The organism is Rhodopseudomonas sp. NSM (assembly GCF_052445935.1).
Lineage (GTDB): Bacteria > Pseudomonadota > Alphaproteobacteria > Rhizobiales > Xanthobacteraceae > Rhodopseudomonas.
In genome coordinates this window covers 682,357-907,017 of record NZ_JBQTCH010000001.1, presented here as the reverse complement: position 1 = coordinate 907,017, position 224,661 = coordinate 682,357, and the positions used below count along the sequence as shown (strand labels likewise).

General features: G+C 66.4%; 215 protein-coding genes, 1 tRNA gene and 1 pseudogene (1 of these 217 only partly in view). 123 read left to right on the top strand and 94 right to left on the bottom strand.

Features of this window, described 5'->3' with window-relative positions:
- Positions 1-2: 2 nt before the first annotated feature.
- Positions 3-218 (bottom strand): SlyX family protein, encoded by a 216-nt coding sequence (locus tag ACTZWT_RS04140; RefSeq protein WP_444768423.1) that lies wholly within the window; start codon positions 216-218, stop codon positions 3-5.
- 236 nt (positions 219-454) lie between these two features.
- On the opposite strand from ACTZWT_RS04140, the gene ggt reads away from it, so the two are divergent.
- Together ggt and ACTZWT_RS04130 are read left to right on the top strand one after the other, a co-directional pair.
- Complete coding sequence (ggt, locus tag ACTZWT_RS04135; protein ID WP_444768422.1) at positions 455-2,041, top strand: gamma-glutamyltransferase; 1,587 nt, start codon at positions 455-457, stop codon at positions 2,039-2,041.
- A gap of 82 nt (positions 2,042-2,123) precedes the next feature.
- The gene (locus tag ACTZWT_RS04130; protein WP_444768421.1) at positions 2,124-3,107 is read left to right on the top strand and encodes a D-2-hydroxyacid dehydrogenase family protein; all 984 of its coding nucleotides are present in this window, start codon (positions 2,124-2,126) and stop codon (positions 3,105-3,107) included.
- 106 nt (positions 3,108-3,213) lie between these two features.
- Here ACTZWT_RS04130 and ACTZWT_RS04125 read toward each other — a convergent pair whose 3' ends face one another.
- The gene (locus ACTZWT_RS04125; protein WP_444768420.1) at positions 3,214-3,429 is read right to left on the bottom strand and encodes a CsbD family protein; all 216 of its coding nucleotides are present in this window, start codon (positions 3,427-3,429) and stop codon (positions 3,214-3,216) included.
- A 447-nt stretch (positions 3,430-3,876) separates the two neighbouring features.
- Between ACTZWT_RS04125 and ACTZWT_RS04120 the strand changes: the two genes are divergently transcribed.
- The 14 genes from ACTZWT_RS04120 to ACTZWT_RS04055 all read left to right on the top strand — a co-directional run bounded on the left by ACTZWT_RS04120 (position 3,877) and on the right by ACTZWT_RS04055 (position 21,541).
- Positions 3,877-6,510, top strand: a complete 2,634-nt coding sequence (locus tag ACTZWT_RS04120) for an ATP-binding protein (protein WP_444768419.1) — start codon at positions 3,877-3,879, stop codon at positions 6,508-6,510.
- 98 nt (positions 6,511-6,608) lie between these two features.
- Complete coding sequence (locus ACTZWT_RS04115; protein ID WP_444768418.1) at positions 6,609-7,091, top strand: VOC family protein; 483 nt, start codon at positions 6,609-6,611, stop codon at positions 7,089-7,091.
- A gap of 90 nt (positions 7,092-7,181) precedes the next feature.
- Positions 7,182-8,288, top strand: coding sequence for an efflux RND transporter periplasmic adaptor subunit (locus ACTZWT_RS04110; RefSeq protein ID WP_444768417.1), 1,107 nt, complete (start codon positions 7,182-7,184; stop codon positions 8,286-8,288).
- A 16-nt stretch (positions 8,289-8,304) separates the two neighbouring features.
- Positions 8,305-11,445, top strand: a complete 3,141-nt coding sequence (locus ACTZWT_RS04105; RefSeq protein WP_444768416.1) for an efflux RND transporter permease subunit — start codon at positions 8,305-8,307, stop codon at positions 11,443-11,445.
- Positions 11,446-11,463: 18 nt separating this feature from the next.
- Positions 11,464-12,081, top strand: a complete 618-nt coding sequence (locus tag ACTZWT_RS04100; RefSeq protein ID WP_444768415.1) for a TetR/AcrR family transcriptional regulator — start codon at positions 11,464-11,466, stop codon at positions 12,079-12,081.
- A 15-nt stretch (positions 12,082-12,096) separates the two neighbouring features.
- Positions 12,097-12,714 (top strand): flavin reductase family protein, encoded by a 618-nt coding sequence (locus ACTZWT_RS04095; protein WP_444768414.1) that lies wholly within the window; start codon positions 12,097-12,099, stop codon positions 12,712-12,714.
- A 92-nt stretch (positions 12,715-12,806) separates the two neighbouring features.
- Positions 12,807-13,607 carry a DeoR/GlpR family DNA-binding transcription regulator gene (locus ACTZWT_RS04090; RefSeq protein ID WP_444768413.1) on the top strand — a complete coding sequence of 267 codons (801 nt, stop codon included), beginning with the start codon at positions 12,807-12,809 and terminating at the stop codon, positions 13,605-13,607.
- Between the two features lie 169 nt (positions 13,608-13,776).
- Complete coding sequence (gene glpD / locus ACTZWT_RS04085; protein WP_444768412.1) at positions 13,777-15,318, top strand: glycerol-3-phosphate dehydrogenase; 1,542 nt, start codon at positions 13,777-13,779, stop codon at positions 15,316-15,318.
- On the top strand, positions 15,315-16,394 hold the full coding sequence (locus ACTZWT_RS04080; protein ID WP_444768411.1) for an ABC transporter ATP-binding protein: 1,080 nt from the start codon (positions 15,315-15,317) through the stop codon (positions 16,392-16,394). Before glpD ends, ACTZWT_RS04080 begins: the two co-directional genes overlap by 4 nt.
- Before the next feature lie 11 nt (positions 16,395-16,405).
- Entirely contained in the window at positions 16,406-17,509 is a 1,104-nt protein-coding gene (locus ACTZWT_RS04075) for an ABC transporter ATP-binding protein (protein ID WP_444768410.1), read from the top strand.
- Positions 17,509-18,411 carry a carbohydrate ABC transporter permease gene (locus ACTZWT_RS04070; protein ID WP_444768409.1) on the top strand — a complete coding sequence of 301 codons (903 nt, stop codon included), beginning with the start codon at positions 17,509-17,511 and terminating at the stop codon, positions 18,409-18,411. Before ACTZWT_RS04075 ends, ACTZWT_RS04070 begins: the two co-directional genes overlap by 1 nt.
- On the top strand, positions 18,411-19,217 hold the full coding sequence (locus tag ACTZWT_RS04065) for a carbohydrate ABC transporter permease (protein ID WP_322514279.1): 807 nt from the start codon (positions 18,411-18,413) through the stop codon (positions 19,215-19,217). The genes ACTZWT_RS04070 and ACTZWT_RS04065 overlap by 1 nt, the downstream gene beginning before the upstream one ends.
- Positions 19,218-19,346: 129 nt before the next feature.
- Positions 19,347-19,673: a DUF2160 domain-containing protein gene (locus tag ACTZWT_RS04060; RefSeq protein WP_444768408.1), complete on the top strand. Its 327-nt coding sequence runs from the start codon at positions 19,347-19,349 to the stop codon at positions 19,671-19,673.
- 68 nt (positions 19,674-19,741) lie between these two features.
- Positions 19,742-21,541, top strand: coding sequence for an ABC transporter substrate-binding protein (locus tag ACTZWT_RS04055; protein WP_444768407.1), 1,800 nt, complete (start codon positions 19,742-19,744; stop codon positions 21,539-21,541).
- A 473-nt stretch (positions 21,542-22,014) separates the two neighbouring features.
- Here the strand turns inward: ACTZWT_RS04055 and ACTZWT_RS04050 are convergent, their stop codons facing one another.
- The 9 genes from ACTZWT_RS04050 to ACTZWT_RS04010 form a co-directional block, all read right to left on the bottom strand.
- On the bottom strand, positions 22,015-23,115 hold the full coding sequence (locus ACTZWT_RS04050; RefSeq protein ID WP_444768406.1) for an alkene reductase: 1,101 nt from the start codon (positions 23,113-23,115) through the stop codon (positions 22,015-22,017).
- Between the two features lie 223 nt (positions 23,116-23,338).
- Positions 23,339-23,641: a sodium:proton exchanger gene (locus ACTZWT_RS04045; RefSeq protein ID WP_444768405.1), complete on the bottom strand. Its 303-nt coding sequence runs from the start codon at positions 23,639-23,641 to the stop codon at positions 23,339-23,341.
- A gap of 353 nt (positions 23,642-23,994) precedes the next feature.
- Positions 23,995-25,062 carry a branched-chain amino acid ABC transporter permease gene (locus ACTZWT_RS04040; RefSeq protein ID WP_444768404.1) on the bottom strand — a complete coding sequence of 356 codons (1,068 nt, stop codon included), beginning with the start codon at positions 25,060-25,062 and terminating at the stop codon, positions 23,995-23,997.
- Complete coding sequence (locus ACTZWT_RS04035; RefSeq protein ID WP_444768403.1) at positions 25,059-26,072, bottom strand: branched-chain amino acid ABC transporter permease; 1,014 nt, start codon at positions 26,070-26,072, stop codon at positions 25,059-25,061. The genes ACTZWT_RS04040 and ACTZWT_RS04035 overlap by 4 nt, the downstream gene beginning before the upstream one ends.
- A gap of 130 nt (positions 26,073-26,202) precedes the next feature.
- Positions 26,203-26,925 carry an ABC transporter ATP-binding protein gene (locus ACTZWT_RS04030; RefSeq protein WP_444768402.1) on the bottom strand — a complete coding sequence of 241 codons (723 nt, stop codon included), beginning with the start codon at positions 26,923-26,925 and terminating at the stop codon, positions 26,203-26,205.
- A gap of 166 nt (positions 26,926-27,091) precedes the next feature.
- On the bottom strand, positions 27,092-27,856 hold the full coding sequence (locus ACTZWT_RS04025) for an ABC transporter ATP-binding protein (protein ID WP_444768401.1): 765 nt from the start codon (positions 27,854-27,856) through the stop codon (positions 27,092-27,094).
- A gap of 138 nt (positions 27,857-27,994) precedes the next feature.
- Positions 27,995-29,197, bottom strand: coding sequence for a substrate-binding domain-containing protein (locus ACTZWT_RS04020; RefSeq protein WP_444768400.1), 1,203 nt, complete (start codon positions 29,195-29,197; stop codon positions 27,995-27,997).
- 79 nt (positions 29,198-29,276) lie between these two features.
- Positions 29,277-30,623, bottom strand: coding sequence for a lytic murein transglycosylase (locus ACTZWT_RS04015; RefSeq protein WP_444768475.1), 1,347 nt, complete (start codon positions 30,621-30,623; stop codon positions 29,277-29,279).
- A 286-nt stretch (positions 30,624-30,909) separates the two neighbouring features.
- Entirely contained in the window at positions 30,910-32,355 is a 1,446-nt protein-coding gene (locus ACTZWT_RS04010) for a helix-turn-helix domain-containing protein (protein ID WP_444768399.1), read from the bottom strand.
- A 198-nt stretch (positions 32,356-32,553) separates the two neighbouring features.
- Between ACTZWT_RS04010 and ACTZWT_RS04005 the strand changes: the two genes are divergently transcribed.
- The 3 genes from ACTZWT_RS04005 to ACTZWT_RS03995 all read left to right on the top strand — a co-directional run bounded on the left by ACTZWT_RS04005 (position 32,554) and on the right by ACTZWT_RS03995 (position 35,216).
- Positions 32,554-34,191, top strand: coding sequence for an isocitrate lyase (locus ACTZWT_RS04005; RefSeq protein ID WP_444768398.1), 1,638 nt, complete (start codon positions 32,554-32,556; stop codon positions 34,189-34,191).
- Between the two features lie 23 nt (positions 34,192-34,214).
- Positions 34,215-34,424 carry a DUF4170 domain-containing protein gene (locus tag ACTZWT_RS04000; protein ID WP_011443074.1) on the top strand — a complete coding sequence of 70 codons (210 nt, stop codon included), beginning with the start codon at positions 34,215-34,217 and terminating at the stop codon, positions 34,422-34,424.
- A gap of 222 nt (positions 34,425-34,646) precedes the next feature.
- On the top strand, positions 34,647-35,216 hold the full coding sequence (locus ACTZWT_RS03995; RefSeq protein WP_444768397.1) for a hypothetical protein: 570 nt from the start codon (positions 34,647-34,649) through the stop codon (positions 35,214-35,216).
- Positions 35,217-35,287: 71 nt separating this feature from the next.
- On the opposite strand, the gene ACTZWT_RS03990 is transcribed toward ACTZWT_RS03995, so the two are convergent.
- Positions 35,288-36,166 (bottom strand): metallophosphoesterase family protein, encoded by an 879-nt coding sequence (locus ACTZWT_RS03990; RefSeq protein ID WP_444768396.1) that lies wholly within the window; start codon positions 36,164-36,166, stop codon positions 35,288-35,290.
- Between the two features lie 130 nt (positions 36,167-36,296).
- Here ACTZWT_RS03990 and ACTZWT_RS03985 point away from each other — a divergent pair, with 130 nt between their 5' ends.
- The 3 genes from ACTZWT_RS03985 (at position 36,297) to ACTZWT_RS03975 (ending at position 39,173) form a co-directional block, all read left to right on the top strand.
- Positions 36,297-36,785: an NUDIX domain-containing protein gene (locus tag ACTZWT_RS03985; protein ID WP_444768474.1), complete on the top strand. Its 489-nt coding sequence runs from the start codon at positions 36,297-36,299 to the stop codon at positions 36,783-36,785.
- An 88-nt stretch (positions 36,786-36,873) separates the two neighbouring features.
- Positions 36,874-38,586: a mechanosensitive ion channel family protein gene (locus tag ACTZWT_RS03980; RefSeq protein WP_444768395.1), complete on the top strand. Its 1,713-nt coding sequence runs from the start codon at positions 36,874-36,876 to the stop codon at positions 38,584-38,586.
- Positions 38,587-38,651: 65 nt separating this feature from the next.
- A complete protein-coding gene (locus ACTZWT_RS03975) occupies positions 38,652-39,173 on the top strand; it encodes a GNAT family N-acetyltransferase (RefSeq protein WP_444768394.1) in 522 nt (173 codons plus the stop codon).
- Positions 39,174-39,306: 133 nt separating this feature from the next.
- Here ACTZWT_RS03975 and ACTZWT_RS03970 read toward each other — a convergent pair whose 3' ends face one another.
- From ACTZWT_RS03970 to ACTZWT_RS03955, 4 genes are all read right to left on the bottom strand, one after another.
- The gene (locus tag ACTZWT_RS03970) at positions 39,307-41,667 is read right to left on the bottom strand and encodes a TonB-dependent receptor domain-containing protein (RefSeq protein ID WP_444768393.1); all 2,361 of its coding nucleotides are present in this window, start codon (positions 41,665-41,667) and stop codon (positions 39,307-39,309) included.
- Positions 41,668-41,795: 128 nt separating this feature from the next.
- Positions 41,796-42,158: a hypothetical protein gene (locus tag ACTZWT_RS03965; protein WP_444768473.1), complete on the bottom strand. Its 363-nt coding sequence runs from the start codon at positions 42,156-42,158 to the stop codon at positions 41,796-41,798.
- Positions 42,159-42,343: 185 nt separating this feature from the next.
- The gene (locus ACTZWT_RS03960; protein ID WP_444768392.1) at positions 42,344-42,880 is read right to left on the bottom strand and encodes a DUF3617 domain-containing protein; all 537 of its coding nucleotides are present in this window, start codon (positions 42,878-42,880) and stop codon (positions 42,344-42,346) included.
- Positions 42,881-42,893: 13 nt separating this feature from the next.
- Positions 42,894-43,184, bottom strand: a complete 291-nt coding sequence (locus ACTZWT_RS03955; protein ID WP_444768391.1) for a hypothetical protein — start codon at positions 43,182-43,184, stop codon at positions 42,894-42,896.
- Between the two features lie 165 nt (positions 43,185-43,349).
- On the opposite strand from ACTZWT_RS03955, the gene ACTZWT_RS03950 reads away from it, so the two are divergent.
- The 11 genes from ACTZWT_RS03950 (at position 43,350) to mutL (ending at position 56,548) form a co-directional block, all read left to right on the top strand.
- Complete coding sequence (locus ACTZWT_RS03950) at positions 43,350-43,811, top strand: hypothetical protein (protein WP_444768390.1); 462 nt, start codon at positions 43,350-43,352, stop codon at positions 43,809-43,811.
- Between the two features lie 133 nt (positions 43,812-43,944).
- Positions 43,945-44,640 (top strand): ribonuclease T2 family protein, encoded by a 696-nt coding sequence (locus ACTZWT_RS03945; RefSeq protein ID WP_444768389.1) that lies wholly within the window; start codon positions 43,945-43,947, stop codon positions 44,638-44,640.
- A 165-nt stretch (positions 44,641-44,805) separates the two neighbouring features.
- The gene (locus tag ACTZWT_RS03940; protein ID WP_444768388.1) at positions 44,806-45,774 is read left to right on the top strand and encodes a bifunctional riboflavin kinase/FAD synthetase; all 969 of its coding nucleotides are present in this window, start codon (positions 44,806-44,808) and stop codon (positions 45,772-45,774) included.
- The gene (locus tag ACTZWT_RS03935; RefSeq protein WP_444768387.1) at positions 45,771-46,346 is read left to right on the top strand and encodes a sugar O-acetyltransferase; all 576 of its coding nucleotides are present in this window, start codon (positions 45,771-45,773) and stop codon (positions 46,344-46,346) included. Before ACTZWT_RS03940 ends, ACTZWT_RS03935 begins: the two co-directional genes overlap by 4 nt.
- A 180-nt stretch (positions 46,347-46,526) precedes the next feature.
- A complete protein-coding gene (gene ileS, locus ACTZWT_RS03930; RefSeq protein ID WP_444768386.1) occupies positions 46,527-49,571 on the top strand; it encodes an isoleucine--tRNA ligase in 3,045 nt (1,014 codons plus the stop codon).
- A 158-nt stretch (positions 49,572-49,729) separates the two neighbouring features.
- Entirely contained in the window at positions 49,730-50,227 is a 498-nt protein-coding gene (lspA, locus tag ACTZWT_RS03925) for a signal peptidase II (protein WP_444768385.1), read from the top strand.
- A 91-nt stretch (positions 50,228-50,318) separates the two neighbouring features.
- Entirely contained in the window at positions 50,319-51,044 is a 726-nt protein-coding gene (locus tag ACTZWT_RS03920; RefSeq protein WP_444768384.1) for a hypothetical protein, read from the top strand.
- 145 nt (positions 51,045-51,189) lie between these two features.
- Entirely contained in the window at positions 51,190-52,575 is a 1,386-nt protein-coding gene (locus tag ACTZWT_RS03915) for a M16 family metallopeptidase (protein WP_444768383.1), read from the top strand.
- 2 nt (positions 52,576-52,577) lie between these two features.
- On the top strand, positions 52,578-53,960 hold the full coding sequence (locus ACTZWT_RS03910) for a M16 family metallopeptidase (protein WP_444768472.1): 1,383 nt from the start codon (positions 52,578-52,580) through the stop codon (positions 53,958-53,960).
- A 206-nt stretch (positions 53,961-54,166) separates the two neighbouring features.
- The gene (gene arfB, locus ACTZWT_RS03905; RefSeq protein ID WP_444768382.1) at positions 54,167-54,586 is read left to right on the top strand and encodes an alternative ribosome rescue aminoacyl-tRNA hydrolase ArfB; all 420 of its coding nucleotides are present in this window, start codon (positions 54,167-54,169) and stop codon (positions 54,584-54,586) included.
- 177 nt (positions 54,587-54,763) lie between these two features.
- On the top strand, positions 54,764-56,548 hold the full coding sequence (gene mutL, locus ACTZWT_RS03900; RefSeq protein WP_444768381.1) for a DNA mismatch repair endonuclease MutL: 1,785 nt from the start codon (positions 54,764-54,766) through the stop codon (positions 56,546-56,548).
- 323 nt (positions 56,549-56,871) lie between these two features.
- Here mutL and ACTZWT_RS03895 read toward each other — a convergent pair whose 3' ends face one another.
- Positions 56,872-57,984 (bottom strand): branched-chain amino acid aminotransferase, encoded by a 1,113-nt coding sequence (locus tag ACTZWT_RS03895; RefSeq protein WP_444768380.1) that lies wholly within the window; start codon positions 57,982-57,984, stop codon positions 56,872-56,874.
- Positions 57,985-58,264: 280 nt separating this feature from the next.
- On the opposite strand from ACTZWT_RS03895, the gene ACTZWT_RS03890 reads away from it, so the two are divergent.
- The 3 genes from ACTZWT_RS03890 to ACTZWT_RS03880 all read left to right on the top strand — a co-directional run bounded on the left by ACTZWT_RS03890 (position 58,265) and on the right by ACTZWT_RS03880 (position 61,240).
- Positions 58,265-58,837, top strand: coding sequence for a MarR family transcriptional regulator (locus ACTZWT_RS03890; protein WP_444768471.1), 573 nt, complete (start codon positions 58,265-58,267; stop codon positions 58,835-58,837).
- On the top strand, positions 58,834-59,559 hold the full coding sequence (locus tag ACTZWT_RS03885; RefSeq protein ID WP_444768379.1) for a response regulator: 726 nt from the start codon (positions 58,834-58,836) through the stop codon (positions 59,557-59,559). Before ACTZWT_RS03890 ends, ACTZWT_RS03885 begins: the two co-directional genes overlap by 4 nt.
- A gap of 292 nt (positions 59,560-59,851) precedes the next feature.
- Positions 59,852-61,240 carry an ATP-binding protein gene (locus tag ACTZWT_RS03880; RefSeq protein ID WP_444768378.1) on the top strand — a complete coding sequence of 463 codons (1,389 nt, stop codon included), beginning with the start codon at positions 59,852-59,854 and terminating at the stop codon, positions 61,238-61,240.
- A gap of 308 nt (positions 61,241-61,548) precedes the next feature.
- Here ACTZWT_RS03880 and proC read toward each other — a convergent pair whose 3' ends face one another.
- Positions 61,549-62,385 carry a pyrroline-5-carboxylate reductase gene (proC, locus tag ACTZWT_RS03875; protein ID WP_444768377.1) on the bottom strand — a complete coding sequence of 279 codons (837 nt, stop codon included), beginning with the start codon at positions 62,383-62,385 and terminating at the stop codon, positions 61,549-61,551.
- 26 nt (positions 62,386-62,411) lie between these two features.
- A complete protein-coding gene (locus ACTZWT_RS03870; RefSeq protein WP_322514240.1) occupies positions 62,412-62,912 on the bottom strand; it encodes a type III secretion system chaperone family protein in 501 nt (166 codons plus the stop codon).
- A 354-nt stretch (positions 62,913-63,266) separates the two neighbouring features.
- Between ACTZWT_RS03870 and ACTZWT_RS03865 the strand changes: the two genes are divergently transcribed.
- Positions 63,267-63,803 (top strand): 6,7-dimethyl-8-ribityllumazine synthase, encoded by a 537-nt coding sequence (locus ACTZWT_RS03865; RefSeq protein ID WP_444768376.1) that lies wholly within the window; start codon positions 63,267-63,269, stop codon positions 63,801-63,803.
- A gap of 261 nt (positions 63,804-64,064) precedes the next feature.
- Here the strand turns inward: ACTZWT_RS03865 and ACTZWT_RS03860 are convergent, their stop codons facing one another.
- The 6 genes from ACTZWT_RS03860 to ACTZWT_RS03835 form a co-directional block, all read right to left on the bottom strand.
- Complete coding sequence (locus tag ACTZWT_RS03860; protein ID WP_444768375.1) at positions 64,065-65,018, bottom strand: ribose-phosphate pyrophosphokinase; 954 nt, start codon at positions 65,016-65,018, stop codon at positions 64,065-64,067.
- 155 nt (positions 65,019-65,173) lie between these two features.
- Positions 65,174-65,800, bottom strand: a complete 627-nt coding sequence (locus ACTZWT_RS03855; RefSeq protein WP_444768374.1) for a hypothetical protein — start codon at positions 65,798-65,800, stop codon at positions 65,174-65,176.
- A gap of 335 nt (positions 65,801-66,135) precedes the next feature.
- Complete coding sequence (gene pgeF / locus ACTZWT_RS03850; RefSeq protein WP_444768373.1) at positions 66,136-66,903, bottom strand: peptidoglycan editing factor PgeF; 768 nt, start codon at positions 66,901-66,903, stop codon at positions 66,136-66,138.
- Positions 66,900-67,970 (bottom strand): class I SAM-dependent methyltransferase, encoded by a 1,071-nt coding sequence (locus tag ACTZWT_RS03845; RefSeq protein WP_444768470.1) that lies wholly within the window; start codon positions 67,968-67,970, stop codon positions 66,900-66,902. Before ACTZWT_RS03845 ends, pgeF begins: the two co-directional genes overlap by 4 nt.
- 56 nt (positions 67,971-68,026) lie before the next feature.
- Entirely contained in the window at positions 68,027-68,890 is an 864-nt protein-coding gene (gene lgt / locus ACTZWT_RS03840) for a prolipoprotein diacylglyceryl transferase (protein WP_444768372.1), read from the bottom strand.
- A gap of 11 nt (positions 68,891-68,901) precedes the next feature.
- Complete coding sequence (locus ACTZWT_RS03835) at positions 68,902-69,642, bottom strand: dienelactone hydrolase family protein (RefSeq protein ID WP_444768371.1); 741 nt, start codon at positions 69,640-69,642, stop codon at positions 68,902-68,904.
- A gap of 200 nt (positions 69,643-69,842) precedes the next feature.
- Between ACTZWT_RS03835 and ACTZWT_RS03830 the strand changes: the two genes are divergently transcribed.
- From ACTZWT_RS03830 to ychF, 4 genes are all read left to right on the top strand, one after another.
- Positions 69,843-70,121, top strand: coding sequence for an accessory factor UbiK family protein (locus ACTZWT_RS03830; protein ID WP_322514233.1), 279 nt, complete (start codon positions 69,843-69,845; stop codon positions 70,119-70,121).
- Between the two features lie 288 nt (positions 70,122-70,409).
- Positions 70,410-71,132 carry a 50S ribosomal protein L25/general stress protein Ctc gene (locus tag ACTZWT_RS03825; RefSeq protein WP_011443037.1) on the top strand — a complete coding sequence of 241 codons (723 nt, stop codon included), beginning with the start codon at positions 70,410-70,412 and terminating at the stop codon, positions 71,130-71,132.
- An 18-nt stretch (positions 71,133-71,150) separates the two neighbouring features.
- Positions 71,151-71,771: an aminoacyl-tRNA hydrolase gene (pth, locus tag ACTZWT_RS03820; protein ID WP_444768370.1), complete on the top strand. Its 621-nt coding sequence runs from the start codon at positions 71,151-71,153 to the stop codon at positions 71,769-71,771.
- Positions 71,772-71,900: 129 nt separating this feature from the next.
- The gene (gene ychF, locus ACTZWT_RS03815) at positions 71,901-72,998 is read left to right on the top strand and encodes a redox-regulated ATPase YchF (RefSeq protein ID WP_444768369.1); all 1,098 of its coding nucleotides are present in this window, start codon (positions 71,901-71,903) and stop codon (positions 72,996-72,998) included.
- A 180-nt stretch (positions 72,999-73,178) separates the two neighbouring features.
- On the opposite strand, the gene ACTZWT_RS03810 is transcribed toward ychF, so the two are convergent.
- Positions 73,179-73,472 carry a DUF4282 domain-containing protein gene (locus tag ACTZWT_RS03810; protein WP_011443034.1) on the bottom strand — a complete coding sequence of 98 codons (294 nt, stop codon included), beginning with the start codon at positions 73,470-73,472 and terminating at the stop codon, positions 73,179-73,181.
- Between the two features lie 83 nt (positions 73,473-73,555).
- Here ACTZWT_RS03810 and ACTZWT_RS03805 point away from each other — a divergent pair, with 83 nt between their 5' ends.
- The 3 genes from ACTZWT_RS03805 to ACTZWT_RS03795 all read left to right on the top strand — a co-directional run bounded on the left by ACTZWT_RS03805 (position 73,556) and on the right by ACTZWT_RS03795 (position 74,826).
- Entirely contained in the window at positions 73,556-74,026 is a 471-nt protein-coding gene (locus tag ACTZWT_RS03805) for a MaoC family dehydratase (RefSeq protein WP_444768368.1), read from the top strand.
- 22 nt (positions 74,027-74,048) lie between these two features.
- Entirely contained in the window at positions 74,049-74,531 is a 483-nt protein-coding gene (locus tag ACTZWT_RS03800; protein WP_444768367.1) for a MaoC family dehydratase, read from the top strand.
- Positions 74,532-74,676: 145 nt separating this feature from the next.
- On the top strand, positions 74,677-74,826 hold the full coding sequence (locus ACTZWT_RS03795) for a hypothetical protein (RefSeq protein WP_322514226.1): 150 nt from the start codon (positions 74,677-74,679) through the stop codon (positions 74,824-74,826).
- Positions 74,827-74,964: 138 nt separating this feature from the next.
- Here the strand turns inward: ACTZWT_RS03795 and ACTZWT_RS03790 are convergent, their stop codons facing one another.
- The 3 genes from ACTZWT_RS03790 to ACTZWT_RS03780 all read right to left on the bottom strand — a co-directional run bounded on the left by ACTZWT_RS03790 (position 74,965) and on the right by ACTZWT_RS03780 (position 76,861).
- The gene (locus ACTZWT_RS03790) at positions 74,965-75,420 is read right to left on the bottom strand and encodes a hypothetical protein (RefSeq protein WP_444768366.1); all 456 of its coding nucleotides are present in this window, start codon (positions 75,418-75,420) and stop codon (positions 74,965-74,967) included.
- 169 nt (positions 75,421-75,589) lie between these two features.
- Entirely contained in the window at positions 75,590-76,021 is a 432-nt protein-coding gene (locus tag ACTZWT_RS03785; protein ID WP_444768365.1) for a nuclear transport factor 2 family protein, read from the bottom strand.
- A 444-nt stretch (positions 76,022-76,465) separates the two neighbouring features.
- The gene (locus tag ACTZWT_RS03780) at positions 76,466-76,861 is read right to left on the bottom strand and encodes a hypothetical protein (RefSeq protein WP_444768364.1); all 396 of its coding nucleotides are present in this window, start codon (positions 76,859-76,861) and stop codon (positions 76,466-76,468) included.
- A 171-nt stretch (positions 76,862-77,032) separates the two neighbouring features.
- Here ACTZWT_RS03780 and ACTZWT_RS03775 point away from each other — a divergent pair, with 171 nt between their 5' ends.
- The 3 genes from ACTZWT_RS03775 (at position 77,033) to ACTZWT_RS03765 (ending at position 79,596) form a co-directional block, all read left to right on the top strand.
- A complete protein-coding gene (locus ACTZWT_RS03775; RefSeq protein WP_444768363.1) occupies positions 77,033-78,286 on the top strand; it encodes an acetyl-CoA C-acetyltransferase in 1,254 nt (417 codons plus the stop codon).
- 436 nt (positions 78,287-78,722) lie between these two features.
- Complete coding sequence (locus ACTZWT_RS03770) at positions 78,723-79,037, top strand: (2Fe-2S) ferredoxin domain-containing protein (RefSeq protein ID WP_444768362.1); 315 nt, start codon at positions 78,723-78,725, stop codon at positions 79,035-79,037.
- Positions 79,038-79,191: 154 nt separating this feature from the next.
- A complete protein-coding gene (locus tag ACTZWT_RS03765; protein WP_444768361.1) occupies positions 79,192-79,596 on the top strand; it encodes a DUF1236 domain-containing protein in 405 nt (134 codons plus the stop codon).
- A 97-nt stretch (positions 79,597-79,693) separates the two neighbouring features.
- Here the strand turns inward: ACTZWT_RS03765 and ACTZWT_RS03760 are convergent, their stop codons facing one another.
- Genes ACTZWT_RS03760 through uvrB form a run of 4 tightly spaced genes read right to left on the bottom strand, consistent with a single transcriptional unit; the run spans position 79,694 to position 83,679 of the window.
- Positions 79,694-79,981 carry an addiction module antidote protein gene (locus ACTZWT_RS03760; RefSeq protein ID WP_444768469.1) on the bottom strand — a complete coding sequence of 96 codons (288 nt, stop codon included), beginning with the start codon at positions 79,979-79,981 and terminating at the stop codon, positions 79,694-79,696.
- A gap of 43 nt (positions 79,982-80,024) precedes the next feature.
- Positions 80,025-80,390, bottom strand: coding sequence for a HigA family addiction module antitoxin (locus tag ACTZWT_RS03755; RefSeq protein ID WP_444768360.1), 366 nt, complete (start codon positions 80,388-80,390; stop codon positions 80,025-80,027).
- A complete protein-coding gene (locus tag ACTZWT_RS03750; protein ID WP_444768359.1) occupies positions 80,342-80,620 on the bottom strand; it encodes a type II toxin-antitoxin system RelE/ParE family toxin in 279 nt (92 codons plus the stop codon). Before ACTZWT_RS03750 ends, ACTZWT_RS03755 begins: the two co-directional genes overlap by 49 nt.
- A 56-nt stretch (positions 80,621-80,676) precedes the next feature.
- Positions 80,677-83,679 (bottom strand): excinuclease ABC subunit UvrB, encoded by a 3,003-nt coding sequence (uvrB, locus tag ACTZWT_RS03745; RefSeq protein ID WP_444768358.1) that lies wholly within the window; start codon positions 83,677-83,679, stop codon positions 80,677-80,679.
- Positions 83,680-83,851: 172 nt separating this feature from the next.
- On the opposite strand from uvrB, the gene ACTZWT_RS03740 reads away from it, so the two are divergent.
- From ACTZWT_RS03740 to ACTZWT_RS03730, 3 genes are all read left to right on the top strand, one after another.
- Positions 83,852-84,559, top strand: coding sequence for a glutathione binding-like protein (locus ACTZWT_RS03740; protein WP_444768357.1), 708 nt, complete (start codon positions 83,852-83,854; stop codon positions 84,557-84,559).
- 269 nt (positions 84,560-84,828) lie between these two features.
- Positions 84,829-85,524, top strand: coding sequence for a glutathione S-transferase family protein (locus ACTZWT_RS03735; RefSeq protein WP_444768356.1), 696 nt, complete (start codon positions 84,829-84,831; stop codon positions 85,522-85,524).
- Positions 85,525-85,826: 302 nt separating this feature from the next.
- The gene (locus tag ACTZWT_RS03730; protein ID WP_444768468.1) at positions 85,827-86,702 is read left to right on the top strand and encodes an SDR family oxidoreductase; all 876 of its coding nucleotides are present in this window, start codon (positions 85,827-85,829) and stop codon (positions 86,700-86,702) included.
- Between the two features lie 364 nt (positions 86,703-87,066).
- Here ACTZWT_RS03730 and carA read toward each other — a convergent pair whose 3' ends face one another.
- Entirely contained in the window at positions 87,067-88,260 is a 1,194-nt protein-coding gene (gene carA / locus ACTZWT_RS03725) for a glutamine-hydrolyzing carbamoyl-phosphate synthase small subunit (protein ID WP_444768355.1), read from the bottom strand.
- Between the two features lie 149 nt (positions 88,261-88,409).
- Here carA and ACTZWT_RS03720 point away from each other — a divergent pair, with 149 nt between their 5' ends.
- Complete coding sequence (locus tag ACTZWT_RS03720; RefSeq protein ID WP_444768354.1) at positions 88,410-89,111, top strand: alpha/beta fold hydrolase; 702 nt, start codon at positions 88,410-88,412, stop codon at positions 89,109-89,111.
- Between the two features lie 170 nt (positions 89,112-89,281).
- On the top strand, positions 89,282-89,737 hold the full coding sequence (locus ACTZWT_RS03715) for a GatB/YqeY domain-containing protein (protein ID WP_444768353.1): 456 nt from the start codon (positions 89,282-89,284) through the stop codon (positions 89,735-89,737).
- A gap of 482 nt (positions 89,738-90,219) precedes the next feature.
- Here the strand turns inward: ACTZWT_RS03715 and ACTZWT_RS03710 are convergent, their stop codons facing one another.
- Positions 90,220-91,809 (bottom strand): DHA2 family efflux MFS transporter permease subunit, encoded by a 1,590-nt coding sequence (locus ACTZWT_RS03710; RefSeq protein ID WP_444768352.1) that lies wholly within the window; start codon positions 91,807-91,809, stop codon positions 90,220-90,222.
- A gap of 10 nt (positions 91,810-91,819) precedes the next feature.
- Complete coding sequence (locus tag ACTZWT_RS03705) at positions 91,820-93,040, bottom strand: efflux RND transporter periplasmic adaptor subunit (RefSeq protein ID WP_444768351.1); 1,221 nt, start codon at positions 93,038-93,040, stop codon at positions 91,820-91,822.
- Positions 93,041-93,234: 194 nt separating this feature from the next.
- On the opposite strand from ACTZWT_RS03705, the gene ACTZWT_RS03700 reads away from it, so the two are divergent.
- From ACTZWT_RS03700 to ACTZWT_RS03690, 3 genes are all read left to right on the top strand, one after another.
- The gene (locus tag ACTZWT_RS03700; RefSeq protein WP_444768350.1) at positions 93,235-94,842 is read left to right on the top strand and encodes an acyl-CoA synthetase; all 1,608 of its coding nucleotides are present in this window, start codon (positions 93,235-93,237) and stop codon (positions 94,840-94,842) included.
- Positions 94,843-95,218: 376 nt separating this feature from the next.
- The gene (locus ACTZWT_RS03695; RefSeq protein WP_444768467.1) at positions 95,219-96,067 is read left to right on the top strand and encodes a DUF2189 domain-containing protein; all 849 of its coding nucleotides are present in this window, start codon (positions 95,219-95,221) and stop codon (positions 96,065-96,067) included.
- Positions 96,068-96,150: 83 nt separating this feature from the next.
- On the top strand, positions 96,151-96,768 hold the full coding sequence (locus ACTZWT_RS03690; RefSeq protein ID WP_444768349.1) for a LysE family translocator: 618 nt from the start codon (positions 96,151-96,153) through the stop codon (positions 96,766-96,768).
- Positions 96,769-97,027: 259 nt separating this feature from the next.
- On the opposite strand, the gene ACTZWT_RS03685 is transcribed toward ACTZWT_RS03690, so the two are convergent.
- Positions 97,028-97,822, bottom strand: a complete 795-nt coding sequence (locus tag ACTZWT_RS03685; RefSeq protein ID WP_444768348.1) for an N-formylglutamate amidohydrolase — start codon at positions 97,820-97,822, stop codon at positions 97,028-97,030.
- An 88-nt stretch (positions 97,823-97,910) separates the two neighbouring features.
- On the opposite strand from ACTZWT_RS03685, the gene ACTZWT_RS03680 reads away from it, so the two are divergent.
- Entirely contained in the window at positions 97,911-98,825 is a 915-nt protein-coding gene (locus tag ACTZWT_RS03680) for a transglutaminase family protein (protein WP_444768347.1), read from the top strand.
- Between the two features lie 34 nt (positions 98,826-98,859).
- On the top strand, positions 98,860-99,264 hold the full coding sequence (locus ACTZWT_RS03675; RefSeq protein ID WP_444768466.1) for a gamma-glutamylcyclotransferase family protein: 405 nt from the start codon (positions 98,860-98,862) through the stop codon (positions 99,262-99,264).
- 230 nt (positions 99,265-99,494) lie between these two features.
- On the opposite strand, the gene ACTZWT_RS03670 is transcribed toward ACTZWT_RS03675, so the two are convergent.
- The 3 genes from ACTZWT_RS03670 to ACTZWT_RS03660 all read right to left on the bottom strand — a co-directional run bounded on the left by ACTZWT_RS03670 (position 99,495) and on the right by ACTZWT_RS03660 (position 100,610).
- The gene (locus ACTZWT_RS03670; protein WP_444768346.1) at positions 99,495-99,737 is read right to left on the bottom strand and encodes a hypothetical protein; all 243 of its coding nucleotides are present in this window, start codon (positions 99,735-99,737) and stop codon (positions 99,495-99,497) included.
- Between the two features lie 293 nt (positions 99,738-100,030).
- A complete protein-coding gene (locus ACTZWT_RS03665) occupies positions 100,031-100,348 on the bottom strand; it encodes a BrnA antitoxin family protein (protein WP_444768345.1) in 318 nt (105 codons plus the stop codon).
- A complete protein-coding gene (locus ACTZWT_RS03660) occupies positions 100,290-100,610 on the bottom strand; it encodes a BrnT family toxin (RefSeq protein WP_444768344.1) in 321 nt (106 codons plus the stop codon). The genes ACTZWT_RS03665 and ACTZWT_RS03660 overlap by 59 nt, the downstream gene beginning before the upstream one ends.
- Before the next feature lie 218 nt (positions 100,611-100,828).
- On the opposite strand from ACTZWT_RS03660, the gene dnaG reads away from it, so the two are divergent.
- The 4 genes from dnaG to ACTZWT_RS03640 all read left to right on the top strand — a co-directional run bounded on the left by dnaG (position 100,829) and on the right by ACTZWT_RS03640 (position 105,921).
- Entirely contained in the window at positions 100,829-102,880 is a 2,052-nt protein-coding gene (dnaG, locus tag ACTZWT_RS03655; protein WP_444768343.1) for a DNA primase, read from the top strand.
- A 267-nt stretch (positions 102,881-103,147) separates the two neighbouring features.
- Positions 103,148-105,280 carry an RNA polymerase sigma factor RpoD gene (rpoD, locus tag ACTZWT_RS03650; RefSeq protein WP_444768342.1) on the top strand — a complete coding sequence of 711 codons (2,133 nt, stop codon included), beginning with the start codon at positions 103,148-103,150 and terminating at the stop codon, positions 105,278-105,280.
- Between the two features lie 69 nt (positions 105,281-105,349).
- Entirely contained in the window at positions 105,350-105,631 is a 282-nt protein-coding gene (locus ACTZWT_RS03645) for a hypothetical protein (RefSeq protein WP_444768341.1), read from the top strand.
- Positions 105,589-105,921 (top strand): type II toxin-antitoxin system RelE/ParE family toxin, encoded by a 333-nt coding sequence (locus tag ACTZWT_RS03640; RefSeq protein WP_444768340.1) that lies wholly within the window; start codon positions 105,589-105,591, stop codon positions 105,919-105,921. The genes ACTZWT_RS03645 and ACTZWT_RS03640 overlap by 43 nt, the downstream gene beginning before the upstream one ends.
- Before the next feature lie 718 nt (positions 105,922-106,639).
- Here ACTZWT_RS03640 and ACTZWT_RS03635 read toward each other — a convergent pair.
- Positions 106,640-108,028, bottom strand: a complete 1,389-nt coding sequence (locus ACTZWT_RS03635) for an ApeA N-terminal domain 1-containing protein (RefSeq protein ID WP_444768339.1) — start codon at positions 108,026-108,028, stop codon at positions 106,640-106,642.
- A gap of 390 nt (positions 108,029-108,418) precedes the next feature.
- Here ACTZWT_RS03635 and ACTZWT_RS03630 point away from each other — a divergent pair, with 390 nt between their 5' ends.
- Positions 108,419-109,090: a hypothetical protein gene (locus tag ACTZWT_RS03630; protein WP_444768338.1), complete on the top strand. Its 672-nt coding sequence runs from the start codon at positions 108,419-108,421 to the stop codon at positions 109,088-109,090.
- Between the two features lie 899 nt (positions 109,091-109,989).
- Positions 109,990-110,358 (top strand): hypothetical protein, encoded by a 369-nt coding sequence (locus tag ACTZWT_RS03625; protein WP_444768337.1) that lies wholly within the window; start codon positions 109,990-109,992, stop codon positions 110,356-110,358.
- 26 nt (positions 110,359-110,384) lie between these two features.
- On the opposite strand, the gene ACTZWT_RS03620 is transcribed toward ACTZWT_RS03625, so the two are convergent.
- Together ACTZWT_RS03620 and ACTZWT_RS03615 are read right to left on the bottom strand one after the other, a co-directional pair.
- Complete coding sequence (locus ACTZWT_RS03620; RefSeq protein WP_444768336.1) at positions 110,385-111,236, bottom strand: SDR family NAD(P)-dependent oxidoreductase; 852 nt, start codon at positions 111,234-111,236, stop codon at positions 110,385-110,387.
- Positions 111,237-111,347: 111 nt separating this feature from the next.
- Positions 111,348-112,463 carry a beta-ketoacyl-ACP synthase III gene (locus ACTZWT_RS03615; RefSeq protein WP_444768335.1) on the bottom strand — a complete coding sequence of 372 codons (1,116 nt, stop codon included), beginning with the start codon at positions 112,461-112,463 and terminating at the stop codon, positions 111,348-111,350.
- Between the two features lie 237 nt (positions 112,464-112,700).
- Here ACTZWT_RS03615 and ACTZWT_RS03610 point away from each other — a divergent pair, with 237 nt between their 5' ends.
- Complete coding sequence (locus tag ACTZWT_RS03610) at positions 112,701-113,066, top strand: cupin domain-containing protein (protein ID WP_444768334.1); 366 nt, start codon at positions 112,701-112,703, stop codon at positions 113,064-113,066.
- A 307-nt stretch (positions 113,067-113,373) separates the two neighbouring features.
- Positions 113,374-113,937 carry a type 1 glutamine amidotransferase domain-containing protein gene (locus ACTZWT_RS03605; RefSeq protein WP_444768333.1) on the top strand — a complete coding sequence of 188 codons (564 nt, stop codon included), beginning with the start codon at positions 113,374-113,376 and terminating at the stop codon, positions 113,935-113,937.
- A gap of 89 nt (positions 113,938-114,026) precedes the next feature.
- On the opposite strand, the gene ACTZWT_RS03600 is transcribed toward ACTZWT_RS03605, so the two are convergent.
- A complete protein-coding gene (locus tag ACTZWT_RS03600; RefSeq protein ID WP_444768332.1) occupies positions 114,027-114,392 on the bottom strand; it encodes a hypothetical protein in 366 nt (121 codons plus the stop codon).
- Positions 114,393-114,626: 234 nt separating this feature from the next.
- Here ACTZWT_RS03600 and ACTZWT_RS03595 point away from each other — a divergent pair, with 234 nt between their 5' ends.
- The gene (locus ACTZWT_RS03595; protein ID WP_444768331.1) at positions 114,627-115,445 is read left to right on the top strand and encodes a lytic murein transglycosylase; all 819 of its coding nucleotides are present in this window, start codon (positions 114,627-114,629) and stop codon (positions 115,443-115,445) included.
- 48 nt (positions 115,446-115,493) lie between these two features.
- On the opposite strand, the gene ACTZWT_RS03590 is transcribed toward ACTZWT_RS03595, so the two are convergent.
- A complete protein-coding gene (locus ACTZWT_RS03590; protein WP_444768330.1) occupies positions 115,494-116,195 on the bottom strand; it encodes a flagellar hook assembly protein FlgD in 702 nt (233 codons plus the stop codon).
- Positions 116,196-116,207: 12 nt separating this feature from the next.
- Entirely contained in the window at positions 116,208-117,767 is a 1,560-nt protein-coding gene (locus tag ACTZWT_RS03585) for a flagellar hook-length control protein FliK (RefSeq protein ID WP_444768329.1), read from the bottom strand.
- A 328-nt stretch (positions 117,768-118,095) separates the two neighbouring features.
- On the opposite strand from ACTZWT_RS03585, the gene mnmA reads away from it, so the two are divergent.
- The 4 genes from mnmA (at position 118,096) to ACTZWT_RS03565 (ending at position 120,539) form a co-directional block, all read left to right on the top strand.
- A complete protein-coding gene (gene mnmA, locus ACTZWT_RS03580; RefSeq protein ID WP_444768465.1) occupies positions 118,096-119,292 on the top strand; it encodes a tRNA 2-thiouridine(34) synthase MnmA in 1,197 nt (398 codons plus the stop codon).
- Positions 119,293-119,309: 17 nt separating this feature from the next.
- Positions 119,310-119,948 carry a class I SAM-dependent methyltransferase gene (locus tag ACTZWT_RS03575; protein ID WP_444768328.1) on the top strand — a complete coding sequence of 213 codons (639 nt, stop codon included), beginning with the start codon at positions 119,310-119,312 and terminating at the stop codon, positions 119,946-119,948.
- Positions 119,949-120,036: 88 nt separating this feature from the next.
- Positions 120,037-120,345: a hypothetical protein gene (locus ACTZWT_RS03570; protein WP_444768327.1), complete on the top strand. Its 309-nt coding sequence runs from the start codon at positions 120,037-120,039 to the stop codon at positions 120,343-120,345.
- A 117-nt stretch (positions 120,346-120,462) separates the two neighbouring features.
- A tRNA-Met gene (locus tag ACTZWT_RS03565) sits at positions 120,463-120,539 on the top strand.
- A gap of 150 nt (positions 120,540-120,689) precedes the next feature.
- Here the strand turns inward: ACTZWT_RS03565 and ACTZWT_RS03560 are convergent.
- Entirely contained in the window at positions 120,690-121,601 is a 912-nt protein-coding gene (locus ACTZWT_RS03560) for a sulfate/molybdate ABC transporter ATP-binding protein (RefSeq protein ID WP_444768326.1), read from the bottom strand.
- 104 nt (positions 121,602-121,705) lie between these two features.
- Between ACTZWT_RS03560 and modA the strand changes: the two genes are divergently transcribed.
- From modA to ACTZWT_RS03545, 3 genes are all read left to right on the top strand, one after another.
- On the top strand, positions 121,706-122,434 hold the full coding sequence (gene modA, locus ACTZWT_RS03555) for a molybdate ABC transporter substrate-binding protein (RefSeq protein WP_444768325.1): 729 nt from the start codon (positions 121,706-121,708) through the stop codon (positions 122,432-122,434).
- Between the two features lie 6 nt (positions 122,435-122,440).
- On the top strand, positions 122,441-123,136 hold the full coding sequence (gene modB / locus ACTZWT_RS03550; protein WP_444768324.1) for a molybdate ABC transporter permease subunit: 696 nt from the start codon (positions 122,441-122,443) through the stop codon (positions 123,134-123,136).
- Positions 123,137-123,331: 195 nt separating this feature from the next.
- Positions 123,332-124,507 carry a glycosyltransferase gene (locus tag ACTZWT_RS03545; protein ID WP_444768323.1) on the top strand — a complete coding sequence of 392 codons (1,176 nt, stop codon included), beginning with the start codon at positions 123,332-123,334 and terminating at the stop codon, positions 124,505-124,507.
- Here the strand turns inward: ACTZWT_RS03545 and ACTZWT_RS03540 are convergent.
- The 12 genes from ACTZWT_RS03540 to phnG all read right to left on the bottom strand — a co-directional run bounded on the left by ACTZWT_RS03540 (position 124,440) and on the right by phnG (position 133,995).
- On the bottom strand, positions 124,440-125,018 hold the full coding sequence (locus ACTZWT_RS03540; RefSeq protein WP_444768322.1) for a class I SAM-dependent DNA methyltransferase: 579 nt from the start codon (positions 125,016-125,018) through the stop codon (positions 124,440-124,442). The genes ACTZWT_RS03545 and ACTZWT_RS03540 overlap by 68 nt on opposite strands.
- Positions 125,015-125,674 (bottom strand): PIG-L deacetylase family protein, encoded by a 660-nt coding sequence (locus ACTZWT_RS03535; protein WP_444768321.1) that lies wholly within the window; start codon positions 125,672-125,674, stop codon positions 125,015-125,017. Before ACTZWT_RS03535 ends, ACTZWT_RS03540 begins: the two co-directional genes overlap by 4 nt.
- Before the next feature lie 82 nt (positions 125,675-125,756).
- Positions 125,757-126,839: an acyl-CoA dehydrogenase family protein gene (locus ACTZWT_RS03530; RefSeq protein WP_444768464.1), complete on the bottom strand. Its 1,083-nt coding sequence runs from the start codon at positions 126,837-126,839 to the stop codon at positions 125,757-125,759.
- A gap of 214 nt (positions 126,840-127,053) precedes the next feature.
- Complete coding sequence (locus ACTZWT_RS03525) at positions 127,054-127,665, bottom strand: pyridoxamine 5'-phosphate oxidase family protein (protein ID WP_444768463.1); 612 nt, start codon at positions 127,663-127,665, stop codon at positions 127,054-127,056.
- 2 nt (positions 127,666-127,667) lie between these two features.
- Entirely contained in the window at positions 127,668-128,273 is a 606-nt protein-coding gene (phnN, locus tag ACTZWT_RS03520) for a phosphonate metabolism protein/1,5-bisphosphokinase (PRPP-forming) PhnN (RefSeq protein WP_444768320.1), read from the bottom strand.
- Complete coding sequence (locus tag ACTZWT_RS03515; protein WP_444768319.1) at positions 128,270-129,424, bottom strand: alpha-D-ribose 1-methylphosphonate 5-triphosphate diphosphatase; 1,155 nt, start codon at positions 129,422-129,424, stop codon at positions 128,270-128,272. Before ACTZWT_RS03515 ends, phnN begins: the two co-directional genes overlap by 4 nt.
- 17 nt (positions 129,425-129,441) lie before the next feature.
- Positions 129,442-130,140, bottom strand: a complete 699-nt coding sequence (phnL, locus tag ACTZWT_RS03510) for a phosphonate C-P lyase system protein PhnL (RefSeq protein WP_444768318.1) — start codon at positions 130,138-130,140, stop codon at positions 129,442-129,444.
- An 8-nt stretch (positions 130,141-130,148) separates the two neighbouring features.
- Positions 130,149-130,949: a phosphonate C-P lyase system protein PhnK gene (gene phnK / locus ACTZWT_RS03505; RefSeq protein ID WP_444768317.1), complete on the bottom strand. Its 801-nt coding sequence runs from the start codon at positions 130,947-130,949 to the stop codon at positions 130,149-130,151.
- A complete protein-coding gene (locus ACTZWT_RS03500) occupies positions 130,942-131,823 on the bottom strand; it encodes an alpha-D-ribose 1-methylphosphonate 5-phosphate C-P-lyase PhnJ (protein WP_444768316.1) in 882 nt (293 codons plus the stop codon). The genes phnK and ACTZWT_RS03500 overlap by 8 nt, the downstream gene beginning before the upstream one ends.
- On the bottom strand, positions 131,820-132,926 hold the full coding sequence (locus ACTZWT_RS03495; protein ID WP_444768315.1) for a carbon-phosphorus lyase complex subunit PhnI: 1,107 nt from the start codon (positions 132,924-132,926) through the stop codon (positions 131,820-131,822). The genes ACTZWT_RS03500 and ACTZWT_RS03495 overlap by 4 nt, the downstream gene beginning before the upstream one ends.
- A complete protein-coding gene (gene phnH, locus ACTZWT_RS03490) occupies positions 132,926-133,534 on the bottom strand; it encodes a phosphonate C-P lyase system protein PhnH (RefSeq protein WP_444768462.1) in 609 nt (202 codons plus the stop codon). The genes ACTZWT_RS03495 and phnH overlap by 1 nt, the downstream gene beginning before the upstream one ends.
- 2 nt (positions 133,535-133,536) lie before the next feature.
- Positions 133,537-133,995, bottom strand: coding sequence for a phosphonate C-P lyase system protein PhnG (phnG, locus tag ACTZWT_RS03485; protein WP_444768314.1), 459 nt, complete (start codon positions 133,993-133,995; stop codon positions 133,537-133,539).
- A 125-nt stretch (positions 133,996-134,120) separates the two neighbouring features.
- Between phnG and phnF the strand changes: the two genes are divergently transcribed.
- On the top strand, positions 134,121-134,849 hold the full coding sequence (gene phnF, locus ACTZWT_RS03480; protein ID WP_444768313.1) for a phosphonate metabolism transcriptional regulator PhnF: 729 nt from the start codon (positions 134,121-134,123) through the stop codon (positions 134,847-134,849).
- A 173-nt stretch (positions 134,850-135,022) separates the two neighbouring features.
- On the opposite strand, the gene phnE (ACTZWT_RS03475) is transcribed toward phnF, so the two are convergent.
- From phnE (ACTZWT_RS03475) to phnC, 4 genes are all read right to left on the bottom strand, one after another.
- A complete protein-coding gene (gene phnE / locus ACTZWT_RS03475; RefSeq protein WP_011442964.1) occupies positions 135,023-135,889 on the bottom strand; it encodes a phosphonate ABC transporter, permease protein PhnE in 867 nt (288 codons plus the stop codon).
- Positions 135,886-136,767, bottom strand: coding sequence for a phosphonate ABC transporter, permease protein PhnE (gene phnE / locus ACTZWT_RS03470; RefSeq protein ID WP_444768312.1), 882 nt, complete (start codon positions 136,765-136,767; stop codon positions 135,886-135,888). The genes phnE (ACTZWT_RS03475) and phnE (ACTZWT_RS03470) overlap by 4 nt, the downstream gene beginning before the upstream one ends.
- Before the next feature lie 62 nt (positions 136,768-136,829).
- Positions 136,830-137,738: a phosphonate ABC transporter substrate-binding protein gene (gene phnD / locus ACTZWT_RS03465; RefSeq protein WP_444768311.1), complete on the bottom strand. Its 909-nt coding sequence runs from the start codon at positions 137,736-137,738 to the stop codon at positions 136,830-136,832.
- Positions 137,739-137,840: 102 nt separating this feature from the next.
- The gene (phnC, locus tag ACTZWT_RS03460) at positions 137,841-138,665 is read right to left on the bottom strand and encodes a phosphonate ABC transporter ATP-binding protein (protein WP_444768310.1); all 825 of its coding nucleotides are present in this window, start codon (positions 138,663-138,665) and stop codon (positions 137,841-137,843) included.
- 173 nt (positions 138,666-138,838) lie between these two features.
- On the opposite strand from phnC, the gene ACTZWT_RS03455 reads away from it, so the two are divergent.
- Genes ACTZWT_RS03455 through ACTZWT_RS03445 form a run of 3 tightly spaced genes read left to right on the top strand, consistent with a single transcriptional unit; the run spans position 138,839 to position 141,420 of the window.
- Positions 138,839-139,504, top strand: coding sequence for a transferase hexapeptide repeat family protein (locus ACTZWT_RS03455; protein WP_444768309.1), 666 nt, complete (start codon positions 138,839-138,841; stop codon positions 139,502-139,504).
- A complete protein-coding gene (locus tag ACTZWT_RS03450) occupies positions 139,501-140,694 on the top strand; it encodes an alpha-D-ribose 1-methylphosphonate 5-triphosphate diphosphatase (protein ID WP_444768308.1) in 1,194 nt (397 codons plus the stop codon). Before ACTZWT_RS03455 ends, ACTZWT_RS03450 begins: the two co-directional genes overlap by 4 nt.
- Positions 140,695-140,715: 21 nt before the next feature.
- Positions 140,716-141,420 carry a DUF1045 domain-containing protein gene (locus ACTZWT_RS03445; protein WP_444768307.1) on the top strand — a complete coding sequence of 235 codons (705 nt, stop codon included), beginning with the start codon at positions 140,716-140,718 and terminating at the stop codon, positions 141,418-141,420.
- 19 nt (positions 141,421-141,439) lie between these two features.
- On the opposite strand, the gene ACTZWT_RS03440 is transcribed toward ACTZWT_RS03445, so the two are convergent.
- Together ACTZWT_RS03440 and ACTZWT_RS03435 are read right to left on the bottom strand one after the other, a co-directional pair.
- Positions 141,440-142,996, bottom strand: coding sequence for an acyl-CoA synthetase (locus ACTZWT_RS03440; RefSeq protein WP_444768306.1), 1,557 nt, complete (start codon positions 142,994-142,996; stop codon positions 141,440-141,442).
- 16 nt (positions 142,997-143,012) lie between these two features.
- Positions 143,013-143,726 carry a TetR/AcrR family transcriptional regulator gene (locus tag ACTZWT_RS03435; RefSeq protein ID WP_444768305.1) on the bottom strand — a complete coding sequence of 238 codons (714 nt, stop codon included), beginning with the start codon at positions 143,724-143,726 and terminating at the stop codon, positions 143,013-143,015.
- A 99-nt stretch (positions 143,727-143,825) separates the two neighbouring features.
- On the opposite strand from ACTZWT_RS03435, the gene ACTZWT_RS03430 reads away from it, so the two are divergent.
- The 6 genes from ACTZWT_RS03430 to ACTZWT_RS03405 all read left to right on the top strand — a co-directional run bounded on the left by ACTZWT_RS03430 (position 143,826) and on the right by ACTZWT_RS03405 (position 148,834).
- A complete protein-coding gene (locus tag ACTZWT_RS03430; RefSeq protein ID WP_444768304.1) occupies positions 143,826-145,010 on the top strand; it encodes a lipid-transfer protein in 1,185 nt (394 codons plus the stop codon).
- 10 nt (positions 145,011-145,020) lie between these two features.
- Positions 145,021-145,467, top strand: a complete 447-nt coding sequence (locus tag ACTZWT_RS03425; RefSeq protein ID WP_444768303.1) for a MaoC family dehydratase N-terminal domain-containing protein — start codon at positions 145,021-145,023, stop codon at positions 145,465-145,467.
- Positions 145,464-145,886 carry a MaoC family dehydratase gene (locus ACTZWT_RS03420; RefSeq protein WP_444768302.1) on the top strand — a complete coding sequence of 141 codons (423 nt, stop codon included), beginning with the start codon at positions 145,464-145,466 and terminating at the stop codon, positions 145,884-145,886. Before ACTZWT_RS03425 ends, ACTZWT_RS03420 begins: the two co-directional genes overlap by 4 nt.
- A 141-nt stretch (positions 145,887-146,027) precedes the next feature.
- Positions 146,028-146,855 (top strand): SDR family NAD(P)-dependent oxidoreductase, encoded by an 828-nt coding sequence (locus tag ACTZWT_RS03415; protein WP_444768301.1) that lies wholly within the window; start codon positions 146,028-146,030, stop codon positions 146,853-146,855.
- 9 nt (positions 146,856-146,864) lie between these two features.
- Entirely contained in the window at positions 146,865-148,010 is a 1,146-nt protein-coding gene (locus ACTZWT_RS03410; protein ID WP_444768300.1) for an acyl-CoA dehydrogenase family protein, read from the top strand.
- Positions 148,011-148,057: 47 nt separating this feature from the next.
- On the top strand, positions 148,058-148,834 hold the full coding sequence (locus tag ACTZWT_RS03405; RefSeq protein ID WP_444768299.1) for an enoyl-CoA hydratase-related protein: 777 nt from the start codon (positions 148,058-148,060) through the stop codon (positions 148,832-148,834).
- 6 nt (positions 148,835-148,840) lie between these two features.
- Here ACTZWT_RS03405 and ACTZWT_RS03400 read toward each other — a convergent pair whose 3' ends face one another.
- A complete protein-coding gene (locus ACTZWT_RS03400) occupies positions 148,841-150,367 on the bottom strand; it encodes an acyl-CoA synthetase (RefSeq protein WP_444768298.1) in 1,527 nt (508 codons plus the stop codon).
- 332 nt (positions 150,368-150,699) lie between these two features.
- On the opposite strand from ACTZWT_RS03400, the gene ACTZWT_RS03395 reads away from it, so the two are divergent.
- A complete protein-coding gene (locus ACTZWT_RS03395) occupies positions 150,700-151,143 on the top strand; it encodes a hypothetical protein (protein WP_444768297.1) in 444 nt (147 codons plus the stop codon).
- A 36-nt stretch (positions 151,144-151,179) separates the two neighbouring features.
- Here ACTZWT_RS03395 and ACTZWT_RS03390 read toward each other — a convergent pair whose 3' ends face one another.
- On the bottom strand, positions 151,180-151,614 hold the full coding sequence (locus ACTZWT_RS03390; RefSeq protein ID WP_444768296.1) for a hypothetical protein: 435 nt from the start codon (positions 151,612-151,614) through the stop codon (positions 151,180-151,182).
- Here ACTZWT_RS03390 and ACTZWT_RS03385 point away from each other — a divergent pair.
- Together ACTZWT_RS03385 and ilvD are read left to right on the top strand one after the other, a co-directional pair.
- Positions 151,600-152,343 (top strand): Crp/Fnr family transcriptional regulator, encoded by a 744-nt coding sequence (locus ACTZWT_RS03385; protein ID WP_444768295.1) that lies wholly within the window; start codon positions 151,600-151,602, stop codon positions 152,341-152,343. The two genes, ACTZWT_RS03390 and ACTZWT_RS03385, sit on opposite strands and share 15 nt — an antisense overlap.
- Before the next feature lie 397 nt (positions 152,344-152,740).
- The gene (gene ilvD, locus ACTZWT_RS03380) at positions 152,741-154,600 is read left to right on the top strand and encodes a dihydroxy-acid dehydratase (protein ID WP_444768294.1); all 1,860 of its coding nucleotides are present in this window, start codon (positions 152,741-152,743) and stop codon (positions 154,598-154,600) included.
- 115 nt (positions 154,601-154,715) lie between these two features.
- Here ilvD and ACTZWT_RS03375 read toward each other — a convergent pair whose 3' ends face one another.
- Positions 154,716-155,519 (bottom strand): gamma-glutamyl-gamma-aminobutyrate hydrolase family protein, encoded by an 804-nt coding sequence (locus ACTZWT_RS03375; RefSeq protein ID WP_444768293.1) that lies wholly within the window; start codon positions 155,517-155,519, stop codon positions 154,716-154,718.
- Positions 155,520-155,757: 238 nt separating this feature from the next.
- Between ACTZWT_RS03375 and ACTZWT_RS03370 the strand changes: the two genes are divergently transcribed.
- Positions 155,758-157,566, top strand: coding sequence for a chloride channel protein (locus ACTZWT_RS03370; RefSeq protein WP_444768292.1), 1,809 nt, complete (start codon positions 155,758-155,760; stop codon positions 157,564-157,566).
- Positions 157,567-157,576: 10 nt separating this feature from the next.
- Here the strand turns inward: ACTZWT_RS03370 and ACTZWT_RS03365 are convergent, their stop codons facing one another.
- Genes ACTZWT_RS03365 through ACTZWT_RS03355 form a run of 3 tightly spaced genes read right to left on the bottom strand, consistent with a single transcriptional unit; the run spans position 157,577 to position 161,080 of the window.
- Positions 157,577-158,299, bottom strand: a complete 723-nt coding sequence (locus ACTZWT_RS03365; RefSeq protein WP_444768291.1) for a GntR family transcriptional regulator — start codon at positions 158,297-158,299, stop codon at positions 157,577-157,579.
- A gap of 44 nt (positions 158,300-158,343) precedes the next feature.
- The gene (locus ACTZWT_RS03360; RefSeq protein ID WP_444768290.1) at positions 158,344-159,939 is read right to left on the bottom strand and encodes a GMC family oxidoreductase; all 1,596 of its coding nucleotides are present in this window, start codon (positions 159,937-159,939) and stop codon (positions 158,344-158,346) included.
- Positions 159,940-159,952: 13 nt separating this feature from the next.
- Positions 159,953-161,080, bottom strand: coding sequence for a mandelate racemase/muconate lactonizing enzyme family protein (locus ACTZWT_RS03355; RefSeq protein WP_444768289.1), 1,128 nt, complete (start codon positions 161,078-161,080; stop codon positions 159,953-159,955).
- A gap of 103 nt (positions 161,081-161,183) precedes the next feature.
- On the opposite strand from ACTZWT_RS03355, the gene ACTZWT_RS03350 reads away from it, so the two are divergent.
- From ACTZWT_RS03350 to ACTZWT_RS03340, 3 genes are read left to right on the top strand one after another with little or no spacing between them, the layout of a single operon-like run.
- On the top strand, positions 161,184-161,954 hold the full coding sequence (locus tag ACTZWT_RS03350) for an ABC transporter permease (protein WP_444768288.1): 771 nt from the start codon (positions 161,184-161,186) through the stop codon (positions 161,952-161,954).
- Positions 161,951-162,781 (top strand): ABC transporter ATP-binding protein, encoded by an 831-nt coding sequence (locus ACTZWT_RS03345; protein WP_444768287.1) that lies wholly within the window; start codon positions 161,951-161,953, stop codon positions 162,779-162,781. The genes ACTZWT_RS03350 and ACTZWT_RS03345 overlap by 4 nt, the downstream gene beginning before the upstream one ends.
- Before the next feature lie 37 nt (positions 162,782-162,818).
- The gene (locus tag ACTZWT_RS03340; RefSeq protein ID WP_444768286.1) at positions 162,819-163,808 is read left to right on the top strand and encodes an ABC transporter substrate-binding protein; all 990 of its coding nucleotides are present in this window, start codon (positions 162,819-162,821) and stop codon (positions 163,806-163,808) included.
- A 247-nt stretch (positions 163,809-164,055) separates the two neighbouring features.
- On the opposite strand, the gene atzF is transcribed toward ACTZWT_RS03340, so the two are convergent.
- From atzF to ACTZWT_RS03285, 11 genes are all read right to left on the bottom strand, one after another.
- Positions 164,056-165,855, bottom strand: a complete 1,800-nt coding sequence (gene atzF / locus ACTZWT_RS03335) for an allophanate hydrolase (protein WP_444768285.1) — start codon at positions 165,853-165,855, stop codon at positions 164,056-164,058.
- A 12-nt stretch (positions 165,856-165,867) separates the two neighbouring features.
- A complete protein-coding gene (locus ACTZWT_RS03330; protein ID WP_444768284.1) occupies positions 165,868-166,602 on the bottom strand; it encodes a GntR family transcriptional regulator in 735 nt (244 codons plus the stop codon).
- The gene (gene hpxZ / locus ACTZWT_RS03325) at positions 166,599-166,994 is read right to left on the bottom strand and encodes an oxalurate catabolism protein HpxZ (protein ID WP_444768283.1); all 396 of its coding nucleotides are present in this window, start codon (positions 166,992-166,994) and stop codon (positions 166,599-166,601) included. The genes ACTZWT_RS03330 and hpxZ overlap by 4 nt, the downstream gene beginning before the upstream one ends.
- Before the next feature lie 14 nt (positions 166,995-167,008).
- Positions 167,009-168,385 carry an AtzE family amidohydrolase gene (locus ACTZWT_RS03320; RefSeq protein WP_444768461.1) on the bottom strand — a complete coding sequence of 459 codons (1,377 nt, stop codon included), beginning with the start codon at positions 168,383-168,385 and terminating at the stop codon, positions 167,009-167,011.
- 28 nt (positions 168,386-168,413) lie between these two features.
- On the bottom strand, positions 168,414-168,623 hold the full coding sequence (locus ACTZWT_RS03315; protein WP_444768460.1) for a DUF4089 domain-containing protein: 210 nt from the start codon (positions 168,621-168,623) through the stop codon (positions 168,414-168,416).
- 129 nt (positions 168,624-168,752) lie between these two features.
- A complete protein-coding gene (locus tag ACTZWT_RS03310) occupies positions 168,753-170,594 on the bottom strand; it encodes a dipeptide ABC transporter ATP-binding protein (protein WP_444768282.1) in 1,842 nt (613 codons plus the stop codon).
- 218 nt (positions 170,595-170,812) lie between these two features.
- Positions 170,813-171,742 carry an ABC transporter permease gene (locus ACTZWT_RS03305; protein ID WP_444768281.1) on the bottom strand — a complete coding sequence of 310 codons (930 nt, stop codon included), beginning with the start codon at positions 171,740-171,742 and terminating at the stop codon, positions 170,813-170,815.
- Between the two features lie 5 nt (positions 171,743-171,747).
- A complete protein-coding gene (locus tag ACTZWT_RS03300) occupies positions 171,748-172,761 on the bottom strand; it encodes an ABC transporter permease (RefSeq protein WP_444768280.1) in 1,014 nt (337 codons plus the stop codon).
- Positions 172,762-172,943: 182 nt separating this feature from the next.
- A complete protein-coding gene (locus ACTZWT_RS03295) occupies positions 172,944-174,563 on the bottom strand; it encodes an ABC transporter substrate-binding protein (RefSeq protein ID WP_444768279.1) in 1,620 nt (539 codons plus the stop codon).
- Positions 174,564-174,935: 372 nt separating this feature from the next.
- A complete protein-coding gene (locus ACTZWT_RS03290) occupies positions 174,936-175,403 on the bottom strand; it encodes a hypothetical protein (RefSeq protein WP_444768278.1) in 468 nt (155 codons plus the stop codon).
- Between the two features lie 236 nt (positions 175,404-175,639).
- Positions 175,640-175,921 (bottom strand): hypothetical protein, encoded by a 282-nt coding sequence (locus ACTZWT_RS03285; protein WP_444768277.1) that lies wholly within the window; start codon positions 175,919-175,921, stop codon positions 175,640-175,642.
- Between the two features lie 376 nt (positions 175,922-176,297).
- Between ACTZWT_RS03285 and ACTZWT_RS03280 the strand changes: the two are divergent.
- The 11 genes and pseudogenes from ACTZWT_RS03280 (at position 176,298) to ACTZWT_RS03230 (ending at position 187,007) form a co-directional block, all read left to right on the top strand.
- Positions 176,298-177,313, top strand: a pseudogene (locus ACTZWT_RS03280) (ABC transporter substrate-binding protein).
- Positions 177,314-177,576: 263 nt separating this feature from the next.
- Positions 177,577-178,392, top strand: coding sequence for an ABC transporter permease (locus ACTZWT_RS03275; protein ID WP_444768276.1), 816 nt, complete (start codon positions 177,577-177,579; stop codon positions 178,390-178,392).
- A gap of 4 nt (positions 178,393-178,396) precedes the next feature.
- Positions 178,397-179,182: an ABC transporter permease gene (locus ACTZWT_RS03270; RefSeq protein WP_444768275.1), complete on the top strand. Its 786-nt coding sequence runs from the start codon at positions 178,397-178,399 to the stop codon at positions 179,180-179,182.
- A complete protein-coding gene (locus ACTZWT_RS03265) occupies positions 179,179-180,240 on the top strand; it encodes an ABC transporter ATP-binding protein (protein ID WP_444768274.1) in 1,062 nt (353 codons plus the stop codon). The genes ACTZWT_RS03270 and ACTZWT_RS03265 overlap by 4 nt, the downstream gene beginning before the upstream one ends.
- A gap of 24 nt (positions 180,241-180,264) precedes the next feature.
- Positions 180,265-181,101: a phosphodiesterase gene (locus tag ACTZWT_RS03260; protein ID WP_444768273.1), complete on the top strand. Its 837-nt coding sequence runs from the start codon at positions 180,265-180,267 to the stop codon at positions 181,099-181,101.
- Positions 181,102-181,232: 131 nt separating this feature from the next.
- Complete coding sequence (locus ACTZWT_RS03255; protein WP_444768272.1) at positions 181,233-181,607, top strand: response regulator; 375 nt, start codon at positions 181,233-181,235, stop codon at positions 181,605-181,607.
- Between the two features lie 175 nt (positions 181,608-181,782).
- Positions 181,783-182,616, top strand: a complete 834-nt coding sequence (locus tag ACTZWT_RS03250; protein WP_444768271.1) for an alpha/beta fold hydrolase — start codon at positions 181,783-181,785, stop codon at positions 182,614-182,616.
- 128 nt (positions 182,617-182,744) lie between these two features.
- A complete protein-coding gene (gene pgm / locus ACTZWT_RS03245) occupies positions 182,745-184,397 on the top strand; it encodes a phosphoglucomutase (alpha-D-glucose-1,6-bisphosphate-dependent) (protein ID WP_444768270.1) in 1,653 nt (550 codons plus the stop codon).
- A 269-nt stretch (positions 184,398-184,666) separates the two neighbouring features.
- Positions 184,667-185,359, top strand: a complete 693-nt coding sequence (locus ACTZWT_RS03240; protein ID WP_444768269.1) for an NnrU family protein — start codon at positions 184,667-184,669, stop codon at positions 185,357-185,359.
- A 128-nt stretch (positions 185,360-185,487) separates the two neighbouring features.
- Positions 185,488-186,714 carry an NnrS family protein gene (locus tag ACTZWT_RS03235; RefSeq protein WP_444768268.1) on the top strand — a complete coding sequence of 409 codons (1,227 nt, stop codon included), beginning with the start codon at positions 185,488-185,490 and terminating at the stop codon, positions 186,712-186,714.
- Positions 186,715-186,758: 44 nt separating this feature from the next.
- Positions 186,759-187,007: a DUF2249 domain-containing protein gene (locus ACTZWT_RS03230; protein WP_444768267.1), complete on the top strand. Its 249-nt coding sequence runs from the start codon at positions 186,759-186,761 to the stop codon at positions 187,005-187,007.
- Positions 187,008-187,149: 142 nt separating this feature from the next.
- On the opposite strand, the gene ACTZWT_RS03225 is transcribed toward ACTZWT_RS03230, so the two are convergent.
- Both ACTZWT_RS03225 and ACTZWT_RS03220 read right to left on the bottom strand, forming a co-directional pair.
- Positions 187,150-187,821, bottom strand: a complete 672-nt coding sequence (locus ACTZWT_RS03225; RefSeq protein WP_444768266.1) for a response regulator transcription factor — start codon at positions 187,819-187,821, stop codon at positions 187,150-187,152.
- 18 nt (positions 187,822-187,839) lie between these two features.
- Positions 187,840-190,167 (bottom strand): GAF domain-containing protein, encoded by a 2,328-nt coding sequence (locus ACTZWT_RS03220; RefSeq protein WP_444768265.1) that lies wholly within the window; start codon positions 190,165-190,167, stop codon positions 187,840-187,842.
- Positions 190,168-190,520: 353 nt separating this feature from the next.
- On the opposite strand from ACTZWT_RS03220, the gene pufB reads away from it, so the two are divergent.
- The 9 genes from pufB to ACTZWT_RS03175 all read left to right on the top strand — a co-directional run bounded on the left by pufB (position 190,521) and on the right by ACTZWT_RS03175 (position 200,568).
- On the top strand, positions 190,521-190,676 hold the full coding sequence (gene pufB, locus ACTZWT_RS03215) for a light-harvesting antenna LH1, beta subunit (RefSeq protein WP_011157052.1): 156 nt from the start codon (positions 190,521-190,523) through the stop codon (positions 190,674-190,676).
- Positions 190,677-190,688: 12 nt separating this feature from the next.
- Positions 190,689-190,868, top strand: coding sequence for a light-harvesting protein (locus ACTZWT_RS03210; protein ID WP_011442909.1), 180 nt, complete (start codon positions 190,689-190,691; stop codon positions 190,866-190,868).
- A 188-nt stretch (positions 190,869-191,056) separates the two neighbouring features.
- Positions 191,057-192,478, top strand: a complete 1,422-nt coding sequence (locus ACTZWT_RS03205) for a PucC family protein (protein WP_444768264.1) — start codon at positions 191,057-191,059, stop codon at positions 192,476-192,478.
- Between the two features lie 43 nt (positions 192,479-192,521).
- Positions 192,522-193,184: a hypothetical protein gene (locus tag ACTZWT_RS03200; protein ID WP_444768263.1), complete on the top strand. Its 663-nt coding sequence runs from the start codon at positions 192,522-192,524 to the stop codon at positions 193,182-193,184.
- Positions 193,185-193,196: 12 nt separating this feature from the next.
- A complete protein-coding gene (locus ACTZWT_RS03195) occupies positions 193,197-193,490 on the top strand; it encodes a hypothetical protein (protein ID WP_444768262.1) in 294 nt (97 codons plus the stop codon).
- A 247-nt stretch (positions 193,491-193,737) separates the two neighbouring features.
- A complete protein-coding gene (locus ACTZWT_RS03190; protein WP_444768261.1) occupies positions 193,738-195,294 on the top strand; it encodes a flavin-containing monooxygenase in 1,557 nt (518 codons plus the stop codon).
- A 327-nt stretch (positions 195,295-195,621) separates the two neighbouring features.
- Complete coding sequence (locus tag ACTZWT_RS03185; protein ID WP_444768260.1) at positions 195,622-196,821, top strand: efflux RND transporter periplasmic adaptor subunit; 1,200 nt, start codon at positions 195,622-195,624, stop codon at positions 196,819-196,821.
- Between the two features lie 6 nt (positions 196,822-196,827).
- Positions 196,828-199,989, top strand: coding sequence for a multidrug efflux RND transporter permease subunit (locus ACTZWT_RS03180; protein WP_444768259.1), 3,162 nt, complete (start codon positions 196,828-196,830; stop codon positions 199,987-199,989).
- Between the two features lie 111 nt (positions 199,990-200,100).
- Positions 200,101-200,568: a hypothetical protein gene (locus tag ACTZWT_RS03175; protein WP_444768258.1), complete on the top strand. Its 468-nt coding sequence runs from the start codon at positions 200,101-200,103 to the stop codon at positions 200,566-200,568.
- A 100-nt stretch (positions 200,569-200,668) separates the two neighbouring features.
- Here ACTZWT_RS03175 and ACTZWT_RS03170 read toward each other — a convergent pair whose 3' ends face one another.
- The 6 genes from ACTZWT_RS03170 to ACTZWT_RS03145 all read right to left on the bottom strand — a co-directional run bounded on the left by ACTZWT_RS03170 (position 200,669) and on the right by ACTZWT_RS03145 (position 206,432).
- Positions 200,669-201,121: a PA2169 family four-helix-bundle protein gene (locus tag ACTZWT_RS03170; RefSeq protein ID WP_444768257.1), complete on the bottom strand. Its 453-nt coding sequence runs from the start codon at positions 201,119-201,121 to the stop codon at positions 200,669-200,671.
- Positions 201,122-201,233: 112 nt separating this feature from the next.
- Positions 201,234-202,466, bottom strand: coding sequence for a Coenzyme F420 hydrogenase/dehydrogenase, beta subunit C-terminal domain (locus ACTZWT_RS03165; RefSeq protein ID WP_444768256.1), 1,233 nt, complete (start codon positions 202,464-202,466; stop codon positions 201,234-201,236).
- Entirely contained in the window at positions 202,460-202,957 is a 498-nt protein-coding gene (locus ACTZWT_RS03160) for a DUF427 domain-containing protein (RefSeq protein WP_444768255.1), read from the bottom strand. The genes ACTZWT_RS03165 and ACTZWT_RS03160 overlap by 7 nt, the downstream gene beginning before the upstream one ends.
- Before the next feature lie 69 nt (positions 202,958-203,026).
- Positions 203,027-203,515 carry a CIA30 family protein gene (locus ACTZWT_RS03155; RefSeq protein WP_444768254.1) on the bottom strand — a complete coding sequence of 163 codons (489 nt, stop codon included), beginning with the start codon at positions 203,513-203,515 and terminating at the stop codon, positions 203,027-203,029.
- Positions 203,515-205,119, bottom strand: a complete 1,605-nt coding sequence (locus ACTZWT_RS03150; RefSeq protein WP_444768459.1) for an alpha/beta hydrolase — start codon at positions 205,117-205,119, stop codon at positions 203,515-203,517. The genes ACTZWT_RS03155 and ACTZWT_RS03150 overlap by 1 nt, the downstream gene beginning before the upstream one ends.
- Positions 205,119-206,432: a DUF3422 family protein gene (locus ACTZWT_RS03145; protein WP_444768253.1), complete on the bottom strand. Its 1,314-nt coding sequence runs from the start codon at positions 206,430-206,432 to the stop codon at positions 205,119-205,121. Before ACTZWT_RS03145 ends, ACTZWT_RS03150 begins: the two co-directional genes overlap by 1 nt.
- Positions 206,433-206,693: 261 nt before the next feature.
- Here ACTZWT_RS03145 and hemC point away from each other — a divergent pair, with 261 nt between their 5' ends.
- From hemC to ACTZWT_RS03130, 3 genes are read left to right on the top strand one after another with little or no spacing between them, the layout of a single operon-like run.
- Entirely contained in the window at positions 206,694-207,674 is a 981-nt protein-coding gene (gene hemC, locus ACTZWT_RS03140; protein WP_444768252.1) for a hydroxymethylbilane synthase, read from the top strand.
- Positions 207,675-207,682: 8 nt separating this feature from the next.
- The gene (bchI, locus tag ACTZWT_RS03135; protein WP_444768251.1) at positions 207,683-208,705 is read left to right on the top strand and encodes a magnesium chelatase ATPase subunit I; all 1,023 of its coding nucleotides are present in this window, start codon (positions 207,683-207,685) and stop codon (positions 208,703-208,705) included.
- The gene (locus tag ACTZWT_RS03130) at positions 208,702-210,462 is read left to right on the top strand and encodes a magnesium chelatase subunit D (RefSeq protein WP_444768250.1); all 1,761 of its coding nucleotides are present in this window, start codon (positions 208,702-208,704) and stop codon (positions 210,460-210,462) included. The genes bchI and ACTZWT_RS03130 overlap by 4 nt, the downstream gene beginning before the upstream one ends.
- 246 nt (positions 210,463-210,708) lie before the next feature.
- Here the strand turns inward: ACTZWT_RS03130 and ACTZWT_RS03125 are convergent, their stop codons facing one another.
- Positions 210,709-211,440, bottom strand: a complete 732-nt coding sequence (locus tag ACTZWT_RS03125; protein ID WP_444768249.1) for a PilZ domain-containing protein — start codon at positions 211,438-211,440, stop codon at positions 210,709-210,711.
- A gap of 344 nt (positions 211,441-211,784) precedes the next feature.
- Complete coding sequence (gene hemE, locus ACTZWT_RS03120; protein ID WP_444768248.1) at positions 211,785-212,816, bottom strand: uroporphyrinogen decarboxylase; 1,032 nt, start codon at positions 212,814-212,816, stop codon at positions 211,785-211,787.
- A 126-nt stretch (positions 212,817-212,942) separates the two neighbouring features.
- Between hemE and ACTZWT_RS03115 the strand changes: the two genes are divergently transcribed.
- The 7 genes from ACTZWT_RS03115 (at position 212,943) to ACTZWT_RS03085 (ending at position 219,110) form a co-directional block, all read left to right on the top strand.
- Positions 212,943-213,896, top strand: coding sequence for an alpha/beta fold hydrolase (locus tag ACTZWT_RS03115; protein WP_444768247.1), 954 nt, complete (start codon positions 212,943-212,945; stop codon positions 213,894-213,896).
- Positions 213,897-213,905: 9 nt separating this feature from the next.
- Positions 213,906-214,796, top strand: a complete 891-nt coding sequence (bchO, locus tag ACTZWT_RS03110; RefSeq protein WP_444768246.1) for an alpha/beta fold hydrolase BchO — start codon at positions 213,906-213,908, stop codon at positions 214,794-214,796.
- A gap of 77 nt (positions 214,797-214,873) precedes the next feature.
- A complete protein-coding gene (locus ACTZWT_RS03105) occupies positions 214,874-216,409 on the top strand; it encodes a phytoene desaturase (protein WP_444768245.1) in 1,536 nt (511 codons plus the stop codon).
- On the top strand, positions 216,406-217,455 hold the full coding sequence (locus ACTZWT_RS03100) for a phytoene/squalene synthase family protein (protein ID WP_444768244.1): 1,050 nt from the start codon (positions 216,406-216,408) through the stop codon (positions 217,453-217,455). The genes ACTZWT_RS03105 and ACTZWT_RS03100 overlap by 4 nt, the downstream gene beginning before the upstream one ends.
- A gap of 236 nt (positions 217,456-217,691) precedes the next feature.
- Positions 217,692-218,603 (top strand): oxygen-dependent coproporphyrinogen oxidase, encoded by a 912-nt coding sequence (gene hemF / locus ACTZWT_RS03095; protein WP_444768243.1) that lies wholly within the window; start codon positions 217,692-217,694, stop codon positions 218,601-218,603.
- Positions 218,604-218,826: 223 nt separating this feature from the next.
- Positions 218,827-218,961 carry a hypothetical protein gene (locus ACTZWT_RS03090; protein WP_444768242.1) on the top strand — a complete coding sequence of 45 codons (135 nt, stop codon included), beginning with the start codon at positions 218,827-218,829 and terminating at the stop codon, positions 218,959-218,961.
- The gene (locus ACTZWT_RS03085) at positions 218,958-219,110 is read left to right on the top strand and encodes a hypothetical protein (RefSeq protein ID WP_444768241.1); all 153 of its coding nucleotides are present in this window, start codon (positions 218,958-218,960) and stop codon (positions 219,108-219,110) included. Before ACTZWT_RS03090 ends, ACTZWT_RS03085 begins: the two co-directional genes overlap by 4 nt.
- A gap of 52 nt (positions 219,111-219,162) precedes the next feature.
- Here the strand turns inward: ACTZWT_RS03085 and ACTZWT_RS03080 are convergent, their stop codons facing one another.
- Together ACTZWT_RS03080 and crtD are read right to left on the bottom strand one after the other, a co-directional pair.
- Positions 219,163-220,116 (bottom strand): carotenoid 1,2-hydratase, encoded by a 954-nt coding sequence (locus ACTZWT_RS03080; RefSeq protein WP_444768240.1) that lies wholly within the window; start codon positions 220,114-220,116, stop codon positions 219,163-219,165.
- A 45-nt stretch (positions 220,117-220,161) separates the two neighbouring features.
- Positions 220,162-221,712: a 1-hydroxycarotenoid 3,4-desaturase CrtD gene (crtD, locus tag ACTZWT_RS03075; protein WP_444768239.1), complete on the bottom strand. Its 1,551-nt coding sequence runs from the start codon at positions 221,710-221,712 to the stop codon at positions 220,162-220,164.
- A 122-nt stretch (positions 221,713-221,834) separates the two neighbouring features.
- Here crtD and ACTZWT_RS03070 point away from each other — a divergent pair, with 122 nt between their 5' ends.
- The 3 genes from ACTZWT_RS03070 to bchC all read left to right on the top strand — a co-directional run.
- Entirely contained in the window at positions 221,835-222,698 is an 864-nt protein-coding gene (locus tag ACTZWT_RS03070; RefSeq protein ID WP_011442881.1) for a polyprenyl synthetase family protein, read from the top strand.
- A 52-nt stretch (positions 222,699-222,750) separates the two neighbouring features.
- Complete coding sequence (locus ACTZWT_RS03065; protein ID WP_444768238.1) at positions 222,751-223,893, top strand: methyltransferase; 1,143 nt, start codon at positions 222,751-222,753, stop codon at positions 223,891-223,893.
- Between the two features lie 68 nt (positions 223,894-223,961).
- On the top strand, positions 223,962-224,661 hold the 5' portion of the coding sequence (gene bchC, locus ACTZWT_RS03060; RefSeq protein ID WP_444768237.1) for a chlorophyll synthesis pathway protein BchC. It continues 239 nt past the right edge of the window; the window shows 700 of its 939 coding nt (coding positions 1-700); it begins with the start codon at positions 223,962-223,964; its stop codon lies off the right edge, out of view.

Genomic DNA, 224,661 nt, shown 5'->3' with positions numbered 1-224,661 from the left:
GGTCAATAATGCGGCGGGCGTTCGTTGGCCGGCGCCGCGACGCTGGTTTCGGCCTGCGCCAGGCGATCGCCCAGCGCTGCGACCTGCCGTGTCAGCGCGTCGATCTGCTTCCATTGCGCAGTGACGGTCTGGTTCAGCGTCTCGATAGTCTCGTCCTGATAGGTCAGACGGACTTCCAGCGCCTCGATGCGCTCGCTGAGGGATTGATCGTCGGCCATCGGCCCGCTCCACTGCTTGACTGTCTCGCCGGATCGCGACCTCGGCGCGCACCGAGCCGGGCCCGCACCCGGACGACGATCTATCAGCCGAACCCGCGGCGCGAAACCCCACGCCATCGGCAGATCGTGATCGGCGGCGGATGGGCATGCCGCGGCGAGGATTGCTCAGCGCCGCCGGAATATGCCAATTAGGCTGGCGCCGAAGTGCGGCGCGGTGAACCAATGAGCTCGTTCCCATGAGGAATTTCCACTTCGCCGGCCGCTCCACGGTCCATGCCCGCAACGCCATGGTGGCGACCTCGCATCCGCAGGCGGCGCTCGCCGCGATCGAGATCCTGCAGGCCGGCGGCACCGCCGCCGACGCCGCGATCGCGGCCTCCGCGCTGCTGGCGGTGATCGAGCCGCAATCCACCGGCATCGGCGGCGATTGCTTCGCGCTTTATCAGCCCAAGGGCACCGGCAAGGTCGTCGCCTATAACGGCTCCGGCCGCGCGCCGGCGGCCGCCAAGGCGGAGTGGTTTCTGGAGCGCGGCATCGACGCCATTCCGCTCACCAGCCCGCATGCGGTGACGATCCCCGGTGCCATCGACGCCTGGGCGACGATCCTGCGCGACCACGGCCGGTTCGGCTTCGACAAATTGCTGCAGCCGGCGATCAAGGCCGCGGCCGAAGGCTACGTCGTCGCGCCGCGGATCGCGTTCGACTGGAAGAACGGGTTTGCCAAGCTGAAGAAGGGCCACAACACCGAACGCTATCTGCTGCCGAACGGCGAGGCCGCCCTGACCGGCGACGTCATCAGGCAGCCGGAGCTGGCGCAGACGCTGAAGCTGATCGCCGACAACGGCCCGGACGCGTTCTACAAGGGCGCGGTCGCCGAGGACATGGTCGAGACGCTGCGCGGGCTCGGCGGGCTGCACACGCTGGAGGATTTCGCCGGCCATTCCACCGAGACGACCTCGCCGCTCGGCACCATCTACAAGGGCTTCGACGTCTGGCAGTGCCCGCCGAACGGCCCGGGCATCACCATGCTGGTGATGCTGAACATCCTCAGCCGTTTCGATCTGACGAAGTTCGGCCCGCTCAGCGTCGAGCGCTTCCATCTCGAGGCGGAAGCCGCGCGGATCGCCTACATGATGCGCGAGCAGCACATCGGCGATCCGGCCCATGTCGAAGTCGATGTGGTTCGAATTCTGGCGCGCGACTTCGCCGAGGAGCATTTCAGCAAGATCGCGCTCGACAGGCTGCTCGATCTGCCGAAGGTGTCGCCGCCGATGAATCCGTCGACGGTGTACATCACCGTGGTCGACGAGGACCGCAACGTCTGCTCCTTCATCAACTCGATCGCGCATTCGTTCGGCTCGGCGATCGTCTCGAACAACACCGGCATCCTGCTGCAGAATCGCGGCGCCGGCTTCCGTATCCAGCCCGGCCATCCGAACTGCATCGCGCCGAACAAGCGGCCGCTGCACACCATCATCCCGGCGCTCGCCACCGAGAACGGCCGGGCGCGGATGTCGTTCGGCGTGATGGGCGGCCAGTATCAGCCGGTCGGTCAGGTTCGTGTCCTGACCAACATTCTCGACTACGGCCTCGACGTGCAGGAGGCGATCGATCTGCCACGCGGCCTGCACTACGAGAACGTGTATCAGCTCGAGGACGGCGTGCCCGCGGCGACGGTGGAGGGCCTGAAGGCGCTTGGCCACCAGGTAACGTCGGTCGGTACGCCGCACGGCGGCGGCCAGGCGATCTGGATCGACTGGGACAGGGGCACGCTCACCGGCGGCTCGGATCCGCGCAAGGACGGCTGCGCGCTCGGATACTGAGAAAGCAATAGTTGCTGAATTCGAAGCGGCGATGGCTCCCCTCCCCGCAAGGGAGGGGAGAAGAAGAGAAGGGAAACGCCGCGTGAAAGTAGCCATCCTCGACGATTACTTCGACACGCTGCGGACGCTGGACTGCTTCGGCCGGCTGCAGGGCCACGACGTCACCGTGTTCAACGATCACGTCCAGGACACCAACGCGCTGGCGGAGCGGCTGCGCGATATCGAGGCGCTGGTGCTGATCCGCGAGCGCACGCAGATCCGTGCCGCCTTGCTGGAGAAACTGCCGAAGCTGAGGCTGATCAGCCAGCGCGGCGTCTATCCGCATATCGACATCGACGCCTGCACGAAGCTCGGCATCGTGGTGTCGTCGAACATGAGCGCAGGCGCGCCGTCCTACGCGGCGGCCGAATTGACCTGGGGCCTGGTGCTCGCGGCGATGCGGCAGATTCCGCAGCAGATGGCGGCGCTCAAGGCCGGCACCTGGCAGGTCGGCGTCGGCCACACGCTGCGCGACAAGACGCTCGGCATCTACGGCTACGGTCGGATCGGCCGGGTCGTCGCGGGCTATGGCCGCGCCTTCGGCATGACGGTGCAGGTCTGGGCGCGCGAGCCCAATCTGGCGGAGGCGCGCGCCGACGGATATCTGATCGCGGGAAGCAGAGAGGAGTTCTTCGCCGACAGCGACGTACTGTCGCTGCACATGCGGCTGGTCGACGCCACCCGCGGCATCGTCACGTCTGCGGATCTGGCACGGATGAAGCCCACCGCCTTGCTGGTCAACACCAGCCGCGCGGGACTGATCGAGCCGGGCGCGCTCGTCGATGCGCTGCGTGCCGGCCGTCCCGGCATGGCGGCGGTCGACGTTTTCGACACCGAGCCGCTGCGTGATCCGCAGGATCCGTTGCTGACGATGGACAATGTCGTCGCCACGCCGCATATCGGCTACGTGTCGCGCGACGAATACGAACTGCAGTTCGGCGATGTGTTCGACCAGATCGTGGCCTATGCGGCCGGTGAGCCGATCGACATCGTCAACCCCGCGGTGATGGCTCGGGCGCGGCGTTGATCCGGCTCCCAAACGCAGAAAGACCGGCCCAAGGCCGGTCTCTCGCACTGATCTCTTTCGCAATGATCGCAGGTTGGTAAACTAACCGCGATCGATCACGCCGCGCTCAGAGATTGCGGTGGGCGGCGTCGGAGACCTTGTCGGTGGTGTCCTTCACGGCTTCCTTGGCGTCGCCCATCGCCTTCTGGCCCTTGCCCTTGATTTCCTGCACGGCGCCTTCGCTCTGCAGCTTCTCGGAGCCGGTGGCTTCGCCGATTCCCTGCTTGGCCTTGCCAGTCATTTCGTTCGCGGTGCCCTTGATCTTGTCCGTCGTGCTACCCATCGAAACTCTCCTTGATCTCACAAGCTTCACCTGACTGGTGTGCTTCGAAGAGACAACCGCGGGATCGGTCGGCAGTTCCGGGATTTATCGTTTCCGATCGCGTCAAATAGTCGGAACAAACAGCCGCCGTGAAGATCGCGGTGCGGGCGGATCGATCCGGCTCGATCCGGAAATTGAGCAGTATTGCTCAGGCCGATTCCCCGGCAACTTTCGGCAATTGTTAACTGCCGTCGCTATCGCTGCAGCGTTCTCGTCCAAATTAACGCCCCGGAAGCAATGGGGTCCCATCGTCGTTTCGCCGTCGGCCGAGGTCGCCAGACAACCGGGCGATGCCTGATACGCAGCGCCGGGAAGACAGACGTCGACGGCGCAGGTATAATCACCTTGCCAGGCCGGGTCAGGTGATTGAATTCAGATCCTGACGAGCGGCCGAGAGAGCGTTGCGAGATGTCCGGCCTGCGGCAGGTGATGATGATGGCACTGGGGACGCGAGGCGACTGGACTTCGCGGCTCGCCTTCTGGTTCGGTGGCCGCGGCGCCGGCACCCTGGCACCTGCCAATGTCGACGAGCGCGAAATGCGGCTCATCCGCGCCGCGCAGATCGACAGCGTCAGCCGGCTGGTGCCGGTGACGATGTCGATCAATATGATCAATGCGACGCTGGTTCTGGTGGCGTTCTGGGACCGCAACTCCCGTCCTTTCCTGGTGGCGTGGTTCTGCGCAATCGGCATCGCCGCGGCGCTGGCGATGCGGTCCTGGCTCAAGACGCGGCACAATCCGCCGCGCGAGGCCTCCGCGAACGCGATCCGACGGATGAGCGCCCAGGCCCTGATCCTCGGCCTGATCTGGGGCGCAATGCCGATTGCGCTGTTTCCCGATGCCGAGCCGACCGATCAGTTGATTATCGGCTGCCTCGTGACGGGCATGATGTCCGGCGGCGCGTTCGCGCTGTCCACGGTGCCGCGCGCGGGTCTTGCCTATACCTGGGCGATGGTGCTCGGCGCTGCGATCACGCTGCTGCTGTGCACCGGCACCGGCTACCAGATCACCATGATTTTTCTGATGCTCTACGCCGTGTTCATGTCGCGCAATCTGGTCTCGCACGGTGAGATGTTCTTCGACAATCTCCGCGCGCAGTTCGAGCTCGAACGCAACACCGAGATCATCTCTCTGCTGCTCAAGGATTTCCAGGCGAACGCCAGCGATTGGCTGTGGCAGACCGATGCCGAGGGCCGGCTGGTGCATGTGCCCGACCGCTTCGTCGAAGTCGCGCACCTGCCGGCCAATCTTCTGCACGGCGCACAACTCTCCGATGTGCTCGGCATGCTGTGCCCGGAAGACGGCCGCTGTGCGGCCGCGGTCGCCGCCAAGATGGCGGTGCGCGAACCGATGCACGAACTCGTCGTGCATGTGATGATCGGCGGCACCCAGCGGCTGTGGTCGCTCACGGCGCGGCCGATGCTCGATCACAACGGCGAGTTCACCGGCTATCGCGGCGTCGGCCGAGACGTCACCGAACGCTGGCGGGCCGAGCAGGCCGAGGCCGAGAACCGGGCGAAATCCGGCTTCCTGGCGATGATGAGCCACGAGATCCGCACGCCGATGAACGGCGTGCTCGGGCTCGCCAACTCGCTGCTCGAGACCAAGCTCGATCCGGAGCAACATCACGCGGTCACGACGATCCGCGACTCCGGCGACAATCTGCTGCGGATCCTCAACGACATCCTCGATCTGTCGAAGCTCGAAGCCGGCCGGATCGAATTCGAACAGGTCAATTTCTCGCCATCGGTGCTGGTCGACGCGGTGCGGTCGATCGTCGAGCCGAACGCGCGCGCCAAGGGAGTGGCGCTCAAGATCGACATCGATCCGCGGCTGCCGCCTGCCCTGACCGGGGATGCCCAGCGAATTCGTCAGGTGCTGCTCAACCTCGCATTCAACGCGGTCAAGTTCACCGATCGGGGCGGCGTCACCATCGTGCTGACCTGCGTGAAGCGCGACGACAGCTATGCGACGATCGAGTGGCAGGTCACGGATACGGGTATCGGCATTCCGTCCGATCGGGTCGGCTCGCTGTTCACCGATTTCGCGCAAGGCGACGTGTCGATCAATCGTCGCTTCGGCGGCACCGGCCTGGGGCTGGCGATCAGCCGGCGCATCGTCGAGCAGATGGGCGGCGCCATCGACGTGACCTCGAAGCTGGGCGAGGGTTCGACCTTCCGCTTCAGCCTCGACTTGCCGTGGACCAATGCGCTGATCGCGGACTATCGGCTCGACCGGGTCGGCAATGACGATCTGCGAACCCGGATCGCGATGCTCGGCCATTCGCTGCGGATGCTGATCGCCGAAGACGATGCCACCAACCAGATGGTGGTGCTGAAAATGCTGCAGGAGTTCGCCGCCGAGACCCGGGTCGTGTCCGATGGCGCCGAAGCGCTTCGCGCGGTCGCCGAGGAGGAATTCGACGTCGTCCTGATGGACGTGCGAATGCCGACGATGGACGGGCTCGCCGCCACCCGCGCGATCCGCGCCCAGGGTGGTGCGCTTGCCACGCTGCCGATCATCGCTTTGACGGCGAATGCGTTCCCTGACGACATCAGGACCTGTCGCGAAGCCGGCATGACCGACTTCCTCGCCAAGCCGCTGCGGAAACCGGCGCTGGTCGCGGCGGTGCTGCGCGCGCTTCGCGGCGGCAGCGGGGCCGCGGCGTTGGAGGCGCCGGCTGCTCTGGCTCCGCCTCCGCCGCTCGATCTGAATATCCTCACCGAATTGACCGAGGAAATCGGCCGCGAACAGGTCAACGACATGGTGGCCCTGTTCTTCAGCGAAACCGAACGTCGAATCGCTTTGTTTCGCGGCTTCGGCGACGCCATCGATCGCGACATGCTGGCGATCGAGGCCCACGCAATGAAAGGTGGCGCTGCGACGCTGGGATTCGCGACGGTCGCCGAGATTGCGCGCGCCATCGAACTGGGCGCGCCGATCGCGTCGGCGGAAGCCCTCGACGCCCAGGCCGATCAGCTCGCCACGGCGCTGTCCGACCTGCGCCGGCACTGCGAGGGCAGCTTCAGACTGGCGAGCTGAGGGCACGGCGCGATCAGGTCTCGGGCCGATCGATGACGCCGCTGTCGGAATCGGCCACGATCCTTCGTCCTCGACATGACGCTTCAAGGAGTGGTGCCATGTCGAGGATTACCCCTTGCCTGTGGTTTGCGACCGAAGCCGAAGAGGCGGCGAACTTCTATGTTTCGCTGCTGCCGGACTCGAAGATCGAAACCGTGCAGCGCAGCGTCGTGGACACGCCCTCGGGACCCGAAGGTTCGGTCCTGCTGGTGGAATTCACGCTGGCCGGCCAGCGCTACATCGCGCTCAACGGCGGGGCGCCGATGAATTTCACCCACGCCGTGTCCTTCATGATCGATTGCCGGGACCAGGCCGAGGTCGACCGCCTTTGGGATGCGCTGCTCGACGGCGGCGTCGCGGATCAATGCGGCTGGCTGCGCGATCGCTACGGCCTGTCCTGGCAGATCGTCCCGTCAATCCTGCCAAAGCTGTTCCGCGGCCCCGACCGCGATGGCGCCAGACGGGCGATGCAGGCGATGATGAAGATGGTGAAGCTCGACGGAGACGCGCTGCAGCGGGCCTATAACGGTGCGGGAGTATAGTGGTATTGCCGAAATTATGATCACTGACGATTATTGACAATCGTCAGTGATCATTCGAAAGTTCCTCGTGGCCATTTCGAGGACCTGTCGATGATTGCGCACCCGATGTTCGATGGAATTTTCCGGCTGCTGGCCGGCGTTCTGGTTGCCCTTGCGGCGCTTGCGCTGGCGGGGTGCAACGACAAGCAGGCCAGCAACGACCGTCCGGCGCGGCCCGTGCTGGTCGAGACCGTGTTCTACACAGCGGCGTCCCCAAAGCGCAGTTTCGTCGGTACCGTCCGGCCGCGGATCGAGACCGAGATCGGCTTCCGGGTCACCGGCAAGGTCGCGCAGCGTCTGGTCGAGGTTGGCCAGACGGTGGAAATCGGCCAGCCGCTGGCGCTGCTCGATCAGACCGATCTGAAGCTGCAGGCCGAGCAGGCCGATGCCGAGCACAGCGCCGCCAGGGGGGTGCTGGCGCAGGCGACCGCGTCCGAGAACCGGGCCAGGGAGCTTCGCACCAAGGGCTGGGCGACCGAAGCGCAGATGGATCAGGCGCGCGCCGCGGCGGACGAGGCGCGTGCCCGCGTCGCCCGCGCCGAGCGCTCGGTGGATCTCACGCGCAACGCACTGTCCTACGCCGGCCTGGTGGCCGACACCCGCGGCGTCGTCACCGCGACGCTGATCGATTCCGGACAGGTCGTCTCGGCAGGACAGCCGGCATTCCGCATCGCGCGGTTCGGCGAGAAGGAAGCGGTGGTCGCGATCCCGGAGACGCTGATCACGCGGGCGACCCAGGGCGTCGCCAGCGTTTCGCTGTGGTCGGAGCCGGGGCGCAGCTACGCCGCCAAGCTCCGGGAGGTCGCGCCGATGGCCGATCCCGCCACCCGCACCTTCCTCGCGAAATTCTCGCTGCCCGACGCCGACGACCGCGTCGTGCTCGGGATGACGGCGACGCTGACGCTCGCCGATCCGGACACGCTCCGGGTCGCCCGGGTGCCGCTGTCGGCGCTGTTCAATCAGGGTGGTACGTCGTCGGTCTATGTCGTCGACTCCGCCGGGCAGGTGACGCTGAGGCCGGTGACGGTGAAGGCCTACGAGACCGAGAAGGTGGTGATCGGCGGCGGTGTCGAGGAAGGCGCCAAGGTGGTCGTGCTCGGGGTGCAGAAGCTCGATCCGGCCGAAAAGGTCCGGGTCGTATCGTCGCTGTCGTTCTAGATCAGGCGGGGGCCCGATGCGCTGGTTCAATCTGTCGGCCTGGGCGGTCGCGCATCCGGCGCTGATCCTGTTCCTGATCTTCGCGCTGGGCGTCTCCGGGATCTACTCGTATCAGCGGCTCGGCCGCGCCGAGGATCCGTCCTTCACCGTGAAGGTCGCGGTGATCTCGGCGATCTGGCCGGGCGCCACCGCCAGAGAAATGCAGGAACAGGTCGCCGACCCGATCGAGAAGAAGCTTCAGGAGCTGCCGTATTTCGAGAAGGTGCAGACCTACTCGAAGGCGTCGTTCGCGGCGATGCAGGTGACCTTCCGCGACTCGACGCCGCCGGCCGAAGTGCCGCATCTACTCTATCTGCTGCGCAAGAAGCTGTGGGACGTCGCGCCGCAGCTCCCCGGCGATCTGATCGGTCCGAACATCAACGACGAATACAGCGACGTCGATTCCATCCTCTATATGATGACCGGCGATGGCGCCAACTACGCGCAGCTCAAGAAGGCGGCCGAAGGCCTGCGCCAGCGGCTGCTGAAAGTCGCCAACGTCACCAAGGTCAACACCTACGGCACCCAGGACGAGCGGATCTATGTCGAGTTCTCGCACGCGAAGCTCGCGACCCTCGGCCTGACGCCGCAGGCGCTGTTCGACTCCCTCGCCAAGCAGAACGCGGTGACGCCGGCGGGCACGGTGGAAACCTCGTCGCAGCGCGTGCCGCTGCGCGTCACCGGCGCGCTCGACGGCGTCACGGCGGTGGCCGAGACGCCGGTCGAAAGCAACAATCGCGTGTTCCGGCTCGGCGACATCGCGACGGTCACGCACGGCTATGTCGATCCGACCGACTACATGGTGCGGCAGAAGGGCCAGCCGGCCATCGGCATCGGCGTCGTCACCGCCAACGGCGCCAACATTCTCGAACTCGGCGAGCAGGTGAAAGCCGCGACCGCCGAGTTCATGGGCGAGGTTCCGCAGGGCATCGAGATCGAGCAGATCGCCGATCAGCCGCTGGTGGTGAAGCACGCCGTCGGCGAATTCATGAGCTCGTTCATCGAGGCGCTGGTGATCGTGCTGTTCGTGTCGTTCCTGGCGCTCGGCTGGCGCACCGGCATCGTGGTGGCGCTGTCGGTGCCGCTGGTGCTGGCGATCGTCTTCATCGTGATGAATGTGATGTCGCTCGATCTGCACCGCATCACCCTCGGCGCACTGATCATCGCGCTCGGCCTGCTGGTCGACGACGCCATCATTGCGGTCGAGATGATGGTGGTGAAGATGGAGCAGGGCTGGGATCGCGCCCGCGCCGCATCCTTCGCCTGGGAGTCGACCGCGTTTCCGATGCTCACCGGCACGCTGGTGACGGCGGTGGGCTTCCTGCCGATCGGCTTCGCCAATTCGTCGGTCGGCGAATATGCCGGCGGCATCTTCTGGATCGTGGCGATCGCGCTGATCGCGTCGTGGTTCGTCGCGGTGATCTTCACGCCCTATATCGGCGTCAAGCTGCTGCCGGATTTCGCCGGCAGGAAGGGCCACAATCCCGACGAGGTGTATCACACCAGGATCTATCGCGCGCTGCGGGCCGGCGTCGCCTGGTGCGTGCGCTGGCGCGGAACGGTGGTGCTCGCCACCGTCGGCATCTTCGTCGCGTCGGTGGTCGGCTTCGGCCACGTCCAGCAGCAATTCTTCCCGTTGTCCGAGCGGCCCGAGCTGTTCCTGCAACTGCGCCTGCCGGAAGGCACGGCGTTCAACGTCACGATGAACACCGTCAAACAGGCCGAGACGCTGCTCAAGGACGACGGCGACATCTCGACCTACACGGCCTATGTCGGCAAGGGCTCGCCGCGGTTCTGGATGGGGCTCAATCCGCAGCTGCCGACCGAATCCTTCGCCGAGATCGTGATCGTCGCCAAGGACGTCGCATCGCGGGAACGGATCAAGGCGCGGCTCGAACAGGCGGCGCATGACGGCCGGCTCGCCGAGGCGCGGGTCCGCGTCGATCGCTTCAACTTCGGCCCGCCGGTGGGCTTCCCGGTGCAGTTCCGGGTGATCGGCTCCGACACCGCCAAGGTGCGCGAGATCGCCTATCAGGTCCGCGACGTGGTGAAGCAGAATCCCAGCGTGATCGATCCGCATCTCGACTGGAACGAGCAGTCACCTTATCTCAAGCTGGTGGTGGATCAGGATCGCGCCCGTGCGCTCGGGCTGACGCCGCAGGACATCTCGCAGGCGCTGGCGATGCTGATCTCGGGCGCGCAGGTGACGACGGTGCGCGACGGCGTCGAGAAGATCGGCGTGGTGGCTCGCGCCGTGCCGTCGGAGCGGCTCGATCTCGGCCGGATCGGCGAACTCACCATCACCGCGCGCAACGGCGTCGCGGTGCCGCTGTCGCAGGTCGCCAAGGTCGAGTATGCGCACGAGGAGCCGATCCTGTGGCGGCGCAACCGCGACATGGCGATCACGGTGCGCGCCGATGTCGTCGACGGCGTGCAGGCGCCGGACGTCACCAACGCGATCTGGCCGCAGCTCGAGACGATCCGCGCGGGCCTGCCGTCCGCCTATCGCATCGAGATGGGCGGCGCGATCGAGGAATCCGCCAAGGGCAATGCGTCGATCTTCATCCTGTTTCCGGTGATGGTGATCGTGATGCTGACGCTGCTGATGATTCAGCTGCAGAGCTTCCCGCGGCTGCTGCTGGTGTTCCTCACCGCGCCGCTCGGCGTCATCGGCGCTTCGCTCGGCCTCAACGTCGCCAATGCGCCGTTCGGCTTCGTGGCGCTGCTGGGGCTGATCGCGCTGGCCGGCATGATCATGCGCAACACCGTCATTCTGGTCGATCAGATCGAGACCGACGTCGCGCAGGGCTCGACCCGGCGCGTGGCGATCGTCGAGGCCACGGTGCGCCGCGCCCGGCCGGTGGTGCTGACGGCGCTCGCGGCGATCCTGGCGATGATTCCGCTGTCGCGTTCCGCCTTCTGGGGGCCGATGGCGATCACCATCATGGGCGGCCTGTTCGTCGCCACTTTCCTGACGCTGTTCTATCTGCCCGGATTGTACGCGCTGTGGTTCCGCAACAGCCTCGACGAGCGCGGCGGCGACAGCGGCGCCGACCCCGCGCCGCAGCACGGCGACCCGGCGCAGCCTGCGTTTCCGCTTGCCGCCGCCGCCGAATAATTCAACATTGGCTCCCTGATGACGCTGACGTCCGACAACACCGAAGCCGACATGCGGCACCGCATCCTCGTGGTTGCGGAGCGGCTGTTCCGCCAGATCGGCTATCAGAAGACCACCGTGGCCGATATCGCCAAGGTGCTGCAGATGAGCCCGGCGAATGTGTATCGCTTCTTCGATTCGAAGAAGGCGATCCACAAGGGCGTGGCGCGGCATCTGATGGGTGAGGTCGAGCAGGCCGCGGACAGCATCGCGGCGGCGCGCGGCCCGGCGGCGGAGCGGCTGCGAGATCTGCTCACCACGGTGCACCGCATGAACACCGAGCGCTATGTCGGGGACGAAAAGCTCCACGAGATGGTCGCGATCGCGATGCAGGAAAACTGGGACGTCTGCATCAACCACATGGAGTGCATCACCGCCGCGATCGGCGAGGTGGTGGCGCAGGGCGCGGCGAGCGGCGAATTCGACGCGCCGGATGTGCCGCTGGCCGCGGGTTGCGTCTGCACCGCGATGTTGCGCTTCTTCCATCCGCAGATGATCGCGCAGGCGTTCGAGAAGGAGGAGCCGTCGCTCGATCAGCTGATCGACTTTGTGCTCGCCGGACTCGGTGCTAGGAAGCGTGTTGCTGCGATCGAATAATTGCGAGGATCCTCGGTGACCGAACTGCACTTCTATGAACCCTCCAACGGCCATGGCCTCAAGCACGATCCGTTCAACGCCATCATCGCGCCGCGCCCGATCGGCTGGATTTCGTCCTGCGACGCCGAGGGCCACGTCAACCTCGCGCCCTACAGTTTCTTCAACGCCCTGAACTACACGCCGCCGCTGATCGGCTTCTCCTCGACGGAGCGGAAGGACACCGTCGCCAACATCGAGCAGACCGGCGAGTTCGTCTGGAATCTGGTGACGATGGATCTGGCCCATGCAATGAATGCGACGGCAGCAACGGTGCCCCAAGAGGTCGACGAGTTCGAATTGGGCAAGCTCACCAAGCTGCCGAGCCGCCTGGTGAAGCCGCCGCGCGTCGCCGAGAGCCCGGTGTCGTTCGAATGCCGGATGTCCGACATCATCCAGCTCAAGGCCGCCGACGGCACCAGGACCGATGCCTGGCTGACGATCGGCGAGGTCGTCGCGGTGCATATCGACAAGCGGCTGATCCGGGACGGCATCTATCAGACCGCATTGGCCCGCCCGATCGTCCGCGCCGGCCGCCGCGGCGACTATTTCGAGATCCGGCCCGACGCGATGTTCGAGATGCCGCGCCCCGCCTGATGCGCTGCCGCGAAAATCCGTCGCCCGCGCGCCCGCGTTGACCTGCGGCGCGAACAGCCGCACCATGACCGAAAATCCCCACGGGGGCGCGCGTGACTGCTCTGAGCCATCGCCAATCGGAAATTCTCAATCTCGCCCGCGCTTCGGGGCGGGTGATGGTGGACGATCTCGCCCGCCGGTTCGAGGTCTCCGCGCAGACCATCCGCAAGGATCTCAACGATCTGTGCGACCAGCGCTCGCTGACGCGGATTCACGGCGGCGCCATCATCGCTTCCGGCGTCGAGAATCTGGCTTACGAGGCGCGCCGCTTCGTCGCCGCCGAGGAAAAGCGCGCAATCGGTGTCGCAGCGGCGGCGCAGATTCCGGATGGCTGTTCGCTGTTCATCAATATCGGCACCACGACCGAGGAAGTCGCGAGCGCGCTGACCTCGCACCAGGACCTTCTGGTGATCACCAACAACCTCAACGTCGCGATGCTGCTGTACAAATATCCGCGGATCGAGGTCATCGTCGCCGGCGGCACGGTGCGCCGCGCCGACGGTGCGGTGATCGGCTCGGCGGCGATCAGCCTGATCGGCCAGTTCAAGGTCGACTACGCGATCATCGGCGCCTCGGCGATCGACGAGGAGGGCGCGCTGCTCGACTTCGACTACCGCGAGGTGCAGGCGTCGCAGGCGATCATCGCCAATGCGCGCAGCGTCATGCTGGTCGCCGACTCGACCAAGCTGCGGCGCAGCGCGCCGGTGCGGATCGCGCATCTCAGCCAGATCCAGACCTTCGTCACCGATGAGCCGCTGCCGCCGGCGTTGCAGAGCATTTGCGACGCGCGCGGCATCGAAGTGATCGAGGCGTTGCCCAGGTGCGCTGACGATCTCGACGAGAGCGCCGCCTAGCCGGCGGCCCCGACCGCAATCTAAGGTTGTTGAAGTCCGGGCGGGGCATGATCGCCCCCCAATACCCGCTTGCTTTCGTTTTTGATTGTGCTTTATTCTTTCGCGAAACAAATTCGACCAAAGCGAAAGCTGCACTGCAGCAATTTCGCAAGAGGCCAAGGGAGCGTCCGTGGCGAAGGTTTTCGATCTCGCGATTATCGGCGGCGGGATCAACGGCTGCGGCATCGCGCGCGACGCGGCCGGCCGGGGAAATTCCGTCTTCCTCTGCGAGATGAACGACCTCGCCAGCGGCACCTCGTCCTGGTCGACCAAGCTGATCCATGGCGGGCTGCGCTATCTCGAATATTTCGAGTTCCGGCTGGTGCGCGAGGCGTTGATTGAGCGCGAGCGGCTGTGGCAGATCGCGCCGCACATCATCGGCCCGCTGCGCTTCGTGCTGCCGCATCATTCCGGTCTGCGTCCGGCCTGGCGGCTGCGGCTCGGGCTGTTCCTGTACGACTATATCGGCGGACGAAAACTGCTGCCGCCGACACGCTCGGTCGATCTCGCCCACGACGAAGTCGGCAAGCCGCTGATCCCCGGGCGGTTCACCCGCGGCTTCGAATATTCCGACTGCTTCGTCGACGATGCGCGCCTGGTCGTGCTCACCGCGCGCGCCGCCGCCGAGCGCGGCGCCGAGATCCGCACCCGCACCCGCGCGGCGCAGGTTCGGCAGAGCGACGGCATCTGGGAGGTGACGCTCGAAGACACGCAGAGCGGCGTGCGCAACACGATCCGGGCGCGCGCGCTGGTCAATGCCGCCGGCCCATGGGTCGAGGCGGTGCTGGCCTCCGGCGCCGGCGTCAACGCCGCCTCCAAGGTGCGGCTGGTGCAGGGCTCGCACATCGTGGTGCCGAAGCTGTACGATCACGACCGCGCCTACATCTTCCAGAACGCCGACGGCCGCATCGTGTTCGCGATTCCCTATCAGGGCGACTTCACCCTGATCGGCACCACCGACCGCGACTATGACGGCGATCCCTCCCAGGTGAAGGCGACGGCGGAAGAGGTCAGCTACCTCTGCGACGCCGTCAGCGCGTATTTCGCCAGCCCGGTGAAGCCGGCGGACGTCGTCTGGACGTTTTCGGGCGTGCGCCCGCTGTATGACGATGGCGCCAGCGAGGCCAAGGCCGCGACCCGCGACTACGTATTCGAGCTCGACACACCGGGTGGCGCGCCGGTGCTGTCGATCTTTGGTGGCAAGATCACCACCTATCGCCGGCTCTCGGAAGAAGCGCTGGAGAAACTCGCGCCGTATCTGACGGGCAAATCCGCGAAGGAAGGCTGGACCGCGCACCAGCCATTGCCGGGCGGTGATTTTCCGGTCGACGGCGCGCCGGCGCTGATCGCCGGACTGATGCGCGACTACCCGTTCCTTTCCGCATCGCACGCGCATCGCCTCGTCCACGCCTATGGCACGCGCGCGCGCGATCTGCTCGGCGCGGCGCGATCGATGGCCGATCTCGGCTGCGACTTCGGCGCCACATTGACGGAGGCGGAAGTCCGCTATCTGATGAGCCGCGAATGGGCATGCAGCGCGGATGACATCGTGTGGCGGCGCTCCAAGCTCGGCCTGCGGCTGCCGCCATCCGCGCTCGCCGCCATCGATCAATGGATCGCCGCGCACCGCGGTTCTGACAAGCCCCAGCAGCAGGCGGGAGGCCGGGCATGAGCGTCAGCCTGGAGAACGTCACCCGGACGATCGACGGCGTGCCGGCGATCTGCGACGTGTCGCTGACGCTGGAGCGCGGCACGCTGAGCGTGCTGCTCGGGCCGACGCTGTCGGGCAAGACCTCGATCATGCGGCTGCTCGCCGGGCTCGACAAGCCGAATTCCGGCCGTGTGCTGGTCGACGGCCGGGACGTCACCGGAATCGACGTGCGCAAGCGGTCGGTGGCGATGGTCTATCAGCAGTTCATCAACTACCCGTCGCTGACGGTGTACGAGAACATCGCCTCGCCCCTGCGGGTGCAGGGCAAGCCGCGCGCCGAGATTGAACGGCGCGTGCAGGAGGCGGCGCAGCTGCTCAAGCTCGAGCCGTATCTGAAGCGCACGCCGTTGCAGCTCTCCGGTGGTCAGCAGCAGCGCACCGCGATCGCCCGCGCGCTGGTCAAGGGCGCCGATCTGGTGCTGCTCGACGAGCCGCTGGCCAATCTCGACTACAAGCTGCGCGAGGAACTGCGCACCGAACTGCCTCGGATCTTCGAGGCGTCCGGGGCGATCTTCGTCTACGCCACCACCGAGCCCTCCGAGGCGTTGCTGCTCGGCGGCCGCACCATTTGCATGTGGGAGGGGCGGGTGCTGCAGACCGGCCCGACGCCGCTGGTCTATCGCCAGCCCGACACCATGCGGGTCGCGCAGGTGTTTTCCGATCCGCCGCTCAACATCGTCGGCGCCGAGAAGAGGGCCGGGACGGTGCACTATTCGGGCGGCGTCGAAGCGCCCGCCATTGGCGTATTCGCGGGCCTCGGCGACGGCGCCTATCGGGTCGGCTTCCGCGCTCACCAGATCGAGGTCGCGCGCGGCCATGCCGATCGCCATGGGTTTCAGACCACGGTCGCGGTGACGGAAATCACCGGCTCGGAGAGCTTCGTGCATCTTAAGCGCGGCGACGACAACTGGGTCGCGGTGCTGCACGGCGTCCACGAATTCGAGCCCGGCCAGACGTTGGACGCGGTGCTCGATCCTGCCAATCTGTTCGTGTTCGACGCGGCCGACCGCCTGGTCGCCGCGCCGAAGCCGATGTGACGGAGAGGCCGATGGCGCGCATCGATCTCGTCGACCTCGCTCATTCGTATCTCGTCGGCGACGATCTGCCACCGGCCGCCTATGCGCTGAAGCCGGTGTCGATGACGTGGCGGCAGGGCGGCGCCTATGCGCTGCTCGGCCCCTCCGGCTGCGGCAAGACCACGCTGCTCAACCTGATCTCCGGCATCGTCACGCCGTCGCGCGGCAAGATCCTGTTCGACGGCAACGACGTCACGAGGCTGTCCACCCGCGAGCGCAACATCGCGCAGGTGTTTCAGTTTCCGGTGATCTACGACACCATGACGGTGCGCGAAAATCTGGAATTCCCGCTGAAGAACCGCGGCGTGCCGAAGCCCGAGATCGACAGGCGCGTCGCCGAGATCGCCGACCTGCTCGATCTGACGCCGCATCTGAATCGGAAGGCGACGCGGCTCACCGCCGACGCCAAGCAGAAGATCTCGCTCGGCCGCGGGCTGGTGCGCTCCGACGTCGCCGCGATCCTGTTCGACGAACCGTTGACGGTGATCGATCCGCATCTGAAATGGGAGCTGCGCTCGAAGCTGAAGGCGCTGCACCGCGCGCTCGATCTGACGATGATCTACGTCACCCACGACCAGACCGAGGCGCTGACCTTCGCCGACACCGTCGTCGTCATGCACGACGGCCGCGTGGTGCAGAGCGGTACGCCGGAGGAGCTGTTCGAGAAGCCGGCGCACACCTTCGTCGGTTACTTCATCGGCTCGCCCGGCATGAACATCGTGCCGGCACAGATTCGTGGCCGCGAGGCGCTGATCGACGGCCACGCGGTCGCGCTGGCGCGCGGCTACGACGATCTTCCGGCTGGCGCCAAGATCGAGATCGGGGTGCGGCCGGAATTCGTGCACCTGACCGCGAAGGCGCCGGGACTGCCGTCCGGCCACATCGAGCGGATCGACGACCTCGGCCGAATTCGTTTCGCCTGGGTGCGGGTCGGCGGCGTGCGCTTCGCCGCGCGGGTGCCGGACGGCTTCTCCGCCGACGGCGACGAGGCCGGGCTGATGATCGAGCCCTCGCGCATCCACGTCTATGCCGACAGCGTGATCGTCGAAGGCCGTGCATTGGAGCAGGTCGCCTGATGGAGAAGATCGTCAACCAGAGAGCCTGGCTGCTGGTGCTGCCGGTGTTCGCCATCGTCGCCTTCTCGGCGATCCTGCCGCTGATGACGGTGGTGAACTATTCGGTGCAGGACACTTTCGGCAACAACCAGTTCTTCTGGAACGGCGTCGGCTGGTTCAAGGAACTGCTCGATCCCTCGACCGATCTCGGCGGCCGCTTCTTCGCGTCGCTGGGGCGCAATCTGGCGTTTTCGGCGATCATCCTGGCGATCGAGGTGCCGCTCGGCATCGTGGTCGCGCTGTCGATGCCGCGGCGCGGCTGGTCGGTCGCGTTCTGCCTGGTGATCATGGCGCTGCCGCTGCTGATCCCGTGGAACGTGGTCGGCACCATCTGGCAGATCTTCGGCCGGCCCGACATCGGCCTGCTCGGCTACACGCTGAACAGCCTGGGCATCAATTACAACTACGTCTCCAACGAATTCGACGCCTGGGCCACGGTGGTGGTGATGGACGTCTGGCACTGGACCAGCCTGGTGGCGCTGCTGTGCTATGCCGGCCTGAAATCGATTCCGGACGCGTATTACCAGGCGGCGCAGATCGACGGCGCGTCGCGCTGGGCGGTGTTCAAGGCGATCCAGCTGCCGAAGATGCACCGCGTGCTGCTGATCGCGGTGCTGCTGCGGTTCATGGACAGCTTCATGATCTACACCGAGCCGTTCGTCGTCACCGGCGGCGGGCCGGGCAATTCGACCACCTTCATCTCGATCGAGCTGGTCAAGATCGCGCTCGGCCAGTTCGACCTCGGCAAGGCCGCGGCGCTGTCGATCGTCTACAACCTGATCATCATCATCGTGTGCTGGGTGTTCTACACCGTGATGACCAACGCCGGCGCCGAGCGCCGCCCGGCCGAAGGGAGCGTGTGATGCATTCGATCCCCGGCCGCCGCATCATCCTTGCGCTGTATCTGCTGTTCCTGATGCTGCCGATCTATTGGCTCGTCAATATGAGCTTCAAGACCAATGGCGAGATCGTCTCGACGATGACGCTGTGGCCGCATCAGCCGACGCTGGAGAACTACCGGACGATCTTCACCGATCCGAGCTGGTATTCCGGCTACATCAACTCGCTGCAATACGTCGTCATCAACACCGTGTTGTCGATCTCGTTCGCGCTGCCGGCGGCCTACGCGTTCTCGCGCTACCGCTTCCTCGGCGACAAGCATCTGTTCTTCTGGCTGCTGTCGAACCGGATGGCGCCGGCCGCGGTCTATGCGCTGCCGTTCTTCAACCTGTATTCGGCGATCAACCTGTTCGATACGCCATGGGCGGTGGCGCTGGCGCATTGCCTGTTCAACGTGCCGCTGGCGGTGTGGATCCTCGAGGGCTTCGTCTCCGGCGTGCCGCGCGAGATCGACGAGACCGCGTTTCTCGACGGCTATTCGTTTCCGCGCTTCTTCGTCAAAATCCTGATGCCCCTGATCGCCAGCGGCATCGGCGTCGCGGCGTTCTTCTGCTTCATGTTTTCGTGGGTCGAATTGCTGCTGGCGCGGACGCTCACCTCGGTCAACGCCAAACCGATTTCCGCGGTGATGACCCGCACCGTATCTGCCGCCGGCATGGACTGGGGCCTGCTCGCCGCCGCCGGCGTGCTCACCATCATTCCGGGCGCGCTGGTGATCTGGTTCGTCCGCAACTACATCGCGCGCGGCTTCGCGCTCGGTCGGGTGTAGGGATTTGAGAATGACGCTTCATCACCGTCATTGCGAGGAGCGAAGCGACGAAGCAATCCAGAGGCGCCGTGCGCTGGACTCTGGATTGCTTCGCTGCGCTCGCAATGACGAAGCGAGTGGGGGTTGAACATGGATCACTTCGCCTGGATGGCATGGACCTGGCCGACCGCGATCTTCTTCATGGCGCTGGCCGGCACGCTCGGCACCATGACCTGGCTCGCGGTCGCCTATCCCGAGGTCGAGCGGGTCGGCGTGCTGCGGTTTCCGACCACCCGCGGCGACCGGCTGTTTCTGTCGCTGATTCTCGCCGCCGTGATCCACCTGGTGTGGATCGCGGTGGTCGGGACCGATCCGCTGCTGACGCTGCCGGTCGGAGAAGGAGTCGAAGTGTCGAGCCTGTGGCTCGCCACGCTGCTGTCGCTGCTCGCGGCCGTTGCGGTGTTCCGCACGGTCTGAGCGGTGAATGAGAAGCAGATCCGGGATCAACCCGGACCTGAACTTGTCGCTCAACGGAGGAACCAAGGATGCGAGATTTGATCGGACGTGACGTTCAACGCAGCCGGTTGCGGCTGATGACGATGGCGAGCGCTGCGGCACTGCTTGCGGCCTCGATGACGCTGGCGGCGCCGGCATCGGCCGCCGACGATGCCGTGCTGAAGAAGTGGATCGACGAGGAATTCCAGCCCTCGACGCTGTCGAAGGACGAGCAGCTCAAGGAGCTGCAGTGGTTCGCCAAGGCGGCCGAGCCGTTCAAGGGCATGGACATCAACGTCGTCTCGGAGACCATCACCACCCACGAATACGAAGCCAAGACGCTGGCCAAGGCGTTCAGCGAGATCACCGGCATCAAGCTGAAGCACGACCTGATCCAGGAAGGCGACGTGGTCGAGAAGCTGCAGACGCAGATGCAGTCCGGCAAGAACGTCTATGACGGCTGGATCAACGACAGCGACCTGATCGGCACGCATTTCCGCTACGGCCAGACCATCGCGCTGTCGGACTACATGACCGGCGAGGGCAAGGACGTCACCAATCCGGGGCTCGATATCGACGACTTCATCGGCCGCTCGTTCACCACCGGCCCCGACAAGAAGATGTATCAGCTGCCGGACCAGCAGTTCGCGAACCTGTACTGGTTCCGCTACGACTGGTTCACCAATCCCGACTACAAGGCGAAGTTCAAGGCGAAATACGGCTACGACCTCGGCGTTCCGGTCAACTGGTCGGCCTATGAGGACATCGCCGAGTTCTTCACCAACGACATCAAGGAGATCAACGGCGTCAAGGTCTATGGCCACATGGACTACGGCAAGAAGGATCCCTCGCTCGGCTGGCGCTTCACCGACGCCTGGCTGTCGATGGCCGGCAACGGCGACAGGGGCCTTCCGAACGGCCTGCCGGTCGACGAATGGGGCATCCGGATGGAAGGCTGCCGTCCGGTCGGCTCCTCGATCGAGCGCGGCGGCGACACCAACGGCCCCGCCGCCGTCTATTCGATCGTGAAGTATCTCGACTGGATGAAGAAGTACGCCCCGCCGCAGGCCCAGGGCATGACCTTCTCGGAGTCGGGTCCGGTGCCGGCGCAGGGCAACGTCGCCCAGCAGATCTTCTGGTACACCGCCTTCACCGCCGACATGGTGAAGCCCGGCCTGCCGGTGGTGAACGCCGACGGCACGCCGAAATGGCGGATGGCGCCATCGCCGAAGGGTGCGTACTGGAAGGAGGGCATGAAGCTCGGCTATCAGGACGTCGGCTCCGGCACGCTGTTGAAGTCGACGCCGCCGGACCGCCGCAAGGCGGCGTGGCTGTATCTGCAGTTCATCACCTCGAAGACGGTGAGCCTCAAGAAGAGCCATGTCGGTCTCACCCTGATCCGTGAGAGCGATATCTGGGACAAATCGTTCACCGAGCGGGCGCCCAAGCTCGGCGGTCTGATCGAGTTCTATCGATCGCCGGCCCGCGTGCAGTGGTCGCCGACCGGCAACAACATCCCGGACTATCCGAAGCTGGCGCAATTGTGGTGGCAGAACATCGGCGATGCGTCGTCCGGTGCGAAGACGCCGCAGGCGGCGATGGACTCCCTCGCGGCGGCGCAGGACTCGGTGCTGGAGCGGCTCGAGCGTTCCAAGGTGCAGGGCGATTGCGGTCCGAAGCTGAACAAGAAGGAGACCGCCGAGTACTGGTACGAGAAGTCCGCAAAGGACGGCAATATCGCGCCGCAACGCAAGCTCGCCAACGAGAAGCCGAAGGGTGAGACCGTCGACTACGACACCCTGATCAAGTCCTGGCCCGCCTCGCCGCCGAAGCGGGCGGAGGCGAAGTAAGCGCGCGCTTCAGTCCAGCGTTCGCTCTCACCAACGTCATGCCCGGCCTTGTGCCGGGCATCCACGAGCTGCAAAGCTCGGCGCACCAAGAACGTGGATGGCCGGGACGAGCCCGGCCATGGCGGGGAAATGAGCGAGACCAAACAAAAAGGCCGGGAGCAATCCCGGCCTTTCTTTATCAGTAAGGTCTCTCAACGAGTCATTCCGGGGCGCTCGCGTCAGCGAGCGAACCCGGAATCTCGCAACAACTTCTGGATTCCGGGTTCGCGCTTCGCGCTCCCCGGAATGACGACTGGGAATGGGTTCTTTCGCCGAGCACGGCCTGCTCCCTCGCCCCGCTCTTGCGGGGAGAGGGCTGGGGTGAGGGGCGACACGCGCACTGAGTCTCGGCCGCGTGGAAACGCCCCCTCACCCGACCGGCTTCGCTGCGCGATGCCGGTCGACCTCTCCCCGCACGCGGGGAGAGGTCACAATTACTGCGCCGCCTGCGCCGATTCCAGCGTCGGGTAGTCGGTATAGCCCTTGGCGCCGCCGCCGTAGAAGGTCGACTTGTCCGGATCGTTGAGCGGCGCGCCGGTCTTTAGGCGTTCGACGAGGTCGGGGTTGGAGATGAACGGCTTGCCGAACGCGATCAAATCGGCGGCGCCGGACTCGAGGTGCTTGTCGGCGAGCGCGAGGTCGTAGGCGTTGTTGCCGATATAGGCGCCGCTGAAGCGCTTGCGCAGGGACGCGTAGTCGAACGGCGCGATGTCACGCGGGCCGCCGGTGGCGCCCTCGATGACGTGGATGTAGACCAGCTTCAGCTTGTCGAGTTCGTCGACGATGTAGTCGAACAACGCCTGCGGATTGGAATCCGAGACGTCGTTGGCCGGCGTCACCGGCGAAATCCGGATGCCGGTGCGTTCGGGTCCGATCTCCCTGGCGACGGCAGCCGCCACTTCCAGCATCAGCCTGGCGCGGTTCTGGATCGAGCCGCCATATTCGTCGGTGCGCTTGTTGCTGCTGTCGCGGGCGAACTGGTCGAGCAGATAGCCGTTGGCGCCGTGGATCTCGACGCCGTCGAAGCCGGCGGCCTTGGCATTGGCTGCGGCCTGGCGGAAGCTGTCGATGATGCCGGGAATTTCGCTCGCCTCGAGCGCGCGGGGCTCGGAGACATCGGCGAACTTGCCGCCCACGAAGGTCTTGGTGTTGGCCTTGATCGCCGAGGGCGCCACCGGGGCGCCGTGGTTCGGCTGCAGGTCGACATGCGAGATGCGGCCGACGTGCCAGAGCTGGATGAAGATCTTGCCGCCGCGCTTGTGCACCTCGTCGGTGACCTTCTTCCAGGCCGCGACCTGCGCGTCGGAATAGATGCCGGGCGTGTCCTGATAGCCCTGGCCCTGCTGCGAAACCTGGCTGGCCTCGGTGATCAGCAGCCCGGCGCCGGCGCGCTGACCATAATATTCCGCCGCCAGCGGACTGGGCACGAGCCCCTCGGGAACGGCCCGGTTGCGGGTCAGCGGCGCCATCACGACGCGGTTGGCAAGGGCGATCGGGCCGAGCTTGTAGGGCTCGAAGAGCTTGGAATTCGACATGGGGGGCCGTCCTGAAAATTGCGGATGGCCTCGAACTGGGGGCGAAAAGCCGGAAACACAATGGCTTTGGCCAAAATAGATGCGCCGGCATGAAGTTTGGGGCGCGATTCCGAAAGACCCGGTCCCGTGTGGAAGAAAACGGCTGGGAAGGGGCTCGGCGGAGGCAATTTCAGCTCCGCCGAGCGTCAGGTCACGTCGGGATGCGCTCGGTGCGCGGGCGTGTTCAGGCGACCGCGGGACGCTGGCGGCGGAAGAACCAGAACGCCAGCGGCGCCACGAACAGCGTGCCGAAGGCCGGCACGGCGGCGACCCGCAGGATCTCGCTGGCCCCGAGGGTTTCTCCACCGATTCCGAATCTGCCGAGCACGATGGCGATCACCAGCGTGATGATCGGCGCGACGACGATGGTACCGGCACCTGCGGCCTGCGACACCAGTCTACCGGCCGGGGCGGCGGTTGCGGCCACACGCGCCAGCACGATGGCGGCGGCGAAAGCGAGTGCTGTAAGCACCAAGAGAAAGGTCATTTCCAGTTTCCTGTTTGGTCGGGCGTCCTTTCCTGTGCGGCGCGCAGGGCGCGCAGCGTGGAAAAGATGTCCGGGATCTATGCGAAGGGAGACACTTCGAACGGCAACAGGATACTTTATTGCACCGCACAGACCTTGATCTAGCGCAGATCGAAATAGGACAGATCGCCGCGATAGCGTCGCTTTGGAGGTATCAAATGGGTGCAACAGGCCTTTAGATACCGCAAAATGGTATCAGAAGCTGATCGCAGGGGCGGTCTGCACCCTTCGAATGCGCATAGCTTCGGATCGCACGGGACGAGACCAGTTCGAGCCGTTCTGCGGGCGCGGCGGCCTGCGACTTTCGTCGCGGCTCACCCCGTTGGCTTCTGCGCCCCGCGCAATCTCCCGACCACGCCGGTCGGGAAAAAATACACGCTGGCGACGAACAGAAGCCCGAGCCACAGCAGCCAGCGGTCCGGGTGCAGCAGTCCCGGCAGCAGCGGCAGACCGAGGTCGGCGGCGGCGGTCGAGGCCGCGCCCATCAGCGCCTGCAGGTAATTCTGCGCCAGGATGAAGATCGTGGCGCCGATGATCGCGCCGTAGATCGTGCCCATGCCCCCGATCACCACCATCAGCAGGATGTCGAGCATGATCGAGAAGCTGAGCGAGGTGTCCGGTCCGGCATAGCGCAGCCACATCGCGTTGAGGATGCCGGCGCAGGCGGCGACGAGCGCGGCGATCACGTTGGCGTAAGTCAGGTGGAAGACGGTGCGGTAGCCCAGCGCCTCGGCGCGGAAGCGGTTCTCGCGGACCGCCTGCAGCACGCGGCCGAACGGCGAGTTCACCACCCGCAGCAGCCCCAGGATCATCGCCGCGCAGCCGACGAGAATGATGTAGTAGGTCAGGGTGCGGCCGCTGACCCGGACGCCGAACAGGTCCTTGATGAACACCGTGCCGGGCTGCAGCAACTCCGGCAGGGTGAAGCTGCGGCCGTCCTCGCCGCCGGTCAGCCACGACAATTGCGACGCCAGCACCAGAAAGGCGGAGGCGACTGCCAGCGTGATCATCGCGAAGAAGATCGCCTCGACGCGCAGCGAGAACAGCCCGATGCCGAGCGCCAGCAGCGCCGCCAGCGGCAGGCCGATGACGATTCCGGTCGCCACCGCGCCCCAGCCCGGGCCCATCGTGTACAGCGCGATCGCCAGCGCGTAACTGCCGATGCCGTAGAACATCGTGTGCGCGAACGACACCGTGCCGGTGTAGCCGAGCAGCAGATCGTAGGACGCCACCAGGGCCGCGAAGATGCAGATCTTGGCGGCGACGTTGAGCGGCTTGGCGCCGGGAAACACGAACGGCGTGATCGCAAGCAAGACCACGATCGCGATCAGGATCAGCGCCAGCACACGGCTGCGCGGCGGATCGCCAGAGAGCAGCATCATCGGCTCGTCACCGCATAGAGCCCGCGCGGCCGCCACATCAGGATCGCGACCATCAGCAGGATGTTGGAGACCAGCGCCAGCTTCGGCACCAGGAAGCCGCCGTAATTGGCGACCATCGCGACCAGCAGCGCGCCGATGAAACAACCGCCGACCGAGCCGAGACCGCCGATGATCACCACGATGAAGATCAGCACGGTGAGCTCGTTGCCCATCGAGGCGTGGACCTGCTCGCGATACAGCGCCCACATGATGCCGCCGAACCCGGCCAGCGCCGAGCCGACCATGAACACGCCGAGGAACAGCCGCTTGATGTGATAGCCGAGCGCCTCGACCATCTCGCGGTTTTCCACGCCGGCGCGGATCAGGAGCCCAATTTTCGTGCGGTTCAGCACCAGCTGAATCGCCACGAACACCGCGATCCCGACCAGCAGCACCAGCAGGCGATATTTCGCGATCGCGATATCGCCGATGATGAACGAGCCGCGCAGCGCGGTCGGCAGCGGCAGCGGGATGATCTGCGGCCCCCACAATGCATAAAGCGCCTGCTCGGCCACGATCAGTCCGCCGGTGGTCATCAGGATCTGCTTCAGGTGCTGGCCGTAGACCGGCAGGATCAGCACGCGCTCGACGACGAGGCCGAGCGCGCCGGACACCGCCATCGCGGCCAGCGCCGCCGGCACCAGCACGGCGAGATTGGTCAGCAGCGAATCCGCACTCGACATTCCCGCGAGCGGCAGCAGCACCAGCGTCGCCACATAGGCACCCACCGCGATGAAGGCGCCGTGGCCGAAATTCAGCACGTCCATCAGCCCGAACACCAGCGTCAGGCCGGACGCCATGATGAAGATCATCATCCCCATCGCGAGCGAAGCGACCGTCAGCGTCACCCACGAGCTGAACGAGCCGACCAGCGGCAGCATCAGCAACGCCAGGATCAGCGGCAGCAACACCGGCGCGAGATCGCGCTTCGGCTTGGGCAGGGCGTCGGAGACGGAGGGGATGTCGGTCATGCTGACACCGCCGTTGTCGACGTTTCCGTCATTGCGAGGAGCGAAGCGACGAAGCAATCCAACTCCGTGCACGGAGCCGCTGGATTGCTTCGCTTCGCTCGCAATGACGGAGAGAGGTGAGTCGACGGCATCACTGATGCGCCTCCAGGCTGAGGCCGAGCAGGCGCTCCTGCAGCGGAATGTCGGCGGCGAGATCGGCCATCGCGCCGCGATGCACGATGGTGCCGTTGTCCATCACCAGCACCGTATCGCCGATCTGCTGCGCGACATGAAAATTCTGTTCCACCAGAAGGATCGTCACGCCGCTGCGCTTGATCTCGGCGAAGCACTCGATCAGCGATCCGATGATCGCCGGCGCCAGCCCCTTGGTCGGCTCGTCGATCAGCAAGAGCTTGCGTGGCTCGACGATCGCGCGGGCGATCGACAGCATCTGCTTCTGCCCGCCGGACAGGGAGCCCGCGCGCGACAGCCAGAATTTCCGCAGCGCCGGGAAGAAGCCGAAGACCCAGTCGAGCCGCTTGTCGTCGAGATCGCCGTCGCGCGCGGCGAGGATCAGGTTTTCCTTCACCGTGAGATCGGAGAACACCGCCATGCTTTCGGGCACGTAGCCGATGCCGAGCCGGGCGATATCCGGCGTCGCCATCGCCTCGATCCGCTGGCCGGCGAAAGTGATCTGTCCTTGCGACGCCGGCCACAGTGCCATGATGGTGCGCAGCGTCGTGGTCTTGCCGGCGCCGTTGCGGCCGAGCAGCATCGTGGTCCTGCCCTCGGGGACGGCGCAATCGACGCCCTGCAGGATGTGATAGCGCCCGATATTGGTGTGCACGCCGGAGAGAGTGAGCAGATCGGTCATTCTCCCCTCCCCCTTGCGGGGAGGGGTCGGGGGTGGGGGTGCCCCAAGCACTGTGCCCGCGTCGCCCTCACCCCAACCCTCTCCCGCAAGCGGGAGAGGGAGCGCGCTGGCGCGAGAGGGGAGGACGTCACCAACACTGAGCCAATCGACAAAGCCAACATCATCCTCACGCCGCGCTCTTGCCCGGCGCGATGCCGAGATAGGCTTCCTGCACGATCGGCGAGGCGATCACCTCGGCGGGCTTGCCGTCGGCGACCAGCTTGCCGTTGTGCAGCACGATGATGCGGTCGGCGAGCGAGCGCACCACGTCCATCTTGTGTTCGACCAGCAGGATGATCTTGGAGGGATCGGTCTTCAGCCGCGCGATCAGATCGAGCACCACCGGCACCTCGTCGACGCTCATGCCGGCGGTCGGCTCGTCGAACATGTAGACCTTCGGCTCCAGCGCCATCATCAGCGCGACTTCGAGCTTGCGCTGGTCGCCGTGCGACAGCGCGGTGGCGGCGACGCTGCGGCGGCTGCCGAGCGCGACGCTGTCGAGGATGGCGTCGGCGCGGTCGATCAGATCGCGCCGGGTGCGCCACGGCCGCAGCATGTCGTAATGCGTGCCGCTGCGCGCCTGCACCGCGAGGCGCACGTTCTCCTCGACGCTGAGATTGGGAAACAGGTTGGTGAGCTGGAACGCGCGGCCGAGCCCGGCGCGGGTGCGCAGCGGCGCGGTCATCCGGGTGATGTCCGCGCCGTCGAACAGGATGCGGCCTTCGCTCGGCCGCAACTGCCCGGAGATCAGGTTGAAATAGGTGGTCTTGCCGGCGCCGTTCGGCCCGACGATGGCGGTCAGCTCCCCGGGCCGGAACACGCAACTCACCGCGTCGACGGCGACATGGCCGCCGAAGCGAATGGTGAGCGACTGGGTTTCGAGGGTGGTCATGGGGGAGCGAGCCAGCACGACGTTAGAGTTCGTCATTCCGGGGCGCGAGCGCAGCTCGCGAACCCGGAATCTCGATGTGACAATCTCGGGATTCCGGGTTCGCGCTTCGCGCGCCCCGGAATGACTCCTGTGTGGCTGTCACCGCTTGTTCTTGATCGGAACCGCCATGTCCTCGATCTTCAGTTCGCGCACCGGCTCGAGCACGGCCCAGGCGAGGTCCGGATCGACCTTGACCTTGAAGTGATACATGCTCTGCAGCGCCTGGTGGTCGTCCTTGCGGAACACCATCTTGCCCTTGGGCGTGTCGAACTCCATGCCTTCCATCGCGGCGATCAGCTTCTCGGTGTCGGTCGACTTCGCCTTCTGCACCGCGGTGACCACCGCCATCGCCGCCGAGAAGCCGCCGGCGGTGAAAAAGTCCGGCGGCGCGTTGAAGCGCTTCTGATGCTCGGTCACCAGCCAGTCGTTGATCGGGTTCTTGGGGATGTCGTAGTAGTAATAGGTCGCGCCTTCCATGCCGGGCAGGCGCTTGTAGGCGGCGAGCGCGGGCAGGATGTTGCCGCCGGTCGACAGCTCGATGCCGTAGCGCTTCGGGTCCATGTCCTGCAGCTTGGTCAAGGGATCGCCGCCGCCGGCCCACACCACCCAGATAATCTTCTTGCCGGGCTTGTCCTTGAGCGTGTCGAACAGCCGCTGGCCGACCGCGGTGAAGTCCGTGGTGGTGGTGGGCACGTATTCCTCGGCGGCGAGCGTCGCGCCGGTTTTCGCCAGCGCTTCCTTGAAGGCGGCGACGCCGTCGCGGCCGAACGCGTAGTCCTGCGCCAGCGTGGCGATGGTGACGCCCGGCTTGCCGATCGCGACCGCGTTGGAGATCGCATCCTGCGACGAGTTGCGCCCGGTGCGGAAGATGTAGCGATTCCACTTCTCGCCGGTGATCTGGTCGGCGACCGCGGGTTCGACGATCAGGATCTTCTTGTTCTCTTCGGCGACCGGCAGATCGGCCAGTGCGGCGGCCGACGACGAGGTGCCGATCGCGATGTCGGCGCCGTCGTCCTGATAGGCTTCGGCCAGCGCGGCCTTGGACAGGTCCGGCTTGCTCTGATCATCCTTGGTGATCACCACGATCTTGCGGCCGTCGAGCGTCATCGTGCCCTTGGTCGCGTATTCGAGCCCCATCCGCAGGCCGGTCTCGGTCTGCTTGGCGTAGGCTTCGAGCGGGCCGGTCTTGCCGTAGATCAGCGCGATCTTGAGATCGTCGGCGCGGGCGGCGACCGACGCGGTCAGCGCCGGGACTGCGGCAGCAACGACGGCTGCGGCTGCAACAATGGAAAGATGACGCACGTTCTTCCTCCGGGTTTTGTTGCGCCGGACCCTAGAGCAAGTCGGGGAAAGTTGGAACGTCGCCGCGGATGAAATTTCGCTATGGCTGCCGCGCCGGTGGATTGCGGGGGCGCCGTTCGGCCGGCGCGATGCCGGGTTTCGCGGCCGGACGGAACGGCGGCTCGGTCGAGGCCGACGGCGCGGGCGCAACCATGCCGCCCATCTTCGTGAGCAATTCTGCAGTGGGCCATGAATCCGCCGGCAGGCCGTATTTGATCTGCATCGCCTTCACAGCGCTGCGGGTCTGCTGGCCGAGTATGCCGTCGATCTTGCCGACGTCGAAGCCGGCGCGCACCAGCAACTGCTGCAATTGCTTCATCTCGTTGAGCTGCAGTTGCGCCACCTGCGCGGTCGGCTTGCGCATCGGGCCCGCGCCGGCGATCCTTGTGGCGAGATAGCCGGCGGTGGTGGAATAGATCAGCGAATTATTCCACTCGGTATAGGCGGCGAAATTCGCATAGGCCAGAAACGCCGGGCCATGGCGGCCCATCGGCAGCAGCAGCGAGGCTGGCATGTTATCATTCTGCAGCGGTCTTCCGTCGGCTGCGGTCACGCCCCATTGCGCCCATTGCGAGCGCGGGTGCTTGACCAGCAGATCGGCCTGCTCCCACGGCAGATTGGCCGGCACCGCCACCTCCTGCAGCCACGGCTCGCCGCGCCGCCATTTCAGCCCGGTGGCGATGTAATGCGCGGTCGAGCCGATCACGTCGGCGGGGCTATGCAGCATGTCGTGGTGGCCGTCGCCGTCATAGTCGACCGCGTAGTCGTAATAGTGCCGCGGCAGAAACTGCGTCTGGCCGAGTTCGCCGGCCCAGGAGCCGATCATCTCGGCGGGCGCCAGATCGCCGCGATCGACGATCTTCAGCGCCGCGATCGTCTCCTGCTGAAACATCTCGGAGCGGCGGCAGTCATAGGCCAGCGACACCAGCGAGCGCAGCGTCGACAGATTGCCCTGCACCGCGCCGAAATCGCTCTCCAGCGCCCAGAACGCGGCGATCACCGCCGGCGGCACGCCGTATTCCTTCTCGGCGCGCGCGAACGCCTGCGCGTGCTGCCTGATCATCTGCTGGCCCTTGACGCGCCGGCCCTCCGACGCCATCCGCCCGGCGAATACCGTGAAGATCTGCCCGAACACCCGCTGCCCGCGGTCGCGATTGACGATGCCCTGGTCGTAGACGAGATACGGCGACGCCTGCGCGATCGCCCGCTGCGACACCCCGGCGGCGACCGCCTGCTGCTTCAGCCCGGCGAGAAACTGATCGAAGCTCTGCCCGCCATGGCAGGAGGCGCCGCGCTGGGCTAAAGCGGGGGAGGCGGACAGGGCAGTTGCCAGTGCTGCCAACACGGCGCCGCGCCAGTTGCTCGCCAGTCGTTGCACCAAGTTCATCCGCCGCATGGCCACCTCATCAACGTCATCGCCGGGCTCGACCCGGCGATCCATCAAATCAGACGACGAGTCTTGTTGGGATGGGTTGCCGGGTCAAGTCCGGCAATGACGGCGTCCCTCGGTGCGGCACCGGGGCGGAACGTTTCCATCCGTCATTGCGAGGAGCGAAGCGACAAAGCAATCCAGTGACGCAGCGCATCGAGCTTCTGGATTGCTTCGCTTCGCTCGAAATGACGCTGCAAGTTACTACGAGGTTCGCTGATTTGCCGCGTTCGGTGAGCTGTCCTCACAACTCCCTTGCATTGCTGAACGCAAAGCTCGACGCCCGTCGCGTGTTCTCGTCCAGGATCAGCGTCCGCGTGATCGGCGGCTCGGCGCGCTGGCTGCAGTTCTCGCGTTCGCACAGGCGGCAGTTGACGCCGATCGGGGTGCCTTCGGCTTTCTCCAGATCCATGCCGGCGGCGTAGGTCAGCTTCGACGCATGGCGGATTTCGCAGCCCAGCCCGATCGCGAAGCGCGGCTGCGGCTGCGGGTGCGGCGCCACCGGCCGTCGCACCATCTGGGCGATCGAGAAATAGCGGCTGCCGTCCGGCAGTTCGATCACCTGCTTCAGCAGCCGGTCGGGCGTGTCGAAGGTCGAGTGCACGTTCCACAGCGGGCAGGTACCGCCGAATTTCGAGAACGGGAAGGTGCCGGACGAGAACCGCTTGGAGACGTTGCCGGCATTGTCGACCCGCAGCAGGAAAAACGGCACGCCGCGCGCGGTCGGCCGCTGCAGCGTGGTGAGGCGGTGGCAGACCTGTTCGAAGCCGGCATTGAAGCGCTGCGCCAGCACGTTGACGTCGTAGCTGAGCTGTTCGGCGGCGGCGTGGAATGCGGCGTAGGGCATCATCAGCGCGGCGGCGAAGTAATTGCCGAGCGTGATCCGGTAGAGTCGCCGGGCCGGCTCGTCGAGCGCGCCGGCGCGGTTGACGATGCCGTCGATCACGCTGCCATATTCGGTGAGGCCGGTCTGGAACGCGGCCTGAAAGGCGCGGCCCTGCGAGTCGACCAGCTCGGAGATCAGCAATTGCCGGCGATGGCGGTCGAACCGGCGCAGCGTCTCGCGCATCACGTCGACCGGCATGATCCGGGTGGTGATCGAATGCCGCTCGCGTAGCCGGTCAGCGAGCGCGCCATAGACCTCCTGCGAGCCGACATTGAGTTCGTCGCGCACCGCCTCGGCGGCCTGCTCGAGCTCGGGGAAATAGTTGCGGTTGGCCTCGATCAGGTCGCGGACGCGCTCGATCGGGTTGGCCTCGAACCGGGTGCCCTCGTCGCGATCGGCCATCTGGGCCGCGACCAGTGTCTCGCCGCGGCGCGCTTCGGTGTAGGCGGCATACAATCGCTGCAGGGAATGGGTGACGCCCGGGCACAGTTCGGCGAGGTCGCGCAGTTCCTGCTTGGGCAGGTCGATCTGGCGAAACAAAGGGTCGGAGAAGATCTCGTTGAGTTCGGCGAAGAAGCGGTCCTCGTCGGCGGTCGCGAGGTCACGCAGATCGAGATCGTAGGTCTCCGCCAGCCTGAGCAGAATCTGGGCGGTCACGGGGCGCTGGTTCCGTTCGATCAGATTGACGTAGCTCGGCGAAATGCCGAGCCCTTCGGCAATCTGGGTCTGCGAAAGGCCGAGTTGCTGCCGGATTCGCCGGAACCTGGGCCCGACGAACAGCTTTTTCCCGGATTCTCCCGCCATCTCCGCTCCCTGCGATTTTGTGACAAAAATTACAAAATTACATTTGTGACATGTAGGAAAGTTACATGACATCACCATTCGGTCGCAAGAGGGCTAGCCGTTTTTCCTCGACTAGCGTTTAGCTCTCAGCACGTTTCGCAACGCACTGTCACGAATGTGGTGTGTTGCGGCATTATTCGTACCGAAGGGATCAACAGCATGAATTTCCAGCCACGTGGCATCAGCGATCTGGCCATCCAGAAGCCGGCTTCCTATCAGAGCCAAATCGAGGCGGCCGAAGCGCTCCTCAAGGACCAGCCCACCTGGAATGGCGTCAAGGCCGAAGCCGTGGCCCGGATGCGCCTGCAGAACCGCTTCAAGACCGGCCTCGACGTCGCGCGCTACACCGCCGCGCTGATGCGCGCCGACATGGCAGCCTATGACGCCGACAGCACCAAATATACCCAGTCGCTCGGCTGCTGGCATGGCTTCATCGCGCAGCAGAAGCTGATCTCGGTGAAGAAGCATTTCAACACCACCGACCGCACCTATCTGTACCTGTCCGGCTGGATGATCGCGGCGCTGCGCTCCGAGTTCGGCCCGCTGCCCGACCAGTCGATGCACGAGAAGACCTCGGTGCCGGCGCTGATCGAAGAACTCTACACCTTCCTGCGTCAGGCCGACGCCCGTGAGCTCAACACGATTTTCCGCGACCTCGACGCCGCCCGCAAGGCCGGCGACAAGGCCAAGGAAACCGCGCTGATCGAAAAGATCGACAATTTCCAGACCCACGTCGTGCCGGTGATCGCCGACATCGACGCCGGCTTCGGTAATGCCGAGGCGACCTATCTGCTCGCCAAGAAGATGATCGAGGCCGGCGCCTGCGCGCTGCAGATCGAGAACCAGGTGTCCGACGAAAAGCAGTGCGGCCATCAGGACGGCAAGGTGACGGTGCCGCACGAGGTCTTCCTGGCGAAGATCCGCGCCTGCCGCCACGCCTTCCTCGAACTCGGCGTCGAAGACGGCATCATCGTTACCCGCACCGACTCGCTCGGCGCAGGCCTGACCCAGCAGATCGCCGTCAGCCACGCGCCCGGCGACATCGGCGACCAGTACAACAGCTTCCTGGATTGCGAAGAGGTCGACGTGACTTCGGTCGGCAATGGCGACGTCATCATCAGCCGCGAAGGCAAGCTGCTGCGCCCGAAGCGTCTGCCCAGCAACCTGTACCAGTTCCGCGAAGGCACCGGCGCGGATCGCTGCGTGCTCGACTGCATCACCTCGCTGCAGAACGGCGCCGACCTGCTGTGGATCGAGACCGAGAAGCCGAATATCGAGCAGATCGCCTCGATGGTCGATCGCATCCGCGAAGTGATCCCGAACGCCAAGCTGGCCTACAACAACTCGCCCTCGTTCAACTGGACCCTCAACTTCCGTTGGCAGGTCTATGACGAGATGAAGGCGGCCGGCAAGGACGTCAGCCAGTACAACCGTGCCGAGCTGATGAAGGCGGAGTACGACAATACCCCGCTGGCGCTCGAAGCCGACGAGAAGATCCGGACCTTCCAGGCCGATTCGGCCAAGCGCGCCGGCATCTTCCATCATCTGATCACATTGCCGACCTATCACACGGCAGCGTTGTCGACCGACAATCTCGCCAAGGAATATTTTGGCGAGCAGGGCATGCTGGGCTATGTCAAGAACGTGCAGCGCCAGGAAATCCGTCAGGGGATCGCCTGCGTCAAGCATCAGGACATGGCCGGCTCGAACATCGGCGACGATCACAAGGAATACTTCGCCGGCGAGGCCGCTTTGAAGGCCGGCGGCGCCCACAACACGATGAACCAGTTCGGCTAACAACAACAACAGGAGCGACGACGATGTCGAACGGCAGCAATTTCTGGGTGATTGGCGGCGAGTTCGGTTCGATGAACTTCCACAAGCTCGTTGAAGGTTCGGCCCAGGTTCAGGGTCCGTTCAAGACGCGCAAGGAGGCCGAAGAGGCCTGGAAGGTCGTCTCCGAGGAAAACCGGCATCGCGCAGGCGTGCGGTTCTCCATCGTCGAAGAGCCCAACCGCGCGACGGCCTGATCACAATCAGAGCCTGATCAATCAGAAGACGTCCAAGGACTTTGGCGGTCTCATCGGGGCAACCCGGCGGGGCCGCCATCGTCGTTTTGGCGGCTGCGCGCCGGTCGTCGCTGCGGCACGCGCGCCACGCTTGCACCGACAAGGCAAATCCTTGAGGGATCAGGCCCTTTCCGCCGCCGAGGGTTACTGATAGGTTAATTTGGACAGTCGAGCCGGGTGCAGATGGCGGACGCGCAGAACAGAACCGCAGGGACGGAACAGGCGCGGCCGATGCGGCTGCGCGATGCGCTGCGCCAGGCGCGGATCGAGGCCGCCGATCGCACCGGCGTGGTGGTCGACCTGCGCGATGCCGAAATCGCCCGGCTGGAGATCCTCAACGACGCCCTCGACCCGCTGTTCGCGGAAATTCCCGACGGCGTCGACCTGTTCGACCGCGGCCTCAGCCAGGGCGACACGCCGCGGCTGTGGATCGACGTGGTCGCCCATGTGATGATGGGCCGCGACAAGCGGGTCTATCGCTTCGTCCAGGACACCCGCTTCGGCCGCATCGTGCTGGCCGAGTCGCACGAGGCCGCGGTCATCGTCGCCGCGATCACCGACTATGTCGCCCGCCGGCTGATCGAGCGCGAACACGCGCTCACGGCCGCGACGCCATTGCCCACCACGACGCCGACGCCTGCACCTGTCGACAAGCCGCGCCGCGGCGGCTTCGGGATCTTCGTGCTCGGCTTCATCGCCGGCGCGCTGGCGCTGTTCGCGCTCGCTTTGTTCGCGGCGCTGCGGAACGTGTGACCGCCTGTTTCCGTCATTGCGCTTCTGAATTGCTTCGCCTTCGGCTCGCCATGACGGCAAGGCGTCGACCGCTACAACAGCACCGGGTCGCGCAGCTCCTGCACCGTTTCGGTGCCGGCAAAGCCGCGGCTGCGGTGCTCGCAGCGCCAGCCGTCATTGGTCTCGCTGATCGCGAACAGATTGTAGGCGGCCGACGGGCGATGGTGATCGTTGAAGGCCGACGCCGACGGCACCCCGATGACCGGGATCGTGCCCGTCGGCGTGTCGATCCGGATCGTGGCGTGGACGTGGTCGTGGCCATGCAGCACCAGATCGACCGGATGGCGTTGCAGCAGGGCGATGAGCGCGCTGGCGTCGGTCAACCGCTTGAACCGGGAGCGCGAGCGCAGCGGGTGGTGAATCAGCAGCACGCGAAACGCCCGCTCGGAGGCCAGCCCTTGCAGCATCGCCTCGAGCCGCGAACGTTGCGCTTCGCCGAGCCGTCCGGTCGCCATGAATGGTGCGGACGGCACCGCGCTCGATACGCCGATCAGCGCGACATGGTCGCGGCGGCGCAGATAAGGATAGCCGGGCGCGCCGTCGTCGCCGCTGACGTAGTCCGTAAAGCTCTCGCCGAAATGGGTGGCGGTCGCGGTGATATAGGTGTCGTGATTACCGGGCACGAGGCTGACGCGATCCGGCGGCCCGACGCTTTCGAGCCATTCTCGCGCGGGGGCGAACTCGGCGGGGAGCGCGATGTTGACCAGATCGCCGGTGACGGCGATGTGGTCGGGCTGCTGCGCCTGCAGGTCGCCGACCAGGGCGTCGAGTATCTCGCGGCGATGGATGCTGTGCCGGTTGCGGGTCCAGTTCAAATAGCCGAGCATGCGCTTGCTCGCGAGATCGGCGAACCGCGGCTTCGGCGGCAGCGGCAGATGCGGGTCGGACAAATGCGCCAAAGTGAAAGTCATCGGCTTTTCCCGGTCCGGCCGCCTGCGAGCGCGTCGCGAATTCCCGCCTGTCAAAATCAGCACGGTTTTGGCAAGCTCGGTGGATCGGCGCAAGTCTCCGCTGCGCCTCGGATGCGAGGATGATCCGCCATTGCCGGCCTTCCAGAGTCTGAGACCGAAGCTCGAGCCGGCGCTGCGGCGGGTGTTTCATCTGTACTGGCGGTTCGCCCGCGGCATGACGCTCGGCGCGCGCGGCGTGGTGCTGGACGAGCACGGTCGCGTCTTTCTGATCCAGCACAGCTATGTCAGCGGCTGGCACCTGCCGGGCGGTGGCGTCGAGGTCGGTGAGAGCTTCCTCGATGCGCTCCGCCGCGAACTGATGGAAGAAGGCCGGATCGAGCTGACGGGCGACCCGGAGTTGCATGGCATTTTCTTCAACAGCCACGTCTCGCCGCGGGATCACGTCGCCGTCTATGTGGTGCGGCGGTTCCGCCAGGACCGCGCGCCCGAGCCCAATCGTGAGATCGTCGCCTCCGGCTTCTTCGATATCGCCGACCTGCCCGGAGACACGACATCAGGGACCCGATTGCGGATCGCCGAAGTGCTCGGGCGGGAGCCGCGGCGGACCACCTGGCGATAATGCGCTGAACCGCGCCGAAACTGCTCGCGATCACATCAATGGCTCATTTCTCTGGTCAAACCCGGCGAAAATCTCGAAAGGACTGGTCTTGACGGCATTTGCGAAGGCGATCGCTCGATCGCTGCTGATTGTATGGGCAGTGTTGGCGGCGAATGCCGCGTTCGCTCAGGTTCCAGTGCCGAACGGCAACGGGAACGGCGCTCCGGCCGCGAAAGTGGAGGAGAAGCCCGCAGATCCGCTCGGCCGCGACACGCCGGCCGGAATGGTCTCCGGGTTCATCGATGCCGCCGCCGAGCAGAATTACGACAAGGCTGCGCAATATCTCGATCTCAGCCAGGAGAAGGGCGCCTGGGGGCCGAGCGTCGCGCAGCAGCTCCAGCGCATCCTCGACCAGGGCGGCTACGTCTTCTCGCGGTTGAGGTTGAGTGCGGATGCCGCCGGCGACCAGGACGACGGGCTGGCGCCGGACCAGGACAGGTTCGGGGCCGTGCGCACCGAGAACGGCCCCGTCGATCTGATTGCGCAGCGGGTCGATGGCAAGGACGGCGTCAAGATCTGGCTGGTGTCGGCGAAGACTGTCAGCGACCTGCCAGCGCTGTCGCGCACGGTGACGTCGAGTCTGGTCGACAAGATTTTGCCCTATGCGCTCCGCGACGAATACCGGATCGCCGGCGTGCCGGTCGGGCATTGGCTTGCCGTCATCGTGCTCGCGGTGCTGACTTTCTCGGTCGTCTGGGCGATCACGGCCGCGATCCTCTGGGTGGTATTCCGCTTTCGCGGTTCAGAGTCCCGCATCAGCCGCGTGCTCGGCGCCTCGGCCCTGCCGATCCGGCTGTTCCTCACCGCGATGTTGCTGCGGATCGCGCTGGTCCTGACCGGCGTCGCGATCGTCGCGCGCCAGCACATGTCCGGCGCCACCGAGCTGCTCGGCTGGATCGCGCTGTCCTGGATCGTCTGGCGCGTGGTCGATGCGCTGGCCGAATATGCGATTGCCCGGATGACGCTGCGCGGACGGCTGTCGATGCTGTCGGCGGTGACGTTCATTCGGCGCAGCGTCAAATTCGTGCTGATCGCGTTCGCGCTGATCGCTGGGCTCAATGCGCTGGGCTACAACGTCACGGCGGGCCTCGCAGCTCTGGGCATCGGCGGTATCGCGATCGCTCTCGGCGCGCAGAAAACCATCGAGCATCTGGTCGGCAGCCTGACGCTGGTGACCGATCAGCCGATGCGGGTGGGCGATTTCTGCAAGTTCGGCGAGACGATGGGCACGATCGAGGACATCGGCATGCGATCGACCCGGATCCGCACCCTCGACCGCACCCTCGTCACCGTGCCGAACGGCGCGCTGGCTGCAGTGCAGATCGAGAATTACAGCCGCCGCGACAAGTTCTGGTATCACCCGACGCTGGACCTTCGTTACGAGACCACGCCGGACCAGATGCGCAATCTGATCACGACGATGCGCGAGATGCTGCTGGAGCATCCGAAAGTCGACAACGACCCGGCCCGGGTCCGGCTGCTCGGGTTCGGCCCGAGCTCGCTGCCGGTCGAGATCTTCGCGTATATTCACGCCGTGAGCATGGATGAATTTCTGGAGGTTCAGGAAGAACTGACGCTGCGGCTGATGGAGATCGTCGAGGCTTCCGGGACCGGCTTCGCCTTTCCGTCGCAGACGGTCTATTTCGCGCGCGACAAGGCGCCGTCGTCGGCGAACCGCTCGCCGCAACTCGCTCCTGCCGAGCATCCTGACAGTGAAAGCGATTCCCCGAATCGTCGCGCGGGCTCAGCGATCCGCGCCTGAGGCGCTTTTCGGCCATAGCCGGGCGGTGGACCCCGCCCGGCTGTGGTGCTATTGCGGCGTCCGCCATGACCGATCTGTCCCTCACCATCCTGCCCGAGACCCCGAACGACGCCCAGCCGGTCGAGCGGCTGCACGAGCGGACCTTCGGTCCCGGCCGTTTCGTGCTCAGCGCCTATCGGCTGCGCGAGCACGTCGACCACATCAACGCGCTGTCGTTCACCGCGCGGATCGGCACGCTGCTGGTCGGCTCGGTGCGGCAATTGCCGATCCTGATCGGCGACACGCCCGCGCTGCTGCTCGGCCCGCTGACGGTGGAGCCGCCGTTCCGCGCGCGCGGCGTCGGCCGTGCGCTGCTCGACCGCGCGCTGGCGGACGCCAAAGAGCAAGGCCACAAGCTGATTCTGCTGGTCGGTGACGAGCCGTATTACAGCCGCGTCGGCTTCAAGAGGATTCCGAAAGGCCGGGTGACGATGCCCGGTCCGGTCGATGCCAACCGGCTGCTGGTGATCGAACTCGCCGATGGCGCGTTCGACGGCGTCGGCGGCCCGATCCGCCCGGACTGGAGCCGGGCGCGGACGGCTCCGTAACCCCACCGCGAGTCATTCCGGGGCGTCGCGTAGCGACGAACCCGGAATCTCGATGTGATGATGGGGGTGTTGCAACAATCTCTGGATTCCGGGTTCGCGAGCTTCGCTCGCGCCCCGGAATGACTGCAGAGGATCAGAACTTCAGGTTCGCGAACGCCCGCACGCCGAGGCCGGGCATCAGCACATTGTCCTTGCTGTAGGACACCGAGTTGCGGATGTTCTCGTTGAGCAGGTTGTTGCCGACCAGGCCGATCAGCATTTCCTGCGCCCCCCAGACATTGGGATTGAGCCTGGTCCGGTAGCTGACTTCGGCCTTCAGCAGATTGTAGCCGGGCGTCGTCGTCTCGGCGATCTCGGCGACATCGTTCTGGGCGAAGGCGTGCAGCAGGTTGATGCGGGCCAACCAATTGGCGTCGCGCCAGAACAATCCGCCGCCGAGCCGCACCGGCGGGATCCGCGGCACGTTGGTGCCGTCGGCGAAGGTGGCGCGCACCACGTCGAACTGGTTCTCGATGCCCCAGGTGCCGCCATAGAACTGCGCGACGTCGAGCTGGCTCTGGAATTCGCCGCCCTTGAAGGTCGCGTCACGCTGCGAATAGATCGCCTGATTCAGCTCGAGGCCAGTGCCGGCGATACACGCGCCGTCCTCGCAGGTGTTGCCGGTCAGCCGCCGATAGATGAATCCGCTGAACTGCGTGTAGTAGGCGGTGATCTCGAACCGGAACGGCCCGTCGGCGCGGCGCAGGCCGACCTCGACCGATTTCGCGGTCTCGATCTTGAGGTTGGGGTTGCCGATGTCGAAGGTCGCGGTGGCGTCGTGGCCGCCGCGCGAGAACAATTCGGCCGGCTTCGGTGCACGTTCGACATATTGCCCGGTGATGCTGGCCGACAGGCCCCACGGCAGCGCCTGGATCAGGCCGAGGCTGAAGCTCTTCGGCGTGAACGACAGCTTGTTCGAGGTGGCCGCGCCGATCGCGCTGGGATCGGTGTTGAGATCGAAGATCTCCGGCACCGAAGAGGGCGTCGTTCCCGACAGGTTGACGTGTTCGATACGTCCGGCCACCTGCGCCTTGGTGGTGTTGGTGAATTGCAGCTCGTTGAAGATGTAGCCGGCGACCCGGCTGTTCTTGTTGGGATCGAACAGGCCGTTCAACGGGCTGGCCGGATCGTCGGGGCTGGGCGCGGTCAGTTCCTGATGGCCGGCCTGCACGCCGAGCGCCGTCGTCACCGCCGCGAAGCCGGCGTTGAACGGCGTCAGCTGAACCTCGAGGCGGCCTTCCTGCTCGCGGTTGGTGAACGTCTGGCGCACGCCGCCGCTGGTCGGGTCGGCTGCGTCGGCAAGGCCGATCTCGTTGTGCTTGTAGTCGGTGGCGCCGACCCAGAACCGGATCGCCTCGATCGCGGCCGCATCGGGCCGGTACTCGCCCTTGGCGTTGAATTTGGTCTGCTTGGCATCGATCCGCGTACCGAACTCGGCGCCCTCGACGCCGGGGATGTGATACAGCGAATTGGTCTGGGTGATCGACGCGCCGATGAAGCCGCCGTCGAACAGATAGGAGCCGCCGATCGAGGCCCCGGCCGCCTGCGCCGCCGAGTTCGGCTGGCGTCCGTTGAACGGCAGGCCCGGCGCCGCATAGGGATAGCTCGGGACGTTGTAGTCGCTGGCGTTGCGGCCGTAGACGTCGGCATGGACGGCGACGTTGTTGCCGGCCGCATCCAGCAGCACCGCGCCCTCGACGCCGTTGTCGACCGAGCTGACGGCGCTGCGGACCTCGGCATTCATGCAGCCCGGCGAGCCGCCGATCGCCGCCGGCGCCTTCACCGGCAGGCCATAGCTCTGGAACGGCGCGGCGCAGGGCGGCACCGCGTCGGGGATGCGGTTGTTGGTGGCGCTGACCACGCCGCCGATCGCGGTGGAGCCGTAGCGCAGCGTCGCTGGGCCGCGGATCACCTCGATCTGGTTGGTGGCGAGCGGGTCGATCGGCACGAAGTGGTCTTCGCCGAGATCCGACGCGCCGTTGCTGCCGATGCCGTTCTCGATGATGTTGACGCGATTGACGTCGAGGCCGCGAATGATCGGCCGGCTGGCGGCGCCCGGCGCGTAGCTCGAGCCGGTGATGCCCGGCTTGTTGTTCAGCAGGTCGCCGAGCGTGCCGCCGCCATTGCGCCGGATTTCCTCGTTCGGAACGACCGTGACGGTGGCGAACTGGTCGGTGACGATCGGCAGCGTGCCGGGCAGCGCTGCCGCGGGCTGGGCGACGACGGGCGACGCCTCGGCCGGAGCGGCTCCGCGTTGCTGCGCGGGGGCGGCCACGCGGGTCGCGGTCCGGGTCGGCGGCGCGCTGTGGCGGCGCACGATCGGGCTCGGCGCCGTGACGACGACTTCCGGCAGCGCGGTGGCGGTCTGCGCGAAGGCCTGCGATGCCGGCAGGCCGTCGAAGGCGACGAAGGCTGCGCTGCCGAGCAGGAGCGCGCGTTTGAAGGCGAATGACATGGTCTGAGTCCTGACTGACCGGGTCGGCGCTTCAGCGCCGGATTCCGGACTCTGCGCGAGGCAGATTGAATACGAATGGGCTCCGCGTACTGCCGGGGCAGTGCCGCGCGTGGCTCGATCGGATGCAGTCAGGAAGCGGGAGGCGCGCGGGGCTGGAAACCGCCGGGCTGCTGGGTCGGGTCAGCGGCCGTCACCGCGGCGATGCGATAGTGCAGCGGATCCGCCAGTCGCAGAGGCAGTGCCGGCGGCGCGGCGTCGAGCATCGTGCTTGCCATCGAGACGATGGCGCAGATCGCGCACAGGTCGGCCGCGGCATTGTGATGGTGATCGCTATCCGGCGAGTCCGGGCCAATGGCCGAGGCCGCCTGGGCGATCGCTGGCGCGGGGAAGTCGATGCCGTGGAAGTGTCCGAACGACAGGGCAAACTGGAGCGCGAGCGCGATCAGCGCCAGCCGTGCTCCCGATCGGATATATGCCCGCACCCAGCCCATGCCCACCCAAGCCCCGAACGTCGCACGGCATGCCCTGCCAATCGACGTTACAATATAACATCGCGGCAAGATCGATGGCTGTCAACGGAGGCCGCGACGATGGTCGCCGGGTGTTGTATTTGCGCCAGCGTCGCTCGGCCCCATCAGCCAGGCGGCATTTCCTCGGCCAATGGCCGAGCCGGCCGCTACTTCGGCTTCGGCATCAGCGCCTTGAGCTTCTCGATGTCGGCGATGTTCATCTTGATGCCGCCGGGCATCACGATGTCGCCGGGCCTCTGGCCGCTCTTGCAGGGGCCGAGCCATTTCGCATCGAGCGTCATGGTCGCGTCCTTGGGCACGCCCGGCAGCGGATTCTCGTGATGCGAGGTCACCCTGACCGAGTAGGCCGAGTTGAAATCGCCGGTGATCTCCGACCGCGACGTCGCCGTCATGCCGGCGGTGCTGCACACCGCGTCGATGACGTAGCCGGTGGCGGTCTTCTGCGTGTCCTGCTTGGAGCAGACCTCGTTGGACATCGGCTGGAACGACGAGGTCATCTTCTTGTCGGTGGCCTCGTCGGTGCAGTGCTGCATGGCGATCTCCTCGCCCGCAGCGCCGGCCCGCGCCATCTTCAGCTCCCATAGCCCCGCTTTGCGGGTCGGCAGGTCGATCGCCAGCGCGGCCGTCGTCGAAGCGATCAGCAGCGGCAGCGCGCAGAGCCCGAATGTACCTGCCCGATTCATGGAGCCTGTCCGCTCAGTAGGCGACGCGCAGCGGCCGCTCGTCCGCGCCATACGGCACCCAGCGGCACGAGAACGAGATGTAGCCGCCGTAATTCGCCTGCACGCCGAGCAGCTTCACGACCTTGCCGTAGCGCGCGCAATGGTCGATCGCGATCGCGCGGATGTCGGCATGGCCGACCAGATTGTAGGAGATGATCCCGCCGGTATCGTTTCCCTTGACCACCGGCACGGTGTCGGCGCGGGAGGCGGTGCCGGACAGCATCGCACAGAGAACGGCAAGGCCCGCGGCCTTCAGCATGCGCATTGGAATCTCCTTCTTGGCTCCGGTGAGTCTAGATCGTCGCGATGGCGATGGAAAGAACGCGCAGGCCGTCCGGCGCAGGGATGTGCGCAGGTGTGGCTGCGCTGCACTTGACCTCGGGATGGCTTCGCGGCACCGTCCGCGCCAGAAAAATCCGGTGAATCGTCCATGCGCCTTGTTCCGACCTCGAAATTTCAGATGGCTGCTCTCGCGGCGCTGCTCGGATTGTTCGCGCTCGCGCCGGCGGCGCAGGCGGCGAATCCGCTGGAGATGAATTTCTGGCTGTCCGGCCCGCGCTATGACGGCAATCTGCCGGCCTGCGAGTCGGGGCTGCCCTCGGTGACCTATCAGTTCGCCGAGAAGGAGGGTAACTTCTGGAATTCGGCGCTGCGGATCACCGGCTATTCGAAGCTCCGCGAGGTCGCGTTTCGTCCCTGGCAGAGCGACAATATTCCGCGTCGCTATTGTGCGGCGGACGCGTATCTGAACGACGGCCTCGTCCGCCCGGTGTATTTCTCGATCATCGAGGACGGCGGTCTCGCCGGCTTCGGCCACGGCGTCGAGTTCTGCGTCGTCGGCGTCGATCGCAACTGGGCGTTCAATCCTGCCTGCAAGGCCGCCAGGCCCTGAGCAAGCGGGGACGGCGCAAAGTGCCGTCGCTCTTGCCTGTCTTCCACTATTGCTGTCTTCCACTTTTTGCGTTCTTGAAACGTTCCTGATCGCTCGCTAGGCTTTGCCGGTTCGTGGCAGCGGGGCCTTCATCATGCGTGATTTCGTCGTTCGCCGGCGGTCGTTGATCGCCGCCTTGGCCGCCTGCGTGGCAGCGCTGGTTGCCACCGCCTCGCCGGCCCAGGACCGGCGCCAGAACGCGCCCGGCGAGTTCGATTTCTATGTGCTGGCGCTGTCGTGGTCGCCGTCCTATTGCGAGCAGGCCTCCGAGCGCGGCAATACCGGGCGCTCGCAGCAGATCCAGTGCGGGGGACGCCCGTTCTCCTTCGTGGTGCACGGGCTTTGGCCGCAATACGAGCGCGGCTTCCCGGAATATTGCCAGCGTCCGTCGCCGCGGCTCGACCGCCGCATCGTGAATGCGATGCTCGATTTGATGCCGGCGCCGGGCCTGATCTACAACCAGTGGGACAAGCACGGCACCTGCACCGGGACCTCCGCAAGCGCGTATTTCGAGGAGATCCGCAAGGCGCGCGCCGCGGTTCGCGTCCCGCCGGACTTCATCGACGCCAAGGAAGCCCGGGCGGTGACGCCGGCCGAGGTCGAGGACGCCTTCATCAAGGTCAATCCGGGTCTCAGCAACGCGGCGATCGCCGTGATCTGCGACCGCAGCCGTCTCACCGAAGTGCGGATCTGCATGAGCAAGGATCTGCAGTTCCGCGCCTGCGAGGAGATCGACCGCCGCGCCTGCCGCCGCGACCGGCTGGCAGTGCCGCCGGTCCGCGGCGGCTGACGAGCCGCGCACGCCGCGGGACGAGCGGGCAAGGCGGCTTCGGTCAGGCCGGAACCGGGCACGCCCCGCCCAGACGGCGCCGCCGGGGTCGCGCGTCTTGACTTCGCGTATCGCTCCGCGTCACCGTCGCGCTCCCACCTCCGAAGCGATGAATTGAAATCCGACATGACTGGTTTTGCCGTGATCCGCGACGACACCCCCGCGTCCGCCATCCCGAAAGGGGCGGTGGTGGCGATGGGCAATTTCGACGGCGTGCATCTGGGTCATCGCGCCGTGATCGGCGCCTGCCTCGAGATGGCGCGGGTGAAGCGCGCGCCGGCGCTGGCGGTGACGTTCGAGCCGCATCCGCGCAAATTCTTCAGCCCCGACACCCCGCAATTCCGGCTGACCGACGAGCCCGCCAAGCTCCGGCTCCTCGCCGGCACGGGCCTCGACGGCGCCGTCGTGCTGCGTTTCGACGCCGCCCGCGCGGCCACCACGGCGCATGATTTCATCCACGGCGAGCTGATCGGCCGGCTCGGCGTGCAGGGCATCGCGGTCGGCTACGACTTCCATTTCGGCAAGGGCCGCGGCGGCTCGCCGGCGATGCTGGTCGGCGAGGCGCCGGCGCTCGGCATCGAGGTCGACGTCCAGCCGCATATCGATTTCGGCGATCATCCGGTGTCGTCGAGCGCGATCCGCAGGGCGCTGGAGGAGGGCCATATCGCCGCCGCGACCGAGATGCTCGGCGCGCCGTGGTTCGTCACCGGCGAGGTGATCCACGGCGAGAAGCGCGGCCGCGAGCTCGGCTATCCCACCGCCAACATCCGGCTCGATGCGCAATGCGGCCTCAAGCACGGCATCTATGCGGTGCGGGTCGGCCGCGGCGCCAGGCACTACGACGCGGTGGCGAATTTCGGCCGCCGCCCGACCTTCGACAACGGCGCGCCGCTGCTGGAGATCTTTCTGTTCGACTTCAGCGAGCAGCTCTACGGCGAAACGCTCGACGTCGCCTTCATCGCCTTCATCCGCGACGAGGAGAAGTTCGAGAGCATCGAGTCGCTGGTGCGGCAGATGGACGACGACTCGGCCCGCGCCCGCGCCGCGCTCGCCGCCGACCGTGGCGCGTTCCCCAAGCTCGGCGACATCGCGTGACGAAAACCGAGAAAGAGAAGATGCTGGCGGGCGAGTTGTATCGCCCCGGCAGCCCCGAGCTCGCCGCCGGCGAGGCCGCCAACAAGGCCTGGATCGTGCGCTACAACGCCACCGGCGCGCTGCCGGCGTCGGAGCGGCATGTGCTGCTGTCGGAGCATTTCGGCCGTGTCGGCAAGGGCGCCGTGGTCCGGCCGCCGTTCTTCTGCGACTGCGGCTACAACATCCGGCTCGGCGACGGCGTGTTCCTGAATTTCAACTGCGTGATCCTCGACATCATGCCGGTGTCGATCGGCGACCGCACCCAGATCGGCCCGGCGGTGCAGATCTACGCCGCCGACCACCCGCGCGACGCGGCGACCCGCCGCGACGGCCTCGAATTCGGTCGGCCGGTGACGATCGGCGCCGACGTCTGGATCGGCGGCGGCTCGATCATCCTGCCGGGCCTCACGATCGGCGACGGCGCCGTGATCGGCGCCGGCAGCGTCGTCACCCGCGACGTCGCGCCGGGGGCGACAGTGGGCGGCAACCCGGCGAGGCCGCTCGGGCGAGGCTCGGGCCAGCCGCAAGGATGACCGCCGCGGGGCTTTGCGATCCTGCGACCGCCTGCTAATGAATGCCCGCATGTCTGCACGGCGCCTCATCATCAGCATTAGCGGCCCGGCTTCCGCCTGAGCTTCGAGTTCGGCGCAAGACCGGGACCCGCCTATTTCATCGCGATCGATCGCGTCAGCGCCTCTTGACCCAGAGCTTCCATGTCCGACAAGCCCGAAAAATCCGACGCCAACGACTATTCCAAGACCCTGTACCTGCCGCAGACGGAGTTTCCGATGCGCGCCGGGCTGCCGGCCCGCGAGCCGGAATTGCTCAAGCGCTGGGAGGAGATCGACCTCTACGGCAAGCTGCGCGAGAGCGCCCGGGGCCGCGCCAAATTCGTGCTGCACGACGGCCCGCCTTACGCCAACGGCAACATCCATATCGGGCATTCGCTGAACAAGATCCTCAAGGACGTCGTCACCAAGAGCCAGCAGATGCTGGGGTTCGACTCCAACTATGTGCCGGGCTGGGACTGCCACGGCCTGCCGATCGAATGGAAGATCGAGGAGGAGAACTACCGCTCCAAGGGCAAGCCGAAGCCGAACTTCAAGGATTCGGCCGCGATGGTCGCGTTCCGCAAGGAATGCCGCGCCTACGCGACGAAGTGGCTGAACGTCCAGCGCGAGGAGTTCAAGCGGCTCGGCATCATCGGCGACTGGGATCATCCCTACGCCACGATGGACTACTTCGCCGAGGCCCAGATCGCCCGCGAACTGATGAAATTCGCCGCCAACGGCACGCTGTATCGCGGCTCCAAGCCGGTGATGTGGAGCGTGGTCGAAAAGACCGCGCTGGCCGAAGCCGAGGTCGAGTACGAGGACTACACCAGCGATACGGTCTGGGTGAAGTTTCCTGCGACCCATGTGGTCGGCGATGGCGCGGCGTGGCCTTCGGAAGACATCGGCGCCGCCAATGGTCTGGCGTCGGACAATGCTTCGGTGCTGATCTGGACGACGACGCCCTGGACGCTCCCGGGCAACCGCGCGATCAGTTTCTCGTCCCGGATCGAATACGGCCTCTACAAGGTCACCGATGCTCCTGGCGACAACTGGGCCAAGGTCGGCGACCTCTATATTCTTGCCGATGCGTTGGCCGAGAGCGTGCTCAAGCAGGCGCGGGTCGTTGCGTATGAGAGAGTCTCGACGGTCGAAGCCAGCGTGCTGAAGGCGATGCAATGCGCGCATCCGCTGCGCGGATTCGCCGGCGGCTACGAGTTCACCGTGCCGCTGCTCGACGGCGACCACGTCACCGACGACACCGGCACCGGCTTCGTGCACACCGCGCCCGGCCACGGCCGCGAGGATTTCGACATCTGGACGCAAAATGCGCGTGCGCTCGAGGCGCGCGGCATCTCGTCGACGATTCCCTACACCGTCGACGAGAACGGCGCGCTGACCGAGCAGGCGCCCGGCTTCACCGGCAAGCGGGTGATCAACGACAAGGGCGAAAAGGGCGACGCCAACGAGGCGGTGATCCAGGCGCTGATCGGGGCCTGGATGCTGGTGGCGCGCGGCAAGCTCAAGCACCAATATCCGCATTCGTGGCGCTCGAAGAAGCCGGTGATCTTCCGCAACACGCCGCAATGGTTCATCGCGATGGACAAGGACATCGCCGATGGCCGAGCGGCGAAGACCGGCGACACGCTGCGCGCCCGCGCGCTGCAGGCGATCTCCGTCACCCAATGGGTGCCGCCCGCCGGGCAGAACCGCATCACCGGCATGATCGCCGGCCGGCCCGACTGGGTGATCTCGCGGCAGCGCGCCTGGGGCGTGCCGATCGCGGTGTTCGTGCGCGAGACCGGCGACGGCTCCGCCGAGATCCTCGTCGACGACGCCGTCAACATGCGGATCGCCGAAGCCTTCGAAGCCGAAGGCGCCGACGCCTGGTACATGGAGGGCGCGCGCGAGCGTTTCCTCGGTTCGCGGGCCAACGAGGCGTGGCAGAAGGTCGACGACATTCTCGACGTCTGGTTCGACTCGGGCTCGACCCACGCTTTCGTGCTGGAAGATCCGGTTCACTTCCCCGGCCTCGCCGGCATCCGCCGCAAGGTCGACGGCGGCGCCGACACCGTGATGTATCTCGAAGGCTCGGACCAGCATCGCGGCTGGTTTCATTCCTCTCTGCTGGAGAGCTGCGGCACCCGCGGCCGCGCGCCCTACGACGTGGTGCTGACCCACGGCTTCACGCTCGACGAGCAGGGCCGCAAGATGTCGAAGTCGCTCGGCAACACCACCGATCCGGCCAAGGTGATCGCGCAGTCCGGCGCCGACATCCTGCGGCTGTGGGTGTGCGCCACCGACTACGCCGACGATCAGCGCATCGGCCCCGAGATCCTCAAGAACGTGGTCGAGACCTATCGCAAGCTGCGCAATTCGGTCCGCTGGATGCTCGGCACGCTGCATCACTACAAGCGCGACGAGGCGGTGGCATTCGCCGACATGCCCGAGCTGGAGCGGCTGATGCTGCATCAGCTCGCCGAGCAGAGCGCCGTGGTGCGCGCCGCCTATGCGGAGTTCGACTACAAGACCGTGGTGGCGTCGCTCGCGGCGTTCATGAACACCGAACTGTCGGCGTTCTATTTCGATATCCGCAAGGACACGCTGTATTGCGACCCGCCGTCGTCGCCGGCCCGCAAGGCGGCGCTGACCGCCATCGACATCATCTGCGACGCGATCCTGAAATGGCTGGCGCCGGTGCTGTCCTTCACCGCCGACGAAGCCTGGGGCATGTACCGGCCCGGCGCCGAGCCGAGCGTGCATCTGACGCTGTTCCCGCTCGACCTCGGCGCCTATCGCGACGACGAACTGGCGAAGAAGTGGGAGACCATCCGCAGCGTCCGCCGCGTCGTCACCGGCGCGCTGGAACTGGAACGCGCCGCCAAGCGGATCGGCTCGTCGCTGGAAGCCTCGCCGGTGATCTACCTCGCCGACCGCCCGCTGCTGGCGACGGTGTTCGACGCCGACCTCGCCGAGATCTGCATCACCTCGAACTACGAGATCCGTGAAGGCGACGCCCCGGAGGGCGCGTTCCGGCTCGACAACGTGACCGGCGTCGCCGTGGTGGTCGAGCGCGCGCAAGGCACCAAATGCGCGCGGTCGTGGAAGATCCTGTCGAGCGTCGGCAGCGACCCGGAGTATCCCGACGTCTCCCCGCGCGACGCCAAGGCGCTGCGCGAGTGGAAGGCGCTGGGCGCTCCGGTCTAAAGCTCTCGTCGTCCCCGCGCAGGCGGGGACCCATAACCCCTGACGCCTGCCTTCGAGCCCAAGCCGATGACCGACGCCTCGTCTGAACTGGACCGATACGGCGTATCGGTCCCCGCCTGCGCGGGGACGACGCCACGTCACGGGGCGGGCGCCGCACCATGACCTCGCCCGTCCGCCTCGGCATCCTCGCCGCCGTGGTCGCGCTGGTGCTCGATCAGGCGACCAAGCTGTGGCTGCTCTACGTGTTCGATCTCGGCCGCAAGGGCCTGGTCAGCGTCACGCCGTTCTTCGACCTGGTGCTCGCCTGGAACACCGGCATCTCCTATGGGTGGTTTTCCGGCCAGGGGCCGACCGGGCAGGCGATCATGCTGGCCTTCAAGGCGGTGGCGATCGTGGCGCTGGCGATCTGGATGGCGCGCTCCACCACCCGGCTTGCGACCATCGGTCTCGGTCTGATCATCGGCGGCGCGATCGGCAATGCGATCGATCGCCTGGCCTATGGCGCGGTGGTCGATTTCGCCCTGTTTCACGCCGAGATCGCCGGAAAAACCTATAGCTGGTACGTGTTTAACCTTGCCGATACGGCGATCGTTGTCGGCGTGGCGGCGCTGCTGTATGACTCCTTCTTCGGGGCAAGCGCCGCAAAAGCGCCCTGATCCCGGCCGATACGGGCAGCGCGGCGAAGGCCGGCCGGCGTTCGTTCTGCGGCCGGCGGTCAATCCACAGGACGTGAACAGGATCAACGCCATGCGCCAGATCGCAACCACCTTCTGGATGCTGCAGAAGTCGCCCGCGGCGATGCTGCGTGTCACCCGACTGACGGCCGTCGCGCTCGGCATCGGTCTGGTGATGGCCGGCGGCGTGGCGCGCGCCGAGGACGGCGACAACGACGACCTGACCTTCGAAGAGAAGATCATCAAGGGGCTGATGGGCGGCATCGGCGCCACCAATATGGAAAATTCCGGCATCAACTATCGCGAGCGCTCGCCGCTGGTGGTGCCGCGCCAGCTCGAGCTGCCGCCGCCGGAAGTCGTCGCCAAGGACGTCAACGCGCCGCCGAACTGGCCCAAGGACCCCGATGTGCAGGCGCGCAAGGAAGCCCGCTCCGCCGCCCGCCAGAGCAAGCCGACGCCGATCGAATCGGCCCGGCAATTGACGCCGTCTGAGCTGAATTCGGTTCGCGCCGACGCCAGCAAGGGCACCAATAGCGATCCGGTTCAGCCCGGCACCCAGCAGAACAACCCGATCCTGAGCCCGTCGCAGCTCGGCTTCACCGGCAGCTTCAGCAGCCTGTTCGGCGGCAACAAGACGGAAACCGCGCCGTTCACCGGCGAGCCGACCCGCGAGACGCTGACGCAGCCGCCGGTCGGCTATCAGACCCCGTCGCCGAATTTCGCCTATGGCACCGGCCCGAAGGAAGCGCTCGGCAACAAGCGCATCGACGTGATGTCGGGCAAAGAAGTCACCTATTGAGCCGGGGCCGTTTGGCGCCCTTTCTCCTGCCGGCTGCCGTGCCGGGTTGCCTCGATCTTTCGCCGCGCCGCGCCCTCGAACGGCGGGCGGCTGCGGCTTGCCGACGGCCCGATCCGATCTCTCCTACCGGGATGATTGCTTCGACATGAATATATCCGTCTTCCGTCCGCGCGCCGCGTTCGCCGTCCTCGCGACGGCGCTGCTGCTCGCAGCCCCGGCCGCCGCTCAAACCGCCCCCGCCAATCCGCCCGCCACCTTCACGCTCGGCAACGGCCTGAACGTCGTGGTGATCCCGGATCACCGCACCCCGGTGGTGACGCAGATGATCTGGTACAAGGTCGGCTCCGCCGACGAGACGCCGGGCAAGTCCGGGCTGGCGCATTTTCTCGAGCATCTGATGTTCAAGGGCACCGCCAAGCACCCGGTCGGCGAGTTTTCGCAGACGGTGCTGAAGGTCGGCGGCAACGAGAACGCCTTCACCTCGTTCGACTACACCGGCTACTATCAGCGCGTGCCGCGCGATCAGCTCGAGCGGATGATGGAGTTCGAAGCCGACCGCATGACCGGCCTGGTGCTGAAGGACGAGAACGTGCTGCCCGAGCGCGACGTCGTGCTCGAGGAATACAACATGCGGGTCGCCAACAATCCCGATGCGCGGCTCACCGAGCAGATCATGGCGGCGCTGTATCTCAATCATCCCTATGGCCGCCCGGTGATCGGCTGGCTGCAGGAGATCCAGAAGCTCGACCGCGAGGACGCGCTGGCGTTCTACCGCCGCTTCTACGCGCCCAACAACGCCACGCTGGTGATCGCCGGCGACGTCGATGCCGATGCGATCCGGCCGGCGATCGAACGGATCTACGGCGCGGTGCCGGCGCAGCCGGCGATCCCGGCGCAGCGGGTGCGGCCGCAGGAGCCGGCGCCCGCCGGCCCGCGCACCGTGACGCTGGCCGATCCGCGGGTCGAGCAGCCCAGCGTGCGGCGCTATTATCTGGTGCCGTCGGCCCACACCGCGGCGAAGGGCGAGAGCCCGGCGCTCGAAGTGCTGGCGCAACTGATCGGCGGCGGCAGCAACTCCTATCTGTATCGCGCGCTGGTGATCGACCGCCAGCTCGCGATCAATGTCGGCGCCAACTATCAAGGCACCGCGCTCGACGACACCCACTTCATCGTCGCGGCGACGCCGAAGCCGGGCGTCGAATTCTCCGAGATCGAGAAGGCGATCGACAATGTGATCGCCGAGATCGTGCGCCATCCGGTTCGGTCCGAAGACCTCGAACGGGTCAAGACGCAACTGATCGCGCAGTCGATCTACGCGCAGGACAACCAGACGACGCTGGCGCGCTGGTACGGAACCGCGGTGACCTCGGGCCTCACCGTTCAGGACATCCAGACCTGGCCGCAGCGCATCCGCGCCGTCACCTCGGATCAGGTCCGCGCCGTCGCGCAGCAATTCCTCGACCGCAACCGATCCGTCACCGGCTATCTGGTCAAGGGCACGCTGCCGAAGCCCGAGGAGAAGCGCTCGTGATCATGGCCTTCCGCTCGATCAAACGTCTGGCGCTTACCGCCGCTATCGCGCTCGCCGCCGCGCTGCCGGCGGCGCCGAGCTTCGCCGCGGCGAAGATCCAGAATCTGGTCACGCCCGGCGGCATCCATGCCTGGTTCGTGCAGGACGCCACCGTGCCGCTGATCTCGATGGAGTATTCCTTCGGCGGCGGCGCCAGCCAGGATCCGGCCGACAAGCCCGGCGTCGGCCACATGGTGGCGAATCTGCTCGACGAAGGTTCGGGCGACATGGACTCGGCGACGTTCCACGAGCGGCTCGACCGCCGCGCCATCGAACTGTCCTACGCCGTCACCCGCGACACTTTCCGCGGCTCGCTGCGGATGCTGACGGAAAACCGCGACGAGGCGTTCGGTCTGCTGCACACCTCGCTGACCGCGCCGCGGTTCGAGGCGAAAGACGTCGAGCGCATCCGCGCGCAACTGATCTCGACGCTGCGCCGCAAGTCGCTCGACCCGAACACCATGGCGACCCTCAAGTTTCTCGAACTCGCGTTCGGCGATCATCCCTATGGCCGGCCTTCGACCGGCACGCTGGAGAGCCTGCCGAAGGTCACCGTCGACGACATGAAGACCTATGCGGGCCGCGTGCTGGCCAAGGACACGCTGAAGATCGCCGTGGTCGGCGATGTCGACGCCGCGACGCTGGCGAAACTGCTCGACGACACCTTCGGCAGCCTGCCGGCCAAGGCGCAGCTCACGCCGGTGGCCGACATCGTCGCCACCAAGCCGCCGCAGCGCAGCTTCGTGCCGCTCGACGTGCCGCAGACCGTGGTGATGTTCGGCGGCCCCGGCCTCAAGCGTCACGATCCGGATTTCATGGCCGGCTATGTGGTCAACCACATCCTTGGCGGCGGCTCGCTGTCGTCGCGGCTGTATCGCGAGGTTCGCGAGAAGCGCGGTCTGGCTTATTCGATCTACGTCTCGATGCTGTGGATGCAGCATTCGGCGCTGTTCACCGGCGCCACCGGCACCCGCGCCGACCGCGCGACGCAGTCGATCGAGGCGATCGACGCCGAGATCAAGCGGATCGCCGACGAGGGCCCGACCCAGCAGGAACTCGACGAGGCGAAGTCGTATCTCAAGGGCTCGCAGATGCTGTCGCTCGACACCTCGGCGAAGCTCGCCCAGGCGCTGCTGCAATATCAGAACGACGGCCTGCCGATCGACTACATCGCCAGGCGCAACGCCATCGTCGACGCGGTGACGCTCGACGACGCCAAACGCGCCGCCAAACGGCTGTGGTCCGACGGCCTGCTGACCGTGGTGGTCGGCCGCACCCCGCAGGCCGCCGCCGATCCGAACGCCGTGAAACCCGCCGGCACCCCGCCGCCGCCACGGGCGAATTAGCTTCGCGCGAATTAACGCTTTCAGCGGGCGCTGCCTAACCTCTCCCCGCAGGCGGGGAGAGGGAGCGCGCCGCGGCGCGAGGAGAGGCTGTGTTATTCGGCAGAGGCCCGGTTCCGCAGTCGTCCCGCTTCATCCGAATGTGCTACAGGCAGTGCTGGTTCGGCCCGGCGCCTGCGCCGGGCTCTTGACGAATTATCCGGTGCCCCATGCTGCGGATCAGCCGCAATCTTGCGATCGACGACGACGACATCGAGATCAGCTTCGTGCGCGCGTCCGGCCCCGGCGGCCAGAACGTCAACAAGCTGTCGACCGCCGCCCAGCTCCGCTTCGACACCACGAAGATCGCGCTGCCGGAGGACGCCGCGTTGCGGCTGATCAGTCTCGCCGGCCAGCGCATGACCAAGGAGGGTGTCATCGTCATCCACGCCCAGCGCTTCCGCACCCAGGAGCGCAACAAGGCGGATGCGATCGACCGCCTGCTCGAATTGCTGCGCGAAGCCATGGTGCGCCCGGTCCCGCGCCGCGCGACGCGGCCGACGCTCGGCTCCAAGAAGCGCCGCCTCGAAGGCAAGAAACGCCGCGGCGACATCAAGGCCGGCCGCAGCGGCAGAAGCTTCGACGATTGAGGGGGGCGTCATTGCGAGGAGCGAAGCGACGAAGCAATCCAGGAGCCCCGTGCACGGAGCTGGATTGCTTCGCTGCGCTCGCAATGACGAAGAAGGAGGGGACTGCGTCCGTGGCTGACGCCGGCGGCCGGCTTCTCTAAAGTCACCGCTCACACACACACGAGTCGCCCGGTTCCCATGCCCGTTCGCCAGCTCCCCGAAACCATCGTCAACCGCATCGCCGCCGGCGAGGTGGTGGAGCGGCCGGCGAGCGTGGTGAAGGAGCTGGTCGAGAACGCGATCGATGCCGGCGCGAGTCGGATCGATATCTTCAGCGACGGCGGCGGCCGACGGAAGATCGTGATCGCCGACGACGGCGCCGGCATGACGCAGGCCGATCTCGCGCTGGCGGTCGACCGCCACGCGACGTCGAAACTCGACGACGAGGATCTGCTGCAGATCCGCACCCTCGGCTTCCGTGGCGAGGCGCTGCCGTCGATCGGGGCGGTGGCGCGGCTGTCGATCACCACCCGCCATGCGCGGGAGCCGCACGCCTGGGCGCTCAGCGTCGAGGGCGGCGACAAATCGGAGCTCGTGCCGGCGGCGCTGTCGCAAGGCACCCGCGTCGAGGTCGCCGATCTGTTCTTCGCCACGCCGGCGCGGCTGAAATTTCTCAAGACCGACCGCACCGAGGCCGAGGCGGTCCGCGAAGTGGTGCGGCGCCTCGCAATGGCGCGACCCGACATCGCCTTCACGCTCGCCGGCGAAGAACGCGCGCCCGTCACCTGGGCGGCGGCGCTGCCCGGCGCGCCGGGCCGGCTGACGCGGCTCGGCGACATTCTCGGCGCGGATTTCCGCGCCAACGCCATCGAGGTCCGCTCGGAACGCGAAGGCGTCGCGGTCGAGGGCTTCGCCGCGTCGCCGGCGCTGACCCGCGCCAACGCGCTCGGGCAATATCTGTTCGTCAACGGCCGGCCGGTGCGCGACAAGCTGATCCTCGGCGCGGTGCGCGCCGCTTACGCGGACTATCTGCCGCGCGACCGCCATCCGGTGGTGGCGCTGTTCGTCACGCTGGATTCGCGCGAGGTCGACGCCAATGTGCATCCGGCCAAGACCGAGGTCCGCTTCCGCAACGCCGGCCTGGTGCGCGGGCTGATCGTCCACGCGCTGAAAGAGGGGCTCGCCCGCGAGGGCCGCCGCACCGCCGCCAACAGCGCAGGCAGCGTGATCTCGACATTCCGTCCGGCGTCGATGCCGGCGGCGAATTGGGACTGGCGCGCCTCGCCGTCCTATCCGGTCGGCGGCGGCGCACCCGTCTTCGCCGAGCGCCCGCAGGCCGCGTTCGACGTCGGCGGGCCGAGCGCGGATGTCCGCCCGCACGACGCCGCGCCGGATCTGCTCGACCGGCCGCTCGGCGCGGCGCGGACCCAGATCCACGAGACCTATATCGTGTCGCAGACCCGCGACGGGCTGATCGTGGTCGATCAACACGCCGCGCATGAACGCATCGTCTACGAGCGGCTGAAGGCCTCGCTCGACGCCAATGGCGTTCAGCGCCAGATCCTGCTGATCCCCGACATCGTCGAGATGGACGAGGCGACGGTCGAGCGCCTGGTCGCCCGCGCCGACGAACTGGCGCAATTCGGCCTCGTGGTCGAGAGCTTCGGCCCCGGCGCGGTGGCGGTGCGCGAGACGCCGTCGCTGCTCGGCAAGACCGACGCGGCGTCGCTGCTGCGCGATCTCGCCGAGCACATGGCCGAGTGGGACGAAGCGCTGCCGCTGGAGCGCCGCCTGATGCACGTCGCCGCCACGATGGCCTGCCACGGCTCGGTGCGGGCAGGGCGCGTGCTCAAACCCGAAGAGATGAACGCGTTGCTGCGCGAGATGGAATCGACGCCGAATTCCGGCCAATGCAACCACGGCCGCCCGACCTATGTCGAACTGACGCTGACCGATATCGAGAAGCTGTTCGGGCGGAGGTAGTTATAGCGTTTTCGAGCGAAGTGGATGCCGGTTCGCGTGAAGAAAACGCGTCAAATCAAGAATCTAGAGCTCCGGTTCTGATTCTATCAGAACCGGAAAAGCTCTGGTCGCTGCTCAAGCCCCAAGCACAACGCGCTCCCTCTCCCGCTTGCGGGAGAGGGCTGGGGTGAGGGCGCCCCAGGCAGTGAGTCATCGCTCGCCGAGAGGAGTGCCCTCACCCGGATCGCTGCGCGATCCGACCTCTCCCGCAAGCGGGAGAGGTGGCGCTGCGGGTTCGCTCACGTCGTGCGCGCCCCGGAATGAATCGACGTTGGTGAAGCGGCTTACGCCACGTCCCGGATCCAGCCGTGCTTGTCCTCGGCGCGGCCGTATTGGATGTCGACGAGCTGCTTGCGCAGGCCCATCGCGACCTCGCCGGCGGCGCCGCCGCTGATGGTGAAGTCGCCGCTGGCCGAGCGCACCGTGCCGATCGGCGAGATCACCGCCGCGGTGCCGCAGGCGAACGCCTCCTTGAGCTTGCCGCTGGCGGCGTCGGCACGCCACTGCTCGATCGTGTAGGCCTCCTCGCGCACGGTCCGGCCCGCCTGCCGCGCCAGCGCGATGATCGAATCGCGGGTGATGCCGGGCAGGATGGTGCCGAGCGGCGGCGTCGACAGCGAACCGTCGTCGAACACGAAGAACACGTTCATGCCGCCGAGCTCCTCGACGTAGCGGCGCTCGATCGCGTCGAGGAACACCACCTGATCGCAGCCGTGTTCGATCGCCTCGGCCTGGGCGCGCAGTGATGCCGCGTAGTTGCCGCCGCATTTGACGCCGCCGGTGCCGCCGATCGCGGCACGCGTGTAGTTCTCCGACACCCAGATCGACACCGGCGCAGGCCCGCCCTTGAAGTACGAGCCGACCGGCGAGGCGATCACCGCGAAGATGTATTCCGCCGACGGCTTGACGCCGAGGAACACTTCGCTCGCGATCATGAACGGCCGCAGATACAGGCTGCCGTCGCCGCCGGGAATCCAGTCGCGGTCGATCCGGATCAGTTGCTCGATCGCCTCGATGAACACCGGCTCGGGCAGTTGCGCCATCGCCATGCGGTCGGCGGAATCGCGGAAGCGCCGTGCATTGGCGTCGGGCCGGAACAGGTTCACGCCGCCGTCGGCGCGCTTGTAGGCCTTCAGGCCCTCGAAGATCTCCTGCGCGTAGTGCAGCACGGCGGTCGCCGGATCGAGCGGGAAGTTGGCGCGGGATTCGACGCGTGCGCCGTACCAGCCCTTGGCCTGATCGTAGCGGACGATCGCCATGTGGTCGGTGAAGACGCGGCCGAAGCCCGGGTCGGCGAGCTTCGCGGTTCGATCCGTCTCCGGCGTCGGCTGCGCCGACGGCTGGATGTCGAAATTCAGCCAGACCGAGCCGTCGACCTTGTCGAACGAGATTCCCATGGACGTGATCTCCTGGATCGGCGCGCCTGCCGGTGGCCGTGGTTGCGCGAGCCCGGCTGATGCCGGCCGCTGGGTGGTTCGGTCCCGGCCCGCGCCGGGAGACATTGTTTTGGCGGATCCTGCGAACTCCGCTATGTTTCGGCCAAGCCGTCCGACATTCGCATGCACGCCGTTTCGCCGCATCTGGTTATCGGACCGCGCGGGGAAGGGTCGCAAGCGGAATAGTCGAATATTTCGTCTTGGTCGGCCGTTTTGTAACATAAGACCCAGATATGTCAACATGGCTGACATAAATTTCAACGGCTACCTGCAAGGCGAGAGCGCCGCGTTCGCGGCGCCGAGCCGCCCGGCGGATGCGTCGGTTGCGTCGGTTGCGCCGCCGCGGTGGGACATCATCGAGCTGTTGTTCTTCGCCTATCGCGACTTCGTCGGCGATGCCGACCACGTGCTGGAGGCGTTCGGGTTCGGCCGCGCGCATCACCGGGTGGTGCATTTCGTCTGCCGCTATCCGGGGCTGACGGTCGCCGATCTGCTCGACGTGCTGCGCATCACCAAGCAGTCGCTCGGGCGGGTGCTGAAGCAACTGCTCGACGAGGGTTACATCGTGCAGAAGGCCGGCGACAGCGACCGCCGCCAGCGCCTTCTTTTCGCCACCGCAAAGGGCGAGGCGCTGGTGGTGAAACTCGCCGGCCTGCAGACCGACCGGATTGCACGCGCGCTGCGCGGTCTCGGTCCGGGCGAAGCGGAGGCCGTGCGTAAATTCCTGCGCGCCATGATCGATTGCGAAGATCCGGACAAGGTGCTCCAGACCATTCTGCAATCCGACGGCGCCATCGCGAAGGATGTCACGTGATCCAGCTAGCAGCCCTGGCGAAGAAGCCGGTCCGCCCCGCCGACGATGCGCCGCATCTTCTGCTGGTCGACGACGACCGCCGCATCCGCGATCTGCTGTCGCGCTTCCTCGCCAGCGAAGGCTATCGCGTCACCACGGCGCAGAGCGTGCCCGACGCGCGCGCCAAGCTCGCCGGGCTGAATTTCGATCTCTTGATCCTCGACGTGATGATGCCCGGCGAGACCGGCTTCGATCTGGCGCGCTCGATCCGGGTCGATTCCGACGTGCCGATCGTGATGCTGACCGCGCGGCACGAGGCCGAAGCCCGCATCGAGGGGCTGCAGCTCGGCGCCGACGACTACGTCGCCAAACCGTTCGAGCCGCGCGAATTGCTGCTGCGGATCTGCAACATCCTGAAGCGCACCTCGCCGGCGCCGGCGAGCAGGGCCGAGACCATCGCGTTCGGTCCCTACGTGTTTCACATCGAGCGCGGCGAACTGCGCCAGGGCGACGAGACGATCCATCTCACCGACCGCGAGCGCGACATGCTGCGCGTGCTGGCCGCGGCGCCCGGCGAGACCGTGCCGCGCGGCGATCTGACCGGCGGCGGCGGCAACGCCAATGAGCGGGCCGTCGACGTGCAGATCAACCGCCTGCGCCGCAAGATCGAGCGCGACCCGGCCAACCCGCTGTTCCTCCAGGCCGTCCGCGGCATCGGCTATCGTCTGGTCGCCGCGCCGTAGCGTTGGTCGGCTGATAATTTGATCGGCGATATATGAGCAATGCCTTCCCCCACGCACGACGCAACCCCTCCCCGCCCTGCGCAGGGAGAGGTCGACCGGCGAAGCGTAGCGTAGCCGGTCGGGTGAGGGGCCTGGCACGGCGCTTCCTCACAGCTTCCGCATTCGCGGGTCGGCCGCAGCCCCTCACCCCGACCCTCTCCCCGCAAGAACGGGGCGAGGGAGCTCGCCGTGCATGGGGCGGAAGCAATGCTCCTATTCGAAAACTTGCTGACACCTCCCCACGAGCGCCGTCATGAGCACGCTCGACACCGGCCTCACGCTGATCCGCTCCGCCTCGCGGCGGGTGTCGGCGGCCAATGGCTGGATGGGGCAGCGCTTCAACGACTTCATGCCGAAGGGGCTGTATGCCCGCGCGCTGCTGATCATGATCGTGCCGATGGTGCTGCTGCAATCGGTGATCGCCTTCGTGTTCATGGAGCGGCACTGGAACACGGTGACGCAGCGGCTGTCGGCGGCGGTGGTGCAGGACATCGCGGCGCTGATCGACGTCTACAAGAGCTACCCGCAGGACAAGGACAACGCCGCGCTGCGCCGGATCGCGCAGAACCGGCTCGGGCTGGTGGTGGATTTCCTCGGCCCGGGCGAGATGCCGCCGCCGGGCAGCAAGCCGTTCTTCTCGCTGCTGGATCAGTCGATCAGCAAACAGATCAGCAAGCAGATCGCGCGGCCGTTCTGGATCGACACCGTCGGCCGCTCCAACCTGGTCGAAATCCGCATCCAGCTCGACGATGCGGTGATGCGGGTGTTCGCGCTGCGCAGCGCGGCCTATGCGTCGAATTCGGAGATCTTCCTGCTGTGGATGGTCGGCACCTCGACGGTGCTGCTGGTCGTCGCGGTGCTGTTCCTGCGCAACCAGATCCGGCCGATCCTGCGGCTTGCGGACGCCGCCGAGAGCTTCGGCAAGGGCCGCGACGCGCCGAACTTCAAGCCGCGCGGCGCCCGCGAGGTGCGGCGCGCGGCGCACGCCTTCATCGAGATGAAGAGCCGCGTCGAGCGCGCGATCGAGCAGCGCACCGCGATGCTGGCCGGCGTGTCCCACGATCTGCGCACCATCCTCACCCGCTTCAAGCTCGAACTCGAACTGATCGGCGACGCCCCGGAAACCGAGGGGATGCGCAAGGACGTCGACGAGATGTGGGCGATGCTGGAAGCGTATCTCGCCTTCGCGCGCGGCGACAGCGGCGAGCGGGCGCAGCCGACCGACATGGCGGCGGCGCTGGAGGAACTGCGCAACGACGCCGAGCGCCATGGCCACATCGCCACCGTGTCGTTTTCCGGCCAGCCGGTGGTGACGGTGAAGCCGGCGGCGTTCAAGCGCTGCCTCGCCAATCTGGTGTCGAACGCCGCGCGCCACGCCGACGCCATCGCCATCGCCGGCCAGCGCGATCATCGCTACCTCACGGTGACGATCGACGACGACGGTCCCGGCATTCCGATGGCGATGCGCGAGGAAGTGTTCAAGCCGTTCCTGCGGCTCGACGACGCCCGCAATCAGGACGAAGGCGGCACCGGCCTCGGCCTCGCCATCGCCCGCGACATCGCCCGCTCGCACGGCGGCGACATCACGCTCGGCGACAGCCCGATGGGCGGACTGCGCGCGACGGTGCGGGTGCCGGTGTAGGTCTATCTGTGTAGTTCTATTTTGTGTCGTTCGTCGGCGTCGCCCCATCCACCACCGTCACCACCCGCGAAAGCGGGTGGCCCAGTATTCCAGACGCCGATTACTTGAACTGAGCGCTCCGGAATACCGGGTCGCCCGGTCGAGCCGGGCGATGACGGTGGTTGGGACACTGATACCAACACTTGTCATTGCCGGGCTTGACCCGGCAATCCATCCTCTTCGCGAAATGCCACTGCATGGAGGAACGCGCGCTTGCGCGCGCGAGGGATGCGCGGGTAAAGCCCGCGCATGACGCCTGTACGCGTCGCTTACTTCGCCAGTTCCCGCGACCGCTTCGCCGCTGCGGCGACGGCACGGGTCAGCAGCGGGCGGAAGCCGTCGTCGGCCATCAGCACGTCGAGTGCGGCAGCCGTGGTGCCGTTGGGGGAGGTGACGTTCTTGCGCAGCGTCGCGGCGTCGAGCTCGGAGCGGTGCAGCAATTCGCCGGAGCCGGCGACGGTGGCGCGCGCTAGCGTCATCGCCAGCTGCTCCGGCAGCCCGGCCGCGACGCCGGCGCGGGCGAGTTCTTCGGCGAGCAGGAACACATAGGCCGGCCCGGAGCCCGAGACGGCAGTGACGGCGTCGATCAGGCTCTCGTCGTCGACCCATTCGACCGCGCCGGTGGCGCGTAGCAGCGCATCCGCGGTGGCGCGTTGCGAAGCAGTGACGTCGCTGGCTGCGACCGCCACCGTGATGCCGCGGCCGATCGCCGCCGGCGTGTTCGGCATCGCGCGGACGACGTGGCCGCCGATCTGCGCGGCGAGCGCCGCGATCGGAATGCCAGCCATCACCGACACCACCAGCGTCGACGGACCGGCGTAGCTGCGCAATGCGGCGGCGGCGCCGGCAAAGGTCTGCGGCTTCACCGCGACCACCATCGTCGCCACCGCGCCGACGTCGGAGGCCGAGGCGTTGAGGCGGACGCCGCGGCCGGTCAGCGCGCGGATCTCGTCGGAAGGCTGCGGGTCGATCACCACGACTTCGCCGCCGTCGAGCCCCTGTGCCAGCCAGCCGGTGAGCAGCGCGCCGCCCATCTTGCCGGCGCCGGCGAGCACGAGATTGCCGCCGAGCTGAGCGAGCGGCCGCGGAGCTGGTTTGGTCGTCATGGGGCTCTCCAACGAAGCCTGGTCGGTTACGCTTCGCCCTCGGTGTCGAACATCGCGGCCGACATCGCTTCGGACGCGGTCTTGCCGGCCCATACCGTGAACTGGATCGCCGGATAGTAGCGCTCGCAAGCGCTGATCGAACTGATCAGCATGGTCTCGCACTGCGCGCTGGTCGCCGACAGCCCGCCCGGCAGCACCAGCGCCTGGCGGAACATGATCGTGCCGGTATGTGTCCATAGATCGAAGTGACCGACCCAGAGCTGCTCATTGATCGCGGCGATCAGCCGCTGGGTCTCGTTGCGGCGTGCGGACGGCACCTTCATGTCGAAGGCGCAGGCCAGATGCAGCGCCTCGATCTCGCTCATCCAGGTGAAGGACAGCGTGTAGTCGGTCCACTGCCCCTTCGCCGCGATGGTGATTTCGTCTTCGCCGGATCGTTCGAACACCAGATCGTTCGACGCGGCGATGTCTTCGACCGCCTCGAGCGGGTTGTTTCTGGAATCGAAGACGCCTTCGAGGATGGCCATGCCGTCTCGACCTTCACTTTGAATGTGCCTGATACGCATGTGGCAGGCCGATACGCGCCTGTGCCCGGTGGATCGTTGCAAACGCATGATCCGGACGAACCGAGGTTGCAGAAATGAAATGATGTGATTTGCCGAATCCGTGCAATCCCGAGGCCGGCCCATCCACAGCCAAACCGCGGCCCGTCCACAGTTCGATCGTCTGCGCGAAGAACAAAACGGAATCGGATTCGCGTCGTCCGAGTCCGGTGGTTGGATTTCACCTGTCGCGAGTCCGGCGGCGCGCCGCCGACCTTTGATTCGGTGCCGCGCGCTGGTAGCCTGAGGCTCGTTCCAGAACTCAGGCGAGTGACCCCGATGACCGACACCGTGACCGACCCCACCGACGCGCCGCCGCCGTCTGCGCCCGCGGCAGCGTATCCGCGGTTCGCGCGGCCGCAGCGCGTCGCCTTCGTGCAGTCGTCCTGGCATCACGACGTCGTGGCGGAGTGCTGGGAGGCGTTCGCGCGCGAGATCGTCGCGCGTGGCGTCGACGCGTCGCAGGTCGATCTGTTCGAGGTGCCGGGCTCGTTCGAAATTCCGCTGCACGTGCAGACGCTCGCCAAGACCCGGCGCTACACCGCGATCGTCGCGGCCGGTCTCGTGGTCGACGGCGGCCTCACCGGCTTCGTCGCCGAAACGGTGATCAAGGCGCTGATGGACGTCCAGCTCCGCACCGAGGTGCCTGTGTTCTCGGCGGTGGCGACGCCGCAAGCGTTCGAAAGCGGCGACGCGCAGGTCGCGTTCTTCAGGCAGCACTTCGCCGCCAAGGGCGCCGAAGTCGCCCACGCCTGCGCGGATACACTGCTCAGCCTCGAACGGCTCAGAGGGCAGGTGGCGGCGGGGATCGTGTAACCCGCGACTGAGCGGTCTGTCGGACGTCTCCGCAGGATCGCCGTCATCCTGAGGCGCCGTCGCGCAGCGACGGCCTCGAAGGATGGCCACGAGCCCCCGCTGCCGTTTCACAGGCGCGACAATCATCCTTCGAGGCTCGCTGCGCTCGCACCTCAGGATGACGGCTATGCTGGAGGAAGGTCCGGTCAGTCGACTCGGGCAGTTCTTGCAGCCTCATTCTGCTGCGCGCGCCCCGGAATGACGAACGAGAGTTTCGAGTTATCAGTCGAACAGGCTCGACACCGACTCTTCGGAGGCGGTGCGGCCGATCGCTTCGGCGATCAGCGAGGCGATCGACAGCGTGCGGATGTTGGCGCTGTTGCAGACCGCCTCGGTCGGCTGGATCGAGTCGGTGATCACCAGCTCTTTCAGCTTCGAGGAATTGATGCGGGCGCAGGCGCCGCCGGACAGCACGCCGTGGGTGATGTAGGCGTAGACGTCCCTGGCGCCGTTGGCGAGCAGCGCGTCGGCGGCGTTCACCAGCGTGCCGCCGGAATCGACGATGTCGTCGATCAGGATGCAGGTATAGCCCTCGACCTCGCCGATCACGTTCATCACTTCGGATTCGCCGGCGCGTTCGCGGCGCTTGTCGATGATCGCCAGCGGCGCGTTGATGCGCTTGGCGAGGCCGCGGGCGCGCACCACGCCGCCGACGTCGGGCGACACCACCGCGACTTTCGACAGGTCGAAGCGCTCCTTGATGTCGCGCACCATCACCGGCGAGGCGAACAGGTTGTCGGTCGGGATGTCGAAGAAGCCCTGGATCTGGCCGGCGTGCAGATCGAGCGTCATCACCCGATCCGTCCCCGCATGGGTGATCAGATTGGCGACCAGCTTGGCCGAAATCGGCGTGCGTCCCCCGGCCTTGCGGTCCTGGCGGGCGTAGCCGAAATACGGGATCACCGCGGTGATGCGGCGCGCCGAGGCGCGGCGCAGCGCGTCGGTGATGATCAGCAGTTCCATCAGGTGGTCGTTGGTCGGGAACGACGTCGACTGGATGATGTAGACATCCGAGCCGCGGACGTTCTCCTGGATCTCGACGAACACCTCGTTGTCGGCGAAGCGGCGAACGCTGGCCTTGGTCAGCGACATGTTCAGCCACGAGGCGATGTCGCGCGCCAGCGCCGGATTGGAATTGCCGGCGACCAGCTTGACGGAGCCGTTTTTCCACGACATCGACGCGTTTCCCCTCGCCGCGGTGGATACAACGTTCAGCATATCGGATGACTCATGAAAACGGACGCTTTGCGAGCGAGGTGATATCAGCCGCCGGCCTGCGATGGCAACCCGTCGCAGGCGGTTTTCCGATGCGGATTCGACATAGGTAGCGGTCAGCGGGCGGCGAAACTCAGGGAGCTCGCCGGCGGCGCGTCGCTCGTCGGGATGCTGGTGTCGGCGCTGGCGATCGCCGGCCCGCGCGAGGCCGGCTCGCTCGGCGCCGCCGGGGCGGGCGTCGCCGGTTCGGCCGGTAAGGTCCCGTTCACCAAACCGCTCAGCCCGGTGAAGCCGGCCTGGGCGATGCGGCGCAGCACGGTGTCGTCGGCCTGGCCCCAGGCATCGCGACCGGAGCGGCCGGTCGCCTCTTCGCCGGACAGCCGCAGCGTGCGCTGCTGGTTGCGGTCGTAGACGTCCCAGACCCAGGCGATGTTGGTGCGGTTGCCACGCACCTGTGCGGAGAGATAGCTGCGGATGCGATAGGCGGCGCCGCCTTCGCGCGACACCACGGCGATGTTGCGCAGCTTGGATTCGCTGTCGAGCACCGACACCATGCGGTCGAACACGGGCGGCGGCGGGCCGTCGATCGATTCGAATGCCACGGTCGACCCGCCGCCGGCCGACGCCATCGGCCCGGCGCCGCCGCCTTCGGTGACGCAGCCGCTCAATCCGCCCATCAGCCCCAGCAGCAGGACGGCGCGCGCGAGGCGCAAAGCGGGCTGGCGGAGCGGGCGAACTGTCATGGCGGGTTCCGTCGGAAGGCGCGGCCGAGCGGCGGCCGGACGGAGCAAGCGATATCGTTAAAATCCGTTAAGGTCTAGGGCAGCGCAATTGCGGGCGTTGCCGAGGTGAGCAGCGCGTCACCGGCGTCCGTCGGAATTGATGAAAGATGTCAGCGAAGTGGACTGTTGCCAATCACCCCGCAGCGGTCATTCCGGGGCGCGCGCAGCGCGAACCCGGAATCTGACGCTTGCGATGACGGACGCTCGGGTGCCACGCGCTTGCGCTGCGATATTCCGGGTTCGCCGCTGCGCGGCGCCCCGGAATGACGGACGGGGGCCTCGCGAGGCGGCGAGCCTCAGCCTTCCAGCACGATGGCGTGGATCTGGCGGCCGTAATCGGGCTCGGCGCGGTGCACCGAGCGGCGGTAGCTGAAGAAATTCTCGTCCGGATAGGTGTCGATGCCGGTGTCGTCGACCGCCGCCACCCCCGCCGTTTCCAGCCGCATCCGGATGAAGCCGCCGAGATCGAACATCGCGTGTCCCGGCCGCGCCGCCGGGATGAAGAAGCGGGCGTAGCCGGCGTCGGCCTCGGCGAAGCGCGCGACGAATTCGGCGCCCACTTCATAGCTCGGCTGGCGGATCAGGGGGCCGATCGCGGCGATGACGCGGCCGCGCGTGGCGCCGAGGCCTTCCATCGCGTCGAGCGTGGCTTCCAGCACGCCGGTCAGCGCGCCCTTCCATCCGGCATGGGCGGCGCCGATCACCCGCGCCGCCGGGTCGGCGAACAGTACCGGCCCGCAATCCGCGGCGGTGACGCCGAGCGCCAGCCCCGGCGTGGCCGTGACCATCGCATCGGCCTTCGGGCGCGCGGCGTTGTCCCACGGGGCCTGCGCCACCGCGACATCGGGCGAATGCACCTGATAGACGGTGAGGAAGCTCTCCGGCGGCACCCCCATCGTCCGCGCCATCCGCCGTCGGTTCTCGGCGACATGCGCGGGGTCGTCGTTGGAGCCGATGCCGCCATTGAGGCCGGCATAGATGCCCTGCGAGACGCCGCCGTCGCGGCTGAAGAAAGCGTGGCGCAGGCCCGGGACGGCGGCGAGCCGCTGCGAGGCGATCGTCATGCCTTCTGTCCCTCCGCGGCGCGCTCGAGGTCGTCGCTCAGCGCCACCAGCGAGGTGATGGCGGGATCGGACACGCCGATCACCTTGAACATCGCGCCCATGCCGCCGCGGCCCTCGCCGGTCAGCCGCTTCAGCGCGCCGGCGATGTCCTCGGACACCTGCGCGCTCGCCTTGGCCATCAGCGACAGCGCGCGGGTTTCGATCCCCAGCCGCTTGAGGAATTCGCCCTGCGTCACCGGGCCGTGCACGCGGGCGCCGAGATCCTCGGCGGCGCGTCCCAGTGCCTGGAAGTCGACATGCGCGGTGAGGTCGGCGCGTCCGGGATTCTGCAGCGGGTCGGCGAAGGAGTGGCGCGCGATCGCCTGAAACGTGTCGCCGACGTCGCTGCGGACATGGCCGTAATCGATGATCAGCGCCGCCCCGCTTTGGTCGCGCAGCCGCGCGGCGATCGCCATGATCTCATTGTCCGGCCGCCATTCGAACACCGCGCCGGCCGGCGCCATCCGCACCAGCGGCGGCAGCAGCAGGTCGAAGCGCGGGATCGGGTCCTCGGCGACGCCGAACACCAGCTCGCCGCTGGCGCTGATCTCGACCACGCGCTCGTGCCAGCCGCCGTCGCGCTTCACCGCCTGATGGATCGGCAGCACGTCGAAATATTCGTTGGCGAGCACCACCGCGGGGCCTTCCGGCACCTCGTCGAAACGCTCGTGCCAGTGCACGTTGCGGATGCCGGCCAGCATCGCCTGCTGTTTCTCGCGCAGCACCGGGTTGATCTCGACCAGATGCACGCTGAGCGACTGGTACAGCGGCGGCAGCACGCGCAGCGCGCGCAGCGCGTCGGCGATCATGGTGCCGCGGCCGGGGCCGATCTCGATCAGCCGCAACACGCCGGGTTCGCCGGCGGCCTTCCACACCGATGCGGTCCACAGCCCGATCAGTTCGCCGAACATCTGGCTGATCTCGGGCGAGGTGGTGAAATCGCCCTCGCGGCCGAGCGGATCGCGCGACACGTAGTAGCCGTAGTCGGGATGGGCGAGGCAGAGCTCCATGTAGCGCCACACCGGCATCGGGCCGGTCGATTTGATCAGCCGCTTGATCTCCGCCAGCAGCGGCGAGTCGTCGCTCACTTGACCGCCTCGCCGGGTTTTGCGCCGGCGGGTTGCGGCGGCGCGCTGGCGCGGCGCCGTGCCGCCAGCATCACGACGATTCCGGCGATCACCATCGGCACCGACAGCAGCATCCCCATGGTCGTGCCGCCCCACAGGAAGCCGAGCTGCGGATCGGGCTCGCGGAAGAACTCGCCGATGATGCGGCCGAGCCCGTAGAAGGTGAGGAACGCGCCGATGATCAGCCCCGGCCGCTTCAAGGCGCCGGCGCGGATCATCAGCGCCAGGATCAGGAACAGCGCCAGCCCCTCGAGCCCGGCCTCATAGAGCTGGCTCGGATGCCGCGGCAGCGGCCCGGCATTCGGGAACACCATCGCCCAGGGCACGGTGGAATCCGCCGGCCGGCCCCACAATTCGCCGTTGATGAAATTGGCGACCCGGCCGAGGAACAGCCCGATCGGGCCGACCGCGCAGGTGATGTCGCCGAGCGAGGCGATCGAGACGTTGCGCTTCCAGCCGAACAGCATCACCGCGACCACACAGCCCATGAAGCCGCCGTGGAACGACATGCCGCCCTTCCACAGCACGAAGATTTCGGCCGGGTTCGCGATGAAGAAGTCGAGATTGTAGAACAGCACGTAGCCGGTGCGGCCGCCGAGAATGATGCCGATCGTCACCCACAAGATGAAGTCGTCGAACTGGACGGGCGTGATCGGCGCCGGCCCGCCCCACAGCCGCTCCCGCTGCAGCAGCATCCGGGCGTACAGCCAGCCGAGCAGGATGCCGGCGATATAGGCCAGCGCATACCAGCGGATCTCGAACGGGCCGACAGCGAGGGCCACCGGATCGAATACGGGGAAGGCGATGGCGAAAAATGGCATTGTCGGTTCGCTTAATCCTGAAGCCTGCGCCGGTACAACGCCAAAAGTCGTTCCCAATGCCGTTCGGCGGCGTCGCGGTTGTAGACCGGCCGCTGCGGAAAGGCGAAGGCGTGTTGCGTGCCGGGATAGATTTCCACCTCGGCATCGACGCCGTCGGCGGCGAGCGACTCGCGCAGCGCGGCGATCATCTCCGGCGGCGCCCAGCGGTCGGTCTCGGCGCAGGCGAAATACAGCTCGCCGCTGGCCTTGTGCGCCGTGCGGTGCGGGCTGTCCGCCGCGTCGGTCATCAGATGGGTGCCGTAGATCGATGCCGCGGCCTTGACCCGGTCGGGGAAGTGGGTGGCGGCGCTGATCGCGTAACGGCCGCTCATGCAATAGCCGACCGCACCGGCCGGGCCCTTGCTGGCGGCGGGCCGCATCGCGGCGAAGTCGAGCAGCGCCTTGACGTCCCGCATCACCATCGCGATGCTGAGCGAGCCCATCAATTCGTACATCCGCTTGCGCTCGGGGGCCTCGTCGTCGGCGGGGATCGGGCCGAGTTCGAACACGCCGGAACGGTAATACAGGCTCGGCAGCATCACATAATAGCCGCAGGTGGCGAGCCGCCGCGCCATGCTGCGCAGTTCCTCGCGGATCCCCGGCGCATCCATGAAGAACAGCACCACCGGATGCGGGTCGTTGCGTTCGGGATGGGTGATGAAGGTGCTGACGCGGCCGTCGAGGGTCGGGATGTCGATCTGTTGCTCGATCATGCGGACGACCGATCCTCTCGAATGGGCCTTGCGATGCCGCCGGGAACATCGCAAGGAATGCCGACGCTGACAAGGCGGCGGAGACGCCGCGCAGGCGCCTTGAAGTGCACCGGCGCCATCGCCATTGTTTCGTCCAGGCCGGTTTCGACCGGCAACAGTTTCGACTGCAACCTCGCGCCAAGCGACCCGGAGTTCTCGACATGACGCAGACCAACAACCGGATTTTCGACGAGATCGGCCGTCTGATGAACGACGCCGCCGGCGCGGCGCAGGGCGTCAAGCGCGAGGTCGATTCGGTGGTGCGCAGCCAGGCCGAAAAGATCCTGCGCGACCTCGACATCGTCAAGCGCGAGGAGTTCGAGGCGGTCAAGGACATGGCCCGGCTCGCCCGCGAGGAGAACGAGGCCCTCAAGGCGCGGATCGCGGCGCTGGAGGCGAAGCTCGGCGGCGGCTCCGAGCCCCCGACCGCGATGGCGTGAGCATCAGCCCCTCATGGTGAGGAGGCCGCGCAGCGGCCGTCTCGAACCATGAGGCGGCACGGCCTGTCCTCGCAGCCATCCTTCGAGACGCCCGGCTGCGCCGGGCTCCTCAGGATGAGGCAGTGCAGGGGAATCGCGAGGGTATGGCCCCCGATTTCCTTGTCATTTCCCGCCTTTGCGGCTAGAAACCCGGCACGACCGCGGCCCCCGCACCCCTGGAGGCTTGCCGCGGCGTTCGCATGGGCCGCGTTGCGGCCTTTAACTTTTTACAGATCAAGGACTTAAACGATGGCGACCGTCATGGAATTCAAGGCGACCGCACGTCCGAAGAGCGGCAAGGGGGCCGCCCGGGCAGAGCGTCGCGCCGGCCGAGTGCCCGGAGTGATCTACGGAGACAATAAGCCCCCGCTGCCGATCTCGGTCGAGGACAAGGACCTGCGCCTGCGCATTCAGGCCGGCCGCTTCCTCACCACGATCTTCGACGTCGTCCTCGACGGCCAGAAGCACCGTGTGATCCCGCGCGACTATCACCTCGACCCGGTCAAGGATTTCCCGGTCCATGTCGACTTCCTGCGGCTCGGCGAAGGTGCGACCATCCGCATCAGCGTGCCGCTGCATCTGAAGGGTCTCGAAAGCGCGCCGGGCGTCAAGCGCGGCGGCACCTTCAACATCGTCACCCACACCGTCGACCTCGAGGCGCCAGCCGACGCGATCCCGCAGTTCATCGAGGCCGACGTCTCGACGCTCGACATCGGCGTGTCGCTGCATCTGTCGGACATCGCGCTGCCCAAGGGCGTCAAGTCGGTGTCGCGCGAAGACGTCACGCTGGTCACCATCGTGCCGCCGTCGGGCTTCAACGAAGAGGCGGCTGCACCTGGTGCCGCGCCTGCGGCTGCCGCCGCGGCTCCCGCCGCCAAGGCTGGTGCGGCCAAGGCTCCGGCTGCTGCGGCCCCGGCGGCCAAGGCCGGCGCGGCCAAGGCTCCGGCGGCTCCGGCAGCCAAGAAGAAGTAATCCGCGGGACGCCGCGGCATGCGCTTGTTTGTCGGGCTGGGCAATCCGGGTGCGAAGTACCAGGACAACCGGCACAACATCGGGTTCATGGTCATCGACCAGATCGCGCGGCGTCATGGCTTCTCGCCATGGCGCCGTCGCTTTCAGGGCGAGACCGCCGACGGCACGCTGGACGGTGAGCGGATCACGCTGCTGAAGCCGCTCACCTACATGAACGAGTCCGGCCGCGCCGTGCAGGAAGCCGCGAGCTTCTACAAGATCGGGCAGAGCGAGGTCGCGGTGTTTCACGACGAGATCGAACTGCCGCCGGCGAAGGTTCGCGTGAAGGTCGGCGGCGGCATCGCCGGGCACAACGGCCTGCGCTCGATCTCGGCGCATATCGGCAATGATTACTTGCGGGTGCGGCTCGGCGTCGGTCATCCGGGGGTGAAGGAACTGGTGCACAATCACGTGCTCGGCGATTTCGCCAAGAGCGAGCGTCCCTGGGTCGCGGCGCTGTGCGAGATTGCCGCCGACAATGCCGGCCTGATCGCCAAGGGAAAAGACGCCACCTTCGCCAACAAGGTGCATCTGGCAATGCAGGCCAGGGGATTTCTGGACAACGAGAAACAGGCCAAAGGCGGCGAGCGCGACAAGTAATCGAAGCCGTCATCGCCGGGCTTGACCCGGCGATCCATCTTCTTCGAAGAAGATGGATGCGCGGGTCAAGCCCGCGCACGACGGTCGAACTTTAAAGCGCCGCGACGGCCTCGAACAGCGGGACATACCATGGGATTCAAATGCGGGATCGTCGGGCTGCCGAATGTCGGCAAGTCGACGCTGTTCAATGCGCTGACCGAGACCGCGGCGGCGCAGGCGGCCAACTATCCGTTCTGCACCATCGAGCCGAATGTCGGCGAGGTCGCGGTGCCGGATCCGCGGCTCGACAAGCTCGCCGAGGTCGGCAAGTCGCAGCAGATCATTCCGACGCGGCTGACCTTCGTCGACATCGCCGGGCTGGTGAAGGGCGCCTCCAAGGGTGAGGGCCTCGGCAACCAGTTCCTCGCCACCATCCGCGAGGTCGACGCGATCGCGCACGTCGTGCGCTGCTTCGAGGACGGCGACATCACCCATGTCGAGGGCCGGGTCGCGCCGATCGCGGATATCGACACCATCGAGACCGAGCTGATGCTCGCCGATCTCGACAGCCTCGAGAAGCGCGTCGACAACCTGACCAAGAAGGCCAAGGGCGGCGACAAGGATTCCAAGGAGCAGCTCGAACTGGTCACCCGCGCGCTCGCGCTGCTGCGCGAGGGCCGGCCGGCGCGTTTCCTCGAGCGCAAGCCGGAGGAAGAGCGCGCGTTCCGGATGCTCGGCCTGCTGACGTCGAAGCCGGTGCTGTACGTCTGCAACGTCGAGGAAGGCTCCGCCGCCGAGGGCAATGGCTTTTCCGAGCAGGTGATGGCGCGCGCCAAGGAAGAAGGCGCGGTCGCGGTGGTGATTTCCGCCAAGATCGAATCCGAGATCGCGACGTTGTCGCGCGCGGAGCGCGCCGATTTCCTCGATACGCTCGGGCTGCACGAAGCCGGCCTCGACCGGCTGATCCGCGCCGGCTACGAGCTGTTGCATCTGATCACATACTTCACCGTCGGCCCGAAGGAAGCCCGCGCCTGGACCATCACCAGGGGCACCAAGGCGCCGCAGGCCGCCGCCGTGATCCACACCGATTTCGAGAAGGGCTTCATCCGCGCCGAAACCATCGCGTATGACGACTATGTCGGGCTCGGCGGCGAAGCCGGCGCCCGCGACGGCGGCAAGCTGCGGCTCGAAGGCAAGGAATACGTCGTCGCCGACGGCGACGTGATGCATTTCCGGTTCAACACCTGAGGTCGGCAAAGCCTTTAAGCTCGTCATTCCGGGGCTCGCGCCGCGAGAACCCGGAATCCATACGCCGCAGCGCTGCTGTGACGCATGGTCGAAATGTCAGGCCGTCGTGCAGGACATTGATGCAGGGGATATGGATTCCGGGCTCGCCGCTACGCGGCGCCCCGGAATGACGATCTCTTTCTATCGAAACCCCTGCTGATCGCGGATCGCGCCGAGATGCTCGTTGATGCGGAACACGATCAGGATGAACTCGGCGATGATGCGGGTGAAGACGATGCCGACCAGGATCGAGGCGAGGCTCGACAGCACCAGGATGAAGCCGCCGAAAGGCGACACCGCCATCGCCGCCAGGCCGGAGAACACGCCCGAAATTCCGAACAGCACCGTCAGCGCGATCACCAGCCAGTAGAACGGCTTGATGATCGTCGGCGTGATGAAACGGTCCCATTGGAACAGGTCGCGAAAATTGAACATTGTGGTCTCCCCAGCAGCCCCGGATCGTGGCTTGTGATTGCCGCCAATAACGGCCACAATCGGGCCTCCCGCCAGCAAATGCCATGACCCTCCTCAGCTTCGAAGATTTCCCCCCCGGCCACTTCGGCCGCTTCGGTCCTCGCCGCGTGACGCGCGAGGAGATCGTCGCGTTCGCCACCGAATTCGATCCGCAGCCGATGCACCTCGACGAGCGCGCCGCCGCGGGGTCGATGCTGAAAGGGCTGTCCGCCTCGGGCTGGCATCTGTGCTCGATCATGATGCGGATGATGTTCGACGGCTACATCAAGAACACCGCCTCGCTCGGCTCGCCCGGCGTCAACGAGATGCGATGGATGGCGCCGCTGCGTCCCGGCGACGATCTCACCATCGAGGTCGACGTGGTCGAGGCGCGGGTGTCGAACAGCCGGCCCGACACCGGCATCGTCACGTTCAAATGCCACGTCCGCAACGGCAAGGGTCAGATGCTGTGCGAGATGGTCTCGCCGATCATCATCCGGCGCCGCCAAGCGGGCGTCGCGACCGAAGCCAGTTAGCGAGAAGAGCCGAGACCGCCCGATGGGTTTTTTCGAAGACATGCAGGTCGGCCAGCGCCGCGAGATCGGCGCCTACACCTTCACGGCCGAATCGATCGTCGCCTTCGCGCAGCAGTTCGATCCGCAGCCGTTTCATCTCGACGAGGAGGCGGGCCGTCAATCGCTGTTCGGCGGGCTCGCGGCGTCGGGCTGGCACATCGCCTCGGCGTGCATGCGGCTCTTGGTGCTCGAGCGCCAGCGGGAGGCGGCCGCGGAGGCTGCGCGCGGCGAAGATGTCGCGGTGTGGGGCCCGTCGCCGGGCTTTCGCGATCTGCGCTGGATCAAGCCGGTGCTCGCCGGCGACACCGTCACCTACGCCAATCTGGTCGAATCCGTGCGGCCGTCTGATTCGCGTCCGGAGTGGGGAATCGTCCAGGCCCGCAACACCGGCACCAATCAGCGCGGCGAACTGGTGTTCTCGTTTCTCGCCACGGCCTTCGTGCCGCGGCGTCCGGCGACCGAGTGAGGCGTGCGAGCAACAGCCGTCGGCATTTTAACCTAATGCCGGGTTTTTCGGGGAGACGGGCCCGGAACGGCCACGTTATTAAGACGTTGTGAACCCTGCACGGGCATTGCTCGATAGACCGGCAGGGCAAGGGGATCAGAGGACGATGGCGGACCAAGTAGGACTCAAGTGGGTGGGCTTCATCTTCGCCACCATTACCCTGGCCGTGATTGTCACCACCGGCATGGTGGTGAAGGGCTATGCCGACGGGGCCTACTCGTTCGACGCGCCGACCGTTACGACCTCCAGCCGCTGAGCTGACGTCGCCGAGCGCGCGCTTCGCCGCTCCTTAAGACTTCCTCACCAAGCCAGTCTCACCCACGAAAAATGCAGCCACCTCGCGATGGCTGCATTGGATTCGGCGTGGGCTTCTGCTCGAGCGTCGCGCGCGGCCTCAGCCGTTGCGCAGGTTCTCGGCGGAGCGTTTCCACTGCGAGACGTTGTCGGCGATCATGCGGGTCGACTTCATCGCCTGCTGGCTGAGCTGGGCGTAGCCCGAGATCTCGCGCTGGACGCGCTGGCCTTCGGCGTGCAGCAGGTCGCGCAGCGCTTCGAGTTCACCGATCAGGTTCTCGATCTCGGCGAGTGAGGTGCCGGCGACGCGCTGGATCAGCGAATTGACGTTGGAGACGGTGGCCTCCGCGCTGGCGTCGAGCGACGGCGCGGGCGACGACGGCGCGGTCGAGGACGCCGGCGTCTCGGTGCCGCTCAGCGCGCCCGGCGACGGCCGGCGCAGATAGGCGATGTCGTTGCGGACGAAGTCGCGGATACCGGCTTCGACTTCGGAGACCGCAGCGAGGTTCTCGTCGGTCTCGGGCGTGTCGAGTTTCTCGGATGGAATGGCATTCATCGGCTGTTCCCCTTGGTGAGCGTCGAGCAGCGCGGTGTGTCCCCGCACGCCATTTGCGCAGCTATCAGTGCAGCGCATTTTGACCGCATCGCGGCCAATCTGCGGCGGCCACCCGGTGTTTCCACGAATTCGCTAACCAAGTCCTAACAGCCGCAGCCGGAGCCTGCGCTCAGGCGATCCGCGGCAGGTCGATCGGATGGCCGATCGCCTGTTCGACCAGGTCGAACGTATCGATCAGAATCCGCATGCTGACCAGCTTGCCGGCCCTGAACTGCGCGAACTGCGCCAGTCGCAGGCTGATCGGCTTGTTGGTATCGAGCGCGGTCAGCGAGTAGCGGATCATCGATGCGGAGGTGTCGACGCCGAGCATGATCGCCTCGCGATCGTAGCGATGGATGCGGATGTTGTCGGCGATCTGCCGGCAGACCTCGAGCACCGCGGCCTTGCCGTGGCGCGCGCCGAAGAACGGAAACATCTCGATCGGGCCATAGATCGCCCAATCGACGTCCTCGTCGATGATATTCGCCAGGTCATCAAGTCGGCGTTCGTCGAGCGCGCGATGCAAAGCGCGCGAGAAACGCCAGAGGCTGTGCTCTGTCATGAATTGGTCCGGGTCGTGAGAACTGGGGTTACTTCGGGACAGCGGCGCCAGGGCGACATCGATGTCGCCACGCCTTTGCTGCGCTAATGCGAACGGATTAGAACCATTTGATTAAACTTGCAACTACTTTTTGTGCAGTGCACAAAAAATGGCGGGGCCCGAGTTCCGCCTGAAACAGCGGCAGAACCCGCCTCTCCGGCTAGGTTTCATCTTGTTTGTGTACAAATGACTCGGGGTCTGCCCCGGTTCCGGCCGTCGCGGCCGCCGCCGTCCGGGCCAACAGCCGGGGGCGCGGCGTCCGCTCACCAAGAGTTGACCGCCCGCGCCCGCGCATTCGCGCTGCGTCCGTCGATCAGGCGCTCTGGCCGACGGCGTTTGCACGCGTGCCGTCTAGGCGACCGGGTTGGTCGCCGCAGGCCGCGCGTGTGCAATCTTGTCGAACTACTAGGCCTTCGCTTTGCCCGCCTTGCGCTTCGCCGGCTTGTTGCCGGGTTTCGGCCTCGCGGCCTTCGCGGCGGTGGTGCCGCCGCCGGCCTTCTTCGCCACCGGTTTGGTCTCCGCAGCGACGGCGGCCGCCGCGGTCTCGGCCGCCTTGCGCATCGCGCGGGCGTAGGAGTCCGCCGCGTTGTCGGCCGCGACCTGCAGCCGCTTCGCCGCGGCGAGGCCTTGCTCCATCGCCGCCTTGGCGAGTTCCTTGGCGCGCGCCTTGCCGCCGGCGTCCTTCGCCTTGGCGGCGAGGCCGAGATAGTGATCGCGCCGGGCCTTCACCGCGCCGGTGAGCGTCTTGTTCTGCTGCTTCGCAAGCTGCCGGATGATGCCATCCAGATCGGCGTCGGCCATTCCTGTAGTCCCCCAGATCAACGAACATTCGTTGCGGCGGAATATGCGTGGCCGCGCAGCGAATGGCAATTCGCCGCGCAGGGCGTGTCGGCGCGCGGCGGGCTTGACTTCGCAACCCGCTCGGACAATCTCGCGCCCAACAAAATCCAAGAACCCTGGGAGAACAAGAAAATGGCCGAAGCCTACATCATCGACGCCGTCCGCACCCCGCGCGGGATCGGCAAGGTCGGCAAGGGCAAACTGGCGGAGATGCATCCGCAACATCTCGCCGCCGCCGTGCTCAAGGCCATCGCCGAGCGCAACAAACTCAACACCGCCGAAGTCGACGACATCATCTGGTCGACCTCGACCCAGCGCGGCAAGCAGGGCGGCGACCTCGGCCGCATGGCGGCGCTCGACGCCGGCTACGACATCAAGGCCTCCGGCACCACGCTCGACCGTTTCTGCGGCGGCGGCATCACCGCGGTGAACTTCGCCGCGGCGCAGATCATGAGCGGCATGGAGGACGTGGTGATCGCCGGCGGCACCGAGATGATGTCGCTGACCGGCGCAATGGCCGCCGAGGACATGGCGGCCGGCAAGCCGCCGCTCGGCATGGGCTCGGGCAACGCCCGGCTCGCCAAGGTGCATCCGCAGTCGCATCAGGGAATCTGCGGCGACGCCATTGCCAGCATGGAAGGCATCAGCCGCGAGGCGCTCGACGCGCTCGGGCTGGAGAGCCAGCGCCGCGCCGCGATCGCCATCAAGGAAGGCCGCTTCGACAAGAGCATCGTTCCGGTCAAGGACGACGACGGCAACGTCGTACTGGCGAAGGACGAGTATCCGCGCCCCGAAACCACCGCCGAAGGCCTCGCCGCGCTGAAGCCGGCCTTCACCGCGATGGCGGACTATCCGCTCGACGACAAGGGCACGACCTATCGCAAGCAGATCAACCAGAAGTATCCCGACCTCGAGATCAAGCACGTCCACCACGCCGGCAATTCCTCGGGCGTGGTCGACGGCGCCGCCGCGGTGCTGCTGACCTCGAAGGCCTACGCCGACGCCCACGGCCTCAAGCCGCGCGCGAAAATCGTGGCGATGGCCAATATCGGCGACGACCCGACGCTGATGCTGAACGCCCCGGTGCCGGCGGCCAAGAAGGTGCTGGCCAAGGCCGGGCTCACCAAGGACGACATCGACCTGTGGGAGATCAACGAAGCCTTCGCCGTGGTCACCGAGAAGTTCATCCGCGACCTCGATCTCGATCGTGAGAAGGTCAACGTCAACGGCGGCGCGATCGCGCTCGGCCACCCGATCGGCGCCACCGGCGCGATCCTGATCGGCACCGTGCTCGACGAACTGGAGCGCCGCGGCCTCAAGCGCGGTCTCGTCACGATGTGCGCCGCCGGCGGCATGGCGCCCGCGATCATCATCGAGCGGGTGTGAGGCGAGGGGACGGCTACGCACGGTGCGGCAGCGAGCCGCCGCTCGCGCGTCGTTGAGGCACTGAGCTGACTGAAAAGGGCGGCGCCGGATGCGCCGCCCTTTGTTTTTGCCTAAACTCTCCATCCGTCATGGCCGGGCTCGACCCGGCCATCCACGTCCTTGCTTGGCTCGTTTTGAAGAGGTGGAGGCCTGCGACGCGTGCGGACAGGACAATCGAGCATTGTCCTCTCAACGTCATTGCGAGCGCAGCGAAGCAATCCAGCATTGCTGTGCACGGGGCGCTGGATTGCTTCGTCGGCTTCGCCTCCTCGCAATGACGGAGCCACAGTTTCGAGACCGTAGGATGGGTTGAGCGCAGCGAAACCCATCAGCACGCACGGTCTGACGATGGGTTTCACTGCGTTCAACCCATCCTACGATCCGCGATCGTGCCTATATGACATGGATGCCTCAGACATCCCCCGCCATCCTCCGCCCCAAACGTCCGCCGCCGGTGCTGATCTGTGGCAAGTGCCTGTCCCGCATCGACGACGGCAAGACACTCAAGCAGGCGCTGAAGGCCGAGCTGAAGAGCCGCGTCGCCGCGCATGGCGGCAAGCGCGCCAGGCTCGTCACCACCGGCTGCCTCGGCATCTGCCCGAAGCGCGCCGTCGTCACCGCCAGCGTGACGACGCTGGGGCGCGGTGAGTATGTGCTGGTGGAGGACGCGAAGGGGGCAGGGGAGGCGGTGGCGGTGCTGATGCCGGAATAGCGTCCGGTCCTCCATCGTGCCCGACGGTACTGATCGCTGCGGCATTCCAGCACGGCGTTCTCACACAGTCTTGTGAACCGGCGAGCGATCGTCGAGGCAACGCTGCCGGGGGCGTCGCGTTGGTCCGATAGGCCAACAGCGAAAAGGAGGGAATATGAAGAATTACCTGTCGATGGTTCTCGCGGGAAGTATGCTTGTCGGCGGCGCGACGGTGGCTGCGGCCGACAGCATGTCGAAGTCGGAAAACCGCGCCGACAACATGTCGCAGACCACGGTCGGATCGACCGCGAAGGGCGGCCGGCTGACGCTGAGCGATGAGCAGAAGCGGCAATTGTGGAGCCGGATCAGCGAGGGCGCCCGCGAGCAAGATGCCCCCGACGGCTTCAAAGGCAAGGTCGGCGAGACCGTTCCGAGCGGCATCCGGATCGAGCGGTTGCCTCAGCAGGCGCAGCAGGACGTGCCGATCGTCCGCAACTATCGCTACGCCATGCTCGACGACAAGATCGTGCTGGTCAATCCGAACAACGATCGGGTGGCCGGGGTGATCCGCGAGCAGTAAGCACCGGCCCCCGGGGCGCACCGTCTCCGCCGTTTTCCAGAATCCTGGTTGCGGCGGGGACGTAGCGCGTCCCTTGCCTCTTCTTTCGTGCTGCCCCCTATGCCGCGCGCGGTTGCGCCACCAGGCTGATGCCGAGCGCATGCAGCCCCCTCAGCACGGTCGCGAATTCCGGCTTGGCGTCGCCGCCGAGCGCGCGATACAGGTTCTCCCGCGACAGCCCGGTGTCCTCCGCGACGCCGCTCATGCCTTTGGCGCGCGCGACCGCGCCGATCGCCTTGGTAATCAGCACCGGGTCCTCGGATTCGAACGCTTCGGTGAGATACTCTGCGATCATTTCCGGGCTCTCGAGATAGTCGGCCACGTCGAACGGTGTGGTGCGCACCAGGCTCAATCCTCCAACTCCCGGGCCAGTCGCTTCCGCAGCCCGTCTACTCCGCGGCGAGAACGCGGACGCGCGGCTCGATCGCGGGCCAGTCTGCGGCGCGGGCGCGGCGCAGGTCGTAGGAGGCCTGCAGGTTCATCCACAGTTCGGGCGTCGTGCCGAAATATTTCGCCAGCCGCAGGGCGACGGCAGCGGTGATGGCGGAGCGGCCGTGCACGATGTCGTTGATCCGTGCCGGGTTGACGTCGATGTCGCGCGCCAGCCGGTTCTGGCTGATGCCGTTCGGCCGCATGAACTCCTCAATCAGAATCTCGCCGGGAGGAATCGGGGGGAGTTGCTTGGTCTTGGCCATCCTGACCGCCTCTAGTGATAGTCCACAATCTCGACCATCTCCGCGCCGTCGTCGCGCCATTCGAAGCAGATCCGCCATTGATCGTTGATGCGGATCGAGTATTGACCGCGGCGATCCCCTTTCAGAGCTTCGAGCCTGTTGCCGGGAGGCTGGCGCAGATCATCCAGCTTCGCGGCACCATCCAGTAGGAGCAACTTGCGCCGGGCCTGCCGCTCGATGGCGCGGAAACGCGGCACATCCTCGTCGGCGAACAATCGCGCGGTCGCCTGGCTCCGGAACGAGCGGATCATCGCGGAAGGCTATTCTCCCGAAGGGAATAGCGCAAGGGGAATGGCCCCGGCACCCGCTACCTCTTCTTCCACCCCCCGCGATGCCCCGGTGCGCCGCCGCTGCTGCGCGGCGCCGGGCCGAATTCCGGACCCGACTCGCGGCTGTTGGTCGGCTGGAAGATCCTGCTTTCGGTGCCCGGGCCCATCTCGTCGAGCGTCGGCTTGCGCGGCTTGGCGCGTTGCACTTTCTTCACTTCGTGCCAGCCGGCGATGCCCATTTCGTCGAGGTCGGGCTTGTGCACCTTGCTGCGCGGGGTGTTGTTGCCGCCGCGTTCGGTCGAGAGTTTCGGCAGGTTGGCGGAGGCGCCGAATTGTTTGTCGCCCTTGTAGCTGCCGGCCTTGGCGGCGACGCCGCGCTGCTTCACCGTCGGATCGTCGCTCACCGCCAACTCGGTGGCGCGCAGGCGTTTGACCTCGTCGCGCAACCGCGCGGCTTCCTCGAAGTTGAGGTCGGCGGCGGCCTCGCGCATCCGCGTTTCGAGATCGGCCAGCACGGCGCCGAAATTGTGCCCGATCACCGCGGCGTCGTCGGTGAAGCCCGAGCCCTTGCCGTCGCCGATCTCGACCAGCACGTGGTCGCGCTCGTACACCGAGCCCAGAATATCTCCGATCGACTTCTTGATGCTCTCCGGCGTGATGCCGTGCGCGGTGTTGTATTCGATCTGCTTCTCGCGGCGGCGGCCGGTCTCGTCCATCGCGCGCTGCATCGAGCCGGTGATGTGGTCGGCGTAGAGGATCACCTTGCCGTCGACGTTTCGCGCGGCGCGGCCGATGGTCTGGATCAGCGAGGTCTCGCTGCGCAGGAATCCCTCTTTGTCCGCGTCGAGGATCGCCACCAGTGCGCATTCCGGAATGTCGAGGCCTTCGCGCAGCAGATTGATGCCGACCAGCGCGTCGAACGCGCCGAGCCGCAGGTCGCGGATGATCTCGATGCGCTCGATGGTGTCGATGTCGGAGTGCATGTAGCGCACGCGGATTCCCTGCTCATGCAGGAACTCGGTGAGGTCTTCCGCCATCCGCTTGGTCAGCACGGTGATCAGCGAGCGATAGCCGGCATTGGCGGTGGCGCGGACTTCGCCGACCAGATCGTCCACTTGCGTGCGCGCCGGGCGGATGTCGACCGGCGGGTCGATCAGCCCGGTCGGGCGGATCACCTGTTCGACGAACACGCCGCCGGATTCGTTCAATTCCCACGCCGCCGGCGTCGCCGACACCGCCACGCTCTGCGGCCGCATCATGTCCCATTCCTCGAAGCGCAGCGGCCGGTTGTCCATGCAGGACGGCAGCCGGAAGCCGTATTCGGCCAGCGTCGCCTTGCGCCGGAAGTCGCCTTTGAACATGCCGCCGATCTGCGGCACGGTGACGTGGCTCTCGTCGGCGAACACCAGCGCGTTGTCGGGCACGTATTCGAACAGCGTCGGCGGCGGCTCGCCGGGGCGGCGGCCGGTGAGGTAGCGTGAGTAGTTCTCGATGCCGGCGCAGCTGCCGGTCGCCTCCATCATCTCGATGTCGAAGGTGGTGCGCTGCTCCAGCCGCTGCGCCTCCAAGAGGCGGCCCTGCGCGTGCAGCTGATCGAGCCGCCATTTCAACTCGCTCTTGATCGACTTGATCGCCTGGATCAGCGTCGGCCGCGGCGTCACATAGTGCGAATTGGCGTAGATCTTGACGAATTCCAGCTCGTCCTGCTTGTGGCCGGTGAGCGGGTCGAACTCCTCGATCGCCTCGACCTCGTCGCCGAACATCTTCACCCGCCAGGCGCGGTCTTCATAGTGCGCCGGGAAAATGTCGATGACATCACCGCGTACGCGAAACGTGCCGCGGGTGAAGTCGGCCTGCGTCCGCTTGTATTGCAGCGCCACCAGATCGGCGATCAGCGCGCGCTGGTCGATCCGCTCGCCCTTCTTCAGCGCGAAGGTCATCGCCGTGTAGGTCTCGACCGAGCCGATACCGTAGATGCACGACACCGAGGCGACGATGATGACGTCGTCGCGCTCCAGCAGCGCGCGCGTCGCCGAATGCCGCATCCGGTCGATCTGCTCGTTGATCGAGGAGTCCTTCTCGATATAGGTGTCGGTGCGCGGGACGTAGGCCTCGGGCTGGTAGTAGTCGTAATACGAGACGAAATACTCGACGGCGTTGTCCGGGAAGAAGCTCTTGAACTCGCCGTAGAGCTGCGCCGCCAGCGTCTTGTTCGGCGCCAGAATGATCGCCGGCCGCTGCGTCGCCTCGATCACCTTGGCCATGGTGTAGGTCTTGCCCGAGCCGGTGACGCCGAGCAGCACCTGGGTGCGATCGTTGCGGTCGATGCCTTCGACCAGTTCCTTGATGGCGGTCGGCTGGTCGCCCTTCGGCTCGTAGTCCGACTTGATGACGAAGCGCACGCCGCCTTCGGATTTCTCCGGCCGCGGCGGCCGGTGCGGCACCCACAGCTTGACGTTGCCGTCATCGCCCTTGAATTCCGGCCGGCCCTCGCGGATCAGGCTCTCCAGCGCCTCGGCGGTGGCCTGCACGCCGAGCGCCTCCATCTTGTTGCGCGGCGGCCGCGCCATCGCGGCCGCGTCGTCCTCCTCGGTCGGCAGCCCGAGCTGCCGCGCCAGTTCCGGATCCAGCGTCGGGATGGTGGCGGCGGTGCCGTAATTGGCTTGCGGGGCTTCGTCGAAGCCGCCGCGCCGCGCGCCCGGCGGCTGCGGTGCGGGTTGAAGTGACGTCGGCCGCGGCGCGGCTTCGTCGCCCAACGTCTTCGCCGTCGAGGCCCGGCCGCGATGCACCGCGGCTTCGCCGCCGGTGCGGCGGTCGCGTGAATTGTCCGGCGGCGGCTGCAGCCCGGTGCCCGAGCCCATCCCGGCATCGCCGCGGTTGATCGCCGGGTTGAGCAGTTCCGCCAGCGCCGGCCCGATCGGCTTCACGTCCGGCCGATGCGCCTTGGATTTCGGCGCCTTGGACGGAGCCTTGGACGGAGCCTTGGACAGCGCCTTGGCTTTCGCGCGGGGCTTGCTTTGGGAATCGGGAGATTTGGCCATGGGCGGAATATGGGACCGGGGGCGCAGCGTGAAAAGGGCGAGTCTTGCATGCGCGCCTCGCGGCATCTCCGCATGCCCGCAGCCCGGTTCCCTATATTGACTCGGCGCGGCGTTCCGTCAAAGTTCATGCAATCGCATCCACTTTGCAAGCGTCAGCCACAGGAAACACCCGATGATCGATTTGTATTACTGGACCACGCCGAACGGCCACAAGATCACGATGTTTCTCGAAGAGGCGGAACTCGGTTACAAGATCGTGCCGGTGAACATCGGCAAGGGCGACCAGTTCAAGCCGGATTTTCTGGCGATCGCGCCGAACAACCGGATGCCGGCGATCGTCGATCACGCGCCTGCCGGCGGCGGCAAGCCGCTGTCGGTGTTCGAATCCGGCGCGATCCTGCTGTATCTGGCCGACAAGACCGGGCGCTTCCTGCCGAAGGATCTCTACGGCCGCAACGACGCGCTGCAATGGCTGTTCTGGCAGATGGGCGGGCTCGGGCCGATGGCCGGGCAGAACCACCATTTCAACAACTACGCGCCCGAGAAAATCCCCTACGCCATCAACCGCTACGTCAACGAGACCAACCGGCTCTACGGCGTGCTCAACAAGCGCCTCGCCGACCGCGACTTCCTCGCCGGCGAGTATTCAATTGCCGATATGGCGAGCTATCCGTGGATCGTGCCGCACAAGAACCAGAGCCAGAACATCGACGACTTCCCGAATCTGAAGCGCTGGCTCGAGGCGATCGCCGCGCGCCCGGCGACCGTGCGCGCCTACGCCAGGGCCAAGGAGGTCAACCCCGATTTCGGCCAGCCGACGATCCGCACCGAGGACGAAAAGAAGTTGCTGTTTGGCCAGACCGCCGCGGTGGTGAAGTAATTGGTGTCGTCATTCCGGGGCGCGCGCAGCGCGAACCCGGAATCCCGGCGTTCAGATCACCGCGAGATTCCGGGTCGCCGCTGCGCGGCACCCCGGAATGACGGCCGTCGTATCACCAATCCCGTCATGCCCGGGCTTGACCCGGGCATCCATCCTCTTGAAGAAGGATGGATCGCCGGATCAAGTCCGGCGATGACGCGCAGCGGTGAGGCGGACGCAAGACGATCACGCCGGCGTTGCCGACACGTAACAGGGCTGGGGACCGCACCATGACTCTCAAACTGTTCGAACTGGTCGGCGCCGACGCGACGCGGCCGTTTTCGCCGTATTGCTGGCGGATCCGGATGGCACTGGCGCACAAGGGGCTCGAAGCCGAGACCATCCCGTGGCGCTTCACCGAGAAATCGGCGATCGCGCCGTACAGCTCCGAGAAGGTGCCGGTGCTGCTCGACGGCGACAAATCCGTCTGCGACTCCTGGACGATCGCGAATTATCTCGAAGATACTTATCCCGACCGGCCGTCGCTGTTCGGCGGCGACGGCGGCCGCGCGATGGCGCGGATGATCAACGCCTGGGGCGACGTCACCCTGGTCGCCGGCCTGGCGCCGCTGATCGTTGCCGACATCGTCCAGCAGCTCGGTCCCGACGACGCCGCGTATTTCCGCCAGTCCCGAGAGGCGCGCTTCGGCAGGACGCTGGCGGAGGTCGCGAGCACGCGCGACACCGCGGTCGAAGGCTTCCGCAAGTCGCTCGACCCGCTGCGGCTGACGCTGAAGACGCAGCCCTTCATCGGCGGCGCGCAGCCGAACTACGCCGACTACATCGCGTTCGGCGGCTTCCAGTGGGCCCGCGCCGTCAGCGATTTCGCGCTGCTGAAGCCCGACGATCCGGTCCACGCCTGGCGCGACCGGCTGCTCGACGCGTTCGGCGGCATGGCGCGCCGCTCCGGCGGCTATCCGGTGTGATCGGCCCGCGGGCACGCCGCGTCGCCGCGCGGCGGTTCCCGATCACGTCTGGTTGACTTTCTGATCGTCCGGCGCGCGGCGATCGCATGACGGCGCGGCATCGTCCGGCTGCGCGGAACGATCGCGCGCGGCTGCTGTTGGCGGTGACACAACAGGACGGATTCATGACCGACAAGTTCACTCGACGAGATGTGGTCGGCGGCGCCGGCGCCGGTGTGATCGGCGTCGCGGCCGCGGCCGCGCCGGCCTTCGCGCAGGATTCCCGGACCGTCGGCACCACCGGCCGCAGCCCCGAGGCGACGATGCAGAACCCGATCGACAAATATCCGAGGCCGCCGTTCCAGCGTCAGGAACAGCCGTGGCCCGGCCTGGCCTCGAAGATGAACCCACCGCCGGATCACGGCGAGCAGAGCTATAAGGGCTCCGGCCGCCTCGCCGGGCGCAAGGCACTGATCACCGGCGGCGATTCCGGCATGGGCCGCGCCGCGGCGATCGCCTTCGCGCGCGAAGGCGCCGACGTCGCCATCAACTATCTGCCGGCCGAAGAAGAAGACGCGCAGCAGGTGATCAAGCTGATCAAGGACGCCGGCCGCAACGGCGTCGCCATCCCCGGCGATCTGCGCGACGAGAATTTCTGCAGGCAGCTCGTCGAGCAGACGGTGCAGCAGCTCGGTGGCCTCGACATTCTCGTCAACAACGCGGCACGGCAGCAGACCCGCGCCTCCATCCTCGACATCAGCTCGGAGGATTTCGACGCGACGATGAAGACCAACATCTACGCGCCGTTCTGGACCACCAAGGCGGCGCTGCCGCATCTGAAGCCCGGCTCCTGCATCATCGGCACCTCGTCGGAGCAGGCCACCGATCCGTCGGCGGAATTGTACGACTACGCCCAGACCAAGGCGGCGACCACCAACTACGTCCGCTCGCTCGCCAAGCAGCTCGCGCCGAAGGGCATCCGGGTCAACGCGGTCGCGCCCGGTCCGATCTGGACGCCGCTGCAGGTTTCCGGCGGCGCCACGATGGAGAAGCTGGAGAAGTTCGGCGGCACCACGCCGATGGGCCGCCCCGGCCAGCCGGCCGAGCTGTGCTCGATCTACGTCCAGCTCGCCGCCAACGACGCCAGCTATTCCACCGGCCAGGTCTACGGCGCCATGGGCGGCGGCGGGCTGCCGTAGCGTTCAGACGCTGACTTCGACCACACGACGCGTCATGCCCGGCCTTGTGCCGGGCATCCACGTTTGACGGCCGACGATACGAAGCAAGCCGTGGATGGCCGGGGCAAGCCCGGCCATGACGTCGGGATGTTTGGCAGAGCCCGCGACGCGAGACCCGTCATCCTGAGAGAGCCCGCGACGTGCGACCCGTCATCCTGAGAGCCTGCCCCGGACTTGATCCGGGGTGCGAGCGCAGCGAGCCTCGAAGGATGGGCCGCGGGCATGCGACCGCCGCCGCTCGTCTCCGCATCCTTCGAGGCGCGCAAGGGCGCGCACCTCAGGATGACGGCGCTGTAGGCGCTAGCCCATCAGCCCAGCAAGCGCCTTAAGCCGCACTCTTCTTCGCCCGCATCAGATCGCTGAACCTGCGGAACAGATAGTGCGAGTCGCGCGGGCCCGGCGAAGCCTCCGGGTGATACTGCACCGAGAACACCGGCCGGTCGGCCAGCGCGATGCCGCAATTGCTGTCGTCGAACAGCGACACGTGGGTCTGCTGCACATTGTCCGGCAGCGTGGTCTTGTCGACCGCGAAGCCGTGGTTCATCGAGGTGATCTCGACCTTGCCGGTGGTGAGATCCTTGACCGGATGATTGGCGCCGTGGTGGCCCTGATGCATCTTCACGGTCTTGCCGCCGAGCGCCAGGCCGAGCATCTGGTGGCCGAGACAAATGCCGAAGGTCGGCACGCCCGACGCGATCACCTCACGGATCACCGGCACCGCGTATTTGCCGGTGGCGGCCGGGTCGCCCGGGCCGTTCGACAGGAACACGCCGTCCGGCTTCAGCGCCAGAATGTCTTCGGCCGAGGTGGTCGCCGGCACTACCGTGACCTTGCAGCCTTCGCCGGCGAGCAGCCGCAGGATGTTGCGCTTGACGCCGTAGTCGATCGCCACAACGTGAAACTCAGGCTTGTCCTGCCGGCCGAAACCTTCGCCCCAGGCCCACGGCGTCTCGTCCCAGCTGAAGCGCTGCGCCGAGGTCACCATCGGCACCAGGTCCATGCCCTCGAGGCCGGGCCATTCGCGGGCTTCTTCCTTCAGCGCGTGCAGGTCGAACTTGCCGTCCGGCGCGTGGGCGATCACCGCGTTCGGCATGCCCTTGTCGCGGATCAGCGCGGTCAGCGCGCGGGTGTCGATGCCCGACAGGCCGATGATGCCGCGCGCCTTCAGCCAGCCGTCGAGATTGCGCGACGAGCGATAATTCGACGGGTCGGTGATGGCGCTGCGCAGGATCACCCCGCGGGCTCCCGGCGTCGCCGCCATGTTCACCGTCTCGATATCCTCGTCGTTGGTGCCGACATTGCCGATATGCGGGAAGGTGAAGGTGATGAGCTGCCCGGCATAGGACGGATCGGTGAGGATCTCCTCATAGCCGGTCATCGCGGTGTTGAAGCAGACCTCGCCGACGGCGTGCCCCTCCGCGCCGAGGCCGAAGCCCTCGAACACGGTGCCATCGGCGAGCACGAGCAGCGCGGTCGGTTTGTGGTCCGGCCAGGCGGGATTGGATGCTGAATTGGTCATGAGCGCATTACATAGTCCGAGGCCCTGCCGACGTCAAAGCGCGCAGCAGGGCAATTCGTTCGGTTTTCGACGATATTTGACAGGGGATTTTCGCTGTCTAGTTTCGTGACCGGCCGCGCGGGACGGATTCGTGCGCCAAGGGAGGTTTCATGGACACTTCGTTGCCGATCGTGCTGATTCCGGGGCTGGCCGGCTCGCCGCGGATCTACGCCCCGGTGCTGCCGGCGCTGTGGGGCCGCGGCCCGGTGACGGTCGCCAACCACATCCGCGACGACAGCATGGCGGCGATCGCCCGCCGGATCCTGGCCGAGGCGCCGCCGCGCTTCGCGCTGGCCGGGCATTCGATGGGCGGCTACATCGCCTTCGAGATCATGCGGCAGGCGCCGGAGCGGGTGGCGCGGCTGGCCTTGATCAACACCCAGGCGCGGCCGGACAGCCCGGAGGCCAGCGAGCGCCGCACCCGGCAGATCGCGCAGGCCGAATCCGGCCAGCTTCATGCGGTGCTCGACGTTCTGTATCCGGGCTTCGTGCATCCGGCGCGCCGCGAGGATCACGCCTTGCAGCGCATCGTCCACGAGATGGGCGACGATGTCGGCGCCGCCGGCTTCGTCCGCCAGCAGCGCGCGATCATCGCCCGCGCCGATTCGCGCCCCACCCTGGGGACGATCCGCTGCCCGACCCTGGTGATCTCCGGCGACTCCGACGCCACCATTCCCAACAGCCTGTCGCAGGAGATGGCGGACGGCATCGAAGGCGCCAGACTTGTGATCATCCCCGATTGCGGTCACCTGCCGCAGATCGAGCAGCCGGCCGCCACGGCGGCCGCGCTGGTGGACTGGCTGCGGAACTAGTGTTGTTTCAGGGCCGGAGACGGCCTACATCAGGCGCGACAGACCGTCCCCTCGTCATTGCGAGGAGCGCAGCGACGAAGCAATCCAGAGCCCCGGATGCGGAGCCCTGGATTGCTTCGCTTCGCTCGCAATGACGGTGAAGTCGAGGACGACATTTCAAGGAGCCCGACATGCTGCGCGACGATATCAACAACGCCGTCAAGGACGCGATGCGCGCCAAGGACGAGCGCAAGCTCTCGACGCTGCGGATGATGAATTCGACCATCAAGAACGCCGACATCGAGGCGCGCGGGCAGGGCAAGCCGCCGCTCAGCGACGGCGATCTGCTCGGCGTGTTCCAGAAGATGATCAAGCAGCGCCAGGAATCGGTCGAGCTCTACGACAAGGGCGGCCGCGCCGAGCTGGCCGATCAGGAGCGCGCCGAGATCGCGGTGATCCAGGCCTATCTGCCGCAGCAGATGTCCGAGGACGACGTCAAATCCGCGATCGCCGCAACCATCACCGAAACCGGCGCCGCCGGCATCAAGGACATGGGCAAGGTGATCGCCGCCCTGAAGGCGAAATACGCCGGCCAGATGGATTTCGGCAAGGCCAGCGGTTTGGTCAAGGCGGCGCTGACCGGTTAGCACCGACCTCACCTCTCCCCGCGCGCGGGGAGAGGTCGCCCGGCGTAGCGCAGCGAAGCCGGGCGGAGGGGGCGTTTCCACAAAGCCGAGAGTCCGCGACTCGCCTCGCCCCTCACCCCGACCCTCTCCCCGCAAGAGCGGGGCGAGGGAGCTCGCCGTGCTTGGGGAGGGGGCGTGATATCTCACCGGGCGGTCGCTGTTTCAACGCTTACTTCTATCAGCCGCACAAGCCGGCACAGCCTCACCTCTCCCCGCGCGCGGGGAGAGGTCGCCCGGCGTAGCGCAGCGAAGCCGGGCGGGTGAGGGGGCGTTTCCACAAAGCCGAGAGTCCGTGCCGCGCCTCGCCCCTCACCCCACCCCTCTCCCCGCAAGGGCGGGGCGAGGGAGCTCGCCGTGCTCGGCGATAGGGCCGCGATCTCTCGCCGCGAGCGGGCGCGAGGGGTCTCGTGGTCCGGCCTTCCGTCGCTCCGCCTTCCGTCAATTCAATGCCCCATCGCCGGCTTGTCGCTGCGCGTCACGGTGCGCAGGGACAGCGCCAGCGGGACCATCACGGCGGCGATCAGCGCCAGCGTCATGAACACGTCGATATAGGCCATGAACGCCGCCTGGCTCTGCACCATCTGGTTGATCACCGCCATCGCCGAGCCGGCGACGTCACCGGTGGCGTGCTGGCTACTCAAGTAATTCTGGATGCCGGCCAGCGTGTCGTGGAAATACGGATTCCACGCGCCGACATGTTCGCCGAGCCGGCTCTGGTGAAACTGCTCGCGCCGCGCCAGCACGGTCTGGCTGATCGAGACGCCGATCGAGCCGCCGAAATTGCGCGCGAGGTTGATCATCGCCGAGGCCTGGTCGGTCCTGTCCGGCGGGATGCCGTCATAGGAGGCGGTGGTGATCGGGATGAAGATCAGCGGCAGGCCGAGGCCGAGATAGATCCGCGACAGGGCGAAGTACCAATAGTCGGCGTCGGGCGACAGCCGCAGCAGATCGGCCATCGCGCCGGCGCAGATGCAGGCGCCGAGCGCGATCAGCCAGCGCGGCTGGATCTTGCCGAGCCGGCCGACCACCAGCATCATGCACATCGTCACGAGGCCGCCCGGCGAAATCACCAGGCCGGCCAGCGTCGCGGTGTAGCCGTAGCGCTCCTGCAGCAGCTGCGGCAGGATCTGCGTGGTCGCGATCAGCAGCGCGCCGGTCGCCAGCATGATCATGAAGCAGGTGCCGAACTGCCGGCCGGCCAGCATCCGGATGTCGATCAGCGGCCGCTCGCGCGACAGCTCCCACGGCACGAAGGCGATCAGCGCCAGCGCCGAGATCACCGCGAAGGCGACGATGAAGCTCGAGCCGAACCAGTCGTCGACCTGGCCGCGGTCGAGCACCACTTCGAGCGCGCCGAGAAACGTCGCGACCAGCAGGAAGCCGACGATGTCGAAATTGAACCCCTTCGCCCACAGCGCCGCGCGGGTCTTCTCCTGTTGGGCGGAAGTCGGGATGATCAGATAGATCGCCACCAGCGAGGCGATGCCGACCGGCACGTTGATCAGGAAGCACCAGTGCCACGACAGGTTGTCGCTGAGCCAGCCGCCGAGCGTCGGCCCGACCACCGGCGCCACCACCACGGCGATGCCGTACAGCGCGAAGCCCTGGCCGCGTTTGGACGGCGGGAACGCCGCCGCGAGGATCGATTGCGCCACCGGCGTCATGCCGCCGCCGGCCAGCCCCTGCATGATGCGGAAGATCAGCAGCGATTGCAGATTCCACGCCAGCCCGCACAGCAGCGAACTCACCGTGAACAGTGCGATACAGACCAGAAAGAACCTCTTGCGGCCGAACATCTGCGCGATCCAGCCGGACGCGCACAGCACGATCGAATTGGCGACCAGATAGGTGGTGACCACCCACGACGCCTCGTCGCTGCTGACGGCGAGGCCGCCGGCGACGTAGCGCAGCGCCACATTGGCGATGGTGGTGTCGAGCACTTCCATGAAGGTCGCGACCGACACCAGGATCGCGATCAGCCAGGGATTGGCGCCGCCATATTCGCCATCTTGGGCCTGGGATTCCGCCGCCATCGCGCCGGCCTCACGGACGCACGGTGACGGTCGGTACCACCGACATGCCGGGGCCGACCGCGACGTCGGGGCGCTGGTCGAAGGTGATCTTCACCGGCACGCGCTGCACCACCTTGACGTAGTTGCCGGTGGCGTTCTCGGCGGGCAGCAGGCTGAACGCGGTGCCGCTGCCGGCCTGGATGCTGTCGACATGGCCCGGGAAGGAGCGGTCGTAGGCGTCGATATGGATGTCGACGCTCTGGCCGACGCGCATCAGTTCGAGCTGGGTCTCCTTGAAGTTCGCCGTCACCCAGACGTCGAGCGGCACCAGCACCATGATGGCCTGGCCGGGCGAGGCCAGCGCGCCGACGGCGCCGGTGAGTTTCGCGATCCGGCCGTCGGTCGGCGCGCGCAATTCGGTGCGCTGCAGGTTGACGTCGGCCTGTTCCTTCTGCGCCTGCGCGGCCTGCAGCTGCGCCTGCGCCTCTTCCTGTTTGGCGCGAAGCACGTCGACCTGTCGCGCGGCGGCGAGCCTCGCGGCATTGGCGGCGTCGAGCGCGGCCGTCTTGCTGGTGAAATCGGACTGCGCCTGCTGGGCGCGCTGCACGGTGCCGGCGCCTTTCTGCACCAGCTCCTGATAGCGCCTGTTTTCGTCGATCGCGAAATCGAGCGCGGCCTGCGCTTCCTGCACCTGCTGGTTGGCCTGCTGGATCTGCGCCTGCTGCGCGCCGATCTGGGCGGCGATGTCGTCGATCGAGGCGCGGGCCTGGCGGATCTGCGCGGCGGCCTGATCGACCGCGGCCTTGTAGTCGCGAGGGTCGATGGTCGCCAGCAGATCGCCGGCCTTCACCACCTGATTGTCGGTGACGTCGACGGCTGCGATCGCGCCCGACACCTGCGGGCTGATCAGCACCGCGCGGGTGTCGATGAAGGCGTCGTCGCTGCTCTCGTAGTGCCGCGCGTGCAGATACCACGCGATGCCCGCGGCGATCCCGGCGAGGATCAGCACGGCGCCGACGATCGTGGCGATCGGGTGCTGCCGGATCACGCCGCGCCGGCCGGCCGGCGTCTGCGGTGGCGGCGGCGCCTGCCCGGCCTCGGGGAGCGCCGACGGCTGGCGCGCCTTCGTCTCGGCGCGGCGGCTTTCTGCCACTTCGCGCGGTTCGGGGGCGTCCTGCAGCCTGGCTTGTCTCGGGCCGCCGTCTCTCGGGGCGGCGTCGCCCTTTGCGGAAATCACGTCAGCCGCGCTCATCGGTCTCACCATGGCTGGGGAACAATCGGATGCGGAGAGAACCACGCCGCGCCGGCCCCGGTTCCGCGCAATGCTGCAATGCAAAGCCCTGCACCGCGCACAATCTTGCGAGCGGCATTTCGGACTCGTCGGCGACCCGCGGAGGGCGCTACAACGGCATCAATCCATCATCAGAATGTGACCGGGGACTCGCCTTGCTGACCGAAACGACCGACTACGACGCCCTGCATCGCAACTTCCGCTGGGCCGTTCCCGCCCGCTTCAACATCGCGACCGCGGCGTGCGATCGTCATGCGATCGGCGACAAGCCGGCGCTGATCTATGTCGACGAGGCCGGCGCGGTGACGCGGCTGTCGTTCGCCGAAGTCGCCAGCGCCTCGCGCCGCTTCGCCAATGTGCTGCGCGCGGCGGGCCTCGCGCGCGGCGATCGCGTCGCGGTGTTCCTGTCGCAATCGATCGAGCTGCCGATCGTGCATCTGGCGGCGTTCCGCTCAGGCCTGGTGTCGGTGCCGCTGTTCACGCTGTTCGGCGAGGACGCGCTGGAATATCGGCTGTCGAATTCCGGCGCGCGCGCGGTGGTCACCGACGAGAGCGGACTGCCGAAGCTCCTGAAGATCCGCGACCGCCTGCCGGAACTGCAGCACATCTATGTGACCGGCGCGCCGGCGCCGGCCGGCGTCGACCTGTTCTGGTCGAAGCTCGACGCCGCGCCCGACGCGTTCGACACCGTCGATACGTCCTGCGACGATCCGGCGATCATCATCTACACCTCCGGCACGACAGGGAATCCCAAAGGCGCGCTGCACGCGCATCGCGTGCTGCTCGGCCATCTGCCGAATGTCGAGATGGCGCACGACTTCTTCCCCAAGCCCGGCGACCTGATGTGGACTCCGGCCGACTGGGCGTGGATCGGCGGGCTGTTCGATGCGCTGTTTCCGGCCTGGTATCACGGCGTCGCGATGCTCGGCCATCGCGCCAGGAAATTCGAGCCGCAGGCGGCGATGCAACTGATGGCGGATCACCACATCCGCAACGTGTTCCTGCCGCCGACCGCGCTGAAGCTGATGCGGCAGGCCGATGTGAAGCACGACGGCGTGCGCCTGCGCAGCATCTTCACCGGCGGCGAGTCGCTCGGCGGCGAATTGCTCCAGTGGGTGCGCGCCACTTTCGGCGTCGACGCGCACGAGATCTACGGCCAGACCGAATGCAATCTCGTGGTCGGCAACAACGCCCGTCTGTTTCCGATCCGGCCGGGCTCGATGGGCAAGCCGACGCCGGGCTTCGACGTCCGCATCGTCGACGAGGCGGGCCGGGAACTGCCGCGCGGCGAGCGCGGCATCATCGCGGTGCGCCAGCCCAATCCGGTGACCATGCTGGAATACTGGCGCAACGCGGAGGCGACCGCGAAGAAGTTCGCCGGCGGCTTCCTGCTCACCGGCGATCTCGGCACGCAGGATGCCGATGGTTACTTCTGGTACGACGGCCGCGAGGACGACGTCATCACCTCGGCCGGCTATCGCATCGGTCCGTCGGAGATCGAGCACACGCTGATGAAGCACCCGGCGGTCGCCTTCGCCGCGGTGGTCGGCGTGCCGGATCCGATCCGCACCGAGGCGATCAAGGCCTGGATCGTGCTGCGCCCGGGCTTTGAAAAGGGCGACGCGCTCGCCCGCGAGATCCAGGATTTCGTCAAGGTCCAGCTCGCCGCCCACGAATATCCGCGCCTCGTCGCCTTCACCGACACCCTGCCGATGACCGCCACCGGCAAGGTGCTGCGCCGCGAGTTGCGGGCGAAGGGATAGGCACTCCGTCATTCCGGGGCGCCGCGGAGCGGCGAGCCCGGAATCCATAACCACAGGTGTTCGTGGTGGGCGAAGGCGGCCGCCATCGGCCCCGCGACCCCGCGAGTGCAGGGGCTATGGATTCCGGGCTCGCTCACTGCGTGAGCACCCCGGAATGACGGGGAGAGGTGAGCGCGCTCCCGATCGAAGCTCCGAAAAGCAACGACGCATTTGCTGCACTGCGTGCCAATGCTGCATCGCGAACTCATCGCTCGATCTTGTGATGCAGCATTCGCGCATGGCCATTGACGCCGACCGCACCCCGGCGCCTAATCGGCGCAACTAACAACAAGCGATCATCGCAACCATTGACCAGGGAGGAGCGACCATGTCGACCATGTCGATCTCCGGTAAGGTTGATCCCGTCGTCCGGCGCGTCACGTTCGCCGATATCGCGGATGCGTTCGGCCAGGGCCTGCGCGATTTCCAGGCCGCGCCGCTGTACGGCCTCGCCTTCGGCGCGTTCTACGCCGCCGGCGGCGTGCTGATCCTGCTGTGTCTCACCGCGCTGCACATGGTGTATCTGGCCTATCCGCTCGCCGCCGGCTTCGCGCTGATCGGGCCGTTCGTGGCGCTCGGCCTGTATGAAGTCAGCCGCCAGCGCGAGGCCGGCAGGAAGCCGTCGCCGATGCAGATCGTCGGGCTGATCCGCACGCGCGGCGAGCTCGGCTGGATGGCGTTCGTCACGCTGTTCCTGTTCGTGATCTGGATGTATCAGGTCCGCCTGCTGATCGCGCTGTTCCTCGGCGTCAGCGCCTCGTTCGGCAGCCTGCAGGAATTCATCTCGGTGGTGCTGACCACCAATGAGGGGCTGGTGTTCCTCGCGGTCGGCAATTGCGTCGGCGCCGCGCTGGCGCTGGTGCTGTTCTCGCTGACCGTGGTGTCGTTTCCGCTGCTGCTCGACCGTGACGTCGATTTCGTCACCGCGATGCTGACCAGCGTCCGCGCGGTGGTGATGAGCCCGGGGCCGATGATCGCCTGGGCCGCGGCGATCGTGCTGCTGCTGGCGGTCTCGGCGCTGCCGTATTTCCTCGGCCTGGTCGTGACGCTGCCGATCCTCGGCCACACCACCTGGCACCTGTATCGCAAGATCGTCGCGCCGGTGGCGGCCGAGCTGCCCGAGACGATGCCCGAGACCGCGCCGGACAACGTGCTGACGCTGCCGCAGGCCGCGACGCGCAACTGAAGTTGCGCGGCTGGCTCGGCTCGCATTGCCGCCGCGCCGCTGCTATCCTTCACGCCGAAATCCGGTCGTGAATGGAAATGCCGATGTCGCTCGAACTGTATCTCACCTATGTCGGCGCCTGCATTGTGCTGGCGCTGCTGCCCGGGCCGGTGGTGACGCTGGTGATCGCCAACGGCCTGCGCCACGGCAGCCGCGCCGCGCTGGCCAACATCGCCGGCGCGCAGCTCGGCCTCGGCCTCGTCATCGCGCTGGTGGCGGCCGGCCTGACCACGCTGATGGCGACGATGGCCACCTGGTTCGACTGGGTGCGCCTGCTCGGCGCCGCCTATCTGGTGTGGCTCGGCATCGGGCTGATCCGCAATCCGGTGCAGGGCGTCGCGAGCGACGCGCCGCCACCGCCGCCGCGCGGCGGCTTCTTCCTGCAGGGGCTGGTGGTGCTGCTCGCCAATCCGAAGGTGCTGGTGTTCTTCGGCGCGTTCATCCCGCAATTCGTCGACATGCAGCGCGATCACGTCCCGCAGGTGGCGCTGCTCGGCGTGACCTTCATGGCGATCGTCGCCGTCACCGACGCGGTCTACGCGCTGCTGGCGGGGCGCGCGCGGACGCTGTTCTCGGCCCGCCGCACCCGGCTGCTGTCGCGTGTCTCCGGCGGCTTCATGATCGGCGGCGGCGTCTGGCTCGCGCTCAGCCGGGCGAAGTAGAATGACGGGGAAAGCGTCAACGTAGAACCGTAGGGTGGGTTAGCGCGCAGCGCGTAACCCACCGATGCGACGCTGCGATACGTCGCGATGGGTTACGGCGCAAGAGCGCCTAACCCATCCTACGAGTCTAGGTCGCGGACAGCCTCTCAACGTCATTGCGAGCGAAGCGAAGCAATCCAGAGCGCCGCGCACCGGGCCGCTGGATTGCTTCGTCGCTTCGCTCCTCGCAATGACGGGGAGAGGGTCACGTGAGACGCCATCAACTGAGCGCCTGTCGCGCCCGCAGCTTTTCCTCGATCGCGGTCAGCACCCGCGCCAGCCGCTCTGCCCATTCCGCCTGACCTTGCTCGGACATGATCTGGTCCTGGCGGATCTCGATGCCGGAATTGATCAGCCCGCGCGCCTCGCCGTGCACCGGGATCGCGTAGTCGGTGGCGTCGCTCACCGCATAAGGCTGGTTGTCGCCGACCACGAGTCCCTCTTCGCGGCGCAGCTCGGCGAGCAGCAGCGGCGGCAGCACCCTGTCGTGCTGATACAGCGTGCCGATGTGCCAGGGCCGCGCCATGCCGTGATACACCGGCGTGAACGAATGCAGTGCCAGCAGGATGGTCGGCCGTCCGGCGGCGAGGCGGGCGTCGATCGCGGCCTCGATCCGGGCATGATACGGATCGAAGATCAGCCGCCGCCGCTCCTCGGCCTGCTCGCGCGTCAGCCCGTCATTGCCGGGGATCGTGGTGGTCTCGCTGACCAGCGGGATCGAGCTCTCGGCGCTCGGCGGCCGGTTGCAGTCGATCACCAGCCGCGAATAACGCTGCGCGATCAGATGCGCGCCGAGCGCGTCGGACAATCGCTCGGCGACGCCGGCGATGCCGACATCCCAGGCGATATGCCGGGTGAGTTCGGCTTCGGGCAGGCCGAGATCGCCGAGCTGCGACGGGATCTTGCGCCCGTAATGGTCGCAAACCAGCAGAAACGGCGATTCTCCCGCCGGATTTCGCTCGATGACCGGAACATCTCCGTCGTCGAGGCGTAGGGATTCATTCGCGCCGCTCATGTCTGAAATGCCTATCAAATCAGCAGTCCGCCCCGGACGTTGCTGGTATCGTTTCGGCGCCGCAAAGTCGAGATCCAGATCGTTGCCCATGCCCTTACTCACCATCTATCACCGCACCGAATATCACTACGCCCGTCCGGTCGCCTTCGGCGAACACCGGGTGATGCTGCGGCCGAGCGACGGTCACGATCTGCGGATGCTGCAGGGCGCGCTGGTGATCACGCCGCAGCCGGCGACGCTGCGCTGGATCCACGACGTGTTCGGCAACAGCGTCGCAATCGCGACGTTCGACCGGCGCGCGACCACGCTGACCTTCGATTCCACCGCCACCGTCGAGCATCATCCGAGCGAAGATTTCGCGCTGACGCCGGACGACCGCGCGTTCTTCTATCCGTTCATGTACGACGAGGAGGAGTTTCCCGACCTCGAGCCGTTCATCCGCCCGCAATATGGCGATCCGGATGGCGAATTGTCGGCCTGGGCACTCAGCTTTCTCGATGCCCAGGGCTCGACGCCGACCTTCAATATCCTCAGCGGCCTCACCCACGGCATCCGCGGCGCGTTCAGCTATCGCAAGCGCCATGCCCACGGCACCCAGCATCCGCTCGACACGCTGCAGACCCGCTCCGGCACCTGCCGCGATTTCGCGCTGCTGATGATCGAGGCGCTGCGCCGGCTCGGCATCGCCGCGCGCTTCGTCTCCGGCTATCTGTTCGTGCATGGCGACCGCGCGCATGGCTATGTCGGCGGCGGCTCGACCCACGCCTGGGTTCAGGTCTATCTGCCGAGCGCCGGCTGGATCGAGTTCGATCCGACCAATGGCATCATCGGCAGCCGCGATCTGGTGCGGGTGGCGGTGGCGCGCGATCCGATGCAGGCGGTGCCGCTGCACGGCAGCTATTTCGGCGGCGCCGATGAGTTTCTGCGGATGGATGTCAGCATCAACGTGGTCTCGGCCGGAGACGATGCGCCGCGCGAAGTGAGTGCGGCGGCGCAGGGTTGAGTCGATGGCTGAGTCGATGGCTGAGCCGGATGCGATGCTCGATCGGTTGTTCGTCTACGGCACGCTGATGCGCGGCTTCGACAATCCGATGGCGCGGCTGTTGTCTGTCGAAGCCGAGTGTCTCGGCCCGGCGACGATGCCGGGCCGGCTGTACCGGATCCGGCACTATCCGGGCCTGGTCGCCGCCGCCGTTCCCGCCGACATCGTGTTCGGCGAAGTATTCAGGATGAGGCGGCCACGCGAGCTGCTGGCGCAGCTCGACGACTACGAAGGCTGCGGACCGGGTGACGCCGAACCGGCCGAGTATCGGCGCGACATCGCAAGCGTCACGCTGGCGAATGGCGCCGCGATCGAGGTGTTCGTCTACATCTACAACTGGGAGGTCGCGGACCTGCCGCGGATCGTCTCTGGGCGATTTCGGCCGGACAGTGCCGGCTGAAGCTGCGTCGGCGGACTTGGAGCCGTTCTGCTATTGATGGAATCAGACCTTGCGATCCGACCGCCGCCGTCATCCTGAGAGCCTGCCCCGGACTTGATCCGGGGTGCCCGCTGGGCCGCGCTATGCGCGGCGCGGCGGGCCTCGAAGGATGGGCCGCAGGTGCCCTTCGCCGCATCCTTCGAGGCGCGCTACGCGCGCACCTCAGGATGACGACTCTGCATTTGAGCGATCTAGCGGTTCAGATGAAGTTCGATATGGGCGTTGCCGGCCAGCGGCAGCAGCGTCAGCCATTCCGGATTGCCGGGCTCGGTGAGGCAGAAGCTCGGGAAGTCGTAGGCGTCGACAGCCGCGGTCGCGATGTCGAGCGCGTGACCGCAATCGTCGCATTTCCAGGAGTGGATCGCGTAGACGCCGTCGACGGTCTCCACGCCGAGCGACGTCATTTCCACATTGCAACAGTTACAATTCGCCATGGTTCTGGCTCCTTATTGGTCGACTGCGCCCGGTTCCGTTGCCGGAATCGGCGCAAGTGAGCCCTGGACCTTGGTGAATCGCTCTCCCTCGACTCCCGCGCATCGCGCGTGGGTGCGACACTCAAGTCCCGCTTCTGCGGTGCAGCAATGAGACAGATCAAATCTGCCGCAGTTGCGAATTGACCTTGATTTAACGTTGGATTTTCATACCGCAATGCGGAATGTTGCGAGGACTGGCATGCATTTGCAGGATGCCTAAAATCAAGAGTTGCGTGATCGCAATCGAATCCCGGTCAGGCTCGCCGCTTCGGGTTGCTCATCTGTTCCATATAGGACCGCAGCACGGCGTTGATCCGTCGCTGATAGCCGCTGCCGTCGCGCTTGAAGAACGTCAGCACGTCCTCGTCGAGCCGAATCGAGATCGGCTTCTTGGCGGCGGGCATGATCAGCTCGGCCTTTGACCAGTCGATATCCTCGGTCCCGGCCCAATCGGGATCGCTGGCGATCGCGGCCTCGATCTCCGCTTCAGTCATGGCGTCGAAGCGGGCCCAGTCAGTCTTGCCCTTCCTCCGGTCGCCCCATTTGCGCGTGACGATAGTCTCTTTCTTCATTGGGTCTCGGATGTCGCGCGGAGATAATCCTGATCTTGTCGTCTCGTCGGGTGAAGATCACCGTGACGATCCGGCCGTGGGATACTCCGACAGCGATCCACCGCTCCTCGTTGTTGCGATCCGATCGGCGAAGAGCGATCCGATCGTAAAAAACCTCCGCCGCCTCGTCGAAATCGAGGCCGTGCTTAACGAGATTCCGTCTATTCTTTGCGTCATCCCACTCAAATCCGATGACGGATATGAGGTCGAATTCCTCTTCCATGGGAAAGAATCCATGCGTTAGAGCCAATTAATCGCTGCCCACGCAGGCGGTCCTCCCAATTTCTTTTCTCCGAACTGTATATACGATCGTATGTCGGGTGACAACTGGCTGGCTGTGAATAGCCGGGAGAACTCTGCCGCCCTACGCCTCTGCCTCGATTGTCCCTATATCCCTAGTCGGTTGGCGCCACCGCGCCCGACCCAGAGCCTCCGAACCCCATGCGCTTTTCGCCGCAATTTCTCGACGAGTTGAAAGCCCGGCTGCTGGTGTCGGAGGTGGTCGGCCGTCGGGTCAAGTTGAAGAAGGCCGGGCGGGAGTGGAAGGGGCTGTCGCCGTTTCAGCAGGAGAAGACGCCGTCGTTCTTCGTCAATGACGAGAAGCAGGCGTGGTTCGACTTCTCGTCCGGCAAGAACGGCTCGATTTTCGATTTCGTCATGCAGACCGACGGGGTGGATTTCCCCGAAGCCGTCGAGCGGCTCGCCGCGATGGCCGGCCTCGCCTTGCCGGCCGCGACGCCCGACGCAGCGCGCCAGGAGCAGCGCCGCCGCTCGCTCTACGACGTCATGGAAATGGCGGCGGTGTACTTCTCCGAGAATCTCGCCTCGCGCGCCGGCGCCCGCGCCCGTGGCTATCTCGCCGATCGCGGCATCCTGCCGTCGACCCAGGTCAAATTCCGCATCGGCTACGCCTCGCCGGATCGCTTCGCGCTGAAGGAGCATCTCGGCGGTCACGGCGTTTCGGTCGAGAGCATGATCGAGGCCGGGCTGCTGTCGGCCGGCGACGACATCCCGGTGCCGTTCGACAAGTTTCGCGACCGGGTGATGTTTCCGATCACCGACATCCGCGGCCGGGTGATCGCCTTCGGCGGTCGCGCGCTGGAGAAGGACGTCGCGGCGAAGTATCTGAACTCGCCCGAAACCCCGCTGTTTCACAAGGGCGACAACCTCTACAACCTCGCCACCGCCCGCAAGGCTGCGCACGACGCGGCCGGCAAGGCGACGCCGACTGGCGCCGCGTCGGTGATCGTGGTCGAGGGCTATATCGACGTCATCGCCATGGTGACGGCGGGCTTCGCCGCCACCGTCGCGCCGCTCGGCACCGCGCTGACCGAGAACCAGCTGCAACTGCTGTGGAAGATGGCCGACGAGCCGATCCTGTGTTTCGACGGCGACCGCGCCGGCCAGAAGGCGGCGTATCGCGCCGCCGATCTGGCGCTGCCGCATCTCAAGCCCGGCAAGAGTCTCCGCTTCGCGCTGCTGCCCGAGGGCCAGGACCCCGACGATCTCGCCCGCGCCGGCGGACGGCTGGCGATCGAGGAGGTGATCGGCGTGGCCCGGCCGCTCGCCGATCTGTTGTGGTCGCGTGAATCCGAAGGCGGCAGTTTCGCCACGCCGGAGCGCCGGGCGGCGCTGGAGGCGCGGATCAACGAGCTCGCCAACGGCATCCGCGACGAGGTGGTGCGGCGCTATTACCGCCAGGATTGGGCCGAGCGGCTGCGCGCCGCCTTCGCGCCGCAGGGTGGCTTCGGAGGAGGTTTCGGCGGCGGCTTCCGGGCCGGCGGCGGGGCGCGCGGTGGCGCTGATTCGGGGCGCCGGTTTGCGCCGCGCGGGAGTTTTCCACAGGGCGGCGGCCGATATGCGCCGTTCGGCCGGCAGACCGGGCTCAGCTCGCCGCCGCAGGGGCGCGGGCCGTATCAGGTCTCCAGCCCCGATCTGGCGTCGAGCCCGATCATGCGCGGCCAGCGCAGTGCGCTGTCCCGCCGCGAGGCGCTGATTCTGCAATCGCTGCTCAATCACCCCTGGCTGCTGCACGACCACCTCGAAGAGGTCGCCGCGCTGGAATTCGCCCATCCGGAGGCGCACCGGCTGCGCGCGGCGATCATCGCCGCCTTTGCGGGTGACCTTCACCATGCCGACGATCCGGCCGGGCAGTCCGAGAAACTCCGGGCCGATCTCGCCAAGGCCGGTTTATCCGAGCAATTGCAACGCCTTGAACGCGCGATCACGACCCACGCGGTGTGGGGCGCGGGGCCCGATGCGGCGCCCGAGGACGTTCTTTCGACGTGGCAGCAACTCGTTGCCTTGCATCGACAATCTCACTCCTTACTTAGGGAATTGAAGGATGCCGAGCTGGCTTTGGGTGAAGACGGCAGCGAGGCCAACGTCGCCTGGTTGAGGGACGTCAAGGCACGGCTCTCGGAAGTGGAAGGGACTGAGGCGCTGATCGAGGGATTCGGCCAGTCATCGGGCCGGTTCCATCGGAGCGTGTGACCGGGTTCGCGGCGGTTGATACGGCGGGTGCCGTGAAAAGACTCGCCAAACCCGCGCATTGGCTGCAAAAACAGGGTTAGTAAGGGCTTAACGGCATTCCGGTAGAAGGCCTTCGGGCACCATTTTTGGGAAACCACCAAACGGGATCGTGTCGGGTGGCGCAGGCGAGCGCCGCCCTTTGCGCGTCTCACCCGGCAAGGCAAGTTTAAGGCGAGTTTTTTGGCGACGCGGCGACGCGATCGTCATGCGCGCGTTCAGGAGCAGTGAATGGCCAGCAAGGCGAAGACGGTTCAGTTGAAAGACAAGGAAAAGGACGACAAGGCCGACGCGCCGGAGAAGGACTCCGCCGACGCTCCCTCGCCGTTGCTCGACCTGTCGGACGCGGCCGTCAAGAAGATGATCAAGCAGGCCAAGAAGCGCGGCTTCGTGACCTTCGATCAGCTCAACGAAGTGCTGCCGTCCGACACCACCTCGCCGGAGCAGATCGAGGACATCATGTCGATGCTGTCCGATATGGGCATCAACGTGTCCGAGGCCGAGGAAAGCGACAGCGACGACGAGGACGCCAAGGACGAGGCCGAGGAAGAGCCCGATAACGACCTCGTCGAAGTCACCGCCAAGGCGGTCACCGAGACCAAGAAGTCCGAGCCCGGCGAGCGCACCGACGATCCCGTCCGCATGTATCTGCGCGAGATGGGCACCGTCGAGCTGCTGTCGCGCGAGGGCGAAATCGCCATCGCCAAACGGATCGAGGCCGGCCGCGAGGCGATGATCGCCGGACTCTGCGAAAGCCCGCTGACCTTCCAGGCGATCATCATCTGGCGCGACGAGCTCAACGAAGGCAAGATCTTCCTTCGCGACATCATCGATCTCGAAGCCACCTATGCGGGCCCCGACGCCAAGGCCAACATGAACCCGGCGATGGCCGGCGATGGCGGCGAGGAAACCACCGCCGAGGGCGAAGGCGACGCCGGCGCGCCCGCGCATGTCGCGCCGCCCGCCGCGCCGCCGTCGGCGACGCCGTTCCGTCCCGCGCAGCAGCGCGCGGCGCCCGCCGCGGCCCCGGCCGCCGGCGAGGGTGGTGGCGAAGGCGCCGCCGAAGGCGACATGGACGACGACGAGTTCGAGAACCAGATGTCGCTCGCCGCGATCGAGGCCGAGCTCAAGCCGAAAGTGGTCGAGACCTTCGACAAGATCGCCGACAACTACAAGAAGCTGCGCAAGCTGCAGGAGCAGGACATCGCCAACCAGCTGCAGAACGAGCAGCTGTCGCCCTCGCAGGAGCGCAAGTACAAGAAGCTCAAGGACGAAATCATCGTCGAGGTGAAGTCGCTGCGGCTCAACCAGGCGCGTATCGATTCGCTGGTCGAGCAGCTCTACGACATCAACAAGAAGCTGGTGTCGTTCGAGGGCCGGCTGCTGCGGCTCGGCGACAGCCACGGCGTGGCGCGCGAGGACTTCCTGCGCAACTATCAGGGCTCGGAGCTCGATCCGCGCTGGCTCAACCGCGTCTCGAAACTGAGCGCCAAGGGCTGGAAGAACTTCGTCCACCACGAGAAGGACCGGATCCGCGAGCTGCGCCAGGAGATCCAGTCGATGGCCGCATTGACCGGGCTCGAGATCGGCGAATTCCGCAAGATCGTACACTCGGTGCAGAAGGGCGAGCGCGAAGCGCGCCAGGCCAAGAAGGAAATGGTCGAGGCCAACCTTCGTCTGGTGATCTCGATCGCCAAGAAATACACCAACCGCGGCCTGCAGTTTCTCGATCTCATTCAGGAGGGCAATATCGGCCTGATGAAGGCGGTCGACAAATTCGAATATCGCCGCGGCTACAAATTCTCGACCTACGCGACATGGTGGATCCGGCAGGCGATCACGCGTTCGATCGCCGACCAGGCCCGCACCATTCGTATTCCGGTGCACATGATCGAGACGATCAACAAGATCGTGCGCACTTCGCGGCAGATGCTCAACGAGATCGGCCGCGAGCCGACCCCCGAAGAACTCGCCGAAAAGCTCGGCATGCCGCTGGAGAAGGTCCGCAAGGTTCTCAAGATCGCCAAGGAGCCGCTGTCGCTCGAAACCCCGGTGGGTGACGAAGAGGACAGCCATCTCGGCGACTTCATCGAGGACAAGAACGCGGTGCTGCCGATCGACGCCGCGATCCAGTCGAACCTGCGCGAGACCACCACGCGCGTGCTCGCCTCGCTGACCCCGCGCGAAGAACGCGTGCTGCGCATGCGCTTCGGCATCGGCATGAACACCGACCACACGCTGGAAGAAGTCGGCCAGCAGTTCTCGGTGACCCGCGAGCGCATTCGCCAGATCGAAGCCAAGGCGCTGCGGAAGTTGAAGCATCCGAGCCGCTCGCGGAAGCTGCGGAGCTTTTTGGATAACTAATCGTAGGGTGGGCAAAGGCGCGCAGCGCCGTGCCCACCTTCCACCTGTGATGAAGCCGAGGCAGAGCCGATGGCATCAAAGCGGCACCTGATCGAGGTCGACGAGACCACCGCAACCCGTCTTCGCGAACGCGCCGACGCGCAGGGCGTCTCGGTCGCCGAATTGGTCGCGGGCCTGACGGCGCTGGCCGATACCCCGGTCGACATTTCCCCCGAAGACCTCGTCGAACTCGATCGGCAGGTGGCCGCCATCAAATCCGGCGAGGAAGCGACCAACCCGCAGGACGAGGTCGAGCGCTGGCTCGCCACATGGGGCACGCCCGACTACAAGCCGTTTCCCAGAAACCGATAGAAGTCCACCGTGAAGCTCGTCTGGTCGGAACTGCCGTCGCCGATCTCGAACGCTTCGCCGAATTTCTCCGCGACAACCATCCCGCCATCGCAAATCGCATCGCGGCCGAAATCGTCAAGCAGGCGCGGCTGATTGCCGACTATCCGCGGATCGGGCGTCCCGGCCCCGGCGGCTATCGCGAGCTCAATCTGCCGGTGCTCAACGCGGTCTATGTACTCCGCTACACGTTCGATGCCGAAGCGGTCCTGATGTTGCGCGTCTTCCACAGCCGCGAGCAGCGCGACACGTAGGCCGTCCAAATACGAGGAGCCGTAGGGTAGGTCAGGCGCAGCCGTAACCCACCGTCACCAATCGCGGCGGATGAAGCCTTCGGCTGATCCGCCCGACGGCTATCGGTCCCCCTCCCCCTTGCGGGGAGGGTCGGCCGAGCACCCGGATCGGCGCTTTGCGTCCGGGCACAGGCTCCGCGGAGGCCGGGGTGGGGGTGCCACGAGTCGCAGTGCCCGCGGCCCCCCACCCCCGACCCCGGATCAAGTCCGGGGTAGGCTCCCTCCCCGCAAGGGGGAGGGGAGAAGGAGCGCGGCGCGCTCCCTCTCCCGCTTGCGGGAGAGGGCTGGGGTGAGGGACACGGGCGCTGTGCGTCGTGCGTAGCCCGGATGAGCGAAGCGACATCCGGGACCACGCCCCCGCATATCGCTGCGCTCATGCGGGCTGCGCTTGCTGATGCCATCAGCCCTGGTGATCCGGAGATCTCACGACCCGTACCGCCTCATGGTGAGGAGGCGCGCAGCGCCGTCTCGAACCATGCGCCGCGGGGCCCCCGCGGCCTCATCCTTCGAGACGCCCGGCTCCGCCCTGCGGGCTTCGCCGGGCTGCTCGGGATGAGGAGGCTCTGCCAAATCCAGGGCCGTTGCTATCAGGCAGAGAACCGTAGGGTGGGTTAGGCGAAGCCGTAACCCACCACTCCGATCGCGGCGGATGACGCCTTCGGCTAGTCCGACCTACGGGCTAGTCGTACGCAAGACGATAGTCTCGGAGCACGGGATTGTATTTAACTCGCCCCACCCCTTCTTCAGAGATCGGAAGCTCGAGAGCTGTCAGAAGGAAGCAAAGCGCCTCCATCGCACGCGTTGACTTCGAGAAGGCACGGAATTGGGCGTCGCTTTCTGGATTGAAGTGACCATGGGCGCTCTTGCCGCGAAAGCCAATCGCGCGCTTCAGGTGGTCGACTGCCTCGTCGGGCAGAACGCCTTTGCCGAACTGTGCTTCGACCATACCAACAAGCCGCTTGAATTGTTGCTCAGCAGTTTCCGCTCTGATCCTGCGGATCGAGCCCGCAATCCGCTCGCAAATGGCGATGTCGTGGCCGAGCTCTTGCGCTTTCGCCGCCGCCACTGTCACGATTGCATCGATATCGGAACTGGAGAGCACGGGCTGCGCTTTTGAGATAGGGATGTCCTCAAGCCAGCGGCAAGCGTTGAGTAGCCGTTCCGAAGAGACCACATTCTTCAGACCAAAGCTCGCCATCATGAGTGCATTTGGTCGCCGCCATGCCGCCGCCCGGTTCATCCATGCAACAAGGCATTCGCGGAAAGAGGCCAGTTCCTTGTCGTCCCAGCATCGTACCGGCGAGCCGCCGACCCAGAGATCGCGAGTATCGACCTCCACCTCAGGCCACACGTAGTGCACTTGATGGTCGCCGGCGTATTCGCGATTTTCGACAGATTTCATCATCTGCGCGCAGGAAAGGCGGTCGATCCGGATTCCCGATGGCTTAAGGTGAACGCCAAAGCAGAACGCCAAAAAATTTACGTAGTCCGAGACGTGATCGAGGTACTCTTGGATGCTTCGCGGCTCGTCAAATTCGATTTCGAATGTTGGCCAGAGCTCCTTTGCTCCCTCAAACTCACTCCCATACGTCGCGCCATACCACGCTCGAAGGGTCACTCCCTGCGAGGTATCCTTAAAGATTAAGAAGTGTTCCTCCCCTGGGAGGCGACTGCGGCCGATCGCTTTGACTTTAGTGTCATGGCGCATCAGCTCGTTCGTGTACTTCACGTGGAAGGAGACCCTCCTGACCGTATCTTCGAATCCCCACGCATCGTGGCCAACGACTGCAACGTTTGAAAGAATTTCTTGCTTGTGCGTCTCCCGTTGCGGCGCCTCTATGCGCGAGCTCGCGCCTGCAGTCGTCGTGATGTTGAAATGCAGTGAGACGATTTCATTCGTCTCGGTTTGCAAAAAGATTGGCTTCTCCCCATCGATGTGAAAGTAGTCGGTGTAACTATAGATCCGGGCACGAATCTCTTCATCCGAAATTAGTATCGTTCCTGTGAGGTTTTCACCGGTGACGAGCTCGACGCAATGCAGCGGCTTCCGGCTCTCGATCATCGTCATGCAATACCTTCGGTGCTCTACGTGCGCTGCGTCAGATAAGAGCTAGCACGGCCACGCCGCTAGAGCTGCGAGAAAGATAGTCACTGCGACATAAGCCGTCAGGGCCACAGGTGGTTTTGCGCACTCTTACCCACTATCCGCATCGCGGTGGATTGCGCCTTCAACTAATCCGCCCTGCGGGCTTGAAGTTTTTTCGCGAGGATGGCATCCTTGATGTTGAATGATGGTGTAATGGAAACACGCCTTTTCGAGAGACGAGGAGTCTAGCCGGGTTCGATTCCCGGTCATTAAAGAGCATCAAGGTGCTTTTTAATGACCGGGAAATCCACGGGATGACACTGTCAGTTGCTGAGCGCTACAGCGCTCATGTTAAGAACCTGCGGGCCCTTGATGTCGCCTGCACGCATATTTTATCGAGAGCTAAAGGATTGTTTGGCAAAGGGGCAAAGTGCCCCCGCAGCTGCCCTTTTAAAGACTTTTATTCTGCTCATCGGCGCGTGGGCTGAGGTCCGGTTCCTGAAAATGCTTCATGAACCGAATGCATTTTCCGATAGCGAAAGAAGGCGCGTTCTTGGCGAATCCTCAAAACTTGATCAGTGGAAACTTGCGGTTGAGTTGGGATTTCGTCGCCGATATCATCTTCCTAAGGCGAAGCTCTCAGCCAAAGTTCTGAGTCGCACGGCCTATCATCGCCTGCAGGATATCCATGATCTTATCGATAACGACTTGCGTCCCATTATCGAGATCAGGAATAAATTAGCGCATGGGCAGTGGTCCAGAACGTTCAATGGAGATTTGAGTGAAATTTCCAAACAAATGATGTCGCTTCTTAATAGCGAAAATGCGCTATCTGCTAATTTTAAAATGAAGATAATTGAGGTGCTATCAAGAATCGTGAATGACTTGCTTGTGGGCGCCAAAGCCTTCGAGCGGGATTTTGATGTTCATTATGGCCTTCTAGAGCAAACAAGAATGAATTTGCGTACCCGTAGGTTTAATGACTGGGAAGACAGCCTTAAGTCAAAATACCAACGAGGGCGAGGGAAACAAAAAGCTGGCTGAGCCAATTCCGAATAGAATGCCTAGCTCTTGCGAACCGTGCGGCCTGCGAAGATGGGGTCCGCACAAATCATGCCCTGCGTCTTGACAAAAATCCTGCCCCAGCATATATTCCTATCCATCCCGCTCCAATACCGAGGGGCGGCTCGCGATCGTCACTAGTCGCGGGGCGGGGTGCGGTGGACGCGGCAGCGTCGGGCGCGGAGGGAAGGCGGCAGGGGGCTTTGAGGCAGGAGGTCCGCAGGGCCTGGCCTCGGGGTCTATGGAGCCGCCGGACTTCAGGCGCATGACGACGACGCTGTGCGATGCGGGCCGGGGCGGAGATGCGCCCCATCTGCATCGCCTTTGCGCGCCGGCCCAAATCGTGTGGTCCCGACGCCCGTCGCTGGCGTCAAGGGATGGAGCGCCTGCGCGCCGACCGGCCGCAGGAAACCAGGGTGAGGACGCTCGCGTCCGCGCCGCTCAGTCCCGACGGTGACGAACCCAAGCGTAGCAAACGCCACCGGGGAGAGCACGAAGCAAGCCGGAAGCCTCACCGCGTGCGGAACGCCGGACATGTCGGTGCTTTCGTGGTGACTAACTCATGCGCTTTTTGCCTTGCGCATGAGGCTGCGGACGCATCGCGCGTCCGGCGTTCCGCGCGCCCTCGTTTGGGGCGCGGCGCGAAGGGGCAGCCGCCTCCCGCGCAATCAGCTTCCGGCGCCCCCGCGCCGTTCAAACAACAGGGGCGATGACGCATGTCCGATCGGTTTCTTGGGCGATCGCGCGCCGGGCGCAGGCGCCGGCCCGCAGGCTCGCCTGTCCGTCCGAAACCGGACGCAGCCGCGCGCGGAATCGCGCTATCATCGCGGCATTCGCCATCCGCTGGTATCACCAACCGCTTTTTTTTCGAGGAGTTCGCCATGGCCCAGATGCTCGCGCCGCTTTCGATCAGTGATACCGACACGCCGGCCGCCCTCGGCGGTTTCGGCCCGTGGTCCGGCGGGGTGGCGCAGGCGATCAATCCGTGGCGCATCTTCGCCACGCTGATGGGCAATCAGTTCAGCCTGTTCAACATCAATCTCGGCCGCTCCAGCGCGCCGCAGACCGAAGCCAGGATCCTCGACGAAGTCGGCTCCTACGGCCGGCAGATCGGCCGGATCAGCGAGGCGCTGGAAGTGCTGGTGAAGGAATTCCCGCGCGAGGGCCTCAGCGAGCACGCCGTCGCCGCGCTGGAGGATTTCTCCGCGCAGATGCGCGAGATCAAGAAGATCAAGGCCAAGAAGGCGTAGCGCGCCGGCGCAGCGCGATGCGGCCGCTACTTGGCCTCGACGAACGCCTTGAAGGCGTCGGCATAGTCCTTGTGCCAGCGCGACAGCGCCGGGCGGTTCTCGATGATGTCGCCGGCCGCCCAGGCGATGCGGCGCTCGTCGAGCGCGCGGGGCACGTCGTTGTCCGGGCACAGGATGTAGAAATCGCCGGCCGCGAGCCGCGCCAGCATGAACTCGATGCTCTCGTCCGGCGTCCACGCGGCCGCCGGCTTCTCGGTCCGGCCGCGCGCGGTCAGCGCGGTGAAGACGAAGCCGGGGATCAGCAGATGCGCGGTCACCGCGCAGTCCGGCGTGTTGCGCAGCTCGTGCGCCAGCGCCTCGGTGAACGCCTTCACGCCGGCCTTCGAGACGTTGTAGGCGGGGTTGCCGGGCGGCGTGGTGATGCCCTGCTTGGAGCCGGTGTTGATGATCAGTCCCGGCCGGCCGCGCGCGATCATGCCGGGTGCAAAAATCTGCGAGCCGTGGATGATGCCCCACAGATTGACGCCGATGATGCGCTGGTAGTTGTCACGCGGCCCCAGCGCGGTGCTCGTCAGCTCGATGCCGGCATTGTTCATCAGCACGTCGACGCCGCCGAACCGCGCGATCACCGCGTCCTGCAGCGCCTCGATCTGCTCGGGCTTCGAGACGTCGGTCTGCAGCGACAGCACGTCGCCGGCGCCGCCCGCCGTGGCGTTCGCCAGCAATTCCCCGGCGCGCGCCAGATGATCGGCGTCGATATCGGCGATCGCGACCTTCATCCCGGCCTGCAGGAAGCGCTTGGCGGCCGCAAAGCCGATCCCCGACGCGCCGCCGGTGATCACGGCGACATGGCCCCTGGCAATGGCGGGATGCGGCACGGCGGCCTCCTCGGTGCAGCGATGACTGCAACGGCAGATAGGCGCGTCAGCCCGCGATGCAAGCTCGGTGAGGCGCGCCGCTGCTCGGTGAGGGACGGGCGAGCAGCAGCCTCAGCGCTTCTGCACGAACACCGTGCCGGCGGAGTATCCGGCGCCGAACGAGCAGATCAGGCCGAGGTCGCCCGGCGCCATGTCGTCCTGGTGCTTGTGGAAGGCGATGATCGAGCCGGCCGACGAGGTGTTGGCGTAGTCGTCGAGGATGATGACGTTTTCCTGCGGCGTCGGATCGCGCCCCAGCACCTTGCGGCCGATGATCTCGTTCATGTTGATGTTGGCCTGGTGCAGCCACATCCGTTTCAGGCCGTGCGGGTCGATGCCGATCTCGGCGGCGTGGTCGATGATCATCTCGGAGACCATCGGCACCACCTCCTTGAACACCTTGCGGCCCTGCTGCACGAACAGCTTGTCGGGCAGGTCGCGGCCTTCAGGGGCGGCGCGGTTGAGGAAGCCGGAATTGTTGCGGATGTTGTTGGAGAACTGCGTCTTCAGCCTTGTGCCGAGGATGGCCCAGCCGTCCTCCGCCTCGTCGGCGCGCTCGACGATCACCGCGGTGGCGACGTCGCCGAAGATGAAATGGCTGTCGCGGTCGCGGAAGTTGAGATGCCCCGAGCAGATCTCGGGATTGACCATCAGCACCGCGTCGGCCGAGCCGGTGGCGATGAAATCCGCCGCGGTCTTGATGCCGAAGGTCGCCGACGAGCAGGCGACGTTGATGTCGAAGCCGAAGCCGCCGATGCCGAGCGCGTTCTGCACCTCGACGGCCATCGCCGGGTAGGCGCGCTGCATGTTGGAGCAGGCGCACAGCACCGCGCCGATCCGCGCGCGCGGCTTGCCCCAGCGCGCCAGCGCCTGTTCGGCCGCCTTCACGGCGATCTCGGCGAGCAGCGAGATCTCCTCGTTCGGCCGCTCCGGGATCACCGGCCGCATCAGCTCGGGATCGAGGATGCCCGGCTTCGCCACCACGTAGCGCGACTTGATGCCGGAGGCCTTCTCGATGAATTCGGCGGACGACGGCTGCAGCGGCTCGATCTCGCCGGCCGCAATCGCGGCGGCGTTGGCCGCGTTGAAGTTCGCCACATAGGTGTTGAACGCCTCGACGAGTTCCGCATTGGAAATGCTGTCGGGCGGGGTGTAGAGGCCGGTCGCGGCAATGACGGCAGGGCGCACGGAAGGCTCCGGTCGGATTGGCTGAGTGAGGACCGCCGGCCGTTGGCGATCCGCCGCGCCCCGCGGTATCCGACGCCGATTGGCCGACGTCTTCTTTGACGCCGGACAAACAGCGCGGCGCCGCCGCATCGTCCCTTGGTCGGGCGCACCGGCGTCGTCGCGAGACGCGTCGGCGGGCGGCCGGCGCGGGCGGATGGGGTATGAAACGGGCCGCCACGAAATACAAGGACGTTCGCAATGCACACAGGACATCTGCTGCAGCCGCTGCCCGCGGCCGGCCCGGACGAGGCACTCGACACGCTGCTGGCCCGCGGCGGCGTCCGCGTCGAGCGCATCGTCTCGTTCGGCCAGGCGAGCCCCGACGGCTTCTGGTACGACCAGGCCGAGGACGAATTCGTCGTGCTGCTGGCGGGCAGGGCGACGCTGCGCTTCGACGACGGCCGCGACGTCGTGCTGACGCCGGGCGTCTGGGTCGACATCCCGGCGCACCGCCGCCACCGCGTCGAGGCGACCGCGGCCGGAGAGCCGACGGTGTGGCTGGCGGTGTTCTGGCCGGCGGCCATCGACGCGGCGCAACCGGAGCCGTCACATCGGGCGGACTGAGTCCGGGTCTGTCTTGACAAAATTCCTATTTCGACTATCATCCGGATCGTCACTTCGGCGGGGGTTTTTCTCCCCACCCAGGCGGGCGATGACGACGGCGAAAATCTGTGGCAGCCGGTCGCCACATCAGCGCCGCGATCTGCGGGGGCGGCCTGGCGGCGCGTGCCGGATGCCGCAGTGCTCCTGCGGGCCAAGCCGCGACAGCTTTTTCAGCGTCATGCGGGGGCTCGTCCGTTCGGAACGATCGCGTTCGCTGTCGATTAGCCGGGCAGGCGGGGCGCAACCGAATATCGACGGAGATTACATCATGGCAGGCCAACTCGACGGCAAGCGCGTTCTCATTCTCGCCACCCACGGCTTCGAACAGTCGGAACTCGAAACCCCGCGCGATCGCCTGACGGCGGCCGGCGCGCAGGTCGATATCGTGTCGCCGGAACAGGGCGAGATCAAAGGCTGGGACGGCGACGATTGGGGCCGGCCGGTCAAGGTCGACAAGGCGCTGGGTTCGGTCAAGGCCGACGATTACGACGCGATCGTGCTGCCCGGCGGGCAGATCAATCCGGATCTCTTGCGCGTCAATGCCGACGCGCTGAAGCTGATCAAATCGTTTTTCGACGCCGGCAAGACGGTGGCGGCGGTCTGCCACGCGCCGTGGCTGCTGATCGAGACCGGCATCTCCAAGGGCCGCAGGATGACGTCCTACAAGTCCATCAAGCAGGACGTGATCAACGCCGGCGCGCAATGGGAAGACTCCGCCGTGGTCACCGATAACGGCGTGATCACGTCGCGCAAACCGGGCGACCTCGAGGCGTTCTCGAGCAAGATCATCGAGGAGATCCGCGAAGGCAAGCATCAGCGCCGCGCGGCGTGAGATCCGGCATTCGTGATTTCAACTGCTGATATCAAGTCCCGATGGCCGGTGCGTCCCGGCCATCGGACCGCGTGGCGAGCTGTGCTGCGTCAGAAGCGCCGCTCGCTCTGCCGCCGCGACGGCCGCATCGAACGCTCGGCCCGCACCGGGATCGGTTCGGCGCCGGGGATCAGGCCGATCGGGGTGCGCCTGCCGCCGCGGTCGCCGCCGCGAAGATCGGCGCCCATCGCCATGATCGCCGAGCCCATCGCCGCGCTGCCGAAGGTGATCACGAAGCCGAACATCAGCAGGCCGAGCGCGGTGCCGGGCGAGGAGTCGGCGAAGATCAGTTCGCGCAGACGGCCCGGATTGACCCACAGCAGGCCGCCGAGCAGCAGCGCCGCGAGGCAGATTCCGGCCGCCAGATTGATCGCCAGCAGCCGGAACAGCGGTTGCCGCAGAAGCGTGCGGGGCATGTTGCGGTCCTCTCCTGACGGGCTGTCGGATCCATCGTCGGCGCCCGTCGTTCATCCGCCGATCATGATTGCTGCCGTCAATATGGCGCGCCGGGGTGCGCCTCGCAACTGCAGACCAGAAATGCTAGATTCGCCGCATTGTCCTCGCAATACGCATCAATACGCGCATGGGTCTCGATCACATCCGCGATCAGCCGCCCGCCTCACCCCAGTCGAGCTGGAGAATGGTTTAAAATGCCCAATTTGCGTCTTGCCCTTCTGATCTGCGCCACGGGCTGCGCGCTCCTCGCCGCCGCGCCCGCCCAGGCCGCGCGCTGCGGCGGCGATTTCGACACCTTCATTGCCAGCATCTCGGCCGAGGCGGCGCAGGCCGGGGTTTCCCGCGAGGTGATTTCCCAGGCGCTCAGCGGCGTCACCCCGGACCCCGCCGTGCTGGCGTTCGATCGCCGTCAGCGCGGCACTTTCAACAAGACCTTCGAGCAATACATCGCGACCCGCGTCGGCGCTGGCCGGATCAAGTCCGGGCGCGCCATGCTGCAGCGTCACGCCTCGCTACTGTCGCGGATCGAGCGCCAGTTCGGCGTGCCGCCGCAGATCCTGGTGGCGATCTGGGGGCTCGAGAGCGACTTCGGCAAGGGCGACATCGGCAAGCTGCCGGTGTTCCGCGTGCTGGCGACGATGGCGCACGACTGCCGCCGCACCGAGCTGTTTCAGGGTGAATTGCTGGCGGCGCTGAAGATCGTGCAGCGCGGCGATCTCACAATGCGCGACATGGTCGGCGCCTATGCGGGCGAGCTCGGCCAGACGCAGTTTCTGCCGTCGTCCTACATCAAATACGGCGTCGATTTCGACGGCAACGGCCACGTCGACCTGCGCCACAGCGTGCCCGACGTGCTGGCCTCGACCGCCAATCTGCTGAAGACCGCAGGCTGGCGGGCCGGCGGTTCTTATGAAGAAGGCACGCCGAATTTCGAGGCGATGCGCGAATGGAATCGCGCTTTGGTCTATCGCAAGACGATCGCGTATTTCGCCGATCAGCTGATCGGGCAGTAACGCATTTCCGCCCGAGGAGAATGCGTCAGATCAGGCCGCGCGGCTGCGTCACGTCGTCGTGCCGGTGCCTGGTTTCACCACTCTCTTGATCTGGTCGAGCGAGAAGGTCTGGCCGCCGATCGACAGCATCGGCGGCGACTGGGTGAGATCGACCGAGTCGATGGTGCCCTGGATCTGGGTGGAGACGGTGGCCTGCTGGCCGGCGGCGTCGGTCGCGACCACCGACAGCGTGTAGTCGCCCTCCGGCCATTGTGCGCCGTCATTGCCGCGTCCGTCCCAGGTGAAGCCCTGGTTGGCGCCGGCGTTGAGGGTGAACTTGCCGGAATACACCGTCTGCCCGGTCGAACTCTGGATCGACACCTGCGCGGTCACCGGCTTGTCGGTCGACAGCGACCAGCCCGCGGTCTTGCCGTCGTAATGCGATTTGCTGCCGTCGACCACGGCGTTGGCGCCGATGAAGTTCATCGCCTGCGTGGTCTGCGCGGTGGACTGCATCTTCAGCAGCGACGACAGCGATTCATTGGTCTTGAGCTGCTGCTCGACGCCGGCGAACTGCACCAGCTGCTGGGTGAACTGGTTGGTGTCCAGCGGCTCCAGCGGGTTCTGGTTCTGCAACTGAGTCGTCAGCAGCGTCAGGAAGGTCTGGAAATTGTCGGCGATGCCGGTGGTCGAGCTCGACGTCGAGGTCGGGGTGTAGTTCGGGTTGGGGGCCGAATACGGCGGCGTCGCGGTGCTTGCTGCGGCTGACATGGTGATGACTCCTCAGATCCGGATATCGACGCCGCTGCTCGCACCGAGCATCCGGCCGTAGCTGCGTCCGGCGGCGAGCGCGGGCGACAGCTCTTCCTCGCTGATCACCAGCCGCTGCGCATGGCGGCCGCTGTCCTGCTGCTGACCCTGCTGCTGACCCGACGACGACTGATCGCGCAGGCTGAACTGCAGTCCGCTGTCGCCGGTTCTCAGCCCGGCATTGTCGAGCGCGCGCTGCAGCTGGTTCTGATCCTGCCGCAGCATCGCCAGCGTCTCGGGCTTCTCGACGGTGAGATGCGAGGTCACGTTGCCACTGCGGTCGACCTCGATGCGGACGTCGATGCGGCCGAGTTCGGCGGGATCGAGCCGGATATCGAACCGGCTGGCGCCGCCGTTCGCCCTCGCCGCGATGGTGACCGCGAGATCCTGCATCGCCACCGGCGCGTTGGTCGCGAGCGCTGCGGTGAGCTGCGGCGACGCGGCGGTCTGCTGGGTCGCGGTCGAGGCCTGCAGCGGCTGCGTTGCCGGCACCTGCGTCTGCGGCAGCGCATTGGTGTCGGTCAGCGACGGCGTCTGCGCGTCGGCGTGGAGATGATGCGCCGCCGCCTTCGGCTGCGCGTTCGCCTGATCGACGGCGCTGGCGCTCGCCTCGGTGGTCTTCGCCTGTTCGCCCTGAGCCGTCTGCGGCTGCGCGGCACCGGACTGCGGCAGGCCCTGAACCGCGCCGGCGGTAGCCGACGTCTCCGACGTCTTGGTCGTGGCGGCGGGATCGGATTGAGCCGTCGCTTTGGCGCCGGCCTTGCCGGCATTGGGCTGCGCCGCCAGCGCCGCGAGCTTGGGATCGAGCGCGACGATGCCGGTGGCGGTCGCCGTCTCGGTTGCGGCCTCGGTGGCGGTGGTCTCGGCCGGCTGGCCGGTCGCAGCGAGGTCGGCGACGGCGGCCTGGGCCTTCAGCGCCGCGGCGGCGGCGAGGGCGAGCGGACCGCCGGCCGTGGCCGTCGCTGCATCGCCGATCGCCTGTGCTGACGCTCCGGTCGCGTCGGTCGCCGGGGCGTCGACCGTGACTGCTGCGACGGCGATCGGTGCGACCACAGGCGGGGTGGTCGGTGCGGTCACGGCAGCCGTCTGGCTCTGATCCGTGGTCGCGGTATCGGTGCCGTCCTTGCTGTCGCCGGACTTGCTCTCATCGCTCGCCTTGGTCTCTTTGCCCTTGCCGCTGTCCCCGGCCTTCGAGGTCACGGCCGCGTCCGACCGCGTCGCGCCGTCGCGCGCCGTCGGCTCCTTGCTGCTGTCGGCGTTCGACGTTCGCCGGCTGTCGTCGCTACGATCGCCGGCGCGGTCCCGGTCCGCCGCATCGTTGCGGCGGTTGCTGGCAATGCGGTCGTCGGCCGCGCTCGAGGAGGGGCGCGGGTCAAGCGCCGGCGCGGGCTGACTGCCGGCAGTCTCCGCCGCGATGTTGCTGTCGACCAGCGACGCGAAGCTGTCGGTCGGGGACGACCGGTCCTGGCGCGCGGTCGATCGCTGCGCGGGCGCCGGCGCGGTCGAGACGATCTCCGAAGGGGCATTCAACACGGGGCGAGCTCTCACACTGATCCACGCCCTACTCAGCAAGGACCGGGCCAGCCTGGATGAGGTGAAATTGTCCAGCCTATTCAATTGATTAGCTTTCGCGTTCAGGGAACGGGCCGGGCTCCTGCCGCGGCGTTTCTGCCCTGTCACGGCAAGAATTGCCCTAGCCTGTCCGCAAAACCGGGGCCGCCGCATTGCGCCTCGGAAAGCCGGACTATATTAAAGACCGGCATTCACGACGGTTTGCGGAATCTGGCTTCACCGCTTCCCGGACAGGCGGAAGGAATGGTCGCGACGGTCCGCCCCGCGATCTCAGCGTATGACTGACACCATGCTCAACAGCCTGGATCTGGAAGGACGCCCGCAGGACACCCGCGTCGTGGTGGCGATGTCGGGCGGCGTCGATTCCTCGGCGACCGCCGCGCTGCTGAAGTCGCAGGGCTACGACGTCGTCGGCATCACGCTGCAGCTTTACGACCACGGCGCCGCCACCCATCGCAAGGGCGCCTGCTGCGCCGGCCAGGACATCCACGACGCCCGCGACGTCGCCGAACGCATCGGCATCCCGCATTACGTGCTCGATTACGAGAGCCGTTTCCGCGAGTCGGTGATCGACAGCTTCGCCGACAGCTACGCGCTCGGCGAGACCCCGGTGCCGTGCATCGAGTGCAACCGCTCGGTCAAGTTTCGCGACCTGCTGGCGACCGCGCGTGAACTCGGCGCCTCGGCGCTCGCCACCGGTCACTACGTCTCGTCGCGCCGTCTGCCCGACGGATCGCGCGCGCTCGTCTGCGCCGCCGATCGCGACCGCGACCAGAGTTATTTTTTGTTCGCGACGACGCGCGAGCAGCTCGACTTCCTGCGCTTCCCGCTCGGCGACATGACCAAGCCGCAGACCCGCGATCTCGCGCGGCAGTTCGGCCTGTCGGTCGCCGACAAGCACGACAGCCAGGACATCTGCTTCGTGCCGACCGGCCGCTACACCGATGTTGTCGAACGGCTGAAGCCGAACGCGATGGAGCCCGGCGAGATCGTCGATCTCAACGGCCGCGTGCTCGGCAGCCACCCGGGCATCGTGCATTTCACCGTCGGCCAGCGCCGCGGCCTCGGCATCGCCTCGCGGGCGCCGCTGTATGTGTTGCGGCTCGATGCGGCGCTTCGGCGCGTCGTGGTCGGTCCGCGCGAGGCGCTGCGGATGGAGCGGATCGTGCTGCGCGACGTCAACTGGATCGGCGACGGCGCGCTCGATCAGGCGGTCGGCGACGGGCTGGAATTGTTCGTGCGGGTGCGCTCGACGCGCGCGCCGCAGCCGGCTTGGCTGCGCGCCGTCAAGGGCGGCTACGAGATCGAATTGGTCGCCGGCGAGGAGGGCGTGTCGCCCGGCCAGGCCTGCGTGTTTTACGACGCGGCGGACGGCCAAGCCCGCGTGCTCGGCGGCGGCTTCATCAAGAGCGCCGCGCCGCGATCGATCGCGGACCCGTCGCGCGACGAGGCGACTTCGCCGGCGCTGGCGGCGATGCGCGGATAGGATTTTCGGGGCGGGGCATGGCAAACGATATCGACCGCGCGGGCGTCGCCAAGGCGTATGCGCGCTGGGCGCCGATCTACGACATGGTGTTCGGCAAAGTCTTCGACAGCGGGCGGCAATCGACCATCGCGGTGGCCGACGCGATCGGCGGGCGTGTACTCGACGTCGGCGTCGGCACCGGGCTGTCGCTGTCGGATTATTCGCCGACCACGCGGCTGTGCGGCGTCGACATCTCGGAGCCGATGCTGCGCCGGGCACACGAGCGCGTCCGTACCCTCAATCTCACCAATGTCGAGACGCTCGCGGTGATGGACGCCAAGAATCTGGCGTTCCCGGAGAACTTCTTCGATGCGGTCGTGGCGCAATACGTCATCACCGCGGTGCCGGACCCGGAAGCGACGCTCGATGATTTCATCCGCGTGCTGAAGCCCGGCGGCGAACTGATCCTGGTGAACCACATCGGCGCCGAGAGCGGACCGCGCAAGCTGTTCGAACTGGCGTTCGCGCCGCTCGCGCGTCGGCTCGGCTGGCGTCCGGAATTCCCGTGGGCCCGGCTCGTCAACTGGGCCGCGCGGCACGGCGGCGTGGAACTCGCCGAGCGACGGCCGATGCCTCCGATGGGGCATTTCTCGCTGATCCGCTATCGCAAGCTTTGATATTGCAAGCTCTGCGCGCGCCGGGAACTGCGCGACGGCCTGCACGTTGACGGGCATGAGGAAAATCGCGCTGGCATTCGGTTGTGTGATGATCGCTTCGGCCCCTGCGCTGGCGCAGGCGCCGCCGAAATCGCCGTCGACGACGGTCTCCCCGACGACGAATGGTTGTCCCCCCGGCGCGGCGAGGGTGCATCCGCCGGGCACCGCGCCGCCCGGGGCGACGACCGGCCAGACGCAGGAACCGCTCGGCGAAAAGCTCGCGCGCTCCGATGGCGTGCTGTGTCCGCCGGCCGGGGTCGATCCCGAGATTCGTGCGCCAACGCCCGACACCGGCACGATGCGGGTGATCCCGCCCCCGGGCACTCCCGGCGGCGACCAGAGCATCCAGCCGAAATAGCACCGATCGCCGTTTCGTCCGATCGTCCGCGATTGCTTGACACGGCGGCGCACGGCTTCTTATATGCCGCGCGTTCGCACGGCCCCGGTTTTCCGCGGCCCGATGCGCGGACGCCGTGGCGGGGTAGCTCAGCTGGTTAGAGCACGGGAATCATAATCCTGGGGTCGGGGGTTCGAGTCCCTCTCCCGCTACCAAAAAATCGTGAACACGTTCAGAGTGTTATCCAGTCCGCCATGATGCGGGCTTTTTCATTTTCGGACGCGGATCAAGTCTGCGCCGACAATGGCGGGCGTCGGACACGCTTGTGCACGAGTCCCTTGGAATTCTTCCCAAGGATCCCACTCTTATCGGCTGCTCTCAACACCACGAGTCGCGACGAGCGGATGGGCCGCAGCCTGTTCGATGCGCAGTACGATCCTGTCTCCGACGTTCAAGCGCATCGGGGTGTTATCGCTCAGCCGGAGGCGCCGGCGGCGGCCGTCGATTTGAATCACACAATGTCCGCTCGCGTCGGGGCCGCCGAGATACTCGCCGACAAGCACGAGCCGTTCGTCGGCCTCGGCTGCACCGAAGGACTCGTTAGGTGGGCCATCGAACACGACGCGGCCGCGATCGAGCCGGATCACGCGGTCGGCGAGCCGCAGAATTTCCGACGCGTCATGACTGACGATCAGCGTCGTCGTGCCGAAACGCCGATGCAGACGGCGCAGGTCGTCCTGCAATTTGTGGCGCATCGCCGGATCGAGCGCCGATAGCGGTTCGTCGAGCATCAGCAACGATGGACGCCTCGCCAGGGCGCGGATCAGCGCCAGGCGCTGCTTCTGCCCGCCCGACAGGCGATCGGGACGTTGATCTGCCAGGCCGTCGAGGTCGACCAGTTGCAGCAATTCGTCGACCTCCGCCATGCGGCTGCGCGAACCGATGGCGTAGTCGATATTGCCGCGCACCGTCATGTTCGGAAACAAGGCGTAGTCCTGAAACACGAAGCCGATCGAACGTTTCCGGGTCGGGAGATTGCGATTCGCCTGCGTGTCGCGCCAGATCGCCGCTCCCACGCGCACGAACGCCTGCTGTGGCTCGGCGAGCCCGGCGACGGTCCGCAACAGTGTGGTTTTTCCCGCGCCCGATGGTCCGGTGATTGCGACCAGCGAACCGGCCGCGACATCTAACTGGACATCCAGCAGGAACGGCCCGGCCGGCCCATTCAGGACGGTGCGGATCTTCAGTTCAAGGCCATCTGCGCGTCCGTCAGCCATTCCGATGTCCCTGAAATCCAAAGCGTTATATAGTGTAATATACAACGTATCCGGAAGCTGCTAGCACGGTCTCCATTGTTTCAAATACTGGGCGGATTCCCGCGATGTCCCTGTTTCCTCGTCGCGCCGTTATGACCGGCGCCTCCATCCTGCTCTTCCTCGGCCCTGCTCTCGCGGAAGAGACGACGCTTGCAGCCGGCGCGGGCTATCGGCGGCCGATTGCCGAAGTCGCCGCGGCCTATGAAAAGCAGTCGGGCGACAAGGTCCTCCAGATCTACGGCCACATGGGCCAGGTGCTGGCGCAGGCGCGCGAGAGCGGTCAGATCGCAATCGTCTGCGGGGATCGCAAGGTTCTCGAACGAGCCCAGGGCGCCACATTCGAGCGGATGGTCGGTCTCGGTTTCGGCAAGCTCGTGGTCGCCTATCGCAAAGGGTTGACGCTCCCCAAGGCCGGGGATCTCACCGGAGCGGAGTTCAAGCGCATCGGAATTCCGGATCAGGCCAATGCAATCTACGGCAAGGCCGGACGCCAGTTTCTGGAACGCAGCGCGCTCGCAGGAGCGATCGACCCAAGGTTGATAGCGGTCGCCACTGTCCCGCAGGTGACCGGCTACGTCGCCAGCGGCGAAGTCGATGCCGGCTTCGTCAACGCCACCGATGCGATCGGCGCGGCGGACAAGATCGGCGGCTTCGTGGCCGTCGATGCCAAGCTCTACGACCCGATCGAGATCGCCTGCGCCGTTCGCGCGCCGACGACCAGAACGGCCGAAGGGTTTGTCCATTTCCTGGAATCCGCGCAGGCCCGCGACATCCTGAGCCGGCACGGCCTGTAGCGCGCGATGCTCGAGGCGATCGTCGATGCGCTTCACGATCCGGCGCTGATCCGGCCGGCGGCGCTGTCTCTCGAAATCGCCGCTGCCACGCTCGTTCTGCATTTCATCCTCGGCACGATGATAGGCTGGGCGCTGGCCAGGCCGCGCTGGCCGGGCCGCACCTTGCTCGACGCGATCGTGACCATCCCGGTGGTATTTCCGCCGATCGCGCTGGGCTTCTTTCTGCTGCTGCTGCTCGGACGTCGCAGCCCGGTCGGGCAATGGTTCGACAGCAGTCTGGGACTGAGCTTCGTGTTCTCGGTCGAGGGTGTATTGCTGGCGTCAGTGATCGCCGGGCTGCCGCTGGTGGTGAAGCCGATCGAGGCGGCGATCGCGAGCGTGTCCCGGAGCCTCGGCGAGGCCTCCCGCACGCTCGGCCGCAGCGAACTCGACAGCTTTCTGTTCGTCGTCCTTCCCAATATACGCGGCGCCATCGTCGCCGGCCTCGTACTTGGGACCGCACGCTCACTCGGTGAGGTCGGCATCACCTTGATGCTCGGAGGCAATATCGTCGGCAAGACTAATACGATTTCGCTCGAGGTCTACAACGCCGTCTTCAACGGCGAGTACGAACGTGCCGCGGTGCTGTCCGGACTGCTCGGCCTGGTGTCGCTCGCGGTGTTCGCCGTCCTGCAGAAGGCCTCGAAACCGCTACCGAACTGAAAGGTGGCCCTGCGACGCAGCCCCCCACGAGACTGCTTCGTCGCTGCGGTGAAGTCGATCGCTATGTAATCGTCCCGACATCGTACCATTTGAGACGTTTGGTCGACCTTCAACTCTAGCCAGAGCGCGAACGGGAACCGAATCGCAACCGGCCGCTTGTGGTGATGGCAATTACGCCGCGAAGAGAGACGTCGGGTGCGTGACCATTTATCGACGAAAATTCTCGCTACTCCTCCCGGGGCTGCTGTTGTCGCCATCCCTGCCCACAACGAGGCCGACGCGATCCGTCGCTGCCTTGCGGCGTTGGCGATGCAGCGCGGCGATTCCGGTCGCCCGGTACCAGCCGGGGCGTTCGAGATTCTCGTCTACGCGAACAATTGCAGCGATAGCACCGCCGAGGTCGCGCGCGCCTTTGCATCCTGTATTCCACATCCGGTCATCGTGATCGAAGCGCAATTGCCGCCCAAACAACTCTCGGCGGGCGCAGCCCGCAAGACGGCGATGGATTTGGCTGCCGCAAGACTCCTTGAGCGCGGGGCAGCCGACGGACTGATCCTCACCACCGACGCCGATAGTCGCGTGGCGCCGAACTGGTTCGCCGCGACGATGAAAGAGTTGAAGCGCGGCGTCGATTGCGTTGCGGGTTATATCGATGCCGAACCGCTCGAACTGGTCGGGCTCGGGGCGGAATTTCTCGCGCGCGGCCGGCTCGAAGACACCTATCTCGGACTGATCGCCGAAATCGACGCCCGCTGCGATCCCCGCCGGCATGATCCCTGGCCGAACCATCGTGTATCCTCCGGCGCAAGTCTGGCCGTCACCTTGAGGGCCTATCAGGCTATCGGCGGATTGCCGCCGCGCCCGGTGGGCGAGGACATCGCCCTGACTGCGGCGCTCGAAACTGCGGGTTTCAAGGTCCGGCACTCGATGGCCGTTGCGGTGACGACATCTTGCCGTCTCGACGGTCGCGCGCAGGGCGGCGCGGCCGACACCATGCGGCTGCGTCACGCGATGCCGGACGCGCCCTGCGACGACGACCTCGAGCCGGCCTTGCGCGCCACCCGCCGCGCCATCTATCGCGGCCGCTTGCGTCGGCTGCTGGACAAGCAAAGGTCGCGCGCCTGGCACACGCAGGACATGCCGATCGAGCAGGTGACGCGAGCGGGCGCCGCGTTCGACGAGATGTGGCAGCAGCTCTGTCGCGACAATCCGGCTCTGCACCGTGGCGCGCCGCTGCGACCCTCCGATCTGCCGCGGCAGATTGCCATTGCGAAGATTGTTCTGCAGCATCTGCGGCTGCCGCTCAGTGCGCCGACAAGCGTTCCAGCCGATACGCCGCGTCGCGAACGATGGCTCGAACCGGCAGCCTGACGGCCACCGCACCCGCGAACTGATCACTGGCGGCTGTGCCTGTGAGCGGGTAGTCGGTTTCGCCGAGCCAATGGCACAAAATCACCTCGCCGTCGGGTCGAAGCGCGTTCGCGCAGAGCTCGGCCACGCGATGCAGGTCGTCGCGGTCGAAATAATACAGGACCTCCGACAGCACGATCAGGTCGAATTCGCCGGGCGGAAAATCCTGCGGCAACGTCGCGACGGCGAGAGTCACATTGGGAGGCTGTGTTTCGCGCGCCGCGGCGATCGCCGTGGAAGAGGCGTCAATCGCCAGCAAGGTGTCGCATCGCTGCGCCAGCAGGCCGGTGAGCACGCCGATCGAACAGCCGACTTCGAGCCCGCGACCATATCGCGGCCGCGCGAGCGCCTCGATGGTCGCCCGGTATTTCTCCCGCTCGTAGTCGCTGCTGCGAAAGCGCCACGGGTCGATGTCGGCGCGATATTTCTGTTCGAAATAATCGGGCGGGATGGTCGTGGTCTTGCGGCTCATGACGGCATCCGGATGAAATACTCGAATGGGCCGACGAATGGAGCGAGCGTCGTTTCGGTGAAGCGGAAGCCGTCCGGATCATCGTCGATCAGGTCGGTCATCTGCGAGACATGTGCGGCGATGGCGGCGCGCTTTTTGTCCTGGTACCTGGAGATGTCGAGCCGAAATCCCTGCGGCGGGGGACGGTCGATGGGAGTCGACGGGTCGAGATGCCAGCCCCAGATCGGATAGGCCCATAGCGCGAGATGTGGAAGCCGGCTCAGCACAGCGTCCGCCATGCGCGCCGCGGCGAGGTGGTCGCAATGCGGATCGCCGTCCCACGTTACGAACAGCGATTTGGCGCCCGAGCGGCCGCAGATCTCTGCGATGGCGTTCACAGCCGCTTCGAAAGGCGGCCCCGAGGTCGGCGCGTTGGTGTCCGGAAGCCCGAGATGGCGCATCTGGTCCGGCGCCACGCCCAGAAGCGATCCCGCGGCCTCGAACTCCGCGCGCCGGATTTCGATCAAACGCTGACGCGGATACAGCCGCGATCCCGGATGTGACCCGCCGCCGTCGGTGATGACGACAACATCTGCGCGCTCCCCCTCGGCGCAGGCCGACGCGATCAGCCCGCCCGCGCCCAGCGACTCGTCGTCCGGGTGCGGCGACAGCAGCACGAACGGCGCTCCGCCGGTGAGGTCATGCCGCGAGCCGAATGGTAATCGCCTGACCGCGTCGAGATAATCCGCCGCTGTCAATTCAGAAATCCCCCACCGGCTCGGAAGACGTCAGCCAGCTACGCGCGGCGTCGCTCATCGCAAGGTCCGGCACGGGTTGCCGCAGATAGGTCGCGAGATCGCGACAGATGCGCTCGACCGGGCTCGGACGAATGAACGAGGGAAGGCCGACGCCGCGTTGCACGGCTTCCATGATGTCGAGCGCCGAGCGCTCGGTGACCATGCGGGTCATGTTGGCAAAGCCGACGATGGCGGTCGCGTCCTTGTCGCCGCTCCCAAACCTCCGGGCAGCTTCTTCGACCCAGAACCGTGTCGTTCGGGCGGATGCCACGCAATCGGCGACCCGCTGAAGCTGATAGGGGTCTTCACCGCGTCCGCGCGAGACCAGATGATCCCGGAACAGTTCGACCAGCCGCTCCATCGCGCCGAGATGCGCGGCGCAAAAACGCCATGCGCCGCCGGAAAAATAAGGCTGACGCATGAAGTCACCGGCTACGCCGACGACCTCGTCTTCGCCGATACGAATTCCCGATAATTCAACAGCGCCCGTCGCGGTGGATCGCATCCCCTGCGCGCTCCAGCCGCTGAGATCGACAGGATGGTCCGGAGCGAGCCGCAACAAGCACATCAACTGATCGTCGCCCGCCTTGGCCGTCACGATCGGGCGTGTCACGAAGCCGGCGCCGGACGCGAGGATCTTGCGGCCGCGCAATTCGGTCGAAGCGCCGGCTCCGACGATCTTCAGGCCGGCGGCATCGTCTGCGCCCCAGACGCCACAGAGAGCGCCATTCGCGACATCCGCCGCGAGAGCGGCCATCTGCGCCTCCGTCCCGTAGCGGCAGACCAGCGAGATCGCGTTGACGTGACCTTCGAACAGCCGGCCGATCGACAGGTCGCCGCCGCCCACCATCCGTAACACCGTGCAGAGCGCGCCCTGCCGCTCGTTCTCACAAAGCCCTGAGCCACCGAGTCGCTCGGGAAAGGCCGCCATCGCCAGTCCCGACCGCCGAAATTCCGCCCACAGCGTGGAATCGATTGCGGCTGTGGCATCGGCCTTTTCGGCTTCGTCGAATGCCGTCCTTGCGAACAGCTCGGTTCGGTCGATCAGGGCCTGGGTGTGGGTCGGTGAAAGAATGGGGCTTACTCACGAAAAGGGTTTCGGGCTGATTCAGCAAATGAAGTCCGGGAAAGCGGTATGGTTCCCGCCGAAAAGGGGGACGACGTGCACGTAGCAGCGCTGCGCACATGGCATGCACACCTCGGCGCACAGATCCAGCCAGCGATCGGAGAAGGCGGCCTTCGCCCCGTTGTTTCGGCTGCTACCACATCGTCTGGCTGGCGCGTTCGGGCCAGGCCCGATCGTAGTCGTCGCCGCCGACGCGATTGTCGGTCATCGAGGCGAGAATCTGCCCCGGGGTCGGCAGCGTGGCCGCATCGACGTGCCTGGCGGGATTCCACAAATCGGAGCGCAGGATCGCGCGGCCGCACTGGAAGTAGATCTCCTCGATCGTCATCACCATCACGGTGCGCGGCGCCTTGCCCTTGACGCGGAATGTGTTCAGCAATTCAGCGTCGGCAGAGACGATGGCGCGCCCGTTGATCCGCAGCGCGTTGGTCGAGCCCGGGATCAGCAGCATCAGCGCCACGCGCGGATCGCGCACGACATTGCGCAGCGAATCGATCCGGTTGTTGCCGTGCCGATCGGGCAGCATCAGCGTCTTGTCGTCGTGAATATGGATGAATCCCGGCAGGTCACCGCGCGGCGAGCAATCGAGGCCTTCGGGACCGACGGTCGCCAACCCCGCGAACGGCGAGCGCTCGATCAGCGCGCGATAGGGCGGCGTGATCTTGTCCGCGACCTTCTCGGTCGAGGCGTCGTTCGGTACGCCGTAGAGCTGCTCGAGGTCGGCAATCGTGGTGATGGCGGATATCGTCATTGTGCAACTTCCCGTTCGGTCGGCGCCTCGTCGCGGACGATACGAAGAAGTTCGCGCGCATGATCGTCGCGGCTTGCAACATTGATGATCGTGAAATCGGCGTCGCTGCCGGCAGGGACTATCCGGCCGATCCGGTCGGCGATGACGCCGTCGCTGCCTCTCGCCCGCGCTGCAATCCGGCTGGCGAGTATCTCGGCCGGGGCGGTGACGAGCACGACGATCGCGTTCTGATAGCTCTGCCGTGCCTGCGCGATCACCATGCGCGAGACATTGGCGACCACGGTGCGGCCGGCGCGAAGGTCGTTGTCGATCGAGCGCAGCAGGCCGTAGCAATGGCCGTGCGCCTCCCAGTGCAGCGCGAATTCGCCGGCCGCGACCATTTTCCGGAACGCCTCGGGCGTACTCTGCAGATTGTCCTCTGCGGGCGAAGGCTCGCGGGTTACGACCCGCCGCGCAAAGGCGATGCTGCGCTCGCCGAGGCAGGCGGCCTTGGCGATGCCGAGCAGCGTGTCCTTTCCGGCGCCGCTCGGGCCGACCACCAGCACCAGCCGTCCGGGTCCGATCCGGCTGTCCTGTGCTGTGATGGGCGCGAGGTCGGTCATGCCACCCGATGTCCTTCGCGCCAGACGCTGCGCACCGCCGGAACGTCGTGGGCGACGTGGACGCGGATCAGGTCGGCGCGCTTGCCGACGGCGATCTCGCCGCGATCCGGCAGGCCGACCGCTTCGGCCGGTGCCTTGGTGACGGTACGCACGGCGGCCGCGAGATCGATCGCCGGCGCGCGCAGCGGCAATTGCAGCGCCGCCATCAGCAGGCTCGACGGGATGTAGTCCGACGACAAGATGTCCAACAGTCCCTCGCGCGCCAGATCGATCGCGGCGATGTTGCCGGAATGCGAGCCGCCGCGCACCACGTTCGGCGCGCCCATCAGGATGTCGATGCCGGCTTCGTGCAGTCCCCGGGCGGCTTCCAGCGTGGTCGGAAATTCGGCCACCGCAACCCGGTCGCGGATCGCGTCGGTGACGTTTTCATCGGTGGTGTCGTCGTGGCTCGCCAGCGGGATTTCGTGTTGTTGCGCCAGCGCGACGATCGCGCGCATATTGGCGTCGGCGTAGGTCTCCTTGCAATACAGCCGCCGCGCGAACATCACGTCGAGCTCGGCGTCGGTCATGCCGGCGCCCTTGCCGCGATAGTAATCGCGCAGTTTCTCTTCGTCGCGAAACTGCCGCTGGCCGGGCGTGTGGTCCATCAGCGACATCAGCCGCACGTCGGGGCGGCCGATCAACTCCCTGGCCTCGTCGACCACATTGGGCATCGGGATTTCGCAGCGCAGATGCAGGAAGTGCTCGGCGCGCAGCAGATTGGCGTCGCGCGCGTCGCTGATCGCCTGGGCGAGCACACCGGCCTGGCCGTCGACGTCTTCGGCGCCTTCCTCGCGCCAGACCCGCAGCGAATCCAGCACCGTGGTGATGCCGCAGGTCGCGAGCTGGCCGTCATAGGACACCACGGCGGCGACCGGATTCCACTGCACCTTCGGCCTCGGCATGTAGTGCGCTTCGAGATGGTCGGTGTGCAGCTCGATCAGCCCGGGCATCACCAGATCGCCGCCCATGTCGTGGCTGCCGGCGGGGAAGCCGCTGTCGCCGATCCCGGCGATGCGGCCGTTCTCGATCGCGAGCCAGCCGCGCTCGATCACCCGGTCGGCGAGCACGATGCGGGCGTTGCGCAGAACGAATTCGGAATTGGTCGTCATCACTCTCTCGTCTCTCTTCAGGCCGCTGCGGCGAAACTCGCGACGTCGATCAGCCGGTCGGCGATCCGGGCGCGCACCTCGTCGTCGTGGACAATAGCGATCATCGCGACGTCGTCGCGCTTCTTCTCGGCGATCAGGCTCATCACCACCTCGCGATTGGCGGCATCGAGCGAGGCGGTCGGCTCGTCGAGCAACAGAACCGGAAAATGCGCGATAAAGCCGCGGGCGATGTTGACGCGTTGCTGCTCGCCGCCGGAGAACGTCGCCGGCGGCAGCGACCACAGCCGCTCGGCGATGTTCAGCCGCTTCAGCAACTCGCCGGCGCGCCCGCGCGCTTCAGTCTTGGCAATGCCGCTCGCAACCAGCGGCTCGGCAACGACGTCGATCGCCGCCACCCGCGGCACCGCGCGCAAAAACTGGCTGACATAGCCGATCGTGTCGCGGCGCAGCTCCAGCACCTGCCGCGGCTCCGCGGTGGCGAGGTCGATCGTCGCGCCGCGATGCAGGATGTCGATGCGGCCGGCGTCGCAGCGATAATTGCCGAAGATCATCTTCAGGATCGAAGATTTTCCGGCGCCGGAGGGCCCGGCCAGAACGACACATTCGCCGGCGTCGACGTGGAACGACACGCCGCGCACCACGGGCAGCCGCACGCCGCCCTGCAGATGCATGACGAAGGTCTTCTCGGCATTGCCGAGTTGGATCATCGCGGACATTGGCTGGCTCATGGCGGCAGGATCGAGGCGACGAGAAGCTGGGTGTAGGGCTCGTGCGGATCGTCGAGCACCTGATCGGTGAGGCCGGTCTCGATCACGCGGCCACCCTGCATCACCATCACCCGATGCGACAACAGTCGCGCGACCGCGAGATCATGCGTGACGACGACAGCCGCAAGCCCGAGATCGGTGACGAGACTACGCAAGAGATCGAGCAGCCGCGCCTGCACCGAGACGTCCAAGCCGCCGGTCGGCTCGTCCATGAACATCAATCGTGGTTCGGTGACGAGATTGCGCGCGATCTGCAGCCGCTGCCGCATGCCGCCGGAGTAAGTCCGCGGCGCGTCGTCGATGCGGTCGAGCCCGATCTCGACGCGCGACAGCCAGGACGACGCGGTGTCGCGGATACGGCCGTAGTGATTCCAGCCGACCGCCATCAGCCGCTCGCCGACATTGGCGCCGGCCGATACTGCCATGCGAAGGCCCTGCGCCGGGTCCTGATGCACGTAGCCCCAGTCGGTGCGGAACAGAAAGCGCCGCTCCGCTTCGCCGAGCGCAGCGAGATCGCGCAGCACGCCGTCGCGCATCCGGTACGAGACGTGGCCCGCGCTCGGCGCGAGTTGCGCGGAGAGCATCTGCAGCAGCGTCGATTTGCCGGAGCCGCTCTCGCCGACGATCGCCAGCACTTCGCCCGGATACAGCTTGAACGAGATGTCGCGGCAGGCCTGCAGCCGGCCGTAGGATTTGGCCAGATCTTCGGCGACCAGCAGCGGCTGATCCTGCGCAATCGGGGAGGTGCGATCAAGCATCGGTTCGCTCCTGATGCGGCGCGCTTTCGCTGCCGCGATGGCCCTGTGCCTGCCGCGTCTCGCAGTAATCGGTGTCGGAGCAAACGAACATCCGGCCGCCGCAATCGTCGGTGACGATCTCGTCGAGATAGGACTCCTCCGATCCACACAGCGCGCAGGGCGCGTTCTGCCGATAGCGCGTGAACGGATGGTCCTCGAAGTCGAGCGACACCACCTGCGTATAGGGCGGGATCGCGTAGATCCGCTTCTCGCGGCCGGCGCCGAACAATTGCAGCGCCGGGCAATCGTCCATCTTCGGATTGTCGAATTTTGGCGTCGGCGACGGGTCCATCACGTAGCGCGAATTGACCTTCACCGGATAGGCGTAGGAGGTCGCGATGTGGCCGAATTTGGCGATGTCCTCGTAGAGCTTGACGTGCATCAGCCCGTATTCGGCGAGCGCGTGCATCCGCCGCGTTTCGGTCTCGCGCGGCTCGAGGAAGCGCAGCGGCTCCGGGATCGGCACCTGATACACCAGCACCTGGCCTTCGTGCAGCGGCGCTTCCGGAATCCGGTGCCGCGTCTGGATCACGCTGGCTTCGGCCGTGCTGGTGGTGGTGGCGACGCCTGCTGTCTTGGCGAAGAACTTGCGGATCGAAATCGCATTGGTGGTGTCGTCCGAGCCCTGGTCGATCACCTTCAACACGTCGTCGGGGCCGAGGATTGCGGCAGTGACCTGCACGCCGCCGGTGCCCCAGCCATAGGGCATCGGCATCTCGCGGCTGGCGAACGGCACCTGATAGCCGGGGATTGCGATCGCCTTCAGGATGGCGCGGCGGATCATCCGCTTGGTCTGCTCGTCGAGATAGGCGAAGTTGTATTGTGGCGCGTTCATTCCGCGGCCTCCCGCAACGGCTCGGATCGTTCGGCGGCATCGACAAAGTCCTGCCGCAGCCGGCGGATCAGTCCGAGCTCGGACTGGAAGTCGACATAATGCGGCAGCTTCAGATGTTCGACGAAGCCGGTCGCCTGCACGTTATCCGAATGCGACAGCACGAATTCCTCATCCTGCGCCGGCGCCAGCGCCTCCTCGCCGAGTTCGCGCGCCCGCAGTGCGCGGTCGACCAGCGCCATCGCCATGGTCTTGCGCTCGCTCTGGCCAAAGGCGAGGCCGTAGCCGCGGGTGAAGCAGGGCGGCTCTGTGGCCGAGCCCTTGAACTGATTGACCATCTGGCATTCGGTCAGCGCGATGCTGCCGAGCGGCACCGCGAAGCCGACGTCTTCGGCGACGAACTCCAGCTCGACCTCGCCGAAGCGGATTTCGCCGGCGAACGGATGCGTCCGGCCGTAGCCGCGCTGGGTCGAGTAGCCGAGCGCGAGCAGAAAGCCCTCGTCGCCGCGCGCCAGATTTTGCAGCCGCAGATCGCGGTCGGCCGGAAAGTTCAGCGGCTCGCGGGTGAGGTCGCCGACCGGTGCATCGGCGTCCGGCACGGGCGAGGGTTCGATCAGCCCGTCGCGGCCGAGGATATCGGTGACCCGTGGCATCGCTTCGTTTGACATCTCCGCACTCGCCGGATGGTCAGGCTCGCCGCCTGCGGCGAGTTGCGGGTCGAGCAGCCGGTGGGTGTAGTCGAAGGTCGGCCCGAGGATCTGCCCGCCGGGAATGTCCTTGAAGGTCGAGGACACCCGCCGCCGCACCTGCATCGCGCCGGTGTCGAGCGCTTCGGTGGCGCCGAACCGCGGCAGCGTCGCGCGGAAGGCGCGCAGCAGGAAGATCGCCTCGATCAGATCGCCGCGCGCCTGCTTGATCGCCAGCGCCGCCAGTTCGCGGTCGTACAGCGAGCCTTCGACCATCACCCGATCGACGCCGAGCGCGAGCTGTTCGGAGATTTGCGACAGCGTCAGTTCAGGCACGGCGCGGTCGCCGCGGCGCTCGTGCGCCAGCAGCCGGTGGGCGTTGTCGATGGCGCGCTCGCCACCCTTGACGGCGACATACATCAGTAGCCTCCCTTGGCGACGAGCCGCGTGGTGCGCGGGATCGCGACGATCGTGTCGCTGGCGACCAGGATCAGATCGACGCCGCGCGGAAACAGCGCGTGGTTGGCTTCGTGCTGTGACACGAGGCCTTCCGGCAGCGGCGCACACAGGGCCGCCATCCCGCGGATGCCGGGGCCGCTCAGCTCGAACGCCGCGCCTTCCTCCAGACTCTCGAGCTGCAGGACCAGCGTGGTCGAGCGATCCGGATAGTCGTTGCTGCCGAGCGCGAAGCGATCGAGAGCCGGCATTGTTTCAGGCGCGGCAATCAGCGCGAACACAGCGGCTTCGGGCGCTTCGACGATCGGCGCGGACGTGTGAAACCTCAGCCATTGCATCACGGCGGGCGTGTTCGCCGTGGCGTCGAGCCACAGCGGCGTATCATGATCGAACAGCGTCAGCGCGATCGCTGCGGTCGCCGGCGTCAGCGGCGCCGGCACGTGACCGAGTTCGGCATCGAGCCGCTGCAGCGTGCCCGGCCGCGCCATCGCCTGCATCACCGCGCGGAACGTCGCCTGCGCCGATGTAACTTTGTCGGCGAAGCCTGCGGACAATTCGACCGTTTCGATCATCATCAACCCTCGCCTCGCACAAGAGTATAAAAATCGACCTTGGTCGCCGCAGTCTGTTCGGCCTTGCGCTGCCGCGCCGCTGCCTGCTCGGCTCGCAGCGGGGCCAGCACCTTAGTCTCGATTGTCGCGGCATAGTCGCGGCGCTGGATCAGCGCGTCGCACAGCGCGATCAGCCGCGCCTTGTCGCGGTCGCGGCCGAGCGTGTAGCCGAAGCCGCATTCGCCGCTGTCGAGCCGCACCGCCGCCCGCGTCACGGTCGCTTCGCCGAGATTGAAGGCGGCGCCGTCGCCGCCGACCCGGCCGCGGACCATCACCAGGCCGTTCTCCGGCTCGCGCAGCGTCTCGTTCGCAGGCAGTTCCAACCCCGACAGCCGCGCCGCAATCTGCTCCGCCTCGGCATGAACCAGCACGGCCATCGCCGCCTGCCGGGTCTGGGGACCGGATTCGAAGGATGTCGTCATCTTGACTCTAGCCCGCATCAAGTTGTCTGTGATAATAGACAACTTGATAAAGCCGCGCCATGACTTTTTGATGACGGCGCGACGAAATCGCGCGGCCGGGACGACGATCGAACGGATGTGGATGGATGACGACTCTAGAACCGGATTCGGGCGTCGCGCTGTGGCGCAAGGTGGCCGATTCGATCGAGCGCGGGATCGCTGACGGCCACTACGCGGCAGGCGAGAAGCTGCCCGGAGAGGTCGAAATCGCGCAGGCGCATCGCGTCAATCGCCACACCGTCCGTCGCGCGCTGGCGGCGCTCGCCGAACGGGGGCTGGTCCGCGCCGAACGCGGCAGCGGCACCTATGTCGAGACCTCGCGGATCGCCTATCCGCTGCGCTCGCGGACGCGGTTCTCCGAAATCGTCGGCGCCGGCGGCCACGAGCCGCGCGGTCGATTGCTGGCGGCGAGCCGTGAAGCGGCGACCAAGGATCTGGCGCGGCAGCTCGACCTTGCGGCGGGCGCGCCGCTCATCCGCATCGAGGGGCTGCGGCTCGCCGACCGCGCGCCGATCTGCGTCGGAACCACCTGGTGCTCGGCCGAGCGCTTCCCGGAGGCCGAAACCTTGTATCGCCGCTTCGGCTCGATGACCAAGGTGCTGGCGCAGTACGGTGTCTGCGACTATCGCCGCGCCTCGACCCGGATCACCGCGGCGATTGCCGACGCCGGCGATGCGGCGCGGCTCGATCTTGGGATCGGCCGTCCGGTGCTGATCGTCGAGGCGCTGGACGTCGACGGCGAGGGGCGCCCGCTGCTGGCGATCCGCTCCCGCTTCGCCGCGGAACGGGTCCAGTTCGTGGTCGAGACGGAGTAGCTCCGTTCCGTCGCTTCGCACCGCCCACAATCGTCATCGCCCGCGAAAGCGGGCGAGCCAGTATTCCAGCGAGTCGGCGCATCATTTGCGATGCCGCGGAATACTGGATCCTCCGCATTCGCGGAGGATGACGTCCGAAATGGCGGAAGAAAAAGGAGGAATGGCGACTGCCGTCACACGACTGCGCGGCGACCGATGATCGCGAAGCGCAGCTTGCCGGACAGCCAGTCGATCGCCGCCACCGCGATCATGATCAGCATGATCAGGAACGACACTTTCTGCCACTCCAGGACGCGGATCTGCTCGGCGAGCTGCAAGCCGATGCCGCCGGCGCCGACGATGCCGATGATGGTGGCCGAGCGCGTGTTGGATTCGAAATAGTACAGCACCTGGCTGGCGAGGATCGGGATCACCTGCGGCAGCAGACCAAAGCGGATGCTGTGGACGTGCGATCCACCGGTCGCCTTGACGCCTTCGATCGATCGCTTGTCGGCGGTTTCGAAAGCTTCGGAAAACAATTTGCCGAAGGTGCCGAAATCGCTGCACATCACCGCGAGAATGCCGGCGAACGGGCCGAGACCGACGACGCCGACCCAGATCAGTGCCCAGATCAGCGTGTCGACGCCGCGCACCGTGTCGAGCCCGCGTCGGGTGACGAGTTGCAGCACGCGGCTGCCGACGACGTTGCGCGCGGCCAGAAACGAAACGGGAAATGCCAGCACCGCGCCGCCGAGCGTGCCGAGGAAGGCGATCGCGATGGTTTCGCCCATCGCGTTCAGATAGATCTTCGCCTGCGCCCAGGAGCCGGGATCGGGCGGCAGCATCATCCCGGTGAATTCGACCAGCCGGATCGAGCCGCTGATCAGACGGTCGAACGGAATCTCGAGCCTGATCAGCCCGAACACGAACAGCGCCGCCATTACGGCGAGACCGCCGATCACTCGGCCGCGCCGCCACCAGTCGATCCCGAACTGATCCGGAAAGCGACGGACGATTTCGGCCTGATCGTCGAAATTCAGCGCCCTGCGCGTGTCGGTCATCGGCTTTCCCGCCCGATCAGACGATGACGGACCGCCTCTGTGCCGTAATCGATCGTCATCACTGCGATGATGATCAGCATCAAGATGGCGCTGACGTCGGTGTAGTAGAATTTGCGGACCGCCTCGATCAGGTCCTGCCCGATGCCGCCGGCGCCGACGAAACCCATTACGGCAGCGCCGCGGACGTTGATCTCGAAGCGCAGCAAGGCGTAACTGACGAAATTCGACAGCACCTGCGGCACCACCGCAAAGCGCACCATCTCCACCCAGTTGCCGCCCGAGGCGACGACGCCGTCGATCGGTTCGTCGTCGATATTTTCGACGACTTCGGCGAACAATTTACCGAGCGCCCCGGTGGTGTGGATCGCGATCGCCAGCACGCCCGGCAGCGGCCCGAGTCCGAAGGCCAGCACGAACACCAGCGCAAAGACGAGCTCCGGAACGGTGCGGCAGATCTCCAGAAATCGGCGGGTCACGAACACCATGGTGCGCGAGCGGACCAGATTGGCGGAGGCCAGGAAGCACAGCACGAAACCGGCGATGGCGCCGATCAAAGTGCCGACATAGGCGATCAGCAGAGTGTCGAGCAGCAGCCCGGTCCAGCGCTTCAGCCCCCACAGCCATTCGGCGAGGTCGGCCCACAGCGTGCCGAGCGACAGCGTCGGCATGATCGAAACGAAATAGGATGGGAAGCGCCAGAAATTGTCCGCGAACTTCGCCGGGTCGACTTCGCCCATCCACGCCGCCGCGACGATCGCAGCGACCAGGATGGCCGCGCCAATTGCGGTGCGGCGGCGTTTGGCCGACACCGCGTCCTCATAGTGATCCATGAGGTGACGCAACTGAGCGTCGGGCAGTTCCGAAACAACCGCTGGCATCCACTATCCTGGCAAAAAGAGGGCGGCCGTGAAGGCCGCCCGTTTCAGTCGATCGTGTCGGCTCAGGATTTGCTCTTGCGCAGGGTGTCGACGAATTTCGTCAGATCGATGACCGGCTGATAGGCCTTGTGATCGACCGCCTCATAAGGCTTGCCCTTGCCTTCGTAGATTTTGTTGAAGGTTTCCGGATCGTCGGTCGCCAGATCGAGGACGGCCTTGCGGATCGCCGCCTTCAGGTCCGCCGGCAGGTCGGTGAGATAGGCCATCGGCGAATTCACGATCTGGTCGGACTTCAGGATGACGCGGAAATCGGCCGCCTTGGCCATGCCCTTGCGGTCCATCCGCAGCAGGTTGGATTCGGCTTCGGTGTTCCACCAGTTGAATGCGGCGTCGCAGGTGCCCTGCGCGACGCCGATCACGGCGTTCTCGTGGCTGCCGGCGTAGATCACCTTGCCGAAGAACTTGTCCGGATCGATCGACAGCTTGTTCATCTCGAAGCGGGGGACGTTGTTGCCCGAGGTCGAATTCGGATCGACCAGGCAAAGGTTCTTGCCCTTCAGGTCCTGAATGCTCTTGTAGGGCGACTCCGTCTTCACGTAGAGGACCGAGTAGTACCCTTTGCTGCCGTCATTGTTCACTTCGATGGCGAAAGGTTCGACCTTGGCGCCGATCAGATAGGCGCGGGCATAGGATGCCGGACCGTACATCGCGATCTGGATGTTCCCGGAGCGCTGGCCTTCGATCACGGCGGCATAGTCGTTGGCGATCCGCAGCGTCACCTTGGTGCCGAGCTTCTTCGACAGATACTCCGTCAGCGGCGTCCAGCGGGTGGTGGTGCCAGAGGCGTTCTCGTCCGGCACCTTGCCGAACACCAGTTCCGGATATTTCGACTTCCAATCCTGGGCCGGAGCGGCCGAGGCGGTCAAAGCCAGCGCGAGGGCGCCTGCGAGAACGGTGCTGAACTTGATCATGGTGTGACGGGCCTTTTCGGGTGGACATGAACGGCAAGCCTCGAACGATGCTTCGAACGAGGGTGAGGTGATGCGCGATCGGGGGCGGCTCTTGCCGCCGGTTCATCCGGTGGCGACGGCCTGGGCGTAAGCGGGCAGGGCGGGCAAGGTGGGAACGACCGGCGCGTGATGGTCTGCACCCATGACGTCGTTGGCTTCGAGATCGTACAGCTCCCGCGCGACCCGGTCGGTGAGTTCGGCCGGCGCGCCATCGAACACCACGCGTCCGGCCGCCATCCCGATCAGCCGATCGCAGTAGACCCGCGCCAGATCGAGCGAGTGCAGATTGCAGATCACGGTGATGCCGAAGTGCTTGTTGATGCGCAGCAGCGCATCCATCACGATCTTGGTGTTGCGGGGATCGAGCGACGCGATCGGCTCGTCGGACAGCACGATGTCCGGCTGCTGCACCAGCGCCCGCGCGATCGCGACCCGTTGCTGCTGGCCGCCGGACAATTGGTCGGCGCGCTGCGCTGCGAAAGGCGCCATGTCGAACTGATCCAGCGCCGACATCGCCAGCGCGCGATCCTTCTCCGGCCAGGCCTGCGCCAGCGACCGCCAGGCGGGCATATGCGCCAGCCGTCCCATCAGCACGTTGGTCAACACGTCGAGCCGGCCGACGAGATTGAACTGCTGAAAGATCATGGCGGACCGCGCCCGCCACTGGCGGAGTTCACGGCCCTGCAGCGCGGTGACGTCGACGCCCTCGAACAGAATGCGGCCTTCGGAAGGCTCCGCAAGCCTGTTCAGCATCCGCAACAAGGTCGATTTGCCGGCGCCGGATCGGCCGATCACGCCGATGAAGCTGCCGCGCTCGATGGCGAAGGAAGCGTTGTCCACGGCGGCATGGTTGCCGAACCGGCAGGTGAGACCTTCAACTACCAGCATGCGCTGCTCCTGGAGCTTGTTGAGCATATCGGTAGCGCTGCTATTTTGCAGGCGTGTGACAACGGCGCGGCTCTGCCGTTATGCACAGCATGTGCGTGTCATCCCGACGTCACGACGTCGTCACCAAGTCCGCCGAAGAACCTCAGCCTCGACAAACCGGATGCGGGGATTCAATGGTCGCAAAAATGCTCTCTGTCGAACCGACGGTGGATCCCTCGGCCCGGCTTCACGAGGTGAAGCTCGGCGCCTATTGCGAGGTCGGAGCGCGCACGATCCTGAACGAGGTGGCGATGGACGATTACTCCTACGTCGTCAACGACTCGCAGATCACCTATTCGAGCATCGGCAAATTCTGCTCGATCGCGGCGATGACCCGGATCAATCCCGGCAATCATCCGATGCATCGCGCGACGCAGGCGCATTTCACCTATCGCGCCAGCGCGTATTTCGAGGGCGAGAGCGACGATGCGGAGTTCTTCGCCTGGCGCCGCGCCCACCATGTCCATATCGGCCACGACGTCTGGATCGGCCATGGCGCGATCGTGCTGCCTGGCCGCAACATCGGCACCGGCGCGGTGGTCGCCGCCGGCGCGATCGTCACCCGCGACGTGCCGGCCTATACGATCGTCGCCGGCAATCCGGCGCGGCCGATCCGGCGGCGGTTTCCGGAAGTCGTCGCCGAGCGGTTGGCCGAGCTGGCGTGGTGGGATTGGGGGCATGAGGCGCTGCGCCTGGCACTGCCGGATTTTCGCCAGTTGGCGGTGGAGGAATTCCTCGACAAATACGAAGCCGCCGCGAAAATGCGGCGGGGATCGCGCAGCAAGGACGTGACGGCATGACCGACATCCTGATCGAAGGCGGCCGCACGCTGCTCGGCGACGAGCTGTCGGAAGCCTCGCTCGAGAGTTCGGGCGGGGTGATCGCGGCTGCGGGTTCGAGTTCGCGTCATCCCGCGATCCGGATCGACGCGCGCGGGTTGCTGGTGCTGCCCGGCATCGTCGATTTGCACGGCGACGCGTTCGAGCGGCAGATGATGCCGCGGCCGGGCGTCGATTTCCCGATCGACGTCGCGCTGGCGGACAGCGATCGGCAGGCGGTTGCCAACGGCATCACCACGATGTTCCACGCCGTGACATGGTCGTGGGAGCCGGGGCTGCGCAGCGCCGCCAATGCTCGGCGGATGCTCGACGCGATCGACGTCACCCGGCCGCGGCTCGCCGTCGATACGCGTATCCACCTGCGCCACGAGGCTTTCAATCTCGATGCCGTCGAGGAGATCGCCCAATGGATCGGCGACGGCCGCGTCGATCTGTTCGCGTTCAACGATCACATGGATTCGACGCTCGCGGATCTGTCGCGTCCGCATCGGCGCGCCCGCATGGTGGAACGCACCGGCCTGTCCGGCGAGGAGTTCGACCGGCTGGTCGAACGCGTCGCGTCGCGGACCGCCGAGGTGCCGGACGCCATCGCGCGGCTCGCCGCCTGCGCGCGCGACGCCGGGCTGCCGATGCTGTCGCATGACGACGACACGCCGGCGATGCGTCGGGGCTTCCGCTCGCTCGGCGTCCGCATCGCCGAATTCCCGACCACCGAGGAGACCGCGCGGGATGCCGCCGCGGCCGGCGACTTCATCGTGTTCGGCGCGCCGAATGTCGTGCGCGGCGGCAGCCATACCGGCTGGACCAAAGCGGCGGACATGATCGCCAAGGGGCTGTGTTCGGTGCTTGCGTCGGACTATTACTATCCCGCCCCCCTGCTGGCTGCGTTCCGGCTGGTGCATGACGGCATCCTGCCGTTGCCGCAGGCGTGGCGGCTGGTCTCGGAATCGCCGGCGCGCGCTGCGGGATTGACGGATCGAGGTGTTCTGGCGGCCGGCAAGCGCGCCGATATCCTGATCGTGGACGATCGGATCGCGCTGCGGCCGCGGCTGGTCGCGGCGATCGCGGGCGGGCGCCTCGTCCATCTCGACGAACCGGAGCGCTTCGTGATGTCGCACAAGGCGGCGCACGAGACGGTTGCCGCGGCCTGAGAGGCGTCTATCCTGTCCGCGATGTCGAATGTCCCCCGCTACGCCATTTACTATCTGCCGCCGCCCGGCAGCCCGCTCGACCGGTTCGGGTCGACGCTGCTCGGCTATGATGTTTTCACCGGCGCAGAGCCGCCGTTCCCGGATGCGATGACGCGCGCCGTGCCGGATTGGGCCGATGTCACTCGCGAGCCGCGCAAATACGGCTTCCACGCCACGCTGAAGGCGCCGATCGCTTTGGCGGCAGGCCAGAGCGAGGCGGAACTGCTGTGGGCCTGCGCCACCTTCGCCGAGACGCCGCGGGCGATCCCGGTCATCGCGCCGGTGATCCGGTCGATCGGCAGCTTCATCGCGCTGGTGCCCGCGACGCCTTGCGATGACCTGATGCAACTCGCGTCAGACTGCGTGATCAGTTTCGACACCTTCCGCGCGCCGCTGACGCCGGAGGATCGGGCGCGCAGGAAGCCGGCGCTGCTCTCGCCCCGGCAGGTCCAGTATCTCGATCATTGGGGCTACCCTTACGTGATCGAGGAATTCCGCTTCCACATGACGCTGACCGGATCTCTCGACCGCGCCCGGCACGACGAACTGCTCGGCCTGCTGCGCGCGCAGCTCGACGCGCTGCGACTGGAGACGCTCGCGATCGACCGCATCGCGGTCTGCCGGCAGGACAGCGCAGCCGATCGGTTCCGCAGCATCGGCCAGTTTCAACTCCGGCCGATGCTGTGATGGCGTCGCGGCGTGAACGTCAGCTCACGCGACGCTCGCGGTTCTCCCAATAGGGTTGCCGCAATTCGCGCTTGAGGATCTTGCCGGCGCCGGACAGCGGCAGCGGCGCCTCGGTGATGTCGACGCTGCGCGGGCATTTGTAGCCGGCGATCAGCGCCTTGCAGTGCGCGATCAACTCGTCCGCGGTGACGGCGGCGCCGGCCTTGGTGACGACCACGGCGTGAACCTGCTCGCCCCAGGCCTCGTGCGGAATGCCGATCACCGCGCATTGCGCCACCGCAGGATGCTGCGCCACCGCGTTCTCGACCTCGACTGAGTAGACGTTCTCGCCGCCCGAGATGATCATGTCCTTGACCCGGTCGACGACGTAGACGAAGCCGTGCTCGTCCATGTAGCCGCCGTCGCCGGTGTGCATCCAGCCGCCGGCGAGTGCGCGGGCGGTCTCTTCCGGCCGCTCCCAATAGCCCATCATCACGTTATCGCCGCGCACGCAGATCTCGCCGACCGTGCCGGCGGGCACCGGCTGGTCGTCGGCGTCGACGATACGGACCTCGCAACCGAGTGTCGCGCGGCCGGCGGCGCGCTGCCGGCCCTTGGCCTTGCCCTCGCCGATGTGTTCCTTCCAGTGCAGCAGCGTGGCGATCGGCGACAGCTCTGTCATGCCGTAGGCCTGGGTAAATTGCACGTTGGGAAACGCGGCGCTGGCCCGGGCGAGTACCGCCTCGCTGATCGGGGAGGCGCCGTAGATGATGTTCTTCAGCGACGACAGGTCGTAATTCTTCAGCGCCGGATGATCGACGAACATCTGGATCATGGTCGGCACCAGCAGCACGTCGGTGACGCGCTCGTTCTGCATCGCCGCCATCACGCCTTCGGGCGTGAACGACGGCACCATCACGTTGGAGCCGCCGGACAGCAGCAGCGAATACATCGCCGCGCCGTTGGCGAGATGGAACATCGGCGCCGCGTGGAGATAGGTCGCGGTTCCCGGAAACAGACCCTCGCCGAGCGCATTGAGCGCGTTGGCCATCAGGTTGCCGTGGCTCAGCATCACGCCCTTGGAGCGGCCGGTGGTGCCGCCGGTGTAGAAGATCCCCGCGAGGTCATCGGCCTTGCGCATCGCGTCCGGGATAGGATCGCTCGTGGCGATCACGTCTTCGTAGCTCCGCATGCCCGCGGGCGCATCGCCATCGTCGGCATAGACCATCGCCAGCCCTGGAATGGCTTGCGCCAGCGTCGCGCCCGTGGCCGCAAAGGCTTTGTCCACCACCAGCACGGCCGCGCGGCAATCGCGCAGCGCGTCTTCGTTCTCCAGCGCGCTCCAGCGGATGTTGAGCGGCACGATCACGCCGCCGCACCAGCCGGCGGCGAGGTAGAGTTCGAGATAGCGGTCGGAATTCATCGACAGCACGGCGACGCGCTCGCCCTCGCCGACGCCGAGCGCACGCAGGCCGGCGGCGAGGCGGGCAACGCGATCGCCGACTTCGCGCCAATTCCGGCGGCGTCCGTTGAACACGGTGGCGAGGCCGTCGGCGTTGATCTGCAGCGCGCGCCGCAGGCCATGAGTGATATTCATTGCAGTCCTCCCTGGGTTATTTCTTCTTTCGTGACGTCGGCGCCTTGTCGGCGCTCTTGCTTTTCGTCGCGGACCGCCTCGTTGCGGGCGCCTTGCGGCTGGTTGTGGCGGCGAGCCCTTCGGTGAGACGCTCCGCGAATTCGTCCGCGATCGCGTCCGGGGACAGCGGCCCGCCGCGCTGATACCAATGGCCGATCCAGTTCAGCGAACCGGCGATCGCGAAGGCGGCGAGCTTCGGGTCGCACGGTTTGATCGAGCGGTCGGCGATGCCGTCCGCGATGTAGCGCCGGAAGGTCCGGTCGATGCTGCGCTTGGCGTCGCGTACCGTCTTGGCATTGTGCGGCTTCAGGTCGCGCGGATCGAACCGCACCAGGCTGGCGCCGAAATCGGTCGCCATGGTCCCGGCATAGGCGTGCACCAGTGCCCGCAGCTTGCCGAGGCCGTTCTGGCCGCTGCAGTCGATCACGGCGATGAACTCGTCGACCTGTTCCTGCCCCAGCGCCCAGCACTCGAACAGGATCTCGTCCTTGCTGCGGAAGTAGTTGTACAGCGCCGGCTTGGTGATGTTCAGCCGCTCGGCCACCCCGTTCAGCGTGGCGCGATGATAGCCCTGCTCGAGAAACAGCTGCACCGCCGTTCGCAGCACCGCCTCGCGCTTCTCGTCGCGGGCGCGGCGGCGGTTCTCGAACGGCATCCAGGGCGATTGGTCGTTGGCGGGGCGTCCGTCCATCATGCATCCGTGAAGCGTCGCCGATTGACTTCAGCGACGGTGGCTTATATTACTCATGGGTAAGAAAAAGTCCAACGGGTAAGTTAGGGAGAAAAGCAGATGGCGTCATCCGTCTACGTCGCCGGTGTCGGCATGATTCCGTTCGTGAAGCCGGGCGCCAACGAGCCGTATCACCTGATGGGCGCCGAAGCGGCGCGGCGGGCGCTGCGCGATGCGGGCGTCGGATACGATGCCATCCAGCAGGCCTTCGTCGGCTACGTTTACGGCGACTCAACCTGCGGCCAGCGCGCGCTGTATCAGGTCGGGATGTCCGGCATCCCGATCGTCAACGTCAACAACAACTGCTCGACCGGTTCGACTGCGCTGTTTCTGGCGCGGCAGGCGATCGCCTCGGGCGCGGCCGATTGCGTGCTCGCGCTCGGCTTCGAGCAGATGAAGCCGGGTGCGCTCGGCTCGGTGTTCGTCGATCGCCCCAGCGCGTTCGAGGATTTCGACGCCGCCGCCGACAAGCTGATCGACGCGCCCGGCATTCCGCTGGCGCTGCGTTATTTCGGCGGCGCCGGCCTCAGCCACATGCAGAAGCACGGCACGCCGCTGTCGTCCTTTGCCAAGGTGCGCGCCAAGGCGAGCCGCCACGCCGCGAACAATCCGCTGGCGCTGTTCCGCAAAGAGGTGACCGCCGACGACGTGCTGAACGATCAGGTGATCTGGCCGGGCGTGATGACGCGGCTGATGGCGTGCCCGCCGACCTGCGGCGGCGCCGCGGCGGTGCTGGTGTCCGAGAAGTTCGCACTGAAGAACGGTTTGCGTCACGACGTCAGGATCGCCGCGCAGGCGATGACCACGGACACGCCGTCGACGTTCGATGCGGGCGACATGATGCGCGTGGTCGGCTACGACATGGCGCGCGACGCCGCCAGCAAAGTCTACGAGGCGGCCTCGGTGGGCCCCAAGGACATCGACGTCGTCGAATTGCACGATTGCTTCGCCCACAACGAGCTGATCACCTACGAGGCGCTCGGCCTGTGTCCGGAGGGCGGTGCCGAGAAATTCATCGACGACGGCGACAACACCTATGGCGGCAAGTTCGTCACCAACCCGTCGGGTGGATTGCTGTCGAAGGGCCATCCGCTCGGCGCCACCGGGCTCGCGCAATGCTACGAGCTGACCAGGCAACTCCGCGGCACCGCAGAGGCGACCCAGGTCGACGGCGCCAGGCGCGCGTTGCAGCACAATCTCGGCCTCGGCGGCGCCTGCGTCGTCACGCTGTACGAACGCGCCTGAGGTCGTCCCGATGGTCGATCAGTCTGCGGTCGGTCACCGGTTCACGCCGGTCACCGCCCATGTCGAGCCGGGGCGTCTGCGTTACTTCTTCGAGACGCTCGCCGAATCCAATTCCGTGTATCGCGACGCCGCCGCGGCGAAGGCCGCAGGCTACGGCGCGATCCCGATCCCGCCGACTTATCTGTTCTGCCTGGAGATGCTCGACAACGAGAAGCCGTTCGAGTTTCTCAGCGCGCTCGACATCGACCTCGGCCGGGTACTGCACGGCGAGCAGAGCTTCACTTATCACGCCCCGGTGGTGGTCGGCGACACGCTGACGTTCAGCTCGCGCGTCGCCGGCGTCACGGACAAGAAGGGCGGCGCGATGACGCTGATCGTGGTCGAGACCGCAATTACCAATCAGGACGGCGTCCACGTCGCCGATACGGCGCGAACGATCGTGGTCCGCAACGGATGAGCGCCATGGCTGAAATCAAGAACGCAGTGGCGGTCGGCGACCGCGTCGTCCGCAAGCAATTTCCGCCGATCAGCCGGCATCGGCTGGCGCTGTATTGCGGAGCCTCCGGCGACCACAACCCGATCCACGTCGATATCGACTTCGCCAAGGCGTCGGGATTTCCCGACGTGTTCAGCCACGGCATGCTGGTGATGGGCTATCTCGGCCAGGCGCTCAGCGACGCGTTTTCGCCCGATCGAATCCGAGCCTTCTCGACGCGCTTTGCGGCGATCACCCAGGTCGGCGCCGAATTGACCTGCGAGGGCACCGTCGCCGAGCTGTTCGAAGCTGGCGGCGAACGCCGCGCCAGGCTGGCGCTGACCACCAAGGACCAGCACGGCGAAACCAAGCTCGCCGGCGAAGCGATCGTTGCCCTCTGAATTCATCGCCGTCATGGCCGGGCTCGTCCCGGCCATCCACGTCTTGAGCGGTGAGGCTCAGAAGGCGTGGATGCCCGGGACGAGCCCGGGCATGACGAGCACTATCAAACCCTGTCAAACAGGAAGCTGAAGGAACCACGGATGTCCAAACTGCAGGGAAAGGTGGCGCTCGTCACCGGGTCGGGCCGCGGCATCGGCCGCGCCATCGCGCTGAAGCTCGCGTCGGAAGGCGCGCGCGTCGTCGTCAACGATCTCGACGACGCGCCGGGTGATGCGGTTGCGGCCGAGATCAAGGCCGGCGGCGGTGAGGCGATCGCGATCAACGGCAGTGTGTCCGAACCGGGCTTCGCCGATCGTTTTGTCGGCGCGGCGGTGGAGCAGTTCGGCGGCCTCGACATCATCGTCAACAATGCCGGCTATACGTGGGACTCGACGATCCAGAAGATGACCGACGAGCAGTTCCAGGCGATGCTCGACGTGCATCTGGTGGCGCCGTTCCGCATCCTGCGCGCGGCCGCCGAGCCGATCCGGATCTTCGCGAAGAAGGAAGCCGAGGCCGGCCGCGAGGTGTTTCGCAAGGTGGTCAACATCTCGTCGATCGCCGGGCTCTACGGCAATGCCGGGCAGGCGAGCTATTCGTCCGCCAAGGCGTCGCTGGTCGGGCTGACGCGGACGCTGTGCAAGGAATGGGGCCGCTACAAGGTCAACGTCAATTGCGTGGCGTTCGGGCTGATCAATACGCGTCTGACCCAGCCGATCGAGGCGCAGCAGAAGACCATCGACGTCGCCGGCCGCGACATCAAGGTCGGCGTGCAGCCTCAGATGCTGGACGCGATGGCGCGGATGATTCCGCTCGGCCGCGGCGGCACGCCGGAAGAGGCGGCCGACGCGGTCTATCTGTTCTGCAGCCCGGAATCGAACTACATCAGTGGTCAGGTCGTCGTCTGCGGCGGCGGTCTCATCATTTAGCGAGGACACATGCAGTACCGATCGCCCTGGATGACCGAGGAACTGGACGCGTTTCGCGACCAGTTCCGCAAGTTTCTCGCCAAGGATCTCGCGCCGCACGCCGAACAATGGCGCAAGCAGAAGATGGTGGACCGCTCCGCCTGGCTGAAGCTGGGCGAGATGGGCGCGCTGGTGCCGAGCGTGCCGGAGGCCTATGGCGGCCTCGGCGGCAGCTTCGCCTATGATGCCGCGATCTACGAGGACATGGAATCGATCGTTCCGGACGCATTGTCCGGCGTCACCGTGTCGAGCGGCATCGTCGCGCACTACATCCTGAACTACGGCTCCGAGGAGCAGAAACAGCGCTGGCTGCCGGCGATGGCGCGCGGCGAATTGATCGGCGGCATCGCGATGACCGAGCCCGGCACCGGCTCCGATCTGCAGAGCGTGCGCACCACCGCCAAGCTCGAGGGCGACACCTACGTCATCAACGGCCAGAAGACCTTCATCACCAACGGCCAGAATGCCGATCTGATCATCGTCGTCGCCCGCACCGGCGGCCCGGGCGCCAAGGGGCTGTCGCTGATCGCGATGGAGACGAAAGACAATCCGGGCTTCAAGCGCGGCCGCAACCTCGACAAGATCGGCCTGCACGCCTCCGACACCTCCGAGCTGTTCTTCGAGAACGCCATTGCGCCGAAGGAGAATGTGCTCGGTGGCGAGGAGGGCAAAGGCTTCGTCCAGTTGATGCAGCAATTGCCGCAGGAGCGGCTGATCATCGCGGTCGGTGCGGTGGCGGCGATGGAGCGCGCCGTCAAACTGACCACCGACTACACCCGCGAGCGCAAGGCATTCGGCCAGCCGATCCTCGAATTTCAGAACACCGCCTTCACGCTCGCCGAGCGCAAGACCGAGGCGTTCATCGCCCGCGTGTTCGTCGATTTCTGCATCGAGCGGCTGATCGCCGGCGATCTCGACGCGGTGACGGCGTCGATGGCGAAGTGGTGGACGACGCAGAAGCAGGTCGAGACCGTCGACGAATGCCTGCAACTGCACGGCGGCTACGGCTACATGCTGGAATATCCGATCGGCCGGATGTTCGTCGATGCGCGGATCCAGAAGATTTACGGCGGCACCAACGAGGTGATGAAGCTGTTGATCGCGCGGTCGCTGTAGCGGGCCGCGACCGACCAGGCAGCACCGCAACCGGACAGGAGCGCAGCATGACGTGGGTGGTGTCGGAGCAGCATGGCGCGGTCGCCGTGCTGACGTTGAACAATCCGGAGCAATACAATGCGATGCGCCGCGGCCTGCTCGGCGATCTTCATGCTGCGCTGCGCGCCGCGCTTGCCGATGCCTCGGTGCGCGCGATCCTGCTCACCGGCGCCGGGAAGGGCTTCTGCGCCGGCGCCGAACTCGGCAGCGGCACGTTCAGCGCGGGAGCCGATGTCGCGCCCTGGATGCGCGCCGAGCTCAGTCCGTTGCTTGAAGCGATGCGCAACGCCGACAAGCCGATCGTGGTCGCGGTCAACGGCCCGGCCGCGGGTGCGGGGGTGGGCCTCGCGCTCGCCGGCGACATCGTGCTCGCCGCGCGCTCGGCGAAGTTCGTGCTGAGCTTCGTCAAGCTCGGCGCCGCGCTCGATGCCGGCACCTCGCTGTTGCTGCAGCGCTCGATCGGCGTCGCGCGGGCGCGCGCGTTGGCGCTGCTCGGCCGCCCGCTCGGCGCCGAGCAGGCCGCGGAGTGGGGCCTGATCTATCAGGTCTTCGAGGATTCCGAATTGATGACCGAGGCGATGGCGATCGCGCAGCAACTCGCCGGCGGGCCGCCGATCAGTATCGGCCTGATCAAGCAGCAGGTCGAAAGGGGTTGGAGTGCGTCGCTCGCCGAAACGCTCGACGACGAGGCCGAGCGTCAGGGGCAGGCCTTCGTTACGGCCGATCTGCGTGAAGGCGCCGCCGCTTTCGTCGAAAAGCGCGCCGCGCGGTTCACCGGGCGATAGGCGCTCTCAAGCGTCCGCCGTCTCCCGCGCGAGAAAACGCTCGCGCAGCGTCGGCTTGTGCACCTTGCCGGTGGCGTTGCGCGGCAGCGCCTCGACGAAGATCACCCGCTGCGGACATTTGAAACGGGCCAGCCGCTCGCGGCAATGCGCGTGCAGCTTGCTCTCGGGCAAGTCCTGCCCGCTCTTGACGGCGACGATGGCCACACCTGTCTCGCCCCATTGCTGATCCGGCGCGCCGATCACAGCGGCCTCGGCGATCTCGGACAGTTGATACAGCACGTCCTCGACCTCCGCGGGATAGACGTTCTCGCCGCCGGAGATGTACATGTCCTTGGTGCGGTCGACGATGTAGTAGAAGCCTTCGTCGTCGACGCGCGCGGCGTCGCCGGTGTGCAGCCAGCCATCGGTGAATGAGGTGCGGTTGGCGTCCGGCCGGTTCCAATAGCCGAGGGTGATATTCGGGCCCTTCACCCACAACTCACCCATCTCGCCGGGGGGCACCGGCTCGCCATCGGGGCCGACGATCTTCAGGTCCGCGTGCAGCACCGGCTTGCCGGCGGAGCCCGCCTTGCGCGCGGCGTCGTCGGAATCCAGGATCAGCACGGCCGGGCTGGTCTCGGTCATGCCGTAGCCCTGCACCAGAACGCAGCCGCGGTCCTGCCAGATTTTCAGCAACGGCACCGGCATCGGTGCGCCGCCGACGCCGGCAAGCTGCAGGCGCGACAAATCGGTGTCGGCGAACGCAGGGTGTTGGCACATGAACTGATAGATCGACGGCACGCCGAAGAAATGCGTCAGGCCGATGCTCGCGTCGCCGATTAGCTTCAGCGTCTCGCCGGGGTCGAAGGCGCGCATCAGGATCACAGTGCCGCCGGCGTGCAGCACGGGGTTGGTGTAGCAATTCAGCCCGCCGGTGTGGAACAGCGGCATCACGCAGAGAAACACGGTGCGTTGCGAGATAAAGGCCGGGATGCCGAGATTGACGGCGTTGATGAAGGTCATCAGGTGCGTGATCATCGCGCCCTTCGGTTTGCCGGTCGTTCCCGAAGTGTACATGATGGTGGAGACGTCATCGAGCGTCACCGCCTCGGCGCGGGCGAGCCGCGGCGCAGCCGCAAGCGCGGCCTCGTAGGGCGCGCCGAACTGCAGGAGATGTGCGATACCGCATTTGCTCTGAAGATCGCCGGCCATCGCGGCGAAATCGGAATCATGCGCCAGCACGCGCGGTGCGGCGTCGCCGACGATGAACGACAATTCGTGCACGGTGAGCCGCACATTCAGCGGCACGAAGATCGCGCCGAGCCGGAAGCAGGCAAATTGCACCTCCAGCGTGTCGGTGGTGTTGGCGGCCAGCACCGCGACGCGGTCGCCACGGCCGACGCCGAGCGTCGCGAGATGCGCAGCCAGGCGATCGACCCGCTCGTCGAGCACCCGATAGGTGAATGTGCGTTGCGTGGCGACGTCGATCACCGCGATTCGATCGGGACGAGCTTCGGCGTGATGGGTGATCCAGTCGAAATAAGCAAAGCTCATCCAGTCCTCCCCGCAGGTATCCGCCGGCTCTTCTGGCCGGCTGGGCACCGCCCGAGTGAAGTCGCGGCTTGCAGATAAGTCAATCGTGCCGACTTGCCGCGGTGCAGCGCGTCGCCGATCCGATTCGGAGCTTGTCCGGTTCAGTCGGCAAGGGGGCGTAGCCCGCGTGGTTTTGCGAATCGGCAATGGACGAGAGCCGGAACGGCATTCGGCGGCGCCTGATTGATGGCGCTGTCGCGCAGATCAGATTTGGTGTTGTGGATAACTGCGGGATCACTGGTATTTGTACTGGAGAGGCAGATAGATTCGACCTCTGAGTCGGAGTGTTGGTTGTGTCGGTGCATGTGGCGATTCTGAAGGTGTTGTCGAGCTATCCCGACGGCGTCGCCGCACCTGCTGCCTTGAATGCAGACTTGGCGATTCTGTCCGGCAGTCAGGACTGGACGCTACGCATGCGGAAGCTCGCAGCTCGGCTCCCGGATGTCGACATCTTCAGTCAAAAGCTGGTCGTTCGTGATTCGCGCGGCTGGCAGCTCACCGCCGCCGGTCGCACTGTCCTCGACCTGCTCGAGGATCGCCGGGATGGTGATCATTCCGCCGCGGATGCCGCCACACCGGCAATGCCGAGCGGAGGCGGAGACATCGAGATCCAGCCCGACGCGTTCGCGCAACCGAAGCCGCAATTCACGCTGATCCAGGGTGGAAAGACCCGGCCTCGCGACGATCGGATGTCGCCCGGGAGTGTCACCGTGAAGGGCGCAGCGTCGCGGCCCTGAGCTGAGGCGTGGGCAGGCCGCGCCAGTCCGAATGGATCACTCCTTGTCCGTCGAGAGTTTGGCTTCCAGCTTCTCGATCGCATTCGGCGATGCTGGTGCGCTCAGGAATTCGCGAATCGCCTGCGCGAGTTCCTGGTCAGACATCGGTTTCACCGGCTGTTGCAGGCGGCCCCTTGCCAAAGCATCGGCGATCAAATCGAGATGTTCGCTAGGCCCATCGAAGAACCGGCGAATGCGCGCCAGGAATTCTCTATAGGGCAATGATCCGTCCTCTAAGTCGTGCCCGCAGGCACCTGCTGCGCAGGGTTCATCCGAAATCAAATGCAGGCGCGGTATGTCCGACAGTTCGTCGGCAGGGCCCGTCGATTCAGGTGAAACCCGCTTTGGGTCTCGGAGTTTATTCTTCTCAGGGAGCGCTGATGTATCATTTGATGCGGAATTTTCGAGGGAGGCGTCGTGGAGAGAATTCATCGTATCTTGATCGACAAGCTCAAGGAGCATTCGCGCATCGGCCACGACGATATGCTTGCAATTCAGTCGCTCAGCTTCACGGTCCGCGAGCTCCGCCGGAACGAGGACTTCATTCGCCAGGGTGATGCGCCGAAAGTCTCCGCGCTCGTCGTCGAAGGCCTGGTCGGCCGATATCACCTGCTGCCGAACGGCCGGCGGCAATATCTGTCGTTTCACCTGGCGGGCGACATGCCGGATTCGCAGGCGCTGTTTCTCGACCGGATGGACCACGCGGTCTGCGCCATCGGCACTGCGTTGGTCGCCTCGATCCCCCACAAGCAGCTGACGCGCACCTTCGAGGAGCGGCCGCAGGTCGGTTTTGCCGTCTGGCGGGAAACTCTGATCGATGCCGCGATTTTTCGCGAGGCGATCACCAACAACAGCGCCCGCGACATGACCGCGCGGATGGCGCATCTGTTCTGCGAGCTGTTTTATCGCGCCGAAGCGTCGCGCCTGACCCAAGGCAGGACCCTCGCGCTGCCGATCGGTCTGGCGCAGCTGGGCGAAACGCTGGGCATGGCGATTGCGACGGTCAACCGCACATTAGCCGAGTTGCGCGCCGCGCGAACCATCGAATTCCGCGGCGGCGAACTCGAGATGCTGGACTGGCCGCGTCTCGCCGAGATCGGCCAGTTCGATCCGGGCTATCTTCACCTGAGAAAGGCACCCGCCGTCGCACCGTGCGGCTGATCGCGAAGCCGGGAAGCGTGGCCCCGACACCGGCTACCCATTCGGGCCGGGACAGGCGGGGCCGCCCCCCTGTTGGTGCGACAACTTCCGGGACCGAGAAAGCCGCCCAGGAGATAAACGGGAACAAGCGATTCAACCAGGGCGTGCAATGGATGGGGCGGCCAACGGGAAAAATGCCAAGCGGCTTGGCGTAAATTCGCTTTCGCGAACGTCTTTCGCTGCATTGCAGCGCACGCCCTGCATGCGGCAACGCGCCACCAACCATTGAGGGACTGGCAGTTCTCAAGTAAGGCTCATAGCTGACGACGATATAACGGTCCGTCGCGTCGGGCGTTGAATGCGGTCACTCGCACTGCGCGCCCGTTACCGGCGACGGACATTTCTCACGGACACAGTCATGCCTGCATATCGATCCCGAACGACCACTCACGGCCGCAACATGGCCGGCGCGCGCGGCCTGTGGCGCGCCACCGGCATGAAGGATTCCGATTTCGGCAAGCCGATCATCGCGGTCGTCAACTCGTTCACCCAGTTCGTGCCGGGGCATGTGCATCTGAAGGATCTCGGCCAGCTCGTGGCGCGCGAGATCGAAGCCGCCGGTGGCGTCGCCAAGGAGTTCAACACCATCGCGGTCGATGACGGCATCGCGATGGGTCATGACGGCATGTTGTACAGCCTGCCGTCGCGCGAACTGATCGCCGACAGCGTCGAATACATGGTCAACGCGCATTGCGCCGACGCGATGGTCTGCATCTCCAATTGCGACAAGATCACTCCCGGCATGCTGATGGCCGCGATGCGGCTCAACATTCCCGCAGTGTTCGTCTCCGGCGGGCCGATGGAAGCCGGCAAGGTCGTTCTGAAAGGCAAGACCCACGCCGTCGATCTGATCGACGCCATGGTCGCCGCCGCCGACAGCAGCATGAGCGATGACGACGTGCAGGTGATGGAGCGCTCGGCGTGCCCGACCTGCGGCTCGTGCTCCGGCATGTTCACCGCCAATTCGATGAACTGCCTCGCCGAGGCGCTGGGCCTCGCGCTGCCCGGCAACGGCTCGGTGCTCGCCACCCACGCCGATCGCAGGCGGCTGTTCGTCGAGGCCGGCCACACCATCGTCGATCTGGCGCGCCGCTATTACGAAGGCGACGACGAATCCGTGCTGCCGCGCAATGTCGCGAGCTTCGAGGCGTTCGAGAACGCGATGACGCTCGACATCGCGATGGGCGGCTCGACCAACACCGTGCTGCATCTGCTGGCCGCGGCGCGCGAGGCCGAGCTCGACTTCTCGATGAAGGACATCGACCGGCTGTCGCGCAAGGTGCCGTGCCTGAGCAAGATCGCCCCGTCGGTGTCCGACGTTCACATGGAGGACGTGCATCGCGCCGGCGGCATCATGGCGATCCTCGGCGAGCTCGATCGCGCCGGGCTGATCCACAATTCCTGCCCGACGGTGCATTCCGAGACGCTCGGTGCCGCGCTGGCGCGGTGGGACATCCGCCAGAGCAACAGTGAAGCGGTTCGCACGTTCTACCGTGCCGCGCCGGGCGGCGTGCCGACCCAGGTCGCGTTCAGCCAGGACCGGCGCTACGACGAGCTCGACCTCGACCGGCAGACCGGCGTGATCCGCGACGCCGAGCATGCCTTCAGCAAGGACGGCGGCCTCGCCGTGCTGTACGGCAACATCGCGCTCGACGGCTGCATCGTGAAGACCGCCGGCGTCGATGCGTCGATCCTGACCTTCTCGGGGCCGGCGAAAGTGTTCGAGAGCCAGGACGATGCGGTGTCGGCGATCCTCGGCAACAAGATCGTCGCCGGCGATGTCATCGTCATCCGCTACGAAGGGCCGCGCGGCGGGCCCGGGATGCAGGAAATGCTGTATCCGACCAGCTACCTGAAGTCGAAAGGCCTCGGCAAGGCCTGCGCGCTGATCACTGACGGTCGCTTTTCGGGGGGCACCTCGGGCCTGTCGATCGGGCACGTCTCGCCGGAAGCGGCCGAAGGCGGACTGATCGGTCTGGTGCGTAACGGCGATCGGATCGCGATCGACATTCCCAACCGCGGCATCACCCTCGATGTCGCCGCCGACGAATTGGCGCGGCGCGCCGAGGAGGAAGAGGCGAAGGGCGACAAGGCCTGGCAGCCGAAGGACCGCAAGCGCAAGGTGTCGGCTGCGCTGCAGGCCTACGCCATGCTGACCACCAGCGCCGCCAACGGCGCGGTGCGCGACGTCAACCGCCGGCTCGGCAAAGGCAAGTAACCACGCGCCTCGAACGGCTTCGACGATGCAGGACGAGCGCCGCGATGGCGCTCGTTTCTTTTTGAGCCGCAAGTGGCACTGATGGCGTCGCGCCGGTCGTCCTGGGGATTGATCGCTAACCCGATTTCCTCAGCCCTGTCGGCTGACGGCGGCGGATTTGATACGCCCGAAGGGCGTCTCCGAAGGCGAGAAAGATCTCGCGGTTGACCGGGTTGAGCTGCGGGTCGTATTCCGCGTGCCACTGCACGCCGAGCGCAAAGCCCGGCGCGCCGTCGATACAGATCGCCTCGATCGTGCCGTCCTCGGCGATCCCCTCGATCACGATCCGCCCGCCGGGCTCGAGGATGCCCTGGCCGTGCAGCGAATTGACCCGGATCAGGTCGCGGCCGAGCAGCCTGGCGAACACGCCCTCCGGCTTGAGCTGGACGTCGTGGCGATCGGCGAACACCACGGTGGCGTCGGGATGGATTTCGCCGGTTTCCAGCCGCGGCATGCGATGATTGATGCGGCCGGGCAGTTCGCGGATTTCCGGATGCAGCGAGCCGCCGAAGGCGACGTTCATTTCCTGCAGGCCGCGGCAGATGCCGAGCAGCGGGATGCCGCGGTCGACGCAGGTGCGCACCAGATTCAGCGCCAGCGCGTCGCGGGCTTCGTCATACGGCTCGTGGCGGGGATGGGGCTCGGCGTTGAAATGCGTCGGATGGACGTTGGCGCGTCCGCCGGTGAGCAGGATGCCGTCGACGATCTCGAGCAGTTCCTCGATGTCGGTGATCTCGGAGCAGCCGGCGAACATCAGCGGCAGCGCGTTGGCGACCTCGGACACCGCGCGCAGGTTGCGTTCACCGACGTGCTGGACGGCAAATCGATTGTCGACGAGATGGGCGTTGCCGATCACGCCGACCACCGCTCTGCGCGCCATTCGATTCCTCCTTGACATCCTCACGAACCATACATCCAAAAGGAGAAAAATCGAGCGCGAGTATCATCCCGATTTGACTGACAGCTCTGCGCTGGCGCAAGCTCGGACGTCCTGAACAGCAGCCGAAGGCCATGGATACAGTCTTGCAGCGAGGGCTTTCTCTACTCTGCGAGGCTCCGCGCGCGCTGATCGGTGCTGGCGCCGAGGCCGTGAACATCCGTTCAGGCCGGATCGCGCAATGAGCGCAGCCTCGCGCCCCGACGCCAGGCCAAACGTCCAGGCCGGCGGCTCGCCGGCTTCCGGCCGTTGGCTGTTCCCGGCGGGCTTGCGCAACTTCGTCCGCAACCGCGAAATCGGTCTGGTGATCGTGGCGATGGTGATCGGGCTGCTGTCGGGCCTGCTGGTCGCAACGATCACGTTGCTGAGCGAACTCGCGCACGCCATCCTGTTCGACATACCGTTCGACAACAAGCTGAGCGCGAGCGGCGTGATTTCATGGCAGCGGACGCTGCTGGTGCCGATCGCCGGCGCTGTCATTCTGGCGCTGATCGGCATCTTCTATGCCGGCCGCTTCAAGGGGCAACTCGCCGACGCGATCGAGGCCAACGCGCTGTATGGCGGCCGGATGTCGATGCGCGGCAGTCTGCTGATCTCGATCCAGACCCTGCTGTCCAACGGCTTCGGAGGATCGGTGGGGCTCGAAGCCGGCTACACCCAGATCTGCGCGGCGTTCAGCTCGCATATCGGACAGCGCCTCGCGGCACGCCGCGCCGATATGCGGCTGCTGGTGGCGTGCGGCGCCGCCGGCGCGATCAGCGCCGCGTTCTCGGCGCCGCTGGCCGGCGCGTTCTTCGCCTTCGAGGTCGTGCTCGGCGCCTATACGTCGGCGGCCCTGGTGCCGGTGATCGCCAGCGCCGTGGCGGCGTGGCTGGTCACGCGACATCTGGCGCATCAGCAGTTTCTGATGGTGCCGGGCGTGCCCTCGCCGGTGTCGGTCGAGATGATCGGCCAGGTCATGGTCGTAGGCATTCTGTGCGCGTTCTTCAGCATCGTGGTGATGCTGGCCGTGGCGTTCGCGGAGCGCGTGATGCAGCGGATCACCTGGCTGCGCGGCGGGCTGCGCCTGGTCGTCGGCGCCGCGTTGCTCGGCTGCCTCGGGCTGCTGACGCCGACCGTGCTGGGCTCCGGCCACGGCGCGATGCAGATTCTGCTGATCAGCAGTCCGACCTGGCTGATGCTGGCCACCACGATCCTGCTCAAGACCGCCGCGTCGGCGATCTCGCTCGGCGCAGGCTTTCGCGGCGGCCTGTTCTTCGCCTCGCTGATGCTCGGATCGATGATCGGCCAGCTCTACAGCACGGTGCTGAGCGGCCCGTTTCCCGAGCTGGCGCTGCAGCCGGGAACGGCGGCGGTCGCCGGCATGGTCGCGCTCGGCACCGGCGTGATCGGCGCGCCGTTCAGCATGGTATGTCTCGCGCTCGAACTCACCGGCGACTTCTCGATCACGGCGGGCGCGGTGGTCGCAGCGTCGATCAGCGCGATGATCGTGCGCGAACTGTTCGGCTACAGCTTCGCGACCTGGCGCTTTCATCTGCGCGGCGAGGCCATCCGCGGGCCGCAGGACGTCGGCTGGGTCAGGCAGATCAGTGCGGCGACCTTGATGCGGTCCGACTTCGAGACGGCGCAGGCGGCCATGCCGATCGTCGAGGCGCAGAGGCTGTTTCCGCCGGGGCGGATCAAGCAGATCGTGTTGCGGCAAACCGACGGCAGTTATGGCGGCATCGTGGAGGCGCCCGAACTGCACGGCAATGCCCATCCGGGCGATCAGACGCTCGGCACCCTCGCGCATCAGCGCGACGAATTCCTGCTGCCGGACGTCACCGTGCGCGACCTCGTGACCGCGTTCGACCGCAGCGAAGCCGACGTGCTGGTGGTGGTGAACAATGCCGAGGAGCGGGTGACGATCGGCCTCGTCAGCGAGGCGCATGTGCTGCGCACCTTCGCCACCGAACTCGAGCGGCGCAATCAGGAAGTGTTCTTCCGCTGATCGGATCAGATCAGGGGCGCAGGTCCATGTCGATCCGGACGAAGTCGCCGCGATAGGTGACTTCGCCGAGATAGATCACGGTGCGGTCGGCGCTGGTGAAGACGCGGCGCACTTCGGCGACCGGCGAGTTCAGCGGCACGCGCAGCAGCCGCGCGACCTCGAGGTCAGCGGTGCCGATGGTCAGCGTCTGCCGCGCGCTGGCGATCGCCGGGTCCTTCAGGTCCTTCAGGATCGGAATCACGGTCTGCTTGCGGAACTTGGCCGGCGAGCGGCGGAAGATCGTGTCGTCGAGATAGATCGAGATCACGCAATAAGGCTGGCCGTCGCGCGAATGCACCCGCCGCATGAAGACGTAGCGTTCCGCGGCCTTGCCGTCGGCCTCGATCAGGGGAGCCTTGCTAATACTTTCGGCGATGTTGATGATCTCGGGCGAGGTGTCCTGATAGACTTCAGCGAGATCGGACAGCGAGGTCTCGACCTTGAGCCAGCGGTCCTGCTTGACCTGGCCGGTGATGAAGGTGCCGCGGCCCTGCTGCGCTTCGAGCAGGCCGTCGCGCGCCAGTAACTCGACCGCCTGCCGGATGGTGACGCGCGAAACGCCGAATTCCTCGGCCAGCGCCTCGTTCGCCGGCAGCCTCATCCCGCGTGACCAGGTCCCGCGCGCGATCCGCTGCCGGAAGATGTCGGCGATCTGCGCGTATTTCGGCACGTGGCTGTCGGTGCTGAGGTCCATGGCCTGAGCATGACGATCCGCATCCCTGATGGCGTTGATCTTCCTCATGAGGCGATCAGGGCGGCGCCCTTTTCCCCGATCATCAGGCTGGCGGCGTTGGTGTTGGCCGAGGTGATCAGCGGCATCACCGAGGCGTCGACCACGCGCAGCCGCGCGACGCCGCGCACGCGCAGGTGAGGATCGACCACGGCGCCGTCGTCCGAACCCATCCGGCAGGTGCCGCAGGCGTGGAACACCGTGCCGCCGGTGGTGCGGGCGAACTCCCACAGCCCGGCGGCGTCGCTGACGGCGGCGCCCGGCACCACGTCGAGGTCCCAGCGGTCGCGAAACGACGGCTGGCGATAGATCTCGCGCAGGATTTCGAGGCCGGCGACGATGGTGTTGCGGTCGATTTCGCGCGCGAAGTAGTTCGGCGCGATGGTCGGCTGCTCGAACGGGTCGGTCGAGCGGATCGCCAGATGGCCGCGCGATTCGGCGTGGCACTGCCACACCGACGCGGTGAAGCCCGAGTAGCTGTGCAGCGGCTCGCCGGGCTTGTCGACCGACAGCGGCATGACGTTGAATTGCACGTCGGGGCGGCCGTCTTTTGCGTAGCGCGTGCAGGCCGCGCCGCCGACCTGTCCGGCGCCGGCGGTGAGCGGGCCGCTGCCGGCGAGCAGCCATTGCAGGCCCATCTTCGCGAGCCCGACCGGGCTGCGCACCTGATCGTTGAGCGAGTGCTTCTGCTTCAGCCGCACGATCATCCGCGCCTGATAATGATCCTGCAGATTGCGCCCGACCTCCGGCGCGTCGGCGACGATTTCGATGCCGAGGCCGCGCAGCAGCGCGGCAGGGCCGATGCCGGAGAGCTGCAGCAATTGCGGCGACTGCAATGCGCCCGCAGACAGGATCACTTCGCGCTCGGCGCGCGCCTGGATTCGTTGCCCGTCCTTGATCCATTCGACGCCGGCGGCCGTGGTGCCGTCGAACAGCACGCGGCTCGCCTGCGCCCGGGTGATCACCGTCAGATTCGGGCGGTGCATGACCGGATGCAGGAACGCCGAGGCCGAGCTCGAGCGCCAGCGCCGGCCGATGCCGAGCTGATAGGCGCCGACGCCGTAGGTGGTCGCGGCGTTGAAATCCGGATTGCGCGGCAGGCCGTATTCGGCGCCGGCCTGGACCCATGCGGCGGCGGCTTCGCTGCCGGTGCGCAGATCGGAGACTTCGAATTCGCCGAAGCCGCCGTGATACTGGCTGTCGCCGCCGCGATAGCGCTCGTAGCGCCGGAAATACGGCAGCAGGTCGTGATAATTCCAGCCGGTTGCGCCGAGCTTCTCCCAATCGTCGAAGCCGGCCGGCTCGCCGCGGATGAAGATCAGCCCGTTGATCGACGAAGAGCCGCCGAGCACGCGGCCGCGCGGCCAGACGATGGCGCGGCCGCCGGTGACGTCGCTCGGCTCGGTGATGAATTTGCGCGAGAAGCGGTCGTCATAGATCGAGCGATAATAGCCGACCGGTAGTTTGAGCCAGATGTTGCGGTCCGACCCGCCGGCTTCGAGCAGCAGCACGCGGCAGGCCGGATCGGCCGACAGCCGGTTGGCGACGATGCAGCCCGCGGAGCCGGCGCCGACGATGATGTAGTCGTAACCCTGGGCGGCCATCGGCGCTCAATCCTCACACGGTTCGATATTGCGCGATGCCGGCGAGGTCCGGCGTGATGCCGAGGCCGGGCGCATCGCCGAGCGTGATGGTGCCGTCGCTGATCGCGCCGACCGGGCCGCAGAAATTGTCGCGCAGCGGATTGTCGTTGATATCGACTTCCAGCAGGCCGTCGCCGCCGGTGCCGGCGAGCAGATGCGCCGACGCCAGCAGGCCGATGCCGCCGCCGAGATAATGCGGGCAGAAACGCTTGCCGGCGGCGAGGATGTCGCGGGCGATCGGCGCGCAGGCCGACAGTCCGCCCCATTTGGCGATGTCGGGCTGGATCACGCCGAGCGTGTCATCGCCGAGCGCCTGCGCGAAGCCGTCCCGGCTGGTGAAATTCTCGCCGGCGGCGAGCGGCATCGCGGCGGCGCGGCGCAGCGCCTGCCACTCCGGCCAAGGACGATCGGCGCGGATCGGCTCCTCGAGCCAGGCGAGGTTGTAGTCGCGAAGCTGCGGCGCCGCCTCGCATGCCTGCTGCAGCGTCCACGCCTGGTTGGCGTCGGCGGCGAGGGTGCCGTCGCCGACCAGCGCGCGCAGCGCGGCGAGATTGGGGTGATCGATCTCGGCGCCGAAGCCGATCTTCAGCTTGAGCGCGCGATGGCCGCGCGCCAGCGCCGCCTCGGCCATCTCCCGCGTGCCGGTGGGATTGATGCCGCTGGCATAGACCTTGATCGTGGCATTCACGCCGCCGAGCAGCCGCCACAGCGGCGTGGCGCCGCGTCGCGCCAACAGATCCCACAGCGCCAGATCGATGCCGGCGATCGCCTGCGCGAACGGGCCCTGCTCGCCCGATTGCAGCGCCAGCACGGCCGTGCGCTGCGTCAGCGCCGCGAACAATTCGGACGGATGCGCGATGCGGGCGCCCGCCGCGAGCGGCGCCAGCACCTCGTTGATGGTGCGGGCGCGATGCTCGGCGCCGGTGGCGGGAAAATTCGCCCACACCTCGCCCCAGCCGACGACGCCGTCCTCGTCGGTGACGCGGACGAAAACCGCGGGGCGGCTCGTCATCCGCCCGAATGAGGTCACAACCGGCAGCGACAACGGATAGCGGAAACACATCGCTTCGATGCTGCGGATGGTGAAATCCTGCGCGGTCATCGCGTCCCGTTCCGCGGCGCATTCGCCGCCTCTTGTATGGTCATCCTATTTATAGTATGACTTCGCCAACCGATCAACGCAAAGATGACGGACAACGCACGGGATGAACGGAAACGTCGCGAGGCGCGTGATACTCGGGCTCACGCCATGGGTCGGCGCGGTGCTGCTGTGGTACGCGGTGCGCTGGAGCGGCTTCGTCAACCCGTCGCTGATTCCCGCGCCGCACAACGTCGCGGCGAAATTCGTCGAGCTGCTGTTCCACGAACACCTCCTGCTCGACATCTGGGCCTCGACGCGCCGCGTGCTGCTCGGCGTGGTCGCGGGCATCGCGGTGGCGGTGCCGGTCGGTTTCGTGCTCGGCTGGTATCGCGGCGCGCGCACCTTCGCCGATCCGATGATCAACTTCTTTCGCGCCCTGCCGCCGATCGCGCTGATCCCGCTGGTGATCGTCTATTTCGGCGTCGACGAGGTGGCGAAGCTGGTGATCCTGTTCTACGCCTCGTTCTTCGCCGGCGTGATCGTGATGTATGAAGGCGTGTCGCAGATCACGCCGCTCTACATCCGCGTCGCGCACACTCTCGGCGCCAGCGAATTCGAGATCTTCCGCAAGGTGATCATTCCATTGACGGTACCGCATATCCTCACCGCGCTGCGGGTCGCGCTCGGCGTCGCCTGGGCAACGCTGGTGGCGTCCGAGCTGATCGCGGCGCAGCGCGGGCTCGGCGCGATGATCCAGAATGCCTCCACCTATTTCCTGCTCGACGTGATCTATGTCGGCATCATCTGCATCGGCTGCATCGCGCTGATCATGGACCTGATCCTGCGCCGGATCAGCGCCCGGCTGCTGGTGTGGCAGGAGAGGGCGTCGGCATGAACGGATCGACGCCTTTGCGGCCGCACCGCGCCCAGTTCGACCACGTCTCGCTCGCCTTCGACACCGCGAAGGGCAAGCTGCAGGTGGTCGAGGACGTTTCCTATGCGATCGACGACGGCGACTTCGTCGCGGTGATCGGCCCGTCCGGCTGCGGCAAGACCACGATGATGAGCATGCTGGCCGGCTTCGTGAAGCCGACCGGCGGCCGGGTGCTGTTCGACGGCGCGCCCGTGAAAGGGCCGGGCCCCGAACGTGGCGTGATCTTCCAGGAATACGGCGTGTTCCCGTGGCTCACCGTGCGCCAGAACATCGCCTTCGGGCTCGGGCTCAAGGCCAACCGCGTGCCGCCGGCCGAGCGCGACGCGATCTGCGATCACTATCTGACGCTGATGGGGCTGGCCGATTTCGCCAACGCCTATCCGAAACATCTGTCCGGCGGGATGCGGCAGCGGCTGGCGATCGCGCGCGCCTATGCGGTGAAGCCGCAGTTCCTGCTGATGGACGAGCCGTTCGGCGCGCTCGACGCGCAGACCCGCTCCAGCATGCAGAACCTGCTGCTGCAGGTGCTGGCCACGGAAAACAAGACGGTGATGCTGATCACCCATTCGGTCGAAGAGGCGATCTATCTCGCCTCGAAGATCATCGTCGTCACCGCACGGCCGTCGCGGATCAAGCAGATCATCGAGGTGCCGTTTCCCTATCCGCGCGACGAGAGCATTCAGGAGCGCAAGGAATTCGGCGAATTGCGCAGCGTGATCCGCGACCTGGTGATGAGCGAATATCGCAATCAGCAGGCCCAGGCCAGCGCCGTATCGTTTTCGGAATAACAACGAAGCCAACCAAGGCAACAGAGGGAGGACCGAGATGGACCGCAGGACGTTTCTCGCATCGACCGCCGGCATCGCGCTGAGCGCCTTCGCCGCGCCGGCGATCGCGCAAAGCAAGACCAGGATCCGCGTCGGCTATCTGCATACGCTCGCCGTCGACGGCCAGATCTGGACCGGGGTCGATCGCGGCCTGTTCGCCAAGCACGGGCTCGAACTCGAACTGCGCCAGTTCAACACCGGCCTCGAGATCTTTCAGGCGCTGATCGGCGGCAGCCTCGACGTGCTGTCGACCGGCGCGGTGCTGTCGAACTTCCCGGCGCGCGGCCAGGGCAAGGTGTTCCTCGTCAACAATATCGAAGTGGCGACGGCGCAGCTCTGGGTGCATCGCGACATGGGCATCAACAGCTTCGCCGACCTCAAGGGCAAACGCATCGCCACCGCGGTTGGCACCACCGCGCACGTCTTCCTCGACCGGGCGCTGCGCGCCAACAAGATCGACCCGAAGGAGGTCGAGATCCTGAACCAGTCCATGCCGGCGGCGGTGACGTCGTTCATCTCCGGGGCGGTGCCGGCGGTGGCGCTGTGGGTGCCGTTCAACGTCACCGTGCGCGACAAGGTCAAGGATGCGGTGAAGCTAACCGACGCGTCGGCGTTCTATCCGCAGGCGGCGATCATCGGCGGCTGGGCGGCGGCGAACGATTACTACGACGCCAACAAGGAGACGCTGACCAACCTGATCAAGGGCTGGGGCGAAGCCAATGACTACATCGTCGCCAACAGCGAGGACGCGCTGGAGGCGATCCAGAAAAGCCACTACAGCCAGACGCCGCTGTCCGACATCAAGGAGCAGTTCAAGGCGCAGAAGATGTTCTCGTCGAAAGACTGGGTGCGGATGTATGCCGACGGCAGCGTCACCAAATGGCTGCAGCAGTCGACCGACTTCTTCATGGGCGCCGCCAACATCAAGGAGTTCACGCCGGCCGAGAAGTATTTCGACCCGAGCCTGTATCTGAAGGCGATCGGGTGAAAAGAAGCCGTCGCCGGCAGGGCGTCGATCGAACTGCTCTGTGATGGATGGGGGTGTTTCCGTGTAGCGGGGCGTAGTTGCGTCAATACACAAGCCGTCATTGCCCGGCTTGGACCGGGCAACCCCGTATTGCAGAGCGGATCAGTTCTGCTGCGTCGCTGAACATCACCGCTCTGGGATACTGGATCCCCGCCTTCGCGGGGATGACGGCTGCGGGTGTTGCTGCGCGCTGCTCAGTAGCGCGCGCTCACCCCGCCTTCGCCAGCTCCGCCATATAGGCGCGCCAGCCGCCGAAATGGGTGATGTCGCGGGCGCCGTCGAGCGCGGCGGGCTCGGCGAGGAAGCCTTTGACCTGCGCGCCGTCGGCGAGCGTCAGCGTGCCGATCGACAAGGGCTGCGGGATCGCGGCGACGAAGCGCCCGAACGCGGCCGGCGACAGCGACCAGATTTCCAGCGCGATCGCAGCACCTGCGCCGGGGGCGACGCGCAGCATGCCGGGCTTCGGCGGCACCGTGCCCTTCAGCGCATAGAGCTTGTAGTCCGGCGCCGTCGCGACCGCGCGGACAAGCCGGCCGCCGAGCGCGGTGAGTTCGCCGTTCAGCGCCATGCCGGACAGATGCGCGCCGACCACGGCGATCTGAATCGCGCCGGCCTGCGCAGGCGCGTCGAGCGCCGCGAGCGGCGGTTGTTTCGTAGCGGTGGCGCCCATCGGCAGCGCGGTGTCGGCGTGGAAAACGCGGCCGAGACTGGCGAGCGCGGCATCGCGGCCGCCCGGCGCCAGCAGCGTGATGCCGAAGGGAATGCCGTCGGCGCGGATCGAGGCCGGGATCGCGAGGCCGCAGAGGTCGAGCAGGTTGACGAAATTCGTGTAGGTGCCGAGCCGGCTGTTCAGCGTGATCGGATCGGCCAGCACCTGCTCGACCGTGTAGGCGGTCGGCGCGGTCGGCAGCACCAGCGCGTCGAACCCGGCAAAGATGCCATCCGCGATCTTGCGCAGCGCCTGCAGCCGATACAACGCCGCGAAGGTGTCGGCGGCGCTGATCGCCTTGCCGCCGAGCGTGATCTGCCGCGTCACCGGATGCAGCGCATCGGGCGTGGCGTCGATCAGCTCGCGGATCGCCAGGTATCGCTCGGCGACCCACGGGCCGTCATAGAGCAGCCGTGCGGTCTCGTACAAAGGCGCGATGTCGACCTCGATCAGTTCCGCGCCGAGCTTCGTCCAGCGTTGCAGCGCGTCGGCATAGGCCTGTTCGGATTGCTGATCGCCAAAGAACTGCAACTGATCGGGGCGCGGCACGCCGAGCCGCGGCTTGTCCGGCATCGCCGTCATCGCCGCGACCGGCCGATCGCGCGAATACGGATCGGCGGCGTCGGGGGCGCCCATCACCCGCAGCGCCGTCATTGCGTCGTCGACAGTCAGGGCGAACACCGAGATGCAATCGAGCGTGCGGCACGCCGGCACGAGGCCGGTGGTCGAGATCAGGCCGAGGCTCGGCTTCAGCCCGACGATGTTGTTGAGCATCGCCGGGACACGGCCGGAGCCGGCGGTGTCGGTGCCGAGCGACAGCGGCACGAGCCCGGCGCCGACCGCGACCGCCGATCCCGAGCTGGAGCCGCCCGGCACCAGATCGGCGCGCATCGCGTTGCGCGGGATGCCGTAGGGCGAGCGCACGCCGACCAGGCCGGTGGCGAACTGATCGAGATTGGTCTTGCCGATGATGATCGCACCCGCCGCGCGCAGCCTCGCCACCGCGGTGGAATCCTGCGCCGGCTGATACGCAAAAGCCGGACAGGCCGCGGTGGTGGGAAGTCCCTCGACGTCGATATTATCCTTGACGGCGACCGGCACGCCGTAGAGCGGCAGCGCGGGGTCCTTCGCCGCGAGCGCCACGGCCTCGGCGACCGCATTGGCCTCGTCGCGCAGCGTGATGAACAGGGCGGGATCGGCATGAGCGCGGATGCGCGCGTAGCAGCGCGCGATCGTCTGCGCGGGCGTCGAGCTGCCGGCGCGATGCGCGGCGAGAATGTCGGCGATGGTTTCAGTCACACAAGGCTCCAGTCACACCGAGACGGCGTAGATTTCGTATTCGTCGCGCACCAGCGCGATGTGGCCGCGCATCGCAGCGGTCGCCGCGGTGCGGTCGCCGCGCATGATCGCGACAACGACGCGGTCGTGCTCGGCCTGCGATTTGGCGAGGCGACCGAGATTGCGGAACTGCGCGCGCCGGAACGGCTGCACCCGCACCCGCGTCGCCAGCGTGATTTCGGCGATGTGGTCATTGTGCGCGCCGGCATAGATCGCGTTGTGGAAGCGCTCGTTGACGTCGTGGAAACGCTCCGGATTGCCCTGGTGACTGAGCATCCGCAGTTCGTCGTGGATCGCCTCGAGGTCGCGGCGCTCCAGCGGCGTCATCCGCTCGGCGGCGTAGCCGGCGCACATCGCCTCGAGTTCGCCCATCGCCTCGAACATCCCGCTCAGCCGCTCGAATGACGGCTTCGCCACCACCGCGCCGTGATGCGGCCGCGACTCGACCAGCCCGCTCGTCACCAATTGCCGCAGCGCCTCGCGCACCGGCGTGCGCGACACGCTGAAGCGGTTGGCGATCTCGGTCTCGTCGAGCGGCGCGCCGGGCGGCAGCGCGCCGCGCACGATCTCGTCGGCGAGCTGTCGGCGCAGCTCCTCGGCGCGGGTGGTCTTGCCGACCACGACCGTCGGCTGGCCCGGCGCGGCAGCGACCGCGCCCGGTTTGGGCGCGATGATGCGGCGCTCGGTCGGGAGGGAATCGAAGGTCATGAGCCGGTCCGCGGTTCGTCGATGGCGCTGACATGCGCGGCGACGATGCGCCAACCTTCCGGAAAACGCACCCAGGTCTGCATCTGGCGGCCGACCTTGCCGGGCGCGCTGTCGCGCGTGAACAGCGTCGAGGCGACCGCCATGTCGCGGCCGTAGGCGGTGATCACCGTGCGCATCGTCTTGCGCATCAGCCCGACCGGCGATCGCGCGGCGCGAAAGCCCTGGATCTCGTCGTAGCCGTAGAGGTTTTCGCCGATGCCGTAGCGCAGCGTGCGCGGATCGTTGCGGAACAGCTCGCCGAGCGTGGCGACGTCGTTGGTGATCAGCGCGGTCTCGTAGCGGGCGAAGGCTTCGCCGACTTCGGCGAGCACGTCGGGCAGGTCGATGTCCATGTCAAAAATCCTATTCAGAAGATTTGCGGGCGCGGCGCGCGGGCGACGCCGGCGGTTTCGAGCGCCTGCGCGACGCGCAGCGCGATGTCCTCGCGCCACGGCGCGGCGATGATCTGGACGCCGATCGGCATCGGCTCGAGCGGGATCGGCACCGCGACCACCGGCAGGCCGATGAACGAGATCGGCTGGGTGTGGATGCCGATATTGGCGCGCACGGGGAGTTCGACGCCGTCGAGCATGAAGGTCTGCCGCCCGAGTTGCGGCGCGACGCAGGGCGTCGCCGGCGCGATGATGACGTCGACGTCCCTGAACAGCTCCAGCACGCGGGCACGGTACCAGCGGCGGAATTTCTGCGCGCGGTCGACCAGCGGCGCCGGGATCATCGCGCCGGCGATCAGCCGGTCGCGCACTGCAGGGTCGAAATCGTTGGGGCGGGTGCGCAGCCGGTCGAGATGCAGCGACGCGCCCTCGACGGTGGTGATGACGAAGGCCGCGGCGCGGGCGCGGGCGGCTTCGGGCAGCTCCACGGTCTTGCTGATATCGAGCGCCTTCGCCACGCGATCGACGGCTTCTCGGGCTTCGGGAAACAGATTGGCCGCGAAGTAACCGCCGGCCCGCGCGATGCGCAGGCCATCGAGCCCTTGCCCGAGCGCGGCGTGCACCGGCTCGGGGGGGCGCGTCGTGCAGGCCGCGTCGCCGGCATCCGGCCCCTGCATCGCGTCATAGGCGAGCGCGAGATCTGCTGTGCTGCGCGCGAACGGGCCGAGGTGATCGAAACTCGCGACGAACGGAAACGAGCGGCTGCGCGGCAGCCGGCCGTAGGTCGGCTTCAGCCCGAAGATGCCGCAGAACGAGGCCGGCACCCGGATCGAGCCGTTGGTGTCGGAGCCGAGCGCGAGCGGCACTTCGCCGCCGCCGACCGCGGCGCCGGAGCCGCCGGACGAGCCGCCGGTCATCCGCGTCGGATCCTGCGGATTGCGCGACGGGCCGTCGTGAAAATTCTCGCCGGTGAAGTCGTAGGCGTATTCGCCCATGTTCAGCGCGCCGATCAGCACCGCGCCGGCGGCTTCCAGGCGCTCGATCAGCACGGCGTCGCGTCTCGCCGGTGGATGATCGCGGTTGATCTTCGAGCCGGCGCGGGTCGTCAGGCCCTCGACATCGAACAGGTTCTTCACCGCGAACGGCACGCCGGCGAGCGGGCCGACTTTTTCGCCACGGGCGATCGCGGCGTCGAGCGCGCGAGCGCGGCCCCTCGCGCGCTCGGCGACGATGTCGGTGAAGGCGTTGAGCACCGGCTCGGCCTTCGCGATCCGCGCCAGCGCCGCTTCGGTGGCGTCGAGCGCGGTCATCGTGCGGTTGGTGACGGCCGCTGCGACCTCCGAGGCGGTCATCCAGTCGGGGGACATATCGGACTTGCTATCAGGCACTGAACACACTCGCGGGTTCGGTCTCATCGGGAAGCGGAAACTCATCAACCTGCCGCGCCAGCCTGAGCGAGGTCTCGAGATTGGCACGCACGGCGGGCTTCCAGGCGGGATCGATGGCGAGCCCCAGCGCGGCGGCCGCGGCGTCGATGTAGGTGTCGAGGGAATCGGTCAAGGCTTCAACCTTTTGAAATCTGCAGAGCATTAAGTTCGTCATTCCGGGGCGCGCGTAGCGCGAATCCGGAATCCATAACCACCGCCAGGGAGTATGGATTCCGGGCCCGCGCCAAGGGGCGCGTCCCGGAATGACAGTGGAGAAGTTTCGCGCCAACCATCAGCGCACCGTCGCCGAAGACGGCAGCGGCGGATGCGGGATCGCGGTCAAAAGTTCGCGGGTGTAGGCGTCCTGCGGGGCGCCGAGTACCTGCTCGGACGTTCCCTGCTCGACGATCCGGCCCGCGCGCATCACGATGACACGATCGCACAGGAGGCGCACCACGTTGAGGTCGTGCGACACGAACAGATAGCTCATTCCCATCGACTGCTTGAGATCCTGCAGCAGGTTCAGCACCACGGCCTGCACCGAAACGTCGAGCGCGGCGGTGGGTTCGTCGAGGATGATCAGCTTCGGCTCAAGCGCGATGGCGCGGGCGATGCCGACGCGGGCCTTCTGGCCGCCGGAGAGCTGGTGCGGAAAGCGGTCGAGCAGATCGAGCGGCAGGCCGACCTGCTCGGCGAGGTCTTCGCAGCGCGCGCGCAGCGCGTCGCGGCCCTTGACGTCGCCGAGCTGCATGATCGGATCGGCGATCGCGCGCGCCGCGGTGAAGCGCGGGTTGAGGCTGTCGGTCGGATCCTGAAACACCATCTGGATCGCCTTGCGCTGCGGCAGCCGCGCGAAACGTCCCGGCAGGATGGCGCCGATCTCCTCGCCGTCGAAACTGATCCGCCCCGAGGTCTGATCCAAGAGCCGCATCACCATCATCGAGGTCGTCGACTTGCCGCAGCCGGATTCGCCGACAAGCCCGACGCTCTCGCCATGGCCGACCGTAAAGCTGATGCCGTCGACGGCGCGGAAGACATCGGGCTCGACCGTGGGACCGCGCGAAAACAGTTTGCCGAGCACGGCGGTCGCGCCCTGGCGCGGATATTCCTTGACGAGCTTTTCGACGGAGAGGAGGGGGGTGGCCTGCTCCCTCTCCCCGCGTGCGGGGAGAGGGTCGGGGTGAGGGGGCGTCTCCGAGCGGCCGAGCGCTGCGACTCGTGGAGACGCCCCCTCACCCGGATCATCGCTGCGCGCTGATCCGACCTCTCCCCGCGCGCGGGGCGAGGTGAGGGATGCCATCTCCGCACGCTCCTCCTCAGGCAACAGCTCGCGCAAACTCACGCCGAGCCGCGGCGTCGCGCGCATCAGCTTCTTCGTATAGGGGTGCTGCGGGTTGGCGAAGATGTCGGCGGCCAGCGCGGTCTCGACGACGCGGCCCTTCTCCATCACCACGACGCGGTCGCAATAGGCGGCGGCGAGGCCGAGGTCGTGGGTGATCAGGATCGTCGACAGGCCACGACTACGCGTCAGTTCGACGATCAGGTCCATCACCGCCTTCTGCGTGGTGACGTCGAGGCCGGTGGTCGGCTCGTCGGCGATCAGCAATTGCGGATTGCAGGCCAGCGCCAGCGCGATCACGACGCGCTGGCACATCCCGCCGGAGAGCTGGAACGGATAGGCGTGGTAGCGCTCGCGCGGCCGCGCGATCTTCACCGCCTCCAGTGCGGCGATCGCCTTCTCGCCGCGGTCGGACGAGGTCGACTGCACGTGCTGGCGCAGCACGTCCTCGATCTGGTCGCCGACCTTGCGGATCGGATTGAGCGCGGCGCGCGGGTTCTGGAAGATCATCGAGATCTCGCGGCCGCGCAGGTCGCGCATCTGGTCTTCGGTCGCGGCCTTGATGTCGATGCCGCCGAACATCACCGAGCCTTCGGCGATCCTGCCGGCGCGGTCGAGAATCCGCATCACCGCATAGGACGTCACCGACTTTCCGGAGCCGCTTTCGCCGACGATCGCCAGCGTCTCGCCCTTGCCGACCGAGATATCGACGTGCTGCACCGCCGTGACGATGCCGCGGCGGGTGGCGAATTCGACGGTGAGGTCACGGACGTCGAGGAGAGGTTGGGTGGTCATGACGACATCTCCACAAGCACGGCGCGCTCCCTCGCCCCGCTGTTGCGGGGAGAGGGTTGGGGTGAGGGGCTGCTGCGGCCCAGCGGGTGCAGCGATTGAGTTGGGCTCAGTGCCCGGCCCCTCACCCGACCGGCTGCGCTGCGCTTCGCCGGTCGACCTCTCCCCGCGCAGAGCGGGGAGAGGTTAGGCTGTGCACGTGGAAGGACAGTGGTCATCGCTCACGTCCTCCGCTGCGGGTCGAAGATGTCGCGCAGGCCGTCGCCGAGCAGGTTGAAGCAGAACACGGCGGTCATCAGCGCGAGGCCGGGGAACAGCGCGATCCACCATTCGCCCGACACCATGAAGCTCGCGCCCTCGGCGACCATGATGCCCCATTCTGCCGTCGGCGGACGGACGCCGAGGCCGATGAAGGACAGGCCGGCGGCGTTGAGGATGGCGTAGCCCATCGTCAGCGACATCTGCACGATCATGATCGGCATGATGTTCGGCAGGATGTGCACCAGCAGGATGCGCATTTCGCTGTTGCCGGAGAGTCGCGCCGCCATCACGAAGCCGGCGTCGCGGCGGACGTTGGCTTCGGCGCGGGCGACGCGCGCGTAGAGCGGGAAGTTCACGATCGCGGTGGCGATGATGATGTTCTGTACAGTGTTGCCGAGCGCCGCGACGATACCCATCGCCAGCACGAAGAGCGGAAACGCCATGATGGTGTCGGCGATGCGGCCGACGATGCGGTCGGTCCAGCCGCCGAAGTAACCCGCCGCGATGCCGGCGAGGCCGCCCATCAGGAACACCAGCACGACCGAGGCGACCGCGATGAACAGATCGAGCCGGGTGGCGACGACGACCCGGCTGAAGATGTCGCGGCCGAGCTGGTCTGTGCCGAACCAGTGCGCCGCGGACGGCGGCTTCAGCGCCTGCGCGGTGTTGCTGGCCATCGGGTCGTACGGCACGACGTACGGGCCGAACAGTGCGGCGAACACGATCACCACCAGCAGGCCGAAGGCGAAGGCGGTGACGCGGTTGTCGCCGAGCACGTAGCGGGTGTGGGCGATCATCTCGACGAGGCCGGAGCGCCGCGCCGGTCGCGCGGCCTCTGCGGCCTTTGATGGCGTGGCGGTTTTGTCGATCGGGGGCGCGACGCTGCTCATGTCCATTATCCCTCCAGCCGCACGCGCGGATCGATCACGCCGTAGAGAATGTCGATCACCAGGTTTAGCAACACGTACATGATCGCCATGGTGAGCACGAAGCCCTGCACCGGGGCGAAGTCCGACGAGATCAGCGCCTCGACCGCGTAGGAGCCGATGCCCGGCCAGGCGAACACCTTCTCGACCAGCACATTGGCGCCGAGCAGGAACGAAAACACCATGCTGAGCGTGGTGATCACCGGCAGCATCGCGTTGCGGAACGCGTAGGTCATCGTCACCTTGGTGGGCGACAGGCCGGAGGCGCGCGCGGTGCGGACGAAATCCGACGACAGGATCGCCAGCATCGAGGCCCGGGTCATGCGCGCGATCGGCGCCAGCGAGAAGATCGCCAGCGTCAGCGCCGGAAGCAAAAGCTGGCTCAGCGCCGAGCGAAAAGTCTCGAGATCGCGCGCGATCAGGCTGTCGATCAGATAGAAGCCGGTGATGGTCGGCGGCGCCGAATAGAACACGTCGAGCCGGCCGAGGGGGGCGGGCGACCAGCCGAGCTTGAAGTAGAACACATAGACCAGCAGCAGCCCGGTGAAGAACACCGGCAGCGAGACGCCGGCCGTGGTGGTGACGCGGCAGATGTGATCGATCCACGAGCCCGGCCGCGTCGCCGCCATGATGCCGAGCGGGATCGCGATCACGATCGCCAGCGCGAGGCCGAGCAGCGTCAGCTCGGCGGAGGCCGGCAGCCGGTTGCGGATCTCGGTTGCGACCGGCTGGCCGGTGGTCAGCGACTGGCCGAGGTCGCCCTGGGCGAGCTCGGTGGTGTAGCGGACGAATTGTTCGGCCAGCGACTTGTCGAGGCCGAGCTTCTGGCGGATCTGCTCGATCGCCTCCTTGCTGGCCGCAGGCCCGGCGAAATACGCCGCCGGATCGCCGGGCAGCGCGCGGGTCAGCAGGAAAGTGACGATCACCACGCCGATCAGGCTGGGGATCGCGAACATCAGGCGCTTGGCGATCAGGGTGAGCATCGTTCTAAAGCTCCAAACGCGGGCAGGGCGTCATCCTGAGGTGCGCGCCGCCTTGGCGGCGCGCCTCGAAGGATGGTGTGAAGGCGACGCCCATCGGGTCATCCTTCGAGGCGCGCAAGGGCGCGCACCTCAGGATGACGGCAAAGGCCGAGGGCGTTGCCATGGCATCCATGCAGGTGCCCTCAGCCCTTCACCATCGTGCGGTAGTCGAGCCGGCGGTGGAACCAGTAGGCGAAGCCGGAGATGTTCTTCTGCATCGCGACGTTGAGATAGGGCTGGTACAGCGGCACGCGCGGGATGTCCTTGAACGCCAGGTCGACGAAGCCTTTGACGTCGCTGTCGTAGGTCGGCATGTCGCCGGCCGCGGCGGCGACGCGGGCGCCTTCGATCAATTTGTCCATCTCGGGCGAGTTGTAGTTCATGGTGTTGAAGATCGAATTGCCGCTGCGGTAGCACCAGTAGAAGAAGTACTCCGGATAATCGAGCCAGCCCGAGAAGATGTTGACGTAGAGCGGCAGCACCTTCTTGTTCAGCTCGGTGCGCCAGTTGGCGCCGGGGATCTTGTTGATCGTGCAGCGGATGCCGATCTGCGCGAGGCTCTCCTGGATCAGGATGCACATCGGCTCGTTGACGCCGGCGAAGCCGAGGTCGAACGACAGCGTGGTGTCGAAGCCGGCGGCGTGGCCCGCTTCCGCCATCAGCGCCTTGGCCTTGGCGATGTCGGTGTTGTACTTGGTCGGCTGCGGCCACTTCACTTCGGTCGCCTTGTCGGCGGCGGCGCCGAACATCGGATTGGCGAGGCCGAACATCACCGCGTCGATGATCTTCTGATACGGCACCGCATAGGCGACCGCCTCGCGCACCTTCGGATTGTCGAACGGCGGCTGGCTGACGTTCATGCCGAGATACTGGATGCCGTTGCTGATCGGCAGCGACACGACGTTGATCTTGCCGTCGCGCTTCATCTCGGCGAAGTCCTGGTTCGGCAACTCATACGAGATGTCGGCGTCGCCGCGCTCCAGCAGGGCGCGGCGGTTGCCGGCCTGCGGCACCATCCGCCAGATCACGCGCTTGATCTTCGGCAGCGGGCCGCCGACCCATTTGTCGTTGCGCTCCATGATCACTTCGGTGCCGGCGGTCCACTTCACCACGCGATAGGCGCCGGAGCCGGCGGTGTTCTGCTTGGTGTATTCGAGGCCCCACGGGTCCTTCTCGCTGGCGTGCTTCTTCACCAGTCCGGAATTGACGACGCAGGGCACGATCACCGCGAGGTCGGGAATCGTGAGCTTGTCCTTCCTGAGAAAATCCACCCGCACGGTGTGATCGTCGACCACCACGAACTGCTCGGGCTTGGTCAGCGAGCCGGCGCTCATCTGGAAGGTCGGGAAGCCGCCGACGCTGACCGAGCGGTCGAGCGACCACTTCACGTCCTTGGCGGTGACCGGGGTGCCGTCCTGGAAAGTCGCGTTCTTCTTCAGCTTGAAGGTCGCCGACATGTCGCCGACCACCATGTCCTCGGCGAGTTCGCCCTTGAACTTGTCCTTGTCGTAGTAGGGAACGCCGCCGGGGCCTTCCTTCATCTCGTGGGTGATCAGCCGGTCGTAGCAGTTCCAGGATACCTCGTAGCCCGGCACGTTGGTGCCGATGCCGTGGATGTCGAGATTGTTCGGGCCGCTTTCGGACACCACCAGCAGGGACTCCGACCGCGCGTCCGCCTTGGCGGCGGACCAGATCGCGGGCGCCGGCACCATCGCGCCGGCGGCAAGGGCGGTGGCGGATTTGAGAAAATCGCGACGCTTCATAAAACACTCCAGGGCAAGAGGACTCGGGTCGGAACCTGGATCGCAAACTTCATGCCAGCAGGGCGCAGCGCCCGCAGAGCATGTTTAAGCTTTTGAAAATGTGAATATAATTGCGTGCGGCCGGTCCGTGGGGAACGTCGCAGGACAGCGCGGGCATTGCATACAAAGAGCTCTATGATGCACATAATATGTGCAAATCTGCCGTCTGAGCATCAAAGCAGCGGGTAACGCTCAGGAGGGATTCGGCCGCATCCCGGGCTCGGAACTGTCGGCAGGAGCATCAAACGCGAACGGCGGCAGGTTGGCCCTGCCGCCGTTGGATGTTTCACGTCGAAAACCAGCCGCGGACAAATCCGCCGCTGGCTCGGAGGGTCAGTTCATTTTGGCGGCCTCGGTGCGGGGCGCCGAGGCGTAGATCACCTGATCACCGACCGGGTTGGACTCGATCGCGACCGTCGGGCGCACCACCGGGCGATGGCTGCGATACACCTCGAACGCGTACCACGCGGCGACGACCAGTGCGATCAGTCCGACCTGGCCTGCCGGCAGGATCAGCGACAGCGCGATCAGGGCCACCGCAATGGTGCCGGCCTTCACGACGCTCTCGCTGTCGGTGAACAGCGCGTTGAAGCGCTCCCAGTTCTCGCCCTTCCAGAACGGCGCGGTGAAGCGATCGAGACCGAACCGGGTCCAGGCGCCGCGGAAGCCGAGCTTGCGAGCCCACATCAGGTACAATGAGCCCGCGAATGCGAGCAGCGAAATCACGGCGCCGACGGGGCCGGCCGCGTAGCCGATCACCACGATGAGAGCGGCGGTGAATGCAATGATCCAGTATTGCATCGGGTTACCCTATCACCCGCTTTGCGGGTGCCTTTCCAATTTGATTCGTTGGGCGGCATGAGCCGTGCCGAGTATGTGCTGAATTCTGTGAATACACCGCAAAAATATTGACTGCTACTCGTTCGCGTGCCTAGCCATTCGACTAAAGGTAGCCGGATGGGGAAAATGCCGGGATTAGCACGCTGGGTGCGGCGACCTGTCGCGACGTGACAGCATCGCGTCGGCTCTGCCGCCGTTCAGTTTTGCTGGGTCGGCTCAACGCTCGCGGGCGCGGCATGCGTCCGCAGCGGCCTGTTCTCGGCCTCCGCAATCTTGGCGTCGCGCAGCCGCTTCGCGTCCCGGCTTGCCATGAACGGCATTCCGATCTTTCGAGCCTTCACCTGGACGGAGGACCGCGCCCGCTTCAGCGCTGCCGCCGCCCGCACGGCGGACGCTCCGCTGGCAATCAGTTCCTTGAGACGCTGCACCTGCTCGTCATCCCAAGGTCTGCAAGCATTGGTCTTTGTGGACATCGGCATCGACAACGTTTCCTTGCTCTGAAGCCCGTCGCTAATTCACACGCCAACCATTCGATCGGGCCTGATCTCTTACTTCCGCGCGTCAGTCGAAACTGATCAGTTCTGCACCGGGAACCAGATATTCAGCGCGTGAGCCGAGCTAAGCGGCTGGCTTCTGAACTCTGCGCGGTCTCCGAAAGCGGGCAATTTTCCGGATCCTCAGGTCCCGCGGTTCAATCGCTGCGAGCAACGAAAGTTCCACGGCCCCCGGATGTCGCGGGCGTGCCCGCGCTGGGCAGATCGGCGCCTGTCGCAAACCTGTCATCTGCGGCCGTTAGGTGAAGCCAAGCGTTGCGAAGGTACCCCGTTCGCGACGCCTGGATCATCGGGAGATATCATGAAGATTGCTCGCTTCGCCGCGGCGCTGATCGCGCTGTCGCTGTTCGCCGTCGCCCAGCCTGCGAAAGCCGCGGACGTGATCTGCTACAACTGCCCGCCGCAATGGGCCGATTGGGCGTCGATGCTGAAGGCCATCAAGACTGATCTCGGCTACGACATTCCGTTCGACAACAAGAACTCCGGCCAGGCGCTGTCGCAATTGCTGGCCGAGAAGAGCAATCCGGTCGCCGATATCGGCTATTTCGGCGTCAATTTCGGCATGAAGGCGAAGGCACAGGGCGTCACCCAGCCGTACAAGCCGCAGAGCCGCAGCACTGGAGCGAGGTTCCGGCCGGGCTCAAGGACCCGGACGGCGACTGGACCGCGATCCATTCCGGCACGCTCGGCCTGTTCGTCAATGTCGAAGCGCTCGGCGGCAAGCCGGTGCCGGCGTGCTGGAAGGATCTGCTGAAGCCCGACTACAAGGGCATGGTCGGCTATCTCGATCCGCCGTCGGCGGCGGTCGGTTATGTCGGTGCGGTCGCGGTCAATCTCGCGCTCGGCGGCAGCGACGGCGATTTCTCGCCGGCGATCGACTTCTTCAAGGCGCTGCACGGCAACGACGCCATCGTGCCGAAGCAGACCTCTTATGCGCGCGTGGTGTCGGGCGAAATCCCGATCTTGTTCGACTACGATTTCAACGCCTATCGCGCCAAATACACCGAGAAGAGCAAGTTCGCCTTCGTGATTCCGTGCGAGGGCTCGGTGGTGTTTCCCTATGTGGTCAGCCTGACCAAGGGCGCGCCGAATGCCGAGAAGGCCAAGAAGGTGATGGACTATCTGTTGTCCGACAAGGGCCAGGCGATCTGGACCAATGCCTATCTGCGGCCGGCGCGGCCGATCGAACTGCCCGAGGCGGTGAAGTCGAAGTTCCTGCCGGACAGCGACTACGCCCGTGCAAAAAGCGTCGACTGGGCGAAGATGGAAGCCGCGCAGAAGGCGTTCACCGACCGCTATCTGGCCGAGGTGCGGTGAGGGAGTTCGATCTCGCGGTCGTCTCCCGTCGGCGCGCATGCCGCTGAACGTTCGCGGCAGAATGCAAGCATCTCCCCGTCATGCCCGGCCTTGTGCCGGGCATCCACGTCTTGGGGCGGTGAAGAGAAGAAAGGCGTGGATGGCCGGGCCCTTCGCGACGAGGGGGTCTCTGCCCGCAGGGGCAACCAGCCCGCCATGACCAAGGTCGAGTGCGTAGTTGAGAATGCTGCTGGAATGCTGAAAATACTGTTGGCGTGGCCCTGATGTCGCAACGATCCTTCGCGCTCGCCTGCCTTGCTCCCCTCGTGGTGCTGACCGTCGCGTTCTTCGTGCTGCCGATGGCCCGGCTGGTGGTGGTCGGCGCCGAAGGGCCGCAGGGTGTCGCCGGCTATCTGGCGATCGTGCTCGAGCCGCGCTACCGCGCCACGCTGATCAACACCGTTGTGTTGGCGAGTGCGACCACGCTGGCGACGCTGGTGATCGCCACCATCGCGGCGATCTTCCTGCAGCGGCATCGCTTCCCCGGCCGCGCGGTGCTGGTCGCGATGCTGACCTTCCCGCTGGCGTTTCCGGGCGTGGTGATCGGCTTCCTGATCATCCTGCTGGCCGGACGCCAGGGGCTGATCGGCGACGTCACGCGGCTGCTCGGCGGTGGCAAGCTGGTGTTCGCCTATTCGATCTGGGGGCTGTTCCTGGGCTATCTGTATTTCTCGATCCCGCGCGTCATCCTCACCATCATGGCGGCGGTGCAGAAGCTCGATCCCGGCCTCGAGGAGGCCGCGCGATCGCTCGGCGCCAGCCCGTGGGCGGTGCAGCGCGACGTCGTGCTGCCGGCGCTGGGGCCGGCCTTCGTCGCCTCCGGCGCGATCGCGTTTGCGACCGCGATGGGCGCGTTCGGCACCGCCTTCACGCTGGCCACCAATATCGACGTGCTGCCGATGCTGATCTACACCGAGTTCACGCTGGCGGCGAATTTCGCCACCGCGGCGTCGCTGTCGATCGGCCTCGGGCTGATCTCCTGGGCGATGCTGGCGCTGGCGCGCTCGCTCAGCGGCGGCACCGTCGCGGCGACCGGTTAGCAGTATGCGCGATCGCCTGATCTTCACCGGACAATTGCTGTTCACGCTGCTGGTCGCGGCGTTTCTGGTGGTGCCGGCGCTGCTGTCGATCATGGCCGGCGTTACTGTGAACTACTTCCGCGGCATCTCGTCGGGGGTGACGCTGCAGTGGGTCGTGCAGGTGTGGGAGCTCTATGCCGACACCATCCTGCTGTCGTTCGTGATCGCGTTCGCGACGCTGGCGGTGACGCTGGTCGTCGGGGTGCCGGCGGCCTACGCGCTGCATGTGCGCGGCGGCCGGCTGTCGCGGCTGATCGAGGAGATCATCACGCTACCGCTGGCGATCCCGGGCCTCGCCATCGCGCTGGCGCTGCTGCTGACTTACGGCGGCTTCGGCACGTTCCGGCGATCGTGGTTGTTCATTCTCGCCGGCCATGTGGTGTTCACGATGCCGTTCATGGCGCGCTCGGTGATGGCGGTGTTCGCCACTATCGACATCCGCACGCTCGACGAGGGCGCCGCCTCGCTCGGCGCATCGCCGTGGCGGCGGTTCGTCGATGTCATCGTGCCGAATGCGCGACCGGGTATTCTCGCCGGCTCGCTGATGGTGGTCACGCTGTCGCTCGGCGAATTCAACCTGACCTGGATGCTGCACACGCCGATGACCAAGACGCTGCCGGTCGGGCTCGCCGACGCCTATGCCTCGATGCGGCTCGAAGTGGCCTCGGCCTACACGCTGATTTTCTTCATCATGATCGTCCCGCTGCTGGTGGCGATGCAATTGCTGGCCGAGCGGGAGCCCAAATCATGAAGGCGGATGCGGGACACGGCGTGGCGGTGCGGATCGAGGCTTGCGGCAAGACCTTTGCGGACGGCACACGGGCGCTGGAGCCGGCGACGCTCGACATCGCGCGCGGCGAGACGCTGGTGCTGCTCGGCCCAAGCGGTTGCGGCAAGACCACGATGCTGCGGATCATCGCCGGCCTCGAACAGGCCGATGCCGGCGGCCGCGTGCTGTTCGACGGCGCCGACATGACGCGGGTGCCGATCGAGCAGCGCAATGTCGGCATGGTGTTTCAATCCTACGCGCTGTTCCCGAACATGACCGTCGCCGACAATATCGGCTACGGGCTGAAGATCCGCGGCGTGGCGAAGCCGGAGCGCGCGGCGCGGGTCGCCGAACTGGTCGCGCTGACCAACATCACCGGGCTCGAAAGCCGCCGGATCGACCAGCTCTCCGGCGGCCAGCGCCAGCGCGTGGCGCTGGCGCGCGCGGTCGCGATCAGGCCCGGCATCCTGCTGCTCGACGAACCGCTCACCGCGCTCGACGCTGCGCTTCGGGACCGTCTGCGCGGCGAGCTCAACCGGCTGCTGCGCTCGCTCGGCATCACTACGATCTACGTCACCCACGATCAGTCCGAAGCGATGGAACTCGGCGACCGCATCGTGGTGATGAGCAAGGGCGCGATCGCGCAGATCGGCGCGCCGCGCGAGATCTACTTCCGGCCGACCAGCCGCTTCGTGGCGGAGTTCGTCGGCGCCGCCAACATCCTCGAAGCCGGGATCGCCGACGGCCATCTTCGGCTGCCGGGCGGGCGGCTGGCGCTCGCCGACGGCAGTTCGCGGCCGCGGGTGGTGGCGATGATCCGGCCGGAGACGATCGCGATCGTTCCGCCGGACGCGGCGACGCTGACCGGAATCGTCGACAGCGTCAGCTTCGTCGGCGATCGCCAGCGTGTCGTGGTGACGGGCGCGGCCGAGCGGCCGTTGTCGATCGATGCTTCGAACGCCGCGGCGATCCGGACCGGCGACCGGATCGGGCTCGCGGTGGCGCCGGAGGCAATCCGGTTGCTGCCGGACGGCTCATGAGACACGACTGACAAGGAGACGACGATGGCGCACAAGCCGATTCTGATCGCGCAGATTTCCGATCTGCATATCAAGGCGCCGGACAGCCTCGCTTACGGCAAGGTCGACACCGCGCGCGCGCTGGAGCGCTGCGTCGCCACGCTGAACGCGCTGGCGCCGCGGCCCGACCTCGTGGTGATTTCCGGTGATCTCGCCGACTCGCCGACCGAGGAGGAATACGCGCATCTGACGCGGTTGCTGGCGCCGCTGCAGATTCCGCTGGTCGCCGTGCCGGGCAATCACGATTCGCGCGATCTGATGCGCACGGCGTTCGCCCAGCCTTTGTTTCCGGCCGAGGGCGCGCTCAATCAGGTGCAGCCGGTCGGCGACGTCGACGTCGTGCTGCTGGATTCCAGCGTGAACGGCCAGCCGCACGGCGAACTCGACGACGATACGCTGCAATGGCTCGATGCCGTGTTGTCGTCGTCCGACCGGCGGCCGGCGCTGCTGTTCCTGCATCATCCGCCGTTCCGCACCGGGATCTGGCACATGGACCGCCAGAATTTGCGCAACGCCGCCGCATTCGCGACGATCGTCGAGCGCTATCCATGGGTCAAGCTGGTGGCCGCGGGCCACGTCCATCGGGCCACGCTGACGCAATTCGCCGGCGTGCCGGCCACGATCTGCCCCGCGCCGAACCACGCGGTGGCGCTCGATCTCGGCGAACTGCTCGAACCTTCGTTCCGGATCGAGCCGCCGGCGTTTCATCTGCACGCCTGGTTCGCCGACGACAGCTTCGGCGACCTCGTCACCCACCAAATCCCGATCGGCGCTTACGACGGCCCGCATCCGTTCTTCGGTCCCGACGGAAAGCTGCTGTGAGTTCCGCTCCGCCGTCCCGGAACTAATCGAGAAGATTGGCGACACGCGTAAGTCCAATAGTTCATTCTCGCATCCCGCCCGGAACGATCGACCGTCAGAACCTTTGACTGACCTCTACATGAGGTCAAAGAATGCCGGAGTTGACGAGCACGAAGCCTGTGGTCCTCGTCGTGGAAGACGAGGCGCTTCTGCGCATGAACGCGGTCGACATCATCGAGGAGGCGGGATTCGAGGTGATCGAGGCGAGCAATGCCGACGACGCGATCGCTATTCTCGAGAGCCGCGACGACATCCGCGTGGTCTTCACGGATATCCAGATTCCCGGGTCGATGGATGGGCTGAAACTGGCGCGCGCAGTTAGCGGCCGCTGGCCGCCGATCAAGATCATCGCGACGTCGGGGCGGGTCAAAGTCTCCGGCACCGACCTGCCGGACGGCGGCCGCTTTCTGGCCAAGCCGTACACTTCGGGCCAGGTTATGAACTTGTTGACCGAACTCACCACCTGACCGGGCTTCTCCTCCGGACTGTTGCGCGACCTGTGGCGTTTTGCGCTGCAGCGAAAGTCGCGGTTTCCAAAATTTAATCTATCTTGTTCTAATCGATGGTCTTTCCGCGCTAGTCTGACGGCCCAAATAGAGTTCGACAGAGTTTCTTCAGGTATCGGGCCGCAACGGATCATCGATGAAACGACCTTTGACAGTGTTTCTCGGGCTGAGCGCAGTGGCTGCCGCTGCGTATTTCACGTTCAGCCATTGGGCGATCAGGCACGAGACGCTGAGCTTCTACGACGAGGCGCGGAAGCGCCCGATCGCGGTCTATCTCGCTGTGCGGCGTGACGCCGAGATGAAGTCGGAGGCCGGCCTGTCGACGCTGCCCGTCGCCATCGTCAGCCACGGCAACACCGTCAAGAACACCGAGTACTCGTTTCTGGCCAACGTGCTCGCCGCGCGCGGCTATCTGGTGGCGAGCATCCAGCACGACCTGCCGACCGACGCGCCCCTGATGACGCATCAGGGCTCGCTCTATGTCGGGCGGCTGGCGGTCTATGAGCGCGGCGAGAAGAACATCTTCTTCGCCATCAACCAGCTCAAGAAGATCGTCCCGAACGCCGATTACCAGCATCTCACGCTGGTCGGCCACTCCAACGGCGGCGACATCTCGATGTTCTTCGCCCAGCAGCATCCGGAACTGGTGCGGCGTGTGGTGACGCTGGACAATCTGCGGGTGCCGTTCGTGACCTCGGGCATCGCCAAGATTCTGTCGTTCCGCTCCAAGGACCCGCATTTCAAGACCGATCCCGGGGTACTGCCCGATCCGAGCATCGCCAAGCAGGCCGGCATCGAGATCATCGACACCGGCGCCCAGCACACCGAGATGAGCGACCGGGGCCCCGACAGCGTCAAGGCGCGGATCCAGGCGACGCTCGACCAGTTCCTGTCGGAAGACGCCAACAGCAATATCGGTCCGGTCGACACCCGGCGGCTGAACAGCGATCCGCGGGCGATGGGGCCGTAGCGCCCTCCGCGCCACTGCAAACGCCGGTGCTGGAGTTGGTCCAGCCCGCGCGGCCTTGACGACCGCCGCCGGGCGGGCGAGGGATCGCGTCCGATCCCGGCGTCCCTGATCAAGGCATGGAGTGCGATATGGCTGCGGAGGTAAGCCCGCTGGCGGGCAAGACCGTCGATCCGAACAATCTGGTCAACGTGCCGCGCCTGGTGACGGCGTATTTCGCCGGCAAGCCCGATCCGAAAGTCGCATCCCAGCGCGTCGCCTTCGGCACCTCCGGCCATCGCGGCTCGTCGTTCAACAACGCCTTCAACGAGGAGCACATCCTGGCGGTGAGCCAGGCGGTGTGCGACCATCGTCGCGGCGCCGGGATCACCGGGCCCTTGTTCGTCGGCATCGACACCCACGCGCTGGCCGAGCCGGCGCTGGTCAGCGCGCTCGAAGTGTTCGCCGCCAACGGCGTCGAGGTGGTGATCGACCAGCACGGCGGCTACACGCCGACGCCGGTGATCTCGCACGCGATCCTGACGCATAATCGCGGACGCGACAGCGGCCTCGCCGACGGCGTGGTGGTGACGCCGTCGCACAATCCGCCGGAGGACGGCGGCTTCAAGTACAATCCGCCGAACGGCGGCCCGGCCGACACCGACGTCACCTCCGTCATCGAAAAAGCCGCCAACGCGCTGCTCGAAGGCGGCCTGAAGGGCGTCAGGCGCATCCCCTATGCCCGCGCCCGCAAGGCCGACAACGTCCATCGCCGCGACTACGTCACGCCCTATGTCGAGGATCTCGCCAACGTCGTCGACATGGAGGCGATCCGCAGCTCCGGCGTCAAGCTCGGCATCGATCCGCTCGGCGGCGCCGCGGTGCATTACTGGCACCCGATCATCGAGCGCTACAGGATCGACGCCACCGTCGTCAGCGACGCGGTCGATCCGACCTTCCGTTTCATGACCGTGGACTGGGACGGCAAGGTGCGGATGGACTGCTCGTCGCCTTATGCGATGGCGCGGCTGATCGGGATGCGCGACGATTTCGATGTCGCCTTCGCCAACGACACCGATGCCGACCGCCACGGCATCGTCACCCGCTCGAACGGATTGATGAATCCGAACCACTATCTCGCGGTGGCGATCGCCTATCTGTTCGCCAACCGGCCCGAATGGAGCGCGAATGCAGCGATCGGCAAGACCGCGGTGTCGAGCGCGATGATCGATCGCGTCGCCGCCAGGATCGGCCGCAAGGTCGTGGAGACCCCGGTCGGCTTCAAATGGTTCGTCGACGGGCTGATCGGCGGCAGCTTCGGCTTTGCCGGCGAGGAGAGCGCCGGCGCCTCGTTCCTGCGCCGCGACGGCAGCGTCTGGACCACCGACAAGGACGGCCTGATCCTCGGCCTGCTGGCGGCGGAGATCACCGCGAACAGCAAGGCAGACCCCGGCGCCATCTATCAGCAGCTCACCAGCGAACTCGGCGCGCCGTTCTACGCGCGCATCGACGCGCCGGCCTCCGCCGTGCAGAAGGCGCTGTTCAAGACGCTGACCGCCGACAAGCTCGGCATCCGGGAACTCGCCGGCGAGCCGGTCACCGCGACGCTGACCAACGCGCCCGGCAACAACCAGCCGATCGGCGGCGTCAAGGTGACGACCGCGAACGGCTGGTTCGCGGCGCGGCCCTCCGGCACCGAGGAGGTCTACAAGATTTACGCCGAGAGCTTCGTCAGCGCCGATCACCTGACGCGGATCCAGCAGGAGGCGCAGGCAGCACTCAGCGCGATGTTCGCGGCGGGATGAGTGCGGCCCCCAAGAGCGTCATCCTGAGAGCCCGACCGAAAATGCGGTCGGGGATTTGGGCACTTCCATTGAAACTCGTCATGCCCGGCCTTGTGCCGGACATCCACGCCTTGCAGCGACAGCCGCGAAAAGACGTGGATGGCCGGGACAAGCCCGGCCATGACGGACTATGCGGCGAAACCGGCTTTTGCGAAGTGATCAAAAGTGCTGCTCGCACAGATGACGTGAGAGTGCGTGCGTCGTCACCATGGGCAGGCTGAGGTGATGCGTTGACCGGCTGGACCGAATTCGTCGCGGCGTTCGCCGTCTTCCTGCTCAGCCATGCCATTCCGGCGCGGCCTGCGGTGCGGGAGAGGCTGGTGGGCGCGCTCGGCGAGCGCGGCTTCCTGATCGCCTACAGCGTCGAGTCGCTGATCGTTCTGACCTGGCTGATCATCGCCACCGGCCGCGCGCCTTACGTCGAGCTGTGGCCGTTCGAGCCCTGGCAGATGTGGGCGCCGAATCTGACGCTTCCACTGGCCTGCCAGTTGGCGGCCTTCGGCATCGGCGCCGCCAATCCGCTGTCGTTCGGCGGCGATCCGAACAAGCGGTTCGATCCGGAGCAGCCGGGCATCGTCGGCCTCGTCCGGCATCCGCTGCTATGGACGATCGGGTTGTGGGCCGCCGCGCATGTGGTTCCGAACGGCGATCTCGCCCATGTTCTGCTGTTCGGCTTCTTCGCGCTGATCGCGCTCGCCGGCATGGCGATCATCGATCGCCGCAAGCGCCGGCGGATCGGCGCTGAAACCTGGAACGTGCTCGCGGCGCGAACCTCGTTCTGGCCGTTCGCGGCGCTGATTGCCGGGCGCTTCAAGCCGCGGTCATGGCGGATCAGCCTCGTCCGTCTTGCGATCGGCCTTGCCGCCTGGCTCGTGTTGCTGCTGCTGCATCCGCTGGTGATCGGCGTCTCGCCGCTGCCCTGAAACGCTTCCAAACGGAACCAGTCGCAAATCGTTCGCGAGTTTGCGCTGGCACAACCTTGCGCCGGCTGACTGTTCCTACATCGGTCGGACGTTGGCGGAGCACCGCCGCGCACATCCCGGTGGACGCCATGAGCAGCACGACGATCGAACCTTCCGCACCCGGTCCGGCCAAGCGAAAACCTGTTCCGCGCTATCGCTCGCAAGGCGGCTGGACCTTGCTGTCCGCCGGCTTCCGGCCGTTCTTCCTGCTCGGTGCGATCTTCGCCGCTTTGGCGGTGCTGCTGTGGCTGCCGGTGTATCACGGCGACCTGACGCTGCAGACGGCGTTCACGCCGCGCGACTGGCACGTCCACGAGATGTTGTACGGCTATCTGCCGGCGGTGATCACCGGCTTCCTGCTCACCGCGATCCCGAACTGGACCGGCCGGCTGCCGCTGCAGGGCAAGCCTTTGCTGGTGCTGGTGATGGCCTGGCTCGCCGGGCGGCTGTGTGTGACGTTCTCGTCCGATACCGGCTGGCTGACCGCGCTACTGGTCGATGCCTCCTTCATGGCGCTGGTCGCGCTGGCGGCCGCGCGCGAAATCGCCGCGGGGAAGAACTGGAGCAACCTCAACGTCGTCGCGCTGCTGACGCTGCTGCTCGCCGGCAACATCGCCTTTCATCTCGAGGCACACTTCAACGGCTCCGCCGATTATGGAATCCGCGCCGGCATCGGCGTGGTGATCCTGCTGATCTCGCTGATCGGCGGACGGATCACGCCGAGCTTCACCCGCAACTGGCTGGTGCGCGAGAATCCGGGCCGGCTGCCGGTTCCGTTCAACAAGCTCGACATCGCGATCGTCGCCTTCAGCGCGGCGACGTTGATACTCTGGATCGTGCTGCCGATCAGCATGGTCACCGGCACCGCGCTGGCGCTCGCCGGCGTGGCGCATCTGGTCCGGCTGGCGCGCTGGGCCGGTGACCGCACGCTGCGGGAACCGCTGCTGCTGGTGCTGCATGTCGGCTATCTGTTCGTGCCGCTCGGCTTCCTGCTCACCGCCTGCGCGGCGTTCGGGCTGGCTCCGCCCAGCGCCGGCATGCACGCCTGGATGGTCGGCGGCGCCGGCATCATGACGCTCGCGGTGATGACCCGCGCCTCGCTCGGCCACACCGGGCAGGCATTGCGGGCGTCGCTGCCGACGCAGGTGGTCTATCTCGCCGCTCTGGTCGCGGTGACAGCGCGGGTCGGCGCGGCACTTGCGCCGTCGTGGAGCGATCCCTTGCTGCACGTCTCGGTGCTCGGCTGGTCGGTCGCCTTCCTCGGCTTCGCGCTGAGCTACGGCCCGACGCTGCTCGCCCGCGGCAAGCCGCACTGACGGCGCCGCCGCGCTTCGATGACTGACCTCGCAGGAGAACCATGATGACCGATGCCGTATCCGCCACCGAGCGCGTTCTCGACGTGCGAGAGATCCCGCCCTATCAGCGCCACGAGATCATTCCGCGGCTGTTCGACAATCTGCAGCCGGGGCAGGGGCTGCAGATCGTCGTCGATCACGACCCGCGGCCGCTGCGCTACTTCCTCGAATCCGTCCACGGCGAGGACTGCCAGTGGAGCTATCTGGAGCAGGGCCCGGAGGTGTGGCGGGTCGAGCTGCGGCGGGCGGCGTAGTTGTTCTCGTCGCTCGAGTATTCATCATGCCCGGCCTTGTGCCGGGCATCCACGCATCGAGCGTGGCAAGGGAGCAAGGACGTGGATGGCCGGGACGAGCCCGGCCATGACGAATGACTTCGAAATGCGGCGTGTGGTAAATCTACGGGTCCGCCAGCCAGCCCATGCTGAGCGCGAAGCGCACCACTTCGACGCGGTTGTGGAAGCCGAGCTTGGCCATGCCGCGGGCCTTGTAGGTCTCGACGCTCTTGGCGCCGATCTGCAGCTTGGCGGCGATCGTCTTGTTGCTGTGGCCGACGGCGGCGAGCCGCAGCACCTCGATCTCGCGGGTCGACAATTCGGAAATCGCGCTGTGCTCGCTGCCGTCGTGCACATGCGGCGCGCTGCGGCCGATGGCGCGGCCGGCGATCGCCGGATCGAGATAGATCCCGCCGGTGCCGACGGCATGAATGCCGCGGATCAGTTCCTCGGTGGCCGAGCGCTTCAGCACGTAGCCGGACACGCCGAGATCGAGCAATTGGCGCAAGTAAGCGCCGTCCTCGTGCACGGTCAGCACCAGCACCCGGCATTCGGGGCAGGCGGCGAGAAACTTCCGCGCCACCTCGATGCCGTTCAGGCCGGGCATCGACAGATCGAGTACCGCGACGTCGGGCCGAAGCTCGGTCGCGCGGCGCAGCGCGTTCGGTCCGTCGCTCGCCTCGCCGACGACCTCGATGGCGGGATCGCCGGCGACGAGTGCCTTCATGCCGCTGAGCACGACCGGATGATCGTCGGCGAGGAAGACGCGCAATCGGGAGGGGGCCTGCTGGTCCATCGGATGTGCTTCCATGCTTTACAACGGAATTCGTGCGAACAGAGCGGTGCCCTTGCCGGGCGCGGATTCGATCTCGAGCGTGCCGCGGACCAGCGTCAGCCGTTCGCGGATGCCGAGCAGGCCGAGCCGCTCCGGCGGCCGACCGGCGTCGGGATTGACGAAGCCGCGGCCGTCGTCCTCGACCACCATCGTCACCTGCTGGTCCGACAAGCGCAGGATGACGCTGACATGGCTCGCCGCGGCATGGCGGACGATGTTGGTCAGCGCTTCCTGCAGCACCCGATAAAGGGTGGTCTCGATCGCCGGCGGCAGCCGCCGGTCGCCGAGCGTCATGTGCAGGTCGAACTGCACCTGCGCCTTCTCGCTCCAGGCGTCGAGCAGATGCTGGATCGCGGTCTGGATGCCGAGATCGTCGAGCGCGGTGGGCCGGATCTCCCACGCCAGCCGGTTGACCTGCTGGCCGATATCGGCGGTGAGGCTTCTCATGCCGGCGAGGCGGCTCTGTAATTCGCCATTGTCCGGCGCGACCCTGGTGAGGCCGTCGAAGCCGAGCTGCAGCAGCGTCAGCGACTGGCCGAGCGTATCGTGCAATTCGCGCGCGATCCGCAGCCGTTCGGCTTCCTGATCCTCGACCGTCCGGCGCAGCACCTGCGACAGGTCGGCCTCGACCGAGACGCGCCGGCGGGTCTCTTCCTGCAGGGTCTGGGCGACGTCCTGCGACCGGCGCAGGCCGAGCTCGACCTGCCGCATCAATTGCTCCTGGAGGAGCCGCGCCGATTTGCGTTCGCGGGCGATGCCGTCGATCCGCCGCAGCACCACCTCGAGCAGCGACAGCCGCAGCCGGTGCGCGGCCTCGATCTCGGAGCCGCGCCACGGCTCGGCATGCAGCCGCACCGATTCCTGCCACGCGGCGAAGCTGCGGCGCGGCGTCAGAAATTCGCCGCCCGGGCCGACACCGACCGGCTTGTTCGGATTGCCGGCCCAGGTGACGGTGCGCACCACTTCGGGCCGGAACCACAGCACGTAGTCGCGCGGCGTTTTCGACAGCGACAGCGCTATCAGGCCGCTGGCGCAATCGGCATAGGCCTTCGCCGGCGGATAGATCAGCGGCAGGCCGTCTGTGTGAAACACGCCGTCATTCGAGTTGGCCGTCAGCCAGCCGATCAGCGCTTCGGTCTGGGCGGCGTCCGGGGTGTGGCCGAGGCCGGTGAACTGACCGTCGATCCACAGCGCGACGCCGGTCCCCGGGATGAAGTCGAGCAGATTGGGATGAAACCGGATCAGACCTTCGGCGAGGTCGGATTCCTGGCTCATCCGCGTCACCAGCTCTTCGTGGATCCGGGTGCTGCGCAGCCGCGCCTCGAGCTGTTCGGCGGCGACCTTGGCCTCGAGCTGCGACGACGCCATCTCGGCGAACAGCTCGCACGCCTCGCGCATCCGGTACGGCAGATAGCGCGGCGCGCCGTGATGGCAGGCGATCAGGCCCCACAATTGGCCGTGCTGGATGATCGACAGCGACATCGACGCCACCACGCCCATATGCGCCAGATACACCCGGTGCGCCGGCGATACGCTGCGGATCACGCTCTGGCTGAGGTCGAGCCGCAGGCCGGTGCGCGGATTGACGGCGGGCGTGATCGGCGCCGGCGCGTAGCGCGCGTCGGGAATCGCGCGGATCCAGTTGGTGAGATACAGCGCGCGCGCCTGCTTCGGGATATCGGATTCCGGATAGCGCAACCCGAGGAAACTCTCGACGCCGGGCGCGCGGGCTTCGGCCATCACCTCGCCGCTGCCGTCGTCGGTGAAGCGATAGATCATCACCCGCTCGAAGCCGGTGACGGCGCGGACCTCCGCGACGATCGCCTCGCAGAACGCCTGCACGGTTCCGGCGCGCTGCACATGCCGGATCATCGACTGCACCAGCGCCAGCGAATTCTCCGGCGCCGGCTCGCGGCGCGGATCGAATTCCAGCACCAGCAGGCCCGAGGACTGATGCACCACGACATCGATCGGCGTGGCGTCGGGCGCGGTCAGGGCGAAGGCGTGCAGTGGCCGCTCGATCCTGCGATCCGGGTCGAGCAGGGCGCGCAACCGCGCGATCTGGTCGGACGACAGGATGCTGGTGGCATCGCGGCCCGGCAGCGATTCGGCCGGCGTCCCCAGCAGCACCGCCGTGTCGCCGCTGGCGTGAACGATGCGCAGATCGTCCGGCGCCAGCGCCAGCAGGGCGCCGTGCGGCTGAATCGAGCCGGGCAGATGAATCGCTTCGCGCTCACATCCGGACTGGCCGAATGCATCGAGATCTGCGACCATCAATTCGGCCGAATTGTCAATGCCCGAACGCATCACATTTTACTCAATTTTCCGTGTCCGGGAGTCGGCGGACCGGTTTGAGGATGTCCGGTATGACACGGACACCCCCCAGTGTCATGTTAAATTGACAAAGATGTGTGTCAGGATCATCTTACAATCACTCGGATGTGATCGACAGGGCGAGAGCCTCGGCGGCACCCGGGCCTGGACGAACCCGCATCGGTCCAGCGTCCCGAAGCCAGATTCTGGCGGAGACGGCGCGGACGGATGATCAGACGGACAGGAAAGTTGCTGAGACCAAACGAACTCTGTTCGGCGTAACAGCGAAAACGACCTACGTGCAGGTTCAGCACGGATTGATCGAAAGTCTCTTAGGAGGTTTTACTATGGCAGACGATCCGAACAAGGTCTGGCCGACTGGCCTGACGATCGCGGAATCGGAAGAGCTCCACAAGCACGTCATCGACGGCACGCGCATTTTCGGCGCGATCGCGATCGTTGCGCACTTCCTGGCGTATGTTTACTCGCCCTGGCTGCACTAAGGAGTATCGAAAATGAATCAAGGTCGCATTTGGACTGTGGTCAAGCCGACCGTTGGCCTGCCGCTTCTGCTGGGCAGCGTCACCGTGATCGCCATCCTCGTTCACTACGCCGTGCTGTCGAACACCACCTGGTTCCCCAAGTACTGGAACGGGAAGACCGCGGCGATCGAGAGCTCGGTCACCATCGGCTGATTGCAGCTTCGTTGAAGCTGTTGTGGCTGGACCGGGATCCATGGGTCCCGGTCGCTTGCTTTGTACCCGGTCGAGGCGCGGCGGCGGTTTGATCTGCCGCAGATCATCTCCGGCCGCAAAGTGGTGCTGTTCATTCGGTTATCGGTGACCATCGTCGCCGGCCCCTTGCAAGCTGGATTTGCTGGACGATGAACGCAGTCAGCCAAAGAATGATGAGAGTCTGGGCCTCGCTGGGCCCGCGCTTTCTGCCCTTCGCGGATGCGGCGACGCCGGATCTGCCGCTGTCCCGGTTGTTGCGCCTGTCGCTGTTCCAGGTGGCGGTCGGCATGTCGCTGGTGCTGCTGGTCGGCACCCTGAACCGGGTGATGATCGTCGAACTCAACGTGCCGGCCTCGATCGTCGGCGTGATGGTTTCGCTGCCTTTGCTCTTCGCACCGTTCCGGGCGCTGATCGGTTTCAAATCCGACGTCCACAAATCAGTGCTCGGCTGGCGCCGCGTGCCCTTTCTTTACAAGGGCACTCTGGTGCAGTTCGGCGGCCTTGCGATCCTGCCATTCGCGCTGCTGGTGCTGTCCGGCGGCGGCGAGGCGGGGCAAGCCCCGGTGTGGATCGGACAGGTCGGCGCCGCGCTGGCATTCCTGCTGATCGGCGCCGGCGTCCACACCACCCAGACCGTCGGGCTCGCGCTCGCCACCGACCTCGCGCCGCCGGAATCGCGGCCGAAGGTCGTCGGTCTGATGTATACTATGCTGATGTTCGGCATGATCGCCGCGGCGATCATCTTCGGCATCCTACTCGCTGATTTTTCGCCCGGCCGGCTGATTCAGGTGATTCAGGGCTCGGCCGTGGTCACCATCGTTCTCAACGGCATCGCCGTCTGGAAGCAGGAAGCGCGGCGCACCTCCGGCGCGACGCAGGCGACTGCGCATCCCGGCGCGCCGTCCGCGAGCTTCCGCGAATCCTGGGACGTCTTCATCCAGGGCAAGGACGCGATGCGCCGGCTGATCGCGGTCGGCCTCGGCACCATGGCGTTCAGCATGGCGGACGTGCTGCTCGAGCCCTATGGCGGCCAGATCCTGTCGATGTCGGTCGGCGACACCACCAAGCTCACCGCCGCGCTCGCGGTCGGCGGTCTGCTCGGCTTCGGTCTCGCATCTCGCGTGCTGAGCCGCGGCGCCGATCCGTTCCGGATGGCGAGCTTCGGTTCGCTGGTCGGGATTCCGGCCTTCCTTGCGGTGATCTTCGCCGCCGAGTTGCAGGGGACCGCATCGGTGCTGACATTCGGCTGCGGCACCGCGCTGATCGGGTTCGGCGCCGGGCTGTTCGGCCACGGCACGCTGACCGCGACTATGAATGCCGCGCCGAAGGATCAGGCGGGCCTTGCGCTCGGCGCCTGGGGAGCGGTTCAGGCCTCCGCGGCGGGTGTGGCGATCGCGCTGGGCGGCATCATCCGGGATGTCGTGACGGCCTTCGCGCCGCAGTTCGGCCCGGCCGCGGGTTACAACGCCGTCTACGGCCTCGAGCTGCTGCTGTTGCTGGCGACGCTGGCGACGATGGTCCCGCTGATCAAGCGACGGGACACGTTGTTGATGCAGGGACAACTGAACTGATGCAGGGCGGCTCACTCCGCCCTGAGACTGAAACGGAGTAACTATGACCCAGATTGTCACCCGGTTGTACGATTCCAGCAGCAAGCTCGCTGCGTTGGAAGCCGACCTGAAGAAGAACAACTACAAATATGCCGTCGTCACCGGCTATCAGGCGGGCAAGTCGAGTTCCGCGGACGACATCGTCGCGGCGATGAGCAAGGCTTATGTGTCGCGCGGCGATGCCCGGACCTATGCCGACTACGTCAAGAAGGGCGCCGTCGTGGTCGCGGTCCATGCCGAGTTCGGCTTCGCCGCCAAGGCCGCCGCGATTCTCGACAGCTACGGCCCGAACAAGATCAGCGTGCCATCGTCGGCCTCGGCCGCCATGGAGATGAGCGAAGCGACGCCGTTCTCCAACATGATTCACGCCAAGACGCTGCTCGACACCTCGGGCAAGTACAAATCCTATTCCGGCGACTGGCTGCTCGTCGACAGCGAAAAGACGTTCTCCGGAACGCCGCTCGTGATCAGCAGCAAGGGCCCCTACCAGTCGTTCTCCGGAACGCCGCTGCTGCTCGACGGCAGCGGTCCCTACAAGTCCTTCTCCGGGACTCCCCTGTTGCTTGACGACAGCGGTCCGTACAAATCCTATTCGGGCGAGCCGCTGCTGATCAACAATCCGACCATCTTCTCCTCCTGGCTGGGCCTGCCAGTGCTCTCTAAGTAAAGGAACTTGAACATGAGCGAAGAATACAAAGGACACTCTGGTACTCCGCTGATTCTCGAGCAGAAGGGCGAGTACGAAAGCTATTCCGGCACGCCGCTGCTGCTGAAGCAGGAAGGCGAGTACAAGAGCTATTCCGGCACCCCGCTGCTGCTCGAGCAGAAGGGCGAGTATCAGAGCTTCTCCGGCACCCCGCTGCTGCTGAAGCAGGAGGGCGAGTACAAGTCGTTCTCCGGCATGCCGCTGCTGCTGAAGCAGGAAGGCGAGTACAAGTCGTTCTCCGGCTATCCGCTGCTGCTCAACATCTGAGCCAGCCGGCGGCCGATCGGCCACAACGCGCCGCGGGCAGCAATGCCCGCGGCGTTTTGCGTTTTGCGTTTCGACGGCACGTCGGCACGGAGCGGCTTTCGGGCGGCGTGACGCAACCCGTCGAAACGACGAGGCAGCGCCGGTCCGGCGCCGCACAGAACCGCCACTCCGGGCGCGCAAGAAAATGCTGGGCAAAACACGGCGCAGGCGTCAATCTGGTTTCAACGACAAAAAAAGTCGAGGAAACATGAACCAGCTCGCCGAAGCCGACGCGCCGCGCGTCGACCCCTCCGTCACGGTCCGATCCGCAGCGGTCCGATCCGCCACCGTCCGATCCTGCCCCGAACATGTCGACGTGCTGATCGTCGGCGCCGGAATCTCCGGGATCGGCGGCGCCCATCATCTGACGACGCAATGCCCCGGCACCAGCTTCGCGGTGCTCGAGACGCAGGACAGCTTCGGCGGGACCTGGCTGACCCACCGCTATCCCGGCATCCGCTCCGACAGCGATCTGTACACCTTCGGCTATCGCTTCAAGCCGTGGACCGGCAAGCCGATCGCGACCGCGGCCGAAATCCGCGAATATCTCGGCGAGGTGATCGACGATAGCGATCTCGACCGTCACATTCACTATCGCCACCGGATCGTATCGGCGGACTGGTCGAGCGCGGAAAAGCGCTGGACGATCGCGGCGGAGCGCACCGACACCGGCGAGGCGGTCCGCGTCACCGCGAATTTCCTCTGGATGTGTCAGGGCTATTATCGCCACAGCGAAGGTTACACCCCCGAATGGGAGGGGATGGCGACGTTCAAGGGCCGCATCGTGCATCCGCAGACATGGCCGAACGATCTCGATACGACCGGCAAGAGAGTGGTGGTGATCGGCTCCGGCGCGACCGCCGCGACGGTGGTACCGGCGATCGCGCCGGGCTGCGAGCACGTCACCGTATTGCAGCGTTCGCCGACCTATTTCATCCCCGGCCGCAACAAGATCGAGATCGCCGACACGCTGCGCGAACTCGGCATTTCGGAGGACTGGATCCACGAGATCGTCCGGCGCAAGATCCTGTTCGATCAGGCCACCTTCACCCGCCGCGCGATGACCGAGCCGGAGGTCGTGAAGCAGGAATTGCTCGCCGGCGTCCGCGCCCATCTCGGCCCCGACTACAATCTCGATCCGCATTTCATGCCGAGCTACCGGCCGTGGCGCCAGCGCATCGCCTTCGTGCCCGACGGCGATCTGTTCAAGGGCATCGCCTCCGGCAAGGCGTCGGTGGTGACCGACGAGATCGTGCGATTCACCGAGACCGGGATCGAGCTGAAGTCGGGCGAGACGCTGGCGGCGGACATCATCGTCACTGCGACCGGCTTCAACCTCAACGTGCTCGGCGACATCGCCTTCAGTATCGACGGCGAGCCGCTCGACTTCGCCGAGACCGTCACCTATCGCGGCATGATGTTCACCGGCGTGCCCAACATGGTCTGGGTGTTCGGTTATTTCCGCGCAAGCTGGACGCTGCGCGCCGATCTGGTGGCGGATTTCGTTTGCCGGCTGCTCGGTCACATGGGCCGGCACGGCTACCGCAGTGTCGTGCCGGCGCTGCGCCCGGAAGACGCCGGGATGGAGCTGTTGCCCTGGATGGACCCCGAGAACTTCAACCCCGGATACCTGATGCGCGGCATGAACCTGCTGCCGAAACGCGGCGCCAAGCCGGAGTGGCAGCACAGCCAGGACTATTGGACGGAGAAGGACGAGCTGCCGAAGATCGACCTCGGTGACGCTGCCTTCGTCTATGAAAGGTAGCGGCCGCACCCCGCCCCGAATCGCCGCGCGAATCGGTCGATCCCGGTAACTATCTGTTAACCAAAGGAAATAAACCGGCGCCCCGGGCTGGGGAGAACCCGTTTCCGGGGCGAGTTCACGACACCGTGACTCTCCGAAAAGGCTGCGGCGTCAGGCGGTTCCCTCGCATGTGACATTGCGCCGCCGCGCAGTCATGTTGTGCCGCACAAATTCACTCTTAATTTCTGTTCATCAGTCGTCATAGCGCTGCGGTCAGCCGCGGCGGAATTGCGCCGGCATGCGTGGGCCGCCGGCTGGCGGCGTCAGAATTCTTACGAGGTCATTCGAATGCGGGGATCTATCAGTTTTGCCTTCACGGCGGTGGCGCTCGCGTGTCTCGCGCCGGTGCTGGCCGGCTGCGGTGAACCGAAAGTTGCGAATGCCACCCCGACGGAAAAGCCCGAAGTCGGCACGATCACCATCAAGGCGCACGCCCGCGCGATCATTCGCGAATTGCCCGGCCGCATCGCGCCGATCCGCGTCGCCGACGTGCGGCCCCGGGTTTCCGGCATCGTCGTTCAGCGCCAGTTTCAGCAGGGCAGCGAGGTCAAGGCGGGCGATCCGCTCTACGTGATCGATCCGCGCCCGTTCGAAGTGGAATTGAAGGCGGCGCAGGCCGCGCTCGCCAAGGCGCATGCCGCGCGCGAGCAAGCGTTGCAGCAGGCTAATCGCGTGGCGATGCTGGCCAAGGAGCAGGCCGCCTCCAAGGCGCAGAACGAAGTCGCCGCCAGCAATTCGCGGCAGGCCGAGGCGGAGGTAGCCGCCCGGGAGGCCGAGGTCGCGCGCGCCAAGCTGAACCTCGAATACGCCACCATCCGCGCGCCGATCAGCGGCCGGATCGGCGCCGCGCTGGTCAGCGAAGGCGCGCTGGTGGTCCAGAACGACTCCAACAGCCTCGCCACCATTCAGCAACTCGATCACGTCTATGCCGATTTCACCCAGCCGGTCGCCGAAATGGTCCGGCTGCGCCGCGCGTTCGAATCCGGCGAACTCGATCAGATCGCCCCGGACGCCGCGCGCGCCCGACTGGTGCTCGACGACGGCACGGTCTATCCGCTGCCCGGCAAGCTGCTGTTCTCGGAATCGAAGGTCGACGCCTACACCGGTCAGGTGACGCTGCGCGCCGAGTTCGACAATCCGAACCGCGAATTGCTGCCCGGGATGTATGTCCGCGTGCGGATCGAGCAGGGCTTCGATGCGGACGCCATCTCGGTGCCGGACCAGGCGGTCCAGCGCAACGGCGGCGGCGGCAGCGAGGTTTTCGTGATCAAGGACGACAACCGCGTGGCGGTGCAGCCGGTTCGCGTCGGTTCGCAGCAGGACGGCCAGTGGCTGGTACTCGAGGGGCTCAAGCCGGGCGCGCGCGTCGTGGTCGACGGCTTCCAGAAATTCGCGGCCGGCGACGCCGTCGTTCCGGTGAGCACCGAGGAGACCAAAGCGGCGACCGCAGCCCCACCGACGACCGGCAGCACGAAGAAGGTGCAATAAGCACCGATGCCCGCATTCTTTATCGACAGGCCGATCTTCGCCTGGGTCATCGCGCTGTTCATCTGCCTGCTCGGCGCGATCTCCATTCCGTTCCTGCCGATCGCGCAGTACCCGATCATCGCGCCGCCATCGATTTCGGTGTCGACGCAATATCCCGGCGCCTCGCCGGAGAACCTGTACAACAGCGTCACCCGGCTGATCGAAGAAGAGCTCAACGGCGCCAACGGCATTCTGAATTTCGAATCGACCTCCGACTCGCTCGGTCAGGTCGAGATCATCGCCAATTTCCAGCCCGGCACCGACACCGAAATGGCGTCGGTCAACGTCCAGAACCGCATCAAGCGTATCGAGGCGCGGCTGCCGCGCGCGGTGTTGCAGCAGGGCATCCTGGTCGAGGAAGCCTCCAGCGCGGTGCTGCAGATCATCACGCTGAGTTCGACCGACGGGTCGCTCGACGAAGTCGGCCTCGGCGACTTCATGATCCGCAACGTGCTCGGCGAAATCCGCCGCATTCCCGGCGTCGGCCGCGCCACGCTGTATTCGACCGAGCGCGCGCTGCGGATCTGGATCGATCCCGACAAGCTGGTCGGCTACAATCTCACCGCGGACGAGGTCACCAAGGCGATCGAGGCGCAGAACGCCCAGGTCGCGTCCGGCGCCGTCGGCGCCGAGCCGAGCGCCAAGGGACAGAAGATCTCGGTGCTGGTGCTGGTGAAGGGGCAGCTTTCGTCCGCCGACGAATTCGGCGCGATCGTGCTGCGCGCCAATCCCGACGGCTCGACCGTCCGGCTGCGCGACGTCGCGCGGATCGAGATCGGCGGCTTCAGTTATCAGTTCAACACCCGCCTCAACGGCAAGCCCACCGCCGGCCTCTCGGTGCTGATGTCGCCGACCGGCAACGCGCTGGCCACGGCGGGCGCGGTCGAGGCCAAGATGAAGGAGCTGTCGCGCTTCTTCCCCGCCAACATCAAATACGAGATCCCCTACAACATCACGCCGGTGGTCGAGGCCTCGATCACCAAGGTGCTGCACACCCTGGTCGAGGCGGTGGTGCTGGTGTTCGTGGTGATGTTCCTGTTCCTGCAGAACATCCGCTACACCATCATTCCGACCATCGTGGTGCCGGTAGCGCTGCTCGGCACCTGCGTGTCGCTGCTGCTGTTCGGCTATTCCATCAACATGCTGACGATGTTCGGCATGGTGCTCGCCATCGGCATTCTGGTCGACGACGCGATCGTCGTCGTCGAGAACGTCGAACGCATCATGGCCGAGGAGGGGCTGCCACCGAAGGAAGCCACCCGCAAGGCGATGACGCAGATCACCAGCGCCATCATCGGCATCACCGCCGTGCTGATCGCGGTGTTCGTGCCGATGGCGTTTTTCCCGGGCTCGGTCGGCATCATCTACCGGCAGTTCTCGGTGACGATGGTGTCGGCGATCGCGTTCTCGGCGCTGCTGGCGCTGTCGCTGACGCCGGCGCTGTGCGCCACGCTGCTGAAACCCGTCGTCAAGGGCCACGCCCACGCCGAGCGCGGCTTCTTCGGCCGCTTCAATCGCATCCTGGACGGCACCCGCGAGCGCTATTCGCGGGTCGTGCGGTGGAATCTCGGCCGAACCGGCCGGCTGATGATCCTCTACGCCGTGCTCCTCGCCGTGCTCGGTTGGGGGCTGGCCCGGATGCCGGGCGGCTTCCTGCCGATCGACGACCAGGGCTTCATCACCGTCGACCTGCAGACGCCGTCGGATTCGTCCTACAACCGGACCTACGACGTGATCAAGAAGGTCGAGGACTATCTGCTGAAGCGCGAAGGCGTCGAGAACGTTACCTTCCTCACCGGCTTCAGCTTCCTCGGCCAGGGCATGAACGCCGCGCAGGCATTCGTCACGCTCAAGGACTGGTCCGATCGCGACAGCAAATCCTCCGCGGCGGCGATCGTCGACGACGCCAACAAGGCGCTCGGATCGGTGCGCGATGCCCGCATCGCGGCGCAACAGCCGCCGCCGATCGACAACCTCGGCAACTCCTCGGGATTCAGCTTCCGCCTGCAGGATCGCGGCCAGAAGGGCTACAACGCGCTGATCCAGGCCAGTCAGCAATTGGTAGCAACCGCAAATGCCAGCCCGATCCTCGAAAACGTCTACGTCGAAGGCCTGCCGCCGGCGCCGGTGATCAATCTGGTGATCGACCGCGAGAAGGCCAGCGCCTTCGGCGTCACCTTCCAGGACATCAACAACACCATCTCGACCAATCTCGGCTCGGCCTATGTCAACGACTTCCCGAACCGCGGGCGGATGCAGCGCGTCATCGTGCAGGCCGACATCCCCGACCGGATGAAGGCCGACGACATCCTGACCTACAACGTCAAGAACAGCCGCGGTCAGCTCGTGCCGCTGTCGTCCTTCGCGACCATCGAGTGGTCGAGAGGACCGACCCAGGTCGTCGGCTTCAACTACTACCCGGCGATCCGCATGAGCGGTCAGGCGCGCGCCGGCTACACCACCGGCGATGCGATCGCCGAGATGGAGCGCCTCGCCGGGCAATTGCCGCGCGGCTTCGGCTACGACTGGACCGGCCAGTCGCTGCAGGAGAAGCTGTCGGGCTCGCAGGCGCCGTTCCTGCTGGCGCTGTCGGCGCTGGTGGTGTTCCTCGTGCTCGCCGCGCTGTATGAGAGCTGGACGATTCCGGTCGCTGTGCTGCTGACGGTTCCGCTCGGCATCACCGGCTCCGTGCTGGCCGCGACGACGCGGGCGCTGCCTAACGACGTGTATTTCACCGTCGGTCTGATTACGATCATCGGGCTCGCGGCCAAGGACGCGATTCTGATCGTCGAGTTCGCCAAGGATTTGCGCAAGGAGGGCAAGTCGTTGCGCGACGCGACGATGGAAGCCTGTCATCTCCGGTTCCGGCCGATCCTGATGACCGGCCTGGCCTTCTGCAGCGGCGTGCTGCCGATGGTGATCGCCTCGGGCGCCGGCGCCAAGAGCCAGCAGGCGCTCGGAACCGGTGTGATGGGCGGCATGATCGCGGTGGTGATCCTGGCGCTGCTGATGGTTCCGGTGTTCTTCGTCGTGGTGCAGCGCGTTTTCGCCGGCGATCGCTCCGACGATCCGGTCAGGGCGCCCCACGAGGTGCCGATGCACCCGCAATTGCCGAAGGACACCGCGTAGTTGCCGTCGTCCGGCAATCCCGCCGGGCGGTCGGAACCTTTCTGAAAACCTCTCGTTGGTTGTCGACAGAGCGTCGCTACTACTCGTCGACACCCAACCTTGGAGGATTTTATGAACGGAGACCAACCCATTAGCTGGCTGATGTTTTTCACCCTGGCAGCCGGCCTCGCGATCGTCGCATTCGCGTTTCTCAACTTCATCAAGTCGCGGTCCAATCGCGCCGTGGCGGCTGATACGCTGGAAGGCAACGGCCAAGGCCGCGGTGCCGCACCCGATGGCGCACTGCCGGAACTGATCGGCGTCACGGTGTTCGCGCTGGTCGCGATGGGCCTGCTGGCGACCGGCGTGAGTTCGCGCAACGATATGCAGACCGCGCAGGTTTCGCAGCCGGCGGCGAGCGGCAACGCGGCTGGCACCAAGACCGGCAACACCACCGGCATGGCGCAGCCGGAGGGGATCCAGAACCAGCCCAAGCGCTATCAGCCGGCCAATCCCGGCACTGATCCGCGCACCGCGCCGACCGGTTCCGACGCTGGCGTCGGCAACTCGCCGGGCAACACCGGAACGCTGACCAAGTAACCGGACGGCATTTTCGGACCGACATCAGACTGAAACGAAATCGGGGGCGAAAGCCCCCGATTTTTTTGTGTCTCCGATTTGTGCCCGCGTGCAGCGGCGATCAGGACTGGGCGGCCTCGTAGGCGGCGTTCTGCTGCTGCATCAGCTCGATCTTCTCGCGGATCTTGTTGCGCTGCGCGGTCAGCGTGGCGACGATCGCCGGAGCCGCGGCTGCGGCCTGCAGCGCGTCGTCATATTTCGCGAGGTTTCGCTTTTCGCCGTCGATCAGGCCGGGCAGCACGCTGCCGTCGAGTCCATCGAACAGCGAACGGACGCTCATGATGGTCTGATGAACCACGCTCATGAACGAGCCGCTGTCGTCGGCCTGCTCGCCGGCATTGATCAGCATGCCGCCGAGCTCTTCGGAATTGCCGTGATGCAGCGCGATCATGTCGCGGAACAGCGACGTCAATCCCTTGCCCTCGGCGTCATCCAGCGCTTCCTGGTAACCGTTGCGGGCGTCGATGGCGCTGGTATGCAGCGTCTTCAGGTGATCGAGAATGTCTTTGTCCAATTGAGCCTCCCTGCTCGGTTCAGGAGTACGCAACACGCCGCTGGCGAGCCGCCTCCTGACCCGCTAACAGGGAGCACGCGGACCAGTTCCACACAGGAACCGCGGGGGCGTATTAGTTGCGCCGCTCGGATTCGTCGGGCTCAAGCCCGTAGGGTTTTACCAGCGCCCAGACGTGCGCTGGTACCATGTTCTTGATCTTCTGTTTGTAGTGCCGCCGCAGATGCAGCACGGTTTCTACCGCCTTCATCTCGACCCGGGCTCGGCCGAACTCCAGCCCGCGCGGGCCGACCTTCGGCATCAGCCATCCCATCAACGGCCGCAGCCAGTTCGGCATCCCGCGCACCGGCAGGCCGCCGGCGGCGAGTTCGGTGTTCTTGAGAAAGCCCTTCACCGGCGCGGTGCGGTTGCCGGCGCTGGTCGGCTCGCTGAGCTTCACTTCGTCGCCGAGCAGATTCAGCAGCTCCTCGCCGCGCTCGTTGCGCACCACCAGCCATTGCTCGCCGCGGCCCGCCATGTAGCCGACGGTGATGTCGGCCAGCGTATTGGTGTAGTCGACGCAGGTGCGGCAGGTGATCGGGAAGAAATCCGGCTTCAACTTCGAGATCGGCAGCAGCAGGAAGGGGATTTCCTGAACGCGGCCGTCGGTGAAGCGCAGCTCGACGTGATAGTCGGCGCGGAATTCGAGATAGGTGATGGTCTCGGGCTGGTCCGACAACAGATCGAGGAACTCGTGGAAATTCTCGGTCGTGGTGTTGTCCGAGCACGGCGTGCCGATCACATAGAGCCGCTCGAAGCCGAGCTTCTGCTCCAGCGAGCGCAGCGCATAGACCTGGCAAGGGATCCCGATGACTGCGATCCGCTTGTAACCGGCGGCGCGCGCCGGTTCCAGCAGCGCCAGCGACGGCGCATAGCCCATCCGCATCCCGCGGCACTGCGCCATGCCCTCGGGGCTGGTCACCAGCACCGGCATCGGCTTCCATTTGTCGGCCGGGTCCGGCGCCATCGTCAGCACCGCGTCGACCGCGCCGGTTTCGAGCAAACGCTCGCCGATCCTCGTGGTGATGCCCGTCCATTGCGCGTTTTCGCGCGGCTGCTTCATCGCCGCCTGCAGCATCCGTCCATACGGACCGAAGAACGCCTCGTCCGGCTTCGACGGATCGCGGTTGCGGCCGTGAACCTGCCGCTCCATCGCCGGATAGTCCGGCTTGATGAACTGGCAGGCCTGACCGCATTGCTTCGGATCGCTCATCCGCGACACGCCGCAATCGGTGCACAGTTCGCGCGGTGCGGGTTCGTTCAGCGGCGGCGACCACACCGGCGCGTGAGCTTCGAGATGATCTACCATCCGCGTGTTCCCGGGCCGCCCTTGAACGGGCCGACGATCGTCGAGGTGATCCAGCCGCCGTAGAAATCGCCCTGCTGCGGCTGCACCCGTTCGTCGCCGACGAAGCAGGCATCGACCTGTGAGGCGTAGAAGGCGAGATGGCCCGTGATCGGCGCAAAGGCCGGTGTCGGCGCCGGATAGCTCCAGGCGGCGTTGTCGGAGCGGCGGCCGCCGGCCTCGATCGACCAGTAACTGGCGTCGCCCTTGAACTCGCACCAGGACGATCCCGGCGCCTTGCGCATCAGGTCCATCCGGACATCGGTCTGCGGAATGTAGTAGACCGGCGGGTGACTGGTCTCGAGCACGCGAAATCCCGAAGCGCTGTCGGCGATCGTTTCGCCGGCGAACACCACGCGCAACCGCGCGGTCACGGGTTCCAGTCGCGGCGGGCGCGGATAGTCCCACACCGATTCCTGGCCGCTCGCGGGCTCGATGCGCCTGGGTCCGAACATCGTGCGATTTCTCTATTCGGCTGCGGCGACCGTCGCCATTCGCCATAAGTCAGCTCTAGCCTCGACCGATCAATAAAGCCAAAGCCGGGCGACGGATAGATCTGCGTCAAAGGCGCGGCCGATCGCCACCAGCCCGATCCGCCGCAGTCGCGCGATGTTCAGCGGCGTCTCGATGCGATGCGGAACGAACTGCACGAACGGCAGCCGCAGCACGGCGGGTCGCGGCGTGGCGACGAAGCCTTCGCGATAGGATTGCTGCGGGCGGACCATATCGGTGGTGCGCAGATGCACGCCGTAACTCTCGCCATTGCCGGACACCTCGATGCCGATGCCGGTGAAGCCGCTGGCGTCGTAGGCGCCGCCGTCGGGTGCCAGGTCCATCGCGATCTGGATGAAGCCGCCATTGTTCTCGGTCGAGACCGCGCCGCGCATCCGCGCCGCCGGGCGGCCGTCGATCTCGGTCGCCTGCAGCGTGCCTCGCGAGACCCCGCCCATCACCGTGTCGGTGACGAGGCGCCAGCGTCGCTCGCCGCCTGCGGGCCAGAGCTCGATCTGCATCAGCGGATCACCATCGGGAACGTCACCGCGATCGCCCAGGCGAACAGGATCGCATTGGCCAGCGCGCCGGGGAGGGGGTGGTTGGTCGCCTTGTAGGTCCAGTTGCTGATCACGCCGAAAGCGATGAACAGCAGCAGGATCACCGGCACGATGATGATCAGGAAGAACAGCTTCTGAAGATTCAGCGCGACGGCGGCGGCGAGCGAGGCGAGGAAGCAGAACTTCGCCAGCGCATAGGCGCCACGTTTGGCGCCCGCGCCATGCGCCATCCATTCCGCTGTGAGAAAATACGGGATGGTGCCGCAAGCGACCGCGGCGATCAGATGCAGCCGTGGTTCGATCGGCATGAACGAGAACGCGTAGGTGTCGAGCGGCACGCCGAAGCCGATGATGTTGTAGGCGATCGCCGCCACCGACGCGATTGCCAGCGCCGCGATCGCCACCCGCGGATGGGCGGGATCGGGCAGCGATTCAAGTCTCTCCAGTCCGCGCTGGTGATGCTTGGCGGCCTGGGCACGCGCGCGCGCGCCGCGCCAGCGGATCAGCAGCAGGATCGCAGCGGTCAGCGCGCCGTACAGCAGGAAATGCAGCGTCAGATAGTCGCCGAGCAGGATGGTCAGGAAGTCGGTCGGCGCCTTCCACAGCATCAGCGGCGTCAGCACCGCGGGGACGATCGCGGCGATCAGCAGCGGCTTCCAGGCCAGACTCGCCCCCATCGGCAGCGGCGCCGCCTGCGGCAGCAGCTTCGATAGCGGCCACGCCAGCGCGATCAGGCCGCCGAACAGCAGCGCCAGCCAGATCGGGCGGCGATCGATCCAGCCGGAGCTTTGCCGGCCGAACGATTCGTTCATCCATTGCAGCGATTCACGCAGGCTGTCCTGGCTGTACAGCACGCCGATATGTTCGACGCCGGACGAGAACGCCACGCGCCGCGCGGTGCCGTCGCTGAAGCTGCCATAGGTGCGTCCGGCCACCGCACCGCCGCCGGTGAGCTGATTGACGATGCGCAAGCCCTCGTCCTTCAGCATCTGCGGTTCCCAGTCGCCGACGATCACCAGCAGATTGTGCGGCAGGGTCGGGGTCGATTTTCGGGTGAACACCGACACCGCGACGGTGGCGGAAATGTCCGGGTGCGCCACTGCGTAGGCGACCACGATGTCGGACGCCATCGAATGGCCGAGCACCGCGGCGCGGCCGTCGCTCTGCGGCAGCGCGCGGGCGTAGTCGGTCACCCGGGCGAGGTCGTCGACCAGCACGCCGGTGATCTTGGTCGGCTCGTCGACGTCGCCCACCATCGTCACCGGATTGCGGCCGTGGCCGGTGAAGTCGAAGGTCACCGCGATACAGCCGTTGCGCGCCATGGTCTGGGCGAACGGTTGCATCAATTGCTGCGAGCCGGCGAAGCCGTGCGCGATCACCACCACCGGCGCCCGCGTGGCCGACGGCTCGCGGAACACCGTGACCGGGGTCTGGCCGACATTGGCGTGGGTGACGATCAGATCGCCGGTGGCGCGGTGGAGTTGCCACAGCGCGGCGGCGATCGCGATGCCAGCGGCAAGCGCGACGAGGAGCCGGGCGAGCGTCGACCTGCCGGCGCTGTGCATCAATCCTCGCTCGCGATGTGTTTCCTGCGGATGCTGCGCACCGTCCACCAGATCGCAAATGCGGCGATCGGCACGAAGCCCGCCGTGACGAGGCTCGGCTCCACCGTGATCTGGCCGGAATCGTGCAGGCCTTTCACCAGGTAACCGAACAGCCCGACCACATAATAGGTGATCGCCGCGGTGGAGAGGCCCTCGACCGTGGCCTGCAGGCGCAATTGCAGCCGCGTCCGGGCGTTCATCGATTTCAGCAGTTCCTGATTCTGGTGCTCGAGCTCGACGTCGACGCGGGTTCGCAACAGGTTGGCGGCGCGGGCGAGCTTCAGCGACAGGTCGGATTGCCGCGCCTCGGTGGTGGTGCAGGTCCGCATCGCGGGCTTCATCCGGCGCGCCAGGAACGACGACCAGGTCGGCAGCCCGCCGACCTTGCGTTCGCCGAGCGTCGCCAGACGGCCGGTCATGATTTCATCATAGGCGCGGCTGGCGCTGAATCGCCCCAGACTGGCGGCGGCGCCGGCTTCGACCTCGGCGGCGAGCTCGGTCAGTTCGTTGAGCAGCTTGTTGTTGATCGCGAGGTCGCCGGCCTTGCGCATCGCAGCCGTGACCTCGGCCAGTCGCTTCTCAATGATGGCGATCGAGGGCGCCAGCCGCTGCGCTTCCGGCAGGCCGAGCAGCGCCAGCGTGCGGTAGGTCTCGACCTCGAGCACGCGCTGCACCAATGCGCCGGCGCGCTCGGGCGCCATGCCGCGATCGATCACCAGCACGCGAACGTAGCCCGAGGGACCGGGCTGGAAATCGGTCGCGTAGACCGCCGCGCCGTCGGAATTCTCCGCCACCGCGAGGCTGGCGCGATCAAACAGTCGCTCCGGCGCGGTGCGCGGCGGATCGTCCGGCAGCAGATGCAGATCGACCGCGACCAGCAGCGGCCCGGGCTGCGGCAGCAGCCGCATCGGCGAGGCCAGCGAGGAGGCCTCGGGATGAAACGGCATTGCGACCGGATCGGCGGTGAATTCCCAGGTGTAGGTGGTGAATTCGGAATGCTGCTCCCAGCGCAGCATGGTGGTGCCGAACGAGGCGCGGTGGTGCTTTTCGCCGGCCGGCGGCGGCTGCAGCCCGCGCGATTCGCAGAAACTCGTCAGCGCGGCGCGGTCGGCTTTGGCGTTGTCGGCGGGCGTGTCGAACGCGAAATGCAGCACCCGCGCCGGCACTGCGAGCGGGGTGAACGGGCGCGCATGAACCTCGCCCAATACGGCCGCCCGCAATGGATGCGGCGAAAGTCTACCATCGCCGTCACCGATCAGAACTTCAGCCGTCATCGGTATTTTGACCTTGCTCAACATTGCGTCGATTGACTTGAGTAGCATTGCAGCGCGATGGACAGAAGCCGAAAGGTTTCGCCCGCGCTGGTTGGGTGGGGCCGTCGCTGGCGCCGGACTTGCTCGAAGTCAACGACCTCGGCGCCCGGTCGGGGTCTGACGGAGAAATCCGGTCGTCATCTGTTTGCAATCTGGCTCGGACTGGTATGGTTCGACCGTAAGTCGCCGCGGGCCCTTCGCGGTCGTCGAATGGAGCATGTGGTGAAAATTCCAGTCCGCATTGGGACGCGCAAGAGCGTGATGGCGCTTGCCCAGACCGAGGACATTGCCAGCCAGTTGCGAGCAGCCGCGGACGAGCTGGATCCCGAGATCGTCAGGTTCGAAACCGTCGGCGACAGCGACCAGGTCAGCAAGCTGTTGCCGCATGGCGGCAAGGGCGGCGCCTTCGTCGCCGAGATCCGTGCGGCGATGCTGCGCGGCGAGCTGCATTGCGCGATGCACTCGCTGAAGGACATGCCCGCCAACGAGGAAACCCCCGGACTGATCGTCGCAGCCACGCTGGCGCGCGATCCGGCCAACGACTCGATGGTGCTGCGCAAGGGGCTGACGCTCGACGAACTGAGGAAGTCGCGCGGCAAGGGCTACACCATCGGCACCAATGCGGTGCGGCGCGCGGCCTATGCCAAGCGGCTGTTCCCCGAGGTCGAGGTGATTCATTTCCGGGGAGCGGCCGACACCCGCATCCGCAAGCTCGACAACCGCGAGAAGCAGCGGATGCCGGATGGCGGCGAGGTCGGCCCGGCCGACGCGCTGATCATGGCGCGCTCGGGTCTGGAGCGTGTCGGCTTCGTCGACCGCATCGTCCACGACTTCACGCCGCAGGAGATGCTGCCGGCGGCGGGGCAGGGCATCGTCGCGGTCGAGTGCCCGGTCCACGAGTGGCAGACCCGCAAATATCTGGCGCTGATCGACGATCCCAAGGCGCGGATGTTCTGCGACGCCGAGCGCGAGGTGCTGTGGGTGCTGAACGGCCACTGCAATTCGCCGATGGCGGCCTATTCCACCATCAACGGCTCGGAGATGACGCTGAGCGCCTCGGTGCTCGACGAGGCGGGTGGTTTGTTCATCGAGGCCACGCGCACCGGGCCGGCCAATCGGCCCCGCGAGCTCGGTCGTTCGGTCGGCCTTGATCTCTTGGACAAGGGCGCCGCCGCGATCATCGAAAAAACGCGGCCGGAGTGACCCATCCCATGGCGACCGTATTCCCGTTCTCAGCCATCGTCGGCCAGGAAGAGATGAAGCTCGCGCTGCTGATCGCGGCGATCGATCAGAAGGTCGGCGGCGTGCTGGCTTTCGGCGATCGCGGCGCCGGCAAGTCGACCGCGGTGCGCGCACTCGCCGCCTTGCTGCCGAAGATGAAGACCGTGGTCGGCTGCCGCTACAATTGCGACCCGGATCTGCCGGCGCGGTTTTGCGAGGAGTGTCAGGAGAAGGCCAAGCACGGCAAGGTCAAGACCGCGCAGGTGCCGGTGCCGGTGGTAGACCTGCCGCTCGGCGCCACCGAGGACCGCGTCGTCGGCGCGCTCGATCTCGAACGCGCGCTGGCCAAGGGCGAGAAGGCGTTCGAGCCGGGCCTGCTGGCGCGGGCGCATCGCGGCTTCCTCTACATCGACGAAGCCAATCTGCTCGAAGATCATCTGGTCGATCTGTTGCTCGACGTCGCCGCTTCCGGCGAGAACGTGGTCGAGCGCGAAGGCCTCTCGATTCGCCACCCGGCGCGCTTCGTGCTGGTCGGCACCGGCAACCCCGAAGAGGGCGAGTTGCGTCCGCAACTGCTCGATCGCTTCGGCATGTCGGTCGAGGTCAAGACACCGGACACGCTGCCGGAGCGGATCGAGGTGGTGCGCCGCCGCGATGCGTTCGAGAACGATTCGGCCGCTTTCCTCGAACACTGGTCGAAGGAAGAAGCCAAGCTGCGGCGCAAGATCACTCAGGCCAAGGACCGGCTGCCCGACGTCAGCGTCCCCGACGCGGCGCTGGAGCGCGCCGCGAAGCTCTGCATGACGCTCGGCACCGACGGCCTGCGCGGCGAACTCACCCTGATGCGTGCGGCCCGCGCTTTGGCAGCGCTGGAGCACGACAAGATCGTCACCGACGATCACCTCAAGCGGATCGCGCCGTCGGCGCTGCGGCATCGTCTGCGCCGCAATCCTCTGGACGACGCCGGATCGAGCGTTCGTGTCGATCGGGCGCTCGCTGAAATCTTCGGATGAGCATCTCGCCAGCATGGTCCGATGCGGTGACCGCGGCGCAGTTGTTCGCGGTGGACCCGGTCGGCACCGGCGGCGTGCTGCTGCGCTCGCGCGCCGGCCCGGTGCGCGACCGCTGGCTGGCGACGCTGCGCGCCGCGCTGCCGCCTGATCGGCCCTATCGCAATCTGCCGCTGCACATCGCCGATGGCCGCCTGCTCGGCGGCCTCGATCTGTCGGCGACGCTGCTGGCCGGCCGCCCGGTCGCCGAGCGCGGCCTGCTCGCCGAAGCCGATGGCGGCGTGCTGGTGGTGGCGATGGCCGAGCGGATGCAGTCCTCGACCAATGTGTATCTCACCGCCGCGATGGACGCGCAGGAGACCGCGGTCGAGCGCGACGGCCTGTCGCTGCGGATGCCGGCGCGGTTCGGCGTGGTGGCGCTCGACGAAGGGCTGGAAGACGAATTTGCGCCGGCCGGCCTGCGCGACCGGCTCGGCTTCCATCTGGATCTCGATCAGTTCGCCTGGCGCGACACCGAGGACTTCCCGGTGCAACTCGACGACATCATGTCGGCGCGTGCGCGACTGTCCTCGATCAAGGTCGAGAGCGCGCAGATCGAGGCGATCTGCACCGCCGCCGCCGCGCTCGGCATCATCTCGCTGCGGGCGCCGCTGCTGGCGATCCGCGCGGCGCGCGCGAGTGCGGCGCTGTTCGACCGCGTCATCATCGAGCAGGACGACATCACGCTCGCCGCGCGTCTGGTGCTGGCGCCGCGCGCGACCGTGTTTCCGCAGGCCGATCAGCCCGACGAGGCCGAGCCGCCGCCGCCCGAGCCGCCGCCGGAAGACAATTCGGAAGACAACAACGATCAGGAACAGCAGACCCCGGACATCGACAAGGCGCTCGACGAGGTGATCCTCGCCGCGGTGAAAGCCGCGATGCCGCCCGGCGTGCTGGAAGCGCTGCGCGCCTCCGCCGGCCGCGCGCGCGCCCGCTCCGCCGGCAAGGCCGGCGAGTTGCAGAAGTCGAAGAAGCGCGGGCGTCCCACGGGCAGCGTGCGCGGCGAATTGCGCGACGGCTCCAAGCTCAACGTGATCGAGACGCTTCGCGCCGCCGCCCCCTGGCAGCCGCTGCGCCGGCGTCAGGCCGAAGGCCGCAGTGGTAGCGCGCCGCGGATTCTGGTCGAGAAGGACGATTTCCGGATCGCGCGCTTCAAGCAGCGCACCGAGACCATCACCATCTTCGTGGTCGACGCCTCCGGCTCGGCGGCGCTGCATCGCCTCGCCGAAGCCAAGGGCGCGGTCGAGTTGTTACTTGCCGATTGCTATGTGCGCCGCGATCAGGTGGCGATGATCGCGTTCCGCGGGAGTATCGCCGAGATCCTGCTGCCGCCGACGCGCTCGCTGGCGCGCGCCAAGCGCAGCCTCGCCGGCCTGCCGGGCGGCGGCGGCACGCCGCTCGCGGCCGGGCTCGACGCCGCCTTCATGCTGGCCGACTCGATCAAGCGCAAGGGCCAGACCCCGACGGTGATCGTACTCACCGACGGCCGCGCCAACATCGCCCGCGACGGCGCGCCGGGGCGGCCGCAGGCCGAGGAAGACGCCAAGGCCTCGGCGCGGCAATTCCGCGTCGCCGCGATCAACTCGGTGGTGATCGACATGTCGCCGCGGCCGGGGCCGCAGGCCGAAGCCTTCGCCAAGGAAATGGACGCGCGCTATCTGCCGATGCCCTACGCCGACGCCAATGTGCTGGCGAAGGCGGTGACTGCGGCGACGCGCTAGAACGTCTCATCGATTGATCGACATGGCCCTTGCCAGATGCACTGACTCCTCATCCTGAGGAGCCCGGCGAAGCCGGGCGTCTCGAAGGATGGGGAGACGCAATGCCCGGCGGCCATGGTTCGAGACGGCGCTGCGCGCCTCCTCACCATGAGGTTGTGCCTGTGGCGAGTATCTCCGAACGCCCATGCCGATTCCATCGGAGCCAGAACTGCCCTGGATGCGAGAGCGTATTGCGAACAGCGCCGCTCAGGCGTCCAGCACGAAGGTGCCGCTGCCGTCCTCGTTCCGCGGCTTCGCGTCGGTCCATTGTTCCGAGGGCTTCTCCGCAGCGAGTCGTTCGACGCGTGCTTCGGCCACGGAATTGCGCGCCGGTGGCCGGGCGATGCGCCACTCCAGCTCGCTGCGGTTCTGCAATTCGCTGAACTTCACCGCGAAGCCATCGTTGCGGTGACGCACGACGCGTCCGACGCAGCCGCCGACCGCCAGCGGCGTGCCGATCTCGGGCTGGACGTCGGCGGACACCGCGACGCCCGAAATCGACATGTCGATGACGAAGCAGGTGTGCATGCTGCCGTCGGCGAGAATCAGGCTCGAATGCGGGCAGGCGGGGACGATCCGCGCCTGCTCCCTGGCATCGACGATCGCCGGGTCGCTCAGCTTCTTTTCCAGCCAGCTCAGCTGGCTCGACAGCCGCTCGCGCATCGCGCGGGTGACCGACAGTTCGAGCAGAAACCCGCCCGGCACGGTGTCGCTGATATGGCCGTCGAGCTTGCCGAAATCGCTGAAATACGACGAGATCGAATCCCCGACGCGGCCGACGACCGGCACGTCGACGATCATCCGGAACGGCGACACCCGGCTGGTCCGGCAGGCGAAGTTCCGCGGCTTGCCGTTCTGGTCGTACCAGTTCGCCAGCGAGTAATTGCCACCGACTGCGATGTTGACGGCGCGTTGCTTGAGAAATGCCCGGACGGACACGGCTTGAACTCCTCCAGGGGGCTTGCTGCGTCGTCTACTAATCCCCGTGGATTTACGAAGGCCAGTCATTTTGGGATTGGCTTCCGCCGTGGTTATCGAACGATTATGCGGCCGCGCGATTGTCCGGGCGCTTTGTTGTCATGTTGAATTTGTCCGCAGCGTCTGCCTGCGCGGTGAGCATCGCTGCAGCCAGTGCGGTCATTCCGGTGGAACTGCTACCAGCGGTGATGCGCGGCGGGAACGCGCGGTTCCAGACGTCACATCGCAGTCACTCAACTCGATATCAAGGCGGCACGAAAAAAGCCGGCGCTTGCGCGCCGGCTTCGATCGTCGATGCCGAAGTCTCAGCCTTTGTAGGCGCGGACCCGCTTCACCATCTGCTCGACATGCGCGACCGGGGCCTCCGGCGTGATGCCGTGGCCGAGATTGAAGATGTGACGGCCGCCCGAGAAATTCTCCAGCACGTCGTCCACACCCTGATCGAGCGCCGAACCGCCGGCGATCAGCAGCAGCGGATCGAGGTTGCCCTGAACCGCGACCTTGCTCTGCACGTGTTCGCGGATCAGGTTCGGCTCGGCGGTCCAGTCGATGCTCACGGCGTCGACGCCGGTGCGTTCGATGAAGGCCGGCAGCAGCGCGCCGGCGCCGCGCGGGAAGCCGATGATCTTGGCGTCGGGCCTGACCTTGCGGACGCCCTCGACGATGCGGCGGGTCGGCGCGATGCACCACTTCTCGAATTCGCGCGGCGGCAGGATGCCGCCCCAGGTATCGAAGATCTGCAGCACGTCGGCGCCGGCCTCGAGCTGCTTGAGCAGATACTGGATCGAGCTCTCGACCAGCACGTCGATGATCTTGGCGAAGGCGCCGGGGTGCTGATACGCCATCAGCCGCGCCGGATGCTGGTCCGACGTGCCCTGGCCGGCGACCATATAGGTCGCGACCGTGAACGGCGCGCCGCAGAAGCCGATCAGCGTGGTTTCCGGCGCAAGCTCGCTGCGCACGATGCGGAGGGCTTCGAACACCGGTTCGAGCTTGGACAGGTCGATGGCGCCGTTCAGCGTGCCGACCAGGTCCGGCGAATTCAACGGATCGAGCCGCGGGCCTTCGCCGACCTCGAAGCGGACCGCGCGTCCGAGCGCGTAGGGCACCACGAGGATATCCGAAAAGATGATCGCGGCGTCGAAGCCGAAGCGCCGGATCGGCTGCAACGTCACCTCGGCGGCGAGCTTGGCGTTGAAGCACAGGTCGAGGAAGCTCCCGGCTTCGGCGCGAGTCGCGCGGTATTCCGGAAGGTAACGGCCGGCCTGCCGCATCATCCACATCGGGGGAGAGGCCTGCCGGTTGCCGGAAAGCACCTCAATGAACGGTTTCGTCACCAGTTTTTGTGTCAAGAGAGATACCCATTGTTATACGACAAGCGTTCTTGACGGTCTGATACACTGCGCACACCGTCTTGGCCAAGTCGAGATGCGGCCGGAGCGGCCGCGAACAGGAATTTCGAGATGAACGCAACCGCACCCACCCCCGGATCGACCGCGACGCGCAACGAAAATCCGGACCTTCCTGCACCGGTCTCCGGAGAGCGCCATGACATCGACAGTCTCGCCGGCCGGCTGACCTATTGGGCGTCGTCGCCGCCCACGCCTTCGTCCGAACCGCCGATGCTTCTCGTCCACAGCATCAATGCGGCGGGATCGGCCTACGAGATGAAACCGATCTACGAGCACTACGCCAGGAGCCGCCCGGTCTACGCGATCGAGTTGCCGGGCTTTGGTCATTCCTCGCGCGCCAAGCGTCAATACACAATTCGGATGATGACGGATGCGATCCATGCCGTCGTCGCCGAGATTCAGAAGATCCACGGCGACGCGCCGTTCGACGCGGTCGCGCTGTCGCTCGGCTGTGAGTTTCTCGGGCGCGCCGCCGATGAAGCGCCGAAGCCGTTCCGCAGCGTCGCGCTGATCAGCCCGACCGGCTTCGATCGCCGGCAGGTGCGCTGGGTGAAGGGATCGCGGGCGATTCCATGGCTGCATGCGATCTTCGAGAACCCGCTGTGGGGCGAGGGAATCTTCGGCCTGCTGACGAAGAAATCGGTGATCGCCTGGTTCCTGCGCAAGACCTTCGGCTCGCCGAACATCGATCAGGGCCTGCTCGACTACGACTATCTGACGACGCATCAGCCCGGCGCGCAGCACGCGCCTTATTACTTCGTCTCGGGCTATCTGTTCAGCCAGGACATCCTGCGGATCTATCAGGATCTGAAGATGCCGGCGTGGCTGTCGCACGGCGTGCGCGGCGATTTCGTCGACTACGGCAACAAGAGCACGGTCGAAGGCCGGCCGAACTGGACCATCACCGTGTTCCAGACCGGCGCGATGCCGCATTTCGAAATGCCCGACGAATTCCTGCGCACCTACGACGAATTCCTCGCCCGGGTCGCGCAGCAGCCGGCCTGAGGCGAGGCGATGAGCGAGCTCGTCTGGAGCCGGGACGGCGCCGATTGGCCGCACCGCGAGGCCAGCCGGTTCGTCGAGGCCGGCGGCTTTCGCTGGCACGTCCAGCTGATGGGGCCGGCGGATGCGCCGGCTCTGCTGCTGATCCACGGCACCGGCGCGGCGTCGCATTCCTGGCGCGGTCTCGCGCCGCTGCTGGCGCAGCATTTTCGCGTCGTCGCGCCGGACCTGCCCGGCCACGGCTTCACCCAGTCGCCGCGCGCGCACCGGCTGTCGCTGCCGGGCATGGCCGGCGATCTCGCCGCGCTGCTGCGGGTGCTCGGCGTCTCGCCGCAGGTCGTGGTCGGGCACTCCGCGGGTGCTGCGATCGCGGCGCGGATGTGCCTCGACGGCAGCATCACCCCAAAGCTGCTGATCAGCCTCAACGGCGCGTTTCTGCCCTATGGCGGCCCGGCGGCGAACATCTTCTCGCCGCTGGCCAAGATGCTGGTGCTGAATCCGTTCGTCCCCGGCTTCTTCGCCTGGCAGGCCGGCAGCCGCGCCGCGGTCGAGCGGCTGATCGGCAACACCGGCTCGACGCTCGATCCGGTCGGACTGAAATTATACGGAAAACTGGTTGGAAACTCGGGCCATGTCGCCGCCGCGCTGCGGATGATGGCGAACTGGGATCTCGAGCCGCTGCTGAAGGCGCTGCCGAATCTGAAGCCGCAACTGGTGCTGGTCGCGGCCGACGGCGACCGCGCGATTCCGCCGTCGGTCGCCCGCAAGGTCCTGGAAATTCAGCCGAAAGCCGTGATCGAGCGGATCCCGGGGCTGGGCCATCTGGCCCATGAGGAGCGGCCGGATTTGATCGCGGCGCTGATCGAGCGATATTGTCGTGGGGCCGGGAAAAATGTCGAATAGATCAAAGACAGCGGTGTAACGTTCGCATTACACATTTGGACTGGTTCGGATGTCAATTTTTCGTTACAGTGGTCATCATGCTCGATCCCGGTCTGAAACCCTCTCCTCGTCTTCCACGCGATCAGGCACCGCATGCGGTGGTGATCGGCTCCGGCTTCGGCGGTCTCGCCGCTGCGGTACGGCTCGGCGCCAAAGGGTACCGGGTCACCGTTCTCGAAAAGCTCGATGCGCCCGGCGGCCGCGCCTACGTCCACAAGCAGGACGGCTTCACTTTCGACGCCGGCCCGACCATCGTCACCGCGCCGTATCTGTTCGAGGAGCTGTGGACGCTTTGCGGCAAGCGGATGTCGGACGACGTCACGCTGAAGCCGATGTCGCCGTTCTATCGCATCCGCTTCGACGACGGCACCTTCTTCGATTATTCCGACGACCGCGACGCGGTGCTGGACCAGATCGCGAAATTCTGTCCCGACGACGTCCCGGCCTACGACCGCTTCATGGCGGCGTCGCAAGCGATCTTCAAGGTCGGCTTCGAGCAGCTCGGCGATCAGGCGTTCAGCCGCTTCACCGACATGCTGAAGATCGCGCCGGACATGATCAAGCTGGAGAGCTATCGCAGCGTCTTCGGCCTGGTCGCCAAGCACTTCAAGGATCCGAAGCTTCGGCAAGTGTTCAGCTTCCATCCGCTGCTGATCGGCGGCAATCCGTTCATGTCGAGTTCGGTGTACTGCCTGATCACCTACCTCGAGAAGCAGTGGGGCGTGCATTCCGCGATGGGCGGCACCGGCAGTCTGGTGACCGGGCTCGCGAAGCTGATCGAAGGCCAGGGCAACGAAATCCGCTACCAGCAGGACGTCCGCCGCATCGTGGTCGAAAACGGCGCCGCCCGCGGCGTCGAGCTCGCCGACGGCGAGATGATCAAGGCCGACATCGTGGTGTCGAACGCCGATTCGGCCTCGACCTATCGCTATCTGCTGGCGCCGGAGACCCGCAAGCGCTGGACCGACGCCAAGATCGAACGCTCGCGCTACTCGATGGGCCTGTTCGTCTGGTACTTCGGCACCAAGCGGCGCTACGACGACGTCAAGCATCACACCATCCTGCTCGGGCCGCGCTACAAGGAGCTGATCACCGACATCTTCTCGCGCAAGATCGTCGCCGATGATTTCAGCCTGTACATGCATCGCCCGACCGCGACCGATCCGTCGCTGGCGCCGCCCGGCTGCGATACGTTCTACGTGCTGTCGCCGGTGCCCAACCTGCTCGGCGACGTCGACTGGACCACCAAGGCCGAGAGCTATCGCGCCTCGATCGCCAGGATGCTCGGCGCCACTGTGCTGCCCGATCTCGAAAATCAGGTGGTGACCTCGAAGATCACCACGCCGCTGGATTTCCAGGACCGGCTGTCGTCGTTCCGCGGCGCCGCGTTCGGGCTCGAGCCGGTGCTGTGGCAGAGCGCCTGGTTCAGGCCGCACAACCAGAGCGAAGACGTCAGGAATTTGTATCTGGTCGGCGCCGGAACGCATCCCGGCGCCGGTCTTCCCGGGGTGTTGTCCTCGGCGCGCGTGCTCGATTCCCTGGTCCCCGAGGCCGACAGTCTGGTGACGTCATGACCGTACATTCCGATATGCTGGCCTGCCGCGTGATGATCAAGGAAGGTTCGCGCACCTTCCACGCCGCCTCGAAGGTGCTGCCGCGCCGGATCAGCGATCCGGCGATCGCGCTCTACGCGTTCTGTCGCGTCGCCGACGACGCCGTCGATCTCGGCCTCGATCGCAGCAATGCGGTCGAAGTGCTGAAGGACCGGCTCGATCGCGCCTGCCGCGGCCTGCCGCGGCCGTATCCGTCGGACCGCGCCTTCGCCGACGTGATCGCGCGCTTCTCGATTCCGCCGGCGATTCCCGAGGCGCTGATCGAAGGCCTCGAATGGGATTCGCAGGGCCGCCGCTTCGAGACGCTGTCGGATCTCTACGGCTATGCGGCGCGCGTCGCCGGCACCGTCGGCGTGATGATGACACTGGTGATGGGGCAGCGCCGGCCGGACATCGTCGCGCGCGCCTGCGATCTCGGCTGCGCGATGCAGCTCACCAACATCGCCCGCGACATCGGCGAGGACGCCCGCAACGGCCGCATCTACATGCCGCTGTCGTGGATGCGCGAAGCCGGGCTCGATCCGGACAAGTGGCTCGCCGACCCGAAATTCACGCCGGAGATCGCCGGCATCGTCAAGCGGCTGATCGACACTGCGGACACGTTGTATGATCGCGCCACGCTCGGCATCGCCAACCTGCCGCGCTCGTGCCGTCCCGGCATCTTCGCGGCGCGTGCGCTCTACGCCGAGATCGGCCGCGAGGTCGAGCGCTCCGGGCTGGATTCGGTGTCGTCGCGCGCCGTGGTCTCGACCGGGCGCAAGCTCGCGGTGCTGTCGCGGATGCTGGCGTTCCAGGAAACCGAATGGGCGCCGGCGAAGTATCTCGCGACGCGGCTCGGCGACATGGAAGAAACCCGCTTCCTGATCGATGCCGTGATCGCCCACCCGGTCCGCGATGTGCCGGCGGTCCCGCGCGTCAAGCCGATCGAGCAGAAGGTCGCCTGGCTGGTCGACCTGTTCACCAGGCTGGAACGCCGCGACCAGATGCTGCAGCGCAGCCGGGTGTAGTTCGGTCAACTTGTAACAACCTTCGTCATGCCCGGGCTCGTCCCGGGCATCCACGAACGATGCTTGCGCCGTGCCCCGGACCCGTGGATGGCCGGGACGAAGCCCGGCCATGACGCCGAGTGTGGTGTGCGGCCTTGCTCCAATAGGGCCGCCTCAGCCGCCACCCATTTGCAAAAACTCTCGAAGCCGCCACACTGGCGTGATACCGATGCTCACCTGCGCAACGGATCATCGCCATGACCATCGATACCGACCTCGACCGCACGCCCGCTGCCTCGGATGACCCGGTGGAAGCCCGGCGCAGCCGCGCGCGCGCCTGGTTCGAAGGACTGCGCGACCGGATCTGCGCCGAGATCGAAACGCTCGAGCGCGAGGCGCCGGCCGAATTGTTTCCCGGCGAGCCCGCGACGTTCAGCTACAGGCCGTGGCAGCGCAAGACCGGCGCCGGCGGCGGTGTCGGCGGTTTCCTGTCGAACGGTCGGCTGTTCGAAAAAATCGGCATCCACACCTCATCGGCCAACGGCACGCTGACGCCGGAGATGGCGAAGAGCCTGCCCGGCGACGGCGTCACGCGCGACTACGTCTCGACCAGCATCAGCCTGATCATGCATCCGCGCAGTCCGCGGGTCCCCACCGTGCACATGAACACGCGGTTTCTCTCGACGTCGCAGGGCTGGTTCGGCGGCGGCGCGGATCTGACGCCGATGCTGCCGGAGCAGCGAACGCAGGAGGCCGAGGACGCCGTGATGTTCCACGCCGCCATGAAGGCCGCCTGCGACGCCCACGATCCGGACTACTACGCGAAATTCAAGCCGTGGGCCGACACCTACTTCTTCCTGCCGCATCGCGGCACCGCGCGCGGCGTCGGCGGCATCTTCTACGATCACCTGAACAGCGGCGATTTCGAGCGCGACTTCGCCTTCACCCGCGACGTCGGCGCGGCATTGCTCGAGATCTATCCGAAGATCGTGCGCAAGCGCATGGTCGAGCCGTGGACGGACGAAGAGCGCGCGCAGCAGCTCGCCTGCCGCGGACTCTATGTCGAGTTCAACCTGTTGTACGACAAGGGCACGATGTTCGGCCTGCAGACCGGCGGCAACACCGAGACCATCATGAGCTCGATGCCGCCGCTGGTGAGCTGGAGCTGATGCTGGCGAGTAAGACCGGTGCTCTCGACTCGCACTGCGTCATCCTGAGGCGCTCGCCCGCAGGGCGAGCCTCGAAGGATGCGGAAGCGAGCGCGGCCCATCCTTCGAGGCTCGCTGCGCTCGCACCTCAGGATGACGCTCGGCATGGCGGACAGGTGAATAAGTCGTAGTTTGATGCTCTCGATCCGACTTGATCGCAACCGGCGCATCGCGGGAGACGGCGATGGAAGACTATTACGGACTGATCGAACTGATCCTGGTGTTCGCCTGCCTCGCGGTCGGCTGGTTCGTGCTCGAACGCCAGGGCAAACGCCTCGACCGCGCCCGCGCCGAACGCGAGAAGAAGGAGCAGCCATGACCAGCGACAGCGCCTTCAATTACTTCGAATTCCTGATGCTCGCAATGTTCGTCGCGAGCTGGCTGATTCTCGAATGGCAAGGCAAGCGGCTGGACAAAAAGCGCGAGGCGGAGAAGGCGAAGACCAAGAGCCTCCCAGAGGAGCACTGACTCCGTCATAGCCGGGCTCCGTCCCGGCCATTCACGAAAACGGCTCGCCCCATCACTTCCTCCTTGGCATCCGGAACGGCAGCATCGCTTGCACCACCGGCATTTTGAATCGATCCAGCGACAGGCTTTCGTGCATCAGCGTCACCTTCTCGCCGAGCAGCGTCGTCTCGACCATCGAGCGGGCGTAGAACGGGGCGTCTTCGAGTGTCCGGATCACGCGCGCGCCCGCTTCGCTGCGGGCGCTGCGACTGACCTGCCAGCCGGAGCGCGGCAGCGGCAGCAGTGGCGGCGGGGTGAAGCGTTCCATGTTGCCTTGCGCGTCGAAGGTGATCGCGAGGTCGACGCGGCTGCCGTCGCGGCGCTCGGCCTCGTACAGGATCGCGGTCTTGTCGCGCAGCGCGCCGCGCGCCCATTCCCAATGCCGGAAGCCGGTCTCGATCGGCGCATCGCCGGCATTGCAGTCGAGATAGGCCTCGCCCTGCCACGACAGCTTCGGCTGCTCCAGCGTCACCTCGATCCGCGAGCGCGGCGCGATCGGCCACCAGCGGTGGTTGCCGTCTTCGTTCAGCACGAAGAAATCCCTGGTCAGCGTCGTCGGAATCACCCGGACGCGGCCCTTGATCCGGCCGGGGATCGGCGCGCGGACTTCGTTGATGTTGATGGTCAGCGCACGGCCGTCCCAGGCGAGGTCGCTCGGCCCGATCAGCAGCGAATGGAGATTGCGCGCGACCCGGCCGCGCGACCGCTCGGTCATGGTCCAGCGCTTGCTGTCGCTGTGATACAGCGCGACGTTGAGCGCACAATGGTTCAGCGGATCGGCGGCCGCGCCGCGCCGCGCGAACGCGTAGTAGGGCGAGAACACGCTGCCGATGAAGGCGATGATGGTGAGACCCTCGCGGCCGTCGTCGCTGATCGCGTCGACATACCACCAGGCGTAGCCATTGGGCGGAACGTCGAGGTTGAATCCGGCGCGGCGTTCGTCGGTCTCGTTGGGCCAGGCAATCATCGATGCGTGTGCTTTGGTTCGTGCGCTTGATATCTGCGCGTCGGTTCAGGTGGCGGCCGGCCGCAGCGTCGGCCGCAGCCCCTGCAGTTCGGCCTCGATATCGGCGACCAGGCTCGCCGCCGCGGCGCGGCCGGAGAGGCCGGCCATCGGCACGCCGGGACCCGGATGGGTGCTGCCGCCGGCGAGATACAGGCCGGGGATCTTCGTCCGTGCGCCGGGGCGCTCGAATGAGGCGGTCCAGCCGTGCGAGGCGCGGCCGTACAGCGCGCCGCCGGTCGCCGGAAACAGCCGGTTGAAATCCGCCGGCGTCGTCACGGTGGTTTTGTCAGGCTGCTGGCGGATGCGCAAGCCGCAGCGCTCCAGCACGCCGAAGGTCCGTTCGGCGCAGCGCGCGATCTCGGCCTGGTCGAACGGCTTGCGGTCGCCGACGGGCGGCGCGTTGACCAGCACCAGCAGTTCTTCCTCGCCGCCGTCGCCGAGCATTGCCTCGTTGTCGATGCGGTCCTGACCACAGACATAGACGGTCGGCTCGGTCGGCACCTCGCCGCGCTGGAAGATGTCGGTGAATTCGCGCACATAGTCGCGCGAGAAGAACACCGAATGCCGGCTCAGCGGAAAACCCTCGGTCTTCGCCACCATGCTCCAGGTCATCGCCGACAGCGACCGCAGCTTCGGCGCCAGCGGCGCCACCGCGCGTTGCACCTTGTCGCCGAACAGGCCGCCGGGCAGGGCGCCGACATCGGCGTTGACGATCACCGATTGCGCCTCGATGCGCTCGCCATTCGCCAGGATCACCCCGGCGGCGCGGCCGCCCGAGACCATGATCTCGCGGACGTCCTGATCATAGCGGATGGTCGCGCCCAGCGACGCCGCGCAATCGGCGAGCGCGCGCGCCAGCGCATGCATCCCGCCCTCGATGATCCAGACGCCCTGCTGCTCGACATGCGCGACCAGCATCAGCGTCGCCGGCGCCTGAAACGGCGACGATCCGCAATAGGTCGCATAGCGCCCGAACAATTGCCGCAGCCGCGGATCCTTGAAGTAATCGCCGAGCGCGCTCCACATCGTGGTGAAGGGGCGGATCTTGCGCAGCTCCAGCAGCCCGCCGAGGCCGTTCGCCGTCGCAAGGCCGGGCAGGCTCGGCGCGGTGGCGCGCAGGAACGGCTTTTCCAGGATCTGGTAGATCTGCCGGCTGTCGGCGCAGAATTGCTTGTAGCGCTTCGCTTCGGCGCTGCCCGCGAAGGCGCCGATCGCATCCACGGAGCGGGCCTCGTCGGCGAACAGATCGAGCCGCGCGGTGTCGTCCCAGGCGTGCCGCGCCAGCACCGACAGCGGGCGCAGCCGGACATGGTCGGAAAAACTCAGCCCGGCGCTGGCGAACAGCTCCTCGAACACCCAGCGCATGGTGAACACGGTCGGGCCGCTGTCGATCCGCGCCGGCCCGATGCTCACCTCGCGGATCTTGCCGCCGGGCGCCGCGGCGCGCTCCACCACGGTGACATCGAGACCGCGCGCCGACAGCGCCAGGGCGGAGGTCAGTCCGGCCACGCCGGCACCGATCACCACCACGCGATTCCTTGCGGTCTGATCTCTCAATTCCGACTCCCGCTTGGCCTTAAGTGTCATTGCGCCATGTCATTGACACGTGTCCATAATAATTTACAGTCGCGCATGACAAGTTAAATTGACACTTGCTGCGCTTAGAGCGGGAGTCTGCCATGGATGTCACCAATCGGATCGAGCGTGCCCTCACCGAGGCGCTCAGCCAGGCGGATCTGGCAGGATGCCCGCCCCGGCTGGCGGCTGCAATGCGCAGCGCCGTGTTCCCGCGCGGTGCCCGGGTTCGGCCCCGACTTTGTCACAGCGTTGCCGCAGCCTGTGGCGACGACAATCCGGCGACCGAAGCGGCCGGCGCAGCCCTCGAATTGATGCATTGCGCCTCGCTGGTGCATGACGATCTGCCCTGTTTCGACGGCGCCGATATCCGCCGCGGCCGTCCCTCGGTGCACAAGGCGTTCGGCGAGCCGCTCGCGGTACTGACCGGCGACGCATTGATCGTGCTGGCGTTCCAGACCATCGCCCGCGTCAATTGCGCGCCCGACCGGCTGCTGAAGCTCACCCAGGTGATCGGCAGCGCCGTCGGCGTGCCGCTCGGCATCGTCGCCGGACAGGCCTGGGAATGCGAATCCGAAATCAACCTTGCGCACTATCACCGCTCCAAGACCGGTGCATTGTTCGTCGCCGCTACCGCGGCCGGTGCGGCCTCGGCCGGCGCCGATCCCGAGCCGTGGCGGATGGTCGGCGAGAAGATCGGCGAGGCCTATCAGGTCGCCGACGATCTGCGCGACGCCGCCGCGGATGAAGACGAGATCGGCAAGCCGGTCGGCCAGGACGTCGCCCATGATCGCCCGAGCGCGGTGCGCGAAATGGGCATCGACGGCGCGGTGTATCATCTGAAGTCGCTGGTGCGCGGGGCGGTCGAAGCGATGCCGCCCTGTTCCAATGGCAACGAGCTGCGCTCGCTGATCATGTCGGAAGCCACCCGGCTGGTGCCGGCGAAGCTGGCGCAATCAGCGGCGTGATCCGGCAAAGCCCCGGCTTGGCCTCGGCGGCCGGCCGGTGGTAGCAGGAACGATGATCTCCTTCAGTTTGCGCGACCGGCTTCTCGGCTGGCGCGATTCAGTCTTGTCGAATCCGCGGTTTCAACGCTTTGCCGCGGTGTTTCCGCCGATGCGGCCTGTCGCGCGCCGCCGCGCCGCCGCGATGTTCGACCTCGTCGCCGGCTTCGTCTACTCCCAGATCCTGCTCGCCTGCGTGCAGTTGCGGCTGTTCGAGCTGATCGCCGAACGCCCCGCCACCGTCGACGATTTGTCGGTGCGATGCGAACTGCCGCGCGAATCGATGCAGATGCTGCTCGATGCCGCGATCGCGCTGAAGCTGGTGCAGCCGCGCAGCGGCGGCCGCTTCGGCCTCGGCCAGCTCGGCGCCGAGCTGTGCGGCAACCGCGGTGTGCTGGCGATGGTCGAGCATCACGCGATGCTGTATCGCGACCTCGCCGATCCGGTGGCTCTGCTGCGCGGCCCGCGCGGCGGCGGCGAACTCGCCGCCTACTGGGCCTATGTCCGCGGCGAGCGGCCGGCTGACCTCGGCGCGGAGCAGGTCGCTTCCTACACCGGGCTGATGGCGGCGTCGCAGCCGATGATCGCGCGCGAGGTGCTTCACGTCTTCTCCTTTCGCGCTCATCGCTGCCTGCTCGACGTCGGCGGCGGCGACGGATCGTTCCTGTCGGCAGTCGCCGCGCAGACCCCGGAGCTGCGCTGCATCCTGTTCGATCTCCCCGCCGTCGCCGCCAAGGCGGCCGAACGCTTCGCAGCCAACGGCCTGGCCGAAAGAGCGACCGCGATCGGCGGCAGCTTCCGCACCGATCCGCTGCCCGAGGGCGCTGATATCATCTCCCTCGTCCGGGTCATCCACGACCACGACGACGAGGTGGTCGCCGCGCTGCTGCGCGCGGTTCACAGCGCACTGCCGGACCAGGGGAAACTGCTGATCGCCGAACCGATCGCCGGCCTCCCGGGCACCGAATCGATCTCGGATGCCTATTTCGCGTTTTATCTGAGGGCGATGGGCACCGGTAAAGCCAGGACCTTCGAGCGGCTCCGGGCGATGCTGGAGGCGGCGGGATTCGGGCACATCGAGCTCCATCCGGTGCCAATGCCGATGGTCGCTTCCGTAATTACCGCAATCAAGCCCCCCAAATGTGTTAATCTGGCTTGACACTGACGTCCGTCAGTTTAGCATGACACTCGGCGGCCGGTCTCTGTCGCCGAGATTTGGAGTGAGCGATGGACACCATCGCGGTCGTACTCAAGCAACCACAACACGTCGAACTCAGTCGCCTGGCCCTCACGGCCCCGACCGCGGAAGACGTCGTCGTCGATGTTGCCTGGAGCGGTGTCAGCACCGGTACCGAGCGGCTGTTGTGGTCCGGCCGGATGCCGTCGTTCCCCGGAATGGGGTACCCGCTGGTGCCCGGCTACGAGTCCGTCGGCGAAGTGGTCGAGGCCGGATCGGCGACTGATCTGCAGCCTGGCCAGATGGTATTCGTGCCCGGCGCCAAGTGCTTCGGCGAAGTCCGCGGCCTGTTCGGGGCCTCGGCCTCGCGGCTGGTCGTCCCCGCCAAGCGCGTCGTGCCGCTGGATCAGCAGCTCGGCGAACGCGGTATCCTGATCGCGCTCGCTGCCACCGCCTATCATGCGATCGCCGCGCGCAACGCGGCGCCGCCGGACTGCATCGTCGGTCACGGCGTGCTCGGACGCCTGCTGGCGCGGATTTCGATCGCGCTCGGCAACCCGCCGCCGGTGGTGTGGGAGAAAAACCCGATCCGCAGCGGCGGTGCCTCAGGCTACGACGTGATCGATCCCGAGACCGACCAGCGCCGTGACTACAAGAGCATCTACGACGTCAGCGGCGATCCCAAATTGCTCGATTCTTTGATCTGCCGCATCGCGCCGACCGGCGAGATCGTGCTCGCTGGTTTTTATA

Excerpts from the sequence above, each read along its gene's own strand:
- ACTZWT_RS04140 (WP_444768423.1), bottom strand. The coding sequence starts at position 218 with ATGGCCGACGATCAATCCCTCAGCGAGCGCATCGAGGCGCTGGAAGTC.
- ggt (WP_444768422.1), top strand. The coding sequence starts at position 455 with ATGAGGAATTTCCACTTCGCCGGCCGCTCCACGGTCCATGCCCGCAAC.
- ACTZWT_RS04125 (WP_444768420.1), bottom strand. The coding sequence starts at position 3,429 with ATGGGTAGCACGACGGACAAGATCAAGGGCACCGCGAACGAAATGACT.
- ACTZWT_RS04120 (WP_444768419.1), top strand. The coding sequence starts at position 3,877 with ATGTCCGGCCTGCGGCAGGTGATGATGATGGCACTGGGGACGCGAGGC.
- ACTZWT_RS04115 (WP_444768418.1), top strand. The coding sequence starts at position 6,609 with ATGTCGAGGATTACCCCTTGCCTGTGGTTTGCGACCGAAGCCGAAGAG.
- ACTZWT_RS04110 (WP_444768417.1), top strand. The coding sequence starts at position 7,182 with ATGATTGCGCACCCGATGTTCGATGGAATTTTCCGGCTGCTGGCCGGC.
- ACTZWT_RS04105 (WP_444768416.1), top strand. The coding sequence starts at position 8,305 with ATGCGCTGGTTCAATCTGTCGGCCTGGGCGGTCGCGCATCCGGCGCTG.
- ACTZWT_RS04100 (WP_444768415.1), top strand. The coding sequence starts at position 11,464 with ATGACGCTGACGTCCGACAACACCGAAGCCGACATGCGGCACCGCATC.
- ACTZWT_RS04080 (WP_444768411.1), top strand. The coding sequence starts at position 15,315 with ATGAGCGTCAGCCTGGAGAACGTCACCCGGACGATCGACGGCGTGCCG.
- ACTZWT_RS04075 (WP_444768410.1), top strand. The coding sequence starts at position 16,406 with ATGGCGCGCATCGATCTCGTCGACCTCGCTCATTCGTATCTCGTCGGC.
- ACTZWT_RS04070 (WP_444768409.1), top strand. The coding sequence starts at position 17,509 with ATGGAGAAGATCGTCAACCAGAGAGCCTGGCTGCTGGTGCTGCCGGTG.
- ACTZWT_RS04065 (WP_322514279.1), top strand. The coding sequence starts at position 18,411 with ATGCATTCGATCCCCGGCCGCCGCATCATCCTTGCGCTGTATCTGCTG.
- ACTZWT_RS04060 (WP_444768408.1), top strand. The coding sequence starts at position 19,347 with ATGGATCACTTCGCCTGGATGGCATGGACCTGGCCGACCGCGATCTTC.
- ACTZWT_RS04055 (WP_444768407.1), top strand. The coding sequence starts at position 19,742 with ATGCGAGATTTGATCGGACGTGACGTTCAACGCAGCCGGTTGCGGCTG.
- ACTZWT_RS04050 (WP_444768406.1), bottom strand. The coding sequence starts at position 23,115 with ATGTCGAATTCCAAGCTCTTCGAGCCCTACAAGCTCGGCCCGATCGCC.
- ACTZWT_RS04045 (WP_444768405.1), bottom strand. The coding sequence starts at position 23,641 with ATGACCTTTCTCTTGGTGCTTACAGCACTCGCTTTCGCCGCCGCCATC.
- ACTZWT_RS04040 (WP_444768404.1), bottom strand. The coding sequence starts at position 25,062 with ATGATGCTGCTCTCTGGCGATCCGCCGCGCAGCCGTGTGCTGGCGCTG.
- ACTZWT_RS04035 (WP_444768403.1), bottom strand. The coding sequence starts at position 26,072 with ATGACCGACATCCCCTCCGTCTCCGACGCCCTGCCCAAGCCGAAGCGC.
- ACTZWT_RS04030 (WP_444768402.1), bottom strand. The coding sequence starts at position 26,925 with ATGACCGATCTGCTCACTCTCTCCGGCGTGCACACCAATATCGGGCGC.
- ACTZWT_RS04025 (WP_444768401.1), bottom strand. The coding sequence starts at position 27,856 with ATGACCACCCTCGAAACCCAGTCGCTCACCATTCGCTTCGGCGGCCAT.
- ACTZWT_RS04015 (WP_444768475.1), bottom strand. The coding sequence starts at position 30,623 with ATGAACTTGGTGCAACGACTGGCGAGCAACTGGCGCGGCGCCGTGTTG.
- ACTZWT_RS04010 (WP_444768399.1), bottom strand. The coding sequence starts at position 32,355 with ATGGCGGGAGAATCCGGGAAAAAGCTGTTCGTCGGGCCCAGGTTCCGG.
- ACTZWT_RS04005 (WP_444768398.1), top strand. The coding sequence starts at position 32,554 with ATGAATTTCCAGCCACGTGGCATCAGCGATCTGGCCATCCAGAAGCCG.
- ACTZWT_RS04000 (WP_011443074.1), top strand. The coding sequence starts at position 34,215 with ATGTCGAACGGCAGCAATTTCTGGGTGATTGGCGGCGAGTTCGGTTCG.
- ACTZWT_RS03995 (WP_444768397.1), top strand. The coding sequence starts at position 34,647 with ATGGCGGACGCGCAGAACAGAACCGCAGGGACGGAACAGGCGCGGCCG.
- ACTZWT_RS03990 (WP_444768396.1), bottom strand. The coding sequence starts at position 36,166 with ATGACTTTCACTTTGGCGCATTTGTCCGACCCGCATCTGCCGCTGCCG.
- ACTZWT_RS03975 (WP_444768394.1), top strand. The coding sequence starts at position 38,652 with ATGACCGATCTGTCCCTCACCATCCTGCCCGAGACCCCGAACGACGCC.
- ACTZWT_RS03970 (WP_444768393.1), bottom strand. The coding sequence starts at position 41,667 with ATGTCATTCGCCTTCAAACGCGCGCTCCTGCTCGGCAGCGCAGCCTTC.
- ACTZWT_RS03965 (WP_444768473.1), bottom strand. The coding sequence starts at position 42,158 with ATGGGCTGGGTGCGGGCATATATCCGATCGGGAGCACGGCTGGCGCTG.
- ACTZWT_RS03960 (WP_444768392.1), bottom strand. The coding sequence starts at position 42,880 with ATGAATCGGGCAGGTACATTCGGGCTCTGCGCGCTGCCGCTGCTGATC.
- ACTZWT_RS03955 (WP_444768391.1), bottom strand. The coding sequence starts at position 43,184 with ATGCGCATGCTGAAGGCCGCGGGCCTTGCCGTTCTCTGTGCGATGCTG.
- ACTZWT_RS03950 (WP_444768390.1), top strand. The coding sequence starts at position 43,350 with ATGCGCCTTGTTCCGACCTCGAAATTTCAGATGGCTGCTCTCGCGGCG.
- ACTZWT_RS03945 (WP_444768389.1), top strand. The coding sequence starts at position 43,945 with ATGCGTGATTTCGTCGTTCGCCGGCGGTCGTTGATCGCCGCCTTGGCC.
- ACTZWT_RS03940 (WP_444768388.1), top strand. The coding sequence starts at position 44,806 with ATGACTGGTTTTGCCGTGATCCGCGACGACACCCCCGCGTCCGCCATC.
- ileS (WP_444768386.1), top strand. The coding sequence starts at position 46,527 with ATGTCCGACAAGCCCGAAAAATCCGACGCCAACGACTATTCCAAGACC.
- lspA (WP_444768385.1), top strand. The coding sequence starts at position 49,730 with ATGACCTCGCCCGTCCGCCTCGGCATCCTCGCCGCCGTGGTCGCGCTG.
- ACTZWT_RS03920 (WP_444768384.1), top strand. The coding sequence starts at position 50,319 with ATGCGCCAGATCGCAACCACCTTCTGGATGCTGCAGAAGTCGCCCGCG.
- ACTZWT_RS03915 (WP_444768383.1), top strand. The coding sequence starts at position 51,190 with ATGAATATATCCGTCTTCCGTCCGCGCGCCGCGTTCGCCGTCCTCGCG.
- ACTZWT_RS03910 (WP_444768472.1), top strand. The coding sequence starts at position 52,578 with ATGGCCTTCCGCTCGATCAAACGTCTGGCGCTTACCGCCGCTATCGCG.
- arfB (WP_444768382.1), top strand. The coding sequence starts at position 54,167 with ATGCTGCGGATCAGCCGCAATCTTGCGATCGACGACGACGACATCGAG.
- mutL (WP_444768381.1), top strand. The coding sequence starts at position 54,764 with ATGCCCGTTCGCCAGCTCCCCGAAACCATCGTCAACCGCATCGCCGCC.
- ACTZWT_RS03895 (WP_444768380.1), bottom strand. The coding sequence starts at position 57,984 with ATGGGAATCTCGTTCGACAAGGTCGACGGCTCGGTCTGGCTGAATTTC.
- ACTZWT_RS03890 (WP_444768471.1), top strand. The coding sequence starts at position 58,265 with ATGGCTGACATAAATTTCAACGGCTACCTGCAAGGCGAGAGCGCCGCG.
- ACTZWT_RS03880 (WP_444768378.1), top strand. The coding sequence starts at position 59,852 with ATGAGCACGCTCGACACCGGCCTCACGCTGATCCGCTCCGCCTCGCGG.
- proC (WP_444768377.1), bottom strand. The coding sequence starts at position 62,385 with ATGACGACCAAACCAGCTCCGCGGCCGCTCGCTCAGCTCGGCGGCAAT.
- ACTZWT_RS03870 (WP_322514240.1), bottom strand. The coding sequence starts at position 62,912 with ATGGCCATCCTCGAAGGCGTCTTCGATTCCAGAAACAACCCGCTCGAG.
- ACTZWT_RS03865 (WP_444768376.1), top strand. The coding sequence starts at position 63,267 with ATGACCGACACCGTGACCGACCCCACCGACGCGCCGCCGCCGTCTGCG.
- ACTZWT_RS03860 (WP_444768375.1), bottom strand. The coding sequence starts at position 65,018 with ATGTCGTGGAAAAACGGCTCCGTCAAGCTGGTCGCCGGCAATTCCAAT.
- ACTZWT_RS03855 (WP_444768374.1), bottom strand. The coding sequence starts at position 65,800 with ATGACAGTTCGCCCGCTCCGCCAGCCCGCTTTGCGCCTCGCGCGCGCC.
- pgeF (WP_444768373.1), bottom strand. The coding sequence starts at position 66,903 with ATGACGATCGCCTCGCAGCGGCTCGCCGCCGTCCCGGGCCTGCGCCAC.
- ACTZWT_RS03845 (WP_444768470.1), bottom strand. The coding sequence starts at position 67,970 with ATGCCGGTGTGGCGCTACATGGAGCTCTGCCTCGCCCATCCCGACTAC.
- lgt (WP_444768372.1), bottom strand. The coding sequence starts at position 68,890 with ATGCCATTTTTCGCCATCGCCTTCCCCGTATTCGATCCGGTGGCCCTC.
- ACTZWT_RS03835 (WP_444768371.1), bottom strand. The coding sequence starts at position 69,642 with ATGATCGAGCAACAGATCGACATCCCGACCCTCGACGGCCGCGTCAGC.
- ACTZWT_RS03830 (WP_322514233.1), top strand. The coding sequence starts at position 69,843 with ATGACGCAGACCAACAACCGGATTTTCGACGAGATCGGCCGTCTGATG.
- ACTZWT_RS03825 (WP_011443037.1), top strand. The coding sequence starts at position 70,410 with ATGGCGACCGTCATGGAATTCAAGGCGACCGCACGTCCGAAGAGCGGC.
- pth (WP_444768370.1), top strand. The coding sequence starts at position 71,151 with ATGCGCTTGTTTGTCGGGCTGGGCAATCCGGGTGCGAAGTACCAGGAC.
- ychF (WP_444768369.1), top strand. The coding sequence starts at position 71,901 with ATGGGATTCAAATGCGGGATCGTCGGGCTGCCGAATGTCGGCAAGTCG.
- ACTZWT_RS03810 (WP_011443034.1), bottom strand. The coding sequence starts at position 73,472 with ATGTTCAATTTTCGCGACCTGTTCCAATGGGACCGTTTCATCACGCCG.
- ACTZWT_RS03805 (WP_444768368.1), top strand. The coding sequence starts at position 73,556 with ATGACCCTCCTCAGCTTCGAAGATTTCCCCCCCGGCCACTTCGGCCGC.
- ACTZWT_RS03800 (WP_444768367.1), top strand. The coding sequence starts at position 74,049 with ATGGGTTTTTTCGAAGACATGCAGGTCGGCCAGCGCCGCGAGATCGGC.
- ACTZWT_RS03795 (WP_322514226.1), top strand. The coding sequence starts at position 74,677 with ATGGCGGACCAAGTAGGACTCAAGTGGGTGGGCTTCATCTTCGCCACC.
- ACTZWT_RS03790 (WP_444768366.1), bottom strand. The coding sequence starts at position 75,420 with ATGAATGCCATTCCATCCGAGAAACTCGACACGCCCGAGACCGACGAG.
- ACTZWT_RS03785 (WP_444768365.1), bottom strand. The coding sequence starts at position 76,021 with ATGACAGAGCACAGCCTCTGGCGTTTCTCGCGCGCTTTGCATCGCGCG.
- ACTZWT_RS03780 (WP_444768364.1), bottom strand. The coding sequence starts at position 76,861 with ATGGCCGACGCCGATCTGGATGGCATCATCCGGCAGCTTGCGAAGCAG.
- ACTZWT_RS03775 (WP_444768363.1), top strand. The coding sequence starts at position 77,033 with ATGGCCGAAGCCTACATCATCGACGCCGTCCGCACCCCGCGCGGGATC.
- ACTZWT_RS03770 (WP_444768362.1), top strand. The coding sequence starts at position 78,723 with ATGACATGGATGCCTCAGACATCCCCCGCCATCCTCCGCCCCAAACGT.
- ACTZWT_RS03765 (WP_444768361.1), top strand. The coding sequence starts at position 79,192 with ATGAAGAATTACCTGTCGATGGTTCTCGCGGGAAGTATGCTTGTCGGC.
- ACTZWT_RS03755 (WP_444768360.1), bottom strand. The coding sequence starts at position 80,390 with ATGGCGCGACGACGGCGCGGAGATGGTCGAGATTGTGGACTATCACTA.
- ACTZWT_RS03750 (WP_444768359.1), bottom strand. The coding sequence starts at position 80,620 with ATGATCCGCTCGTTCCGGAGCCAGGCGACCGCGCGATTGTTCGCCGAC.
- uvrB (WP_444768358.1), bottom strand. The coding sequence starts at position 83,679 with ATGGCCAAATCTCCCGATTCCCAAAGCAAGCCCCGCGCGAAAGCCAAG.
- ACTZWT_RS03740 (WP_444768357.1), top strand. The coding sequence starts at position 83,852 with ATGATCGATTTGTATTACTGGACCACGCCGAACGGCCACAAGATCACG.
- ACTZWT_RS03735 (WP_444768356.1), top strand. The coding sequence starts at position 84,829 with ATGACTCTCAAACTGTTCGAACTGGTCGGCGCCGACGCGACGCGGCCG.
- ACTZWT_RS03730 (WP_444768468.1), top strand. The coding sequence starts at position 85,827 with ATGCAGAACCCGATCGACAAATATCCGAGGCCGCCGTTCCAGCGTCAG.
- carA (WP_444768355.1), bottom strand. The coding sequence starts at position 88,260 with ATGACCAATTCAGCATCCAATCCCGCCTGGCCGGACCACAAACCGACC.
- ACTZWT_RS03720 (WP_444768354.1), top strand. The coding sequence starts at position 88,410 with ATGGACACTTCGTTGCCGATCGTGCTGATTCCGGGGCTGGCCGGCTCG.
- ACTZWT_RS03715 (WP_444768353.1), top strand. The coding sequence starts at position 89,282 with ATGCTGCGCGACGATATCAACAACGCCGTCAAGGACGCGATGCGCGCC.
- ACTZWT_RS03710 (WP_444768352.1), bottom strand. The coding sequence starts at position 91,809 with ATGGCGGCGGAATCCCAGGCCCAAGATGGCGAATATGGCGGCGCCAAT.
- ACTZWT_RS03705 (WP_444768351.1), bottom strand. The coding sequence starts at position 93,040 with ATGAGCGCGGCTGACGTGATTTCCGCAAAGGGCGACGCCGCCCCGAGA.
- ACTZWT_RS03695 (WP_444768467.1), top strand. The coding sequence starts at position 95,219 with ATGTCGATCTCCGGTAAGGTTGATCCCGTCGTCCGGCGCGTCACGTTC.
- ACTZWT_RS03690 (WP_444768349.1), top strand. The coding sequence starts at position 96,151 with ATGTCGCTCGAACTGTATCTCACCTATGTCGGCGCCTGCATTGTGCTG.
- ACTZWT_RS03685 (WP_444768348.1), bottom strand. The coding sequence starts at position 97,822 with ATGAGCGGCGCGAATGAATCCCTACGCCTCGACGACGGAGATGTTCCG.
- ACTZWT_RS03680 (WP_444768347.1), top strand. The coding sequence starts at position 97,911 with ATGCCCTTACTCACCATCTATCACCGCACCGAATATCACTACGCCCGT.
- ACTZWT_RS03675 (WP_444768466.1), top strand. The coding sequence starts at position 98,860 with ATGCTCGATCGGTTGTTCGTCTACGGCACGCTGATGCGCGGCTTCGAC.
- ACTZWT_RS03670 (WP_444768346.1), bottom strand. The coding sequence starts at position 99,737 with ATGGCGAATTGTAACTGTTGCAATGTGGAAATGACGTCGCTCGGCGTG.
- ACTZWT_RS03665 (WP_444768345.1), bottom strand. The coding sequence starts at position 100,348 with ATGAAGAAAGAGACTATCGTCACGCGCAAATGGGGCGACCGGAGGAAG.
- ACTZWT_RS03660 (WP_444768344.1), bottom strand. The coding sequence starts at position 100,610 with ATGGAAGAGGAATTCGACCTCATATCCGTCATCGGATTTGAGTGGGAT.
- dnaG (WP_444768343.1), top strand. The coding sequence starts at position 100,829 with ATGCGCTTTTCGCCGCAATTTCTCGACGAGTTGAAAGCCCGGCTGCTG.
- rpoD (WP_444768342.1), top strand. The coding sequence starts at position 103,148 with ATGGCCAGCAAGGCGAAGACGGTTCAGTTGAAAGACAAGGAAAAGGAC.
- ACTZWT_RS03645 (WP_444768341.1), top strand. The coding sequence starts at position 105,350 with ATGGCATCAAAGCGGCACCTGATCGAGGTCGACGAGACCACCGCAACC.
- ACTZWT_RS03640 (WP_444768340.1), top strand. The coding sequence starts at position 105,589 with ATGGGGCACGCCCGACTACAAGCCGTTTCCCAGAAACCGATAGAAGTC.
- ACTZWT_RS03635 (WP_444768339.1), bottom strand. The coding sequence starts at position 108,028 with ATGACGATGATCGAGAGCCGGAAGCCGCTGCATTGCGTCGAGCTCGTC.
- ACTZWT_RS03630 (WP_444768338.1), top strand. The coding sequence starts at position 108,419 with ATGTCGCCTGCACGCATATTTTATCGAGAGCTAAAGGATTGTTTGGCA.
- ACTZWT_RS03625 (WP_444768337.1), top strand. The coding sequence starts at position 109,990 with ATGGCCCAGATGCTCGCGCCGCTTTCGATCAGTGATACCGACACGCCG.
- ACTZWT_RS03610 (WP_444768334.1), top strand. The coding sequence starts at position 112,701 with ATGCACACAGGACATCTGCTGCAGCCGCTGCCCGCGGCCGGCCCGGAC.
- ACTZWT_RS03605 (WP_444768333.1), top strand. The coding sequence starts at position 113,374 with ATGGCAGGCCAACTCGACGGCAAGCGCGTTCTCATTCTCGCCACCCAC.
- ACTZWT_RS03600 (WP_444768332.1), bottom strand. The coding sequence starts at position 114,392 with ATGCCCCGCACGCTTCTGCGGCAACCGCTGTTCCGGCTGCTGGCGATC.
- ACTZWT_RS03595 (WP_444768331.1), top strand. The coding sequence starts at position 114,627 with ATGCCCAATTTGCGTCTTGCCCTTCTGATCTGCGCCACGGGCTGCGCG.
- ACTZWT_RS03590 (WP_444768330.1), bottom strand. The coding sequence starts at position 116,195 with ATGTCAGCCGCAGCAAGCACCGCGACGCCGCCGTATTCGGCCCCCAAC.
- mnmA (WP_444768465.1), top strand. The coding sequence starts at position 118,096 with ATGCTCAACAGCCTGGATCTGGAAGGACGCCCGCAGGACACCCGCGTC.
- ACTZWT_RS03575 (WP_444768328.1), top strand. The coding sequence starts at position 119,310 with ATGGCAAACGATATCGACCGCGCGGGCGTCGCCAAGGCGTATGCGCGC.
- ACTZWT_RS03570 (WP_444768327.1), top strand. The coding sequence starts at position 120,037 with ATGATCGCTTCGGCCCCTGCGCTGGCGCAGGCGCCGCCGAAATCGCCG.
- ACTZWT_RS03560 (WP_444768326.1), bottom strand. The coding sequence starts at position 121,601 with ATGGCTGACGGACGCGCAGATGGCCTTGAACTGAAGATCCGCACCGTC.
- modA (WP_444768325.1), top strand. The coding sequence starts at position 121,706 with ATGTCCCTGTTTCCTCGTCGCGCCGTTATGACCGGCGCCTCCATCCTG.
- modB (WP_444768324.1), top strand. The coding sequence starts at position 122,441 with ATGCTCGAGGCGATCGTCGATGCGCTTCACGATCCGGCGCTGATCCGG.
- ACTZWT_RS03540 (WP_444768322.1), bottom strand. The coding sequence starts at position 125,018 with ATGAGCCGCAAGACCACGACCATCCCGCCCGATTATTTCGAACAGAAA.
- phnN (WP_444768320.1), bottom strand. The coding sequence starts at position 128,273 with ATGACCGACCTCGCGCCCATCACAGCACAGGACAGCCGGATCGGACCC.
- ACTZWT_RS03515 (WP_444768319.1), bottom strand. The coding sequence starts at position 129,424 with ATGACGACCAATTCCGAATTCGTTCTGCGCAACGCCCGCATCGTGCTC.
- phnL (WP_444768318.1), bottom strand. The coding sequence starts at position 130,140 with ATGTCCGCGATGATCCAACTCGGCAATGCCGAGAAGACCTTCGTCATG.
- phnK (WP_444768317.1), bottom strand. The coding sequence starts at position 130,949 with ATGCTTGATCGCACCTCCCCGATTGCGCAGGATCAGCCGCTGCTGGTC.
- ACTZWT_RS03500 (WP_444768316.1), bottom strand. The coding sequence starts at position 131,823 with ATGAACGCGCCACAATACAACTTCGCCTATCTCGACGAGCAGACCAAG.
- ACTZWT_RS03495 (WP_444768315.1), bottom strand. The coding sequence starts at position 132,926 with ATGTATGTCGCCGTCAAGGGTGGCGAGCGCGCCATCGACAACGCCCAC.
- phnH (WP_444768462.1), bottom strand. The coding sequence starts at position 133,534 with ATGATCGAAACGGTCGAATTGTCCGCAGGCTTCGCCGACAAAGTTACA.
- phnG (WP_444768314.1), bottom strand. The coding sequence starts at position 133,995 with ATGACGACATCCTTCGAATCCGGTCCCCAGACCCGGCAGGCGGCGATG.
- phnF (WP_444768313.1), top strand. The coding sequence starts at position 134,121 with ATGACGACTCTAGAACCGGATTCGGGCGTCGCGCTGTGGCGCAAGGTG.
- phnE (WP_011442964.1), bottom strand. The coding sequence starts at position 135,889 with ATGACCGACACGCGCAGGGCGCTGAATTTCGACGATCAGGCCGAAATC.
- phnE (WP_444768312.1), bottom strand. The coding sequence starts at position 136,767 with ATGCCAGCGGTTGTTTCGGAACTGCCCGACGCTCAGTTGCGTCACCTC.
- phnD (WP_444768311.1), bottom strand. The coding sequence starts at position 137,738 with ATGATCAAGTTCAGCACCGTTCTCGCAGGCGCCCTCGCGCTGGCTTTG.
- phnC (WP_444768310.1), bottom strand. The coding sequence starts at position 138,665 with ATGCTGGTAGTTGAAGGTCTCACCTGCCGGTTCGGCAACCATGCCGCC.
- ACTZWT_RS03455 (WP_444768309.1), top strand. The coding sequence starts at position 138,839 with ATGGTCGCAAAAATGCTCTCTGTCGAACCGACGGTGGATCCCTCGGCC.
- ACTZWT_RS03450 (WP_444768308.1), top strand. The coding sequence starts at position 139,501 with ATGACCGACATCCTGATCGAAGGCGGCCGCACGCTGCTCGGCGACGAG.
- ACTZWT_RS03445 (WP_444768307.1), top strand. The coding sequence starts at position 140,716 with ATGTCGAATGTCCCCCGCTACGCCATTTACTATCTGCCGCCGCCCGGC.
- ACTZWT_RS03440 (WP_444768306.1), bottom strand. The coding sequence starts at position 142,996 with ATGAATATCACTCATGGCCTGCGGCGCGCGCTGCAGATCAACGCCGAC.
- ACTZWT_RS03435 (WP_444768305.1), bottom strand. The coding sequence starts at position 143,726 with ATGGACGGACGCCCCGCCAACGACCAATCGCCCTGGATGCCGTTCGAG.
- ACTZWT_RS03430 (WP_444768304.1), top strand. The coding sequence starts at position 143,826 with ATGGCGTCATCCGTCTACGTCGCCGGTGTCGGCATGATTCCGTTCGTG.
- ACTZWT_RS03425 (WP_444768303.1), top strand. The coding sequence starts at position 145,021 with ATGGTCGATCAGTCTGCGGTCGGTCACCGGTTCACGCCGGTCACCGCC.
- ACTZWT_RS03420 (WP_444768302.1), top strand. The coding sequence starts at position 145,464 with ATGAGCGCCATGGCTGAAATCAAGAACGCAGTGGCGGTCGGCGACCGC.
- ACTZWT_RS03415 (WP_444768301.1), top strand. The coding sequence starts at position 146,028 with ATGTCCAAACTGCAGGGAAAGGTGGCGCTCGTCACCGGGTCGGGCCGC.
- ACTZWT_RS03410 (WP_444768300.1), top strand. The coding sequence starts at position 146,865 with ATGCAGTACCGATCGCCCTGGATGACCGAGGAACTGGACGCGTTTCGC.
- ACTZWT_RS03405 (WP_444768299.1), top strand. The coding sequence starts at position 148,058 with ATGACGTGGGTGGTGTCGGAGCAGCATGGCGCGGTCGCCGTGCTGACG.
- ACTZWT_RS03400 (WP_444768298.1), bottom strand. The coding sequence starts at position 150,367 with ATGAGCTTTGCTTATTTCGACTGGATCACCCATCACGCCGAAGCTCGT.
- ACTZWT_RS03390 (WP_444768296.1), bottom strand. The coding sequence starts at position 151,614 with ATGAATTCTCTCCACGACGCCTCCCTCGAAAATTCCGCATCAAATGAT.
- ilvD (WP_444768294.1), top strand. The coding sequence starts at position 152,741 with ATGCCTGCATATCGATCCCGAACGACCACTCACGGCCGCAACATGGCC.
- ACTZWT_RS03375 (WP_444768293.1), bottom strand. The coding sequence starts at position 155,519 with ATGGCGCGCAGAGCGGTGGTCGGCGTGATCGGCAACGCCCATCTCGTC.
- ACTZWT_RS03370 (WP_444768292.1), top strand. The coding sequence starts at position 155,758 with ATGAGCGCAGCCTCGCGCCCCGACGCCAGGCCAAACGTCCAGGCCGGC.
- ACTZWT_RS03365 (WP_444768291.1), bottom strand. The coding sequence starts at position 158,299 with ATGGACCTCAGCACCGACAGCCACGTGCCGAAATACGCGCAGATCGCC.
- ACTZWT_RS03360 (WP_444768290.1), bottom strand. The coding sequence starts at position 159,939 with ATGGCCGCCCAGGGTTACGACTACATCATCGTCGGCGCCGGCTCCGCG.
- ACTZWT_RS03355 (WP_444768289.1), bottom strand. The coding sequence starts at position 161,080 with ATGACCGCGCAGGATTTCACCATCCGCAGCATCGAAGCGATGTGTTTC.
- ACTZWT_RS03350 (WP_444768288.1), top strand. The coding sequence starts at position 161,184 with ATGAACGGAAACGTCGCGAGGCGCGTGATACTCGGGCTCACGCCATGG.
- ACTZWT_RS03345 (WP_444768287.1), top strand. The coding sequence starts at position 161,951 with ATGAACGGATCGACGCCTTTGCGGCCGCACCGCGCCCAGTTCGACCAC.
- ACTZWT_RS03340 (WP_444768286.1), top strand. The coding sequence starts at position 162,819 with ATGGACCGCAGGACGTTTCTCGCATCGACCGCCGGCATCGCGCTGAGC.
- ACTZWT_RS03330 (WP_444768284.1), bottom strand. The coding sequence starts at position 166,602 with ATGACCTTCGATTCCCTCCCGACCGAGCGCCGCATCATCGCGCCCAAA.
- hpxZ (WP_444768283.1), bottom strand. The coding sequence starts at position 166,994 with ATGGACATCGACCTGCCCGACGTGCTCGCCGAAGTCGGCGAAGCCTTC.
- ACTZWT_RS03320 (WP_444768461.1), bottom strand. The coding sequence starts at position 168,385 with ATGACCGCCTCGGAGGTCGCAGCGGCCGTCACCAACCGCACGATGACC.
- ACTZWT_RS03315 (WP_444768460.1), bottom strand. The coding sequence starts at position 168,623 with ATGCTCTGCAGATTTCAAAAGGTTGAAGCCTTGACCGATTCCCTCGAC.
- ACTZWT_RS03310 (WP_444768282.1), bottom strand. The coding sequence starts at position 170,594 with ATGACCACCCAACCTCTCCTCGACGTCCGTGACCTCACCGTCGAATTC.
- ACTZWT_RS03305 (WP_444768281.1), bottom strand. The coding sequence starts at position 171,742 with ATGAGCAGCGTCGCGCCCCCGATCGACAAAACCGCCACGCCATCAAAG.
- ACTZWT_RS03300 (WP_444768280.1), bottom strand. The coding sequence starts at position 172,761 with ATGCTCACCCTGATCGCCAAGCGCCTGATGTTCGCGATCCCCAGCCTG.
- ACTZWT_RS03295 (WP_444768279.1), bottom strand. The coding sequence starts at position 174,563 with ATGAAGCGTCGCGATTTTCTCAAATCCGCCACCGCCCTTGCCGCCGGC.
- ACTZWT_RS03290 (WP_444768278.1), bottom strand. The coding sequence starts at position 175,403 with ATGCAATACTGGATCATTGCATTCACCGCCGCTCTCATCGTGGTGATC.
- ACTZWT_RS03285 (WP_444768277.1), bottom strand. The coding sequence starts at position 175,921 with ATGCCGATGTCCACAAAGACCAATGCTTGCAGACCTTGGGATGACGAG.
- ACTZWT_RS03275 (WP_444768276.1), top strand. The coding sequence starts at position 177,577 with ATGTCGCAACGATCCTTCGCGCTCGCCTGCCTTGCTCCCCTCGTGGTG.
- ACTZWT_RS03270 (WP_444768275.1), top strand. The coding sequence starts at position 178,397 with ATGCGCGATCGCCTGATCTTCACCGGACAATTGCTGTTCACGCTGCTG.
- ACTZWT_RS03265 (WP_444768274.1), top strand. The coding sequence starts at position 179,179 with ATGAAGGCGGATGCGGGACACGGCGTGGCGGTGCGGATCGAGGCTTGC.
- ACTZWT_RS03260 (WP_444768273.1), top strand. The coding sequence starts at position 180,265 with ATGGCGCACAAGCCGATTCTGATCGCGCAGATTTCCGATCTGCATATC.
- ACTZWT_RS03255 (WP_444768272.1), top strand. The coding sequence starts at position 181,233 with ATGCCGGAGTTGACGAGCACGAAGCCTGTGGTCCTCGTCGTGGAAGAC.
- ACTZWT_RS03250 (WP_444768271.1), top strand. The coding sequence starts at position 181,783 with ATGAAACGACCTTTGACAGTGTTTCTCGGGCTGAGCGCAGTGGCTGCC.
- pgm (WP_444768270.1), top strand. The coding sequence starts at position 182,745 with ATGGCTGCGGAGGTAAGCCCGCTGGCGGGCAAGACCGTCGATCCGAAC.
- ACTZWT_RS03235 (WP_444768268.1), top strand. The coding sequence starts at position 185,488 with ATGAGCAGCACGACGATCGAACCTTCCGCACCCGGTCCGGCCAAGCGA.
- ACTZWT_RS03230 (WP_444768267.1), top strand. The coding sequence starts at position 186,759 with ATGACCGATGCCGTATCCGCCACCGAGCGCGTTCTCGACGTGCGAGAG.
- ACTZWT_RS03225 (WP_444768266.1), bottom strand. The coding sequence starts at position 187,821 with ATGGACCAGCAGGCCCCCTCCCGATTGCGCGTCTTCCTCGCCGACGAT.
- ACTZWT_RS03220 (WP_444768265.1), bottom strand. The coding sequence starts at position 190,167 with ATGCGTTCGGGCATTGACAATTCGGCCGAATTGATGGTCGCAGATCTC.
- pufB (WP_011157052.1), top strand. The coding sequence starts at position 190,521 with ATGGCAGACGATCCGAACAAGGTCTGGCCGACTGGCCTGACGATCGCG.
- ACTZWT_RS03210 (WP_011442909.1), top strand. The coding sequence starts at position 190,689 with ATGAATCAAGGTCGCATTTGGACTGTGGTCAAGCCGACCGTTGGCCTG.
- ACTZWT_RS03205 (WP_444768264.1), top strand. The coding sequence starts at position 191,057 with ATGAACGCAGTCAGCCAAAGAATGATGAGAGTCTGGGCCTCGCTGGGC.
- ACTZWT_RS03200 (WP_444768263.1), top strand. The coding sequence starts at position 192,522 with ATGACCCAGATTGTCACCCGGTTGTACGATTCCAGCAGCAAGCTCGCT.
- ACTZWT_RS03195 (WP_444768262.1), top strand. The coding sequence starts at position 193,197 with ATGAGCGAAGAATACAAAGGACACTCTGGTACTCCGCTGATTCTCGAG.
- ACTZWT_RS03190 (WP_444768261.1), top strand. The coding sequence starts at position 193,738 with ATGAACCAGCTCGCCGAAGCCGACGCGCCGCGCGTCGACCCCTCCGTC.
- ACTZWT_RS03185 (WP_444768260.1), top strand. The coding sequence starts at position 195,622 with ATGCGGGGATCTATCAGTTTTGCCTTCACGGCGGTGGCGCTCGCGTGT.
- ACTZWT_RS03180 (WP_444768259.1), top strand. The coding sequence starts at position 196,828 with ATGCCCGCATTCTTTATCGACAGGCCGATCTTCGCCTGGGTCATCGCG.
- ACTZWT_RS03175 (WP_444768258.1), top strand. The coding sequence starts at position 200,101 with ATGAACGGAGACCAACCCATTAGCTGGCTGATGTTTTTCACCCTGGCA.
- ACTZWT_RS03165 (WP_444768256.1), bottom strand. The coding sequence starts at position 202,466 with ATGGTAGATCATCTCGAAGCTCACGCGCCGGTGTGGTCGCCGCCGCTG.
- ACTZWT_RS03160 (WP_444768255.1), bottom strand. The coding sequence starts at position 202,957 with ATGTTCGGACCCAGGCGCATCGAGCCCGCGAGCGGCCAGGAATCGGTG.
- ACTZWT_RS03155 (WP_444768254.1), bottom strand. The coding sequence starts at position 203,515 with ATGCAGATCGAGCTCTGGCCCGCAGGCGGCGAGCGACGCTGGCGCCTC.
- ACTZWT_RS03150 (WP_444768459.1), bottom strand. The coding sequence starts at position 205,119 with ATGCACAGCGCCGGCAGGTCGACGCTCGCCCGGCTCCTCGTCGCGCTT.
- ACTZWT_RS03145 (WP_444768253.1), bottom strand. The coding sequence starts at position 206,432 with ATGACGGCTGAAGTTCTGATCGGTGACGGCGATGGTAGACTTTCGCCG.
- bchI (WP_444768251.1), top strand. The coding sequence starts at position 207,683 with ATGGCGACCGTATTCCCGTTCTCAGCCATCGTCGGCCAGGAAGAGATG.
- ACTZWT_RS03130 (WP_444768250.1), top strand. The coding sequence starts at position 208,702 with ATGAGCATCTCGCCAGCATGGTCCGATGCGGTGACCGCGGCGCAGTTG.
- ACTZWT_RS03115 (WP_444768247.1), top strand. The coding sequence starts at position 212,943 with ATGAACGCAACCGCACCCACCCCCGGATCGACCGCGACGCGCAACGAA.
- bchO (WP_444768246.1), top strand. The coding sequence starts at position 213,906 with ATGAGCGAGCTCGTCTGGAGCCGGGACGGCGCCGATTGGCCGCACCGC.
- ACTZWT_RS03105 (WP_444768245.1), top strand. The coding sequence starts at position 214,874 with ATGCTCGATCCCGGTCTGAAACCCTCTCCTCGTCTTCCACGCGATCAG.
- ACTZWT_RS03100 (WP_444768244.1), top strand. The coding sequence starts at position 216,406 with ATGACCGTACATTCCGATATGCTGGCCTGCCGCGTGATGATCAAGGAA.
- hemF (WP_444768243.1), top strand. The coding sequence starts at position 217,692 with ATGACCATCGATACCGACCTCGACCGCACGCCCGCTGCCTCGGATGAC.
- ACTZWT_RS03090 (WP_444768242.1), top strand. The coding sequence starts at position 218,827 with ATGGAAGACTATTACGGACTGATCGAACTGATCCTGGTGTTCGCCTGC.
- ACTZWT_RS03085 (WP_444768241.1), top strand. The coding sequence starts at position 218,958 with ATGACCAGCGACAGCGCCTTCAATTACTTCGAATTCCTGATGCTCGCA.
- ACTZWT_RS03080 (WP_444768240.1), bottom strand. The coding sequence starts at position 220,116 with ATGATTGCCTGGCCCAACGAGACCGACGAACGCCGCGCCGGATTCAAC.
- ACTZWT_RS03070 (WP_011442881.1), top strand. The coding sequence starts at position 221,835 with ATGGATGTCACCAATCGGATCGAGCGTGCCCTCACCGAGGCGCTCAGC.
- ACTZWT_RS03065 (WP_444768238.1), top strand. The coding sequence starts at position 222,751 with ATGATCTCCTTCAGTTTGCGCGACCGGCTTCTCGGCTGGCGCGATTCA.